This window comes from Mesorhizobium sp. B2-3-11 (assembly GCF_006442215.1).
GTDB classification, from domain to species: Bacteria; Pseudomonadota; Alphaproteobacteria; order Rhizobiales; family Rhizobiaceae; genus Mesorhizobium; species Mesorhizobium salmacidum.
Window position 1 is genome coordinate 56,136 of sequence record NZ_VFVS01000006.1, and the last position, 205,666, is coordinate 261,801.

Sequence of the window (205,666 nt, forward strand, 5' to 3'; positions counted from 1 at the left end):
ACACCAGGAGAAAGCCGGAAAACCCGGCGATCTGGACGCCGATATAGTAGAGGCGCGCACGGTGTTCGGTCACCCAAGCGTCGCGGCCGGCGAAATAGGTCAGCGGCAGGAAATCCATGCGGTAAAGTGCGACGGCCAGCGGCGCGGCGACCGCGAGAAAAACGGCCAGGCCAAGCCATGGCCAGGGTGTCGCCAGCCGGCTGCGCGCGCGCGTGTCCGACAGCAGCCAGAGGCCGCCGAAGGCAAGCAGCAGTCCGGTAGAGAACTTGGCGTAGAGCCCGACGCCGGACACCAGTCCGAGCGCCAGCCACCAGCCTGGCCCGCCGGCGCGGCCGGCGCGCCACAACAGCCAGCAGATCGCGGCCCAGAACGGCATCTGCGCATAGTCGTGATTGAATTGCGGCGTCGGCCAGCCGAAGAAATATATCGATGGCATCAAAAGCACGGCAGCCAGCGCGCGGCGTTGTCCGAGCATGTCGCGGGCCAGCAGATAGACCAGGACAAAGGTGGCCGAGATCGTCAGCTGAGCGAGCAGATATTGCGGCCAGCGGAACGATCCGGTCAGAAGATGGCTGGTCTCGAGCAGCCAGCCGGGCAGTTGCGGATGCTTGTAGGTTAAAAGCACCCATTCGCGGCCCCACATGAAGCCTTCCACGACATCACCGGGCGGTGCGGGATTGATGAGTGTTGGCACCACCGTCCAGCACAGGGTCTGCGCCAGGCACAAAAGCGCCAGCAAACCCCAGGGGTGCCGAAGCAGGGCGGACCAGACCGACGCTGAGTCCAGCCCCGCGGCAGGCAGCCCTGCTGGCATCCAACGATCGATGGAGTCGTCAATTCCCGCCATGCGGCGCTTAGACCACATCGCCTGGTTTGCCGAACAGCCCCAACATCAAAGCTTACAAAAAAGTATACTTGCAGGTCATTGCAAGACCAAGATTGAGCGGGATCTACGGTCTCTTACTGCCGTCGCCGGGCAGAACAGCCCGCACACTGATCCCACTTGAACATCCCGGATACTCGATGCGTCACCAGCATGCCGTCATCCACCACCGCGCGCTCGACTTCTGGCTGGCGCGCGCGGCGGTCCTTGTCATCATCTGTCTGCAGCTTCTGGTCATCAACGATCTTTCGTTCGGCCCCCGCTGGCTGGCGCCGGCGCTGGAGGCCGCCCTGCTCGTACCCCTGTCCGTAGCCACCGCCTGGACGCAGGTCGCCACCCAGAAAGCGGTCGAGGAGGAGCACTGGTATCTGGTTGGCCGGTTTCGCGTCATGATCCGCAGGACGGCCCTGGTGATGACCGGCCTCGTCAGCGTCATGAATTGCGGCTCGCTGGCGCTTCTGGTGCGTGCCTTGCTGGCCGGCCATGCCGGCTCCAGCGGCCAGACGCTGCTGGTCGACGCGCTCAACATCTGGGTCACCAACATTATCGTCTTTGCCTTGTGGTTCTGGAGCACCGACCGGGGCGGGCCGCCGACCTGCGGCCTCGTCACACGCGCCCATGCCGATTTCCTATTTCCGCAAATGACCCTGAGCGACCGCGAGATCCGCGACTGGCTGCCGGGCTTCGTCGACTATTTCTTCCTCGCCTTCACCAATGCGACGGCGTTTTCGCCAACCGACACATTGCCGCTCTCCCAACGCGCCAAGCTGCTGATGATGGCCGAGGCGATGATCTCGCTGCTGACGATCGCGCTTGTCGCGGCCCGCGCAGTCAACATCCTGGCCTAAGGCACGTCCCCCAAGCCCGCCGGGCACCGGGAGAACGGCAGGCATGAAGATGAAGACCTGAGCGCGCGTCGCCTCGATCCATTCAAACGCGCCTTGGGCAGGAGCCACAAACGCAAAAAGCCCGCCTTGGCGCGAGCCAAGGCGGGCTTTGGCTCGACCGAGCCGCGGATTCTCGATGCCAGGTAGGGGCCCGGGTCATTCCTCCCCCGCTGGCCTGAACTTCCGCACGATCACCTCGAACAATATATCCGAGAGCGTGTCCAGTTGGTTGATGGCGACATCGATGTCCTTGGGCAGTACCGAAAGCACGATCTTGAGGTACTGGTCCGGCTTCTCGGTGCGCACCTCGGCGAGGACGCCGGCGCCATGGATGCGGAAATCGGCCCGCACGGCGGTGAGAAAATCGTCGCCCAGTGACTTCTTGGTGCGTTTCGGGCGGGGCGTCTTCGCGGCTGCCGGGCTGGCGGCAGGCTTGCGCTTTGCCGACCTTGCCTTTGCGCGCGACGGCCCGGTTTCGTCAGTCATGGATCTGCGCCACGGCATTGGTATCACCGGCGGCAGCCTCCGGCAGCGCCTGCTTGGCCCGCCTGGCCGGCTTTTTCGAGCGGGCGGATTTCTTCCTGGCCCGCTTGGCACCCTTCTGCCTTGCCTTGCTGGCCGGTTTTGCCGCGCTTGCAGGTTTTGCAGCATTGGCTCGCGCCTTGGGCCTGGCCATGACAAGACCGACAGCGCGGCTGTCTGTGCCTGCTTGCGGAAAACAGAAACCGCCAGCCGCCTCCCGCACCATGCCGATCAGCACGTCGGGCGCAACCGCCTCGACACGGCCGAGGCGCGCCCGAGGCGCCGCGCCCTCGAATTGGCCGATGGCGCTGACGACCTCAAGGCCGTCGTCGCCGGTGATGATGGTGGCGTAACGTGTCATGGGATTTCTCGCATCTCGCGGAGGTAGCGCTCTACGGCACCCCCCTCTGTCCTGCCGGACATCTCCCCGTCTTGGGGGGAGATTGGCAGGTTGGACGCCTCGCCCAGTCTTGGAGCGCAGGCGGTTGGCGAAGGTCGCGATTGTATCTGATCTCCCCCCAAGAGGGGGAGATGGCCGGCAGGCCAGAGGGGGGCGCTGTCCCGCCAGCATTCAAATTTGCAACCGCAGTAGCGTCCCTAGGCATGGCGGCAGAAACACAAAACCCGCCTTGGCGGCGGGTCGTTGGCGCAAATCAGCACCATGGACAAATTTATAGCATGGCTGCCCTCACCCGGTCAACGGCTTCTAGGAAAAAATTCACATTTGACCGAGAGAGCATGACGCCAGCCCAGACATTCATCCGGCTTTTCATCAGCCGGCTCCTGTGAAATCATCAGCGGCAGCTCATGGAATGATTCCCGTCGCACGGCCTTGTGGAGAGGACGATGGACAGACCAGCCATGGCATCCGTCTTCAGGATGCGGCACGCTCCGGCCACGGTTTCCGGTGTGCGCAGCACTGGCCAGGGCCAGGCCGATCCGATCATCCGGGTTCACTCGCTTGGCGAAGCGATCCGCTTCGTCGCCGGCGCTTACCCCAACTACGACATCGGCACCGTCGCCATAGACTGCGGCGACCCTTCGATCCCGCGCCTCGGCAGCCTGGAGGTCAGGGCGCTGTGGCGCGAATATGGCGAGCGCCTGACGGAGGAGTAGACGCATGTCGCCAAAAAGCCGCGGCGCTTCTCCGCGTCGGATCGGAAATGCCGCTCGCGCGTTTGGAACCCAGCCACTGGAGCAATCGCCATGAACGTCGCCAATCTGCAACTCGAGGGCCTGCTGATGGCCGTCGCCTCGATCAACCACGTCCTGGTCAAAAAGGGGGTGCTCACATCGGAGGAGATCGACATCGCGCTACGCAAGGCCGAGGCCTCGGAAACCGGCGAGGAGCGGTCAGGAGGCATGTCGGCGTCGAGCCGCGACGCCGTCAACTTCCCGATCCGGCTGCTGGAACTTGCCAACCAGTGCCAGCCGGAGGCGGACATGCCATCCTTTTCGAAGCTGGCCCGCATGGTCGGCCAGATGAAGGAGCCTTATAACGACCAGATGTGAGGCTCCTCACGCCCCCCGGTCGGGGTCCTACGCCCTGCCCCGGGCGGGCCGCTAGGCCCTGCCCCGGGCGGGCCGCTAGGCCCTGCCCCGGGCGGGCGTCATGCCCTGCCCCGGGCGGGCGTCATCCCCTGCCCCGGGCGGGCCGCTAGGCCCTGCCCGGCCATCCCAGGTTCAGCGCCAGGATTCTTCCCGGTCCATGGACCGCCGCGAAAAGCAGTCCGGCCAGGAACGAAAAATGGTCGACGAAGAAGCCGAATTCGGCCTGGTTGCCGGCCCAGTGGCTGGGTCCGTGGAAGGCCAAGGCCAGGAACAGCACATAGGCGGCGGCGACCAGCGCGGCCTGGGTGAAGAAGGCACCGCTGAGGAAACACAGCACCAGCGCAACCTCCAGGATCGCCGCGCACCATGCGAGGAAGAGCGGGAACGGGAAACCGGCGGCCGCGATGTAGCCCGCCGTGGCCTCCATGCCCATGAACTTGAAGGTCACCGCCATCAGGAAGACGGCCGCGAAGATCAGGCGGGCGACGAGAAGGGCCGCGGTCTGCCACGGCGATTGTGTGATTTGCGACGGCATGGTTGTATTCCTCCAGTTTCATCAGCCCCAAGGACGCACCGCCGCGCGCGCATCCGACATCAGCCAGCGATTTTTCTCTCCGACTTCGGTTTGACGGCTGATGTACGGCACCCCTCGAAGGGGAAGCAAGCAGGCCCAAGGCGCCGATTGCCGGCCGCCGCGACACGCGCCAGGCGTTCACGAACAATTAACGATCCTGAAACTTGTCCGTAACCGGCAACATGATATGTTAGCTGGGGCTAATGCATGGCGTGTTCCGTGCAGTAATCTTGGGTGGGTCGAGTTTTGGGCGCAAACGTCAGGTTGGGGACGAAGTCCTATCTGGTCCGGTCGCCGGTCCTGGAGTGCGATGGCTGCGGCGGCACCGGACAGGTTTTCCAGTGCCCGCGTTGGGCGAGTTCAAACGGCCTTTGCTGTCCCGCCGGCACGCATTCCCGCGGCTGCCCCGGCGCCAGCGCGCCCTGCGCCGAATGCGGGGCGCCCGACAGCCACAGCGCCGACCCGGCCCCTCCATCGGCATGAACGGCCGGCGGCAAGTGCCCGGCGGTCACCGCCATCCGCCATGGAACCAGCATGGCCGATCCGTGTTATGTCTGACCGCGACATCTAGACGTCCGCGCGACCATGCGGCTTACAGAAAGTGAGGCCCGCCATGCCCGACGACAAATCGAAGACCAAACAGGACCGCAAGCTGGTCTCGAGCGAGGACACTTATGAGGTCGCCGCCTTCGCGCGCAAATACGGCATTCCACAGAGCGAGGCGCAGACCATCATCAAGCGCTACGGCCCCTCGCGCAAGAAGCTCGACAACCACATGGCGGCGCGAGGATAGAAGAAGGGGCGAGGCGGCAACCATTTCGCCTGCGTCGCGTTGGAGAATGCTGCGGGCCGCGTCAACCGGGCCCGGCGGTACGGTGAACAGGATGTCTTTTTCCCGGTTTCTCATCCTGGCCAACGAAATGGCAGACGAGCATCTGTCCCGCCCGGCCCGCGGTATGCCAAACTGACGAAGCCAGACTGGCGAAAAGGGAGGGGCCGCAACCATGTCCGAGATAACCCGCAGGACCGGCAGCTGCCTGTGCGGCGGCGTGCAGTTCGTCGTCACCGGCCAGCCGTCGCGGGTCGGCCTTTGCCACTGCAAGGACTGCCGCAAGGCGGGCGGTTCGATCTATTCGGCCTTTGCCATCTGGCCGCGCGATGCTTTCGAGACATCGGGCCAAGTGGCCAGCTACGGCACACGCAGCTTTTGCCCGACCTGCGGCAGCCGCGTCGCCTGGGTCGACGACAACGAGGCCGAGGTGATGCTCGGCAGTCTCGACGTCGCGCCGACGGACCTGGCACCGCAATATGAATTGTGGACCGGCCGGCGCGAAGCCTGGCTGCATGCCTTGCCCGGCGCCGAGCAGTTCGAGCATGACCGGCCGCGGGCGCTGGGCGCGGATCTGCCCGCGCCCAGGCCATTGTCGGACGCCGTCGCGCGCGACTGAAAGCAAGATTGAAAATTGATCGTCGGGCCCGGAACCCTCCCCTGTCGGCCACGTTATCCGCCGCTTCCTCGGTGCATGTCGGCTTCTGCTCACATGCACCATTCATGGAGACGACCGTTGAACGACAAGATGTTTCCCCGACCGATCCGCCTCAAATTCGCCCCTGAGCGGGAGCGCGTGGTACGCAGCGCCTGGGAAGGGCTGGAATGCCTTGGCGATTGGCCGGCCGGCCAAGGCCGGCGCTACCGGGCGGCACTGCGCAGCTGCCGCGATGCCCTGGATGGCTGGGCGCCGCCGGAAAAGGCGATGCGGGCGATGATCGACGCCGCGCGCGAAGCGCGCATCCTCCAATAGCGGGAATAAAAATGGCGTATTTGATGCTGTCGACACCGCTGCGGGTCAAGCCGCATGGGTCGGACACGATCCGTGACGTGGCCACGCTCCAGGACGCCAGTGAAATCCTGATCGACTGGCCACAAGCCAAGCGCGGCCCTTTCTACCAAGCCGCGCGCGAAAAGATCGAGTCGGCGCTGCAAAACAATGAAGGCGTGGCACAGGCGCAGGAGGCCTTTACCGCGCTGTGCGATCACGCCGGCCTTCTGGTCAGGTAAGTCAAGAAAAGTCCAAAAAAGCAGGCGAACTCGCCTCCAGTTGCGATCTGCGAGGTTCCGCTGCCTCGATGACGATGTCGCCTGACCAGTTCTACTGCTTTGACGGCTGGGGCGGCACTTCGCCCGGCTTGATTATCGGCGTCTTGCCTTCGTCGGGTGCCGGCGCGGCCATGCCCTGGTCGCCGGTGGGCGGCGGCTTCAGCACGCCGCCGCAATCGTTGAGCTTTTCGCTGAGGTCGCCGCCGCCGGGCTGCTGCTTGCCGCCCTGGTCCGTTTGCGCCCGGCATTTGTCGGTTTGCTGGTTCGGTATCTGTTGATCCGCCTGTGCCGCTGCCGGCACCGCCAGGGCCAGCATCGCGGCGCATGACGCAATGGCGAGAGGTTTCATCTCGGCCTCCTTCGTTGATGGCCGCCCGCGGCGGCCTTCCCTTCATGGAGACAACGCCCGTCGGCCCAAAAGGTTGGCCCCAAGGGTTGGCCCACAGCGTTGGCCCCAAGGGTTGGAAAAGAGGCTTATTCGCGGAACGGCCCGTTGGAGCCGGAGCGGCTTTCTTGTCGGCCTCTTCGCAAGGCCAGCCTTGGGTTCGAGCCGGTGCGGAAGCACCAGCACGATCAGCTCGATCAACGTGGCGCCCGGCTTTGCCCGGGACCACTTGTCGCGGCGCAAAGAGCCGGTGCTTGCGCGAGAGGCGCTGCAACCAACCCCGTCCTCCAGTCGTTGCCTGTGCCGGAGGCCAGCTATGTTCGAGCACTTCCAAGCCATGGACGTCGACATCGGGGACGCCGGCATTTTCGTGCGCCGCGCCGGCGCCGGACCGGCGGTGCTTTTGCTGCACGGCTTTCCGCAAACCCATCTGATGTGGCGCGATATTGCGCCGGTGCTTGCCGAGCGTTTCACCGTCATATGCGCCGACCTGCGCGGCTATGGCCGCAGCGCCTGCCCGCCGTCGACCGCCGATCATGCGCCCTATGCCAAGCGGGCCATGGCATCGGACATGGTGGCGATGATGGCCAAACTCGGCTTTACCTCCTTCATGGTCGCGGGCCATGACCGCGGCGGGCGTGTCGCCTACCGTCTGGCGCTCGACCATCCCGACCGCATCGACAAACTCGCCGTGCTCGACATCGTGCCCACGGCCGACGCCTGGGACAGGGCCGATGCCCGGCTGGCCCTCGGCTACTGGCCGTGGTCCTTGCTGGCGCAGCCCGAACCCTTGCCGGAAAAGATCCTGGCGGGCACCGCCGACGCCATCGTTGACAATGCGCTGGGCGGCTGGGGTTCGCCGCCCGATGTCTTTCCAGCCGGCATCCGTCAGGCCTATGTCGATGCCTTGCGCGACCCCGCCCACATCCACGCGATCTGCGAGGAATACCGGGCGGCGGCAACGCTCGACCGCGACCACGACCGGGCGGACAAAGCCGCCGGCCGGCGCATCGCCTGCCCGTTGCTGGCATTGTGGAGCGGGCAAGGCGCGCTCGCCGAATGGTATGCCGGCGAAGGCGGACCGTTGGCGCTATGGCGGAACTGGGCTGGCGACGTGCATGGCCGCGCGATGTCAGGCGGACATTTCTTCCCCGAGGAAGCGCCAGGGCAAACGGCTGGCGCGCTGATCGATTTCTTCGGCGCGGCTGGCGCCGGTTAGCCACCCGCCAAGGGCGCCTCGAATCAGCCGGCCGATTCCTCCGACGTATCGTCGTCTTCGGGCCTACCGGGCCGGAGAGGATCGGGCATGCGCGGACACTCCTCGAAACCATGATCGCGGCCGCCGCAGAAGGAACAGCACATCGCCGGACGGCCCTCGTTTCCGGGCCGCCATTGCGGTGTTTCGTAGGGCTTCCTGCCGTCCATGCCCAGCAATGCGCAACGCCTGATTTGGTTGCGCGGGGGCCCGCGCCGCGCCCGAACGCGCGCGCCGCACAGCCTGTCGCGGAACCAACGGACACGAAAGGGGTTGTGTGCGACAATGCAAGCGGCCGTTCCAGTGCGAATCCGGACCGGTCGCCAATTTTGTCAAACCAAAGAGAACCGTCATGTCCGCTCGCGTTCTGACCCTGTTGACGGCCATCGGCGCCGTGCTCGCGACGACCGGTCTGGTCGATGCCCGCCCCGACAGCCGCTCCATGGGCTGCGGCGAGATCCGGGCCATGATCCAGAGCCATCGCGCCGTGGTGCTGACCACCGGCCGCAACACCTATGACCGCTATGTCAGGCAGTTCGGCAATGAGTGCGACTGGCCTGAAGTGCCGATGTCGGCCTATGTGCCGTCCCGCGATGGCCACTGCCCGGTCTATCGTTGCGAAGAGCCGGTCAATAATTTCCCGAATTGACCGCAAGCTGCCTGGGCGCCATAACGTCCAGCCTTTCCCGCTTCGTCTAATGGTAGGACAGCGCCCTTTGAAGGCGTGAATCGTGGTTCGAGCCCATGAGCGGGAACCAACAATTTACTTGGCGCCGGGTCGCCACATTTCTTACTGAAACGCAGGACATAAGGCGCCACTTATTGGTAAGCCATGAGAACAACGGTTATGGCCAATCTAACAATTCTACCCGTTTCCATTGCCTCTGACCTAGGAGCCCTCGCCCTGGAAGTCCGGCGCAAAGTGTTCATTGTCGAGCAGAACGTGCCCGAGACGGTGGAACGGGACGCCTATGACGCGGAGGCCACCCACGTCGTCGCCATCGACGGAGGCGATGTCGTCGGCACGCTGCGGATTGTCTTTCTGACCGAACATGCCAAGTTCGGCCGCGTCGCCGTGCTACGCCAGGCAAGGGGCAATGGCATCGCCATGCGGATGATCCAGGCGGGGATGCAGATCGCGCGGTCACGTGGCGAGAACCGCTTCTACCTCACGTCCCAGGCCGACAAGACCGCGCTTTACGAAAAGCTGGGCTTCGTCGCATGTGGCGACGAGTTCGAGGAAGCCGGCATCCCGCACCGAGCGATGAAGAACTATTAACAGGGGCTGGCAAACCCCGCCGGAGAGCGGTTTCCTGCCGCCCGGCGGTCCTACGCCCTTCGAAGCGCAAGGATGTCTCGTTTCATTCGGATGCTTCGCATCTATTGCAGGAAGCACCCCTCTAAGGAACCAGCCGCGCCAGAACAGCGGTCGATGATGCACCACCGATCGGCTGACCCCTTAGTTCGTTCGGATGCTTTGTGCGAGTTGCCTTAAAGAGCGCATAAACTCTTAGCCGGCGAGACGACGCGGCCCCCCGCTAATCTCGTCGGTTAGGCTCGGCGTCCTCCCAGGCAACTCTCCTTCTTGGATGCCGAGCCGGCATGCGCTTTGCCACGCCGGCGTGCGAGCATCCAAGATTGAGATCAAGGGCTAAAGTTTCTGCAAGCTACGCGCAGCTCGCCGGACACCCTACGCAACAATGTTCCACGCGGCTCCCGAATTTAGGACGCTATGCTCAAGCTCTACCGGAGCCCGCCCGAGTTATCACGGCCAAAGGCCGATCCACCGGGCGAGGCGATCATCACCATGGGTGGGAAAGCTGACAAGTGGCGGCTGACGCCCGATTAACGGATCGTTGACCGCGCTGTCCTATTCTGAGACAGCGCGGTCAGATCCCACCGGACTGCGCAGGCGGCTTCGGCAACTAGCCCCGCCCGCTTTTGTCGGAGCCGCCACCACACGCTGGAATAAATACCAGTAATGGTTGAATCAACCGTTACTGAAGTTGTTAAAAAGCTCATGGCCAAATCGTAATTCAGCCGAGGCACGTCTTCCAGTCGCTCTTTAGCACTTACTAATGATTGTCTAGACTCTCTCCCGCAACGGAAGCATTCTCTGCTTCGGGGAGTGGAGGGCTTGGGAAGAAGCCATCGTGTAGAGGTGCTGATCACCGCGTGCCGGAGCGCGCGAGCGTGCGGCGCCGAAGGTCATGCCGCTCCCGATCCTCTCGCATCAATTTGGACACAATCCGGGACAGGTAAAGGACGGCCGTGATCCTTCCGGGCAGGAGGAAGGTGGCTTCAGCCCAGGACCTCGCTCGCGATTGACGGCCAGTTAACGTTACGTTAACTTTAAATTAGCCAACTTTAAAATAGGAGATCCTCATGAAGATCGCCTTCGTTTGCCTGGTGCTTGTCCTCGCCGGGTCGAGTGTCGCTGCGGCGCATGGGAAAAAGGCAACAGTCACTGCTGCCAAGGCATGTGCTTGTCTGTCGATCAAGGCGGCAGTGGCGGCAAAATTGGACTGCACTGCAACGGGAACCGCCACGGCAACCCAGACTGACGCAGCGAATGCCAAGCCGCACCTTGGGTACGAAAACCCTTGGACGATACCCTCGTTCGGCCTTTAACGTTCCCAGCATTTCCTCTACCCGAAGGCCCGGAGACCGAGGCCCTGGGCCGTTGTAAAACGTGAGTGCGCTATCAGACCTCGTGCTTGACTCTAGCAATCGCGGCGCGCTGGGCCCGCATGAAACCTCGCGGCCTGTTGCGCGTTGTCGGCCAACAGGAGAATTCCATGGATCCGGGAACCGCGGCGGTGATGGTGATGCTTTCATGCAGCGCATCGCTCTGCAGGCCCACGGAGTCGCGCCCGGTCGTCTATTCATCGATGGAGGAATGCCAAGCGGCACTTGAAGCCAGACTGGCACCGTGGCCGAACGGCGAAATGGTCGGCCGATGCAAGCAGGTCGACCAGACGGCGACTGGCTCGGTTCCTCCGGAAGGCTATGCCGCGGTTCAAGTCACGCGGGGAACCGGCAGCGATGCGGTCACCACCAACTATTTCGTGCCGAGAGCCAGCAACTAGAAGCCCGCCAGCAACGACAAGTCCGGATGCCGAAGCCGCCGGGCCGCGACCAACGTCGCCAGTTGGCGAACGGGGTAGACATCGGCGGGCTCTCGGGTTTGACCCGGCCCTCCTGAAACCATTTCAGGGACCCGGCGTTAACGACCGGCATGGCCAGACAAAGGAGACATTTCCATGACCGTCAACTGCCGCATATCCATCGACAACCGGCCTGACGCCACCAACGCCATTTTCCAGGCTGTGCCGCGGATTGGCGAGAGCGTTTCCCTGCCGGTCGACGGAAGCCCACAGGATCTCAGGGTCTCGCGCGTCGTGCATGTTCCCAACGGCGGACTGGAAGGCGCCGCGATTGTCGTCGAGGTGACGACCAACATCCTCTAGGCATCGTTTCGCCGGGAGATGCCGGAGAGTTCACGCTACAGTGATCGGCGGCAACGAAACCTCGCGCGGCCAAACACGTTCCATACCTGCAACAGGGTCCAGGTTCCAATGCAAACCGCGTGGTTCTCCAAGCCCGTCGTGGTTTCGGTCGGCGTTACCGGAGCCACCCGCAACCTGTCCAACACACAACAGGCCATCGAGTTGCTGACGACACATTGGCGCGATGCCGGCAGCCTGAAACACCAGTCCGCGCTGCGCGCCTGCCGCCGCGCAACGAGCGGCGACGTGCCGCCCGACGTCGCCAGGGAGGCTTTTGTCGAGGCCGCGCGCGAGGCGCATATCCTGGTCGAGTAGGTCGAGCACGGATTGTGGGCCACGGATTTTGGGCGGCATTCCGGACCGGCGGATTGCCCTAGATGCCTGCACCCGGCGAATCGCCGTCAGCCTCGCTACCGATCGGCGCCACGACGATGGACGCCAAGGGCGCGCTCAGCCGCCATTTGAAATAGCCGGGCGACCGCTCCAGAATGGCGGAACCGCCCAGCGATTGCGGCGCCACCCGCTGCAGCACAACGGTGCCGAACCCCTTGCGCGTGGTCTGGTCCCGCCGGTCGCCGGGATGCGGCGTCGACGTCTCCTCCCAGGTCAAGTGAAATTCACGCTCGCCCACGGAGCCGGGGTTCTGCGTCCCGGAGTCGATTGTCCAGGTGATCTCCACCCGGCCGCCCTCGCTGCCCAGCGCGCCATATTTGGACGAGTTCGTGCCCAGTTCGTGGAAGGCCATGCCGAGGTTCTGTACCGCGTTCGACTGCAGCGTCAGGACCGGGCCGGAGAGCAGGATCTGCTCCTCGAGACCGAAGGGCTTGAGATGCTCCTGGATCAGGTCGAACAGGCTCGCCCCCGCCCATTCCGAGGTGACGAGCAGATCGTGCGACCGCGACAGCGCCATGATGCGGGCGCGGATCAACTCCTCGAACTCGCCTGGATGGGTCGAGCGCTTGCTGGTCTCCCTGACCATCGACAGGATGACCGCGAACTGGTTCTTGACGCGATGGTTGACCTCCCGCATCAGCAGCCTGATGCGGCGCTCGCTCTCCTTGGCGGCGGAGATATCGCGGGCGATTTGCGAGGCGCCGATGATCCCACCATTGCTGTTCTTGATCGGCGAAATCGTCAGCGAGACGGAAATCGGCACGCCATCCTTGCGCTTGCGCATCGTCTCAAAGCTCGCCACCCTGTCGCCGCTGCGAATCTTGCTGATGATCTCGATTTCCTCGTTCTTGAGGTGATCGGGGATGAGCATGAGAATGGATTGGCCGATCGCCTCCTCGGCGGTATAGCCGAACATGCGTTCCGCCGCCTGGTTCCAGCTTTGGATGATGCTGTTCAGGTCCTTGCTGATGATGGCATCGAAAGAGGAATCGACAATTGCCGCGAGCCGGGCATCGGCAGTCGCCCCCTGTCTGTCGCTGCCGTCGACGTCGTTCATCGCCACCCGCAATTGCATCTTCCCCCAATCAGATAAGGCGCAAACGGATCAAGGCAATCGCCGGCGCGATGGATAGGCCTTAACGCATTTCACTCCGCCTGTTCCGGCGGCGTCTTGCCATCGCCATTGGGCCTGAGCACGCCGAATTCCTGCGACTTGGCGCCCATCTCGGCCGTCAGGAACCCGTCGGAGGCAAGGCCACGGCGCAGCAATTCGCGCACCGCAGCCGAACGGCTGGGCATGCGCTTGTCGAAACGCCAGTTTTCCAGCGCTGCCAGTTCATCCTGTGTCAACATGACCTGCAATCGTTCCGGGCGTTCCAGTTCCATGTGCGTTTCCCCGCGCAAGATTTGCTGAGTTAGTGACTGTCTCATTCCACTTACAGTTAGGAATTCGCTCATCTTGCGTCAAGCGTGGCTAATGCGCGAATGCAGCGTTGTACCAATGATGATCATCGAACGCAGGTTGCGCGTTCGTGTAACTCTACTAACTACCTGATTTTATTTGTCAATTTTTCATTTTTTAACTTGCCAGGCCACGGTATCGGGCGCATCTTGCCGCCTTGAGGAAACCAACTCGCTTTGGGAGGTTTCGATGCGATACGATTATTCCGCACAGCTGCGTGAAGACGTCTATTCGATCGTCTGCGCAGTGTTCAGGACCGTTGGCATCATCGAACTGACGGCAGTTGCGGAAAGGATCAGGCTCAAGAACCTGGCCGAGAATGTCGCCCTCGAGGACATTGAACATCTGGTCATGCAGGCTGCTCAACTGCATGGCGCGCCGATCGAATTCGACACTTTGAGCTACGGATTGGCTCCGTCTGGAAACGGGCATGTCGAGAACGGCGATGAGAGTGCGACAGTCCATCTCGGTCTTCAACGATCAGGCTCGATGCAATAGTCAAAGCCCGAGGCGCGACAGATCCATGTGCCATGGAACGAGTCTAGCCTTCGGAAATTACTGCATCGCCCGATAGAGGAGGATGTAGTGAAGGCCCTGCGCAGTCTGCTTGCCGAACTGTCTTCCAACTGGCTCCAGCGCCGCAAGACGCAAAAACCAGTCGCCGGAAATCCTGTCAAACCCGTTTCCCGCGTTGCCCGCCAGATCGCGAGAACGCGACCGGAACACAAGCCAAAGCCGCCCTCCTCCCGTGACGTCGCTTCAAATATGTGAGCACAGTGCGCTTACCGCCAGACTTGGGCTGAGCGGTCTGCTGGCAACCACACCCAAATCGGAATGAAGCCCGACTATCTTCGAAGCCCTGGACCCAGATGTCCTTTCGCACATTCGCTGCAGCGTGACGCGCGACCAGCCCGTAGCTTGATGGCGAAGCCGGCGCGTACAGCGTCATGCCCGATGCTATCCATCGAGACCGCGCCGAACGCCCTGTGGGAATTGAGCGAGCGCCTTATATAATCCGGGTCATCTCCTTCCTTCCTTCCCTCTCGGAGCTCCACCATGACCCTCAACACACGCAAGCTCGGCAGCCAGGGGCTGCAAGTCTCGGCCATTGGTCTCGGCTGTATGGGCATGAGCCAGTCCTACGGCCCGGCTGACGAGGCCGAATCCGTCGCCACGCTGCACCGCGCCATCGAACTCGGCTGCACGTTCCTCGACACCGCCGAGGTCTATGGCCCGTACACCAACGAGGCCCTGCTCGGCCGGGCGTTGAAGGGCAAGCGCGACAAGGTGACCATCGCCACCAAGTTCGGCTTCCGCATCGAAAACGGTAAACAGGTGGGAGTCGATAGCCGGCCCGGGCATATCCGCGAGGTCGTGGAAGCCTCGCTCGGCCGTCTCGCCACCGATCATATCGACCTGCTCTACCAGCACCGCGTCGACCCTGCGGTGCCGCTGGAGGACGTCGCGGGCGCTGTCGGCGAGCTGGTCGCGCAAGGCAAGGTGCGGTTCTTCGGCCTGTCGGAGGCAGGTGCCGCCAACATCCGCCGGGCGCATGCCGTTCACCCGGTGTCGGCGTTGCAGAGCGAATATTCGCTCTGGGAGCGCAATCTGGAGCCGGAGATCATCCCGCTGCTCGGGCAACTCGGCATTGGCCTGGTGCCGTTCTCGCCACTCGGCCGCGGTTTTCTCACTGGCGAGGTCAAGCGCGCGGAGGACTACGCCGAGGGCGATTACCGCCGCAACGACCCGCGCTACCAGGGCGAAAACTACGACGCCAATGTCGACGCGGCGGCCAAGGTGCGCGACATCGCCACAGCCCGGGGCGTCAAGCCCGGCCAGATCGCGCTGGCCTGGCTGCTGGAGAAGGGCAACGGCTTTGGCGTCGACATCGTGCCCATCCCCGGCACCAAGCGGATCAGATATTTGGAGGAAAACGTCGCCGCCGCATCATTGAAACTCGACGCCGCCGAAATGGCCGCGCTCGACGATGCCCTGGCGCCGGGAAAAATCTCCGGCCCGCGCTACACCGAGCGCGGCATGGCGATGGTCGATCGGTAGGCGCTCGGAGCGCAAACGGGATCATCCTGGCTGTATCTCGATCGGCGAAGACTTTAGACTGTGCGCACCGCATGCCTTGCCAGCGCGTGCTCGATCAGCGCGTCGATGACCTCGCTGTAGCCGATGCCGATCGCCGCCAGCGCCTTGGCGTACATCGAGATGTCGGTGAAGCCGGGCAGCGTGTTGACCTCGTTGACCAGCAGGGAGCCGTCGGCACGCAGGAAGAAGTCGACGCGCGCCAGGGCCTCGCAGCCGAGCGCCTTGAAGGCTTGCCCCGCCATGTTCCTCGCTCTGTCGGCGACTGCGGCGGGAATATCGGCGGGCACTTTGACCACCGCGCCGTCGGCGTCGAGATATTTGGCCTCGTAGGTGTAGAAGCCATGCTTGCCGGCCGGGATGATCTCGCCTGGCAGCGACACCGTGAGCGAGCCGTCTGCCCGTTGCAACACCGAGCACTCGATCTCGCGGCCTTCGACGAACTCCTCTATCAACGCCTTGCCGTCATAGCGGAAAGTGGTTTCGATGGCTGCTTCGAAGCCATCCCTGTCGTTTACCTTGCTCACTCCGAAGGACGAGCCCTGGCGCGCCGGCTTGGCGAAGAAAGGCAGCCCGAGCGCCCCGGCGGTTTCCTGGAACGAACCGACATCGCCTCTAAGCACGGTGACCGAGCGGGCGACGGCAAGGCCGGCCTCGCGCAGCAGCCGCTTGGCGACGTCCTTGTCCATGGCGGCGGCCGAGGCGAGGATGCCGCAGCCGACATAGGCGACATCGGCAACCTCGGCATAGCCCTGCACCGAGCCGTCCTCGCCGAACGGACCGTGCAGCACGGGAAAAACGACATCGACCGACGGCAGGTCAGTTTCCTTGTGCGATGCTAAGATCAGCCGGCCCTTGCCGCCGGGCAGCAGGGCGACTTCCACGCCGTCCTCCGACACCGGAGCCCCTGCCCCTTCGCCGAAGGCCTCGGACGCCGGCTGCAGCAGCCATCTGCCGTCCCTGGAAATGCCGATCGGCACCACCTCGTACCGGGTCCGGTCGATCGCCTTCAGCACGTTGGCCGCCGACAGCCGCGACACCTCGTGCTCGGCCGAGCGACCGCCATAGAGGATGGCAACCCTGATCTTTCCGGTCATCGAAATCCCTCAACTGTCAAAAATCAAATGCTGACGGCAATGCCGCGATTGGCGAAGAAACGATCGAAATCGGTGGGCGCCAACACTGCGTCCGCCTGTGTGGCGCTGGTATGGCCGGATGGGTTGTGGAAGCGAAAACCATCGTCCGACGCCGCCGTGACCAGCACCAGATGACCGCCCTTCGACGGCGGCTCGCGCTCCGGCCAGCGGATCGAACTGCTGACCGAAGCGATGAAGAAGCGCGACCGGGCGAGGATCCCTGGGACGTCCGCTGCCGCGACATCGGTCATCACCTCGGCCTCGAGGCCGAATTCCTGCTTCACGAAAGTGACGAAGGGCGCGTAGATCAGGCCCTTGATCGAGCCTTCATTGACGACATAGCCGCCATATCCGGTGCACCGCCTTGCCAGCTCGATCGTCGGCACGATCTGGCCGCGCGTCGCCAGGATCATCTTCAGGCAAGCCATGCCACAGACATTGGCGGCCCAGACCGCGTATTCGTCGAGCGTGGCGGCACCCGATCCCTGCCACAGCGGATCCTGCCGCAACGCGGCTTCGGCGCCATCGGCGAGCACCGCCAGCGTCATGTCGGGCGTCTCCCACTGACTGAAAAACGGCACGGCTTCAGGCAATGGACTCATGTGGACTCCTCGGGCAGGTGAAAGCCGCTCGGACACCCCGAATTTCCCGGTGCGTCGCGCGGCGTCTACTCAACCTTCGTCCAGCCGAACACCAGCCAGGCGTATTTCGATTTTTCATCGGGTTCGGCGGTGTAGGTCATCTGTATGTCGCCGCCCTTGGCGTAGATATCGAGCCTGGGCGCCGTGTCCAGCTTGAGCCATAGCGAACTCTTGTTGAAGGACCAGGTTCCGCACCAGACGCAGGAACCCGATGTCGGGTCACCGGCCTGATGGAAATTGTAGCGGCCGTCCGCGGTGATCTCCAGATAATCGAACGCGCCGTAAAACGCGGTCACCGTCTGCTGGAACTCATTGGCGGCCGCTTCCTGTTCCGGCGTGGGCGCATCCTTCAAGTCGCGCGGCGGCCGGGTGGTCGCGCCGCTGAGTTGCCATTTGCCGACAAAGTCCTTCTGGGTCGGAAGATATTCCTCCTGAGCCTGCGCGGAAGATATATGAGTAAATGGTAATATGAATGGTGAGGCCATGCACAAAATCGCAAGCAACGGCGCGGCGACACGGATCGCCCTGGTTGATTTCTGCATAAAAATCGGTTCTCCACGGTGGGCAAGAGATGTTCTGTTCAGGATGTTATTGAGAAAGGCGGCGCGCTTTGCTTCGCCGATTCCCGTCCGCCATTTCACGGTTAGCACCGGAGCCACCGAATTGGCAACGCAGGGCAGCGATCGGCAAAGCTGATCGGAACCAGTCTTCGCCATCTCGAGCTGCTTGCGAACGTGCCGGCGCGGGAAAAGCCCGCTTGCGATTCAAGGAAACGATGAATCGCTCTACCTGGCGCCACTCGGCGTCGAGCCGAAGCGGCGGCGGAAACAGCGATTGAAATAGGAGACGTCGGAAAAACCGCTCAACAGCGCGATCTCGCTGACCCGCATGCTGTCGTTGCGCCGGTCGCGCAGCATGCGATGGGCTCTCTGCAGGCGCAGTTCGAGAATATGCTCGGCGAAACTGGAGCCCGTTTCCTGCAAGAGATCATGGACATAGCGCGCGGAAAGCCGCAAATGCTGGGCGATGTGCTGGGCCGAGATGGCGGGATCGGCGAAGTTGTCCCGCATCTTCTGCAGGATGGCCTGCAGCCTTGCCGCGCGCAGGCCGCGCACGCCCGCCAGCTCGGCGATCTCGCCCTTGGCGCCGGTCGCCAGCCCGATCAGGTCGACGATCGTCTCGGTGGCGTGGGCGACAAGGTCGGGCGAGAGCAATGCCGGTCCCGCTTCCAGGAAGCCGCAATAGCGCTTGAGCATATCGAGCGCTTCATTGTCGGCGCCGATGGTCAGCGCCAGGCGATCCTCGAGATGGGGGAAGGCATTTTCCAGGATTTCGCGGGGCACCACGACATTGGTCCAGACATTTCGGTCGCCGCCGGTCATTTCCAGCGCTTCCGAAGCCGAGACCAGCGCGCCTTCGCCCCTGCCGATGCTGTAGTCGCGGCCGGTCTGCACGCCGCTCAGCTTGGTGTCGCCGTCGTTGACCAGCAGCAGGTAGCCGTCGCGGCCGTCATCGGCGATGTTGCGTGTCTTGCGGCTGGCGTGCCTGATCGTCCCTGCCATCCGCCCCAGCACCAGCGGCCCGATGGCGGTGGCTTCGATATCCGCCTGGAACGGCACGTTGCCGGAGATGGCGTATTCGACCGACCATATCTCCGCGACATGGATGTCCTGCCAGAGCGCGAAGCGCGCGCGGTCGTCGAGATGCGGCGGCAGGTCGACCGATGAGAAGGCGTTCTTTTTCAACGACCAACCGGCCTTTCCCGCGCACGCGTCTTCCCTGAAGCCGCACCGTATGGGACCGATTTGCCTCTTGTCCAGAGGCGGCGTTATCAATGCCCTGCGGGACAATTTCAGTGCCGCCCAGATCAAGGATCCGATCCGATTCGCCGGCCCCGCGTTTTTTTCAAATGCGCGGAACATGCAGCGGCATGAGAATCACCATCCGACGCGCGCATCGCGGTCGCCCGGTCGGCCGGGTGTTGCTAGAACGTGATCTTCACGGAAGCGGCACTCCGGTTGGCCGGGCCGTGGTGGACGGCCTCGATGTTGTTGCCGTCCGGGTCGAGCAGGAAGGCGGCATAATAGCCGGGATGATAGGGCCGCTCGCCGGGCGCGCCATTGTCCGTGCCGCCAGCCGCCAGCCCGGCCTTGTGGAAGGCATCGACCATGGCGTGGTCCCTGGCCTGGAAGGCCAGATGATGGCGGCCGGTCAGCTTTCCCTGTGCGGCCCGGCTGTCGACGCTGGAGATGAACAATTCGTCGGCCCAGAAATAGTCCTCGCCGGTGCCGCCGATCGGGATACCGAGCACCTGGAAGAGCGCCTCGTAGAAACGCCGGCTGGCGGGGAGATCCCGGACCACGAGCTGGAGGTGGTCGATGAGCCGGCCGCGATGCAGTTCCATGAAAGCTCCTCCTCGCAAGGCCTCGAATTTAGGCGCGGGCGGCAAGGCGTCAACGCGGGGCGCCTGCATCTGCTGACAACCAGCGACAATTTTTTGGGCCCGACGGAACTTTTCGGCTGACCGGAAGTTTGGTGGCGCGGCGGGGAGGATTGCGATTGGATTGTTTTCAGAGGCTTGAAGCCCTGGTCGACGGCGCAGGCGCCGACGGCATCGAGGAAGCGAACGCATTGCTGCGCCGGTTCAAGGACAGGTCCGAAAAGACGGCGCGGGCCATCGACGAGTTCATGCTGGACTTCAAGACCTTGGTCTTCGTCGTCGAAACCGGCGAAGAGGGTTTCCAAAAGCCGATCCGCAAGCTCGCCCGCGCCAGGCTCGCGAAGCTCAAGCAACTGGTGAACGTGCCGGCGTAAGCTTGGCTAACCCTTGGCCAGCGCCGCCAGCCGTGGAATGCCCTCGCTCACCGCGCGACGGTCGGCCAGCGTGAACGACAGCCGCAGCGTGTTGCGGCCGGTGCCGTCGGCGTAGAAGGCATTGCCGGGCACGAAGGCGACGCGCGCCTCCTTCACCGACCGCGCCAGGAGTTCCGTGGCATCGGTGCCTTCCGGCAGCGTCACCCAGACGAACATGCCGCCTTCCGGGCGGCTCCAGCTCACGCCGTCCGGCATGTTGGCTTCCAGCGCGCCAAGCAGGCCGTCGCGGCGCTCGCGATAGGCGCCGATGAGTTTTTCCACCTGGCTGTCGAACACGGATTCGGCGACGCGGTGCATCACCATCTGGTTGACCGACGGGCTGTGCAGGTCCGAAGCCTGCTTCATCAGCACCAGTTTTTCGACCACGTGGCGCGGCGCGCAGACCCAGCCGACGCGCATGCCCGGCGACAGGATTTTCGAAAACGAGCCGCAATAGAGCGTGCGCGCCTTGTCGATGCCGCCGGGGCGCGCGCAGTCGAGCGCCAGGATCGGCGGCACACCCTCGCCGTCATAGCGCAGCGCCCGATAGGCGGCGTCCTCGATGACGGCGATGTCGAGCTCGCCGGCAAGGTCGAGCACGGCCTCGCGCTGCTTTCGGTCCAGCGTGGAGCCGGTCGGGTTGGCGAAGTCGGGCACCAGATAGGCGAATTTCATCCGCCCGCCATTGGCGGCGGCAGCGGTGTGGTAGGCCGCCGGTGTCATGTTGCCGCCTTCGGGCCGCAGCCGGTCGTAGCGCGGCTCGTAGGCGTTGAAGGCCTGCAGCGCGCCGAGATAGGTCGGCCATGTCACCAGCGCGGTATCGCCCGGCGACAGGAACAGCTTGCCGAGATAATCCAGCGCCTGTTGCGAGCCGGAGGTGATGAAGATGTTGGCCTCGTCGCAGGCAATGCCGAGCTTGCCCATCTGCCCGGCAAGCCAGCGCCGCAGCGGCAGATAGCCTTCCGAAACCTGGTACTGCAGGGCCGCCCCGGCTTCCGCGCCGCCCAGCACATCGCCATAGGCACCGCGGATGGCGTCGGACGGAAACAGCGACGGATCGGGAATGCCGCCGGCGAATGAAATGATGTCGGGCTGGTCGAGCAGCTTCAGCAGCTCGCGGATTTCCGACGCCTTCATACGCGACGAGCGCGAAGCCAACAGGTTCAAAAGGGTCAAGACATGCCTCCCCGACGTTTTTTTATAGGTCAACCTGACTGACCTATATCCGGTTTGCCGGGCGATTTGAATAGTGCCTGAAAGGCTTCCGCTATACGCCAGTCGCCGTTACAGCCGGAACCGGCGACAGCGTGCTGGCGTCCGCTAAAGGCTCTTCTTGTAGCTGGCGGTGAAGCCCAAGCCTTCATAATTGGATGTTGGCCATAGCGGATGAGATACGGCCGTCCCCAGCGGCAAGGTTCAGCTCCCCCTTCCCCCTTGTGTGGGGGAAGGTGGCCTCGCGAAGGGAGGTCGGATGAGGGGTATTCCAGCTTGGCAACATGCTTCTCGCGACACCACATTACACTGAATTATCAACGGATTATTTCTTTCGGCACCCCTCATCCGTCTCGGCGCTACGCGCCGATCCACCTGCTCCCACAAGGGGAGAAGGAAGGGGCGTCACCGCTCGCGAAATTGGATGTGACAATGGGCTAGCAACTATAGCCGCCACCGCTGCCGCACAGCACCACCGATCAATCCCCGTCCCCTGCAGGCCTGGCCTTGCCGCACTGCGCCAGCACCTTGCCGATGGCCGCGCTCGATCCCTTCAGCGGAAAGTTGATAGCGCCATATTTGGCCGCGCTGACCGACACGTCCCCATTCGAGCGCAGCAGGTCGAGCAGCGGATCGGCCTTGGCGAGATCGACCACGAAATCATTGTACATGGCCTCCAGTTGCAGCGTCTTCGTCACCGTCTTGCCATCGGCCTTGAAGTCGAACGAACCGCTGATGCCCGGTTCCAGTTGCTGGCCGCTGGCACCCAGGTCGTAGCTCAGAACCGGATTGTCGAAGCAGGTCAGCATCAGATGCGCGTCGCCTTTCGGCCCGCCGCAGACGGAAGCCGTCAGCACGCTGCCGCCCTCGTCTTCTTCCATCTTCGCGCTCCAGCCGCAGGACGCGGCAAAGGCTGGCTGCGCGCCAAGCAATGCCGCCAAGGCTCCGGCGGCAACGACATATCTTTTCATGACTTCCCCCTTCGGGCATTTGCAGCACCCGCCGGCAGCATATAGGAAAAGGCGTTGAATGGCATTGCATGTGCGGGGCGCCTTGGTGTCGAGAGCTTGTATTCGCCTGTGTCTTGTGACAGCCGCCCTGGTGGCCTCGCCGCTCGCCGCGCAGGCCGAATGGAAGCCGGTCGAGAAGGTCGAGACCTATGCCATTTCAGGCCAGTCCGGGCTGGAGCTCTACCGGTCGATCGGCGAGAACGGGCCGAATGCCGGCATTGCCCGCGCCATCGCCCACACCAATTTCAAGCTGACCTGGACCAGGGATTATCAGGCGCATGCCGGAGCCTGCGTGCTGGTTTCGGCGAAGCCCAAGCTCATCATCACCTATACCTTGCCCAGCCCCTCATCGCCGCTGCCCTCCGCCATCCAGAAGAACTGGGAGGTTTTCCTCGCCGGTGTCAGCGCCCACGAAAAGGTGCACGGCGCGAGCATTGTCGACATGGCGCGCAAGATCGAGGCGGCGACAGTGGGCCTGACCGTTCCCGACGACCCAAAATGCAGCAAGATCCGGGTCGAGATGACCAAGCGCCTGTCCGCACTCTCGCAGGCGCAGCGCCAGGCAAGCCGCGATTTCGACCGCGTCGAACTCGGCCAGGGCGGCAATCTGCAGAAGCTCATTCTTGCGCTTGTGAATGGCGGCTGAGAAGGCCACCGCGCCCTGCGGCGCGGCGGCATATCCGTGGTTCGCTCGGCCTACCGGCTGAGGTCCAGCGCCGCGCTCAGATCCCCCATCGGCGGCTCGCCATTGGCGGCCAGCGCCTTGTCGCGGGCAACGATGCCGGTCAGTACCGGCAGGTCGTAGCGCGCGGTGATGAAGCGCAGGATCGATGTCGTGTCGTATTGCGTGTGGTCGACCGTGCCCATCCTGGCATAGGGCGAGACGATGAAGGCCGGGATGCGGTTGCCCGGGCCCCAGCGGTCGGCCTTGGGCGGCGCGACATGATCCCAGAAGCCGCCATTCTCGTCATAGGTGACGACCACCAGCATGTGGCCCCATTGCGGGCTCTTCTCCAGATGCGAAATGAGGTCGGCCAGATGCTGGTCGCCGCTGGCCACGTCGGCATAGCCGCCATGTTCGTTGAGATTGCCCTGCGGCTTGTAGAAACTCACCGCCGGCAGCTTGCCGTCGTCGATCGCCTTGATGAACTCGGCGCCATTCAGGCCGCCGTCCCTCAGATGCTCGGTGCGCGCGGGGGTGCCGGGCGCGTAGGCGGCAAAATAGTTGAACGGCTGGTGGTGGAACTGGAAGTTCGGCACCGGCGTCGCGTTCTTGCCGTCCAGCGTTGCCTGCCAGGCGCCGGCATACCAGGCCCAGCTCACCCCCTTCAGCGACAGCAGATCGCCGATGGTGATGTCGTGCTGCGGCGGCAGCGTGGTGGGCGCGGCCGGGTCGGCCAGCGCCTTGTCGCTGCCCTCGGCCGGCTTGTTGGCGCTCGGTTGATAGGGCGGCTGCATGGTGTTGACGGCATGGAAGTCGGGCGTGATGGCGCCGTCATTGACGAATTTCGGTACGCCGCCGAGTGCCGAGGCCGGCGAATTGTCAGCGACCTTCAAGGTTGTGCCATCGGCCTCGACCACGGCGATCTGGCCCTTAATCGGGCTGGTGTCGGCGTGGGGGTAGACCGGTGTACAGGCGCAGGCGAGCTGGAAATGGTTGAGGAAGGAGCCGCCGAAGGCGCCCTGGAAGAAATTGTCGGCCAGCACATACTTCTTCGCGACCTGCCACATCGGCAGGATGGAGCCATCATAGTGCCCCATGACCAGGCCGCCGGAATCGGCCCAGGCAACGAATTTGTCGTTCTTGCCGCCGTCGATCTGCATCTGCTCCTGGTAGAAGCGGTGCCACAGATCATGGGTGATGACGTTGGTGCCTTCGTTGAAGCCCTTGGGATCGTCAATGGCGAAGGCAGCGTTGGCGAGGTGCGCGGTCTCAGCCTCCGTCACCACGGGCGTGACGCCCTTTCCGGTCAGCCCGCCCCAGGCCGGCGGCAGTTCGGCCAGCGGCTTGCCGTCGCGGTCGAGCTGGCGCGCCTGGTCGGCCGAGACATTGGCCAGCCCGTTGGCGCCGGGGAAGCCGCCATAGAGATTATCGAAGCTGCGGTTCTCGGCATAGATGACGACGACAGTGTCGATCTTGTCGAAGCCGGGAGGGGCGGCATTGACCGCGAGGGGAAGCAGGGCCGAGCCGGCCAGGCAGAAGGAAGTGAGGAGTTTGAGCCTCGTCATCGGAAGACCTCGTGGCTTGACTGTGGCTGGAGGGGCGCGGGAACCATAGGGGCAGCTAACGTGGATGCCTTGTCACCTTTGTGACATCCGCCGCCGCGGCGAACACGGTTTCGTGAGCACTGGAGCCGGTCATCAATCCGTTGCACTCCATTCCTATTTCCGGGCCAAAGCGGACCATTCCCATGACGACGGGACGATGAAAAAGACGACGAGACGATGGAAAAGCCTGATGATCGCGATTGCCGCGATCTCGACCTTTGGCTTTGCCGCGCCCGCGAATACGGCGGATGGCGTCCATCCCGGTCCGCTATCGCGCGCGCAAGCTTTCGCGCGCGCCGAGGCGCTGACCGCCTTGGGGCGAAAAATGTTCTTCGACCCGGCGCTGTCGGCCTCGGGCAGGCAGGCCTGCTCGTCCTGCCATGATCCGCGCCATGCTTTCGGACCGGCCTCGGCCACGCCGGTCGAGATGGGCGGCCCGAACCTCGACCAGCCCGGTGTGCGCGCGGTGCCCTCTCTGCGCTATCTCCAGGCCGCTCCCGCCTTCACCGAGCATTTTTACGATTCCGACGACGAAGGCGACGAGAGCGTCGACAACGGTCCGACCGGCGGCCTGACCTGGGACGGCCGCGCCGACCACGGCAAGGATCAGGCGAAAATCCCCCTGCTCTCGCCCTTCGAGATGGCCAACAAGGATGCGGGGGCTGTCACCGCCGCCCTGCGTAAATCGGCCTATGCCGACGAGTTCAAGGCAAACTTCGGCAACGATGTCTTCGACCGCCCGGGCGACGCCTTCGACGCCGCCGCCGAGGCGCTCGGCACGTTCGAGCAGAGCGCCGCCGATTTCTACCCCTATTCCAGCCGCTACGACGCCTTCCTCGCCGGCAAGGCGACATTGTCGGCGCAGGAACGGCGCGGCCGCGCCCTGTTCGAGGACGAGGCGAAAGGCAATTGCGCCTCCTGCCACCTCAGCGAACCCGCCAATGACGGCGAGCCGCCGCAGTTCACCGACTTCGGCCTAATCGCCATCGCCGTGCCGCGCAATCCGGCCATCCCGGCCAACGCCGACCCCGCCTATGCCGATCTCGGCCTGTGCGGCCCGCTGCGCACCGATTTTCACGGCCGCACCGGCTATTGCGGCCTGTTCAAGACACCGACGCTGCGCAACGTCGCGCTGCGCAAGAGTTTCTTCCACAACGGCTACTTCCACACGCTGCGCGACGCCGTCGCCTTCTACGCCAGCCGCGACACCGACCCCGGCCACTGGTATCCCAGGAATGCAGACGGCATGGTGAGGCAATACGACGATTTGCCAAAGGCTTACTGGGGAAATCTCAACCAAGACCCACCCTTCAACGGCAAGAAACCCGGCGACAAGCCGGCGCTCAACGACACCGAGATCGACGACATCGTGGCGTTTCTGCAGACGCTGACGGATGCGGATCAGACGGCGAAGCGGTCGCGGTGAACTGGGAAGCCCCGCCATAGTGGGTCGCTGGTTGACTGGCGACTAGCCGAATCCCTCCCTCGCTTCGGCATCCTAGGGCGGAGCAAGGAGCGAAGCGACGCGGCGCAGACCCTAGGATCCATGCCGCGACGCTTGCGACGGATAAAAACGGTGCCGAACCTGGCTCCAAACTCCGACGAAACGCCATCAAACCGCTACCAACCTGTTCCGCGAAACAGCTCGAACCATTCCGGATTGGTCTTCTCGATTAGTTCGATCTTCCATTGTCGCGACCAGCGCTTCAGCGATTTCTCGCGTTGAATGGCGTCACGAATGTCGAAATATTCCTCGTACCAGACCAACCGCTGCACACCGTAGCGCCTGGTGAAGCGCGAACCTTCGCCGGATTTGTGCTCCGGCATGCGGCGACCGAGATCGTTGGTGACACCGATGTAGATGGTGCCGCCCTTCTGGCTCGCGGTCATGTAAACATAGCCGGTCATGCGTTGACGGTAACCGCCAACCCATCCGGGGACTATCCTCGTTCGCCGTATTTTTTCGGCCCACGTCGCGGCATGGATCCTAGGGTCTGCGCCGCGTCGCTTCGCTCCTTGCTACGCCCTAGGATGACGAAGGGAGGGAGGGCTTCGGCTAGACTAATCCGAGAGGTATCGGACTGAAGCCAGCCGCCTCTCACAGCGCCCGGATGACGCCCCCATCCACCCGGATATTCTGCCCGGTGATGTACCCGGCCCCTTCCGAAGCCAAAAAAGCAATGGTCGCGGCGATCTCCTCGCTCGTCCCGTAGCGTTGCATCGGCACGTTGTCGCGGCGCTCTTCGGTGGCGGGCAGGCTGTCGATCCAGCCGGGCAGCACATTGTTCATGCGCACATTGTCGGCCGCATAGGTGTTGGCGAAAATCTTGGCGTAGGCGGCAAGGCCGGCCCGGAACACGGCCGAGGTCGGGAACATCGCGCTCGGCTCGGCCACCCAGGCCGTCGAGATGTTGATGATGGCGCCGCCCTTCTGCTTGACCATCTGCGGCGCCATGATGCGCACCGGCCGGATGACATTCATCAGGTAGACATCCATGCCGGTGTGCCACTGCTCGTCCGTGATCTCCAGGATCGGCGCGCGCGGCCCATGGCCGCCGCTGTTGACCAGCACGTCGATGCGGCCATAGCGCTCCAACGTGAGGTCGGCGAGACGCTGCAGGTCGTCGTTCGACTGGTTGGAGCCGGTGACGCCGAGCCCGCCAAGCTCCTTGGCCAGCGCCTCGCCCTTGCCGGACGAAGACAGGATCGCCACCTTGAACCCATCCGCCGCCAGGCGCTTTGCCGCCGCCGCGCCCATGCCGCTGCCGCCGGCCACGATGACGGCTGTCTTTTCTACACTCATCGGATTTCCTTTTCAGATTGGCGAGAGCCACGGTTTCAGCGGTCCCTATAGCCGGTTTCGCCGCGCGGTTCGAACGAGAAAGCCTGAATCGAGCTGCAGAAAACTTGCGCGGTGAGCCGCGCCCTACCCCTCCACCGTCTCCAGCACGGAGAGCAGCGTGCCTTCCATGTCGGGCTCGTCGCCGGAGCAGACGCACAGCATTTCGGCGTCGCCCTCGCCCACCGAGAGATAGGCATGGTCCATGGTGGAATCGATGTAGACGCTCTCGCCCGCTTTCAGCCGCACCGGCGCGTATTGGTCGGTGTGCAATTCGATCTCGCCCTTGAGCACGATCAGGAACTCCTCGCCGGCATGCCGGGTCAGCGGACCGAACTCTTCCGGCGTGCGGGCGCGTGCATAGGCGTGGATCGGCACCATGCGCTTGCGCACGAGATCGGTGGCGAGATACCGGTAGTCGTAGTTGCGGGTCAGCTGGCGCAGTGTGTTGGACTGCGAGGTCACCGAACGGCGGGTGCGCGCCGCCGGCTGCTTGCGGTCGCCGCTGAGCAGCTCCGTCACATGGATGCCGAGCCCTTCGCAGATCTGTAAAAGCTTGTCGTAGCTCAGCGACATCTGGTCGTTCTCGACCTTGGACAACGTCGACACCGCGACGCCGGTGAGAGAGCTGACCTCCTGCAAGGTCCAGCCATGTCTTTTTCTCAGGGCACGCAGACAATCACCGAGATTCGGTTGCTCCGACATTGTCAGCTCCATGAAGCGGCGGCACGTCACTACCGCGGGGTTCACCCTAGGTAGTCGAACTCGAGCGGGCCATCAACAACATCAATGATTTTCTTATACGCTAAATATTGACTGGATACGAAATTATTTTTACGACTGATGGATGCAGTCGGATTCTCCCACCAAGATCATCGTCATCGGCGGCGGCATCGCCGGTCTCTCCCTTGCCGCCGAGGTGGCGGACTGGGCCGATGTCACCGTCATCGAGCGCGAACCGCATCTCGGCTACCACGCCAGCGGCCGCTCCGCCGCTCTGTTCACCGAGACCTATGGCAACCGGCTGGTGCGCGGGCTGACGCTGGCCAGCCGGCAGGCGATTGTCGAGGGCGGTTTCGTCGCCCATCGGCGTGGCGCGCTGCACGTCGGCTGGGTCGGCGACGATGCCGCCATCGACCGGCTGGCTCATGAATTGCAGGCGCTGGTGCCGAGCGTACGCCGTCTGTCGGCGGCCGAGCTCCACGGGCTGGTTCCGGTCATTGCCAGGCAAACCACCTGCGGCGGCGTCTATGAGCCGGACGCGGTGGATGTCGACACCGGCAAGATGCTGGGGTCCAGCGCCTCGTCGCTCAAGGCCCGCGGCGGCATCATCCGCACCGGCGAGGAGGTCCGCGCCATATCACGCGACGGCCGCGCTTTTCGGGTTGAAACGAGCGCCGGCGTCTACTCGGCCGACATCGTGGTCAACGCCGCCGGCGCCTGGGTCGATGTCGTCGCCGGGATGGCGGGGCTGCCGGGCCTCGGCTTCCAGCCCAAACGGCGCACCGCCTTCCTGTTCGATCCGCCCGCCGGGATGGATATCGCCGGCTGGCCGCTGGTGGTCGACCTGCACGAGCAGTTCTACTTCAAGCCCGATGCCGGCAGGCTGATCGGTTCCCTCGCCGACGAGACGGATTCCGAACCTTGCGACGCCTGGCCGGAAGACCTCGACGTCGCCATCGCCGTCGACCGCATCGAACAGGCGACGTCGATGCGCATAGGCCGTCCGTCGACACCATGGGCGGGCCTGCGCACCTTCGCGCCCGACCGCACGCCGGTCGCCGGCTTCGACCCGCGCCTGCCCGGCTTCTTCTGGCTCGGCGGCCAGGGCGGCTACGGTTTCCAGGTTTCGCTGACCTTGGCCAGGCTGAGCGCGGCGCTGCTGCGCGGGCAGTCCATCCCGGGGGATGTCACGGCGCTCGGCGTCACCGCCGGGGCGCTGGCGCCTGATCGCTTTCTTGTCCCGGCGGCGACCCCATGAATTTCAGCCCTTCCCTCAACCCGTAAAGTGTCATCAGGAGCGTTTGCGATGAAATCCACCGTTCTGCGCACAGTGCTTGCCCCGTCCCTTCTGGCCACGTCTCTTCTGGCCACGTCCCTGCTGGCCTCATCCGTCCTTCTCGGCGGACAGGCCTTTGCCAAGACACTGGTCTATTGCTCGGAAGCCAACCCCGAGACCTTCAACCCGGCGATCGGCATCGCCGATTCCACCATGGACGCCGCCGCCAAGACGATCTTCAACCGGCTGGTTGAGTTCAAGCCGGGCACGACTGAGGTCGGGCCGGCGCTCGCCGAAAGCTGGGATGTCTCGTCGGATGGCAAGACCTACACCTTCCATCTCAGGCACGGCGTGAAGTTTCAGTCGAACGAACATTTTTCGCCCTCGCGCGACTTCGATGCCGACGACGTGCTCTACACTTTCAACCGCCAGCGCGACGCCAACAATCCCTACCACAAGCTCGGCGGCGGCTCTTACGAGTACTTCAACGCGTTGGGCATGGGCACGCTGATCGACAGAATAGACAAGGTCGACGACTACACGGTGCGCTTCACGCTGACGGCAGCCAATGTCACCTTCCTGGCCGGGCTGGCGCTCGACTATCTCTCGATCCTGTCGCTGGAGCAGACGCAAAGGATGGTCGCGGCCGGCACGCCGGAGCTGATCGACAGCATGCCGGTCGGCACCGGGCCTTTCGTGCTTCAGGCCTACGTGCCCGACAGCCAGGTCCGCTACGCCGCCAACAAGGATTACTGGCGCGGTGCGCCGAAGATCGACACGCTGGTCTTCGCCGTCACGCCCGAGCCGACCACTCGCGTCGAGCGCATCAAGGCCAATGAATGCCAGGTCGCCGCACCGCCGCCGCCAAGTGCTGTCGCCGACCTGCGCGGCGATCCCGACATCACGGTTCTCGACCTCAAGGGCCAGAACATCGGCATCCTCGGCTTCAATGTCGAGCACCAGCCGCTGGGCGACGTGCGCGTGCGCACGGCACTGGCCAAGGCCATCGACCGCAAGGCGATCGTCGATGCCGTCTACGCCGGCGCCGGCACGGTGGCCGGCAGCGTCGTGCCGCCGGCGCAGCTCGGCGCCGTCACCGATGCCGGCATCGACTATGATCCCGATGGGGCGAAGAAACTGCTGAAGGAAGCCGGCCACGAAAGCGGCCTCAAGGTCAGCCTGTGGGCGATGCCGGTGTCGCGCCCCTATAACCCCAACGCCAAGCGCATGGCCGAGATGATCCAGGCGGACTGGGCCAAGGTCGGCGTGCGCTCGGAGATCGTCAGCTTCGAATGGGGCGAATATCTCAAGCGCACCGCGGCGGGCGAACAGGACACCTTCCTGCTCGGCGGCAGCAGCGACAATGGCGACCCCGACAACATGCTGAGCTATCTCCTCTCCTGCGATGGCGTGAAAGGCGGCTCCAACCGCTCGCGCTGGTGCGATAGGGATTTCGAGAAACTGCTTGACGATGGCCGCGTCGCCGCCGACCCCAAGGAGCGCGCGGCGATCTATGGGAAGGCGCAAGCGATCCTGAAGGCCGAGGTGCCGGTGGCGCCGATCGCCCATTCGATGGTGGCGATCCCGATCCGCAAAAGCGTGCTCAACTACGTGCTCGACCCCTTCGGCCGGCAGAATTTCGCCGCCGTCGATATGGCGGAGTAGGGCTGGGCTGCCCTTCCCTTCTCTTCTCTTCTCCCCTTGCGGGGTGAGAGCCCGGTTTGCCGGAGGCAAATTGAAAGGTCCAGTGGACCTTTCAAAGGGCTGGAACGCCCGGAGCCATAGCGAAGGGCCGTGAGGATGAAAGAAACTCCCTTTCGCTTGTGGAGAAGAAACGATCTCGGTCGGATGAGGGGTGTTCCAGGGAACGCCAACGCCCCACTCCGCTGGAACACCCCTCAACCGTCTCGGCGCTGCGCGCCGATCCACCGCCCTGGGCGAGTCACGGGCCTCGCCCGCCCTTCGGGCCCCACAAGGGGAGAAGGAAAAAGGAAAGCGAGACCATCATGCCAAAAAACCTGACCTCCCTCCTAAACAGCTACCTTGCCGACGGCGCGGTGGGTGCCTCGCTGGCCTACGCCAAGGGTGACTCAACGCCGACCGCCCTTACCGCCGGCCTCGCCGACCGCGCGCATGGCACATCGGTCACGCCAGACCAGCTGTTCAAGATCGGCAGCTGCACCAAGACCTTCGTCGCCGCCGCCCTGGTCAAGCTCGCCGAGACCGGCAAGCTCGATCTCGGCGCGCCGATCTCATCCTGGTTCCCGGACCTGCCGGGCGCCGGCGATATTTCAGTGCGCCAGTTGATCAACCACCGCAGCGGCCTGCCGGAGTTCGAATACTACATTCCGATGGACCCGGGCCGGCAGTGGACGCCGCGGCAGCTGGTCGACATCGCCTTTGCCTCCGACGAGCAGAAGGCGCCGGGCGGGCCAGCCGTCTACAACAACACCGGCTATGTCCTGGCCGGCATGGTGATCGAGGCCCTCACCGGCCAGCCGCTGGGCGCCTATGTCAGAAGCGCGATCCTCGAGCGGCTCGGCCTGAAGAACACCTGGTCGCCGGCGACCGAAGCGTTTCCGGAAAAGTCGATGGTGCGCGGCTATTACCACCGGCCGCCGCCGGCGCCGAACGCGCCCACCGACATCGCCTCGGGCGGCGAGATGTGGCGCATGGACGGCGTGCTGCCCTATTCCGACGAGCTGCAGGACTCGTCCGACTCCTTCCCGTTCGGCGCCGCCTATGGCTGCGGCGACATGGTATCGACGCCATCCGACATGGTGGGTTTCATGCGCGGCCTGTTTTCTGGGCAGCTGTTGTCACCGCCGTTCTTCGCCGAGATGTTCGAACACCGCGTGCCGGCGAGCTTTCCAGGCACCCGCATGCGCGAGGCCGGCGCGGGCATGTTCCAGAGCGCCTATGCCGACCGCGCCTTCTACGGCCACCAGGGCAGCATTCCGGGTTATGTCGCCGTCATGCTGCACGATCCCGAGACGGACCTCACCATCGCCATGACCAGCAATGTCGGTTCCGGCAACCGCCTCTCCTTCCAGGCCAGTGGCCTGCACCCGGTGGTCGACCAGGCGATCCGCATCATCCTCGACTGACCGCGTTCAGCCGCCCTGCCCGGACGATGGATCGGGCAGGCCCGGCAGCATCTGGCTCAGCACCCGGTCGCGAAGGAAGACGTGATGGAAAATGGCAGCGGCCGCGTGCAGGCCAGCGAGCCACATCATGATATCGCCGAGCGTGCCGTGGATCTCCGCCAGCGGCGCGCCCCAGGTGCCGGAAAACGGACCGATCGCGCCCAACCCATAGACGGTGACCGGGTGGCCGCCGAACAAGGCGCCGACCATGGCTGTCGCCGGAACCGCGAACAGCAGCGCATAGAGCGCCCAATGCGTTGCCTTCGAGGCGACCTCCATCCAGGCAGGCATGGCCGGCGCCTCGGGAATGCGATCGAACCGGCGCCAGACCAGGCGAATGACCAGCAAGCAGAAAACGGTAAAGCCGAGCGACTCGTGCAGCAGCAGCGTGGGCGCCCTGGCCGCTGAATAGACCCGCTCCGGAGGGCCACCCGCCGAGACCAGGAATGCAATGAGCACCAGCAGTGCCGTCAGCCAATGAAATGCCTGGGCGAGGCGTCCATAGCGGGTTGTCGTGCCGGACAGCGACATGCGAGAGCTCCGAAACAGTTGGACATCTCCCCTCGCCCTCGAATGTGGCCTTATTTCAGCTGTTCGTCAGGCGACATGGGTTTGCTGCGCGAATGGCGGGCATCACCGAGTTCGCCGGCGGCGCGGCCTGACAAGGTTCAGCTCATACTCGTGGAGCGGAAGTTCGCGGCGGCCGCGGCCACGATCTCGGCATTGTCCCTCGCCACCGTTCCATCGCTCAGCGTATTGCCGTCCTCCAGCCCGACCCGTGTCGACCAGCGCTTTTGCCGGGCAAGATCCACGAACGGCCAGACTGTGCCGTCGACGCCGTGCAGCAGGATCTGCCGCCGCACGCCCGCGCGTTCGAGCACGGAGGCGATGCCGCGCGCCTCGTCGAGGGCTGTAGGCAGGTCCGGTATGTCGATCTCGATCAGGATGCGCAGCACCCTGCTATGATCGGCAAGCGCCACGAAGCGCTCCGCATCATCCGTCGTGGCAAGCCCCGCCTCGATGCCGATGCCCTGTTTACGCAACAGTTCCATCACCTCGGGTGCGTCGGGCTCCGAGAGATTGACCGAGGCATAGTCGGGCAGCTCGCGCCAGGCCGCGATCGCCGCGCGGGTCCGCGCCACATCGTTCTCGATCCATGCGCCGGTCGACACACCGATCAATGTACCCGGACAGGCCTGGCGCACGGCAAGCACCGTCATATCCACCGCCGCCAGGCTTTCGCGCCCGTCGGCGCCGCGCGGATGAATGTGCAGTTCGGCGGCACCCGCGGCGACGCAGGAAGCCGCATCGCCGGCCATCGCTTGCGCCGTCAGCGGCAGCCTGGGATGGAAATCGCGCGGGCGCGCGCCGTTGATGCAGGCCTGGACGATCATCGATTTCACCTCGGACAAAAGAGCGCAGTCTAATGCATGGGACAATGACTTGCATAAAATCAGAAGTTGTAGGCGCGCCGCCAGACCGCGCAAGGCCGCGGCGCCGCCACTCCTGACACGACGTGCCGCCGCCAGCCGCGAGGCATCCGCCGGCATTTGAATAAAAGGCGCTTGTGGATATTTACCTCAAATTGCGCCAGGCCGGCCAAGATACATTAGGGCGGTATCATGGAGGGACCATTGACCAGTGATTTTTCAGCCGCCCGTCTTCATCTCGAACGCGCCTACCACTATCTGCGCGGCAATGACGAGACGAGCCGTTCGACATGCGAGGCCCTCGATCTGTTGATCGAGACGGTGGCGGAAGCACAGCATAGGAAGCCGGAACCCGGGGTGCTGGAATTTCCCCGAGCGGCGGCGCGCCGACACGGCTGAACAAAACCCGCCGCGCTGAGCGGATTCGGGCTACGCGCATCAAGTCTTCACGAATGTCGTTATCCAGGCCGCTTTCGGCGACATGCGAGTTGTCCGTCAGGACGCCTTGCGACTCGATGCGCCGCCCGCCATTTGCCCCGCGCGCGCCACGATCCGCTCCAGCGGTTCGGGCCGGTGCAGCAGGAAGCCCTGGCCGAACTCGACGCCCATATCGCCCAGCATGGCCACTGTGTCCTGCCGCTCGATCTTCTCGGCCACGACGGCGCAACCGAGGCTGCGGGCAATGCTGGCGATGGCCAGCACGATCTCGCGGTCGAAGCGGCTTTCCGTGACGTGCTCGATGAACGAGCCGTCGATCTTGATGGCATCGACCGGAAAGCGCCTGAGATATTCGAACGAGCTCATGCCGGCGCCGAAATCGTCGAGGCTGACCTTGCAGCGCCGCTCGCGCGCCTTGCGCACGAAGGTTTCGGCGGCATCGAAATTGGTGACGGCGGCGGTTTCGGTGATCTCGAAGCCGATGCCCGAATGCGGCGCCCCGGTTTCCTCGATGATGCTGTCGACGAAGTCCCACAGCCCGGGATCGCTCAGCGTCTGCGCCGACAGGTTGAAGCCGAGCGTGATCGCGCCGGATTTCATCGCCGCGCCGTGCCGCGACAGCGCGGTGCGGATGATCCAGCGGTCGAGCCGGGCGGCAACGCCGAAGCGCTCCGCCGCCGGTATGAATTCGCCGGGCGGGATCAGCCGGCCGGTCTTTCCGTCAAGCCGCGCCAGCACCTCGACATGGCGGCTCTCTTCCCAGGGCCTGCCTAGCTGGTGGATCTCCTGGCCGAACAGTTTCAGCCTGCCGTCGTCCATGGCGTCGACCGTGTCGGCGGCGAGCCGTGCGGCATTGAGGCCGCCCGAACCGGAGACGGCATCGGTCGAAAACAGCGCGAAGCGATCGCGCCCGGCGGCCTTGGCCGCGTAGCAGGCATCGTCGGCGCAGGCCAGGGCGTCGGCAACCGTGGTGACACGGTCGCGGACGATGGCGATGCCGATGCTGGCCGCCAGCTGGCGTGACGTCGCGGCAAGGCCGAGATCGGCGTCGCGCACGGCCGCCAGGATGGCGCCGGCCAGCTGTTCGGCTTGCACGGCATCGCAATCGGGCACCATCAGCGCGAACTCGTCGCCGCCGAGCCGCGCCGCGTGCGCCGACGGCGGCAAGCAACGGCCAATACCCGCCGCGACGCTCTTCAGCGCCAGATCGCCCGCGGCATGGCCGGCGAAATCGTTGAGCGCCTTGAAGTAGTCGAGATCGATGTAGAACACCGCCAGAGACGCGCCGGTGGCGATTTGGCCGGCGAGCAGCCTGTCGAAAGCGGTGCGATTCCACAGTCCGGTCAATGCGTCGTGACGGGCGGCGAAGGCCAGTTCCTGTTCGCGCACCTTGTCCTCGGTGATGTCGCGCACCGTGCCGAGAACCAGGCCGGCCGCGCCCGCCGCGGCGACGAAGCGCAGCAGCGATTCGACATGGCGGATCTGGCCGTCGCGCTTGATAATGCGGTATTGCGCGGCGATGACGCCGTCGGTTTCCAACGGCACCCTGTGCGCGCGTTCGGCGGCGTCCTTGTCGTCGGGATGCAGGTAGCTGTGCCAGAGATCGGCCGTCACCTCATCGGTCACGGCGACGAGGCCGAATATCTCCCTTGTGCGCGCGTCCCAATAGCTCTTGTTGGTGGCGATGTCGTAGTGCCAGATGCCGCTGCCGCTGGCGGCGAGCGCCAGGCGAAAGCGGATATTGACCTGTTCGAGCGCGGCTTCGGCCGCCTTCTGCTTCGAGATGTCGGTCTGCACGCCCATCAGCCTGAGCGGCTTGCCGTCGGCGTCGCGCTCGACGATGCCGCCGCGGTCGAGCACCCATATCCAATGGCCCTGCTTGTGCTTGAGCCTGAGTTCGGTCTCGATAGCGTCGGTCAGCCCGGCAATGTGGCGGTCGCCGCTGGCCTGCGCCCGTTCCCGGTCGTCGGGATGGGTCAGTTGCAGCCACAGGTCGCTGGTATTGGCGAGTTCGCCCTCCTCGTACCCCAGCATCCGCGCCCAGGTCGCCGAATAGAAGCAGTCGCCGGTGCGAAGATTCCAATCCCAGACGCCAAGATCGGCGCTCTCCAGGGCCTTGGCCCAGAACGCTCCGTTGCGACTTTTCTTGCCGTGACCCGCCATCGTCCGTTTCGCCTGCTCCACCCCACCCGCAATCTGCGGCAAAACCAGAGAAGAAACAGTTACCGGGCAGCGGAGGGGTCGGAATGTCAGACAAACGATGCCCTCTTCGACCGCGGCGGAGGCGCGGCAGCGTTTCCGGCGGAACAGGCAATCATCGACACTGCCGCATTTCATCGACGTCTTCGTGAACAATTCCTTGAGGAAAATGGAAGAATTATATCCGTCAGATGCTTGAAAGAGCCTTCCTCCAAGGTGTAACCGGGCGGTAATACTTCGCGTTATAGACAAGATTCGGAAAACCTGGGCAACTGGCGGGATGTCTTCGATGAGTGCGTACACCGGGCACAGGGACGGCGATGGCCGCACCCTTGCCGTTCCTGACCTGGACATCGCGACCACCAGGAGCGGCTGGCTGCTGACGGCCATGTGCCTGGCCTACGCCCTGGCCGCGCTTTGCGTCGCGCCGGACCGGTACCTGCACCTGGCCCAATCCTACGTCCAGCCGTTCGCTTTCTTCCTGCCCGCGCTGTTTGCTGCTGGCCTCGGCCTGGTGGCGCTGACATTCTCCAGGCAAAACCCAACCAGGTTCATGCTCGACACGATCAGGCAGCGCTGGCTGGGCGCCGCACCGGTGATCCTGCTGTCCTTTCTCGGTATTACAGCCTTCACCACCTTCAAGATCTCCATCCCGGACTTCGTGCCATTCTACGCCGACGGCATGCTGGCGGAACTTGATCTTGGGTTGCATGGCGCCGACCCCTGGGCATGGGCGCACAGCGTCGTTCCCGAATCCGTCTCGGCCGTCGTTTTCTTGGGCTACGGATACGGTTGGCACGTGCAATGGTTCGGCACTTTGCTGTTCGTCGCCTTCTGGAACAACCCGGCAGGGCGTCTGCGTTATCTCTGGGCGCTGGCGCTGACCACGATCGTGTGCGGCACGGTCCTGGCCACGTTGTTGTCGTTCACGGGTCCGATATTCCACGACCAGTTCTATGGCGGCGACCGATTTGGCGCATTGCGGGATGCTCTGGCGCACAACAGCTATGCCGCGCCGGTTCATACCTATGCCAACTATCTGCTTGCCGCCTTCGAAAGCAAACGGCCGGAACTTGGCGGCGGCATTTCCGCCATGCCAAGCATGCATGTCGCCTTCGCCACGCTCAACGCGTTCTTTCTGAGCGGTTTCGGTCGCCGGTGGGCGTTTGCCGGCTGGTCCTTCGCGGCGTTTATCCTGTTCGGTTCGGTCTATACCGGCTGGCACTATGCCGTGGACGGCTACCTTTCCGTCCTTGTCGTGTCCGTGCTGTGGTACCTGGCCGGACGTTTCGTTCTGCCGCGGGCGAGCCGGGACAGCGCCGGGATGGAACTGCCGCTGCCCGAAACGGCATCGCGATGATCAGCCTGTCTGGCTTCGTCCAAGGCAGCAAGAGCCGTCTGCTACGCCCGCATCGCTGATTTCATGGGGTCGACAGGAACTTTCGGACAACGGCCAGGCGGCATTGGCGCCGCCTGGCCGTGCCGGTTACTGGCTCGGCGCCATCGCGTGCTCGCATGACACTTTCGGGTTCATGTCGGCGAACGTGCCGGTCGGGTTGCCTTTCCAGGCCCAGACATGCAGCTCGTAGAATTCACCCAGGCCATAGCGGTTGGGCGCGCTGTTGAAGTTGAACAGCTGTCCCTCGAGCGAAGCCGGCCCCTTGGAGGCGATGTATTCAACCGCCACCAGCCTCAGCGTGCCGTCGGCCATCGGCTCGTACATCACCGCTTCGGGACGGGCGATGTCGATCTTGTCGTCCTTCAGATACCCGCCATTGACATAGTGGATGCCCATGGCGCCGCCGGTGATGCCGCTGGCGCAGGGAATAGGCGCATAGCCTTCCGCCGTCGCGGCGTTGACGTCGAGAAACCGGCTGTTGGCGGCTCGCACCTTCTCGGCCAGCGGACTGGCATCCGGCGCGCCCGCCGCCGCTTCCTGATGCGCCTGGGCAAAGGTCGTGCAGACGGCCAGCATGGCCCCCGCCATGAGAAGCCCGTTGCGAAAGTTTGATTTCATATCCATTCCATTCCTGTTGAAAAAGCACGGCTGGCCGGCCGCCGGCAATACGGCGGCGCGACGGGCAAGCGCCGTGTCTGTTGCTGCTTGGAGATCCCGAAAACGACGCGGCGAATGCCGGTCATCCTTTCGGCAGATACGGGATCGTTCCTGCCAGATCGGTGTCGTCGATCAGCTGGAAACGGCTGTCGCTGCCGTCCTGGCGGGCCGAAACGAAGGGCGCGTAGGCCGGATCGTTGGTGAAGGCGCGCGCCGCCGCTTCCGACGGGAACGCCATTAGGGCGATCAGCGTGGTGTCGAGCGGCTTGCCTTCGAGCGTCTTCACATTGCCGCTGCGCGACAGATATTTGCCGCCATGCTTGTGGACGAGGTCGTGCACCGAGGCGGCATAGGCCGGGACCCATTTCGGATCTCTCATCTTGATGTCGGCGATAACGTAAGCAGTCATTGTGGTCTCCTGGTTGCGGCGCACAGGGGTATCCCGTGCACCGGCCAAAGGGCTCGCATGGCAAGGCCCGCGCCAGCCAGTCCGCGATCTGTACTGGGCCGGTACAGTTTCTGTACTCGCCGCCTCAATCGCGAAGGGCTAATGTTCTCCCAAGGTTCGAGGGAGAGGCACAGCCATGACCCAGCACGGATACAAACAGTTCTGCCCGCTATCGATGGCCGCCGAGGTGCTGTGCACCCGCTGGACGATGGTGCTGATGCGCGAGCTCGTGGCGGGGTCGACCCGCTTCAACGACCTGCGCCGCGGCGTGCCGAAAATGTCGCCGACCCTTCTGTCGCAACGGCTGAAGGAGCTTGAGCTGGCGGGGATCGTCGAGCGCAAGGAGGTCCAGGGAGAAAAAGGGATTTTCGATTACCGGCTGACCGAGGCCGGCCGCGATCTGCGTCCGGTCGTCGAGGCGATGGGCTTCTGGGGCCAGAAATGGGTCGAATCCAGGCTGTCCCTGAAGAACCTCGATCCGTCGCTGCTGATGTGGGACATGCGGCGCAACCTGAACCCCTCGCCGCTGCCCGAGGGACGCACGGTGATACAATTTCTGTATCAGGAACTCCCCGCCTCCAAACGCTCCTGGTGGCTGATCGTCGAAAAGCACGGTGAAGTCGACCTGTGCTGGTACGATCCGGGCTTCGACGTAGACCTCTATGTCTCGACCGACCTGCACACGATGACGGCGATCTGGATGGGAGTGCTCACCGTCGAAAAGGCCGGCGCGAAGGTCGTCCTGACCGGCGACCAGGCCATCGGCAGGAAGATGCAGACCTGGCTCGGGCTCAGCCCGTTCGCGGTGGAGCCCAAACGCGCGGCGTAGGAGCCGGTCCTGTCGGCAAGCGCATGGAGAGCTTAGGCGCGCTTGCCGCCCTTTTCATTCGCGAGGTGATAGGGTTGCACGAGGATTTCGGCGGGAATGTTCCATTCCTTGTTCAGTTTGAAGATCATGTCGAGGGTAAGGGCGCGCCTTCTGTTCAGCACCTCGGTCGCCCGAGGCGACGATCCGATCACCTCGGCCAAAGCCTTTCGCGGCAGGTTGAACAATTGCATGTGCGAATGAATGGCTTCCACGGGATCGGGTGCTTGAATTGGATAGTGCTTATCCTCATAAGCCTCGATCAGAGTTGCGAGAACGTCGAAGCGATCACCGTCGGGTGAGCCGATCTCCGGCTCATTCTCGAAGTATTTGGTGATTTCGGCGATCGCCCAATCGTAATCGGCTTCGGTCTTAACAGGTCGGATGTTCTCCATCACACCTTCTCCGGATCAATTTTGTCATACTCTTTATGTGTCCCGACGAATTTGATCAGGACCCGGTGAAATTTGTAGGCGACGTGGACGATCAACCGGTACTTGTTGCCGCCAATGTCAAAAATGACGCGGTTGTCCCCCACGAAATCGACGGTCGTTCCGAATGCATCCTTGATGTCGGCCGGAGTCTTCCAATCGGCACTTCCGACAGCAATATACCAGGCTGTCAAAGGCGCTTCGGCCTGATGGTGCTTGGCCCAAAAGTCCTTCAGCGCTTTCTTGGCGATGATTTGCACGGCTCCCAATATAGCGAATTCCCAAATCGGGAACAAGGGAAATTCCCAATTTGGGAAGAGCTGCGCCTAGATACGACATTTTGACCTCAATCACGCTGCCCCTCCGGCAGTTGTCAGGAAACGGGTGGCGAGGCCGGCTTTTGGCGGCTTCAATGGACTATGTTCATCACCCTGGCCAAACATCTGCAACCCGCGCCGCTGCCGGTGGCCCACGATCCGCGCTGGGCGCGCATCGCGGCACGCGACAAGTCGGCCGACGGCGCATTCTGGTATTCGGTGGCGACGACCGGCGTCTATTGCCGGCCGTCCTGTCCGTCGCGGCGCGCCAACCCCGCCAATATCCAATTGCACGACACTTTACAGGCGGCGAAGGCGACAGGCTTTCGCCCATGCCGGCGCTGCAATCCGGACGGCCCTTCGCTCGAGGCCGCCAACGCCGCGATGGTCGCCGATGCCTGCCGCAGGATCGAGGCGAGCGAGGCGGAACCGTCGCTCGCCGAACTGGCTGATGCCGCCGGCCGCAGCCCCGGCTATTTCCACCGCGTTTTCAAGGCAGTCACCGGGCTGACGCCGAAAGACTATGCAGCGGCCCAGCGTGCCGCCCGGGTCCGCCAGGGCCTGGAAGATGGCGCCAGCGTGACATCGGCGATCTACGATGCCGGCTTCAATTCGTCCGGGCGTTTCTACGAAAAATCGACCGGCATGCTCGGCATGACGCCGACGCGCTACCGTGCCGGCGGCGCCACTGAGGAGATCCGTTTCGCAGTCGGCGAAACGTCACTGGGCACCATCCTGGTCGCCTCGAGCCGCAACGGCGTCGCCTCGATCCTGCTTGGCCAGGATCCCGACGCGCTGGTGCGCGACCTGCAGGACCGTTTCCCCAAGGCACGGCTGGTCGGCGGCGACAGCGACTACGAGGCGCTCGTCGCCCGCGTCGTCGGCTTCGTCGAGGCGCCGGCGCTCGGTCTCGACCTGCCGCTCGACGTGCGCGGCACCGCGTTCCAGCAGCGCGTCTGGCAAGCCTTGCGGGACATCCCGGCCGGCCGCACCGTCTCCTACGCCGAGATCGCGCGGCGTATCGGCGCGCCGAAGGCGACCCGCGCAATCGCCGCCGCTTGTGCGGCCAACACCCTTGCGGTCGCTATTCCCTGCCACCGCGTGATCAGGAAGAACGGCACCCTGTCGGGCTATGCCTGGGGCGCGGAGCGCAAACGCGCGCTGCTCGACCGCGAAGCCGGCCGGCCTTCGCGGGCTTGACGAGGATTCGGCAATGCGCGCGATGGCCAGGTCTGCCACCACCGGTGCGAACAGCCAGATCGCTAACGGCGCTGCCGTCAGTAGAGAGGACGCGAAGACGCTGGTGATGGCCGCCATGGGAGAGCTGGTCGAGGATGGCAAGGCCGAGTGGGGCCGCACGGCGAGCGGTGAGTTCGAGCTGCGGTTGATATCAGGCGAAGTGTTCGTGCTCGGCGAAGTGTCCGTCACGCGTGTCGCTTAGATACACTTAGCGCTCTACTCGGCGGTCGTGGTGAGCGCTCGTGAGCTGAGACTTCAATTTGAAAGCAAGCATCGGAGTGAGCGGCAGCGGCCAGATCGCTAGGGTGCAGGCACAACAAGGAGTGAAGGCAATGAACCACATGCAAACCCATATGCCGGCGACAGCCGCCGGCGTAGCCCTCGACACCATCACCTATGCCATCGGCCAGTGCGCGCTTGGAAACATCCTCGTGGCGCGCAGCCCCGTAGGCGTCCGCGCCATCCTCATCGGCGCCGACGCCGGCACGTTGCGGCAGGATCTCGCCAACCGCTTCCCCGCCAGGGTGCTGCTCGAAGACGCGGCCGGCCTGCGCGACGATCTCGCGGCGACAATTCGCTTTATCGAAACGCCCGGAGCCGGTCTCGATCTGCCGCTCGACATGCGTCACGGCACGCCCTTCCAGCAGCGCGTGTGGGCGGTGCTGCGCACGATCCCGTGCGGCGCCACCACCACCTACACCGCCCTTGCCCGGCGCCTTGGCATGCCGGACGGCGCCCGCGCCGTGGCGACGGCCTGTGCCGCCAACGCCATAGCGCTCGGCATTCCCTGCCACCGCGTGCTGCGCGCCGACGGCTCGCTGTCCGGCTACCGCTGGGGGATCGAACGCAAGCGCGCCTTGCTGGAAAGGGAGGCCGCGATATGAACGCCGACGCCAGGGTTGCACCATCGCTGGTCGAAGCCGCCGAGACACGCATGACCGCCTATGACTGGCCGGCACTCACGGCCGAGCTCGACGGCTTCGGCTGCGCGGTGATGGAAAAGCTGCTGTCCCCGCAAGAGTGCCGGCAGCTCGCCGGCCTCTACCCCCAGGAGCAGCATTTCCGCAGCCACATTCACATGGCCAGGCATGGCTTCGGCAAGGGCGAATACCGTTATTTCCGCTATCCCTTGCCCGATCTCATCGGCGGCCTGCGCGGCGCGCTCTATCCAAGGCTGGCCGAGGTCGCCAACCGGTGGAACGAGCGCATGGGGATCGCCATGCGCTACCCCAGCACGCATGCAGCGTTTCTCGAACAGTGCCATGCCGCCGGTCAGGTCAGGCCGACGCCGCTCTTGCTGCAATATGTGCCCGGCGACTTCAACTGCCTGCACCAGGACCTCTACGGCGACCTCGCCTTCCCGCTGCAGGTGGCGATCCTGCTTTCCGAACCGGGCGAGGATTTCACCGGCGGCGAATTCGCGCTGACCGAACAGCGGCCGCGCATGCAGAGCCGGGTCGAGGTGGTGCCCCTGCGCCAGGGCGATGCCGTGGCTTTCGCGGTCCACAACCGGCCGGTGCAGGGCACGAAAGGCAATTACCGCGTCAACCTGCGCCACGGCGTCAGCCGCCTGCGCTCAGGCATGCGCCATACCGTCGGCATCATTTTTCACGATGCGAAATGAGCGCCGGCTCATGCTCCCAATAGGGCGGATCGCCGAAAGCGTCGCGCAGCCATGCGGTAAGCGCGCGCAGTTTGGCGGATCCGCGCCGATCCTCGGGCCAGGCGATATAGATGGTGGCTCCTTCAGGCTCCGCGCCCACATCGACGACCGTCAATCGCTTGTCGGCGATCTCGGTGCGGGTGAAGTAGGCGGGGAGCAGCGCCAGGCCCAGGCCGGCAAGCGCCGCGTCGCGCATCAAAATCCCATTGTTGACGCGCAGCGCGGTTTCCGGGCGGATCGTCACCAGCCGCCGCGAAATCTTGAACTGCCAGTCGGCGGCACCTCGGATGGAATAGATGATGCCCTTGTGCCGTTTCAGGTCTTCGATCGTCCCGGGCCGTCCGAACCGCTCGAGATAGTCCGGCGAAGCCACCAGAGAGCGGCGGCTGGAAGCCAGTTTCTTGACGATGACAGGCCCGTCATCGACGACCGGCCCGTGACGCAGGATGGCGTCATAGCCATTGGCCACTATGCTGACGAAGCGGTCGTCGAGATCGAGCGTCAGTTCGATCCCCGGATGCTTGGCCAGGAAGCCATACAGCGCCGGGCCGAGATGCAGGACGCCGAAACTGGTCGGCGCCGCTATCCTGAGCGGACCGGCAAGTTCGCCCCGGCGCTCGGCGATTTCAGCGCTGGCATCGGCCACTTCCTGCATGATGCGCTTGGCGCGTTCGTAAAAACCGCGCCCCGCCTCGGTGATGGACAATTTGCGCGTCGTGCGGTCGAGCAGCTTCGTGCCGAGGCTGCGCTCAAGTTCCGACAGCCGCTCGCTGACGACCGATTTCGACAGCGCCATGCGCCGGGCCGCTTCGGTGATCGAACCGGATTCCGCGACGGCGACGAAGGCGGCGGCGGATTCGAGCTTCAGCATTGTTCGGCTTTCCCGAATTCACAATCAGGCGACCGTCGCCTAACGAAATCAAGGACATGGTGTCATAGTTGGCGAAGCCGCGATATGGCGGCCACAAACAAAATCTCGTCGGGAGTACAGTATGTTTCGTCGTTTGGTCATCGTCCTTGGTCTGTTGGCAATGAGTGTTCCAGCATCGGCTCGCGTGGTCCCCTTTCCTGCCGGTTTCAAGGCGCGGACGATAGAGACCAACGGCACCAGCCTGCATGTCCGCGTCGGCGGAAAGGGCCCTGCGGTCGTGCTACTGCACGGTTTTGCGGATACGGGAGACATGTGGGGAGCGGCAGCGATAAAGTTGATGAAAGACCACACGGTGATCGTGCCGGACCTGCGCGGCATGGGCCTTTCGGCGCACCCCGACGATGGCTACACCAAGAAGAACCAGGCCGTCGACATCGCCGGCGTGATGGACGCGCTGAAGATCGACAAGGCCGATCTGGTGACGCACGACATCGGCAATATGGTCGGCTACGCGCTTGTCGCCCAGTATCCGAAGCGCATCACCAAATGGGTGGTGATCGACGCGCCGTTGCCCGGTATTGGCGACTGGGAGAAGATCAAGCAAAGCCCACTTCTGTGGCACTTCAACTTCCGCGGCCCCGACATGGAACGGCTGGTCGCGGGCCGCGAGCGCATCTATCTCGACCGCTTCTACAATGAGCTGTCGGCCGATCCCAAGAAGATCGACGAGGCGACGCGCGCCCACTACGCCAAGCTCTACGCCCGGCCGCATGCCATGCACGACGCCTTCGAGCAGTTCAAGGCATTCGACCAGGATGCGATCGACAATCAGGCGATGCTCACCACGGGCGGCAAGCTGACCATGCCGGTCCTCGCGGTTGGCGGGGAAAAGTCGGCCGGTACGACTCAGGCGATGTTCTCCGGCTTGTGGCGACCAATGTGACGGGCGGGATTGTGCCGGCCTCCGGCCACTGGATCATGGAAGAAAACCCCGACGCCACGGTCAAGCTGATCACGGATTTCCTCGCCAAGTAACAGCACGGCTTCAGCGACCACCGAACTCGGTGAAGTAGGCAGGGAAACGATACCGGCGAGGAGACCAGGATAGATCCATTACCCCTCCGCGTTTGCCATCTCCAGGATCCACGGGCAGGCATAGTAGTCGCTGATGCTGTCGATTACCCCGCCCGTGGCGCCGATCCGCACCAGATATCCCTGCCGCCAGACCTCGCCATATTGCCTGTCGACGACCAGCACGATCTCCCCTTCGAACGCGCCTGGCCGCATGCGCCAGGGCAGTTCGCTGCGCTCATATTCGACGAAATAGGGCGAAGCCGAGAGCAAGCCGCTGTAGCAGTCCGACACCTGGAGGCGTGCGTCGGCGCTGGTCAGCGCGCGCACGCCGTCCCAGTCCCTGGCATTGAAGAGCGCGACATAGCGGTCGAGCAGCCGCTCCAGTTCAGGATCGTGTGGCGGCGCCGCGACCGGTTGCGCTGGCAGGGCGGCGAGCTTGGCGCGGCCGCGATTGAGCGCCGACTTGACGCCGCCCGATGTCGAACCGACGAGGTCGGCGATCTCCTCCAGCGAATGGTCGAAGACATCCTTGAGCAGCACGCAGGCGCGCTCCTTCGGTGGCAGATGCACGACCAGCCGCTCGATGGCGCGGCCGGCCCCCGGACCGGCCGGCTCGACCGGCAGCACGATGTCGTCGCCGGCATAGAAGGCTTCGGCCGCGTGCCGCGTGCGGCGATTGCGGATGAAGTCGATGCAGCGGTTGTGCGCGATGCGGAAAAGCCACGGCCGCAGCGCCTGCGCGTCGTCGAGCAGCTCGATCTTGCGATAGGCCTCGAACAGCGCCTCCTGCATGATGTCCTCGCCATCCAGCGCCGAGCCGGTCATGCGCGCGCAATAGCGATGCAGCCTGGCGCGCAGATGCGAAACCGTGTCCAGGAACGCGGCATATCGCAGGTCGAACACGCGGTCGGGCTCAGGCCAGGCCCGCATGCCTTGCGTCGTGTCGAGGGATTTGCGGATTTGCTGGTTCATCGCGGCACATAGATCAGGGTCACCACACCATTGTCGAAACGATGCGTGCCGACAAGATCGAGGTTGATGGAACCAACATCGTCGAAGGCGCGCTTGCCGTGCCCCACCCATGTCGGCACGATCGACAGATGATACTCGTCCACCAGCCCCGCGGAAAGCAAGGTGCGGTCGAGCTGCGACACGCCATATTTCAGGATGTCGCCGCCCGGCTGGCGTTTCAGCGCCGCGAGCGCCTCGGCGACGTCGCCGTTGATGAGCGTGGCATTCCACGACACCGTCTTCAGCGTCGTCGAGGCGACCAGCTTCTTCAGGCCGTTGATGCGGTCCATGTAGGGACCCTTGATCCCGGGCCAGCGCGCGAAGAACATCTCGTAGGTGGCGCGGCCAAGCAGGAAGAACTCGACGTTCGAAAGCGCCTGCAAGGCGTGGTCCACATTCTCTCCGACGAAGAACGGCGAGGCCCATGTCATGGGCCCCTCGATGACGCCGTCCAGCGAGACGAAACTCGACACGATCAGCCGTCGCATGCTCACGCCGCCTTTTCGCGGGTCTTCTCACCGGCAGCCGGCAGCCCCAGTCTCGGCCGTACCCAGGCGGCGAAGCGGGCAATGGCCTCGTTGGCCTCCGGCGCCCGCCCGGCCATCATCTGGAAGGAGTGCAGCATGCCGTCGAACACGTCGAGCCGAGTCTCGACCCCCGCCTGCCTTGCCCGCTCGGCGAACATGCGGCTTTCGTCGACCAGCGTCTCGTCGGCGCCGGCCTGCAGGAAGACGGGTGGAAAGCCGGAGAGATCGGCGTAGAGCGGGCTGACCTCGGGATCGCGCCGATCGGCATCGCTGATGAAATTGGCCGCCAGCCAGTCGACGGCTTCCTTGGCGAAGGCCGGATCTTTTTCGCGGTTGGTCTGATAGCTGGCGGCGGTCAGCGCCATGTCGAACCAGCCGGAGATGATCAGCGTGGCGACGGGCAGCGGCCGCCCCTGCGCACGCAGCCGCTGCAGGACGCCATAGGTCAGCACCGCGCCGCAGGAGTCGCCGGCGATCACGATCCGCCCGGGGTCGAAGCCCTGGTCGACGAGCCAGTTCCAGGCCGATATCGCGGCCTCGAGCTGGGCCGGATGCTTGGCTTGATGCGCCAGCGGATAGTCGTAGAGCAGCGCCCGGCAGCCGACGGCCTTGGCGAGATGGCCGACCAGCTTGCGGTGGGTGTAGATCGAGCCGCCGATGAAGCCGCCGCCATGCGCATGAAGCAGCACCCGCTGCTCGTCGGCGCCTTTCGGCACGATCCACATCGCCGGCACGCCGCCGGCATCGATCTCGATATAGTCGACGCCGCGCGGCTCGCCGGTCAGCGCCGTCCAGTGGATATCGTTGTGGTCGATGATCGCCTGCGGGCTGGTCAGCTTGCCCGCATTGGCCGCCATAACAGCGTAATGGTTCCTGTTTGCCTCGCTCTCGATGCTCGCCATGATATTCTCCTCGGGTTGCGGATCGCGGAAGACGCGACCTTCGGAAGGCAGAGACGTACGGGCAGACAAAAAGGATACGTGACGGTGGGTGCTTTTTTGCGGACGCACTCAGCCTCCAAACATTGCGGCATACCGCCGGGCGAATTCGACGAACGGCGTCGGCCGCACGCCGAACATCTCATGCGTCGCCAGATGCACACGCGATTTCGGCCGGCGAAGCCGCTCCGCCAATTGCTCGTCCAGTGCGTCGGCGAAGTCGGCGGGGACACCGGCGGCCAGCAGATTGCGCCGGCGCTCCCGCGGGCTGATATCGACGTAGCGGACCGGCTTGCCGATCGCCTGCGATATCCGCGCCGCGATGTCGCTCATCGTCAGCGCCTCGGGTCCGGTCATGTCGAGGCTCTCTCCTTCGTGGCCACCGTCGCACAGCAGCCGGACGGCGACCTTGGCGATATCCTCGACATCGACCGGCGACAGTTCGGTGTCGCCAAGCGCCAGATAGAAGGTGCCTTCGGTGGCGATGGTCGGCGCGTCGCGCAAATAGACCTGCATGAACTGGCTGGGGCGAAGGTGGGTCCACGCCATCCCGGCCGCTTCGAGATAGCGCTCGATTTCCTCATGCATGCGCGTGAAACGGAACTTCGTCGCGTCGTAGCCGATGTTGGATTCGGCGCCGGAAAACTTCACCACATGCGCGACGCCGGCCTGCCCGCAGGCGTCGATGAAACGACACTGCGTCTCGACCATGTCGTCGGCCGCGGTCGAAATCATCAGCACGCGATCGATGCCATTAAGTGCGGCACCAAGCGTGTCCGCCCGGCGCATATCGCCCTCGATCAGGTCGATGCCGGCAAGTCCGCCGAGCCCCGCCGCCGATGCCCGGTCCAGATCGCGAACCAGCGCCCTCACTTGATGCTTCTGCCGCGCGAATTCGCGCACGATTGCCTTGCCGTTCAGGCCGGTGGCGCCTGTCACCAGGATCATGGTCTGTCTCTCCATTCAGATTGATGGGGCCGCCCTTGCGACGACCGCACCTTGAAGACGAAGAGAAGCGGGCAAAGGATTCCGGCCAAACGTCCTTTTTGTCGGCGCGAGGCCTGTGCGCCGATCAGCCTGCCGGCGCGTAGCGGCTGACCACCATGCCGCAGGCATAGGCCTTCGAGCCGAGCAGCCGCAGGTTCCGGAACCCACCTTGGTCGAAGATGCGACGGCCGGCGCCCAGCACGGCAGGATTGACGAACAGCTGGAACTCGTCGACCAGCCCGGCCGCGATCAGCGCCGCCGCAAAGCCGGCGCCGCCGAAGACGGCCATGTCGCCGCCGTCGCCCGCCTTCAGCGCGTTGACCTCTCGCGGCAGGTCGCCGCTCACCACTGTCGTGCGCTCCCAACGCGAGGCTTCGAGCCTGTCGCTCGGCACCACCTTGCGCGCGTCGACGATGCGCTGGGCGAAGGCATGGAACGGATCGGCCGGATATTTCCTCGCCGCACGGCCCCAATGGGTGAGGTAACCTTCCTCGGCCATCTTGCGGCTGAGCAGGATGGTGTCGATGCCGGCAAACACGGCGTTGAAGTCACGCTTCAACTCCTCGTCCCAGCCGATGACGTCGCCCCATCCCCAGAGTTGCCAGGGATGGTCGGCATCGCCGCCGACGAAACCGTCGACCGACATTTGCATCTGAAGAATCAGCTTTTTCATCGGGTTCTCCTCGTTTCCGGATTCCAGGCAGGAAGGATCACGCCGCGCTTTGCGAACGGGCAAAGGCTTGTGCCCAACTCTCGAAAGTGGTCGGCGTGGCGTTGCGGATTGACGGTGCTTCAAGCGCCCATCGTTCGCCCTTGTTGAAACTCGCCGCAGTTTCGCCGAGCGCATCGGCAAAGCTCGGTGACAGGCCGTTGGCGATCATCCCGGCGCGCGCCTCGGTGAATGGAGCCGCCTTGTAAGTGACCTGCCTCCCCATCGCGCTGCCCAGGATCGCGGTGGCCTGCTCGAACGTATAATAGCCGCCGCCATGCAATTCGATGATCCGCTCGCTTGGAAAACGCGTGGCGTCCAGCAGGGCGGCGGCGCGCTGGCCGACATCGCTGGCGGCAATCAAAGGGATCGGCAGATCGCCCCGAAACGGCGTCATGAAGATGCCGGAAGCGGCCTGCTGGACAAAGCCCATGCCCTTGGCGAAGTTCTCCATGAAGAACGAAGCGCGCAAAAACACCAGTTCGTCGAGGCCGAGCGCCGCCAGCCGTTCCTCCATCAAGACGGCGCCGAGCGAAGTTCCCATCCTGAGATGGGCGTTGAGGCCGCTGAGCAGCACGACGCGGCGCACGCCTGACTTCGCGATCGCCGCCGCCAGCCGCGCGCCGACTTCATCTTCGAAGCGATGAAGATCCGGCGCCGTGACGTCGAACGGAATCATTACATAGGCGCTGTCGGCACCGGAAAAGGCGGAGGCGAGCGCGTCGCTATCGTCAAGCGCGACACCCAGGCCGCGCGCCACGCCGCGCACAATATGTCCCCGCCCGGTCAGGACCTGGGCGACCGCCTTGCCAACCTCGTTGGTGGCCCCGATGACCACGACGGTTCTTGGCGTGCTGATTTTCCCGACGGCCTGGCTCATGACGTCCTCCTGCTGGCCAAGTTGCGATCTAACGATTTACTTTTGAAAGCATTTGACTGACGGAAAGAACGATGTCAATAGTAAAGTGATTTAAAAATGGAACCATAGAGATGTCGACGCGTGAAAGATCCGGCTGCCCGATCAACCTGTCTCTGGAACTGCTCGGCGACCGCTGGACGCTGCTCATCATCCGCGACCTGGTCTTCGCCGGCAAAAAGCATTTTCGCGAGTTCCTGCAATCCGATGAAGGCATCTCCTCGCGCACGTTGGCCGAGCGGCTGCAGACGCTGCAGGATGAAGGCATCCTCACCCGCAGCGACGATCCCAGCCACGGGCTGAAGGCGATCTACCGGCTGACCGAGGCCGGCATCGACCTCTTGCCGGTGCTGGCCACGCTTGGCGCGTGGGGCAGCAGGCACCGCAAGGCCGACGACAAGCTCGCCCGTATCGCAGAAGAACTGGCGGCCGGGGGCGAGCCGGCGCTGGAACGGATGAAGGCAGCGCTGCGGGCGGAGCATATTGTCTAGGAAGTGGCGCTGCCTCCCTTCTCCCCTGTGGAAAAAGGAGGAGCTTTACGCGCCTCGGTTACCCTCAAAGGGCACCATGCACCAAAGACCCAATTGACAACGATCTCTGTTTGTTCACTATAGGTTCCTATCTATCAGCAATCGCGGATGAGCGGAACAGGATGGAAACAACGGCCACCATCCTGCATGCCGATCTCGACGCCTTCTATGCCTCGGTCGAGCAGTTGCTCGACCCGACATTGCGTGGCAAGCCGATCGCGGTCGGTGGTGGTGTTGTGCTCGCCGCCTCTTACGAAGCGCGCGCTTTTGGCGTGCGCGGCGGCATGCCGGGGCGCAAGGCGCGCGAGCTTTGCCCGCAATTGATCTTCGTCGGCGGCAATTTCAGCCACTACCAGCGGCTGGGCGACGCGGCGATCAAGGTGCTCGACGATTTCACGCCGGTGGTCGAGCGCATCTCCATCGACGAGGCCTTCGCCGATGTCGCCGGCTGCACACACCTGTTCGGCTCTCCCAGGGAGATCGCGACCGTGATCCGCCGCCGGGTGCGCGCCGAACTCGGCCTGCCGATCTCGATCGGCGTGGCGCGCACCAAGCATTTGGCCAAGATCGCCTCGCAGGTTGCCAAGCCCGACGGGCTGGTGGTGGTCGATCCCGGCACCGAACTTGCCTTCCTGCACGATTTGCCGGTCGCGCTGATGTGGGGCGTCGGGCCGGCAACCAGGGCGCGGCTGGCCGAGATTGGCGTCGAGACCATCGGCGAGCTGGCCCGGACGCACAGCGGCGCACTGACGCGGCTGCTCGGCCCCGCCGCCGGCGAAAAGCTCGCGGCCCTGTCCTGGAACCGCGATCCCCGCAAGCTGGAGACGAAGCGCCGGGCGCACTCGGCCGGCGCGCAGTCGGCGCTCGGGCAAAAACCGGCCGTGGCGCGGGTGATCGTGCCGACACTGCTGCATCTGGCCGACCGCGTCGCCAGCCGGCTGCGCGCCAGGAACCGCCCCGGCCGCACGGTGACGGTGCGCGTGCGCTTCGCCGATCTCAGCGCTGTCACCCGCTCGATCACGCTGGAGCAGCCGATCTCGGCGACCGCCATGCTGTCCGAGATCGCCGGCGACCTGGTGCGCGGCGTGCTCGCCGATCATCCACGGGAGACCATCTCGCTGCTGGCGATCTCGGTGTCACACCTGGAGGAAAGCACCGAACTGCAGCTCGACCTGCCGCTCGGCCTCGCCGACGAGAAGCGCCGCCCGGGCAGCCAAAAAGGCCTGGCGCGCTTCGGCGCCGACCGCGCCATCGACAAGATCCGCGAGCGCTTCGGCAAACAGGCGGTCGGCTACGGCACGGTGGCACTGGAAGCGGCTCGCTTGGTGCCCGACGAATTCAGGGAGTTGGCTGAAAAGGAACTGTGAGCGAAGGAGCCTCAGCCCCTCGCCGCTACCTTCCGGGTCCGGAACCAGCTGGCGCGGCGGCGGTCACGGCCGACAGCAATTCGCGCTTCACCAGCACCGGCTTTGATATGTCTTCTTCACGGCAACTCCCCAAGCCCAAGCAGCGTAACATCCGGCAGGGACGGCCTGTCAAGAAGACGCGAAATTGGGTAGTGGGTCAGCGAGGTGACACAGGATTTGCCGGCCGGACGCCCAGTAAGGCGAGTGCTGCCTAGTCTAGCCTACCCTTTCAAGTCCCGCCGATAACCGGTCAGGGTCAATGATGCCACGCTTGAAAAGGCACATGATCTTGATCGCGACCTGTTCGCGCTCGTCCTCTCTGACAATTCGATGCTTGGCGCAGTAGTCGTTGAAAACGTTCGCAAGAGCTTCCAGATCGGCGGAATCCGCCACTCCGTATGGCAACATGCCTGCCTCCCTCATAGGGCGAAAGCACGATAGCCGCCCCCACCCGTCCGCTTGGCTCTACTCGGGCGGACGACATGGAAAAGATACACCCAGAAAAAAGTCAGAAACGAGTCAATTCCATGGGACTGAAGTCTGAGGCTCCGCGAGCGTCTGAATTTTCAAACTGACCCACTACCCGAAATTGGGTGGCGGCTCAGTTTGCGGATCGCGGACATCCTTGCAATGATCGAAGCAATGCATGTCACCCGGAAGTGTCCTCGGTTCCGGGATAACGACAAGCATAAAATCAGAATCTTGTGGCAGGTCGGGCGAATCCTATTCGCCGCGACATGCTGTAAGGAGCGGAGACGCCTTACGGTTTGGGGTCCTACAAAAAGAGAGTTGCCGTGTGACTATCCTTGATAAGGCAAAGCAATGGGCGAGGGCCGTCAAGCGCGATGTGGTAGCCCTGTGGCTGGCCGCCCGCGATCCTCGCGTTCCCTGGTACGCCAAAGTTGCCGCCGGCGCGGTCGCCGCCTACGCGCTCAGTCCTATCGATCTGATACCCGATTTCATTCCCGTACTCGGATATTTGGACGACCTGATCATCGTACCACTTGGGATCCTGCTTGCGGTGAAGTTGATCCCCGCCGATCTGATGGCGGAGTTTCGCGCGGAGGCCATTCGCCGATCCAGGCCGACCAGCCGCGGCGGTCTCGCATTCATTGTCGGAATTTGGATTCTGATGGCCGCCGCGCTCATCTGGTTATTCTGGCCGGATCGCTCGGCCTAGATTTCATCGCTCGACCGCCCGGACCACAAATGATGTTGGTGGCCTGTCGAAAGACCCACGTCAAAGCCGCGCGGTGCCGAAAATCCGGTCCCAGAATATCGACGTCACGCCGAAATTGGCGTTATCGTCGATATGGTGGTGCACCGCGTGGCGGCGCTTGAGCGTATAGAGATAGCTCGCATGGGCCGGATGCCAGTGATGGATCATGTGGTGGACGCTGATATACCAGAGGTAGCCCAGCATCAACCCGCAGCTCACCGCGCTGGCGGTCGCGAAATCCGAGACCATCCAGACAGGCAGGAACGCCACCAGCGCATGGACGCCAAGGCTGAGCCAGGTGGGCGTGCCCACCGGGCTGCGCTCCTCGACATGGTGGCGGTCGTGCAGGTCCCGGATCCAGGGGACGTGATGCAGCACGAACCGGTGCAGGACGTATTCGATCAGCGTCCAAAGGCCAAGGCAGATCAGCGCCGTGCCGATCCAATCCGGCGCGCTTTCCTCTCCGGCCTCGATCAGCCCGGCCACGCCCAATATGGCGATCACCAGGGGATAGACCACGAAGTCGCTGTAGTAGCCGATCAGACCCAGCTGCATTCAGACGCCTCACCTGACTTTCGACGCCGCCCCAAAAACGATGTTATCAGATTGCCGGACTCGCGCATGAGGTGCAATGCAGATGCGCCTGACATAGCGTCGCAATTTCCCGGTGCAAGGTCGGCAATGATCAACGCAGGATCGTCCGGCTTCGCACCAGTGCCGCAAACGGACGTGCAAACATGGCAAAACGCAGCGCGGGCCTGCTGATCCATCGCCGCGGTGGTGGTGACATCCAGGTGCTGCTGGTCCATCCCGGCGGCCCGTTCTGGGCGAAGAAGGACGATGGCGCCTGGTCGATCCCGAAGGGCCTTGTCGACGAGGGTGAGGACGAACTGGCGGCGGCACGACGCGAGGCCGAGGAAGAGCTCGGTATAAAGGTCGAAGGCCTCTTCGCGCGCCTTGGCGACTACCGGCAACCGGGTGGCAAGATCGTCATGGCCTGGTCCGTCGAGGCCGACATCGATGTGGCCACTATGAAGAGCAACACCTTCACCATGGAATGGCCGCCCCGATCCGGAAGGATGAAGGAATTCCCGGAGGTCGACAGAGCCGGTTGGTTCACGTTGGCCGAAGCCGAGGTGAAGATCCTGAAGGGCCAGCGCCCGATGCTGACGGATCTGGCAGGGCAGTTAGGGGCGGCCTGATGCGGTCGCGATAAGCTGTCAACCACCCCTAGGAGCGGGAGATTGGCTGTCGTCCTCAAACTTCGTCGCCCGTCCCCGTGCGCCATCGGCATGCGCGATACGTACCGGCGGAAGTGGCACCGGGCACCGCATCTGCGATGACCGCGCCAGCTACCCTGCCAGTTGCGACACATCGCAAGGCGCTGGGATTGACGTGCACGCCCGCCCACTGCAATCTGCGTTAACCAGCTGTTTACCATGCCGCGGCTGAGATCGGGGGACAGTTTGGAACCGTTCATGGATACGAACCTCCTGAATTGGGACGATCGGGCCGAACTGCACGCGACCGACAGAACCGGCAGCTATCGTATCGAGAATGTGCTGGCTGGTGGATCCAACCTCTATGAGCTGGAAACGCGCGAGATCGGTGACTTCTTCGGCAAGGACATCGTCCATCTGCAGTGCCACATCGGGCTCGACACGATCAGCCTCAGGAATCTCGGCGCGGGCAGTGTGACCGGCCTGGACTTTTCACCAAGGGCGATAGCCGCGGCGCGAGTTTTCGCCTCCAAGGCGGGCAGCGACGTTCGCTTCGTGGAAGCGCCACTATACGAGGCTGTCGAAGCGCTCGACCGGACCTATGACATCGTCTACGTTACCTGGGGATCGGTGAACTGGCTTGATGATGTCTTCCGTTGGGCCCGGGTGGTTGCCGATCTTCTGCGTCCCGGCGGCCGGCTCTATATGGCCGAAGGCCATCCCTTGATGTTCCAGTGCAATCGCAAGGCTGCTGCGCTCGAATTGACGGACGATTGGCGAACGCCTGTAGCGCGACCGCTCGCCTGGAACGAGAAGCGAACCTACACCGGCGATGAGCGCACCTTGAAGCATCCCAGCTATTATGAATGGATTCATCCGATCAGCGACGTGGTGAACGCCTTGATCGCTGCGGGCCTGACGCTTGATTTCCTCAATGAGCACGACACTGTTTCCTGGCAGCACTTTTCATTCGCGGTAAGGGCCGGCAAGGATATGTACGGCCTTCCCGAAAACGCTCCCAAGATTCCGATGGCCTATTCAATCGGGGCAACCAAGCGCGGCGTCGGGACGTATCGGATCGTCAAGAAGAAGCTCGACAGCCACTAGTTTCGTATTTGGCAGGTTCTGGTGTGCGTTCTCCACGCAGCAGCTTCCGAAGGCGGAAAATTTTTAAAGATTGTGAAGGTCAAAATTAAGTTGTTGCGAACTAATATTCCCTTGATGAGGCTCGACCAGAGGGCCTGAGAAGCACAGGGAACATCGCTTTATTGGCTTTTTTCGCCAGTATGATCGCCCGCGTTAAGGCGGGCGTCTTTTCACCGGCAAGGATTCCGGTGGCGATCGCGGTTGTGGTTATCGCCGTTTGCGCGGCGCTCGCCGACCACCAAAACAAGATCGTTTCGGATCAGGTCGCCCGCGCGGACGTCCTGGCCAAGGTTAATGTCGTTCGCGCCAAGCTCGAAGGGAACATCAACGGCAACCTTCAGCTGGCGCGAGGACTGGTCGCGGCAGTCACGACCGAACCCTACATGGGACAGCAACGTTTCACTGAGCTTGCCAGCAGACTGTTCAACGAAGAGTCCCAGCTTCGCAACATTGCCGGCGCGCCCGACCTGGTCATTTCCTTGATGTACCCGATGGCCGGCAACGAGAAGGCTATCGGCCTCGATTACCGCAATAACGACCAGCAGCGTGCGGCGGCGTTGCGTGCGCGTGACGAGCGCAAGCTCATTCTTGCCGGCCCGGTCGATCTGGCGCAGGGAGGGCAGGCCTTCATCGGCCGATTTCCGGTGTTCGTTAAAAGCGCGGGCAACACCGAACGGTTCTGGGGCATCGTTTCCGCAGTCGTCGACGTGCAGCGCCTCTACCAGGCAAGCGGTCTTCTCGACAAGGAGCTCGGGATCGACATAGCCCTCATCGGCAATGACGCCCTTGGCACTAAAGGGATGCGGTTCTTTGGTGACGAACAGGTTGTCAAAAGCGATCCTGTGACCGCCGACGTTCTTTTTCCATCGGGCTCCTGGCAGATCGCTGCGATTCCCAAGGGCGGTTGGCCCGCCACGCCCGCCAACGCCTGGCGGCTCCGGGCGCTCATGGCGGCAGCAGCGGCGCTGATTTTGATTCCCTTCCTGGCGGCGGGCCGCTTGATCAATGAAAGGCAGCGAAACTACTGGGAACTGAATCGGCTGTCGCGACGGCTGGAACTTGCCCTGGAGGCCTCGGCCATTGGCGTTTGGGAACACGACCTCCAAACCAACCATCTTGCTTGGGACGACCGCGTCAACGAGATATATGGCAGGGAGGCTGATGGCGGACCGCGCGGATATTCCGACTGGGCCGGGGCCATTCATCCCGACGATCTGCCTCAGGCGCTTACAGACTTCGAAAGTGCCGTGACCGGGCGAGGCATATATTCATCGGAATACCGGGTTGTTCGTCCAGACGGCGAAATTCGCCATGTCCGGTCCAGGGCGATGTTTTACGAGACCGCGAACAATTCGCCACGAATGGTGGGGGCCGAATGGGACGTGACATCCGATGTAATGCTGAACACCGATCTGGTTCGCGCAAAACAGCTGGCCGAGTCGAAAAATGGGGAACTCGAAGTTGCCAAGGCGCGCACGGAACATGTCGCCATGCACGATGCGCTGACGGATTTGCCCAATCGGCGCTACCTGGACCAGGTACTGTATGATTACGCGGCAAAGGCCAGGCTGAATGGCGGCCATGCCGCACTGCTTCACGTCGATTTGGACCGCTTCAAGCACATCAACGATACGCTCGGTCACGCAGCGGGCGACGCGATGCTGGTGCATGCGGCATCCGTTCTCAAGTCCAACGTCGGCGATCGAGGTTTCGTCGCTCGGGTTGGAGGAGACGAATTCATCGTGCTCTGCACGATAGACGATGACGATGCCCAGGCGGCCGCGCTCGCGGACCGCATTATCGAAGAGATGCGCAGGCCCGTTTATTACCACGGTCACCAGTGCCGTTTTGGCGTCAGCGTCGGAATTGCAATCGACGATGGTACGAGCGCCGATACCAGACAGCTGCTGGTAAATGCCGATATCGCCCTCTACCGGGCCAAGAGACGTGGCCGCAACCGGCATGAATTCTTCAGCGGCGAATTGCAAAGCGAAATCGTCAACACGAAGAGAATTGCCGACGAAATTCTCGCCGGCCTCGAACGAAATCAATTTATCGTATTCTACCAGCCTCAATTTAGCGCCAGGACGCGGGAGATCGTGGGAGTTGAAGCGCTGGCGCGATGGAATCACCCTGAGAAGGGCATTCTAACACCCGACGTTTTCCTGAAGACCGCTGAAGAACTGAACGTCGTCTCGATAATAGACCAGAAAATCCTCCAGCAATCGCTTTTGGATTTCGAAGCATGGTCCGCGCAGAAGATTGGCGTTCCGCGCATGTCAGTCAACGTTTCGGCACGGCGCCTTCACGATGAGCAACTCATAGCGGGTTTGCGAGATCTCAACATCAGGAAGGGAACGTTCTCCTTTGAGCTCGTCGAATCCATCTTCCTCGACGACAACGATGACCTGGTCACATGGAACGTCGAGCAGATCAAGCAACTCGGCATCGACATCGAAATCGACGATTTCGGCACCGGCTACGCCTCAATCGTCAGTCTGCTCAAACTGCAACCTCGCCGCCTGAAGATAGACCGCCAGTTGGTCGATCCAATTGTGAATTCGCCCCAGCAGAGGCAAGTCGTGTCTTCGATCATCGAAATCGGCAAATCTCTCGGCATCGAGATCATAGCGGAGGGTGTGGAGACGATGGAGCACGCCCGTCTGCTTAAAGCGCTTGGCTGCGACATTCTGCAAGGCTATGCCTTCGGGCAGCCCTTGGATTCCGACGGACTGAGAAGATTCGTTCGATCTCGTCGGTTGTCCGTCGCCGGCTAATTCCGTTCCAAGTCCTAGGCTTGGAGTGACCTCACCCGAACCGTGCCGCCGTCCACGCCCCGCCGGCCGCGTTCGACTCCACCGCGGCGGCGACGAACTTCACGCCGCGCGCGCCATCGATCACGTCGGGCACCTGCGCCGCGCGCGCCGGATCGACCGCGCCTCCCGAGCGGTGGGCGCGGATGATGTCGGCGGCGTCGCGGTAGAAATTGGCGAAGGCCTCGATATAGCCCTCCGGGTGTGCCGCCGGCATGCGCGACACGCGGCGGGATTCAGCCGTCGAGCCATGGCCGCCGCGCACCAGCGTGCGGGTTTCCTCGCCATGGACGGAAAAGCGCAGTTCCTCCGGCCGCGCGCCCGACCATTCGAGCCCGGCTTTGTCGCCATAGATGCGCACGGAGAGGTCGTTGTAATGGCCGGGCGATGTCTGGCTGGCGAGAATCGTGCCGCGCGCGCCGTCGGTCCAGTGCACCAGCACATGGGCATTGTCGTCGAGCCGGCGTCCGGGCACCGCGGTGAACAGGTCGGCCGACACCGTCTCGGCCTCGCGGCCGGAAATGAAGCTTGCCAGGTTGAAGGCGTGCACGCCGATATCGGCGAGCACCGCCGACTGCCCTGCCCTTGCCGGATCGGTGCGCCACTCCGCCTGCTTCTGGCCGTCGGCGTCGATCGGCTTGGTCAGCCAGTCCTGGATATAGGCGCCATGCACCGATACGATCCGGCCAAGCTCGCCCGCCATCACCATTTCGCGCGCCTGGCGCACCATGGCGTAGCCGGTGTTGTTGAGCGTGACGACGAAGCGGCGCTTTTTCGCGCGCGCCAGCGCCACCAGGGCTTCGGCGTCACCGAGCGTCGTCGACAGCGGCTTGTCGCAGATCACGTCGATGCCGGCTTCGAGAAAGGCGGTGGCGATCGGCGCGTGCAGATGGTTGGGCGTGACGATGACGACCGCCTCGATGCCGTCCGGCCGGGCGGCCTCTGCCTTGGCCATGGCGCGGTAATCGGCATAGCTGCGCTCCGGCGCGATGCCGATCTCGGCGGCCGAGGCGGCGGCATTGTCCGGGTCGGACGACAGCGCTCCGGCAACCAGCGCGATCTGGTCGTCGAGGCGCATGGCCAGCCGGTGCACCGCGCCGATAAAGGCATTGCGGCCGCCGCCGACCATGCCGACCCGCAGACGCTGGCGCGTCGATCCATCCGATGTTGCGTAGACCATGTTTTCTCCTCCTGGCTATCCGTCGAGTTCTACGGCGCCCCCCCTCTGTCCCGCCGGACATCTCCCCGAGATTTGCAGCGTTGATCGCGGCGCCCTTCCTGCAACGCTCATGGTTGGCGAAAGCATAGGCGACGTCCGATCTCCCCCCTTGAGGACCCCTTGAGGGGAGATGTCCGGCAGGACAGAGGGGGGCCTCGTAGAGCGCCCACTTTGAACCGTTTACATCCCTCTCCAAGACATCGCTTCGAACAGGATTTCCAATTTCCATATTGTAAAACGATCGTATCGCGCTAGCCTGAATTCATGAGCGGGGCGAGAAAACCATCCGGACGATCGAGTGCCGAGGAAGCCGCGACGCGCAAGCGCGGGCGTTCCCTGGCGGCGCTTGGCTATATACAGCCGCGAAACTATGAGGAGCTGCGCGCCGTGCTGTCTTCCGGCACGGTGCATTTTCCCAAGCGCCTGCGCCAGGTGGCGATCTTCCTGTGGCAGCATCCGAGCGAGGTGGCGTTCGGCACCATCGCCCAGGTGGCGGCGCAGGCCGGCGTGCAGCCCTCGACGCTTGTGCGCTTTGCCCAGATCTTCGGTTATTCCGGCTTTTCCGATTTCCAGGGTCTGTTCAAGGACCACATCAAGGGATCCTGGCCGGAAGGACGCGGCGAGCAGCGCGCCGAGACCGAGCCAAACGCTGCCCTGCATTTCCTGCACGGCATGGTCGGCGCCTCGCAGGCCTCGCTCGGCCGCATCGAAAGCGGCTTCGATGTCGAAAGCTTCGAGAAGATGGTGGGAACGCTGGCACAAGCGGACCTGATCTACGTCATCGGCTCCAAGCGCGCCTTCTCCGTCACCACCTACCTGTCGTTGACGCTTTCGCAGCAAGGCGTACGCAATGTGCTGGTCGACAATGTCGGCTCCACCGCGCTCGACCAGGTCGGCTGCATCGGCAGGCAGGATGCGGTGCTGGCGGTGTCCTTCAGCCCCTACAATTCGATCACGCCGGACCTGGTGGCGGTGGCGCACGAACGCGGCGCCCGCATCGTCACCATCACCGACAGCACCTTCTCGCCGCTGATCCGGCTCTCGGACAGCTGGCTGGAGGTGGTGGAATCCGACTTCGCCGGTTTCCGCTCGCTGGCGGCATCGCTGGCGGTCGGCATGGCGCTGGTCCAAGGCGTCGCCGCGCGCCGCGGCACATGAGGCGCTGCTGGCACAATTGACTACCGGGAATTATCGTTCCATATTTCAAAAAATAGAAACTTTGTTCCGGGAGGAGGAATGGAGACCAGGCTCGACGGCAAGGTGATATTGGTCACCGGGTCGACGCAAGGCATCGGCCGCGCCATTGCCGAGACGCTGGCGCGTTCCGGCGCTGCTGGCCTGCTGATCACGGGGCGCGACAGCAAGCGCGGCAATGCCGTGGCGGCGGAGCTTTCGCGATTGGGTACGCCGACGCTCTTCGTCGCCGCCGACCTGGAGGATCCGGCAACCCCCGCCGCTCTGGCGCAGGCCTGCATCGACCACTTCGGCCGCATCGACGGCCTGGTCAACGCCGCCGGTCTGACCGACCGCGCCTCCTTTCTCGACGCGTCGTTGGACGACTGGGCGGCGCTGTTCGCGGTCAATGCGCGCGCACCCTTCTTCCTGATGCAGGCGGCGATCGCCGACATGAAGAAGCGCGGCCAAAGCGGGGCGATCGTCAACATCCTGTCGATCAACGCCCATTGCGGCTCGCCGGAGCTTGCCGTCTATTCCGCCACCAAGGGCGCGCTGGCGACGCTGACTAAGAATGTCGCCAACGCCCACCGCTTCGACCGCATCCGCGTCAACGGCATCAATGTCGGCTGGACCGACACCCCGGCCGAACGCATCATGCAGGCCGAGACGCTGGGCAACAGCCCGGGCTGGCTCGACGCCGCCAATGCCGCGCAGCCCTTTGGCCGGCTACTCAAGCCGGACGATATCGCCAACCTCGCCGTATTCCTGCTTTCCGACGCGGCCGGGCCGATGACCGGTGCGGTGATCGACCAGGAGCAGTCGGTGATCGGGGCGAACCGGTGAACGCCGCTTCGGCATCGCTGGAAACGCTCGGACCGGCCTTGCTTGGCCGGCTTCCGGCCATTGTCCAGACACCGGCCTATGACCGGGCGTCGCTGTCACCCGGCATGGCGCATCTTGGCGTCGGCGCCTTCCACCGCTGCCATCAAGCCGAATACACCGACGACCTCTTGTCGTTGCAATTCGACCGCTGGGGCATTGTCGGCATCAACATCCGCCCGCCCACCCTCGCCGACACGCTCGGCCGGCAACGCGGCCTCTACACCAGGCTGATACGCGAGAACGACCATGTCGAGGCGCGTATCATCGGCAGCATCGTGAAGGTGATCGACAGCCAGGACAGCGCCGCACCGGCGCTCACCGCGCTCGCCTCGCCCGACATCGAACTGGTGACGATGACGGTGACGGAAAAAGGCTATTGCCACATCCCGTCGAGCGGTGAACTCGACCTCGGCCATCCCGACATCGTCCATGACCTCGCCAACCCGGACACACCGCGCAGCGTGCCCGGCATCCTCACACGGGCGCTGGAGATGCGCCGGGCCACGCATGGCCGGAAGCTGACACTGCTCTCCTGCGACAACATTCCGACCAACGGCGTCATCCTGGAAAATGTGGTGCGGAGCTTTGCCGAGCGGCGCCGCAATGGTCTGACCGACTGGGTCGCCGCCAACGCCACCTTCCCTTCAGCCATGGTCGACCGCATAGCGCCGGCGGTGACGCAGGACGACCTCGATAGCGTCGAACAGTGGTTCGGCTACCGCGATGCCGCCGTCGCCGTCGGCGAACCGTTCCGGCAATGGGTGATCGAGAAAAAGTTCGCCGGCCGCGTGCCCCGCTGGGATCTGGCCGGCGCGACTTTCGTCGACGATGTCACGCCCTTCGAGCATCTCAAGATGCGGGTGCTGAACGGCGCGCAGACGACGCTCGCCACGCTCGGCATACTGGCAGGGCTGGAACACACATTCGATGCCATCGCCGACCCGCTGCTGTCGGTCTTCGTCAGGCGCATGCTGGTCGAGGAAACGCTGCCGACGCTGATGCCAGTGCCTGGCATGGAGCCGCTGGCTTATGTCGACCAGAGCCTCGGCCGCTTGCGCAACACCGCCATCCGCCACCGCAACCACCAGATCGCCACCGATGGCTCGCAGAAGATCATCCAGCGCCTGCTCAACCCGATCCGCGACCGGCTGAACCAGGGGGCCAGCATCGGCCTTTTGTCGGTGCCGGTCGCCGGCTGGATGGCCTATCTGATCCTAGCCTCGGCCCGCTTCGGCAAACGCTGGCCGGTGTCGGATCCCTATGCCGGCAAGGTCGCGGCAATAGCCGACGCGACGGGCAACGATGCGCCGGCTCTGGCTTCCGCCATCCTGGCCATCGACACGATTTTCGATCCCGACCTTGCCGCAAACGAGACGTTCCGGCAGGCCGCGGCTTCGGCGCTTGGCGAACTGCTGTCGGACGATCCGATGGCGGCAGTCCGTCACAGTCTCGAACAAGACGGGGTCGCGAGGTTGAAGCGATCCAAACAATCGGCATTATAGGCATCGATCGCGGGTTCGCGGTCAGGGGAGGCATGATGAAACTTGGACTGCTCACCGCACCGTTCGCGGAGACGCCGCTTGGCGAGGTCGCCGGCTGGGCAAGCTCGGTCGGCTTCGAGGCCTTGGAAATCGCCTGCTGGCCGAAAACCTCCGGCGCGACCCGCCGCTATGCCGGCACCAGCCACATCGACGCTGCCGGCACGTCGGCCTCGCAGGCAAAAGAGATTGCCGCCGCGCTGGCGGAAAAGAACATGTCCATCTCCGGCCTCGGCTATTATCCCAACCCGCTGCATCCCGATACCGCGCACCGCGAGGCGGTCATCGGCCACCTCAAAAAGGTCATCGTGCTGGCCGCAAACATGGGTGTCTCAGTGGTCAACACCTTCTGCGGCGGCGATGCGTCCAAGACCGTCGACGTCAACTGGCAGGACGCGCTGAAAGTCTGGCCTGAAATCGTCGCCCATGCGCGCGACCACGGGGTAAAACTCGCCTTCGAGAACTGCCCGATGATCTTCAGCTATGACGAATGGCCGGGCGGGCACAACATCGCCTACTCGCCGCAGGTCTGGCGCCGCATCCTGGAGAGCTGGGGCGGCGATGTCGGCATGAATTTCGATCCGTCGCACCTGGTCTGGCAGATGATCGACCAGGCCCGCTTCATCAGGGAATTCGGCCCCTACATGCTGCATGTCCACGCCAAGGACCTGATGATTGATCATGATGGTTTGTACGAGCGCGGAATTTTGTCAGCCGGCATAGGCTGGCAGGTGCCGCGCATGCCGGGGCTGGGCGATGTCGACTGGAGCGGCTTCTTCTCCGGCCTCTATCGCGCCGGCTATGACGGATCGGTCATCATCGAACACGAGGACAGGCGATTTGAAGGCAGCGACGATCAGGTGAAGCGGGGCTTTCTGCTCGCCCGCGACGTGCTGCGTCCCTTCGTCAAGTGATGCCATGGCGGGCCACTTGACTCTGTTTGTGAGTGGCGCGGCTTAACGGATTAAAACTGAACTGAAAAACAAATGTGGAGGAAGACTGAAATGAAGAAATATCTGACCATGGTCCCGCTGCTTGCCAGCGCGGCCCTGCTGGCCTCGGTGGGTGTGTCGTCCGCCGCCGGCAAATACACGATCGGCATTTCCAACACCGTGCAGGGCAATGGCTGGCGCGAAGAGATGGTGTGCGCCATGAAGGCGCAGGCGCTCGCCTCCGGCGAAGTGACCAAGCTCAACATCGCCCACCGCAACACCGATGCCGCCGGCCAGCTCGAGGACATCCGCAACCTGATCAGCGCCAAGGTCGACGCCATCGTCGTCAACCCCGCCGATCCGGCCGGCATCAAGGCCGGCCTGGAAGAAGCCACCAAGGCCGGCATCGTCGTCGTCGCCGTCGACCAGGCGGTCACCGAACCGTCGGCCTACATCATTTCCAACAACCAGGAACAATATGCCTATCTCGGCGCCAAATGGCTGTTCGGACAGATGGGCGGCAAGGGCGAGGTGTTTTATATGCGCGGTGCAGCCGGTGCGTCCGCCGATAGCGATCGCGACAAAGGGTTCAAGAAGGCGCTGGCCGAATTCCCCGACGTGAAGGTCGCGCAGGAAGTCTTCACCGGCTGGCAGCAGGACCAGGCCAAGCAGCAGATGCTGTCGTTCCTGGCCACCGGCACGCCGTTCAACGGCGTGTGGACGTCGGGCATCGACAACGTCATCGTCGACGCGCTGGTCGAATCGCAGGCGCCGCTGGTGCCCGTCGTCGGCGCCGACAATGCCGGCTTCGTCGGCCAGCTGAGCTCGGTCAAGGGCCTCGTCGGCGCTGCCGTCACCAACCCCGGCTCGATCGGCGGTGCGGGTGTAACGCTCGCCCTGCAGATCCTCGACGGCAAGAAGCCAGCCCAGCAGACCGTGCTGGTCGACCCGCAGCTGTGGGACAACGCCACCGACGAAGGCAAGGCCAAGCTGAAGGCCGCCGCCGACCCGTCGCTCAGCCCGGAATGGCCGGTCTCGATCTCGATCCCGGACTGGACGACTTACACCAAGGACCAGATCGTGGCCTGCAAGGGCCCGGGGGAGTAAGCGGCGGTTTGAATTACGTGACGAGGACGGCGGGTCGCCTCCTCGTCATGCGAAGGTCGGCGTTCTACGTCGCCCCCCTCTGTCCTGCAGGACAGAGGGGGGCCTCGTAGAGTGCCAACCTGTCAAAAGCAATTGAGCTCCTTCAAACATCTGAACAGCTTCACCGAGAACCACACGATTTGTCCAATCTCCTCCTCGACGCCACGGGCGTCGCCAAGAATTACGGCGCGGTTGCCGCCTTGCGTAACGCGTCGCTCTCCGTCCTGCCGGGCGAGGTGCACGCCTTGATGGGCGCCAATGGCGCCGGCAAGTCGACGCTGGTGAAGATCCTGACCGGCGCCATATCAGCCAATGCGGGCCGCATCCTGATCCGTGGCGAGGCGCGCGACATACGCTCGCCCGCCGCCGCGCGGCGCGCCGGGCTTTTGCCTGTCTACCAGGAGCCGTCGCTGATCCCCGATCTCGACGTGCTGTCCAATCTGCGGCTGACCGGCACGCCGGTCGAGCCGTTCCGCGCCTGGGTGCGCGAGCTCGGCATTCCTGACCTCGACCTGCGCGACACCGCGCGTGACATTCCGCTGGCCGTACTGCGCGTGCTCGACCTTGCCCGTGCGCTGGCCGTCGAGCCCGACGTGCTGCTGCTCGACGAGATGACGGCGGCACTGCCCGCCAACCTTGCCGAAAAAGTGCTGGAGGTGGTGCGCCGCCAGGGCGACGCCGGCCGCGCCGTGATCTTCATTTCGCACCGCTTCGTCGAAATCGCCGCACTATGCGACCGCGCCACGGTGCTGCGCGACGGCGCAACCGTCGGCGTCGTCGACATTGAACCGGGCGTGGAAGAAAAGATTGTCGAGCTGATGCTCGGCAGCCGCATCGTCAAGACCCATGTCGTCGGCCGCAGCGCCAGCGAGAAGGCCAGCCCCCCTGCCCGCCCGCGCATCGCCATACGCAACCTGCGCGTCGGCACCAAGCTCAGCGACGTCTCCTTCGACCTCGGGGATGGCGAGGTCGCCGGCGTGGTGGCGCTGGAAGGCCAGGGCCAGGACGAGCTGTTCGCCGCTCTTGCCGGTTCGATCAAGCCGTCGGGCGGCACGATCGAGGTCGACGGCAGCCCAGTGAAATTCGCCCACCCGATCGACGCCATCCGATCGGGGATCGCCTATGTACCGGGCGACCGGTCCGAGGCGCTCGCCATGCAGCGCTCGGTGCGCGAGAACATTGCGCTCCCCTTCAGCGCCGCCCTGCGCAACTGGGGACCGATTGCCATGCGCAAGGAGCGCGCCACGGTGGCGAGCGCCATCCAGCGCCTGCAGATCGATACTCGCGCTCAGGGCGAGGTGCAACGCCTCTCCGGCGGCAACCAGCAGAAGGTGACCATCGCCCGCTGGATCGCGGCGGATGCCCGCACCATCCTGTGCTTCGACCCGACACGCGGCATCGATGTCGGCACCAAGCAGGAGATCTATAAACTGCTGCGCGAGCTCGCCGGCAATGGCAAGTCGGTGCTGTTCTACACCTCCGAACTCGAAGAGGTGCAGCGCGTCTGCGACCGCGTCATCGTCATCTTCGGCGGCCGCCTCGTCGACATTTTCCCTGTCGAGGAAGCGGATGAACCGGCACTGATGCGCGCCGCCTACGGCCTGCCGCGCGGCGCCAAGGCCGATATCGGCATTTTGGCCGATCCCACCGCCAACACCTCCGATGCGCCGGAAGCGACGCCATGAGCCATTTCCTGCGCCGCCAGGGCTGGGTAACAGGCCTGTTTGCCCTGCTGATCGTTCTGTTCATCGCGACAAAACTGATCCAGCCCGGCTATGGCAGCGGCGATTTCGGCTCGCTGGCGCGGGCCGTGCTACCCTACGCCTTTGCCGTCGCCGCGCAGACCGTTGTCGTCATCGCCGGCGGCATCGACCTCTCGGTCGCCGCCATGATGGCGCTGACCAGCGTCACCGCCGCCTCGATGATGAACGGCGCCTCGGAGGAATACGCCCTGTTCGTGGTGCCCTTCGTGCTCGCCATGGGTTTTGTGCTGGGCGCGCTCAACGGCCTGCTCATCGTCGTCACTCGCGTGCCCGACATTGTCGTTACGCTCGCCATGCTGTTCGTGCTGCAGGGCGCCGCCCTTCTGGTGCTCGGCGCGCCGGGCGGCGCGGCCGCCGAATGGCTGAAGGCGCTGATCTCGGGCACCGTGCCGATACCGGGCCTGCCTGATACCATCGATGCCTGGCTGCCCAAGGCGCTGCTGGTGCTGGTCGTCTGCCTCTGCGTGATCTGGATCCCGCTCCGGCGCTCGCGCCTCGGCCTTTCCATCTATGCCATCGGCTCGAGCGAACTTGCGGCGTTCCGCAGCGGCGTGCCTGTCGCCCGCACCAGGGTCATCGCCTACGCATTGTCGGGCCTGTTCGCGGCCATGGGCGGGCTGGCGCTGACCATGAGCACCGGCATCGGCGCGCCCATCCCCGGCCCCTATCTGCTCGCCAGCGTCGCCGCGGTCGTGCTGGGCGGCGTGGCGCTCGGCGGCGGCAAGGGCGGCCTGCTCGGCCCCATCGTTGCCGTCTTCGTGCTGCGCCTGGTGCGCACCGATCTCACCTTGCTCGCCATCGACCCCAACGTCACCGCCATCATCGAAGGCCTGATCATGGTCGCCGTGGTGATGTTCGGCGCGTTTATAACGATGAGGGGGCGGCAATGATGAGTGGACATGATTTGACGCGCAGCGCTCTACGGCGCCCCCCTCTGTCCTGCCGGACATCTCCCACTCACGGGGGGAGATTGGCAGCTTTGGCGCCTCGCTCATTCTTGCAACGCCGACTATTGGCGAAAGCCGTCATGACATCCAATCTCCCCGCTAGAGGGGGAGATGGCCGGCAGGCCAGATGGGGGCGCCGTAGGGCACTACCCTCGCAGAACACCACCCCATCGCGAGCAGGAGCCGCGCCATGAGCACCACCGCGATCACGCCCGTTCCCTTCGGCCGCCGCCTGAAGCGTTTCATGGCCGACCGGCCCCTCATCCCGCTGATCATCCTGCTGGTCATCCTGGTGGTGATCCTGCAGATCCTGCGCCCCGGCATCGTCAACGAGCGCTGGATCGCCAACACCATCAAATTCGCCATACCGCTGGCGATCCTCGCCGGCTGCCAGACCATGACCATGCTGACCGGCGGCATCGACCTTTCGGTCGGCACGGTGGCGACGATGAGCGCCTTCATCATGGCGACGCAAGTCATCAACCAGGACCCGGCGGTGGCTTTCCTGCTGGCGATGCTGCCGGCGGTGCTGATCGGCCTCGTCAACGGCATCGGCGTCGGCGTGTTCCGCGTCCACCCGCTGATCATGACGCTGGGCACCAGCCTGATCGGCACCGGCTGCCTGCAGGTCTATCAGCGCACGGTGATCGCGTCCGGCGCCAAGATCCCCGACTTTCTCGCCTGGCTGGGTACCGGCGTCACCCCCGTACTCGGCTTTGCCTTCCCCAACGCCCTGCTGCTGTTCGTGCCGCTGGCCGCCCTCATCGTCTTCACGCTCGCCCGCACCGGTTTCGGCCGCCTGCTCTACGCCGTCGGCGACAATGAGCGCGCGACCCGCCTCTCCGGCGTCCAGTACTGGCAGGTCATAACAGCGCTCTACATCTCCTCCAGCATGCTCGCCGGCATCACCGGCCTGCTCTATATCGGCCTGATCAAGGCCCCTTCGCTCTCGCTCGCCGAGCCGCTGGTGCTGCCTTCGGTGGCGGCGGCCGTCATCGGCGGCACCTCGATCTTCGGCGGCCGCGGCGGTTACACCGGCACCATCATCGGCGCGCTGATCCTCACCGTGCTGACCACGCTGCTCACCATCTTGCAAATGCCGGAAGGTGCGAGGCGGATATTGTTCGGGCTGATCGTCCTGTTCGTAACGGCGGCGTATTTGCGGATTATCGAGGAGCGGTAGCGGGCATATCCGGGCCGCTCGACAACAATCGCCGCAGGCGACAAGGGAGATGCCATCATGGACAAGATCATCCTGGACTGCGATCCCGGGCACGACGACGCCATCGCTATCCTGCTCGCGGCCGGCAACCCGAATATCGACCTCCTCGGCATCACGACGGTTTCGGGAAACCACAATGTCGAGAACACCACGCGCAATGCCTTGGCCGTATGCACTGCCTACGGCATCAAGGTGCCGGTGGCGAAGGGCTCACCCGGCCGGCTCATCGGCGACCAGGTGCTGGCCGTCGAAATCCATGGCGATACTGGGCTCGACGGCCCCGTCCTGCCGCCCGCCTCGTTCGAACTCGACAAGCGGCATGCCGCCGACTTCATCATCGACACGGTCATGGCGCACGAGCCGAAAACCATCACGCTGGTGCCGGTCGGTCCCTACACCAACATCGCGCTCGCCATCCGCAAGGAACCGCGCATCGTCGGGCGGGTGAAGGGCGTCGTCGCGATGGGCGGAGCCTACACGCGCGGCAACATCACGCCAGCGGCGGAGTTCAACGTCTATGCCGACGCGGAGGCCCCCGACGTCGTGTTCCGCGCCGATTGGGACGTCACCATGGTCGGGCTCGACCTCACGCACCAGGCGCTGGCCACTCCGGACCTGCAAAACAGGGTGCGCGCGGTCGGCGGCCCGATTGCCAGGTTCATCCTCGATATCTGGGAGTTCATAGCGACCACGCATGGAGGCCTCCTGCAGATCGAGTATCCCGCCATCCATGATGCATGCTGCGTCGCGGCCATGATCGACCCGACCGTCTTCACCACCGAGAAGGCCGATATCCGCGTCGAGATTGCCGGCCGGTGGACCAAGGGCATGACGGTCTGCAATTTCGAGAAGATGGGCGGCATGCACCATTTCGGCGGCACGGCAAGCGAGCAGGTCGACTTCCGCCATACCGTGGCGATGAAGCTCGACCATCCGAAATTCTGCGACCTGATCGTCGATGCGCTCGAGCGCCTGACCAAAAGCAAGGCATGACGCCTCGCGTTGCCCGCAGACCTGGGCGGGTGACACGCAGCCCCCCGCGATATTCATAGGGATGAAGTGGCTCCCCAACAGTAAACCCGCCGTGCCATTTGCGGCGACGGCGGGCCGTCCCCTGCCGATGAGGGGCTAACTACCGGCATCACTCGATGATCTGCACGACTCTGCGTGTATCGGGGTCCACCAGGACCGCATGATCTCCGACGACGGTATATTTGTACCTGACGTCGGGGACGTCGATTGTGTGAAGCTCGACAGTGTCGGGGAGAGCGGAGCCGACGTTGAGTTCGACACCGAGCAGGCTGACCGATGCGAGCTTTTGTTTGTGGATGTATTCGCGAACGACCGTCTGCTGCTCAGGCTTGAGAACTACGACGTCTCCCGCGTAGGAAGCGCCAATTCCACCCACAAATGCGACTGCGGCGACTGCGCCGGCAAGATATCTTTTCATGACAAGTCCTTCTTTGTTGTGAATTGAGAAGCGAATGCCAGAACTATTCTGGCCTCTACTGCCGCCGCATCAGCCGCCATTGGCCGGTGCTGCGGGCTTCGCCGGCGCTGAAGTGGCCGGGGCTTCCACCTTTGGCGCTTCAACCTTCACGTTGATGTCCTTTCCACCGCCATGGATGTTGATAACACCGGTAAATATCAGCAGGACCACGATGGCGATGATTGCAAGAACAATAGCGACCGCAGTGCCGCCGCCACCTCCAGAATTAACAACAGTTGGGCCGTCAGCCATGGCTTTATCCTCTCCTATTCTTGAGTTGTCACCGATGAGCAACGACTTCCGCTGCATTGCGTTCCCCGGCAAGGCTTAGGTCCAGGAAATGATCCGACTGAAGTCTTATGGCGCAACCCAATGTCTTGCCCACACGTTACGATTGCCGGTCGCCCACCCTCACGGATGGAGTTGGACTGCCGGATATTTTGAGAGCGAGGCAAGCAGTGACATCAGCCCAGAGACCGACTACCCGCGACGACAATCACCCCGCAAATGACAATGATGCTCAGGTTCCGGAAATGCCTCCGGTCCCGCACGTCTCTTTGAGTGACGACGCCAATATTGCCGATCTTGTCAGGCGAACCGAGCGCTTGGCCATTGCGGTTGTCGTGGGAATGGCGATCTGCCTGGCCCTTATCCCCGTGATCTATGTTGCCCTGACCTACGGAATATAGACCAGATAATCCGGCGTCTTCCGCCTTTCGAGGCAGGCGCAATCTCTTCACCACCTGCTGTATCCATGCTTTGCTCCCAATATTTGCGCCTGGCTGCCGGACATGTTTTCCGCACGCCGTGGTCAACCCGGAGAGGCCTGGACTGAAAAAAGAACCCGCCCGGCGTTAACCGAAGACGGGCGCTCTCCGTTTATCAGTCCAATGAAGCAATCGACGCCTACCGACCTCCAATGGCCGAGAGCGTTCCACCGACGTGATGCTGTTGCGTCGATCTGCTCGGGCGCTCGTGCCGAGGCAGGGCTTGCGCCAATGAGTTTTGCTCTCCTGGGCTCCTGCGAATTCAGTCTTTCTTCCACGCCCCCAGCAGCGGGCCTTTGCTTCCGTAGACCGGGTCCTTGCGCGGCCGGCCGACCCTGGGGATCATCGCCACTGCCTTGGCGTGCTCGGCGGCGGTCGTGCATTCGTCATAGGTGCCGGATGGCGGATAGGCGCCAACCACGAGAAAGTCGTCTGAGGCGGAGATGCGCTGATGCCCGGTGCCGGCTGGCAGAACCGCGACATCGCCGGCCTTCAGCGCCAGCGTTCGTCCCTTCTTGCCGCCGAACCGGACTTTCGCCGTACCGCGCGCCACGCCCAGCACTTCGTGGATGCGCGAATGGTAGTGGACATAGTCGTAGATGCCGTTGCGCCAGCTTTCCCCCCAGCCATTGGCCGAGAAAAGCTCCTCCATGACGGCCGCGGGATCGAAGTCCTCCGGTAGCGTGACGGCACCGCGATAAACCACCAGCGGCCAGGACGGATGGTTGGGCACCAGGCCATCATCCCCAAACCTGAACTCGTTCGATTTTCGTGGCCTGACAAGATCGGCCGCGTGTTGCCTGTCCGGTCTTGCGGCACCGGTCACCTGTTCGGCTGCTTTCTTGATGCTTTGCAGGATGCTCATGACGTCGCCTCGCCTCGGGGAACCCAACGCTGATCAACCTGCGTGGCCGTCGCTTGGTTCCCGGCGCCCGCGAAGCCGGGAACCGATCGCCGCACATCGGACGGACCTGCCGCCTCACCCCGCATGCATCTCATTGCCCATCGCGGCGGCCGGCGAAACCGCATCCGGCAGCAATATGTCGTTGCGGCGTGCGAAGGTGACCAGCGTCGCCCGCACCGTCTCCGGGTCGATCTCACCGGCGATGCCCGCCTTGCAGGCATTGAGAGCGATGGCATGGGCGCCGTTGCGGCTGACGGCGGGCCAGTCCTGCAACAGCACGTAGGCTTCCATCACGCTTTCGATCTTCCTCGGAAAGCCCATTCCGACCAGAAGGGTGACCGGTTCTTCAAACTGCCCGCGATTCATGGCTTATGCCTCCTTTCGATTGTGCAGGCCCTGCGGCGGACCGAATACCGGAAAGCGCCGCCGCGGACAGGGTGATTGGCCGCCTTTTGGCGTTCAGCCGCTAGCCGATGTCTCGGACTCCTCCGACACCTGTTTCGCCGCCAGGAACATCAGGGTCGCGGCAGCGGTGCGCCGCTTCCAGCCGGCGGCTTCAGCCATGTCGAGCAGTCCCGCCAGCAGCGGCTTCAGCACGCTGCGGCATTCGGTTTCATAGGCCAGGAACTCCTTTGCCTGATGTGTCGGCGCGGGCACGGGCCCAAGGCCAGCCATTGCATCCATGTCTCTCTCCCTCAACTGATGCCCGCTCCCTGTCGAGGGAGCGGGCGGACTGACCGGGACCTTAGAAGTCCATCCCGGCGCCGGCCGGCATCGCCGGAGCGGCGGCTTCCTTCTTCGGCTTCTCGGCCACCATCGCCTCGGTGGTCACCAACAGGCCGGCAACCGACGCGGCATCCTGCAGCGCCGTGCGCACCACCTTGGCCGGATCGATCACACCCTGGCCATAGAGATCGCCGAACTCATTGGTCTGGGCGTTCCAGCCCCAGCCGAATTCGCTCTTCTCGCGCAGCTTGCCGACGATGATCGAGCCTTCCGCGCCAGCATTTTCGGCAATCTGGCGAACGGGCGTCTCGATGGCGCGGCGCACGATCTCGACGCCGGTCTTCTGGTCGGCATTGTCCGTCTGGACAGCATCGAGCGCCTTGCTGGCCCGAAGCAGCGCGACGCCGCCACCGGGCAGCACGCCTTCTTCGACGGCCGCGCGGGTCGCGTGCAGGGCATCGTCGACGCGGTCCTTGCGCTCCTTGACCTCGACCTCGGTCGAGCCGCCGACGCGGATCACCGCGACACCGCCGGCGAGCTTGGCCAGCCGCTCCTGCAGCTTCTCGCGGTCATAGTCCGAGGTGGTCTCCTCGATCTGGGCCTTGATTTGCGCGACGCGGCTCTGGATCTCTTCCTTGCGCCCGACACCGTCGACAATGGTGGTGTTTTCCTTTTCGATCACCACCTTCTTGGCGCGGCCCAGCATCTCCAGCGTCACATTCTCGAGCTTGATGCCGAGATCTTCCGAAATCGCCGTGCCGCCGGTGAGGATGGCGATATCCTCCAGCATGGCCTTGCGGCGATCGCCGAAGCCCGGCGCCTTGACGGCCGCGACCTTGAGGCCGCCGCGCAGCTTGTTGACGACCAGCGTCGCCAGCGCCTCGCCCTCGACATCCTCGGCGATGATCAGCAGCGGCTTGCCCGACTGCACCACCGCTTCCAGCACCGGAAGCAACGCCTGCAGGTTGGAGAGCTTCTTTTCATGGATCAGCACGTAGGGCTCTTCGAGTTCGACGCGCATCTTGTCCTGGTTGGTGACGAAATAGGGCGAGAGATAGCCGCGGTCGAACTGCATGCCCTCGACGACTTCGAGTTCGGTCTCGGCGGTCTTGGCTTCCTCCACGGTGATGACACCTTCATTGCCGACCTTCTCCATCGCCTCGGCGAGGAAGCGGCCGATCTCGGCGTCGCCATTGGCGGAGATGGTGCCGACCTGTGCGATCTCGTCGTTGTGGGTCACCTTGCGGGCGTTGGCCTTCAACTCGGCCACGACAGCCTCCACCGCCTTGTCGATGCCGCGCTTCAGGTCCATCGGGTTCATGCCCGAGGCAACGGCCTTGGCGCCTTCCTTGACGATCGCCTGAGCCAGAACGGTCGCGGTCGTGGTGCCGTCGCCGGCAATGTCACTGGTCTTGGAGGCGACTTCGCGCACCATCTGCGCGCCCATGTTCTCGAATTTGTCCTCGAGCTCGATTTCCTTGGCGACGGTGACGCCGTCCTTGGTAATGCGCGGCGCGCCGAACGATTTGTCGATGACGACATTGCGCCCCTTGGGCCCGAGCGTCACCTTCACCGCATTGGCCAGGATATCGACGCCGCGCAACATCTTCTCGCGCGCTTCGGTATGGAATTTTACCTCTTTGGCAGCCATTGGATCACTCCTCTATTTAGGCAGCATTCGTTGACTGGTGGATTTTCGAAGAACCCGTCAGGCGGCCTTCTTCACTTGCGCGGTCTGTTCGATCACGCCCATCACGTCGCTTTCCTTCATGATGAGCAGGTCCTCGCCATTGAGCTTGATCTCGGTGCCGGACCATTTGCCGAACAGGATACGGTCACCGACCCTGACATCCAGTTCGGTCAGCTTGCCGCTGTCGTCACGCGCGCCGGGACCGACGGCGATGACTTCGCCTTCCTGCGGTTTCTCCTTGGCGGTATCGGGAATGATGATGCCGCCAGAGGTCTTTTCCTCGGCCTCGATGCGGCGGACCAGGATACGGTCATGCAATGGACGGAACGCCATGTCGTTCTCCTCTTGGGACAAACAGGTTTGAGGTTCCTCCGCACCGGACCGGCAATTGGACCGGTGCGGGGTGCGGCGACCCTTTGTCAGGCATCGCGCGCGCATATCGAGCTAGTCTTGCCATTTTTGGGTTTCAAGAGGTCGGCCAAAAAATTTTAGCACTCACCCTGAGAGAGTGCCAACCGGCTGTTATCGCGTGGTTATTCTGCCTCGCGCCGGGAGCTGCCGCTTGAAGTTCCGCCGCGGTCCAACAAAATATCCGCGGCCGGCGCAATCGCGGGCGCCGGAACCGCTCGCCCGCTCAGGGAGTTGGTTGAAGACGGCCGCCGAAAGGAGACATGAATGGTTGAAAATGTCAGCAAGGAGTTCCGCCTCCAGATGGAAGGCTATGGCCTGACCACGGCTCAGATTCATTATCATCTGCCCGACCATCCGAGCCTGCTGCAGCTTTATGTCTGGCAGGACTACGACCTGGCGCCGGAGTTCCCCGAACTCAAGGGGTTCCTCTCCTATTGGGAGCGCGAACTCGAGGGACCGCTTCACTCCGTCCGCGTCGCCCACCACCGGCTGATCACCCCATCGGAATGGCGAGCCATCGAGGGCGTCATCACCATCCAGTAAAGCGTCCTCGCACGGCTGACCCTCACCGGAAACAGATAAGCGACCGGCCGGTCTTGCCAGGATGCCTGCCTGACAGCCGAGGTTGAAAGCTCCATAGCTCTCTCACAGGGCCAGGCTCCCCTGCTCCGCCTCCTCGGCGTTGGGGTCGCCCGGCGCCGTTGCCCAGGCGAGTTCGACCAGCGTCACGGTGCGCCGGCCGGCGCCGTCGAACTGGCAGACGATGAGACCCTGCTCCTCGATATAGGTGAGCAGCCGCCGGGCCCGGCGCATGGAGTGCGAGCCATAGGCGCGGGCGATCGCGCCATCGCTCGGGCACGGCCAGCCCTCCTTCGCCGCGCGCGCGATCATCATGAACACGCCCTGCATGTCCTCCGGCAGCAGAGAGGCGCGCACCGAGACGTCGCGCCACACATCGTCCTCGCTAGTTTCAGACCCCAGCCCGGCACGGGCGCGCGTCAACATCCGGCGGAATGCGGGCAGATCAGGCACGACCGAGGCGAGACCCTCGATGCGGCAGCGTACGACGAACTCCTGGTAGAGCACGCCGATCACGCGGAAGCCTGCGTCAGGTTGTGCAAGAATAGCGCGCAGCACCCGGTCCACGCGCTCGCGCCGCTCCGCCAGATCCTCGGCGCTGATTTGCGGCTCCGCCGGTTCGGGGCGGATGTCGCGCGGCGCCGATTTCGCCGCCATCAGCTGCTCCAGCAGGTCCGGCGACGCCACCCGGCGTGGCGCGCGCATCGTCTCCGGCGGCGGGGCGGCCAGGATGATGGCGCGGGCATCCTCGAGCCCCGCCTCCGGCAGCGGCATCAGCCTGGGCGTGCCGTTGCGCGGGCTGGTGTCGGTCGGGCCGATGCGCAGGCCGAGCGGCCGCCGCGACAGCGCCGGCCCCAGCGCCATGAACTGCCCGCGCTCCAGATCGCGAAAGGCTTCCGCCTGCCGCCGCTCCATGCCCAGGAGATCGGCGGCGCGCGCCATGTCGATATCGAGGAAGGTGCGGCCCATGAGGAAGTTGGAGGCTTCCGCCGCGACGTTCTTGGCGAGCTTGGCCAGCCGCTGCGTGGCGATGATGCCAGCCAGCCCCCGCTTGCGGCCACGGCACATCAGATTGGTCATGGCGCCGAGCGAGAGTTTGCGCGCCTCGTCCGACACCTCGCCGGCCACCGCCGGCGCGAAAAGCTGCGCCTCGTCGACCACCACCAGCATCGGGTACCAGTGGTCGCGCGCGACCTCGAACAGCCCGCCGAGAAAGGCGGCGGCCCGCCGCATCTGGTTCTCGGCATCGAGCCCTTCCAGGTTGAGCACGGTCGAGACGCGATGGATACGCGCCCGCTCGCCGGCCGCCTGCAGCCCGCGCTCGGTATGCTCCTCGGCATCTATGACCAGATGGCCGTAGCGTTCGCCCAGCGAAACGAAGTCGCCTTCGGGGTCGATGATGGTCTGCTGCACCCAAGGCGCGCTCTGCTCCAGGAGCCGCCGCAACAAATGCGACTTGCCGGAGCCCGAATTGCCCTGCACCAGAAGGCGGGTCGCCAGCAATTCCTCGAGATCGAGCTTCGCCGGGTCGCCCGCCGTGGTGTGTCCCATCTCGATCGCAACGGTCATGCCAGACTCATCAGCTCCTTCGCAGACGGGCTTATCAACCCGATCGCGGCCCGTCGAGCGTGGGATGGCCGGCGATTCGCGTTGCGCACAGCCGAGAGAACGACGACGTGGCCGCGATGGACGGCCGAGACCGGCGGCCAGCCTGCCGTTTACAGCCCTGACCTGTGGATAGTAACCACTTGTTCACCATGGGCCGGTGTTCCGATTGCGGACACCAGGCATCCGCCTAACCTGACCCTGCATCGTGCCCCAACGTGATGCACCCAACGCCCCCAATGGCGGCCGGCGTCTTCAAGTTTCTCTCCAAATGTATACGCCGGTCGCCACCCCTTTCGGTTACAGCCTCGGTGCCGCCTCATGCGGCTCGATCTGTCCTGGGACTGGCGGCAATCGCGGCGCTTCCAGACCCTCGAAGGGATCACGCCAAGCGTCGATGGCTTCAAGCCGCCCGTACCAGCGGGTGAGCGCGGGATAATCACCAAGCGGCAGCCCAGCGACGTCGTTGAACGGCAAGAACGTCGCCATGCGGAAGTCGGCATAGGAGACTGAATTGCCGACCAGCCATGGCTGGTCGACAAGCACCGCCTCCAGGATCGCGGCGGCCTTGGGGAATTCTGCAAGTCCCTCCGCGACTTTTTCCCGATCGATCGGCCCGATGTGATAGCGCTGCTTGGTGCCGCGCTCGAAATGCACCATGTCGCAGGCCCGCACGAAATTCTCCTTGCCCCAGCTCAGCCAGCGGATCATGTCGGGCTCATCCTCGCCGGTGCGCCAAAAATCCGAACCCATGTCGCGCGACAACCGGCAGGCTATGGCGTCGGCCTCCCAAAGGCTGCCGCCCGGCCACGCCAGTATGGGGAGGGAAAGGTTGGGATTGAGCGGCCGGAACCGCTCCGCTTGCCCCGGCGCGAACGGCGACGCGAATTCGAAGGTCACTTTCGCCCCGAGATGACGCGCCACCGCGACCCCCAGGCGCGGATTGGGGTTGCGGCTGAAGTACAGTTTTGTTTCCACCCCAGCCGGCGTCGGCTCGACCTTGTCCCTCATGAATGCCTCTCCTTGTTCCGGCGACCATCGCCAGATCAAGGACGGATGCGGCTGGTGCAATCCTACAAATCTTACATTTCCCGCGGACCGGGCGGAACGAGCAGCCCATCGAAACAGGAAGGGTCGTGCAAAGTTTGGGTTGACCGCCTCCGACGGCGAGGCGACACTTCATCCCACAGCAAGGCAGGAGGAAAACGATGGATGAGCCCGACCGCTGGCGCCACATGTCCAGCGCGCCAAAAGACGGCAGCCGGATACTCGTTACGGTCCGCCCGTCCGAACAGGGGCCAGCGGAAGTCGACCTCGCCTACTGGTCACGCGCCGATCAGTTCGGCGAGGAAGGCTGGCGCGCCTCCGATTCCTCGCCCGGCCGCGTCGTCGAATACGCCGAGCCGGAGCTGAAGTGCTGGATGCCGATGCCCTCGGCCAATCTCAGCCGGGGCGCCTCGATGCCGGCGCCATGGGAAGGCGACGACGCGCAACAGCTGGACGGCTCGGGGATTTAACGCTCAGAACAAAAAGGAAGCCGTCGCCGGATTCGGCCCGTTGCGGCCGTCGGCCGCATCCATGCCGCCGATCGTCTCCAGGTCCTGCGCGTCCAGTTCGAAATCGAAGACGTCGAAATTGGCCGCGATACGGTCCTGGCGGACCGATTTCGGGATGACGATCAGCCCTTGCTGGAGATGCCAGCGGATCATCGTCTGCGCGGCGGACTTGCCGTGTTTGCGGGCAATGCCTGATATGGTCGGATCGCTCAGCAGGCGGCCGCTGCCCAACGGACTCCAGCTTTCCGTATGAATGTCGTGCCGGGCGTGAAACTCCCTGAGCGCGCGCTGCTGGAAGCGCGGATGCAACTCGACCTGGTTGACGACTGGTGTCACGCCCGTCTCGCCGATGATGCGTTCCAGATGATCAGGATTGAAATTCGAGACGCCGATCGACTTGATGCGGCCGGCCTGCTTCAGTTCGACAAGCGTCTTCCACGCCTCGACATATTTGTCCTGGCTGGGCACCGGCCAATGGATCAGGAACAGGTCGAGCTGCTCGACGCCGAGCTTCTGCATCGTGTCGTCGAAGGCACGAAGCGCCGCATCGCGCTGGTGGGCGCCGTTGCGCAGCTTCGAGGTGATGAACAACTCACTTGCCGGCACGCCAGCGGCGCGGATCGCCTCGCCGACGCCTTCCTCGTTCTGATAGCCCTCGGCAGTGTCGATCAGCCGGTAACCGGCCGCGATCGCCCAGCCCACTACCTGCGCGGTGATGTCGTGATCGACCTGCCACACGCCAAGGCCAAGCTGGGGAATGGCGGCGCCGTCGTTCAACGTGATCTGTTCGGGCATGATCTGGTCCTTTTGCGGGGGGATGGTCCAGCCTATCTAGGCCCGACATCGCGCAACGGCCAGTCGCCAAGGGAAAATTCGCGGTCCCTATTTCGGCCGGCGCACCGCCCGCACCACGCCGGCGTTTCCGCTGCCGCAGAAGAGGCGGTCGCCGCCATCGGACTCCAGCCCCGAGACGCCCATGCCGGCAGGCATGTCGAGCTTCTCCAGGACCTTGCCCGTCCGTGGGTCGACGCGGCGCAGATCGCTTTCGTCGCCCTCCCAGGTGGCGTGCCACAATTCGCCCTCGACCCAGGTCACCCCGGTGACGAAACGGTTGGATTCGATGGTGCGCAGGATCGCCCCGGTCTCGGGATCAATCTGGTGGATCTTGCGCTCCCGGTGCTGCCCGACCCACAGCGTGCCTTCAGCCCAGGTCAAACCGGAATCGCCGCCGTTGCCGGGTGCCGGAATGGTGGAAAGCACCTCGCCCGTGTCGGGATCGATCTTCTGAATGCGGTCCTTGGCGAGCTGGAAGAAATGCCGGCCGTCATAGGCGGTGCCGGCGTGAGCCGCGACATCGATCGAACGCAATGCCTGCCCGCTCTCCGGATCGAAGGCGTTAAGCCTGTCGCCCGAGGCGAACCAGACGTTCTTGCCGTCAAAGCTCACCCCGGCCACCGTCTTGGCACCGGGAAAGGGTCCATATTCCCTCAAAATTTCGGCCGCTGAATGTTTCATTTCGTGATCCTTTAGTGTGGTCGTCATCCCGCTGACCTTTGCAGGCCGGCATCACCTGAACATCAACACACTTAGCCGTTTGGCAGCGGCGCCGGGAGTAACAAGGTGGTCGTGAAACCCGCCACCGGCGGCGTCATCCAGCGGCGCGCCCGGCCTTGGCCGAAGGACTGGACCTTACCGGCCTCGGCAAGCGGATCGAGCGCCCGTTGCACGCTGCGCTGGCCGGTTCCAAGTGCCAGCGCCAGGGCCGAACTCGACCAGGCCTCGCCGTCGGCCAGCAAGGCCAGCACGGCCGCGTGCCGCTCCTCGATCGGCCGCGCCAGCACCATCACCGCGCGCGCCTGGCGCGGCGCCAGCGTGAAGCCATGCTTGGTGGCGCTGATGCCGGCCAGTGCGCGAAGCTCTGCGCGCAGCCGCCCGATCTCGACGCGCAGGCGCGCGCGATGCGATTCATCGGCATGCCTGCCGCCGAAGGCCCGCGCCACGAGGTCGCCCCGCGACACATCCCCCGGCCAGGCTTCGGCGAGCGTCCGCGCCAAGGCGAACAGCACAGGCCGGCTTGCCAGCGAAACCGTGGTCCGCCCAACCCGCACGGCGTAGCGGAAGGCATCGACGACCAGCGCCGGCGATCCCTGCAGCGCCTCGACCTCTTCGAGCAGCAGCGGCTGCTCCCTGCCCTGTGCGATCAATCGCGCCGCGGGTGTCTCCAGTGCCTGCCATGCGCTGTCGACCTCCGCGATGAGGCCGGGAATGCCGGCCTTGCGGGCGGCATGGCGCGCCCACTCCAGCGCCGCGCGTGCCGGCCGGGTCCGCAGGCGCCGCATGGCGATGCCGGCGACGGCGAGCTCGTGCGCGGCCCTGGCCGCCGGCGGAAGCGGCGCCGGGTCGAGCCCGGCCAGCACATGCTCGGCCTCGTCGAGGCGGCCGATCAGGAGCAGGCGGCGCACCTTGAGGTGGCCGGCATGCGCCGCGTTCAACCGGTCGCCGTGCTTTTCCAGCGCCGTGCGGGCCGCGTCGAGCGCCTTGGCCGGCCAACCGAGATCACGCGAGACCAGCGCGATCTCGGCCTCGGCGACGACGCATCTGGCGCGCGCGACCGCCTCTTTCGGGCTGAAGGCGCGCACGGCCCGCCGCAACAAGAGCTTGGCGCGATCGAAGTCGCCGAGCTGCGCCATGGCGATGCCGCGCAGCGCCAGCGCCGGCGCATCCTCGCGCAGGGCGACGCGGTCGAGCGCCCCAAGCGGATCGCCGGCCGCCAGCGCCAGCGCTGCCGAGGTGATCAGCGAGTCCATTCAAATCCCGTCACACTTGTAACTCCCACCTCGGCACCGAGCCGCCCTAACTTACGTCAGTACCGTCAACCAGCAAGTCGGCCCAGCAAGTCGGCCCAGCAAGTCGGCCCAGCAAGTCGGCAATGACGGCACGCATAGGAGATACAAAAGATGCCTGCTTCCACCGACCTCGACCTCGACACGGCCAATGATACGGCCAAGCACGCAGCACGCCACCCCTGCTGCGCCGGACCGGATCTCTTGGATTCCGCCGCGCCCGCAGCACCCCGACCTGCCCAGGCAACACCACACCGCAACGACGCCACGACTGGCAAAGGAGAAGACCAATGACCATGACGATGAAGACCCCGCCGATCGTTTCACGGCAAGATTGGGAAGCCGCGCACCAAAAGATGCTGGTGAAGGAGAAGGCGACGATGCGCGCCAGGGACGCGCTGTCGGCCGAACGCCGGCGCATGCCATGGACGGAAGTGGACAAGGCTTATGTCTTTGAGGGTCCCGACGGCAAGGTGAGCCTGCTCGACCTTTTCGAAGGCCGCCGCCAGCTGATCGTCTACCGCGCCTTCTTCGAGCCTGGCGTCTATGGCTGGCCGGAGCACGCCTGCCGTGGCTGCTCGCTCGGCGCCGACCAGGTCGGCCACCTCGCCCATCTCAACGCCCGCAACACCACGCTTGCCTATGCCTCGCGCGCCCCGCAGGCCGACATTGCGCGGCTGAAGCAACGGATGGGCTGGGAGATGCCCTGGTACACGATCACCGACAGCTTCGACAAGGATTTCGGCGTCGACGAATGGCACGGCCACAACGTATTCATTCATGATGGCGACCGCATCTTCCGCACCTATTTCATCAACAACCGCGGCGACGAGGCGTTGGGCACCGTCTGGAGCTATCTCGACGTCACACCGCTCGGCCGCCAGGAGGTCTGGGAAGACTCGCCCGAAGGCTACCCGCAGACCCCGCTCTACAGCTGGTGGAACTGGCACGACAACTACGAAGCCGGAGCCGACAAGAAATGGGCCGAAGTGTCCGCCGCCGGCGAAGCCGCGTTCCGCGACAAGGCCAACCAGTAACCGGCGCAGGCCTGTCCAGCCTGGGTTCCTCTCCCGCCTCCGGCAGGGCCGAGGAACCCAGGTCCTGACGGGTCGCAACCATCAAGGACAACGACCATGAGCGATATCCAATCCGGCATCGGCAGCGCCGAAAATGCCGCCCCTCGTGGCATCGCCGACTGGCTGTGCCTGGCAGCAGCGCCCACCTTCGCACTGATGGCGCTGCTTTCCCGCCTTCAAGGCGGCGATACCGCCATGCTATGCATGGGCGCCTCGCCGCTGGCCGGACCAATCCTGACCGGAATGCCCGCCATGTATCTGCTGATGAGCGCTTTCCACCTGGCTCCCTGGCTGCGGGTGATCTCCCGCCGGTAGGCGCCCGCTTCCGCCTCACATGGCGATGTCGTTGACCGGCAGCAAGGGCTTGGGAAGGTCGCTCTCGCCGAGCCCGGCGCGCATCTCGATCTCGATGTCGCGGCAGATTTGCGAGATCGGCACATCGTTGGCGTTGCCCTCGAAAGGGTTGGCGCTGCTCTCGCCGACCTGGTCGAGGGACATGTAGGCCCAGCCCAGCAGCGTGCTGAACGGGATCGTCAGCCAGATGGCGATCGAGCCGAGCATGCCGTCCAGTTTGCCCATGTCGGCGAACACCGGAACCACGCCGAACGGCAGCAGCGTGCAGAAGATCATCACGAACATGGAACTGACGATGGCGTATTGCCGGGGATAGGGATTGTTCTTGATACGGTCGCAGCGCGCCTGCTGATCGTGGAAGTCGCGGATCAGCTTGGTCAGTTCGACATAGACTTGCGCCGGAACCTTGGCGTCCTTGAGCAGCCCGTTGACCTGGACCGACTGCAATTCGAGCAAGGCAATCGCCGGACGAGGCGATTTCAGGACATCAACGGTCTGGTCGCCCAGCAGCGGGCGCAATTCGTCGGCGATCGAGCCCCCGTCCTCCTGGATGTGGTAACGCCGCCGGTATTCGGTATTGGCGGCCTTCCCCATCGATTCCCACGGCATCGGCCGCCGCAGCGCGTATCGCAGCGCCGTCATCCATGCGATGTGGCGGTAGATGAGCTTCCGAGCCGTCGGCGCATCGAGGAAGTCCCGGCAGAAATTGGACCACATCCGGCTGCTGGCCGTGATCTGCGTGAAAGCCTGCAGCGCCTCACCGCTGCGGGTGAGCACCTGCGAATTCTTGAAGCCGGCGACGAGCGATACCGTGGTGCCGAGCACCAGCACCACCGACCATGGCACGGAGAACCCGGCAATGCCCGGAAAGCGGTAGGCCGCCACGGCCAGGCCGCTCACCACCACCATGTAGAGCACGCTGCGCCGCGACCACAGCGCGAAATCGACCACCTTGTAGGAACGGCCTACATACATTGAATGCCCCTCAAATCATTCTGTCGCGCACGGTTGCGCGGCCATTATCCCCGTCACCCAGCCTTCCCCGCCCCGAACCGCAAGCCGTCCATCAACAGCTTGACTAGCCGGCGCGAGCGGTCGCGCCACTCAGGCGTGTCGGGTGCCGAGTAGATGCCGCCGAGCGCATGCAGCACATCGGAGGCATCGACGTCGCCGCGGATCGTGCCGTCGGCCACCGCCGCCTCGACCAGTTGCCGCAAGGCCTGCGAAACCCTGCCCGACGTGTCGGAGAACAGCCTCGAATTGGTGGTGAACAGGATGCGCAGGCTGGTCGCCAGGCCGCGCTTGGTGGCGATATAGTCGACGAAGCGGCGCATCCACTCTTCCAGAGCGACATCGGAGGGATGTTTTGCCGCAAGCTCGCCGGCCGCCGCGCATAGCGCCTCCGCCTCGCGGCGGTAGACCACCTCGACCAGATGTTCGCGCGTCGGGAAATGCCGGTAGAGCGTGCCGATACCGACGCCGGCGCGACGCGCGATCTCCTCCAGCGAGGCATCGATGCCGCGCTCGGCAAACACGGCCGCCGCGACCTCGGCCAGCCGGTCGCGGTTGCGCTGGGCATCCGCGCGCAGCGGTTTGTCGGCGGCGGCGGGTTTTTGGTCGACAGTTGTGACGGGCTCAAAAGCCAATTTTTTTCTCCACCAGGGATATGGGGGCTTGAACCATGCCCGGCCAGTCCCCACGTAAATAAACGGAGGCGCCTCCGTTTTAGTGGAGCACCTTTATCATATAATCAGGGAGCCCGGTATGTCACGTCTTTCGAAGCTCCAAGGTGTCAGCTTCCCTACCCGCGGCGGATTGGCTGCCGCCTGACCTTGTCCTTCCCCTCCCAAGCGCCAGATCATCCCCCTCAGCGTCAAGCAACTGGAGCCAGACGCCCATGACCACCCTTCCCATCTCGCTTACCGTCAATGGATACCGCCACGAACTCGAGGTCGACACCCGCGTCACCTTGCTCGACCTGCTGCGCGAGCGGCTTGAGCTCTCCGGCACCAAGAAGGGCTGCGACCGCGGCCAGTGCGGCGCCTGCACGGTGCTGGTCGACGGCAAGCGCATAAACTCCTGCCTCGCGCTGGCGGTCAGCCATGACGGCGCCGAGGTGCTGACCATCGAAGGCGTCGCCCACGGTGAAGAACTGCATCCGGTGCAGGCCGCCTTCATCGCCCATGACGGCTTCCAGTGCGGCTTCTGCACGCCCGGCCAGATCATGAGCACGCTCGGCCTGATCGCCGAAGGACAGGCTGGGGACGATCCCGAGCGTATCCGCGAGGGGCTGAGCGGCAACATCTGCCGCTGCGCGGCCTATGGCGGCATCGTCGAGGCCGTTCTGGAGGCCCGGCAACAACTTGCCGGAACCGACCGGAGGACCGCGGCATGAGAGACTTCGATTTTGTCAGGCCGGCCACCATCTCCGACGCCATAGCGGCGGCGGCCGTACCGGGCTCGGCCTATCTCGCCGGCGGCACCAATCTGCTGGATCTGATGAAGGGCGGCATTACCAGCCCCGAACGGATCGTCGACATTACCCGGCTGCCGGAACTCAATCGCATCGAAACGCTCGATGATGGCGGCCTGCGCATCGGCGCGCTGGTCCGCAATGCCGATCTCGCACACGATCCGGCCTTCGCCAAGGCCTATCCGGCGGTGGCCGAGGCGCTGCTGTCGGGCGCCTCGGCGCAGCTTCGCAACGCCGCCACTGTTGGCGGCAATCTGTTGCAGCGCACGCGGTGCAGTTACTTCTATGACACCGCCAGCGCCTGCAACAGGCGCGAACCCGGTTCCGGCTGCTCGGCCCTTGGCGGCGAGAACCGCCTACATGCCATCCTGGGCTGGAGCGATGCCTGCATCGCCACCCATCCCTCCGACTTCTGCGTGCCCTTGGTGGCGCTGGACGCCGTGGTCGAGATCGAGGGCAAGGAAGGCCGGCGCCATGTGACGCTGGAGGAATTTCACCGGCTTCCGGGCGACACCCCGCAGCGCGAGACCGTGTTGGAGCCGGGCGAGCTGATCGTTGCGGTGCGCCTGCCGGCGGAAGCAGCTTCCTTCGCCGCTCACGCCCGCTATCTGAAAGTGCGCGAACGCACCTCCTATGCCTTCGCGGTCGTTTCGGCGGCCGCGGCACTTTTCGTCGATCGCGGCAAGATCCGCGGTGCAAGGCTGGCGCTGGGCGGTGTGGCGGCCAAACCGTGGCGGGCGCGTTCGGCGGAAGCGGTGCTGCTTGGCGCCGATGCCGACGAGGCGAGCTTCGTTCGCGCCGCGGATGCCGCGTTGGTCGACGCCAGCCCCTCCGGCGACAACGCCTTCAAGATCGAGCTTGCCCGCCGCATTGTCGTCAGGGCGCTGATGGCCGCAAAGGCCGGAACACCCGAGCGGATGCCGGCTCTTCCTGCCTCCCCCTTTTCCTCCATTCCCGGAGTGCGCCATGACGCTTGAACTCAGCCTCAACCAGCAACCCGCCCATACGCGGCAGGGCTCCAGCGTCGGCCAGCCGCTGACCCGCCGCGACGGATTCTTGAAAGTGACGGGGGCGGCGCGTTACGCCGCCGATAACCACCCGCCCGGCATGCTCTATGCCGTGCTCGCCGTCTCGAGCATCGCGCGCGGCCGGGTCGTGTCGCTGGATATCGAGGCGGCCAAGGCGCATTCGGGCGTGATCGAAGTGATGACGCCACTGAACCGGCCGGCGCTCGCCGTCGATCCGGATGCCAAGGACCATCCCTTCATGTTCCGGCTCGACCTGCTGCAGAACGATGGGGTTCGCTATCCCAACCAGAGCATCGCCGTGGTGATCGCGGAGACGCTGGAAGCGGCGACCGAAGGCGCGGCGCTGCTGTCGCCGCGCTATGAAACGCTGCCGGCGCGGGTCGGTCTCGATAGCGGCAAAAGCTTCGTGCCGCGCGGCGTTGGCGTCGGCAACCCGGCGGTGCAGGAGAAGGGCGATGTCGAGGCCGGCCTCGAATCGGCAAGAACGCGGATCGAGGCGGCTTACGAGACGCCGGCACAGTATCACAACGCCATGGAGCCCCACGCAATCGTCGCTGCCTGGGATGGCGACCAGCTGTCGATCGACACGCCGAGCCAGGGCCTTGCCATGGCGCAAGGGCGCATCGCCGGCCTGTTCGGCATCGCGCCGCGGAACGTCCACATCCGAAGCCCATTCCTGGGTGGCGGTTTCGGCTCCAAGGGCATGATCTCCGGGCCGCAAGTGCTCGGCATCCTGGCGGCGCGTCTCGTCGGCCGCCCGGTCAAGCTGGTGCTGCGGCGCGAGCAGATGTACGGCCCGGTCGGCCATCGCGCCCCGACCCGCCAGACATTGCGCATGGGCATGGATGGCGAAGGGCGGCTGACCGCGCTCTCCCATCACGCCAGGACCACATCGAGCACGTTCGACGATTTCTTCGAACCGGCGGCGGACGCCTCGCACACGCTCTATGCCAGTCCGGCCATCGCCACCTCGCACGATGCTGTGCGGCTCGACACCGGCACGCCGCTGTTCATGCGGGCGCCGGGCGAGGCCACCGGATCGATCGCGCTGGAAAGCGCTATAGACGAGGCAGCCCATGCCTGCGGCATGGACCCGCTGGAATTCCGGCTCAGGAACTATGCCGAAGTCGAGCCTATGACGGGCAAGCCGTTCTCCTCAAAGGCCCTGCGCGAATGTTACCAACAGGCGGCCGAAGCGTTTGGCTGGGCGAGCCGCCCGCTGCAGCCGCGGCGGATGCGCGACGCGGACGGTTTCCTTACCGGCTGGGGGATGGGCACGGCGACGTTCCCGGCGCTCATGTTCCAGGCCGAGGCACGCGCGGTGCTGAGGGCCGACGGCAGCGGCTTGATGGAGACCGGCGCTCAGGACATGGGCCAAGGCGCCTGGACGGCCTTTGCCCAGATTGCGGCAGACGGGCTGGGGCTCGACATCGACCAGGTCGATTTCAGGGCCGGCAGTTCCGACCTGCCCAATGCGGGCATCGCCGGCGGTTCGGGCCACACGGCGACGGCCGGCATGGCCATCCACAATGCGGGTGCGGCCGTCATCGCCAGGCTTGCCGATCTCGCCACGGGCAACGAAGCCTCGCCGCTGTTCGGCGCCGGCAATGAAGGTGTCCTGGCGCGCGGCGGACGCCTCTACCGCCGCGATGACGAAAGCCGCAGCGAAAACTATAGCGAGATCCTCGCCCGCGCGGGTCTTGCCGAGATCGAAGGCCATGGCAAAGGCGCACCGGATCCGGCGTCGCAGGAGATCTACGCCAAGCACGCGCATGGGGCCGTGTTCGCCGAGGTGAAGATCGACCCGGATTTAGGCCAGATCCGCGTCACCCGGCTGGTCGGCGCATTCGCCGCCGGACGGGTCATCAATCCGCGGCTGGTGCGCAGCCAGTATTATGGCGGGATGATCTGGGGCGTTTCCTTCGCACTGCATGAGGAAGCCGTCACCGACCGACGCTCCGGCCGGATCCAGAATGCCAACCTCGCCGAATATCATGTCCCGGTGAATGCCGACGTGCCGTCGGTCGAGGCGCTGCTGGTTCACGAGGACGACCCTCATGTGAACGCACTCGGCATCAAGGGCGTCGGTGAAATCGGCATCACCGGCACGGCCGGCGCCGTGGCCAATGCGGTCTGGCACGCGACCGGCATGCGCCCGCGGCGCTTTCCGATCCGGATCGAGGACCTGCTGGGGTGAGGAGCGGTCCGTCCGAAGCAACGGTTGGACCCCCCTACCCTAACTCCAATTCATTCCCCCAAGCGTCAAGCAACTGGAGCCAGACGCCCATGACGAGCAAGACCACAATTCCTGTCCATCTCGATATCAACGGCCAGCGTCACACGCTGGAACTCGAACCGCGTGTCACGCTGCTCGACGCCTTGCGTGACAGGCTCGGCCTGACCGGCACCAAGAAGGGCTGCGACCATGGCCAGTGCGGCGCCTGCACCGTCCATGTCGACGGCGAGCGCGTGCTGGCCTGCCTGACATTGGCCGCACAGGCCGCAGGTCGCACCATCACCACCATAGAGGGGCTTGCACGGGAGGGCGAACTGCATCCCGTGCAGGCTGCCTTCCTCGAACAGGACGCCTTCCAGTGCGGCTATTGCACGCCAGGCCAGATCATGTCGGCGGTGGCCTGCATCCGTGAGGGCCATGCCGGCTCGGACGACGAAATCCGTGAATACATGGCCGGCAATCTCTGCCGCTGCGGCGCCTATCCGCACATCGTCGCCGCCGTGCGCCAGGCAACGCTGGAGGCCGCGTCATGAGGGATTTTTCCTATCTTCGCGCCACTTCGGTCGACGCCGCCCGCCAGGCGGCCGCGCTCCCCGGCGCCATGCTGCTCGCCGGCGGCACCACGCTGATCGACCTCGCCAAATGCGGCGTCACCGAACCCGACACGCTGGTCGACATCACCCATCTCAAGGGACTGGACCGGATCGAGATCGGCGAGCGCGGCGCCATCATCGGCGCGCTCGCCAGGATGGGCCATGTCGCCGACCACGACGACATCAAGAGCCGCTTCCCCGCCATCTCGGAGGCGCTATGGCAAGCGGCCTCGGCGCAGATCCGCAACATGGCGACCATAGGCGGCAATTTGATGCAGCGCACGCGCTGCCCCTATTTCCGCGATCCCTCGAACTTTTCGGCCTGCAACAAGCGTGTATCAGGCAGCGGCTGTTCGGCGATCGGCGGCGTCACCAGGGGCCATGCCGTGCTTGGCACCAGCGAGGCCTGCATCGCCATGTACCCAGGCGACCTCGCCACTGCGCTCGTCGCCTTCGACGCAACAGTTCATCTCGGCGATCGGCGCATCCGGGTCGATGACTTTTTCCTGTTGCCCGGCACGACGCCGGACAGGGAACACGCGATCGAGCCGGGGGAGATGATCACCGCCATCGAAATCCCCTCTTCCGCCGCTGCCCACCGCTCGACCTACCTGAAGGTCCGCGACCGGCAGTCCTACGAGTTCGCCGCGGCCAGTGCCGCCGTCGGGCTCGAACTGGAATCCGACGGACGCACCATCCGCGACCTGCGCGTGGCGCTCGGTGGCGTCGCCACCAAGCCCTGGCGGGCGCGGGCCGTGGAAGCCGCGCTGAAAGGCAAGGTGCTGGAGCCCGAAGCTGTTCGCGCCGCCAGCCTGCTCGCCGTCGAAGGCGCCGTCGACCAAGGCGCCAACCACTACAAGATCGAGCTCGCGCCGCGCGTCGTCGCACGGGCTATTCTCAAGATGGGAGAAACGGCATGACCGTTCACGACATCAGACATGGCGATGCGTTCGACGGCGGCGCGGACGCGGTCGGCGGCCGGCTATCGCGCGTCGACGGTCCGGCCAAGATCACGGGTGCCGCCAAATACGCCGTCGAGCAGCAGCTCAAAGGCCTGGCCTACGCCGCACTGGTCGAAAGTACCATCGCGTCCGGCAAGGTGCGCGCCATCGACAGCAAGGCGGCCGAGGCAGCACCGGGCGTACTCAAGGTGCTGACCCCGGACACAATCATCAGCCTGAGAACCGCCTCGGACTGGTTCGGCACCCCGCCGCCCGACAAACCCTATTGTCCGCTGGCGCGCGACATCACCTTCTCGGGCCAGCACGTCGCCGCCGTCGTTGCCAAGACTTTCGAGCAGGCGGTCGCCGCGGCGGCGCTGGTCAAGGTCAGCTACGACGAGACGCCGGCAATCGTCGACCTCAGCGACGGCAAGGCCGGTGACGGCATTCCGGTCGATGCCATGACCAAGGAATGGGGCGACGCGTCCGCCGCCTTCGCCTCCGCCCCGGTGCGCATCTGCGCCGCCTATAACACGCCGCGCGAATACCAGGCGCCGATGGAACCGCATGGCCTGATCGCCCGCTGGGAGGGCGACCATCTCACCGTATGGGAGCCGAGCCAATGGCTGGATGGCATGGCGCGCACCTATGCCGAATGGTTCGCCGTGCCGTTCGAGAATGTGCGGCTGGTGTCGCCCTATGTCGGTGGCGGCTTCGGTTCCAAGGCACTGGCGCTCAGCCATGGCGCGATTGCCGCGAGTGCCGCGAAAATGCTCGGCCGGCCGGTGCGGCTGGTGATGACGCGGCCGCAGACCTTCACCAGCTATGGCGGCCGCGCCGCAACCCGCCAGACGGTGACGATCGGCGCCGACCGTGACGGCATGATCCAGTCGATCGTGCATCGCGGCGTGAACGAAACGTCCATCGACGGCATGTGGGTCGAGCCGCTGGGTTCGGTCACCTCGATCATGTACGCGACGCCGAACTTCTCCTCGAAACAGAATGTCGTGCGGGTGAATTCGGTGGTGCCGGGCGCCATGCGCGCGCCGGGTGAAAACCCATCGGCCTTCGGCATCGAAAGCGCCATCGACGAGCTCGCCTACGAGGTCGGCATCGATCCGCTGGAAATCCGGCTGAAGAACTACGCCGAGCAGGACCCGCACGCGAAAAAAGCCTGGTCGACCAGACAGTTGCGCGAAGCTTTTGCAGCAGGCGCCGAACGCTTCGGATGGGCCAGGCGCGCACTTGAGCCGCGCTCGATGCGCGACGGCAACCAGCTGATCGGCTGGGGCGTCGCCGCCGGCACCTATCCGGTGCGGCGCGCCTATGGCGAAGCGATGGTGCGCATTCTGGCCGACGGCTCGGTCGAGGTCGAGAGCTCCTCGATCGACATGGGCCAGGGCACCTACACCATCCTGGCGCAGACCGCCGCCGAAACGGTTGGCGTGAGCGCAGACGACGTCGTGGTGAAGCTCGGCGATTCCCGGTTTCCCCGCGCCGGCGTCACTGGCGGCTCACGGCTGGCCGGCGTGATGACGGGCGCGGTCTACAAGGCGGCGACCTCGGCGCTCGACCAGCTGATCGGCTTGGCCATCAGCGATCCGCGCTCGCCCTTCCACACGCTGCAGGCCAACACTTTGGTCGTCGCCAATGGCCGCATCGGCTCGCCTCGCGGCGACGGTCCCGATGTCTCGATCGCCGAACTGCTCAAAAGCATCGGCCGCGACCGCATCGAGGCGACCGGCGACACCATGCCGGCCAATTCGACGGCAGAGGATCGCTACAAGAACTACACCACCATCGCCATGGCGCTACCGCACACCGAGGGCGACTATTCCCGCCACTCGTGGTGCGCGCATTTCGTCGAGGTGCGCGTCGACGAGGATTTCGGCACGGTGCGCGTATCGCGCGTGGTGTCGGCGTTGGATTCGGGCCGGCTCTACAATCCGAAGCTGGCCGAAAGCCAGTGGAAAGGCGGCATCATCATGGGTATCGGCCAGGCGCTGCTCGAAGAAGGCATCGTCGACCGCCGCCACGGCCGCATCGTCAACAACAACCTCGCCGACTATCTCGTCCCGACCAACGCCGACGTCCCCGACATCGAGGTGATCTCGGTCGGCATCCCCGACCTGCACTCCTCCGTGCTCGGCGGCAAGGGTGTCGGCGAACTGGCGATCGTCGGCATGGCGCCGGCCATCGCCAACGCGGTGTTCCACGCCACGGGCAAGCGCGTGCGGGATCTGCCGATCACGCTGGAGAAGCTGATCTGAGGGTGGAACTGCCAATCTCCCCCCCTTGAGGGGGGAGATCAGCTGCTTCACCACTCCAGCCCGAACACCAGCTTGCCGAAATGCAGGCCGCCGGCGGCCATGTGTGCGTAGGCTTCGCTCGCTTGATCAGGCGAAAACACCTTGTCGACAACCGGTTCGATCCTGGCCGCGCCGATGGCACGGGCGGCGTCGAAAAGATCGGATACGGATCCGGTGTTGTTGCCGACCACCTTCAGCGCCTTGATGATGATCGGCAGCAGATTGATCGTGGCTTCCGCACCGGTGACGAAGCCGATGGTGAACAGCGTGCCGCCGGGCGCGGTGGCGTTGACGGCACGGGCGAAGGTGGCGGTTCCGCCGGTCTCGACGATGAGGTCGGCGCCGAGGCCGCCGGTCAGCTCCAGCACCTTGCCGTCCCAGTCTGATGTCGCGCGGTAATTGATGAGATGATCGGCACCGAGCGCCTTCGCCCGCTCCAGCTTTTCGTCCGACGATGAGGTGATGATGACGGTGGCGCCGGCGGCTTTCGCGAGCTGCAGGGTGAAGATCGAGACGCCGCCAGTGCCAAGCAGCACCACGACCGAGCCCGGCCCGACATTGGCGGCGCGGATGGCGTTCCAGGCGGTGGTGCCGGCGATCGGCAGGGTCGACGCCGCCTCGAAGGAGAGGTGCGCCGGGACCGCCACCAGCGAATTGGCCGGCAGCGCCACATATTCGGCCAGCGACCCCGGCATCGAGACGCCGCGCATCTGCGTCATCTCGTAAGGCCGGGGCGGCCCACCGATCCAGCGCGGCTTGGCATGCGCGACGACGCGATCGCCGATGGCGGATCTCGTAACGCCCTCGCCCAGCGCGACGATCTCGCCGGCGCTGTCGGCGACGGGGATGAGCGGGAAACTCGGTCCGGGATAATTGCCGCTCGCCACCGCCACATCGACGAAATTGAGGCTCGCCGCACGCTGGCGGATCAGCACCTCGCCGCGCTGCGGTTCGGGGGTTGCAACGGTGGCGGCGCGGAAGGCGTCCAGCCTGGGCTGGCTGAGTTCGATGGCCTTCATGGTTTCACTCCGGTGGACGATTTGTTCGATTGAGTGAACCTATTTGCTGCGCTATCTCTGGATAATCCTTGTTTTTTGCAATTGAGAACTGTGAACGATGCAGCAATCTCACGAACCCGCTGCCCTTGCCGAGATGGCCGCCTTCGCCGCTATCGCCGAGGCGCGCTCCTTCACCCGGGCGGCGGCACGTGTCGGGCGCGACGCGACCATCCTGTCGCGGCGCCTGCAATCGCTGGAGGCGCGGCTTGGGGTGAGGTTGCTCTCGCGCACGACACGCAGCGTGTCGCTGACCGAAGCGGGTGCCGAATTCCTGGTGCGTGTGCGCGCTATCCTCGCATCCGTCGACGAGGCTGAGGCCGTCGCGTCCGCGCATGCCGGGGGCGGCCCGCGCGGCGTGCTCAGGCTGGCGCTGCCCGGCACGTTCGGGCGCATGTGGATCGGGCCGCTGTTGCCTCGGTTCCTCGGCGAATTTCCCGATGTCCGCATCGAGGCCGAATTCTCCAACCGCTTCACCGATCTGGTCGCCGAGAATTTCGATGTGGCCGTGCGACTGGGCAGCCTGGAGGATTCGCGCCTGGTGGCACGCAAGGTGGCGACGCGACGCCGGTTGCTCTGCGCCGCTCCATCCTATCTCGCCCGCAAGGGCAGGCCGGAGACACCCCAGGCGCTGCTCGACCACGCCTGCCTGGGCTTCTCGGGCTTCCAGACCTTTCCAGCCTGGGAGATGACCGACCGCGAGGGCCGGCGCGCACGCATCGAGGTTTCGGGGCCGTTGGTCACCGACGATGCCGAGGTGCTGGTCGACGCCGCCGTGCAAGGCGTCGGCTTGATGATGAGCACTGATTGGCTGGTCGGCCGCGAGCTTGCCGACGGGCGGCTGGTGCCCGTGCTGGAGGAGTGGACGCTGGCGGACGAAGGCGCGGTCTACGTCGTCACGCCCTCGGCCAAGGGAAAAGCCGCCAAGACCCGCACCTTCACAGACTGGATCGGCAAGCGCTTCGCGCCGGAGCCGCCCTGGCGGCGGTGAAGTGAAGTGGCGGGACTGGCGAAGACGGAGATACAGCCAATCTCCCCCACGTGGGGGAGATTGGCAGTTCCGCCGATGCCCTTTTCCTCACTTCCCGTGCCTCAGGAATTGGCTGAGCAAGTCTACCGGCAGCGGGAACACCACCGTGGACGAGCGCTCGCCGGCGATGTCGTGCAAGGCCTCGAAATAGCGCAGCTGCATGGCCTGCGGCTCGGCCGCCAGCATGCGGCCCGCCTCGACCAGTTTTGCCGCCGCCTGCTGCTCGCCTTCGGCATTGATCACCTTGGCGCGCCGCAGCCGCTCGGCCTCGGCCTGTTTGGCGATGGCGCGGACCATGTTCTCGTTTAGGTCGACATGCTTGATCTCGACATTGGACACCTTGATGCCCCACGCATCGGTGCGCTGGTCGAGGATTTCCTGGATGTCGCTGTTGAGCTTGTCGCGCTCGGCCAGCATCTCGTCGAGCTCGTGCTTGCCGAGCACCGATCGCAGCGTGGTCTGCGCCAGCTGGTTGGTGGCGGCCATGTAGTCCTCGACCTGGATGACCGCCCGCTCGGCGTCGACGATGCGGAAATAAAGCACGGCATTGACCTTTACCGAGACGTTGTCGCGCGAAATCACATCCTGCGGCGGCACGTCCTGCACCACCACGCGCAGGTCGACCTTCACCATCTGCTGGACGAAGGGGATCAGAATGATGAGGCCGGGTCCCCTGACCCCGGTGAAGCGGCCGAGCGTGAAGACCACGCCGCGCTGATATTCCCTGAGGATGCGAATAGCCGCGGACAGGAACATGACCACAAGAAGCGCAAGCACTAGGTAGGCCACATAACCGATGTTCATTGCCTTGCTCCATTCCTTCCCGCGTCGCGCCGTCGCACGGTCAGCACGAGGTCGGCGATCTCGGTCACCTCGACGCTGTCGCCGGCCGCGACGGGTTCATCGGCCCTGGCCCGCCAGCGCTCACCCAAGGCCAGCACATGGCCCTCGCCGCCCTGCCAGTCGAGGATCTCGGCCGGCTGGCCGCGCATTGCTTCGCCGCCGACGCGCGGCGGCTTCCGGCGCGCCGCCCAGAGATAGGTGCCGCTCAGCAGCGCCAATCCAAGCGTCAGCGCGGCGGCGGGACCGATGACGGCCCATGACAGGGCAAAGCCCGGCCCCTCGACCCGCAGCAGCATGGCGGCACCGAACAGAAAGGCGGCCACGCCGCCGAGCCCGAGCACGACGGTGGGATTGAAGGCCTCGATGATCAGGAAAACGACGCCGAGCAGCATCAGGGCAAGGCCGGTATAGTTGATCGGCAGGAGATCGAGCGCATAGAGGCCGAGCACGAGACAGGTGGTGCCGATGACGCCAGGCGCGACCGCGCCCGGGCTGGTGAACTCGAAGACGATGCCATAGACGCCGACCAGCATCAGGATGACGGCGGTGTTCGGATCGGTGATGACGGAAAGCAGCTGGATGAACCAGCCCGGCTCCAGCGTCTCGACCGGCAGCCCCTTCGTCGCCAGCACCACTTTCTTGCCCGCCACATCGACGGTGCGCCCATCGGCCAGTTGCAGCAGCTCGGTGGTGTCGCGGGCGACAAGATCGATCACATGTTCCTGTAATGCCGCATTGGCCGAAAGGCTCGCCGCTTCGCGCACGGCCTTCTCGCCCCAGTCGCCGTTGCGCCCGCGCAGTTCGGCAAGAGAGCGGATCAGGGCGACCGCGTCATTGGTCACCTTGGCCATCATCGCGTCGCCCGCAGGCCGCCCGCCGGCTTGGTCGCCCCCGCCCTTCTGGTCACCCACGTCCTTCTGGTCGCCCACGTCCTTCTGATCGCCCACGTCCTTCTGATCGCCCTTGTCGCCGCCCGGAAGCGACGGCATGCCGCCAATCTCCATCGGCGTCGCCGCACCAAGATTGGTGCCGGGCGCCATCGCCGCGACATGGGTTGCATAGAGGATATAGGTGCCGGCACTTGCCGCATGGCCGCCGGCCGGCGCGACATAGCCGATGACAGGCACCGGCGACGCCAGGATGTCGGCGATCATCTCGCGCATCGACGTGACCAGCCCGCCCGGCGTGTCGAGCTGCAGGATGAGGACCGCCGCGTCCCGCCTGGCCGCGGCATCGAGCGCTTCCTTGAGCTGCCTGCTGCTTGCCGGCCCGATGGCGCCGTCAATGGCGACGCTCAGCGCAACCCTTTCGCTCCCGGCTGAGGAGAAGAGAGAAAGCACAGCCGCGACGACGAAGGCCGCGGCAAGAAGGGCCACCCGCGCGAAGGTCACGCTCAAAGCTCCATGGACTCAATATGGGTTGTATTCTTGCGAAGTCCATGAAGGCGCCGACGTCGGAGATCGGCGACGACCGAAGAGACGGCCTCTCCTACTCCGGCGACGGCACCGGCGGCTCGGAGGTTAGCGACGTGCCGGCGGCGGCCAAGGGAAAAGCCGCCAAGACCCGCGCCTTCACAGACTGGATCGGCAAGCGCTTCGCGCCGGAGCCGCCCTGGCGGTAAAGCCCCTGACCCGCTGGCGGTAGAGACCGCGCGCTCCGGCTTCAGGGCCCATGGGCCGCCAGCGGCATGCCTATGTCCGACACGAGTTTGACGAGGTCGGCTTGGCGTCTCGTGCCGGTTTTGGCGAAGATTCGATTGAGGTGGGTCTTCAAGGTGTTTTCGCCAATGCCGAGCGCCAACGCGCTCTCCGACGCTGACAATCCGCTGCCGATCCGCAGCAGCACCCGCGCCTCCGAGGGCGTAAGATCGAACAGCGTGGTCAGAACGGCCTCCGGGAGAGGAGAAGCCGATGTCGTCGTCGATATGAACACAGCCGCGCATGCCGGCCGGAAAACCGCGCGCGCCGTTCCTTCAGTCAACGGCAACACATAGGCGACGGCGGGCGGCTGGCCTTGGGCCGAAACCGGCAGCCCTATGCCGCGCGCGCCAAGCGAGGCATCCGCGCTGGCCGCACTGGCGATCGCGTCGAGCAGGGCGCGGGCCACCACCCTATTCTGTGCCTGGAGCAGGCCGTTCCTTGAGAGAATGGGCCCCTGCACCGAAAACATCTGTTCGGCGGCCGCATTCGCATGGAGGATTGCTCCATTGGCGTGGGTGAGCACGACAGGCACAGCCAAATGATCGAGCGCCTGACGATAAAGATCGATGGTGACGCGGCTCTGGTCGAGCAGATCGCCGATCAGCGAAGCACGGCGCAGATGCGGCGAGAGCAATGCCAGGAACTGCTGCTCTTCGGTCGAAATGCCTCCCCGGCTGGCACGCGTGGTGCAGCCCAGAAGCCCGATTCGGTCCGGCGTATGGACGAATTTGGTGATGCAAGCCTCGCGCAGTCCCTGCGGTTTGGCCCAGTTCTGAAAAAACGGCGTCAGCTGGAGTTCGCTTTCGCTCATGAGCGACAGCGTCGCAACGGGCCGGTCGACATCGCCGACGACCGCTTCCTTCAGTCCGGGAATTCCATCAAAGTCATAGTCTTCCTCGAGGGCCCGCATCCGCATCGGATCCCAAGGCGACTGAGCCGCGAAACGGCCGCTATTATGAGCGGTGCCGGCAAGCGCGATGGTGGTATAGGCCGCGTCGACGGCTTTGGTGACGCGGGTCATGACTCCGGCCCAGCCTTCCGGGTTCAATACGCAATCATAGATATCGCCGATTATCGAACTCAGGACTTCGCTGCTCAGCCTTTCCACCACACCTCCTGGCACACCCCGATCTCGCCTCGGAGGAATTTGTGACATCATACTTTTGGATGACGCAAGTCGCGGCGGCTCTCGACTACAGGTTGAACTTGATCGCTTGAACGCCGGTCGCCACTGTTGCCGGTTATTGTCGCAATGGAAAGCATCGCGTTCGATATTTTTTAAGCCGGGACAGTTGTCGAGGTTCTCCATTGTCGCGAAAGACGGTGCTTTCATCGGCTCGGTTGCCACCGCATCTTGACGAACGAGAACGATTTTCCCCGTGGCAAGACATCCATGTCGCGGAAACATGGTCGGCCGAATACGGCAGTCCGGAAAACCCGCACTTCGAAGCCACCGCTGTCGGTTCAGCGGTTCTCGGCCAGATGTCCGGACCGGTCAAGCACGCCACAAGCAAAGCGAGCAACATCGCCAATGACGACAAGGACGGCTATTTGCTGCTGATCAACAAGGCCGACAGCGTGTTGTCAGGGGTACATGTCGGCCGCGAATATGCCGTCGGTCAGGGAGAGGCCGTGCTTGTCACCGCATCGGAAGCTCTGAAAATGAACGGTGCCGACAGCAATGTCTGGATGAATGTGGTGGTCCCACGCGCGATCCTCCTGCGCGCCTTCCCGCGGATCGATGACAGGCTGGGGCTGAAGATCGGCGCCGACAGCGAAGCCCTCGACCTCCTCAAACGCTATTGCCTGCTTCTTGAAAGCGGCAGCCCGCTTGCCTCGGTGGATTTGATCACGCACGCGACGGACACGATCGTGGATCTGATCGGCCTGGCGACCGGCGCAAAAGGTCGGGCTGCCGAACTGGCCGGACTTCGCGGCCCGCGCGCTGCCAGACTGGAGGCCGTCCTGGCAAGGATCGCCGAGGATTTTATCGATCCCGGCATCTCCGCCCAAAGTGTTGCCCAACAACTCGGCCTGTCGGTGCGCTACGTCCACGACCTCCTTCAGGAGACGGGAATGAGCTTCTCCGAACGCGTTCTCGAACTGCGTCTGCGGAGCGCCCACAGAATGCTCTCGCACAAACACAGCGACATGCGGGTCAGTGACATCGCCCTGACAAACGGATTCAGCGACGTATCGTACTTCAACCGCTGCTTTCGTCGCCGCTTCGGCCATACGCCGACAGGCGCCAGATAAGTTTTGCGGCTTTCGCCAGCAGTCCGGTATCCGCCCCGTGCGAGGCCGTTCCGCATCGCCCTGCGTGACCGATGACGCCGAACTGCCACAGTGCGCGAAAAAGGCACGGCACCTCACTCCAGTCCAATTCCAGTGCGGCCTTGCCCAAGACAACAGCCGGGCGCCGATGACATGTCAGCCTCAGGGCGAAACGACTGTCATGTCAGGGGATCGAATGCCGCGGAATGGTTTTGTAGGCCGCAAGGCTGGCGCTTTGAAATATCTGGCGCTGACGTCGACGGCACTGGTAGGCCTTGGCCAGCCGATCCCCGCTTCGGCAGCCGAGATCTGGACCGGCGCCACCTCCACGGATTGGTTTACCGCCGGAAACTGGAACCCCGCCGCTGTTCCGACATCGAGCGACGATGTCATTCTCGATCCGGTGTTCCCGCACCCGACCGTGGTCGATGCGGCGAATGCGGCCGCCCATTATCTGCTTATGGGCACCATTTCGAGTTACTCGGGCTCGCTGGCGATCACCAATGGAGGCACCCTCTCCGACACCGTCGGCTATCTCGGCTACGTTTCGGACGCGAGCGGCACCGTGAGCGTCACTGGAGCAGGCTCCGTCTGGAGCAACAGTTCGGACGTTTTCCTTGCCTTGAGCACCGGCAGCACAGGCACCTTGACGATCTCCGGCGGCGGCGCTGTGAGCGACAAAGTGGGTCATGTCGGCTACGGCCTGGGCACCGGCACCGTAACGGTGGACGGCCCGGGCTCGACATGGACCAACAGTGGGGATCTCTACGTCGCCGAATTTGGCACCGGCACGCTGGACATCACCAATGGCGGCGCGGTCAGCAATGCCGTTGGCACCATCGGTTGGCATGCTGGCTCCACCGGCACGGCGACGGTTGACGGCGCCGGCTCGACCTGGACCAGCAGTTCGTCGCTCTTCATCGGCCATGCCGGCGCCGGCACTCTGACCATCTCCAACGGCGGCGCTGTAAGCAATTCCCTCGGTTCGATTGGTGAGCAGGCCGGTTCCAGTGGCTCGGCGACTGTCACCGGCGTCGGCTCGTCCTGGACCAATTCCGGCAATCTGCTTGTCGGCTGGGGCGGCGCCGGCACGCTCACGATCCAGAGCGGCGGCGTGGTGAGCAGCGCCAGCGGCCAGATCGGCTCCAAATCCGGCTCGACCGGCGCCGTGACAGTCGCCGGCGCCGGCTCGTCCTGGACCAATTCCGGCGAGCTTTATGTCGGCTGGAACGGCGCCGGCACGCTGACGGTCCAGAACGGTGGCACGGTGAGCAACACCAACGGCTATATCGGTGAAAATTTCAGCCCGGCCGCCGCCGCGACGGTGGACGGCGCGGGCTCGCACTGGACCAATTCCGGCTTTCTCTCCATCGGCAATTACGGTGCCGGCGCGCTGACGATCCAGAACGGCGGCGCGGTGAGCGCCATGGCGGGTTACATCGGCATCAATGCCGATTCGAGTGGCACCCTTACGGTCACCGGAAGCGGATCGACATGGAGCGACACGAGCGGCCTCTACGTTGGGTATGGCGGCACTGGCTTACTGAACATCCAGAACGGCGGCCTTGTCAGCAGCAACATCGGCTTTGTCGGTGCCACGGCGGGCTCGACGGGCGCGGCGACGGTCGACGGCATAGGTTCGATCTGGAGCATCGCGTCGAGCCTGTTTGTCGGCGACGCCGGCACTGGCACGTTGACGATTTCGAATGGCGGCACGGTCAGCAATGGCGCGGGGGCCATTGGCGCGAAAGCAGGCTCGGCCGGCATGGTGTTCGTCGATGGCGCGGGTTCGACCTGGACCAATAGCGGCGATATGCAGGTCGGGCTCGATGGTTCCGGCACGTTGAACATTACAAATGGAGGCAGTGTCAGCGATGTCAATGCCGTGCTTGGGTACGGTGCCGGCGTAGGTACCGGTATCGTGGACGGTTCGGGTTCGAATTGGTCCAACAGCGGCTTTCTACAGGTCGGCGCCGGTTCGATCTCCACATTGGCGATCACGAATGGCGGCGTCGTAAGCGCCGGAAGCGGTTCGGTTGATTCTTCGAGCAAGGCAACTGTCGATGGCATCGGCTCGACCTGGATGAACATCGGCGACTTTACCGTGGGCGTTGGCGGAGCAGGCACCGTTTCCGTGTCGGGAGGTGGTGCCCTCAACGACGTAGACGGCACTTTAGGTTACTATCAGGGCTCCAGCGGAACCGCGACGGTGGATGGCGTGGGTTCGAACTGGGCGAATACCGGCAAACTCATCGTCGGCCAATCAGGAACCGGCACGATCGACATCATCAATGGCGGCGCCGTCAGCAACCAGACTGGCTCTGTGGGCTACGACGCCGGGTCCATGGGCACCGTCACGGTCGATGGACCGGGTTCGAGCTGGACCAATTCCGGCGACATGTTCCTCGGTTTCAAGGGCGCCGGCACTCTCCAGGTCGCCGATGGCGGCCATGTCCTCAACCAGGCCGCGCTCCTCGCGGTGTTCGAAACCGCGACCGCCACCGTGACGGTGGACGGGGCGGGATCCTCCTGGAGCACCGATGACAATCTTATCCTGGGAAGCGCCGGTCACGCGACACTTTCCATCGCCAGCGGCGGTTCAGCGGATGCGGATTCCGTCTTTGTCGGCCAGGCGGCGACAGCCACCGGTGCGGTTACCGTCGACGGCGTGGGCTCGAAGTGGACCAACAAGAACGGCATGTATCTTGCCGGTCTCGGAAGCGGCACTCTTGCCGTCACCAATGGCGGCGTCGCCTCCGGCGGCGGCACCTACATGGCGTTCGCCGCCGGTGCCACCGGCCAGGCAACCGTTGATGGCCCGGCCTCGCTCTGGGAGATGCACGGCGACCTGGATATCGGTTTCGGCGGCACGGCTTCGGTGACACTCTCCAACGGCGGCACCGCTCTGGTGGACGGCGTTACCGTGATCGCCAGCCAAGCCGGCTCCGTCGGCGCGCTTAACATCGGCGGCGCGGCGGGCTCCGCGGCGGCGGGCGCCGGCGTCCTCGATTCGGCCACCTTGCAGTTCGGCGCCGGCACCGGCACGCTCAATTTCAACCATACCAGCGCGAACAATGGCTTCGCTTCGGCGATCAGCGGACTGGGGACGATCAACCAGATCGCCGGCTACACCAAATTGACCGGTAATTCCTCCGGCTTCACCGGGACGACGAACGTTCTCGGCGGCGGCCTCTATGTCAACGGCTTGCTCGGCGGCGCGATCAATGTCACCGGCGGCCTGCTTGGCGGGTCGGGCACGGCAGGCAGTGTGACCATTGCTTCGGGCGGGACCTTTGCACCGGGCAATTCGATCGGCACGATCAATGTCAGCAACACAGCCTTCTCGGCGGGTTCGATTTATGCCGTTGAAGTCGAAAGCGGCGGCACATCCGATCGGATCAGCGCCACCGGTACGGTGACGATCGGCGGCGGCACGGTCGACGTCATCCCCTATCCGGATTATGCGACCGGCACGACCTATACGATCGTCACGGCGGCGGGCGGTGTCACCGGCGCCTTCGACAAGGTCAGTCTTGAAACCGGCGGCTCGATCTTCATCGCGCCGACGCTCACCTATGACGCGAACAATGTCTATCTCAACCTGGCCAAGGCAAGCTTTGCCAGTGTAGGCCTGACGCCCAATCAGATCGCCACCGGCGGCGGCGCCGAAAGCCTTGGCAGCGGCAATCCGCTGTTTGATGCCATCTTCGCCCTGCCGAGTGAAGCCGCCGCCCAGGACGCTTTCGACCAGCTTTCGGGCGAAATTCACGCCTCGGCCAAGGGCATGCTGCTCGAGGACAGCCGCTTCGTCCGCGACGCCGCCAGCAATCGCATCAGCGCCGCCTTCGGCGATATTGGTGCGGCAGCGTTGCCGGTCATGGCTTATGGCGAAGGCGGGCCCGAAATGGTCGCCGCCGATACCGACCGCTTCGCCGTCTGGGGCCAGGCTTTCGGTTCGTGGGGCAGTACCGACAGCGACGGCAATGCCGCCGCCTTCGACCGCTCCACCGGCGGCCTGCTGGCCGGCGCCGACACTTTGGTCGGCGGCTGGCGCGTTGGTGCTCTCGGCGGCTACAGCCATTCGTCCTTCGACGCCGACGATCGCAATTCCTCCGGCAAGAGCGACAACTACCATCTCGGTCTCTATGGCGGCACCAATTGGGGCGCCATCGCCTTCCGCGGCGGCGCCGCCTACAGCTGGAGCAGCCTCTCGACCAAGCGCTCCGTCGCCTTCAACGGTTTTGCCAACGCACTGTCGGCCGATTACGAAGCCGGCACCGCGCAGGCGTTCGGCGAGCTTGCCTACAAGGTCGATGCCGACCGCTTCCACTTCGAGCCGTTCGCCAATCTCGCCTATGTCAATGTGAGAACCGACGGCTTTAGCGAACAGGGTGGTGCGGCGGCACTGACCAGCGCCGGTTCGAACACCGACGCTACCTTCACCACGCTCGGCATGCGCGGCTCGACCGATTTTGCGCTTGGCGGCGTCAAGACCACGGCGCGCGGCATGCTCGGCTGGCGCCACGCCTTCGGCGACGTCACACCGACTTCCGCCCTCGCCTTTGCCGGCGGCGATCAATTCACCATCGGCGGCGTGCCGATCGCCAGGGACGCAGCGGTGATCGAGGCCGGCTTCGACCTCAACATGTCGGCCAACGCGACGCTCGGCCTGTCCTATACCGGACAGTTCGGCGGCGGCACGGTCGACCAGGGCGCGAAGGCAAACCTCAGCGTCAAATTCTGACGACAACAGGCCGCCGGCTCGCGCCAAATTGACGTCGCCGGGCGGTCCTGGCGTCCGCCCCTACTCCGGCGAAGGCACCGGCGGCTTCGAGGTCAGCGCGGTGCCGGCGGCGGCAACGATCACGGCGGCGATGCCGGCCAGTTGCGGCATGGTCAGGCTTTCCCGCAGGAATAAAAACCCGGCCAGCGCGCCGAGCCCCGGTTCCAGGCAGGTCAGCGTGCCATAGATACGCGCCGGCATGCGGGTCAGCGCAACCATTTCCAGGAAGAACGGCAGCGCGCTGGAAAAGAGGCCGACGAGCAGCGCGCTGACCAGGATCGATGGCGCGAGCAGCCCGCTTCCCGCCTCGGCAATTCCAAAGGGCAGCACCAGCACGGCGGCGATGGCCATGCCATAGGCGGTGGTGCGGGTACCGAGCTCCGCGCCCGCCTTCTGCGCCAGCACGATATAGAGCGCCCAGAATCCGCCGGCCGCCAGGGCCAGCATCACGCCGGCCGGATCAAGCGGCTGTAGCGAGCGGACGAAGGGCGACAACAGGACGATGCCGGTGACCGCCAGCGCGATCCAGGCAAAGTCGCTGGCCCGCCGCGAGGTCAGCGTCGCCACCAGCAGGGGACCGGAAAACTCCAGCGCCACCGCGACGCCGAGCGGGATCCTGGCAAGCGCTGCGTAGAACAGAAGATTGAGCGCGCATAGCGTCACCCCATAGGCGACGAGCCACGGCAGAGTGGCGCGTGAGGGCCGCATCTGCCAGGGCCTCAGCACCGCGATCAGCATCAGCGCGCCGATGACCAGCCTGAGCGTCGTCGTGCCTTGCGCGCCGATCACCGGGAACAGCGTCTTGGCGAAGGTGGCGCCGATCTGGATCGACACCATGGCGCCCATCAGTGCCGCGACCGGCAAGGGTGCTGCTTCGCGGCTGGCAACCGGCATTGATGTCACTTGTGCTTCATCCTCCATGCCGGCAGGCGCAAACCTGCTGGCAGGAACGCAATAGGCTGAACCGGCCTTGCTGTCGTGAGACAGCGCGGATGCCTCGATGAGGGCACGGTCAAATGGCATGAACCGGCGGGCATCGCCGTCGGACATCACACCCGGTCGTTGCGCGCGTTCGGCAGTCTGGTGATCGCCACAAGGACGAGCAGCGCGGCACTGCCCAGAAGCGCCATCGCTCCGAGCGACCAGGCAATGCCGATATGCACCATGGCGAATGCCAGGGCAAAGGGCGCCACGGCCGAGACGATCAGCCGGGCCGCCATGACCCGCCCCTGCAGCCGGCCGTAGCCCTCGCTGCCGAACAATGTGAGCGGCAACGAGCCTGTGACGATGCTGAAAAGCCCGTTGCCCATGCCGAAGACGACGGCGAACGCCATCGCCCCGGCGATTGAAGGCGCGGTGCTATCCAGCACGACCACACTGGTTGTCATCAGGCTGGCCGAGATAGTGGCGAGCATCAGGGGCGACAGCTTGCCGCCGAAGACCATGTTGACGAAGCGGCTCAACACTTGTGAGGGCCCAAACAACGTTCCGACCATGGCGGCGGTCGCGCCGAGGCCAAGCCCCGAAAGCAGCGGCACCATATGCACAAGCACGGCGGCGGCGATCAGGTTCTGCAGCGAGAAGGCAGTGACCATCAGCGCAAGGCCGAGCGGCCGCGAGGATGCGGGAAGCGATCCCCTGATATGCCGTGGCGGCGCGTTTGCCGCCCGCCTCCCTTTGGCCAGCCCATGCGAGAGCCAGGCGTGCAGTGGCAGGCAGACAAGCAGGTTCAGCCCTGCGAAGACAAGATAGACGCTCTGGCAGGACATGTGCGCGTGCAAGGCTGACGTGATCGGCCAGAACACGGTCGATGCGAAGCCGGCAATGAGGGTGAGATAGGTGATGCTGCGTTGCGCGGCATGTGGCCTTATCTGCACCAGCAGCGCGAAGGCGGCGCCGTACTGCACCAGGTTCGATGCCACTTCGAGGACGATCAGCGCTGCCACGAAGGCCACGGCTGTGGGAGCGCAGGCGCAGGCGGCCAGTGCCGCCGCTGCAAGGACCGAGCCGGCGGTCATGATTTTTCCGGCGCCAAAATGGTCGATCCAGCGTCCAAGCCACGGCGCCGTCAGGCCGCCAACCAGCAAGGCGGCCGAAAGCGCGCCGAAAATCCATTCGGTCGGCCATCCCAAATCCCTCGCCATGTCGGCGGTAAGGATACTGAAGCTGTAATAGAGCGTGCCGTAGCCGATGATCTGGGTGACCCCAAGGGCGGCAATTGCGGCTGTCGGCGCGCGTTCCGAGGCATCGAGCTCGGAAAGGCCCCGATCACCTGATGCCACGGTCACCGGTGACCACCTCGCCGTCTTCCTTGGTGAAATGGGTCGCCGGATGGTCAAGCAGGTCGAGCACGAGCTCGGACGGCCGGCACAGTCGCGTCCCCCTGGGTGTTTCGACGATCGGCCGGTTGATCAGGATCGGATGCTCCAGCATGGCGTCGAGCAGCTGCTCGTCGGTCCATTTGGGATCAGCCAGGTCCAGCTCGGCATAGGGCGTGCCCTTTTCGCGCAGCAAGGCGCGCACCGGAATTCCCATGGCGGCGATAAGCTGGCGCAGGCGGTCCCGGCTGGGCGGATGTTGCAGATATTCGATGACGACCGGCTCCTCGCCGCTTGCTTTGATCATGGCAAGCGTGTTGCGCGAGGTGCCGCAGTCGGGATTGTGGTAGATGGTGACGGTCATGGCGTGGCCTTGACGGCAAGAGGTTGGATTTCGGATTGCGGTTGCAGCAGCCAAGTCATCAGCGCCAAGGCAATGCCGGCGCCGGCGAACTCGGCGGTGATGAAGCAGGGAAGACTTGCCGGGCTGATTCCGGAATAGGTGTCGGTGAACGCCCTTGCCACCGCGACCGCCGGATTGGCGAAGGACGTCGAGGCGGTGAACCAGTAGGCAGCGGTGATATAGAGGCCGACCAGCCACGGCACGGCAGCGCGTTCGAAGCGCAGGCCCGCGAGGATGACGGCGAGCAGGCCGAAAGTCGCGACGCCTTCCGAAAGCCACCGCGCGGCGCCGGTGCGGCCATGCGTCGACAGCGCCAGCGGCGCCAGCCCGAACATCAGATGCGCGATCATTGTTCCGGCAATGCCGCCGGCAAGCTGGGCCAGTATATACAAGGTGCAATCGCTGGCCGACAGGCGGCGCGACAGAGCGAGGGCGAGCGACACGGCCGGATTGAAATGGGCACCGGATATTGGGCCGAGGATTGTGATCAGCACGACCAGGCTCGCACCGGTTGGCAGCGTGTTGCAGAGAAGTGCCAGTGCGCCGTCGGTCGTCAGCGACTGCGCCATGATGCCTGAACCGACGATCGTAGCCACCAGCAGCGCCGTGCCGAGGCTTTCCGCGACCAGGCGGCGCGGCAGGTCGAATTGGCGCTCGACCGTCATTGAGCCGTCTCTTGCGCATCGGCCGCACAGCAGCCCGGCGCCAGCGCCGGCGCGCAAATCTCCTGCCGTCCGGAGCAGCAATCCTCCATCAAAAAGCGGATGAGCCCGCTCAGCGCTTCATATTCGGCGCTGTAGACCATGGACCGGGAATCGCGGCGCACGCTTACCAGCCCAGCCCGTTCGAGTTCCTTCAGGTGGAAGCTCACATTCGACGCCGAGACCTCGACCTTCTCGGCGATGGCGCCTGCGGCAATACCATCAGGACCCGCGATCACCAGATGCCGCAGGATGCGCAGACGCGTCTCCTGCGAAAGCGCCGCGAAGGCGGACAGGGCTTGACGTTCATCCATATTTCAACAATCCTAGAAATGTTGAAACAAGGATTACCGCACATGCTCGCCTCTGACAATCGGGAATTTGAACTCTCCATCGTCAGTGATCCCGAGGACATCACCATCGCTGGCCTGCTGGGGTTTTTGGCCGGCCACAAGGACAGGCAGCTGGTGTTTGTCTACGATGGCCGGCCGGTGCGGCCCGGCTACCACGTCACCGAGGTGAAGGCGGGCACGTTCGCAGCGCTGGACTGCGGCGCCAATCCGGAAGCCTGGGCCGAGATCTTCGTCCAGCTCTGGGACGTCGACGAGGACCGCACGCATATGCCGGCCGCGAAATTCTCCGCGATCATCCGCAAGGTGACGGAGCATGTCGACCTTGACCCTTCCGCGCGGCTCACCTTCGAGGTCAGCGACGGTGTGCACCCGATCGCGCTTTATCGGGCCGCCCTTCCCCGGCTGGTCGACGGCGCGGTGCATGTCGAGCTTTCGCCCCGGCCTGCAAGCTGCAAGCCGCGCGACCGTTGGCTGGAGGAAGAGCGGAAAGCCAAGGCCTGTTGCGAGCCTTCCGCCGGTTCGCAACCTTGCTGCGGATAGATCACAGCAGGCTGGCCGGTCCAGCGCGGGTGAAGCGCCATTTCAGTATCCAGTCTAGGCTGCGGCGGCAGAGCGCTTGAACACGATTGTGACCCGGGTGCCTTCGTCAGCGCTGGAGGTTACATGGAACTCCGCCTTGGCGTTCTCGCTCAGCGACTGTGCGATGAGCGCGCCGAGCTTGCCTCGCTTGGGCCAGCTTTCGCCGTCCGGCAACCCGATCCCATCATCGGCAACGACGACGCGGCAGCCATCCCCGTTTACGACGCTGTGCAGGGTGATCGTGCCACTGTCGCGCCCGCGAAATGCATGCTTGAGCGCATTGGTCAGCAGTTCGTTGACCACCAAGCCAGTGGGCATGGCAACGTTTACCGAGACCGGATAGGTGTCCACTTTCATGTCGAGGCGAATGCCCTCGACAGCATGCGAGGCCATTACGGCGGACGCGATCTGGCTGAGATAAACGCCGAGATCGACCTCTTCCTTGTGCTCCTCGCCCGACAGGGTCTGATAAAGGATGGCCAGGGCGTCGACGCGGCCGGCCAGTCTTTCGAAGCGGTTGCGGTCCGGCTCGGCCGCGTTGCGCGTTTCGAGACGGATCAGGGCGGTGATCATCTGCAGATTGTTCTTCACCCGATGCTGCAATTCCCGCAACAGCGTGTCCTTCTCGCGAACGCGCTCTTCGATCGAGCGCGCATCTTCGGTCTCGCCATGGGCCGAGACGTCGACCAGAGCCACCAGCCGGAAGCAGGCTCTGCCATTGTCATCCTCGATGACGTTGGAATAGACGTCGACGATTGCAGGCTTGTCCTCGGCCCGCTCCAGTCGGAAGGTACCGACGAAATCGGTTTCGTCGACCACCGCACTTGATAGCGCGCGATCCTTCTGCTGGTGCAGGCCGATGCCGGAAAGTGCCGCCCAATTCTTCTGGGCGAGCTTGGCCGCCTTCAGACCGGACAGTTTCTCGAACTCCGGATTGGCATAGACGACACGTTCCTGCCCGCTGACATCCGAAACGGCGATTGCAATTGGCACCTGGTCGAGGAACTTCTTGAATTGTTCGCTTTCCAGCGCGCTGGCAAGGTCCGGCGTTTCGAGCAACTGCTCGACCGTCTCCGCCTTATCCGAATTCGATGTCATCTGCTCATCCAGGAATTTTCTGATGCTATCAATATCAGCGAGGTATTGCGCGAGCTATCGCCAAAGCGGCATTGCCACTGGCACAATGAGCAGGCCGGCACCAGCCTGGTCTCACGCAGCGGTCAATACCGAAGACCGGTAGGTGATGAAATACTGGTCGCGATGCGCCTGGCGACCTCGACGGCCGCCGCTTTCGACCGCCCGACATTGAACAGCGCACGCTAAGCGCAAAGCGCTGGGCAACGAGACCTGCGGAGCCGAGCTACGACGTGGCACGCAGGTTCCTGCGGATGGGCCGCCTGCCCGTTGCACGGGCTTTCTCGGCCACCACGGCGGCGATCTCTACCACCTCGCCCTCGCGCGGTCTGCCGTTGGTGGCCTTGTGGAGCCGTTCGTAGGGCAGCAATTCCTTGATCCGGGCATTGAGCGACGCGATTTCGGCCCGCAGATCCTCGCATTCCTGCCGCTGGACATCCCGTTGTATGTCCTCCGACGCCTGCTGCAGCGTGAGCTGCGAAAGAGTGGCGTTCGCCCTGGAAAGGCTCAGCTTGTCGGCTTCGTTCTCATCCGTGAGCGCGGACAGTCTTTCATCGGCGATCTTCTTTTCGGCCACTGCGTCGTCCAGCTCGGTCTTGAGCCTGGCCATCTCGGCGGCGGCCGCACTGTTCTCGTTGGAGGCCCGCGCCAGCCGCGATTCCAGATCTTGTATCTCGGAACGCAATCCGCGCATTTCCGTCTGGGCGCGAGCCCGTTCGGCTTCCCAGTCGCCTTGCATCATGCTGGCCGACTCGGTCTTTTCCGCCAGCTTGGCCTGTGTCGCCTCGAGCGCCTTCTGCAGCCGGATCTCCTCTTTCTCGCTCTTGCCGAGCGCCGCCATCAGTTCTGCAAGCCGCGCCGCTTCGCTGGCGTGGATTGTCGAAAGCTCGTCCAGCCTGTGGCGCGCCTGGGTCTCCCGCTTCAGCACCTTGTCGAGCTCGGCTGACAGGCTGACATGTTTTTCCCGCAGCATCTTGCTCTCGCGCAGGCGCCTGTTGGCTTCGACCGTCCTGGCCGTCAGCCGGTTGGCGATGTCGCCGAATTCCGCGTCGCGTTTGGCGCTGGCATTGGCCGTCTCCGTGAGCTCGAGCCTTACCGCCGCAAGCGTTGCGCGAAGCGTCTCCCGGTCCTGGACCAGGCTTGTCTCGCGCTGCTGCAGCAATTCGCACGCGCCGTCACGCTCGCGCAGCTTTGCCGCCGTGTCGTGCAGCTTGTCCGACAGCGTCCGTTGCTCCGCGACCAGGCCGGCATTCGCGAGCTCCAGCTCGTTGGCGCGAAGAATGTCGGTGTGGAGGATATTGAGGAATTCGCGCGTCAGATGGTGCGAGGTCGAGATCTCCGACAGTTTGCCGTTGATCTCATCCAGATAATCCCTGGCGTCGTGGAACATCCCTTCGAAGGCATTCAACGCCGCCAGCCGGGTCTGGGCATGGGGGGTCAGTCGTGGCGCGGTTTCGGCAGTTTCGGCATTGCCCGCGTCATCCGGATTGTCCGCGGCATCCGCATAGTCGGCATCGGCTTGTGGTGGCGAGGCATCGGCGCCTGACCCGGCATCGGGGACACCGTCGCCCTTTGGCGGTGACTCGAATTCGCTGTCGAGGCTGGCATCCAGGGCGTCCGCAAGATCGTCCTGCAACTCCTGGAGGGCATTATCTACGTCTTCAGCACGCTTGATCAGGCTCTTGAAGTTCATACGGAACTCCCTCTGTACGCAACCAAAACCGGATATTTAACAAACTGCTAATATGCATCCTTACATCCGCTTATTCCGCAGGGGAAGCCCCCCTTGGAAAATGTAAATTTCCGACATTGGCGATTTGGATGCCGCGAGCAGCCAGTGCCGAGCCTCCGGCGCAGACCGTGGCGTTCGCGACGGTGTGAACGTGGTGTGCTGCCTGATATGCTGCCGGCAAACGGCTTGCAGGTCGAACGGGAGGGCGTGGAGATGTCGATCAAGGTGATCGGAACCGGCTTCGGTCGAACGGGCACGGATTCGATGCGCGAGGCGCTGGCCATTCTCGGCTTCGGCCCCTGTCATCACATGCATGAAGTGAACGGTAACGAGGAGCAGAAACGGATGTGGCGCGCGCTGGCCCAAGGTGCCACGCCGGACTGGAACCAGCTGCTCTCGGGCTATGTCTCCTGTTTGGACTGGCCCTCGGCGTACTACTGGCGCGAACTGATCGAATTCTATCCGAATGCCAAGGTGATCCTGACCTACCGTTCGGCCGAAAGCTGGTGGGAGAGTTTTGAAAAAACGATCGCGGCGGGACTTGAGCAAAGCGTGGATCAGGAATCGCTGGGCCTTGTCCTGATCGCCAGGCAGGTGTTCGGCGGCCGGCCTGGCGATCGAGCGCATGCCATTGCCTGCTACGAGGCCAATGTCCGTGCGGTGTACGCTGGGGTGCCACCGGAGCGGCTGCTGGTCCACGCTCTTGGCGATGGCTGGGAACCGCTGTGCACCCATCTCGGCGTTGCGATACCGGATCAGGACTATCCCAATCGCAACAACGCCGCGGGCTTCAGGTCGAGATTTTCGCTGAACTGATCTGGACGCATACCGGCGGTGCCGGCCCGGCAAAATCCGGGTCCCTCGCCCCTCTGGAGCGGGGCGAGGAAAAGGCGGGGCGTTTTACCCCGCCATGGCCAGCGGCACGGCGCTCTTGTTGGGGATCTGGATGTCGATTTCCAGCGTCGACATGGTCTCGCCGCGATCCATCGAGACCTGGAGATAATCCTGGTCGATCTGCACATGCCTGGCGATCACAGCCATGATCTCCTCGCGCAGGATGGAGACGAGATCGGGCTGGCCACGGCTGCGGCGCTCATAGGCGAGCAGCACCTGCAGCCGCTCGCGCGCCACCGGCGCGCTAGTGCGCCGCTTGAAGAGGTCGAGGATGCTCATGCGGCCCTCCTTCCGAGCAGACGGTCGAGAAAACCCTTGCGTTCGAAGGGCACCACCACCGGCAAATCTTCGCCTTCCAGCCGCCTTGCCGCTTCGAGATAGGCTTTGGCGGCGTTGTTGAGCGGTTCCGACAGCGTCACCGGCGAACCGAGATTGGAGGCGCGCAGCACATCCTGGCTTTCCGGGATGATGCCGAGCAGCGGTACCGACAGGATTTCCAGCACGTCGTCGATCGAGAGCATTTCGCCGCGCGCGGCCCGCGCCGCGTCATAGCGCGTGACCAGCACGTGCTTGGCGATCTGCTCGCCCTGTTCGGCGCGCATGGTGCGGGCGTCGAGCAGGCCGATGATGCGGTCGGAGTCGCGCACCGACGACACTTCCGGATTGGTGACGATGACCGCCTCGTCGGCGAAGCGCATGGCGAGCTGCGCGCCGCGCTCGATACCGGCCGGGCTGTCGCAGAAGACATAGTCGAAGACCGATCGCAGCTTGTCGATCACCTCGCCGACGCCCTGCTCCGTCAGCGCATCCTTGTCGCGCGTCTGCGAGGCCGGCAGCAGGAACAGCGTGTCGACGCGCTTGTCGCGGATCAGCGCCTGCGACAGCTTGGCTTGACCCTGGATGACATTGACGAGGTCGAACACCACGCGCCGCTCGGCACCCATGATCAGGTCGAGATTGCGCAGGCCGACATCGAAATCGACCAGCGCCACCTTCTTGCCGGTCTTGGCGACCGCGGCACCCAGCGCGGCCGTCGAGGTGGTCTTGCCGACGCCCCCCTTGCCCGATGTGACGACCACTACCTTGCCCATGGAAAAAGCCTCCGTTGCCTGTTGTCGTTTGTTATGCCGTGCGCCGCACGGTCAGAGCCTGCCATCATGCCATCCCAAACCGGTCCGAAGCTTGCGCGCGCGGCGCATGTCCCGACCGGAACCGTGAAACCGGGCGTCAGCATCGCGCCGCCCTAGTTCAAGGGCACGACGGCGAGCATGTCGCCTTCGAGGAAGGCCTGCACGGCCTTGCCGCGCGAGACGCCTTCCATCTCTTCGGCCGTGGTGTACCAGCCGTCGACCGAGATCAGTTCCGCCTCGTTCCTGCGGCAGAAGATGCGCGCTGACCGATTGCCCTGCGAGCCGGCGATGGCGCGGCCACGCAGCGTGCCATAGACATGGATCGAGCCCGCCGCGATGATCTCCGAACCGGACGCGACCGAGCCGAGCACGATGACATCGCCATGCGGATGGAAGATCGACTGGCCCGAGCGGATCGGCGACTTGACCATCAGCGTGCCGGCCTGGCCCGCTTCCACCACGCCGGCTTCCGCCGCCTTGGCAGCCTTGCCCTTGCCGGCCTCGGCCTTGATTTCGACAAGCTTGCCCTCTTCGGGCTTGCCGGCGTCCTTGCCGTGATCCGAAAACACCGTCTCCAGCTTGCCGGCTTCTTCCAACGCCTCCGCCTTGCCCTTGCGGCCGGAAAGCAGACCGTCCGAAGTCGCCTCCTTGGCGCCGGTCAAAAGCGGCGGCAGGTCAAGCCCGAGCGAAGCGCCTTCGAGCTCGATCGCATAGACCCGGATACCGCGCGCACCGAGCGAAGCAACCAGCAGCGCGATATCGGCGACCTCGGGCTTCAGCACGTTCAAATCGAGCACCACGGGGCGCCCGGCAAAATACCCCGGCGAATTGCCGATCCAATGATCCAGCCCCTCCAGCCAAGCGGAAATCGGCGCCTCCGGCGTGAGCGAAAAGGCCACGAACGAACGGGCGCGAAAACGGATGGATTTTGTTTCGACGGGGGCGGCAAAGGTCACGGCCAGCGAATCCTTACTGAGAGGTAAACGCTAGGGGGTTAATGGTTAACGAATGGTTAACGGAGAGGGGTGGAGAGAGAGTTGGAACTGAGATTTCTGACAGCGTGGAGGCAACCATACTGACCGTTTGCCTGGAAACCAAATCTGGCACGCGGGAAGTTGGGGTGCCCCTTCTGGTACATCGGCGGTGCGAAGAGCCTATGTTCAGTATATCGAATGCAATTGCCTATGAGAATCTGATGGTCCAAGCGAAGACCTCCAAGATCTCGCCTATCCGGGACTTCTAGGTCCTTCGCAGTGGATCGATGTGGAAGGGCGCGGACAGGAGAAATGGTGCCAGCGGGAGGGCGAGGTATTGCTGGATATGCTCAGGCAACTCCGCCAACAAGAAATCGCACCTGACTTTTACATTGTGACCCCGTTTGTGGTGGTACAGGATCGCATGCGTGAAATGTTGCGCTCCAGCGGTTTGCTTGACGGATGGGTCGAGAATCCCTTCACCTGGGTGTACGAGCGCGTCGGAACAGTCCACACGGTCCAAGGGCGAGAAGCTGAGGCAATTTTCTTCATCCTTGGAGCACCCAATGCCGAGCAGCGTGGCGCGCGAGGGTGGGCAGGCGGACGACCCAATCTGCTGAACGTCGCCGTCACGCGGGCTAAGGAGGTCGTGTATGTCATTGGGGACCGAGCTCTCTGGAAAAGCGCGGGTGTATTTCAGTCGCTTGATAAATTCTTGTTGTAGTGAATCAAGAAGGCATTGCCGAACAGTTGGCCTGAGCTGTGGTGGCAGGGCCTAGGGCAGATTCGCCATCTCACCCCCGCTTGAAATACTGCACCTCCCGCTCATGCTTCTCCGCCGCCTCCCTCGTATCGAACGTCCCCAAATTCCGCCGCTTCCCCGTCTTCTCGTCCTTCTTCCTTGAATAGAGCCGGTATTTTCCGTCCTTCAGCTTCCTGATCATCGGTCTCTCCCTTGGCGAAGGGCCCGGCGATCGCCGAGCCCTTCCCTTGTCAGTCACGGTGTTCGGGCATGGCTTTCAGCTGGTCCTTGGTCCAGCTGGTCACGGCGTGGACGTCGCCGTCCTCGTCGCGCATGAAATCGAGTTCGTTGGCGGCGACGGCGACCGGTTTGGCGCCGATGCCGAGGAAGCCGCCGACATCGATCACGACCTGGCCGCTGCCATGCATGTGGTCGACGGAGCCGATCTTTTCGTCGTTGGGGCCGTAGATCGTCGCGCCTTCAAGCGTGTCGGGGGTCAGTTCGGCGGGGCGGAGCCTTACGTGGTTTGCGTGGTCCATGAGTGCATCTCCTCTGGGGGTTGGGACAGGGTGAACCTCCGAGGCGGCCAAGGGTTCCGACATTGCCGCGGATGACGGAAGTAGCGGGCGCGCGGATTTTGAGGGCCGGCTCGATGAATCATCTTCTCATCAAGTCGCGCCAACGCATTGTCTCGAAATGCCTCGCGTTCAGCGCTTGCGCTTGGCCTTGAGGTTGCGCGCGGCCTGCTCGATCGCGGCGCGGTCGGTGCCCAGGCGGTCGAGCAGCGCCTGCGCCTCGTCGCCCGATATGCCGGCGCGGATGGCCAGTTCCTCTACCGTCAGCACGTCGGAGCTGGCGATCTCGCCGGTCTGCGGTAGCGCGTCGTCCGCCGTCAGCGGCAGGGCGGCTTCCCTATCGATCTCCATCTCGGCCTGGCGCCAGTGACGGTCATGGTCGCCATGCGCGCCGCCTTCGCGCTGCCAGATCTCGTAGGCGCGGTTCCTGATCTTGTCGTCACGGTCGTCGCTCATATCCATTCCTCCACTCATGTGAGGCATGAACGCCGCGCCGATCCGAACGATCCAAAAAATCTGCGTGATCTCTGGGATCACAAGGCGCCTTTCAGCCGCGCCCGGCCTCCCGCATCCGGCTGCTATTCGCATTGGCGCCTGGGTCCGCCGGAATAGGGCTGATAGCTGTTGTCCTCGGGCCGGTAGGAGCGATAGCGGCTGAAGCAGGAATCGACATGGTCGGCGGAAAGCCCCGCCGTGGCGACCGAAGCGGCGTCGCCCGTCTCGGCATAGCTGACTTCGGCTGAAGGCTTTGCCCCCTGGTCGGCGCCGGCGTCGAGATAGGGCGATACGCAGGGGCGCAGCCGCCCGCTATAGGACAAGTAGCTGTTGTCGTCGGGATGGTAGGAGCGGTAGCGGCTGGCGCACCACTGGAGATGGGACGCCGGCAGGACCGCGTCGCTTGCGGCGGGCTCGATCGAGCCGGTCGCGGCCGGATCGGGTGCCGGCTCCTTGGCGGCGATGTCGGGCGGGGCGGGCTGGTCGGCCGGCAAGCGTTCAAGGTTCTGCGCCGCCTTGTTCACCGGCCGCGCGTTCCTGGTCCAGAGCTCCGCCACGCTGACAGTCGGCCTTGCCTCATGCGCAGGCTTGGCGGCAAGCAGCCAGGCGGCAAAGGCGAGCCCGCTGCCGAAAACCGCCAGCGTCAAAACGAAGCCGCTGACCAGTGCCACGATCGCTTTCACGTCACGCTCCTTCAGCCCCTGCTTATAGAATGCGGAGCATCAAGGCTGGTTCCAGCAAAGTGCGTGTCGCGAGCGTGTCCGGATGAGGCGCGCGGGCTCAGCTCCCCTCAAACCGGCAGCCCCAGGGAAAACTGGTTCTCCACCGCCAGCAGCGCCGCCACCATGGCCTTGTCGCGCTGCCGCTGCTGCAGGTAGCCGGCCAACAACCAGTCCAGCGAGAACCTGCCGGCGCCCGCCACGGCCAGCACGAACATGCCGCCCGCGATGGCCAGATCCTTTTCGAAATGCAGCAGTTCGTTCTGGCTGGCGAAGTCGCTGTGGAACAGGGTTGCCGTCGCCAGGCAGAACAGGCCGAGCCCGATTGCGCCAAGCCGCGTCAGCAGGCCGGTTGCGACAGAAAGCCCTGCCCCCAGTTGCAGGGCCACGGTGGCGATGAACAGCGGCAGGCTGACACCGAGCGCCGCCATCGCCTTGGCGGCGCCTTCGAAATGGGTGGCCAGCGTGACGCCCTCATGCAGGAAGATGAGAGAAAGCAGCAGGCGACCGGCGATCAGGGCCGCGTCCCTCAGGTATTGTCTGGTGGCGTGCAGCTTCGCGGCGCGTTCCTTCAGGGTCATGGTCGGGCTCCGATATTTTGGGCACAGGCGACGTCAAGCGGGGATGGCGCCTGCCGAATGTTATGTTCGAAAGGCCGGAGCCGGTTCGAGGGAGAGGCGCCGGCTCCGGCAATGGGCGCCAGCCACGAGCGCCCGAACTTTGGTGTGTTGGGGATGGTTAGCGCCAAGGCCCCCACTCCGTCTCGGCTTCGCCGAGCCACCTCTCCCCCCACGTCCGTGGGGGGAGAGGAAATAGGTGGCGCTACTTCGTCACCTTGGTGTCGATGGCCTTTTGCAGGTCGGAAAGCTCCTCGCAGCCGGCCGGGCAGAGTTTCTGCAGCGAGGCCAGTTGCTGATTGGCTTTGGCCATGTCGCCAGTCTCGACATAGAGCTCGCCCAGATATTCGCGGGCCGCCTTGTGGTCGGGCTTCAGCTCCAGCGCCTTGTTGTAGTAGGTCAGCGCGGTGTCGAAGTCGCCGGTCTTGCGCAGTGTGAAGCCGAGCAAATTATAGACGTCGGCCTGCTGATTGTCCTGCGCGAGGTCGCGCAGATCGGCCAGCGCGCCCTTATAGTCCTTGGCGTCGAGCTTGGCCTTGACGGCGGTGAGGTCGGGCGCGTCGGCGCCCTCGATGTCGTCCACCGCAAAGGCAGGCATGATTGTGGCGACGGGAACGACGGTCAGCACGGCAATGGCGCCGAGCAGGCCGAACAGGGCGTTTCTGCCCAGAAGGGATCGTTTCATTGTCTGTCTCGCTTGGTTGAGTGCTGGCGCTCAAATCTGCACGGGAGTGAAGCCATAGGCGCTGCCGTCCTTGACGAAGACGCCGGTGCCCGGGAACGGAAAGTGCGAGCCGGAAATGCGGATGTTGTCCGCGATCACCCGGTCGATGATCTTGTGGCGCGTGGCGATCGCCGTCGGCCCGTCCTGGTCGTAGGCGCCCTGCCATTCCGGGTGCGGCGCCAGCAGCGCCGGCACATACATGGTGTCGGCCGAGATCATCAGCTGCTCCTTGCCGGAGTTGGCGAGGTACACCGAATGACCCGGCGTGTGGCCGGGTGCGGCGATGATCTGGATGCCGGGCACGACCTCGGCGCCGTCCTCGACCAGCTTCCAGTTCTTCCATTTCGGGAAGTTCTCGGCGATGCGCTTGCCCGCCGGCTTGCGACCCTCCGGCAGCTTGGCCAGACGGCTGGGATCGGTCCACCAGTCGTATTCGGTGGCGTTGACGATCAGCTCGGCATTGGGGAACACCGGCGTGTTGGTGCCCTTCTCCATCAGGCCCCAGACATGGTCGGGATGGAAATGCGAGATCATGATAGTGTCGATCGCCTTGTAGTCGAGGCCGGCGGCGGCCATGTTGGCCGGCAGATGCGTGGCGTTGGCCTGCCATTGGCCGACGCCCGAGCCCGCATCCATCATGATCAGCCTGCCGCCCATCTTGAGCACGGCGACGGTGAGCGGAATGGGCATGAAGTCGGTGGTCAGCCCTGCCTTGGCGAGTGCCGCCTTGGTGTCGTCGACCGAGACATCCCTGATGAAGGCCGGGTCATGCGGCTTCTTCCAGATGCCGTCATAGATGGCAGTGACCTCGATGTCGCCGACCGTGTATTTGTAGAAGCCGACGGTGGGCTCCACCGGCGTCTGTGCGAAGGCGGGCCGGGTGAATTCCACCTTGCCGGCAAGGCCGAAAGCGGCAGCGGCGGCGGCGGATTGAAGCACTGTGCGGCGTGTCATGCTGAACATGGTGATCTCCTCTGTTGAGTTGTGGCTACTTTTTGAAGGAATGACGGAGGACCGCCGGCCCTCCGTCGCTGATCGCGGATCGGAGCGGCACCGTCGGGATCCGGCGCCGACCATGAACTCAGCCTCCCCAGATGCCCTGACCGGGTTCCTCCGCATCAGATTTCATCGTCGCCTGCATGCCGTGATGAACCATGTCCGGCTTGGCGGTAGAGGCGGTGTAGGTGTTGTCGACCGTCACGGCGGCCGGCGTGATGGTGCTCGTGCCGAAATGATCGCTGCCGGCAAAGGCAGAACTCGGGGCGAGCAACATCGCAGCCACGCTGAGGGCGAGCTTGGTCATTTCGGTAAATCCTGTTTCGTTTTCCACGGGTCGCGGACCGTAAGATTGCCCCGCTTGCAGAGAAGACCCGGAAAGGCCGTGCTTTATTCCCGGGGCGGTGAGATTTTTCTGGAGGGGCCGAAACCGGCGGCAGCGGCCATGCGGAAGGGCGCACCCAGACACAATCCAGAAACAAGTTTCAACAGTTCGGAAAAACTGGCGAAAAGATCGGATGGCATAAGCATCCCTCAACGGCCGGAAATCCGGCCGCCACACAGGCATACGGGGTTTGGGTACGGGCGATGCAACGAGGTTCGAACGGATGGATGGGTGCCCTGCCCGGCATGTCGCTCACCGACGGCAGTGCCCAGGCGATGCGCACGCCTCCGCCCCGAGCCGATGCTCCCGAACATGTGAAGACGGAGCGGCTGGTTCTGTGATAACCGCCCGGCCAAAGAGGACCCGGCGGTCAGCGATCGCCGGCCGGGATTCCGGAATCTTCCATTTTGGAAGCTTCGGTCATTCCACCTCCATCAACAACGACCAAATTGCAGCGGCGGCGCAGCCGACAATGCCTGCTCGAGCGGCGGCATGATCGATATGTGCCTGTGAAAGCTTCGCCAGGACGAGAAAGTTTGGAAATGGACCACGGTATCGAAATCGCCGAACTGGACAGGGAAGCGGCAAGATCGGCCGGAGAGCCCGAGACCAGCCCCCACAGCGCCGATGCACTTGCAGGACTTGCCTCCATCGCACACAGCCAGGTCCTGGTGGGTGCCGATTTTTCCCGGGCAGGTCAGCCGGGCGAGCGGCTCGACAAGGTCTTCGAGCAACTCGCCGAAACATTCGCCACGCTGCCGGCGGTAATTTCCGAGGGCCGCGGCTGGACCTATCAGGAACTGGACAAGCGCGCCAACCAGTTCGCCCGCCTGCTGCTCAAGCGCGGCGTGCGACCGGGCGACCGGGTCGGCCTCATTCTCGACCGGTCCGCGGAAACCTATGTGGCCCTGCTCGCCGTGGTCAAGGCGGGTGCCGCCTTCGTGCCGCTGGCGACCGCCTTTCCTGAAGAGCGCATGGCGCTCATCATCGAAGACGCCAGCGTCAGCCTGATCGTCACCATCGCCACCTATGCATCGCGGGCCGACCAGCTGCCGGTTCCGCATCTGTTGATCGACAGCGCCGCCGCCGAGATATCAGCCCAGTCCGACGCGCCGCTGAAGCCGCACAAGGCGCCGGCCGCCACTGCAATCGAAGACATCTGCTATATTCTCTATACGTCGGGCACGACCGGCAGGCCCAAGGGCGTGGCCATCCGCCACCAGAGTTTTGTCAACTTCATCCGCGTCGCCGCCGCGTCCTACGGCTACCGGCCGGGCGATCGCGTCTACCAGGGCATGACCATCGCCTTCGACTTTTCCTCCGAGGAGATCTGGGTGCCGTTCGTCGCCGGCGCGACCGTCGTGCCAGCACCGGGCCAGATGCCTCTGGTGGGCGAAGAGCTCGCCGATTTCCTGCGCCATCACGACATCACCTGCATGGCCTGCAGCCCGACGCTTCTGTCGTCCATGACCTCGGATGTGCCCGGCCTGCGCACGCTGCTGGTGGGCGGCGAGGCCTGCCCCCACAATCTGGTGGTGCGCTGGTCGAAGCCCGGCCGGCAGATCCTCAATACCTATGGCCCGACCGAGGCGACCGTCACGGCAACCATGGGTGCGCTGACGCCGGACCGGCCGGTGACGATCGGCGCGCCGCTGCCCACCTATTCCATCGTCATTCTCGACCCTTCGCTGCCGCAACTTGCCGAGCCTGGTGAACTGGGCGAGATCGGCATTGCCGGCATCGGGCTGGCGGTCGGCTATCTCAACAGGCTAGACCTGACCGAACAGAAGTTCATCGCCGATTTCCTCGGCCTGCCGAACAACCCGTCCAAGCGCATCTACCGCACCGGGGACCTTGGCCGGATCAACGACGCCGGCGAGATCGAGTATGCCGGGCGCATCGACACCCAGGTGAAGATCCGCGGCTATCGCATTGAACTCGGCGAGATCGAGGCCGTGCTGCTGGACCAGCCTGAAATCGCGCAGGCCGCCGTCACCACCTGGGAGATCGAGCCCGGCCGCGTCGAGCTCGTTGCCTATTACGCGCCCAAGGCCGGCCAGCCGGCGCTCTCGCGCGCCGAAATCGCCCAGACGATGAAGCGGCGGCTGCCGGATTACATGGTGCCCTCCTATCTCGAGGAACTGCCGGCGATCCCGATGACGGTCTCCAACAAGGTCGATCTTCGCCAGCTTCCCAAACCGACGACCGTCCGGCTTTCGGCCGACCGCGCCATGGTGCCGCCCGGCAACGACGACGAGCGTTTCCTGGCCGACGCGCTATGCGCCGTGCTGAGATTCGACGACGTGTCCGTCGAGGACAATTTCTTCGACGATCTCGGCGCCAACTCGCTGCTCATGGCGCATTTCTGCGCCCGCGTGCGCACCCGCAAGGAATGGGCGACGACGTCCATGCGCGACATCTATCTCTATCCAACCGTGGCGCGCCTGGCCAAGCACCTCAGCGTGGCGGAAGAGATGACGACGGCCACCAACGAGCCTGTTCTCACCCGCCAGGCGTCCAACCTCGTCTACTGGACCTGCGGCGCGGCGCAGTTGCTGTTTTACGCGCTTTACAGCTACGTGGCGCTGTGGGCCGTCAATGACGGCCTCAACTGGGTCTATGACACGCTCGACGACCCGCTGCAGCTATATGTCAGGTGCGTGTTGCTCTCGGCCGGCGTGTTCTTCGGCATGTCGGGCTTCGCCGTTGCCGCCAAATGGGTGCTGGTCGGCCGCTGGAAGGCGGAAGCGTTCCCGATATGGGGCCTGCGCTACTATCGCTTCTGGGTGGTCAAGACCTTGATCCGCACGGCACCTGTCGTGCTGTTCCGCGGAAGCCCGCTCTACAGCCTGTACCTGCAGCTTCTGGGAACCAGGATCGGCAAGAACGTGGTCATCGAATCCCGTGCCGTGCCCGTGTGCACGGACCTGATTTCGATCGGCGACCGTACGATCCTGCGCAAGGAATCGCTGATCCTCGGCTATCGCGCCCAGGCCGGCTATATCCACACCGGGCCGCTGACCATCGGCCGCGACGCCTTCGTCGGCGTCGGCTGCACGCTCGACATCGACACCGCGATCGGCGACGGCGGGCAGCTCGGCCATTCCTCCTCGCTGCAGCGCGGGCAAAGCATCCCGGACGGCGAACACTGGCATGGATCGCCGGCGGTGCCGACCACGGCGGACTATTGCAAGGTGCGCAACGTCAACCCTCCCCGCATCCGGCGCTTCCTCTACGAGGCCGTGCAGCTGATAGGGCTGTTTGCCATCGTCACCCCGCTGCCGCTTTTGTTCCACAGCTATTGGGAGAATATCGGCGACGACTATCAGGAGACGATCGGCATCGTGGCGATCGGCACCACGGTCACGCTTTTCGGCTACATCGCCTCGGCCTTCCTCGCCGCCACGGTGGTGCCGCGCCTGTTCAGCCTGATCCTGAAACCCGGCCGCACCTACACGCTTTACGGCTTCCGCTACTGGCTGCAGACGGTCGCCGAGTTCTCAAGCAACTCACGCGTGCTCGGGCTGCTGTTCGGCGACAGCTCGGCCATCGTCCACTACATGAGCGCCATCGGCTGGAACCTCAACAAGGTGGTGCAGACCGGCTCTAATTTCGGCTCCAACCAGCAGCATGAAAACCCGCTGCTGTGCGAGATCGGCACCGAGACCATGGTATCGGACGGGCTTTTCATGATCAACATGCACAAGTCCGCCTCCGCGTTCCGGCTCGAGCCGACGCGGATCGGCGAGCGCAACTATCTCGGCAACAATATCTACTATCCGCCAGATGGACGCACGGGCGACAACGTCCTGCTCGGCACCAAGGTGATGGTCCCGATCGACGGGCCGTTGCGCGAGAATGTCGGCCTTCTGGGCTCGCCGCCCTTTGAAATCCCGCGCATGGTGAACCGCGACAAGGAACTCATCGCCGGCATCGACGAGGCGGACCGGCGCCAGCGCATCCCGCTCAAGAACCGTCACAATCTGGTGACGATCCTCCTGTTCATGGCCACGCAATGGGTCATGCTGTTCGCCACGCTGGCGATCTGGGACCGGGCGCTGAACTATTATACCGAATGGGCGGAAATCGCCCTCTTCGCGGCGGTGCTTCTGACCTCGGCGATCACCATTCCGTTCTACATCTTCGTCGAGCGGGCAAGCCTTGGTTTCCGCAAGCTGAAGCCGCGGATAACGACGATCTACGACGTCACCTTCTGGCGCCATGAGCGCCACTGGAAGTTGGCGGATTCGCCTATCGTGCGCCTGTTCGCCGGCACGCCGTTCCGGCCGATGATCCTGCGCATGCTGGGCGTCAAGGTGGGCAAGCGCGTTTATGACGGCGGCGCCAACCTGACCGAGCGTTCGCTGGTGGAGATTGGCGACGATGTCACGCTCAACGAGGGCTGCGTCATCCAGGCCCATTCGCTGGAGGAAGGCGCGTTCAAGTCCGATTTCATCCGCATCGGCGATGGCTGCACGCTCGGGCCGTCCGCCTTTGTCCATTACGGCGTTGTGATGGGCAAGGGATCGATGGTCGATGCCGATTCCTTCGTGATGAAGGGCGAAGAGCTGGAGCCAAACTCCATCTGGCGCGGTAACCCGGCCAAGCTGCACCGGTTCGTCGAGCCGATCAACGAGGACTCCAGGGCATCTGCGTCTTGAAGGGCGGCGCGCCTGGCACAGTGGACATCCGTATCGCTCCCGTCACCAGGGCCAATCGCGCTTTGGTCACCACGTTGCAGCTGGCGCCGGAGCAGATGGATTTCGTCGCCAGCAATGCGGATTCCCTGCGCGAAGCCATATCCGATCGGGACGCGCGGCCGCGCGCGGTGACGGCCGGGGGCCGGCTTGTCGGATTCCTGATGTACGAGGCGCCGCGGGACGACGACGAGGCGCGCATCTACCGCTTCATGATCGACCGCGCCTGGCAGGGCCGGGGCTACGGCAAGGCCGCGCTGCGGGCGGTGCTGGAGGAAATCCGCGGGCTCGGCCACATCAGGCACGTGTCGATATGCTACGAACCGGAGAACGAGGCGGCACGGCGGCTCTATCGCAGCGCCGGTTTCGTCGAGGAGGGGCTCGATAAGGACGGCGAAATGATCGCCGATCTCGTCCTCCCGGCCGGCGACCGATGACGCCATCAGCCGATCCGTCTGAGGAAATCGCCCTGGCGCGCGCCATGGCCGCCATGGCCCCGGCCGGGGTCCGCACCGGCTGCCGGATCATCCGCGACGGCGACGAAGCCCATCTGTTGCCGGCGGAGGCAGGCTCGATCCCCGCCCGCCAGCCGGCCATGCGGCGGGCCAGCGGCGCGGCGCGCTGGATCGCGCACCGGCTGCTGGCGGACGTCGGCTTCGACGGTTTCGCCCTCTTGCGCACGCCATCAGGTGCACCCGCATGGCCGGAGGGGATAACGGGCTCGCTCGCGCATGATGACGACATGGCGGTGGCGGCGGTCGCGCCCGTTGCCGGCACCGGCTCGCTCGGCATCGATGTCGAGCCGGCGCTGCCCCTGCCCAACGACATTTTCTCGCTCGTAGCCATTCCCGCCGACCGGATGGGTGCAGCCGACCGGCAGCTCGCCGGCCGCATCCTCTTCGCCGCCAAGGAAGCGGTCTACAAGGCTGCCTATCCGCTGGATCGCGAAGTGCTGGGCTATGAGGACATCGCCGTGGACCTCGAAGCCGGCCACGCGACAACGAGGATGGGCCGCAAGGTCAGCATCGCATACTGCATCGCCCCGCGCGTGGTCGTGCTGGCGTTTATTGCAGAATAGGCATCGGCCTATTCGCTAACCACCTCCCGATAGGTCCTCACCTCCCCATCCAGCCCGCGTATCCGCCAGCTCTGCCCGTGTTGCCCCTCGACATGGCAAGGTCCGAGCGGCACCTTGCCTCCCCCATCCGGCAGGTCGATGACATAGACCGGATTGCAGATACCCGACAGGCGGGACCGCAGCGCTTCCACCAGCGCCTGGCCTTCGGCGATCGTGGTACGGCGGTGCGCCATGCCGCGCGCCAGGTCGCCATGGTGCAGGTAATAGGGTTTTATCCCCAGCCGGTACATCAGCTCGCGGCAGAGCTCTTCCAGCACCTCGACCGTATCGTTGACGCCCTTGAGCAGAACGCTCTGGTTAAGCAGCACGAAGCCCGCCTGCCGCAAGGTGCGGCAAGCCGCCTCAGTCGCGGATGTGATCTCGCGCGCGTGGTTGAAGTGGGTGACCACCGTCACCATCAGTCGGCCCTGCAGTGCCGCCACGAGCCCTGGCGTGATGCGCGAAGGCAACGCCACCGGCACACGCGTGTGGATGCGCAAGAGCCGCACATGGGGGATGGTCTCGATGCGGGCACGGATTTCGGCAAGCGCCGCATCGGGCAGCGACAGCGGATCGCCGCCGGTCAGGATCACCTCGCGGATTTCGGGGTGGCCGGCGATATAGGCCAGCGCCGGCTCCAGCGCCTCGCGCGTATACCCCCGGCCGATCGAGGTCAGCGATTCCTTGCGGAAGCAGAACCGGCAATAGACCGCGCATTGATAGGTCGGGAATAAAAGCACCCGGTCGGCATGGCGATGCGTCAGCCTGGGCACCGGACTGAATTCATGGTCGGCGATCGGGTCGCCAAGCTCGCCCTCCGTCTCGTCCAATTCCCCAGGCGACGGGATCACCTGCGCCCGGATCGGATCGGCGGGATCGTTCCAGTCGATCAGGTCGAGATAGCTCTTTGGCGCGCGCACCTTGTGGAGCGCGGCGGCGGCTTGCACGGCTTCGCGCTCGGCCGGCGAGAGCGGCAAGGAGGAGAGGTCGCGCACATGGCGTACGCCGGCGCGGACGTCGTCCTGCCAGGCGGTGTCGGCGGCGCGGGTTGCATCTTTGAGGTTGGGCATTGGGCGTCTCGGGCTGTTCGGGCGGACCTATCGGCCGGATGGGCTGTCGGGTCAACCACTGTCGCAACGCCAACCATGTCCGCCGCGCTCTACGGCGCCACCTTTGCCTTCACAACCTCCGCCCACCCTTAGCCCGCCATCGCCGCAAAAGCGCTTTCAATGGTCTCAAACCTCAGCTCCGGGTAGAGCGTCCCGGCTTCAGGCGTGGCCGTCTCCAGCGCGGTCTCGCCTCGGATCCAGAACGCGCGCAGCAATCCAAGGCCGGGAACCGCCGCGATCAGCGCCTCAAGCTCCTCGGCGCTCATCTGCTTGATGTGCGGCGAGCGGCCGCTCACCCGGCGCCACAGCTCGATCATCGCACTCTGTGTGATCTTGTTCTGAGCGATGCGGATTTCGCTGCGAACGGCGTCGGGATCCTCCAGCGCACGCAAGGTGACCGCCGCGATATCCTTCTCGCTGACAAACGTCGCCGGCACATTGCCGTCGCCATAGAGCGTCACCTCGTCGGGCGGCAGCGGCGACGAGCCGAAGCGCGTGAGGTCGCCCAGTGTCGCCACCCAGGTCGAGAAGAAGCCGTTGGTGTAGATCACCGTATAGGGCAGGTCGGCCTCCCTGACCGCGTCGAAGACGGCCCGCTTGATGTCGAGCGGTTCGATCGAGCCGGGTGCGGCGGCGGCAAAGTCGAGGCCGAAACCGGCGGACGGCACATAGCGGGAGACGCCGGCATCCCTGACGGCGCGCACCAGCGTCATCTCGCTGGCCGACCCGACATGCACCGAACTGATGACGCGATCGACCTTGCCGACAGCGCGCACAAGGCTGTCATAGTCATCGAGATCGCCGACATGCACCGTGGCGCCGAGCTCCTTCAGCGGGTACATCCGCGCTTCATTGGCCGATGTGGCGGGCCGGACGAGGACATGGAGGCTGTCGCCATTGCGCGCGCTGCCCTTCGCCATCTCGCTGCCGAGAAGCCCGGTCGCGCCGATGATCAGGGTGCTGGTCATATCGCCCTCCCATTGCCGAGAATGGAACCGTCCCAGTCGCGTTCGAGGCCGATGTCATGCAAACGGCGGTCGGAAAGCCGGGAGATCTGGCGCAGCGTGCGGCGGCGCTCGAACGCTGCCGCGCCTCGCGTGGCAAGGCCGCTCATCGCGGCCCCGATGGGTCGAAGGGTCAAGGTCATAATCCGTCTCCTGTGTTTCACTGGGCGCAAGCCTGCCGATGTCGCCCGGGCGGGGCGAGCATGACGGCTGCTCACACTTGTCTGGTCAATTCAGCGCATCGATGAACCGGAAGTCCGGTATGGATGCTTGGGACGCCTGAATATTGGGTCATTCGCGGCTGGACGACAAACGACTCTTTGTGCAGGATTTGTGAGCAACGCTCACAGGTCGAACCATGCCGCGCAGATTGCCGCCCCTCACCGCTTTGCCCGCCTTCGACGCGGCCGCGAGACATTTGAGTTTCTCCAAGGCCGCCGAAGAGCTCAACCTCACCCATGGCGCGGTCAGCCGCGCCATTCGCAACATCGAGGACAGGCTGGGCATCCAGCTCTTCGATCGCGGCACGCGCTCCGTGCGCCTCACCGCTGTCGGCGCGGCCTATGCGGCGGAGGTCGGCAAGGCGCTCGACCAGATCGCCGCCGCCACCATCGCCGCCACGCCCGACCGCTCGACCCGCATCCTCAACGTCAGCACGTCGGATGGTTTCGCCGGGCGCTGGCTGGTGCCGAGGCTGCATCGCTTTCATCGCGCCAATCCCGACATCGACGTGCGGCTGGCGACCTCGGGCGTGCTGGCCGATTTCGTCAGCGACGGCATCGACATATCCATCCGCTACGGCCGTGGCGGCTATACCGGGGTGACGGCGGAATTCCTCGCCGATGAAGAGGTCTTCCCCGTCTGCAGTCCCGAACTCCTGGAAGGCGACCATCCGCTGCGGCAGCCCGGGGATTTGAGGCATCACAAGCTGATCCACGACGCCTTCCGCATCGACTGGGCGACATGGCTTGAACAGGCAGGCGTCGAAGGCATCGACCCCAAGCGCGGCGTGCGCTTCGATTCCGCCACCTTCGCCGTCGAGGCCGCGGTGCATGGCGAAGGCGTGTTGCTCGGCCGCAGCGCGCTGGTTTCAGCCGACCTCGCGGCAGGCCGGCTGGTACGGCCCTTCGACCTCGCGTTGAAATCAGCGGCCAGCTACTACGTCGTCTATCCCGAAGGAGCGCTGCGCGAGAAGAAGATCAGGGCCTTCCGCGACTGGCTGTTCGCCGAGATCGCGGTCGACTGGGTCGGCGCGAAGAAGAGCGGCTGATCCGAACGCTCACCTTCCCTCTCTTACCGGCGAGATATCGCCGTCCGTTCGGAGCGGCGGCTACGCAACCAGTCAGTCCGACGGCTCGTCAGGCAGCTTGGGCATCACGATCTGGATGGGACGGCTGCCGATCGGCGCTCCGGTCCCGCGATCGATGCTGACCGGGTCGATTTCGGTTCCTGTCTCGGCGTCGAAGAACCGGGTGAAATTGCCACCGCCCCGGTGCCTTGCCCCCCATGCGGCGAGCGAAAACAGCACGGGAAGCAAATCCTGACCCGCCTGGGTCAGCACATATTCATCGCGTGGCGGCCGCTCTGAATATCGCCGTTTCTCCAGCAGCCCTTCCTCCGTCAGGGTTGCCAGCCGGCTGGTCAGCATCGTCGGGGCGATGCCGAGGTTCTTGCGAAATTCGTCGAAACGGCTGAGCCCCGCATGGGCGTCGCGCATGATCAGCATGCTCCACGTGTCGCCCACCGAGCCGAGGCTGCGGGCGATCAAACAGGGCTGGTTGGAAAGATTCTTCACGTCGATACCATTTTGATAGTGATTTACTACTAATTTGATAGTATCTGATCCCGCCAGGCCGTTCCACCGAAAAGTGAAGGTGACGGCCGGACATCGCGCCGCTGGAGTCCCCAAATGAAGTTCTATCTGTGCAAGTACATCCCGCCCCGCACCGACTTTCTCGCGACCATGACCGGCGACGAGCGGGAATGGATGAAGCAGCATGGCGCATTTCTGGACGAACTGCTCGATCGCGGACTGATCGTCGCCCATGGTCCGGTGATGGATCCAGGCGGCGGCTATGGCCTGTCGCTCTACCGGATCGCCGAGGACCAGAACATCCAGGCGATAACCTCGCAAGACCCCATCGTGAGGAATGGCGCCGGCCATTACGAACATCACCCCATGCTTCACCTGAGCGTGCGCGGCTGACAGGTCCGTCAGCACAAGCGCCATGACCATGCATCTCGAAGGATATTGAAATGAATACCAAAAATCGCGGCGTCGCCGTCATCACCGGGGCAGCCGGCGGTATCGGACTTGCAACGGCCAAGGCCCTTCTGTCGGCCGGCTACCGCGTCTTCGGCACGAGCCGGAAAGCCACAACCGGGTCGCCGGCCGGGATCACCATGCTGAGCTGCGACGTGACCGATGCGGACTCCGTCGCACGCATGGTGTCGGAGGTCGTAAGCCAGGCCGGGCGCATAGACCTGCTCGTCAACAATGCCGGCACTGCACTGATCGCGGGCGCGGAAGAATCGTCGGTCGAACAGGCAAAGGCCCTTTTCGACGTCAACGTCTTCGGTCTCATCCGCGTCATAAACGAGGTACTGCCGATCATGCGGCGCCAGGGTAGCGGCCGGATCGTCAACATCAGCTCGGTCGTCGGCTTTGTCCCCAGCCCGTTCAGCGCGCTCTACACATCCACAAAACATGCCGTCGAGGGCTATTCCGAATCGCTGGATCATGAGGTCCGTCCCTTCGGTGTTCGCGTCCTGCTGGTCGAACCGGCCTTCACCCGCACCGCTCTCGATCACAATGCGACGAAGCCGGACAGGATGATGAGTGTCTATGATCAGGCGCGGGCAACGGCGACCGCGGTCTGGAACAGTGCAATCGAAGCCGGCGATGCTCCCGAGATCGTCGGCCAGGCGGTCGTCACCGCGGCCACCGCGACATCGCCGAAGCTGCGCTATCCCGCCAGCAAGCGGGCGCGCCGCCTGTACCTGCTGCGACGGTTCGTTCCCGCGAATGCTTTCGACAAAAGCCTTCGAAAACAGATGAACCTGCCGGCGTGACAAACGCCACCGTTCGGCGGGCAAGTTTCGAGACGCCGCCCTGAACGAAGCGAGACAGGTGGACAGCCAAGAGCTGCCCACCCGGCCCCCGCCACCATACCCCCACGAACAGGGCGGACGTTGGTGTGCGCGGCCACCAGTCGTCATATGACGGGTATCGCGTTCGGAGGCCTATTCCTTGGCGCGAAAAGCTTCCGGCACGATGAAAACCTCGTCGGCGCGGCCATAGCCGCCGTCAGCGACTTCCTCCACCAGCACCATCGTGTAGGGCCGCACGCCCTCGCCGAAAAAATCGACGAACATGGCTGTGGTCCGATGGATGAGGTCTTCCTTCTGCGCCTTGGAGAGCGCCGCCTGCGGCATCTTGATATTGGCGAACGGCATGATCTTTTCCTTGTTTCTGGAGGTTGGTTTCGGGTTTGGGATGGAGCAGGTCGGCAGGCAGCAGCGGCCCGCCGCCTCAGATCACGCCGCCATTGGCGCGGATGATTTGTCCGTTGATCCAGCCGCTGTCCGGCCCGGCCAGGAACGAGACCACGCCGGCAATGTCGTCGGGCTGGCCGAGCCTGCCGAGCGGGATCATTTTGGCCGTGGCCTCGATCTGCGCCGGGCTCTTGCCGTCCGTGAACAGCGCCGTCTCGACCGGCCCGGGCGCCACCGCGTTGACGGTGATGGCGCGCGCGCCAAGCTCCTTAGCCAGGATGTGCGTCATCGCCTCGACGGCCGCCTTGGTGGCGGCATAGACGCCGTAACCCGGCTGGTAGAGGCCGACGACGCTGCTCGAGAAATTGACGATGCGGCCGCCATCGCGAAGGCGTTTTGCGCCTTCGCGCATGCCACGGAACACGCCGCCGAGATTGATCGCGACCTGGGTGTCGAAGAAGGCGTCATCGGCCTGTGCGATCGGCGAAAGCTTCATGATGCCGGCATTGTTGATAAGGATGTCGATGCCGCCGAACGCCTTCTCGCCGGCATCGAAAAGGCTGGCGATGCCGGCCGGATCGGCGATGTCGGCCTGCACGGCGATCGCCTTGCCGCCATCGGCTTCGATGGCGCGCACCAGCGCCTCGGCCTCCGCTTGTCCGCGCGCATAATTGACGACGACGGCGATACCGTCGCGGGCGAGCCGCCGCGCGATCGCCGCGCCGATGCCCTTGGAGGCGCCGGTCACGATCGCCGCCCTGGCTTGGCCCGTGCTTGCTTGGTCAGATGTCATGGAAGTCTCTCCTTCTGTTGGTGAGACAGATATAGGCGAGGCCAACTTCCGGATAATCAGCCATCTCTTGACATCACTATTCGGAAACTGCGAACAAAAGCCCATGGATCGGCTCGACACAATGCGGCTCTTCGTTCGCGTGCTGGAACGGCGCAGCTTCACCGCTGCCGCCGCCGATCTCGGCCTGCCGCGCTCAACCGCGACGGAAGCGGTCCGGCGGCTGGAAGAGCATCTTGGCGCCCGGCTGCTGGAGCGCACGACGCGCCAGGTGAACGCCACGCAGGACGGCGAGGCCTATTACCGGCGCTGCCTGTCGATCCTGGCCGAGATCGAGGACGCCGAGGCCGCCTTCCGCGACGCCGAGCCGTTCGGCCTGCTGCGCATCGACGCCAGCACGCTGCTCACCCGCACCTTCCTGTTGCCGCGCCTGCCGGAATTCCTCGCCCGCTTTCCCCGCATCGACCTGCAGATCGGCCAGAGCGACCGGCTGGTCGACCTCGTGCGCGAGGGTGTCGACTGCGTCATCCGCGTCGGCGAACCGCCCGACAGCGGCATGATCATGCGGCGCCTTGGCATGATCCGCGAGATGACCTGCGCCAGCCCCGCCTATCTCTCTCGCCACGGCACGCCCGCCTCCCCCGATGCGCTGGATGGCCATCAGGCGGTGCGCTTCGTCTCCTCGCGCACCGGCGAAGTGCTGCCCTTCGAATTCACCGTCGGCGGCAAGACGCGCGAGGTCAGGCTGCCCGGCCGCGTCGCCGCCAACAATTCCGACACCGCCGCCGACTTGGCGCGGCTCGGCCTCGGCCTCATCCAGGCGCCGCGCTATCGCTTCGAGAAGGACCTTGCCGACGGCACGCTGGTCGAGGTGCTGGCCGAGTACCCGCCTTCGCCCACGCCATTGTCGGCGCTCTACCCGCAGAACCGGCAGCTCTCGCCGCGCCTGCGCGTTTTCCTCGACTGGGCGGCAGGCATCTTCGCCGAGGCGAGCCTTTAGACGTCCATCGTTGCCCATTGGCGCCATCTGATGTCAATGTCGCCGCGACGGCGCGCCATGGGACATGGAGCACCGTCAGGGAGATTTTCATGACCAGGACAAAGACCGGCTTGCCGCGCTATGACGATACCGTTGCGGGCTTTCGTATAAAGTTCGTATAAAGGATGAGATCGCCAGACTGCAGGGCGACCCTGCGACCGGCATCAACGCCTATGTGGAATGCTGCGGCCGGCACGCCGGCGCGTGTCGGCACTCTGCTGAAGCAGAGGGCGTCGGCCCCGGCGATGTCGTGGCCGGCATGCTGCCGCGCATTCCCGAACTGGTGGCGCTGATCCTCGGCGCCTGGCGCATCGGCGCCGTCTACCAGCCGCTGTTCACCGCCTTCGGCCCGAAGGCGATCGAGCATCGCCTGGGCTACAGCGGCGCAAAGCTGGTGGTCACCAATCCCGCCAATCGCGGCAAGCTCGACGAGGTCGCGAACCCTCCGCAAATCGCCACCATCCTCGCGGTGGCGATGCGTTGGTTGAAGGCGACATCGATTTCCGCGCCACCCATGGGCTGAAATCAATCCGCCAGACCGAACCTCTCCCGCCGTCTCAGTTAAGGTGATCGCCGGAAACCCTAATCCAATAAATCATTGTGTTGAAAGCGTTTCGCTGATTAGCTGTCCTGCATATGGCCGGGACAATTGGCAATGTTGTCCGGAGAGGACCGCGATGCCGGTACTTGAGGTTCGCCACGTCTCCAAGAATTTTGGGGCCATCCAGGCCCTGACGGACGTTAGCTTCCAAGTGGAGCGAGGCGAAGTCGTGGGGCTGATGGGGGACAACGGTGCCGGCAAGTCAACGATAGTCAAAACGGTGGCCGGGAATTTCCCGCCGAACGACGGCGAAATTGTCGTGGACGGCGAGGTTTGTCACTTCCATAAACCCGTCCAAGCGCGGGCCAAAGGTATCGAAGTCGTCTATCAGGATCTTGCGCTCGCCGACAATTTGACGGCCGCGCAGAACGTCTTTCTTGGCCGCGAGATGAAGAAGGGCTTCTGGCCAATCAAGGTGCTCGATAAACAGGCGATGATCGAGCGTTCGGCATCGCTGTTCAAGGAACTGAAATCGGAAACCCGGCCGAGCGACCTCGTCAGGAAGATGTCGGGTGGACAGCGTCAGGCGGTAGCCATCGCGCGGACCCGGCTTTCAAACGCCAAGCTGGTGCTGATGGACGAACCGACCGCCGCTATTTCGGTGCGTCAGGTGGCGGAAGTGCTTGAATTGATCCGACGCCTCAAAGCGCAAGGGGTTGGCGTCATGTTGATCAGCCATCGCATGCCTGACGTTTTCGCTGTCTCAGATCGTATCATTGTGCTCAGGCGGGGTTCGAAGGTTGCCGACAAGGATGCCGGCGACACATCACCCGAGGAAATCACTGGACTAATAACGGGGGCCATCCGTGGCGAATAGTGCTCGGGAGTCAGTTAGTGTCAGGGAGTCTGCCCGGGAAACCAGCCGACCGGGCATGTCTGAGTTCGTCCCGACCAAGGAAAAGACCGCGCTCCAAAGTGTGATGTCAAGTCAGCCCTTCTGGGTGACGATCGCGCTCATTGCACTCGTCACCTGGATGACTGCCATGGAACCGAGCTTCGGGACTTCCGAAAACGCCGCCAACGTCACGCGCAACTTCGCACCTTTCGGCATCATGGCGCTCGGCATGACGGTGGTGATCATTACTGGTGGCATCGATCTGTCGGTCGGCTCGATCATGGGCCTCGTGGTCATTGTCGCCGGCCTGTTTCTGACCTGGCACTATCCCTGGTACGTGGCCTTCGCCATCGGCCTTTTCGCCGGTATGGCTTGCGGCGCGGTCAATGGTTTCTTCGTCGCTTATGTCGGAATGCCATCCTTCGTGGTCACCCTCGGCATGCTGTCGGCGGCGCGCTCGCTCGCGGTCGTATTCTCGGCCAACCAAATGCTCTACCAATTCGGGCCCGATGCTCCAATCGTGAAAGCGATCGGTCAGTGGAGATGGCCGCTGCATGGGCCCGAGCACTGGGCACCGCACTGGATACCAGAACTGTCATCGCAATTCTGGACCATGGTGGTTCTGGCCCTCATCGTCGGCTTCGTGTTCAATTTTACTGCCTGGGCCCGGCATCTCTTCGCCATCGGCGGCAATGAGGACGCGGCACGGCTTACCGGCGTTCCGGTCGACTGGATCAAATTCGAGGCCTACGTCTTCTCGGCTTTCACCGCCTCGCTCGCCTCCCTCCTGCTCCTCGGCTACAACGGCTCAGCCATCAACGCCATGGGCCAGGGGTACGAGCTGCGCGTGATCGCCGCGACAGTCATTGGCGGCGCCAGCCTCATGGGCGGCGCCGGCACGGCCTTCGGCGCGATCATCGGTTCAGCCTTCCTCGAAGTGATCAGGAACGCTCTGCTGATGGCCGGCATCGATTCAAATTGGCAGGGTGCCTTCGTCGGCGCCTTCATCGTTCTTGCGGTTCTCCTGGGCATGCAGACCGGCGGCAAATCCATTCTCGCCAAGTCGCTGGCCGTCTTGATGCCCAAGAAAAGCCGCTAGAAACCCGCCGGCGGGAGGCCTGCGGGACATCCAGCTAGGAGGAGAACGTGACATGAAAAAACATCTGCTGACGGCCGCCGTGGCGCTTGGCGCAATGGTGCTCGCCGTTTCCGGCGCCCAGGCGAAATATACGTTCGCCCTGGTACCGAAGAACATGAACAATCCCTTTTTTGACCAGGCACGCGACGGCTGCAAGAAGGCCGAAGCTGAATCGAAGGGCGCCGTGGAGTGCATGTATATAGGCCCCGGCGAGCATGGCGGCGGCGACGAGCAGGTTCAGATCGTGCAGGATCTCGTAGCCAAGAAGGTGGACGGCATCGCCGTGTCGCCATCGAATGCCGCGGCGATGGCGGTTGCGCTGCAGGCCGCCAAGGAAGCCGGTATCCCGGTGCTCACTTGGGATTCCGACCTCCTGCCCGAGAACAAGGATCTTCGCGCCGCCTATATCGGCACCCACAATTATGAGATCGGTGTGAACCTTGCCAAGCTGGCCATGCAGGTCAAGCCCAAGGGGGGCACGATCTGCATCCAATCGGGCGGCGCGGCGGCGGCCAACCACAATGAACGCATGCAGGGCATTCGCGATACGCTTTCGGGCACCAAATCGGCCGCCTCGCCCGGGGACCGGCTAACCGGCCAGAACGGCTGGACCGAAATCGAAGGCTGTCCGCTCTACACCAACGATGATTTTCCTCTTTCGGTGCAGCAGTTTGAAGACATCATGGCGAAGAACCCGAATCTCGACGCGTTCATCCCAACCGGTGGTTTCCCGCAGTTCATCCCCGACGCCAACCGTGCTGCGGTCGCACCGTACAAAGACAAGATCGCCAAGAAAGAACTGGCGCTGGTCGTTGCCGATACCTTGCCCACGCAAATTGAACAAATGAAGGAAGGATACTCCCTCGGGCAGGTTGGCCAGCGCCCGTTCGAAATGGGCTACAAGACGATGATGGCACTGAAGGATATGAAGGACGGCAAGGCTCCGCCGGCTGACCCGACCTACACGGGCCTCGACGTTTGTACTCCACAGACAGCGGATACCTGCGTCGCCAAATAGTGCTTGCCTAAGGGCGGGAGGAAACTCCCGCCCCTTGCTACAGGAACCTCTATGTCGCAATTGTTCTCGCTCAAGGGCCGTGTCGCATTGGTGACGGGCGCTTCGCGTGGTCTCGGCTTCGCCATGGCCAAGGCACTTGCCGAGAACGGCGCGACGGTGATCGTCAATGCCCGCGACATCCACGCCCTGTCAGCAGCGGCCGAAAGGATCGGTGCCGAAGCCCTGCCGTTCGATGTCACTGATGCGGCGATCTCGAAGGCATCGCTCGAAGGAATGGTCGAACGCCATGGCCGTCTGGATATTCTGATCAACAACGCTGGCATCCAGCATCGCAGGCCGTTGGTGGAATGGGAGGACGAGGATTTCGACAGAGTGATTGCCGTCAATCTTTCGTCCTGCTTTCGAATGATACGCGACGCCGTGCGCTTGATGCTGCCCAACAAGTTTGGGCGTATCATAAACACCGGATCGGTTGCAGGGATCCTTGGCCGTCCCACCATTCATGCCTATGTTGCCGCGAAGGCGGGCCTGCATGGATTGACACGCTCCACTGCAGCTGAGATGGGCCGTCACGGCATCACGATCAACGCGATCGCGCCCGGGTATTTCGCAACGGAACTCAACACCGCGCTAATGAACGACGAAGCCTTCACCAAATGGGTCGAAGCGCGGACCCCTGCAGGCCGCTGGGCCCGGGCTGAGGAACTCGGTGGAGCCGCGGTGTTTCTCGCCTCAGATGCTGCCGCCTACGTCAATGGACATGTATTGGCCGTCGACGGCGGTCTATCGGTTTCGCTCTGAACCGCTAGCTGCTTTCACCATCTGTCAGGGCGTGTGCCAGGGCGATAAAGATCGCCTGCCACCAAAAATTGCCGAAGCCCTCGAACATTCGAACACGATCTCGAACACCATTCCCTCGACCTGGCCGAGATCGAGGCCCCAACGGCGATAGAAGCAGTTGTCGTCGAAGGACGGGAACGGGTCCCCTTTCGCCAGGATCAGTTCGGGCGACTTCACCCAATGCAGGCTCTCGCGGAAGAGCAGGATGTCGGTGGGCCGGACCTCATGCTGGAACACCTGGATGATGGCTGCATCGAGCGCCCCCCAACAGGAAACTTCCGAGACCGCAGAGAGCGCCGCATCATCATGATTGCGATCGGAAGGAACAATGCGGAAAGGGCCTCGTTGGTGGGGTGCCACGTTTGCTTGTAGGTTGCTGCCGATGAAACTCGAGGACGAAGCCCGCCACAAATCCGAAGATGTGGACAATGCAGTCCTCACAGACGTCGTGCTTGCCTTGCAGCGGCGGGTCGAGGTGAACCACGATTTCGATATCCCTTATCTTGCCGGTTACAGCGAGGATGGGCGAACCGTCTATATCGACCGGCACTTACCGCGCACCATGGCGTCGCAAGGCCGGGCGGTAAGGCTTGCGCCCTTTTTGGTCACGCATGAAGTGGTCGAGAAATCGCTCTTGGACAAATTGCGACTTCACTATCTGCATGCCCACCAAATAGCGCTGCGGGCGGAGCGAGATGCCGTCCGCGCAGCCCGTGTTTCATGGCAGGCCTACCAGGCCCTGATGAAGAGCAACGAGAAGCCCATCGACGAGGAGAAGGTGAAGGCCGTCCCTCACGACCTCGACCTGACGCCCTATCGAGATTTGAAAGATTTCCCAGTGCTGGACCGGTTGGTCAAAGCAGCCCAGGGATCGAAAGACGGGGGCAGATCGCAGCCACCCGCGAGGAACCGCGCCAGATGATGAGCGGGTGAATGGGGAGGGCTTGACCTCCTTCCCTGTCAAGGCGTCTGACAGGGGTCGTCGAGCTGACCAACGGCTCGACCCTAGCTACCGATAGTAATGCCTGTGATGTCGCCTGTGGTGGTGATGCCGGTGCGGGTAATAGTACCGGTGATAATACCTGTGGTGGTATCGGAAGTACGGCCGATATGGCTGGTAATACGAGCCATAGTATGGGCCGTAGTATGGGCCGTAATACGGGTTGTAATAGGGCCGGTAGGGGAATGGCGGGCCTCCGAAACCCCCAAAAAAACCACCGAACGGTGAGAACAGAAATTGCGCCTTGGTTGGTGAAGTCACAGCGGCTGTGGCAGCAAGCGCGAGCACAGATGCCAATATCAGCTTTCTCACGGTTACCTCCATTAGTTCGAGTTTAAATAACGCGAACGCCGGCTGACTCGTTCCTTGCGTTCCGCAACCCATCCCAGCCGCTGCCGTGTGAGATTCAAAAGGCCGCCACCGCAGGAAGCGGACTGTTGCGTCGGATTGACCGAGGCGGCGCGGGCAAGGCGTTGAGGCGCCACGCTCCCGTTTCGCCGACAGCTCGGATCAGCGATTGACATCGCGCATGTCATGGATGCGGCGCAAAGCAGACGTCCAGCACCGATCGGCTCATGGAGGGACAAGAACGCCCACGCCTCTCCGCCATCCCCCTCACACCGCGATCTGCAGCGTCCCGTGGCGCCTCACCTCGGCCTCGATCTCCTTCACCAGCGTCTCCAGCGCGGGGTTGCGGGCGTTGCGGGCGCGGCGGATGACGTAGGCGAGGTCCGGAGGCTTGGGGAACTGCTTGTCGGCGATCTCCATGCCGGGCTGCAGGTGCCGCTGGCTGAGCAGCGCGACGCCGAGCCCGGAGGTCACGCCGGCGATGATGCCGGCCGCGCTCGAACATTCGAACACGATCTCGAACACCGTTCCCTCGTCCTGGCCGAGATCGAGGCCCCAACGGCGATAGAAGCAGTTGTCGTCGAAGGACAGGAACGGGACCGGCTCCCCCTTCGCCAGGATCAGTTCGGGCGACTTCACCCAATGCAGGCTCTCGCGGAAGAGCAGGATGTCGGTGGGGCGGACCTCGTGCTGGAACACCTGGATAATGGCCGCGTCGAGCGCCCCCTCGCCCAGCAGCTTCTGCAAGGCCAGGCTCATGCGCACTTGCGTGCGCACGCTCACCTCAGGGTAGAGCCGGCGAAACCGGCCAAGAATGCGCGACAGGTCCGTGCAGGTCGTATCCTCGGTCATCCCCAACGCGATCTTTCCTTGCAGCGTGCTTTTCGACAGGCTCAGGATCGCCTCGTCATGGATGCCCAGGATGCGCCTGGCATAGCCCAGCAGATCCTGCCCTGAACTGGTGAACATCGGCGCATTGGCCTTGCGGCTGAGGATTTCGCAGTCGAGGCTCGCTTCCAGCCGCCTGATCTTGTGGCTGACGGCCGACTGCGACAGGCCCAGCACCTCGGCCGCGCGGGTGACGCCGCCATGTTTCTCGATCGCCACCATCGCCCGCAAGGCATCGACATCCAGGCGGCGGCTCATCACTCCAGCCATGACAATCCTCGTTTGAAACGAAAGCGGCGCTCCCAAATCCTGCGCAGAACCTGTTCGCAGGCAAATTGAAATGCCAGATTTAGTGGCAATTTCATGGATGCATCGAAATTTGTCATGTGCAAACGCGTGCGCACCGCCATAAGTCCGCCCCGGCACGCATTCAACCCCGCACCCATTCAACGCCCGCACCCATTCAACGAATGACCGCATGACGCTCCCGAAACATCAGCCCCATCGCCTGGCCTGGCCGCTTATGGCGGCCGCGCTGGTCGTCAGCTGGAGTTCCGGCTTCGTCGGCATCCGCTACGCCAGCGAGAGTGCCGACGTCATGCTGGTGCTGTTCTGGCGGACCTTGATGTCGGGACTGATCCTTCTGCCCTTCGCGCTCATGGTCGGGCCGCGCATCGGCGCACGCGCCCTGATGCGGCAGATGGCGTTCGGCGTGGCGATGATGTTCCTCTATCTCGGCGGCTTCGCGCTTGCCATCGGCCAGCGCGTACCGACCGGCCTGGTCGCGCTGATCTCCGACCTCGTCCCCCTCGCCATCGCGGCACTGTCGCAGCCCATCCTGGGCCACCGGCTGACATCGAGGCAATGGACCGGAACGGCGCTAGGGGCGCTGGGTTTGCTGATCGTCTCGCTCAACAGCCTCAGCCTCGGGACAGCGCCGGCCTGGGCATATATTGTGACCATCGCGTCCATGATGGTCTTCGCCCTGGTGACCGTGCTGCAGAAACGGATGGGGACGATCGACATGCCCATCCACCAGAGCCTGTGCATCCAATGCATGACGGCGGCGATGCTTTTTGCCGCCTGCGCCGGCTGCATTGGCGGGCTGATGCCGCCGCTTGATGGCCGGTTCGAGTTCGGCATCGCCTGGCTGGTGCTGTTTTCGACCTTCTTCTGCTACGGCGTCTACTATGTGAGCCTGCGCCTCCACAGCGCCGCGCAGGTCAGCAGCGTGATCTATCTCAGCCCGCCGGTGACGATGCTCTGGGCCTGGCTGCTGTTCGGCGAGCCGCTTTCTGCGGCGATGTTCCTCGGCCTGGCGGTGACGCTGTTCGGCGTCTGGCTGACGTCGCCGCGCGGCACGGTATCCAAGGGCGAGACAAGTCTAGGCCCGATCGGGCAACCGGCCGATTGATCGTGATCCCGCACCAAACCGACCATGGACCCTAAGGGAGTGAACCTCATGAAGCTGACTGATTTCAAGGCGCTGACCTTCGACTGCTACGGCACCCTCATAGATTGGGAATCCGGCATGATCGAAGCCCTGAAGCCGCTGACCGGACGGGTTGGCCGCGGCCTTGGCCGCGACGAGATCCTGCAGGCGCACGCAAGGCACGAATCCAGCCAGCAGAACTGGACGCCGCAGAAACGCTACCGAGACCTTCTGGCTGTCGTCTACAAAAGGCTCGCCGAGGAATGGGGCGTCGTGGCCACGCCGGAGGAATGCATCGCCTATGGCCTAAGCGTGAAGGACTGGCCGGCCTTTGCCGACACAGCCGCCGCCCTGCAATACCTCAAGAAGCACTACAGGCTGATCATCCTCTCCAACGTCGACAATACGAGCTTCTCCTTCAGCAACAGGAAGCTCGGCGTCGATTTCGATGCGATCTACACGGCGGAGGACATCGGCTCCTACAAGCCGTCGCCCCGGAATTTCGACTATATGCTTGGAAAGCTTGCGACGCTCGGGATTGGCGACAAGGAGGTCCTGCACACGGCCGAAAGCCTGTTCCACGACCACACCGTCGCCAACCAGCTGGGCCTCGCATCGTGCTGGATCCACCGCCGGCACGCCGATCAGGGTTTTGGCGCCACGATGCATCCCGGCGACATGCCGAAGGTGGACTTCCGCTTCGACAGCATGGCCGACCTCGTGGAGGCGCATAGGGAGGAATTGCGCGCCTGATGGAAGGGCTGCCGGGGCCATCCCAGCGGAAGCCCAACTCGCCTGACGGCCATCAAGTCTTTTTACGGGCGGCGCCGCGCTTGTCGGCCCGCCCACCGGAACCCCACAAGGCGCGGCCGAGCAAGCCCCTGCGCCGGCGCGGGACAAGATCGATATCGCTGACGAGCTTGGCGCCGCCTTTGCGCCGCTCGAGCGTGATCTTGCGGCTGTGGAACGCCTCCAGCTCGGCCCGGTGCGCCACGCTCAAGATGGTCACATTTGGCAATTCCTGGATGATGGTCTCCATCATCCTGTCCTGGCTCTTCTCGTCGAGTGCCGCCGTTGCCTCATCCAGCACGATGATGTCGGGCGCGTGCAGGAGGAGCCGCGCGAAAGCCAGCCGCTGCTTCTCGCCGCCCGACAGGGTCTGGTCCCATGGCGCCTCTTCGTCGATCCGGTCGCCGAGATAAGCGAGCCCCACCTTGTCGAGGGCGGCCCTGATCTGTGGAACCGTCCAGTCATCGGCGGCACCTGGATAGGCGGCCGCCCGGCGCAGCGTGCCCGAGGGAATGTAGGGGCGCTGCGGCAGCATGAACAAGCGCTTGCCGGGGTGGAAATCGACGCTGCCGCCACCCCACGGCCACAGCCCCGCTATCGCCCGCACCAGCGTGCTCTTGCCCGTACCGGATTCGCCGGCCACCAGCAGCCGCTCGCCCGGTTGGATCACGACCTCGGTTTCCTTGACCACGGCGGTGCCGTCATCGAGCGACACGGAGAGATTGTTGAGGCTGAGCATAGTATCGTCCTTGGTCCGGCCGCGAGTGATGCGCCCGAGCGCGTCGCTCTCTTCCGCGCGCTCGAGCCCGTCGAGCGACATCATCAGCGAGGCAATGCGCCGTGCCGAGGCGTTCCAGTCGGCGAGACGCGGGTAGTTGTCGACCAGCCATCCGAACGCGCCCTGCACGATTGCAAAGGCCGATGCCGCCTGCATGACCTGCCCGAGCGACATCGAGCCCTCGAGGAATTTTGGCGCGCACAAAAGCACCGGCACCACGGGCGCGAACAGGCTCGATCCCTGCGAGACCAGCGCCGTGCGCATGTGCTGGCCCGCAAGCATCGCCCACCGCTTCAGCACGCCGGCGAAGGTCCTGTCGATGCCGCTGCGTTCCTCCTGCTCGCCGCCGAGCAGGGCGATGCTCTCACCATTTTCGCGCACACGCATCAGCGTGTAGCGAAATTCCGCTTCCGCCTGGTTCTTCTGCTCGGAGAGTTCAACGAAATGCCGGCCGATGACCACCATCGAGGTAGAAGTGATGGCCGCATAGATGACCGCGGTGACGACGAGGAAGCCTGGAATGGTGATGTTGGCGCCGCCGATCGGCAGCGTCAGCGCGCCGCCGATCGTCCACAGCACGACGATGAAGGTCGAGGCCGCCAGGAAGGCGTTGAGCACGCCGGAGACGAAATCGACGGGCGATTCGGTGGCGATCCGCAGATCGTCGGCGATGCGGGCCTCCGGGTTCTGGTGATCGCCGCTGACGAGATTGAGCTGGTAGTAGCGGCCATTGGTGAGCCAGCGGCCGATGACCGATGTGGTGAGCCAGGAGCGCCAGCGGCGCTGGATGGTCATGCGCAGATAAACCTGCGCGACGACGAGGCTGACGCTTCCAAGCACCAGCGGCACGAACACGGCGCTCAGGAAATAGACGGTCGGTGCATTGCGCTGTTCGATGGCGTCGAAGATCGAGCGGTTCCAGACATTGATCCCGTACTGGAAGCCGACATTGACGCAGATCATAATCAGGAGTCCGATCGTGAATGGCCAGGCGAGCTTGTCGCCGCGCCGGCTCCAATAACCGCGCGCGCTGATCCAGAAACGCTTCAGCAGATATTTCTTGCGCGCCTGCTCGGCCTGTTCGGGACTCAGTTGCGGATCGGGTTCCCCCGCCGCTGGCGGCGGTGCGGCCTCGCCCACGACCTCGGAGGCGGCCTCGACATCGGGGGCCTTCTCCCGGCGGGGCTTGCTGGCACCGTTTGGCTTGGCGCCGCCGGCCGGCTTCGGTTTGGGTTTGATGTCTGCCACAACGGCCATAACGGCGTGGAAATCGGAAGGTTTCATTGCCCTTCTCGATATGACGGCCTCCCACCGTGCGAAGGCTGTCCTGGTGCCCCGATATCTGCAACGCCTCGCCAGACTTCACCGCCGCACAATCGCCACCAAGCCACGCGAAGAGCTTGTAAAAACGGAGGTTCCACGATGCGTCTGGTCTGGACTTTGGTGTTCGCGCTGGCGAGCGGTGCGGCCTGTGCCGCTTCGCCGGAGGACGACTACATCGCCGCGCGCGACAAGGCGATATCAGCCATCGCCGCGATGGAAAGCGCGAACGCTCCCGTCGAGACACTCGATGCTGCCAGTGAAAAGGCCCGCGCCGATCTCGAGCAGCGCCTTTCGGCGCTTCTCGGACCTTTCACGGTCAAGGGTTTTCCGGCGGCCGGCACGATCAACATCGAAAGCCTCAGTTCCTCCGATGTCGGCTTTGGCATGCTGGACGGGCTGCGCCACGGCACTGAGGACGGCCCCAGCATCGTGGTATCGACGCGCGGGCTGGTCGAGCGCTGGCTCCAATCGCGCGCCGCCGAGACGGACGCCGATCTCAAACTGCCCACCAGCTTCGACGCGGCGCTGAAGCTCGATGCCTTCTACACCCAGGCCATCGGCAGCGACGCCGCGTTCACAGGCACGCTCGACTTCACCCTGAAGACGCCCGATGGCGCCGACATGGCGATTGCCCGCCTCGGCGGCTGGGCACAGGATGTCGGGCCGAACTACGACCAGGAGGTCGTCGTCACGCTCGTTAGGGGCAACAGCGTCATGATCGCCGAGGCGCCCGCGACGCCCCCCGTCCCGAAGATCGCGGCCTGCGACGCGGTCTGGACCGCCGCCGACGCCGCCGCCCAGAAACTGGTCAAGCAAGCCACCGGCGACGGCGACGACAATACATCCGATGCCGCCGACGCCGCCTGGGCAAAAGGCGACAGCGACTTCCGCGCTTGCATGGCCAAGAACCTGCCCGACAACCCCGTCTTCCCCGCGCTGCTTGCCCAGGCGCAGACGCTTGCCGACCACATGGCGGGCAAGTAGGGCGCGGAAGCTGCCAATCTCCCCCACGGGGGGAGATTGGTTATTTCGCTGTCAGCGCCGTTTCCGCCCCCTTGCGGCCCCCGCACCCCATGACGATATTGTCGGCGCGCTGGCCTTGCTGAACGCGGTTGCCAGCACGGTTGAAAATGGTTGAAAGGAAGTCCTGAACGCGCCATGGCGCGGCGGGCGGATGAACAGCGTGGGAAACTCGGCAATGACGACAGACACAAAAGCGACGGAAACCAAGGCATTCGAGGCGGATGTTTCCCGGCTGCTGCACATGATGGTGCACTCGGTCTATTCCGATAAGGACGTCTTCCTGCGTGAACTGATTTCCAACGCCGCTGACGCCTGCGAGAAGCTGCGCTTCGAGGCCGTCAGTCATCCGGAATTGCTGGCCGACGATCCGAAACCCCGCATCTCGATATCGGCCGACGCCGACAGCAAGCTGATCACCGTCGAGGACAACGGCATCGGCATGAGCCGCGACGACATGACGGAGGCGCTGGGCACGATCGCGCGCTCGGGCACGCGCGCCTTCATCGAGCGCGTCGGTGCGGGCAATGCCAGCGAAGACACGCAGCTCATCGGCCAGTTCGGCGTCGGCTTCTACTCCGCCTTCATGGTGGCGACCCGCGTCGATGTCATCAGCCGCCTGGCGGGGAGCGCCGAGGCCTGGCGATGGTCGTCCGATGGCAAGGGTTCCTACGAGATCGCGCCCGCCCCGCTCGAAGCGGCACCCAAACGCGGCACCCGCGTCGTGCTGCATCTGATGGACGATGCTGTGTCCTACACCGGATCCTACCGGCTCGAGCAACTGGCGAAATCGCAGTCGGGCCACGTGCCGGTGCCGATCACGCTCATCGAGAAACCCGGCGCCGAGGCGCGCGACATTGCCGATGGCACGGCCCTTTGGGTCAGGCCGAAAAGCGAGATCAAGCCCGAGGAATACACCGATTTCTACCGCGGCCTCTCCGGCCAGTATGACGAGCCGGCCGCCACCATCCATTTCCGCGCCGAAGGCCGGCAGGAATACAGCGTACTGGCCTTCGTGCCCGGCTCGCGTCCCTTCGATCTCTTCGACCAGGACCGCAAGGGCCGTATGAAACTCTATGTGCGCCGCGTCTTCATCACCGACGAGGCCGATTTGTTGCCGCGCTACCTGCGCTTCATGCGTGGGCTGGTCGATTCCGCCGACCTGCCGCTCAACGTCTCGCGCGAGATGATCCAGGAAAGCCCGCTGCTGGCCGCGATCCGCAAGGGCCTGATCAACCGCGTGCTCGGCGATCTCGCCAAGCTGGCGGAGAACGAGGCCGAGGCTTTTGCGAAAATCTGGGAGAATTTCGGCGTCGTCCTCAAGGAAGGGCTCTACGAGGACCATGAGCGGCGCGAGCAGCTCTTGAAGCTCGCCCGCTTCCGTTCGACCACCTCGGGCGAAAATTGGCGCGGCCTTGCCGATTATGTCTCGGCGATGAAGGAAGGCCAGAAGGCGATTTTCTTCATGGCCGGCGACGACCGTGCGCGGCTCGAAGGCTCGCCGCAGCTCGAAGGTTTTAGGGCACGCGGCATAGAGGTGCTGCTGCTCACCGACCCCGTCGACAGTTTCTGGACGTCGATGGCGCCGGAGTTCGACGGCAAGCCGTTCAAGTCGGTGACGCAGGGCGGGGCGGAGCTTTCCGACATCTCCTTGCTCGATGATGCGAAGAAGCCGGACAGGGCGGCGACGCCCGAAGTCGATGGCTTCCTGGCCTTCGTCAAGGCGGCGCTTGGCGATGCCGTGTCGGATGTGAAGCCTTCCGACCGCCTGACCGAAAGCGCGGTGTGCCTGGTGGCGCCCGAACATGGTCCGGACCGGCAGTTCGAGCGGCTGCTCAACGCCGCCGGCCGCCTCGACAAGACGGCCAAACCGATCCTCGAGATCAACCCTCGCCACGAGCGCGTCCTGGCGCTCGCCGGCCTCGGCGACGACGAACAGGCCTTCAAGGACGATGCCGCCCACCTTCTCTATGACGAGGCGCGCGTGCTCGACGGCGACAAGCCTGCCGACGCCAGGGCATTCTCGGAGCGTCTGGCTCGGCTGATCGCGCGCGGCCTGCCGAAGGGCTGAGGCCAGTCGGCGCCTCGGCCGGAACAGGCAAAGACCTGGGCGCCGCCGGACGCCCAGGCCTTTTTGGGAGGCCAGGCCTTTTGTTGGAGGGAGGCCGGTTCAGTTCCCGCCGACGCTGGCGGCTGCGTCCTTGATCAGCTTGGCGACGGATGCGGGATCGGAAACGTAGACCGCGTGGCTGCCGGGCACTTCCACCGTCGTCGCGCCGGCCCGATTTGCCATCTGGCGCTGTGCCGGCGGCGGGATCATATGGTCGTCGGTAGCGACGAGATACCAGCTCGGCTTCACCCTCCAGGCCGGCTTGGTGACCTTGCCTTCGAGTGCGGCCACGGCCCACGGCACCTGCGAGTCCGCCATGAAGGAGGCGAGCGAAGGACGGACGTCGGCGGCGAACGAGGCGGCGAACTTGGCCTCGTCGAGCATCAGGAAGCCGTCGACGGGCGGCAGGATCGGCGGCACGGCGGCGCCGGGAGGCGGGTTGGCGATGAGGGTCGAGACCGACTCGCCGGCATCGGCGGCGAAGGCCGCGATGTAGACGACGGCTGAAACCTTGGGATCGGTGCCGGCTTCCGACACCACGACGCCGCCATAGGAGTGGCCGACCAGGATGACGTTGCCGGGAGCGGCGGCGATGGCGCGCTTGGTGAAAGCGACGTCGTCGGCGAGCGAGGTGGTCGGGTTCTGGACGATGGTGACGTCGTAGCCGTCCTCCTTGAGCTGGTTATGGACCCCTTCCCAGCCGGAGCCGTCGACAAAGCCGCCATGGACGAGGACGACCGAATTTGCCGCGGTGTTGGACATTTGAGTTCTCCTTTTCAAATCGTTGTTTGCGTTGGTTGCAGGAGGACTATGCGCCGGGTCCGCCGCGCTCGCTTTGAGGTGACCTTCAGGACCTCTTGATTTTGTCTTGAGAGGGCTTTGATTTTGCGCCCACGACACGTCTACAGTGTCCAGGTCAGCGTTTCCGCCCCATCTGGAGCCAGCAATTTGCCGTATCTTTTCGAGGACTTCGCTCTGGACGGCGACCGGCGCGAACTACGCAGGGGCAACGAGCTGGTCCCCGTCGAGCCGCAGGTGTTCGATCTCCTGCAATATCTGATCCGCAATCGCGAGCGGGTGGTCAGCAAGGACGATTTGGTCGATGCGGTCTGGCGGGGACGAATCGTCTCCGACGCCACGCTTGCCAGCCGTGTCAATGCCGCCCGCGGCGCCCTTCAGGACAATGGCGAGCAGCAGCGCCTCGTCCGTACCATCCTGCGCCGGGGCTTTCGTTTCGTCGGCACCGTACGCGAGGAAGCCGGCGCCGAGGCGGCAGCGCCGGTGGGGACACCCAAGCCTGGCCTCGGCATTCCCGCCCGCCCCTCCATCGCCGTTCTGCCTTTCGTGAACATGAGCGGCGACGCGGATCAGGACTATTTTGCCGACGGCATGGCCGAGGACATCGTCACCGGCCTGTCGCGCATCCGCTGGCTGTTCGTCATCGCGCGGAATTCGAGCTTCACCTACAAGGGCCGCGCCGTCGACGTGAAGCAGGTCGGGCGCGAACTCGGCGTGCGCTATGTGCTGGAAGGCTCGGTCCGCAAGGTCGGCAGCCGCGTGCGCATCACAGGGCAGCTGATCGACGCTGAGGACGGCAGCCATCTGTGGGCCGAACGCTACGATCGCGAGTTGACCGACGTGTTCGCGCTGCAGGACGAGATCACCATCAGCGTGGTCGCGGCCATCGAGCCCAATTTGCGCCGGGCCGAGATCGAACGTGTCAAGCGCCAGCGGCCCGACAGTCTCGACGCCTACGACCTTTTTCTGCGCGCTCTGCCCGATGTCTACACCTTCATGCCCCAAGGCGCGGCCAAGGGACTGCCTCTGCTCGACCAGGCATTGGCCATCGAGCCGAGTTATGCGCTCGCCCATGGCTTTGCCGCCTGGGCGCATCAAACCCTTTTCATCCGCGGCGGCATGCTGGCGGAGCATCGCCAGAAGGCGTCGCACCATGCCCATGCGGCGATCGAGCACGGCTCGGGCGACGCGATGGCGCTGGCCTTGGCCGGCTTCACAATCGGTCTGGTCGAGCATGACCGCGGGCTGGCCAACGAGATGTTCGCGCAGGCCCTGTCGCTCAGCGCCTCCTGTGCCTTCGTCTACACTTTTGGCTGCGTGCCGGTGGCCTATGGCGGCGGTGCGGCGCGCGCCATCGACTGGTGCGAGCAGGCGATGCGGCTCTCCCCGCTCGACGCCATGAGCTGCGTGCCGCAAGGCATCATCGGCTTCGGCAATTTTCTGTCCGGCCGGCACGAACAGGCCATCGCGGCCGGTCGGCGGGCGGTGGAGCTGAACCCTGGTTTCAGCATCCTGCATGGCTGGCTGGCCGCGCCGCTGGCGAGGCTCGGACGGATCGAGGAGGCAAGAGCGTCGGCCGCACGGCTCATGGCGCTCGATCCGCATTTCACCATCGGCCGCTGGGCCACCGCCGTCGGAATCGCGCCTGGCATAATCGACGATGTCACCGACGCCCTGCGCGTCGCCGGCCTGCCGGCGTAGAAGACGGCTGCCGCCGGCAAACGCATCGGATAGATGCCCAGCCGCGGTATTGCGTTCGCCGATAATTATTCTGGTCCATCGGGCCGACACGCTGAAGTCCACTGGCTCAATCGCCGACTGTGGACATCGCGCCTCCAATCCCTCAATCTTGGTCCGGGAACAAAACAGGCGCTTCAAAGAAAGCGCTCCGGGTGCTCATGAAACGACGATGGACATTGTATGATCCACGGCTGGCCTGGATGCTCATCGCACCGGTGCTCCTGCTGCTGATCCTTTTCCTGGTGCTGCCGATCGCCGTGATGGGCGCCTACACCTTCTTCACCTTCGTCACCGCCGGCGTGGAAACGAGCGCGTTGACGACCGCGAACTGGCATGAATTCCTCACCGACAGCTACTATCACGGCTTCCTTCTGAAGACCTTGAGAGTCGGGGCCATGACGGCGCTGCTTTGCGGCGTGCTCGGCTATTTTCCCGCCTATTTCATCTGGGCCACGACCTTCAAGCACAAATGGCTGCTGTTGCTTTTGCTGATCGTGCCGTTCTGGATCAGCTTCACCATCCGCACCTTCTCCTGGATCAACATCCTGGGCGAACAGGGCGTCATCAATGTCGCGCTGCTCAAAATGGGCATCGTCAACGAGCCGTTGCCGATGCTCTACAACGAGGGCGCGGTCATCCTGGGCATGCTGCATTTTCTGCTGCCCTACATGATCCTCAACGTCTATGTCAGCCTGGAGAGCATTGATCGCACGTTGATTTCTGCGGCCCGCTCGATGGGCTGCACAAGCGCGCAGGCGTTCCGAGAGGTCACGCTGCCGCTGTCGCTGCCAGGCCTTGCGGCGGGCCTGCTGCTCTGCTTCGTGCTGGCCGCCGGCAGCTATGTGACGCCGCAGCTTCTCGGCTCGGGCCGCGACGCGCTGTTCGGCAACCTGATCTACGACACCATCATGGGCGAGCTGAACTGGCCGATGGGCGCCACGCTTTCGATCGTGCTGTTCGTCGTGCTCGGCTTCTTCGCCGCCGTCTACACGCGCTACATGGGCATGTCGCAGATCGTCAAAGGGCTTGGCGGATGATGGGGCTTGGCGGATGAGAGGAACACGGCGCAAGCAGGAAGGCAGATGGGCCTGGCGGCTGACCGGCTTCGTCACGGTCTGCGTCTACATCTTCATGTTCGCGCCGATCGTGGCGACGGTGATCCTGTCTTTCAACGCCTCGATGTTCGGCGGCTTCCCGATGACCGGCTTCAGCCTGCAATGGTACGGCAAGCTGATGGCCAACGAGGCGGTGCTGGCCGCCTTTCGCACGTCCTTGTGGATCGCCTTGGTCACCGCGATCGTCACCACCGCCGTCGGCGTCACCACGGCATTTGCCTTGGTGCGCTTCGATTTTCGCGGCAAGCAGGCGCTGAGCACGCTGGTGATCCTGCCGGCGCTGGTGCCCGAAACCATCCTCGGCGTCGGCCTGCTGGTGCTGATCAAGGCGGTCGACCAGCCGAGGACCATGCTGCTCCTGGTGCTCGGTCATATCCTGCTTGCCGTGCCCTATGTGGTGCTGATCGCGCAGGCGCGCATGATCGGCATCCGGCGCGTCTATGAGGAGGCGGCGCTGTCGCTCGGCGCCTCGCGCTTTTCGTCGTTCCGCGAGGTCACGCTGCCGCTGCTCATTCCGGCCGTGGTGGGCGGCGCGCTGCTCGCCTTCACCATCTCGTTCGACAACACCTCGGCCAGCCTGTTTTGGCGGCCGGCCGGCGTCGAGACTATGCCCACCCAGATCCTTTCCATGCTCAAGATCTCGATCAGTCCGGAAATCAACGCACTCGGCACCGTGATGATCCTTGTGACCGTCGGCATCCCGCTGTTTGGCGGCCTGATCCTGCAAAGCCTGACAAAACTGAGAAGACGTGGCGAACCAAAGGAGGAAACACAATGAAACTCACCACCACGAAGCGGCTGGAACGGCTGCACGACCGATACGCCAATGGCGACCTGAGCCGCCGCACTTTCCTGACACTGACCGCCGCCGCGGCGGCATCGGCGGGCCTTTCCATACCGTGGATGGGCCGGGCGCTCGCCGCGGTCCAGGAGGTTCGCTTCGACGGCTGGGGCGGCACGGTGCAGGACGCGATCGACAAGTTCGCCTTCCAGCCCTACACGACCAAGACCAAGATCAAGGTGGTCCAGGGCACGTTCGGCGACGAGGACGAGATCATCACCAAGATCAAGACCGCCAAGCCCGGCGACTACCAGGTCATCCATTCCTCGGGCGTCAACTACTACATCAAATATGTGAACGCCGGCCTGACCTCGGAGATCAACGAGGCCAACATTCCCAACATGGCGAATGTGCTGCAGCCGATGATCGAGCCGTTCCGCAAGCTGACGCCAAAGCTTTCGGCCATACCCTACGACTATGGCACGACGGGTATCGCCTACAACACCAAGGTGATCTCGCCGGAGGAAGCCAAGGAAAAAGGCGCGGCCCTGCTTCTCGACAAGAAATATGCCGGCAAGGTCGGCGGCTATTCCGACATGACGACGCGCGTCTGGTATGCGGCGCTTGCCACCGGACAGGATCCCAATAACCTCAAGGACATGGATGCCATCTGGGCCAAGGTGCGCGAGACGCGCGACCTCGCCAAGAAGTTCTGGAGCTCCGGCGCGGAGCTGATGGACCTGCTTTCCAAGGGCGAGATCGTGGTGACCGATGCGTGGTCGGGACGGGTCGCCGCGCTGCAGGACCAGGGCCATCCGATCGGCTATCTCGATCCGGCCGGCTCCTACGCCTGGATGGAGGACATGCTGATCCTGAAGGGCTCGCCCATGGCCGAGTGCGAGGAGCTGATCAACTTCATGCTCGACCCGGCGACCTCGATCGCGGTGGCCGAGGGCCAGAGCTATCCGCCGTCGCTCGACCCGAACAAGGTCAAGCTGACCGAGAAGATCGAGAAACTGCCGGCGTTCGACAAGACCGGCACGATGAAGTCGCTGACCTTCGCCGATCCGACCTACTGGGCGACCAACGAGGACGCCTGGACCAAGCAGTGGAACAGGATCTCCAAAGGTGCCTGAAAGCCAGGGCACGACACTCCATCCCCGGCCTGTCCTGGCCGGGGCAGCCGGCGCGAGCGCGGCCGCCGAGGCGAACAGCCCGGCGGTCGAGTTCCGCGATATCGACATCGCCTACGGCAAGTTCGTCGCGGTGCGCGATTTCTCGCTCTCGATCCGCAAGGGCAGCTTCGTCACCTTGCTCGGGCCCTCGGGCTGCGGCAAGACCACGATCCTGCGCTCCATAGCCGGCCTGGTCGATATTTCGGGCGGCCAGATCATGATCGACGGGCGGCGGGTCGACGACGTCCCGATCTACAAGCGCAACATCGGGCTGGTCTTCCAGAGCTACGCGCTGTTCCCGCACAAGAACGTGTTCGACAACGTCGCCTTCGGCCTGAAGTACCGCAACGTGCCAAAGCCAGAGATCGCCCGCAGGGTCGGCAAGGCGCTCGAAATGGTGCGGCTGCCGGGCAGCGAGAAGAAGCTGCCGTCGCAGCTGTCGGGCGGGCAGCAGCAGCGCATCGCGCTTGCCCGCGCCATCGTCTTCGAGCCGCAGGTGCTGCTGCTGGACGAACCGCTATCGGCGCTGGACGCCAACATGCGCGAGGAGATGCGCGTCGAGATCAAGAAGATCCAGAAGGAAACGGGCATCACCGCCATCTTCGTCACGCACGACCAGGAAGAAGCGCTCTCCATGTCGGATCGCATCGTGGTGATGAACGCCGGCGCGGTGGAACAGATCGGCACTCCGGAGGAGGTCTATGAGACGCCGGCCACGGCCTTCGTCGCCGACTTCCTCGGCAAGGCCAACATGCTTGCCGGGACCGTGAGCAGGTCCGGCCAAGCGGTGGTGCTTGCCACCGGCCAGACCATCAACGTGGCTTGTCCAAGGCCGCTTGGCGACGGCAGCAAGATCACCGTGGTAGTGCGGCCGCAGAAATTTTCGGTCGGTGCTGGAACGAGCGTCAACCGGCTCACTGGTCGTGTCGTCTCGGCCTCGTATCTGGGCGGCAGCGCAATCTACGAGATCGACATCGGCGGCAAGACCAGCCTCCGCGCCAACGCGCCGATCAATGGCCGCGTCCTTCGCGAAGGCGAGACGGCCGACCTCGGATTCGATCCCGAGGGCTGCGTTCTGCTCGACGAGGACGGCCAGCGGATTTCATAGGCGCCGCACGTAGCGGACTTCATTGTATCGTCGCGCCGCCGGGCCTGCGGTTGGGATGCCTGAGATAGGTTGGCGTGGTGCCGGTCTGCTGGCGGAACACGCGGCTGAAATGGCCGGCATTGGTAAAGCCGCAGCGGTAGGCGATTTCGCCGATCTGCAGGTCGCTGCCTGCGAGCAGCGACTTCGCATGGTGCACTCGTAACGCGAGATATGCCGCCATCGGGCCGATGCCCAGTTCCAGCCCGAAAAGCCGTTCGAGCTGGCGCCGCGAGCAGTTCAGGCGGGTCGCGATCTCGGCGACAGACAGCGTCTCCTGGAGGTTGCTCTCCATCAACAGCAAAGCGCGCTTCACCGCCCGGCTCGACGCCTCCGGAAACAGGTCGCCGACGGGCTGCACATCCCTGCTGCTTCTGATCCGGTCGAGCACCAGGATCTTGGCGGCCTTTTCCGCCGCCTTCCGGCCGATGAACTCGGACACGAAATGGCCTGCAAGGTCGGCGGCACCCGTGCCGCCCGCGCATGTCGAGCGGCCACGGTCGACGGTAAACAGGCTGTCGGCATGGGCGTTGACCTCCGGGAACCGGCTGCGGAAATCCTTGATGTGGAACCAGCTGACGGCGGCGCTATAGCCATCGAGCAGGCCGTAGCGCGCCAGCACGAAGCTGCCCGTGCAGAGCGCCGTCAGCGGCACGCCCTTCCCTGCGGCCCGCAACAGGAAGGCCTCCTTTTCGGAACTCAGGCTGCGGTTGGTGTCGAGCAGGCCGCCGACCACGACGACATTATCGAAATCCTCGGGATTGCCGATCCCCCCGGTCGGCAGCAGTTCGACGCCGCAACTTGCCCGGATCGGCAGACCGCGTTCGCCGACGATCTCCCAGTCGAACTCTATCCTGCGGCTGCGATCGCCCTCATCGCCCGCCAGCCGCAGCGTGTCGATGAACAGCGACAGCGGCGACAGCGTGAAGTCGCGCACCAGGAGAAACGCAAACCGCCTAGCCATTGTTGTTCGGAACCGCCTTGTCTCAAGCTTATTCGCCAGCACAATATGCTGGAACACCGGACGATGTGTTTGCCAAAAGCGGCACCGGACTTCTTGCTTATCGACGGCGGCCCAGTCCAGGGCGCCGTCGCCCAACACATGCCATCACGGCCTCGAGGGTAATAGGATCGCCCGCCGACTCGGACCAAGTGCAATTCCAACGATCGATCAGGCGTCGATGGGACGAAGAGAGCTGTGGTCAGCGCCTCGGGAATTTCAATTTCGCAACGATCTGACCTGTCGTTGTGGGCAAGCGCTCCTTGCGAAGTCCCTGACGCAATATTGGAACCACCCTGCGGTTCGTTGGACCACCTGTCCAGGGCCGCTTGCATGGAGGTTGCCCAGATGAAGTCAATAGTCCTCCGCCTGCGCATGCCTAGGGAACTGTTCGACCCTGATTTCGGTTGTCCGCTGTGCGAACTGTGCTTCCACGAAAGCACTCGATGAGCGAAAACGAAACATGGCGGACAAGAAGCGCGGCTCCATTCGGAAGATCCTGAGCGGCATCGCGGCGAAAATTGCCACCGCCCCTGATCGCATGGCCGAGCAAGGCACGGGCACCGCGTCAATGGTCGCCGAATGGCTGCTGCCGCCAGCGGCGACGCTTGGGTCTTCCTTGCGCCTGAAGGGGATCGAACGCGAAGTTCGGGCCCGCCTGCCGTGGACGGTGCGGAAATTTGCCAAGGCCGAGACGGGCCGCGTCGTCTTGCGCATGATGCGAACCGACGCGGATGCATTCAAGACTGCCTCGGCAACCATCTCCAGGACGCTGGAGGGAATCGAGGCACTGCCCGTGCTTCCGCGAGAGGCAGAGGACATCCTCACCATCTCCTCCCGAGAGCGGCACAAATGGCTCAGGGATGGTCGCCTGAAAAGCATTGGCACGCGTACCGTGAAGATGCGCGGGCGATCCAAGGCTGTGACCTTCCACGTCTTCGATCCACGCCACATCGAGGACGTTCTCGATCGTGACCTGGCGACCGCCTGGCGGGAGGAGGATGCGCTGGAAGTGTCCGAGAACAGACGGCGTGGGGCCGGCAAGGCCGCACTGACACGAGCAGGCAAGCGGACGGGCAACGCCCGCAAGACCAGAAATGCGGGAAAGGACGATGCGCCAAAGCTGGAAGGCTGGGACACATTCGAGGCGGACGGATTGCTACGTTAGAGCAACTCCCAGGAAAAGCGTGTAACGGTTTTTCGTCGAGGTCGCATCCGCAACCGTTCCCAGCTATGGATATTTCGCCGGGGTTGGACTGGCAGGGCTCAAATCACCTTGCAATTCCTTCGGAAGGGGTAGGCTCGAACACTGCAGATGCACGTCGCGGGCGAGCAGCTTTCGTTGCTTCTGCTCGTGCTCCTTGGTCGCCGCTATGATCCCCAACCCGTAGGGGCCAAGTGCGACGAATTCCCAACCCGGGTGCTGTTTTTCGCGGACCGCGTAGTCCGAAGCCGCCGCCCGGGCTTGCTGGCATTGCGGCTTCGCCCATTTCTGGTCCTGCTGCGAAAGCGAGGCTCCATAGTCGACCGGAGACGTCGCGCATCCAGCCATTGTCGCGGCCAATGCGGACATTACAAGCCCCGTCGCAATTCTCATACCGAACCCCTTTGCCAACCGCCGTGGAGCGGACACCGACGTCTCCATCCCACAAGAAGACCGCCGCGACCAGAGAGCCTGGCCTCTTTTCGTGGCGGGCTTCCCGCCGCCAGATTCAGACCGCCGCTTGGAACCAATTATGAGCGAGACTGTTCAGTTGTAACTTTGATGCCACGCCGACCATTCTTGCCGACGGCCACCTTCAGGAGTTCCCATCATGACTATTTCGTCCGGATTTCGTTCAATCGCCGTAGCCGCGATCGCCACGGTAGGCGTCAGCCTTGCCAGCGCCGCGCATGCCGACAGCGGCACGATCCGCTTCTCCGTCTACAAGGCGGCTTTCTTCGTCGGCGGCTCCGGTGGCGAGGGCACGCTGACCTTCCATGGCCGGAAATATCCGATCTCGATCGGCGGCGTCTCGGGCGGCCTCGCCTTCGGCGTTTCCAAGACCTATTTCCAGGGCACCGTGCGCCACATCAGGCGCGCCCGGGACGTGGCTGGCGTATATGGCGCGGCCGGCGGCGGCGGCACGCTCGGCAGAGGCGCTCAGGTGATCGTGATGACCAACGACAAGGGCGCCCAACTCCAACTCACGGGCAGACAGGTGGGCCTGCAGGTGAACGCGGATCTCAGCGGCATGAGCATCTCGCTGAGGTAGGCGCCTCACCCCTCGGAGCGGTTCCCGGAGAAGTGTGAAGCGGTTTCCCGTCCCGTTCGGGGGAGAGGAAGACGATGATCGCCAAAGCCGAGGTCGCGAAATTCTTCGAGGCCTATGCGAAATTCTACAATGACGCGCTCTTGTCGGATGCCGGTTTGAAGGATGTCGCCGACATCTATTCGTCCGCTTTCATCTCAGTCACCCCTGGCGCGGTAATGGCCGGCGAAAACGGCAAGCAACTGATCGAAATCATGAAGAAGGGCTTCGAGGGCTACAGGGCGATGGGCGCCGGGAAGATGACGTGCAGGGATGTATCCGGGACGCCGATCGATCAGGACCACTGCGTGGCAAAGGTGCAATGGGCCGGGGAGTACCACAACAAGAAGGCGGCTCTCATTACTATTGATTTCGAGGTCAGCTATCTCCTCGAGAGGCGAGACGGGAAGCTGAAGGTGTTCGGCTGGATCAGCGGGGACGAGCAGGCCGAATTCAGGAAACACGGCCTGCTTTAGGTCTCGCTTCGGCGAACGGCGCCCCTACCCGCTCAGCTCCTCAGCCCCGGCGCTTCCTGTCCAGTGCGCTCGACATATTCCGTATAGCCGCCGCCATAGGTGTGGATGCCTTCGGGCGTCAATTCGAGAACGCGGTTCGACAGCGCGGCCAGGAAATGCCGGTCGTGCGAGACGAACAGCATCGTGCCTTCATATTGCGACAGCGCCTCGATCAGCATCTGCTTGGTGGTGATGTCCAGATGGTTGGTCGGCTCGTCCAGCACTAGCAGGTTGGGCGGGTCGAACAGCATGAGCGCCATCACCAGCCGCGCCTTCTCGCCACCCGACAGCACCCGGCATTTCTTCTCGATCTCGTCGCCGGAAAACCCGAAACAGCCGGCAAGTGCCCGAAGCGGCGCCTGGCCGGCCTGCGGGAAATTGTCTTCCAGCGTCTGGAACACGGTGCGCTCGCCTTCCAGCAACTCCATGGCGTGCTGGGCGAAATAGCCCATTTTCACGCTCGGGCCCCGCGCCACCGTGCCTGTATCGGGATCGGAGGCGCCGGCCACCAGCTTCAACAGCGTCGACTTGCCGGCACCGTTGACGCCCATGATGCACCAACGCTCGCGGCGGCGGACCTGGAAGTCGAGCCCTTCATAGATGGTGCGGCTGCCATAGGCCTTGTGCACGTTCTTCAAGGTGACGACATCCTCGCCGCAACGCGGCGCCGGCTGGAACTCGAAATTCACCACCTGACGGCGCTTGGGCGGTTCGACACGGTCGATCTTGTCGAGCTTCTTCACCCGGCTCTGCACCTGGGCTGCGTGCGAGGCGCGCGCCTTGAAGCGCTCGATGAAGGCGATTTCCTTGGCCAGCATCGCCTGCTGGCGCTCGAACTGCGCCTGCTGCTGCTTGTCGGCGATCGCCCGCTGCTGCTGGTAGAATTCATAATTGCCGGAATAGGCGGTGAGCGATCCCGCATCGATCTCGACGATCTTGTTGACGATGCGGTTCATGAACTCGCGGTCGTGCGAGGTCATCAGCAGCGCGCCGTCATAGCCTTTCAGGAACTGCTCAAGCCAGATCAGGCTTTCCAGGTCGAGATGGTTCGACGGTTCGTCGAGCAGCATGGCGTCGGGCCGCATCAGCAGGATGCGTGCCAGCGCCACGCGCATCTTCCAGCCGCCCGAGAGCTTGCCGACATCGCCGTCCATCATCTCCTGGCTGAAGCCGAGACCGTCCAGCACTTCGCGCGCGCGGCCGTCCAGCGCATAGCCGTCGAGTTCCTCGAAGCGGTGCTGCGCCTCGCCATATCGTTCGATGATCTCGTCCATCCGGTCGGCCTGGTCGGGATCGGCCATGGCCGCCTCGAGTTCCGCCATCTCGGCCGCCACGTCGCTGACCGGTCCGGCGCCGTTCATCACCTCGGCCACCGCGCTGTGGCCCGCCATGTCGCCGACATCCTGGCTGAAATAGCCGATGGTGACGCCGCGATCGACCTGCACCTGGCCTTCATCGGGCTGTTCCTGCCCGGTGATCATGCGAAACAGCGTCGTCTTGCCGGCACCGTTGGGTCCGACGAGGCCGATCTTCTCGCCTCTCTGCAGGGAGGCCGACGCCTCGATGAAGACAAGCTGACGGCCGTTCTGCTTGCCGATGTTTTCAAGTCTGATCATGATGTTCCGGGGGGTATCGATGCGGAATTGGAATTTTCCCGCGCCCTTACGCGAATGATGGTGCCGGGGGAAGAGGCAGAAGCGCCGCAGATGCCTGCGGGAGCGCGAGGCGCCGATCTCCTCAAGTCGGGAAATCGGCTGTCCCATAGCCCCGCCCCCGGCCCGCGCACATAAAAATCGACCGGCGGTCGAAATCCGCCAATGTCGAACGACTTCGGTTTGGCGGCCTGCACGGCTTGACCATCGACATCAACAGGACAGGAATACGGGCAATGGCCAAGATGCTTGTGATCTACAAAGCCCCGGCCGATCCGGCCGCGTTCGACCGGCACTATTTCGATGTTCATATACCGCTCGCCAAGAAGCTTCCCGGCCTGCGGCGCTACGATGTCAGCAGGCGGCCCATCGTCAAACTCTCGGCGGGCGAGATGCCTTACCTTGTGGGGACACTGTATTTCGACAGCCTCGACGACATCCGCGCCGCGTTCGCCAGCGAAGTCGGCGTTGCCTGCGCCGCCGACCGGCGGATATTGGCCCCGGGCGACGACGATCTGACGATGCTGCTGTTCGACGCCGACGAAGTGTGAACCCGGCCTCCAGACACACTCTAGAAACAAGATTCAACATCCGGGAAAAACTGGCGAAAAGATCGTCTGCGATAACCATCCCCGTGGCAGCCGGGCAGCGGCCGCCAGACACGCCAAGGGATAGTGCCTGCAATACAACGACGTTCGACCGGATGGATGAGTGCCCTGACAGGCATTTCGCTCGCCATGCTTGCGGTCGTACAGTCCGACGCGGAGGCGGCGGTCACCCGGACCGAATATTGCAGCCGGCTCGGCCTTCAACTCGACGGGGCCATCCCGGCCAAGGCCAAACCGGGTGCCAGTGCGAGCCAGATCGCCGAGGTAACGGCACTGCAGGACAAGGCGAACCGGTTCTGCGCCGGGAGCAAGCAGGCGCAAGGCATCCGGATCTACGCCAACGCCCTGAAGCTCCTCGGGGTGACCCCGGTGGACCTCGATCAGTGACGACAGCCATCACCCGAAGACCCGTCCTGAAAGAGGGCGGCTTTTTCTTGCGCGCAATGCCGCGAGCTGTCCGTCCCCCGCTCTCATGCCGATAGCCTATTTCTCGCCCAGATACTGAAAGACCGCCTGTTTCCACCAGTCGCTTTCCATGGTTTGCAGCAGGGCGACATCAAGCAGCTTGCGAAGCCTACTGCCGAGCGGCAGGGCGATGGCATATTGCTGCTGGTCGAAGGTCGCGTCGAGGACCCGCAGGCTCGCGCCGTAGTTCTGTCCGACCAGCCAGCCAAGCAGCGGCTTGTCGTGGACCAGCGCATCGATCTTGCCGGCGCGCAGCGTGTCCAGGCCCTGCTGGACGGTGGCAAAGTCCTGATGGCGGATATGGGTGGAATCCAGGTAGGACGCGGTCGAGGAATTCTGCACGGCGCCGACCCGGACCGTGGCGAGGTCGCTTTCGCCCTGCACCATGCCTTCCATCTGCGTCACGGTCAGCACCGATGTGACGCCGGCGGTGAACACCGCGATGGCGATGATCGATCCCATCATCCACAGCGCGGCCAGCACACGTCCCGGCACGGTTCGCGGACCGAAATCGCCGGTGCTGGCCTGGGTCGCGGCAATCGTCGACCACCACATACTTGAAAACAGGCCCTTGGCGACGCCGCCGCCGAAATCCTCATTGTGGCGGCGTTCGAACATCCAGATCAGGACGCCGACCACGACCGAGATGACGATCAGCGCCAGCACGGCCTGCAGGAAGCCGAACGAGGTCAGCGCGTGCAAAATCGGCCGCCATGACGGCTGGCTGTTGAGCGGTGTAGCGATGCCGAGCCCGGTCGTGAAAAAGGGCTGCGTGAAGTCGACGGCCTTTTCGCGGTCTGCCGTGACCGTGATCGCGGCCATCGCCACGTCGAATTTGCCGCTGACGACGCCGTCGATCTGGTCCTGCACGCCAGGCACTTCGACATAGTGGAAGCGAAGGTTGAGCCGCCCGGCCATCTTCTGCCAGAGGTCGATGCTCAATCCCGACCAGGTGCCGTCCCGCAGCTTGAAGGCGAAGGGCGGCGCGGCCTTTACCCCGACCGATATGTCCTTCGACGACACGTCCGGCGGCAAAGGCAGCTCGGCAGGCGTTTGTGTCTGGCCGACGGCGGCGCCAGCCCCGACGCACGCGGCGACGGCAACGAGGATCAGCGCCATCGTCCACGAAGCAATTCTTCTCAACGGCAACAGCTCCCGGCGACCGATTGCGCCGCGCGATCTGGTCGCGGGCTCGAAAAAATAGCCGCCATGCCGGCCTTCGTCCACCCGCCATGGAGGAGGTGATGCACGGATGTCCGGCGAGATTGATGCGAAAACAATCGTTTGGCACAATTTCCCGATTTAGATGCTGAACGCCGTTACGCAATGCCGGGCGCCGCCCGAACTTGCCCGCGTCTCGCCGTCACCACGGCAGCCTCTTGCCATCGCGAAAAAAGCCGCCAGTCGGGCCGTCGTCGGGCAAGGTCGCGGCCCACACGATGCCCGCCGCCCCTTGCGCCACCGGGCGCCCGCCCGGCCCGCCCATGTCGGTGGCGACCCAGCCCGGGCAGATCGCGTTGACCAGCACGCCCGAGCCGCGCAGTTCGGCCGCCAGCACGCGGGTCAGTGCGTTGAGCGTCGCCTTCGACGTCGAATAGGCTGGCGCGCCCGCGCCCATCGAGGTCAGCGAACCGCCTTCGGAGGAGACGTTGACCAGCCTGCCATGGCCGCCCGCCCCGAGCAGCGGCGCGAAGGCGGCGGCCACCCGCCAGGCGCCGAAGACATTGGTCTCGAACGCCTCGCGGATGAGAGTCCAGTCGGGCCGCAAGGCGCGCGAGCCGGTGTCGTAGTGGATGGCGGCGTTGTTGATCAGCACGTCGAGCCGGCCGAACCGGCGCTGCACGTCGTCGGCTGCTCTCGCCGCAGCGTCGGGCGCGGCGACATCGAGCGCAATGGCCTCGACAGCGCCATCGAGCCCTTTCGCCGCCGCCTCCCCCTTGGCGAGATCGCGCACGCCGAGCAGAACGGTGAAGCCGAGCGCCGCGAGTTGCCGCCCGGTTTCAAGCCCGATGCCGCGATTTGCGCCGGTGACGAGGGCGACTTTGTGGGTGTTCATGGGAAGCCTCTTTGTCGGTCATCTCGGGGCAAAATGGCACGGGTGGACCTGTTTTATTAGAGGGAGGAGATAGCAGTCATCATGCGATGACGCGCATGAGTTGGTTGCGCAGGAATCGGGTGTCGGCGGGCGCAGCTACATGCGATCGTTCACCCATCAAGAGGACCGGTCATGCTCACGCTTCACGATTATCTGCCGTCGCAGAACGGCTGGAAGGTCCGGGTCCTGCTAGGGCTGCTGAAGATCCCTCACGTTACGCGCCTTGTCTCGATTTTCGAGGGCGAGAGCCATACCGAGGCCTTCCTGGCGCTCAACCCGGCAGGCGCGGTCCCGGTCCTTCAACTCGAGGACGGCAGCGACATCGCCGAATCCAATGCGATCCTCACCTACCTTGCCGAGGGCACGCCCTTCCTGCCGTCGGACCGCTACCGGCGTGCCAAGGTCATGCAGTGGCTGTTCTTCGAACAATATAACGTCGAGCCCGTCATCGGCTCGCTGCGCTTCTGGACCCTGACCGGACGGCTCGACCGTAACCAGGCCATGGTTGCCGGCAAGCGCGAAGCCGGAGCCCGTACGCTCGCCGCCCTGAACCGCAGCCTTGGCGAGGCATCGTTTCTCGCCGGCAGCGACCTCACCATCGCCGACATCGCCGTCTATGCCTACAGCCACCGCGCCGGGGATTGCGGCTTTTCGCTCGCGGACTATCCGGGGTTCGCAGCATGGACCAACCGCGTACGCGATGCCATCGGACCCGGCTACCCCGTCCATCCCTACGGCAGCGACCCGCATTCGGGCGCCTGAAGGGCCTACTTCTTCCCCTGTGGATGGATCGTCGCGCCGCGCTTCAGCATCGCGACGAAGGCTTCGATCTTCTTCTTGCGGCCAGCCTCGGTCTTCATGTTGTGGGTGCGGAAGGCGAGCGCGAAGCGGTTCTGCGCGCTGAGCTTTTCCAGCATCGCCTTCGCCGCCGGCTCGGCGTCGATCGCCGCCTGCAGATCATCGGGGATCTTCATCTCCTTGCCGCTGCCATAGGCGCGCGCCCAGCGCCCGTCGGCCTTGGCCGCCTCGACCTCTCTCAGCCCATGCCCGGTCATGCGGCCCTCCTCGACGAGGCGCGCCACATTGTCGACGTTGATCTTGCTCCAGATGCTTTTTTTGCCGCGCGGCGTGTAGCGCTGCAGGAAACTGTTCTCGTCCAGCCCCTTGCGCACGGCATCGATCCAGCCGAAGCACAGCACGACATCGATGGCCTCCTTCGGTGTGATCGACTTCAGTCCCGACCCGACCTTATGCGCCTTGATCCACACTTCGGTTTCCGTGGCGTGGTGTTCGCTGAGCCAGGCGTAAAAGCTCGCCGCGTCGGGAAATTCCCGCACCTTGTCGGGGTCGACCTTGACGGGTGCCATCAGTGCACCTGCCCGATCAGTGTCGTTGTCGCTGGCGTCGCCCTCATCCTGCCTCCGGCATCGTGCGATTCCCCGCATCATGATGGCATGTTTCACTGCCAATTTTCGTCAGCAGTGGGGCACGCTGCCGCCGGGCAACGGAACACACCATCCATGGCCGCGTTCCGACAAGAGTGCAACCGCCATGGAGGATCGCGATGGCCGTGCAGACCGTTTTCGCCCATGTCAGCTGCTCCGACCTCGAGCCCAGCATCGACTGGTATGGAAAACTGTTCGGCAAGCCGCCGCTGCGCCGGCCGATGCCTGGCCTTGCCGAATGGCAGTTCACGGAAAGCGCCGAGGTGCAGCTCTTCGAGGACAAGGAAAAAGCCGGCACCTCGACGCTGACGCTCGGTGTGCTGCCCCTGGCGCCAGAACGGCAGAGACTGGTGGATGCGGGCCTCGAACCCGGCCCGATCGAGAAGGCCGGCCGTTCCTGGATCATGCGCATGCGCGATCCCGATGGCAATCTGGTGGTGTTTGCAAGTGCGGAGCGGGAATAGAGCCGCCGCAGCCCAGCGCTCGTGTTCTACACCGGTGTCGGTGCCGCCGGCGTCAGCCCGTGGCGACGCATGATCTCCACCATGCTGGCCTTGTCCGGCGGGCCACCGGCGGCGGCATGGAACATTGCGAAAATCTCGCGGAAATAGTCCGGACCGATCGCCGCCGGGGTCACGATACATAGTACCGTCGCGTCGTTGACGCCCTTGTTGTCGAACCGGTGGACGGCGCCGCGTGGAATGCATAGCGCCTCTCCCGCTCCGACATCGATCGCCTTGCCGTCTACGGTCCAGGTCAGCACCCCGTCAACGCCGTAGATCGTCTCTTCATAATGATCGTGGCTGTGCGCCGGCGCCAGCAGCCGCGATCCGCCAGCCACTTTCAACTCGAAGGCGGCGACGCTGCCGTTCGAACTGTCGCCCGTCACCAGGAAGCGAATCGATAGCATCTTGTCGCCGATGGCCTCTTCGGCTGGATTGACCTGAAGATTCATGGATGACATTGCGCAACCCCTCCGGTAAATTACATTTACTAGCAATCAGTAAACTCAATTTACCGGATCGTCAATGGCCACGTCCACCGAAGTTCTGCAGACCAAGACCGAGGACCTTTTGATCGGCGCCCTGTTGCGCGTGCCCGCGCAGGCGATCCAGCGCCGGCTGATCAAGGAGCTCAACGACGCGGGTTTCGACGAATTGCGCCTGCCGCACATGGCCGTGCTGCAGTTTCCAGGCCCGGACGGGGCGCGGCCCGGCACGATCGCCGAGCGGGCCGGCATGAGCAAACAAGCCATCAACCAGTTGCTCAGCAGTCTGGAAGGCTACGGCTATCTCGTCCGCTCCGACGGTGAAGGCAGCGCGCGCGTGGTTCGGTCCACCGAGCGCGGCCACGCCGCTTTCTGGAAAATGGTCGACATATTGCGCGACATCGAGGAGGAGTGGCGCACCGAACTCGGACCGCAGCGCTTCGCCCAGTTAAAGGCGCTGTTGTTCGTCGTTTGGGATAGCCCGCTGGTACGCTGACGGGACGAGGCTCATATGGGCTGGCATAATCGGCCCGTCCGATGACACTATCGGTTTCTTCCGTTTTCGCTTTCCGCATCGAGCTGCCAATTCCCTGCCCTTGTCCAACCAAACGAAGGCAGAGCGGATATGAGCATTTCGAACCAAAAGATCCTGATCGTCGGCGGAGGATCTGGCATGGGCCTGGCGCTTGCAAGGCGCTGCCTCGAAGCCGGGGCCGAAGTCATCATCGCCGGGCGCGGCGAAGACAGGCTGCGGCAGGCTCGTGAGGCGCTGGGCAATAGCGCCGCCCTCGAAACAACCACTGTCGACATCACGCGGGAAGATCAGGTCGCGGCGTTGTTCGCCGGGATTGGCGGCCTCGACCATATCGTCAGCACCGCCGCCGACATCGAAGGCGCCTACCGGCTGCTGCCGGAGCTCGATCTCGCGGCGGCGCAACGCGTGGTAGACAGCAAGATCTTCGGGCCGCTGCTGCTGGCCAAGCACGGCGCGCCACGGCTGGCAGTGCCCGGCTCGATGACCTTCGTTTCCGGCATCGCCGCCTACCGGCCGGCCGCGCGCGGTTCGGTCGTCGCCGCCGTCAATGCCGCGCTCGAAGGGATGGTGCGGGCGCTGGCGGTGGAACTCGCGCCGATCCGCGTCAACGCCGTGTCGCCCGGCTGGGTCGATACCGAGATTTGGGCGCAGGTGGCCGGCGACAGGAAAGCAGAGACACTTGCGGCGATGGCCGAGCGGCTGCCGGTCGGCAGGATCGGCCAGCCCGACGACATCGCCGACGCGATTTTCTTCCTCATGGGCAATGATTTTACGACTGGCACGACGCTGCATGTCGAGGGCGGGCATCGCTTGGTCTAGCTGACGACGGCTTTCCCGGAATTGTTTAGAAACAAGACCTTGGAGCGGTTCGCCGATTCAGATCCTGAGCCGGTTCCGGTGTGCGGCGGCGCCAGTGTGTCGCGCGCGGCGGCAAGCAGGTGCCGGAGTGCCGGCGGCTGGACGCGCCGGCGCCGCCAGATCATCGTCAGCGGCGCCACTTGCGCTCGGCCAGGCCATGGCAGTTCGATCAGCTCACCACGCTGAAGCGCGTCGCTGACGGCCAGACGTGGAACGAGGCCCAGCCCCGCGCCGGCCGCGACCAGCCGGGCAATGGCGCCGATGCTGCCGACTTCGGCGGCAAATCCCGAGGCTCCGATGCCCGCCTCGGCGAAGGCGGTGTCGAACATGTGCCGGTAGATGCATCCAGGCTCCGTTGCCACGAAACGTTTTGCGGCAAGGGCGGCCAGATCGCACGGAACCAGATTCAGCCCCGGCGCGGCGATCAGTACCAACGGCTCGGCCGCTATCGTATGCCTGGCGAAGCGTTGATCGACGCCGCCATTTGGAACATCGCGGCGATTGAAGCAGAAGGCGACATCGATGTCGCCGTCCTCCAGCTGGCGCAGCAGCGTGCCGCTGTCGGTCACCTTCATCCGGACGGCGATGTCGGGGTGGCTGGCCTGGAACCCCGGCAGCCAGGGCGCCAGGCGGGCCGAGGCGATCGACTCCAGCGCACCGATGGTCAGAACGCCGCTGGTCTGGCCAGACGCCGCCTGAACGGCGGCACGCGCCTCGCCGTCCAGCCGCAGCAGCTCTTCGGCGATGGGCCTCAGCGCCAGCCCCGCCGGCGTCAGCTCCAGCCCTGATTTCGAGCGTGTGAACAAGGCAGCGCCCAGCTCGGCCTCCAACGACTGGACCTGGTCGCTGACGCTCGACTGGGCGAGATGAACCATCTCGGCGGCGCGCGTGATGTTGCGGCTGCGCGCCACTGCGAGGAAGGTCTTGAGCAGTCTTGGATGCATGGGCTGGCCGAAATCGCCGGGCCTACTGCAGCTGCGGCTTTTTCAGGAAACTGCCGCGGTCGGCGGATTTGACGCGCAGCCAGGTCTCGCGGCCGTCGCGCACCACCCGCATCGGGATCTCGGCACCGGCCGAGCCGCTTTCCCAAAGCTTGCGATAGAAATCGGCGAGCCCGTCGACCTCACCGTCGCGGACCTCGGAAATGACGTCGCCTTCGCGCAGGCCGGCCTTGGCCGCCGGGCCGCCCTCGGTCACGCTCATCACCACCACCTTGCCGTCGCTTTCGGCCGACAGCGCGCCGAGCCACGGGCGCGGCGGCTTGGCCACGTGGCCACGCGTCAGCAGGTCGTCGAGGATGGGCGGCAACAGGTCGATCGGAACCACCATGTTGATATCGGCAACCTCGCCGGCGCGGCTCATCTGCAAGCGCAGCGAACCGATGCCGAGCAGCGCGCCCTCGGCGTTGAACAATGGCGCGCCGCCCCAGGACGGATGCGCCGGCGCGATGAAGATCGCTTCGTCGAGCAGATACTCCCAATAGCCGGCGAATTCCTGCTTGGTGACGATCTTGGCCTCGATCGCCCGGCCGATGCCGTCGGCAAGCACCACCGCGTCGCCGACCCTGGCCTTACCGGCATCACCCAGCGCCACGGCCGGCAGACCGGTCGGCGCCAGCGCCTGAACGAGGCCGAAGCCCGATTCCTGGTCGTAGGCGAGCGCGTGAGCGGGGATTACGCGGCCGTCATGCGAGGTCAGCCAGACCTCCTCCGCCTCTGTGATGAGATAGCCGATGGTCAGCACCAGCCCGTCACTGCGGATGACGACGCCGCTGCCTTCCCTGAGCGTGCCCAGTGCCCCGGCCGTGAAGGCATCCTCCGGAACGGTCGCCCGCACGGCAACGACGGAACGCGGATTGGGATTGATGGTCATGATTTTGTCCTGCGATGCGAATGCCTGGCGGCTTCTTCTATAGGTATGCCACGGGGGAGATGCTGCAAGGGGGTGAGAAACGGTGGCCATAGGGCAGGAAAAGCCAACTGCTCGGCTTTTCGAATTTCGAACGCCCGGCAGGCGATGCGTCGCGCCTCGCATTCACAATAGTTCAACACAAGTTGAACTTCCCTCTCCGCAGCCCTAGCTATGGGTGACCTGCCATCCTCCCACGATACGAGAGCCGACATGACCGAATATACCCCGCCGAAAGTATGGACCTGGAACAAGGGCAATGGTGGCGCCTTTGCCAGTATCAACCGGCCGATCGCCGGACCGACGCACGACAAGGAGCTGCCGGTCGGCAAGCACCCGCTGCAGCTTTATTCGCTGGCGACGCCAAACGGCGTCAAGGTGACGGTGATGCTCGAAGAGCTCCTGGCGCTTGGCCACAAGGGCGCCGAATACGACGCATGGCTGATCCGCATCAACGATGGCGACCAGTTTGGCAGCGGCTTTGTCGAGGTCAATCCCAATTCCAAGATCCCGGCGCTGATGGACCATAGCGGCAAGTCCCCGGTGCGCGTCTTCGAATCCGGCTCGATCCTGGTCTATCTCGCCGAGAAATTCGGCGAATTCCTGCCGGCCGAGCAGCCGGCGCGGGCGGAAGTGCTATCCTGGCTGTTCTGGCAGATGGGCTCGGCCCCTTATCTCGGCGGCGGCTTTGGCCATTTCTACGCCTATGCACCGGAAAAGATCGAATATGCCATCGACCGCTTCTCGATGGAGGTGAAGCGCCAGATGGACGTTCTCGACCGCCGTCTGGCCGAAACGGAATATCTTGGCGGCAAGGATTACACCATCGCCGACATGGCGGTCTGGCCCTGGTATGGCGGGCTGGCGCTCGGCCGGCAGTATAATGATTCCGCCACCTTCCTGTCGGTGCACGAGTATAAAAACGTGCAGCGCTGGGCGAAGGTGATCGACGAACGACCCGCGGTAAAGCGTGGCCGCATGGTCAACCGCGCCTTCGGCGAACCGGCCATGCAACTGCACGAACGCCATGACGCCAGCGATTTCGACACCAGGACGCAGGATAGGCTCGCCGCCGAGTAGATTCAGGAAAGCTCCGTCAAAAGCCCATCACCGGCGTTAAACCGGTGATGGGCTTTTTGCTTGATGCATCAGACGGATCAGTGAAGAACTTCCACGATCTGACGGGTGTCGGGATCCACCAGCACGGTCTGATCATTAATCACCGCGACGCGATACCTGACGTTGGGAACTTCACGCAGTTCGACCTTGTCCGGCACAGAGGAGCCGAGCTTGAGTTCGACGCCCAGAAGGTTCACCGACGCCAGCGGTTCCCTCTTGATATATTCGCGAACGACCGTCTCCTGTTCCGGCTGGACCACGATGGTGTCCGCCAGAGCCGCGCCGACGCCGCCCAGCAGGACGATCGCAGCCGCAGCACTCGTAAGATAATGTTTCATGACAACCTCCATGATTGGCTATTCGCTCCGCCTGAAGGGAAACTCTCACGCAAGTCGGAGGTTCCATATCTGCTTGTGAAATAAATGAGGCGATTAACCAACAATATGCCACATTTTGTTATAAATATAAATGAAGATATCAACACTAGCATGCTTTGCAGGTCTAATAAAACTTCTTCTGGATTGCGGGACAATCAAGGCATATCGGCTTGCAAAGGCAAGAAATGACGCAAGAGCTATCTAACGTGTAGCGAGGGGTGTCGCTCCCATGCTTTACCTCGCCTCCAAAAAAGGCCCGCCCTGCCGGGAGCAGGAGCGGGCCTCCAACGGACCGGTGGAGGTGGCGCCTCACCGATCGAGGTAGGAAAACGCACGCACCGCGGCTTCGTTCCACCGTGGCCGCCGCGATTTACCGGAAGTGCGCCGCGGGCGAATTCTGCGCGATGCTGAATACGCCGGCCAGCAAGGCCCTGAGAGATTCTCCCGGGGGCGGAGGGATAGCGAGCCACGGGTGGCGCCGTTAATGCCGGACGCCGTCCCGGTGTAACGGCGGCACCGGGTTGACTGCATCCTGGCCCATCGCGGTGTCTTGTGCGCGCCTGTAGATTAGCCCCAGGACGAGCACGAAGTAGCCGACCTGCAGGACGACCAGGACCACCGCTGTCCAGGCAAGCGCCTCCCAGAAGGAACCGGTAGCAATATAGGTCCAGACCGCGACAAGGATCGTGGTCGCCGACATTCCGACGAGAAATGGCCCAAAATACATCGACCTTCAAGATCCCCCAACCCGTCCCGGTCCGGGCGACTCCCTGCCCAAATCTCCGCATCCGCGTACAGGTTTTCATTATTTTAGCAACTACGCAAGTATGCGGCGTCCCGCTCGACATCCCCTTAGAAATTTGTTGCACGGTGGCGCTGGCAGGAGCAGTTTGATGCTCACGGACCGCGATAATCGGGAAAAGAAGTCCAGGGGGATTGGGGAATGACGCTTAAATTGATCGGGGCCGGTTTCGGCCGCACCGGCACATGGTCGACCTTTGCCGCATTGAACAAGCTCGGCCTGCCCTGCTATCACATGCAGGAAGTGATCATGAACAAGGCCAACACAGGCCATCTCGATTTCTGGCGCAAGGTGGCCAACAGCCCGCCCGGTTCGCAGCAGGACTGGGGCAAGGTGTTCGCCAATTACACCGCCACGGTCGACAATCCAGGCTGCTGCGTGTGGCGCGAACTGATGGTGGCCTACCCCGACGCCAAGGTGCTGCTGACATTGCACCCACGCGGCGCCGAGGCGTGGTACGAAAGCACGATTGACACCATCTACTTCACCGAGAACCTGTGGCAGTTCAAGATCCTGGAATGGCTCACCCCGTTCGGCCGGAAGTTCGGCGACATGTCGCGCAAGCTCATCTGGGGCCGCACATTGGCCGGTGTCATGGGCGACCGGGATAGGGCAGTTGCCCGCTACAATGCCTATGTCGACGAAGTGAAGGCAGCCGTGCCGCCGGAAAAACTGCTGGTGTTCAAGGCCAGTGAAGGCTGGGGCCCGCTCTGCCATTTCCTCGACGTGGCGCAGCCGAACGAACCCTTTCCAAACCTGAACGACCGCGAAACGATCAAGAAGATCATCCGCGACATCATCAAGGGCTCCTACATCATGCTGGGACTGACGGTGGCCGCCATCGCGGCGGTGATCGCGGCATTGTGGTGGTGGCTGGGCTGACCGCAAGCCCAGGCGCACCTGCCTGCGTGGAGCGGGCCGAGTTTTTCACTCCCAAAACAAACGACCGACTGCCAACTTTCGGTCGGGCAGGCTGACTAGCAGCTGCTCTCGCTGGAATTTTGCGCTTGCCTTCCCTGCCGGACGGGTCACCAGTTCATGGCCGTTCGACCAGGCTTTTGCCCCTTCTCAACCCCGCTGCAAAGCAGCATGACTATATCTCGATTGGATGAAATAGCGGAACATCCAATGGACATTGCCGGAACCGAACAGGGCCCCCCGGACTTTTGCGCGCACCACCCAAGACCTTGGTCCTACAAGGAAACCGGATGGTTCGATCCGCGACGCGCAGGCAACGCGCGCCGGTCGGTCTAGAGGCGCCGGCACTTTGCCATCTCGCGCCATCGCCATGCCCGCAATGCCGCCTGATGATTGGCCTATTGTGCCCGGCTAGAATGCAGGGCCTTGCAGCCCCTGCCTATTCCGCTTTCGCGGAAGTTTCGGACGTCTAGGCGATGTGCGATAAGGTTGTTGCGGCGGTACGAGCCGCCCTGGTTGGCGCGGGCGCCGAGCACACCCCAACAATGCGCCCCCCCGTCCGCGTCGACCATGGCAAGCGCCTGGGTGTCACGGCTTTGCTGCCAGCCCGGCAAAAGCCAGCAATGGGCTGATGTCGTGTCGATCGGCTGCCTTCAATGCCGAAATATACGCCGCCCGTCTCTCGTTCATTTTCAACAGGTCAGCCCCATCCGCCCAATCGATCGGATCGACGCCGTACACTTTTTCGAGCATGGCGTCCGCTAGGATGCGGGCATGGCGGCCATTGCCGTTCGCGAACGGATGGATGAACACAGCCGCTCGGCTGCCTCCACGGGCACATAGGTGCCACGATCCCCCCAGTACAGCGCGTCGTCCAGCGCCTCCCGCAACCGCACCCCGATTTGCACGGGGTCACTCATGGCGGAGGGGCCTCTGATGGCCGCTCGCCGTTGTCATGAGGAGTAACGAAAAGGATGATCAGCGGCCGGAAAGCCCCTCACCCCAGTTCCACCCAGACCGGCGCATGGTCGCTGGCGCCGTCCTGCCCGCGCACGTCGCGGTCTATGCCCGCTCCCTTCAGCCGGCGCACGAGCGTCTTCGACAGCAGGATATGATCGAGCCGCAGGCCGGCGTCACGCTCCCAGCGGTTCCGGCGATAATCCCAGAAGGTGTAGAGCGTCTCCTTCGGATGTCTCTTCCGTAACGCATCGGTCCAGCCTTGTTCCAGCAGCGCGGCGAAGGCAGCGCGGCTTTGCGGCTGCACCAGCGCGTTGTCGTCATAGGAGCGGGTGGCGTAGATGTCGCGCGGCTCGGGCACGATGTTGTAGTCACCGGCCAGAACCACCGGCAGACCGGTTTCGAGAAGCTGTTCGGCATGCGCCTCCAGCCGCGCGTGCCAGGCGAGCTTGTAGGTGAATTTCGGCCCCGGCTGCGGATTGCCGTTCGGCGCATAGAGACAGGCGATAACGATGCCGTTCACCGCCGCCTCGATATAGCGGCTCTGCCGGTCGGCATCGTCGCCGGGCAACGCATCGCGGGTCAGCACCGGCTCGGCACCGCGCGCGAGTATGGCGACGCCGTTCCAGGTCGGCTCGCCCTTCCACACCGCGCCATAGCCGGCATCGGCAAGCGCGGTACGCGGAAACTGCGTGTCGCGCGCCTTCAATTCCTGCAGGCAGACGACATCGGGTTTTGCGGTGGCGAGCCACGCCAGCAGCTTGTCCAGCCGGCTGTTGATGTTGTTGATGTTGAAGCTGGCGATCTTCATGGGGGATCAGGGGGCGATCCTGCCCACCCACGCCTTCACCGTCTGCGCCAGCGTCGTCAGATGATCCGCCGTGGAGAAGCCCGAAATGCTCTTGCGCGGCTTGAGATCATGGTCGCCGTCCTCCAGCCAGATCACTTCGATGGCATCGGAAAGGCCGTAGGCCGCGACCTCGTCCTTCGTGCCGAACTCGTCGCGCGTCCCTTGAAAAATCAGCGTCGGCGTCTTCAGCCCGGCGAGATGTTTTGTCCGCAATTGCTCGGGCTTGCCAGGCGGATGGAAGGGATAGCCCAGGCAGACCAGCCCCGCTATCTCGCCCTTGGAAAACATCTCGTCGGCGACCATCGAGGCGACGCGCCCGCCCATCGACTTGCCGCCGATGATGAGCTTGCCCGACACGCCCTTGCCCCTGAGGTCGGCGATCGCCTTGATGTATTCCGGGTTCACCGTCTCGGCGCGCGGCGGCGGCTTGCGCTGGCCATAACGGCGGGCCGCCATGTAGTGGAATTCAAAGCGCGCGACCTGGAAGCCCACGGCGGCGAATGCCTTGGCGGTGGCGGTCATCGAGGGCGAATCCATGGAGGCGCCCGCACCATGCGCAAGCAGGATGGTGACGGGAGCGGTGTCGTCGCCATCGAAGAGGAAGGTGGTCATGATGTGACGCCCCGAGCGACGGTGAAGCTGCCAATCACCCCCCTTGTGGGGGGAGATCGGCTGTCATCGCGGCTTTCGCCAACCATCGTCACCCCGCCGACTTCGCCAGCTGCATATCCACGAACTGCACGCCTCTGGCCGCCACTCCAGCCCATTCCGATGCCGCGTCGAGCTCCAGATACCGCATCCACAGCCGCCGCGCCTCGAGCAGATTGCCGGCGTCGAACTCCAGCCGCGCCAGATTGAACACCGGGTCGGCATAAGTCTTGTCGAGCGCGATCGCCTTCTGCAAATGCCTTCGCGCCGAAGCGTCGCGGCCCTGCTCGCTCATCAGCCCGGCCAGATTGAACCAGGCTTCGACGAACGCCGGATCGAGCTTTATCGCCCTGGCATAATCGTGCGCGGCTTCCGCCACGCGCCCGGACCCGCGCAAACAGTTTGCGCGGTTGAAGGCGGCGATGGCGTCGGTGGGGTCGATGGCGAGGCAGCGCTGGTAGAGTGCAGCGGCACCGTCATGGTCGCCGCCCTCCTCCGCGGCTTCCGCCTCGGCGAACAAATCTTCCAGCGTGTCGTCGCCTTGTGCCGCAGCTCCCAGATCGAACAGCAATTGCCCGTCGAGTTCGCTCTGGCCGCCTTCGAGATAAATGGCGTCGGGACGGCCATGCTGCGAGCCGACATTGAGCGACTTGGCGGTGAGCGAAGCGACGGGGCCGGAGCGGTGGACTGAGCGCGCGATCGCGCCCCATGTGGCGCCGCCGGCGATCAGCCCGGCATATTTGCGTGCCAGGATCAGGTCGCGGAAGGAATAGGGCTCGCCATCATGCTCGAAGGCATCGAACAGGCTGAGCCGGTCGAGATCGGCGCCGGACAGCCTGGACTGGTCGATCAGCGATTGGCGCGACAGTGAGGGCGCCTCGGGCGCCTTCATCAGCCCGAGCAGCCGCAGGAAACCGTTCTCGCTCAAGAGAATGCGCCCGGCCGCACGCTCGGCGCCGAGGCGGCGTTCGATCTCGCTATCGCTATTTTTGGCGGGTCCGGCCTTGGTCAGCCCCGCCTTGACCAACAATGCGCGTCCGAACACGACATGCGTGGTGCGCCGGGTGACGCCGCGCCTGAGCTGGCCGTGCTGGCGCTCCACCTCGCGCGCGGCGAGCCTGAGCGGAAACGCTGCCAGCGCGCCGATCGTACCAAAGACAGCCCCCGGAACGGCCGGTGCCGTCATTTCTTGCTCTTGCCGACCGCCTTGAGCAGGTTGGCCTTGAGCGGATTTTCAGGCGCACCGCCCGCTGCCGCCTTCTTGGCGGCGGGCTTGGCGGCCTCGTCGGCCTTGCTCTTCGACTTGGCCGGCGGCTTCGACTGCGACAGGCTGGCCTTCAGCGCATCCATCAGGTTGATGACATTGCCGCGTTCCGGTGCCGCCGCGATGATCGGCTTGTGACCCTTCAGCTTCTCGCGGATCATCGACATCAGCGCGACTTCGTAGCGGTCCTCGTAATTCTTCGGATCGAAGGTGGTTTCCTTCTGCTTGATCAGCGCTTCGGCAAGCTGCAGCATTTCCGGGTCAGGCTTCATGGCCGGAATGTTGCCGAAATATTCAGCCGTGCCACGCACTTCGTTCGGGTTCCTCAACGTACACACGAACATGCCGTTCTCGCGCGCGCCGATCGTCACCACGCGCTCGCGGCTGGACAGCACCAGCCGGGCGATGGCGAGCTTGCCGGATTTGCGCATCGCCTCGCGCAGCACGGCGAAGGTCTCTTCCGCCATCGCCCCGTCCGGCGCCATGTAATAGGGCGCGTCCTGGTAGATGACGTCGACCTCGTCCTCGTCGACGAAGGCCTCGATGTTCATCGTGTGATTGGATTCGATGCGCACCGCGTCAAGGTCGGCATCGTCGATGATGATGTACTGCTTGTCCTCGTACTCATAGCCCTTGACCAGATCCGCGCGTTCGACGAGCCCCAGTTCAGGGTCGACCGGCTTCATGTTGATGCGGTTGTGGGTCTTCTTGTGCAGCTGGTTGAACGAGATGCGTTCGCTGGCGCTGGTGGCGGGGTATAGCCGCACCGGACAGCTGACCAGACTGAGTTTGAGGTAACCTTTCCAACTTGCCCTGGGCGCCATGATGAACTCCTACGCGGCCGCGCGCTGACAGTTACTTCGCAGCGCTTCGTCCGAAGGACGAACAAGGCTGCGCAAATCCTACACCGACCCGGCACAATAGCGGCAAATCCCTGACGAAATCTTCCCGCCGGTTTTCGGGGGTCACGGGCGGAGAATAATTCAAATTGTCGGAAGCGTCGATGGCGTGCGGGACGCCGGTGATTGGCCGACCCACTCATCCCTTCGTCATCCTAGGGCGAAGCAAGGAGCGAAGCGACGCGCGCAGACCCTAGGATCCATGCCGTGACTTACAAGCGTTGCTGCAGTGAAGGAAAGCTCACCACCCTGTTCCGCGAAAGAGTTCGAACCAGTCTGGATTGGCCTTCTCGATCAGTTCAACCTTCCATAGGCGCGGCCAGCGCTTCAGTGACTTCTCGCGCTGGATCGCATCGGTAATGTCGAAATATTCCTCATACCAGACCAGCCGTTGCACGCCGTATCGGCCGGTGAAACGCGAGCCTTGGCCCGACTTGTGTTCTGGCATACGGCGACCGAGGTCATTGGTGACACCGATATAGATTGTGCCGCGCTTCTGGCTCGCGGTCATGTAGACGTATCCGGTCATCTGAACAGGTGCATTCTACAACAATGGTCGCGGCATGGATCCTAGGGTTTTCGCGACGGAGCTTCGCTCCTGCTTCGCCCTAGGATGACGAAGTTCAGGAGCCCTGTTCGTCGAAGGGCGCCTCAAAGCCCGTTTACCTTTCCCGGGACCACCGGCAAATCCCGCGCGAACTCGTCAATGTCAGCCCACGGATCACCCGATGTCTCCAGCAACCCCGGCAGCGACGCGTAATTCAAATCCTGCGGCGCATCGATCGCCTCCAGATCGCTCCAGCTCACCGGTGTCGAGGCCGGCAGGTTGGTGCGGGCGCGCAGCGAATAGGGGGCGGCGGAGGTGTGGCCGCGCGCGTTGCGGTGATAGTCGATGAAGATGCGCCGCTTGCGGTTTTCCTTGCCCATGGTGGTGGTGAAGGTGTCTGGCGCGGTGGCCGTAAGATGCGTCGATATCGCGCTGGTCGCCTGGTGCAGCTTCTTCCAGTTCTGCTTGCCGGTCACCGGAACCGTGATGTGGATGCCGCTGCCGCCCGAAGTCTTTGCGAATGGCACCAGCCCCAGCCCCTCCAGCTCGCCCTTGATGTGGACGGCGGCCTCGACCACCTCGCGCCAGGAAATCCCTTCGCCCGGGTCGAGGTCGAAGACGATCTGGTCGGGCTTGTCGAGGCTGGTGCGATGGGTGCCCCAGGTGTGGAACTCGACGACGCCGAACTGCGCCAGCGCCAGATAGCCCTTGGCGCCCTCGACGGAGAGATAGGACTTGGTCTCGCCCTCGGAATTGATCGCCTGGAACGTCACCACCGAAGGCGGCATGCCGGTGAAGGCGTGGCGCTGGAAGAAGCAATCCTTGGGCAGGCCGGTCGGGCAGCGCACCAGCGACACCGGGCGGCCAAGGATGTGCGGCAGCATGAAGTCGCCGACCAGCGCGTAATAGACGGCGATGTCGAGCTTGGTCGGGCCGTTCCTGCCGAACAGCCGCCGCGTCGGGTTTGTCACCCAGATCGTGGCAAGGTCGGCTTCAGCGATCAGCCGCTTGCGTTTTGCCGACACCGGCGTCGACAGGCCGACGTCACGCAGACCGCGAAACACACCATGGCGCAGCGCATTGTCCGCGGTTCGGTTGGCAAAATGAATGCGCGCCGAAAACAGCGGCTTGACCCAGTGCATCTCGCGCATGATTTCGCGCGGCACGCCTTCCGGCGGCGTTGCGCCTGACGTGAGCGGCTCCAGCCGGGCCAGCAGGTCGGCCGCGGTCGCGGCATCGAAGCCGGAGCCAACCTTGCCGCGATAGTGCAGTTCGCCGTCCACCCACTCGGCCATGCCGAGCGCGGCCAGCCCCTCGGCCGCGTCCGAAGTGGTGTAGCCGGCGATGACGAAATCGCCCTTTTCGAGCGCCTTGGTCTTGGTCCAGCTCTTGGTGCGGCCGCTCTGATAGATGGCGGTGGCGCGCTTGGAAACCACGCCCTCCAGGCCGAGTTCCGTCACCTGGTCGTAGAGCCCCTGCCCCGAACCTTCGACATGGTCGGAGAACTGGATGGCGGAGTTGGCGCCAAGCCCGCCAAGCAGTTCGGCCAGCAGCGCCTTGCGCCGGATGAGCGGCACCTTCATCAGGTCCCAGCCATCGAGTTGCAGGAGATCGAAGGCGTAGAAGTGCAGCTTGCTGCCGGCGCCCTCCGCCAGCGCGTCCTGCAGCAGCGCAAAGCGGGAAATGCCCTTGGCGTCGAGCACGACGATCTCGCCGTCGATGATCGCCTCGCGGCACGGCAGCTTGGCGAACGCATGGGGAAGGTCGCCATAGCGCTTCGTCCAGTCGATGCCGCCACGGGTGATCAGCCGGACCTCCCCGTTGGAGACATGCGCCATGGTGCGGTAGCCGTCGAACTTGATCTCATGCAGCCAGAGCTCGTTGCTATTGTCGGCAAGGCTTTCGCCACCCGGCGGCTTCGGCACCTGCGTGGCCAGTTGCGGCTCAATACGGCTCAGTGCCGGCGCCTTGGCCGCGCCGGGCAGGTCGCCCGGCCTCAACGATCCAGGCTTTGGCGCGGACTTCGCGGCCGGCTTCGGCGGCGCCACCAGCTCCTCGATGCGCAGGCCGGATTTCACGCTTTCCGGCCGCGCTTCGAGGATGTTCAGCGCCGTGTCGGCGGCGAGGTCGCGCTCCTTGAACAGCAGCCAGTTCTTCTTGTTCTCGTCCTCGCCGGGCTTGGGCTTCAGGCGCGTCAGCATCCAGCCGCCATTGAGCTTTTCGCCGGCCAGCCGGAACTTGAAGGCGCCGGTCCTGAGGCTCTGCTCGACATCCCCCATCGGCGCCCAGGTGCCGGCGTCCCAGACGATCATCGGCCCGCCGCCATATTCGCCCTCGGGGATGACGCCCTCGAAATCGATATATTCGAGCGGATGATCCTCGGTCTCCACGGCCAGCCTTTTGTCGCCAGGGTTGAGCGAGGGCCCGCGCGGCACCGCCCAGCTTTTCAAGACATCGCCGACTTGCAGGCGCAGATCGTAATGGTCCGCCGTCGCATGGTGCTTATGGATGACGAAGCGGTTGCCGTCGCCGGCCATCGACCCGCCGGCCGGCTCCGGCGTCTTCGAGAATTCGCGCTTGGCGCGATAGGTCTGGAGCTTGGCGGGCGGCATGTCAAAAGCCGAGCCTGGCGGAAATCAACAACCGCCTCGTTCCTTCGCGCCCCCCTCTGCCCTGCCGGGCATCTCCCCCTCTAGGGAGATCGAACTTCACGGCGGCCTTCGCGAATATCGGACGTTGAAAGAATAGCGCGGCAGGCGAAATTGCCGATCTCCCCACTAGAGGGGGAGATGTCCGGCAGGACAGAGGGGGGCGCCGTAGGGCGCTACGTTTGCACCATTCGCGATTTTTCACTTGGTCTCAATCGTCAATCGCCGGCGTCAGTTCCAGCTCGGCCGGCGACAGCCCCTGCTGCAACTGGCTCAAGCGGAATTCGTCGACCCAGTAGGCCTCGCCGTCGACCAGCACGCGCGCACTGTAGGTGCCATCGGAGAAACGCTGCGCGGTAATGTAGACCTTGTGGCGGTCGAGCGCCTTGCGCACCGCCGCGCGCTTGGAGTTCTGGCTGTTCACGGCAGTGGACATGCGCTTCGCCCTCGGTCGCCTGACACGGAACTCGGCCGCTCTTGGCGGCTCGGCGACTGCCCCCAAGGATGGCGGAGACGCGCGGCCCTGTCAATTTCGCGGGCGTCCTTCAGGTCTTCAACCGCCGCAAACGGCGCATCACGCCCTGTACGGCCTTGTAAAGTCCCGGCTTGGTGCGCACGAAAGCCTCGGCCCGCCTGCGGAACTCGATGACGGCATTGGCCACGCTGCCCCGCATCGTGAACCCATGGCAGAGTTCGACCAATTCCGAGCCCTTTGCGCCCATATGTTCCTTGTAGCCCTGGTTGCCGACGGACAGGTCGAAATACCCAAAGCCCTGTTCGCGCCCCCAGCCGATTAACCTGCCCATGATTGTAAGCCCTGGTGAGACATTGGGCGCGACGCTCTGGTCCATCGCTATCAGGAGAGCGTGAACGGTCCCTTGATGAACCAGCAAATATTGAACCGCGATCAGCGCCTCGCCGACGCGCAGCCCGAAAAGCCGCACGGAACCATCCGACAGGCCCTGAATGGCCGCGCTCCGGTAGAAATCGACGATCTTCTCCTGCGTCAGCAAGTCGAAGCGACCAAGCTCGCGAAAGCGATCGAGCCGCATCCGCACCAATTCACCGAAGATACGCTCAACCTCGGCCGGCGCGTCGGCCTCGACCAGTTCCACGCTGCCAAGCCGTTCGAGGCGACGCCAGTCCTTGCCGAATTCCTTGACGAAGGATGGCCTGCAATGACGCTTGAGGACTGTTTCCGGGTCGCCGTCGATGGCGAGGCCGAAGGCGGTCTGGATGGAATCGCGCGTGTCCGGGAGCAAGGCCAGCGGATTGGCGACGCCGTGGATCTGTCGCGGAATTCCCACAATGTGGACGCGGTCCGACGGCGGCAGCGCCGAGCGGACCGCCGCCCACGCAGCCTGCGCGGATTGCCTGGTCCACGGGGTGGCATCGGCCAGCAGCGGCGCCGCGTAGTCGCAGACGCCACCGCTCAACCATTCGACCACCCAATGGTGGAACGCCCTACGCCGCATCAGCGGCACCAGCATTCTGGGTTCGCCGGTCGCGGCATCGCCCACCTCCACGATGAGGAGTTCCGCGCTTTCCGGCAACAGCCGCGCCACGATCCCTTCTGCCCAGGCGAAATTCTGGTGGCCGGTGCACATGCCATCCGCCTGGAGGCGCAGCCAGAGCGGCCTGACCGCTTCCAGGCTGATATGCAGTTTCGCCGTATAGGTGCCGTTCGCCGCGATCGCGGCGGGATGCCGAACCTGCCCGCCGGGAAAGTCCGTCACCGCAGCAATTTGCACTGCCTGGCCTGACACATCTCGCTCCTATCGTCTTGCCGCGGCGAACGAAACCGCCCGCCGCCACGAGCCCAGCCGGCTGTCGTGCTGCTGGTCCGGGTGTTCGATGTTCCACATTCGGTGATGCACGAAGTACCATGATGCCACGAGCACGAAGATCTCGGAGACCGCGGACCCCGCCAGCGACCAGGGCGGAGACGCGACCGCCAGCAGGATCGCGATCAACGCCAGTCCGACAATGGCGCCGCCCAAGGTGATGAACGCCACGATGCGGAAGTCACCCAGTATCTCGAGCACGATGCGGGGCATGATGTAGAGCATGATCGGGACGAAATTCGCGATCACGAAAAGCCCGATGAATCCCACCGAGGCATCCTGGAGAGCCTGGGATTTTATCATCGGTAGGACAAACATGATGGCGCATCCATAGGCCACCGCGCCGAGCCCCATGACGACAGCCCACAGCTTTGCCTGCGCCCAGACACGGCGCGTTTCGTTGCTGCGCATCAGCTTGGCCAGTTCCGGCTGCGTCATGTTCACGAAGGCGAGGCTGATGATACGCAGCGGCGCGAACAGCACGAGCACCGCCGCCAGCGGCGCATAGGCGGCCGGTCCGGCAATGCCCGCGACCAGCAGCGCCAGGCATTGGCCCTGGATGTTGGCGGTGGTGGCGCTGAAAGCCGACCAGCAGAGCTGCGACCAGAGCTTTGCATAGCGCCGCCGCGTCGGCATGCGGAAGCTGATGCGCATCGTGCGGCGCGCCAGCCGAACCAGAACGAAGATGCCAAACAGGTTGGCCGCAGCAAGTGCATAGAACACGCTCTGCAGCGCATTCCTGGCCAGCCAGATCGCAAGGCCGGCCATGATGGTGCCGGCGATCGTGAAGGCAGCATCGCTGATGGAGACGATCACCTGCTGGCGGCGTGCGAAGAAGGCCGTGCGCATGTGGCTGCGCAGCGACCATGCGCCGACGAAGCAGCCGGCGGCAATTCCGCTGGGATCGCCCAAAAGACGCATCACGATCGCCGTGCCGATGGCCATCAGCAACGCAACGACCAGCGCCGCCGTCCCGAAGGCCACGTCATAGGCATTGACGCCGGCGCTGTTGGTGCTCTTGCTCATCCATATCGAGGCGGGAACGGCGGTGAGCGACCTGATGTAGGACAGGCCGACGCCGCCCATCACCATGCCGATGGCGAAGAGACCGTAGCCTTGCGCCGACAGCATGTGCAGCAGCGCGATGTTGAGGGCAAAGTGGAAGCCGCTCTGCATCGCCTCGCCGCCGATCATCAGCACGAGGCGCCGCACCAGATGGCCAGGCAGTTTCACGGCCGTGTCTCCGCCTGCCGGGCGGTTGCTGTCCGGCCCGGCTTGGCGATGGCCGCCTTCAGCTTGTCCGCGGCTATTGCCGCAATCGCCGCCGCCGCGACCGGCTCGCTGAAGACCGCCTCGTAGCGCGCCCGCCCGGCGGCGACAAAGGAGCGCCATGCCTCCGGCCGCAGGATGATTTCCTCGAGTTTGCCGGCAAGGGCGGCGGCATCGCCGGGCGGAACATGCCAGCCGGTTTCGCCGTCGGCGACCACCTCGACCAGCCCGCCGATCGCCGACACCAGCGGCGGCCGGCCATAGGCCATCGCCTCGATGGCGACACGGCCGAGCGATTCGGGACGCCGCGACGGCACGGTGACGATATCGGCCCAGCGATAATGCTCGGACGGGTCGGAAATGAACGGCAGCACGCTGACGCGTCCGGCGAGCCCCATGCTCCCGACGAGTTCGGCGAGCGCGCGTTCGCGTTCGACGCTTTCGAAGGCCCCGCCGACCAGCCGCACCTCGATCCTCGGCTTGAGTTCCGCCGGCAGCGAGGCGATCGCCTCCAAAAGCACTTCCTGGCCCTTGATCCTGTTGATGCGGCCAAGCAGCAGCACCTTGAGCGGGCGCTTGCCGTCATAGGTCGTCGCTTCGGCCGCGGCCGGGCCGGCGACGCCGTTATAGATCACATGGGAGCGCGCGGATCTGGGCTCGCCGAACGCGGCGCGGGTGGCGCGCGAGTTGAAGATGAGATCGGCATGGCTCCAGTGCATCAGGCCGACAAGGATCCTGCGCATGGCGCCTTCGGGAATTTCGTGGACGTGCAGCACGGCCTTGTGCGGCAGAAGGCGCGCGGCCAGCGCGTAGTCGGCCACGATCGAGGTGTTGACATAGGTGAGATCGCAATCCCTGAGCCGCCGCCAGGCCCTCAGCACCGCGACCGGCAGCCGCGCCATCTCGATCGTGGCAAGGCGCGCAATGGCCTGGCGCCTCAGCACCCAGAGCGGCTCGAAGACGATCCGGGTCGCATGCGGTTCGAGAATCCGTACGATCGGTCCGCCGCGCGGCAGCACCACTTCGATGTCGGCTGACGGAAACGCGGCGCGCAGCGCGGCCACGCTCTCCGCGAAGCTGCGGTCGGAACCATAGAGTTCATAGCCCTGATGGACGCATGCAATCCGCATATTTCCATGCATCTTTCTGCCAGGGGTAGTTTGATGATCCCGCCACCGGACGGATCAGGCGACTGGAAATTTCAAGCCCAACACCCCTTTGGACTTCACTTATAGCCGGCATGGTGACGAGCGGATGTGGAACCCGTATCACCATGCCAATGCTGCACGTCCTCCGCCGATGTGGCGCACAGAAGTCCACGAGCAAGGATCATGCCGGCCCTGACTTGACCGTCTGCTGGTCGCCAGGTCGCGGCATTGCCTTGTTTCGATACACATACGCCGGGATAGTTGACCGATAGTGAAACAACTCCGGCCGCTGGAAGAAATATTTTACATCCCGGGGCCATAATGGGCGGAACTGAGTCTGGCATGGATATCGCTGGACTGTGGTTTCCAGACGAGACGGCCCGCGCATTGCGGAGCGAGCGGATTTGAAAGCGCCACCAGCCATGAAACCGGAAACGCCCACCATCCTGATCCTCGGGACGCGCGGCATTCCCGCTGCCCATGGCGGCTTTGAAACATTCGCCGAGAAGGTGGCGCTGTTTCTTGCCGGGCGCGGCTGGAAGGTCGGCGTCTACTGCCAGGATGAAGTCGAGCGGGTCGACCAGAGGGTGCGCGTCGACACCTGGAAAGGCATCGAGCTCATCCATGTCCAGGTCGCCTCGAAGGGCCCGCGCGCGACGCTGGAATTCGACTGGCAATGCGTGCTCGACGCTGCCCATCGGCCCGGTGTCTGCCTGGTGCTCGGCTATAATGGCGCGGTCTTCCTGACCTGGCTGAGGCTGATGCGGCGCAAGATCATCACCAACATGGACGGCATCGAGTGGCGCCGGCCCAAATGGGGTGTGGCGGCGCGCACATGGTTCTGGCTCAACGAGTGGATCGGCGCCTGGGCCTCGCACCGTCTGGTCGCCGACCACCCCGTGATCGCGGAACACCTAGCGACGCGCCGGCCGCGCAGCGCCATAGCCACCATCACCTATGGCGCCGACCCCGTGACATCGGCACCGGCGGCGCCGGTGCGCGCGCTCGGCCTCGAGCCCGGCAAATATCTGATCTCGATCGCGCGCATCGAGCCCGACAACAACATCCTGCCCATCGTCGAGGCCTTCTGCAGCCAGAAGCGCGACATGAAGCTGGTGGTTCTGGGCACGCTTTCGGACCAGATCCCTTATCATGTCGCCGTTCGCAAGGCGGCGAACGCCTCGGTGGTGTTGCCCGGCGCCATTTACGATCAGGCGGCGGTGAAGGCGCTGCGTTTTCACGCGCGCGCCTATTTGCATGGCCACACGGTCGGCGGCACCAACCCGTCGCTGGTCGAGGCGCTGGCCGCCGGCAACATGGTGATCGCCCACGACAACCCCTACAACCGATGGACCGCGGGTGCGGCCGCCATCTATTTCACCGACGCGCGGAGCTGCGCTGAGCGGGTGCGGCAGGCGATGGAAGATGACGCCCTGGTCAGGACCTGTGGCGAGGCCGCGAGGTCCCGCGCCAACGAAGCCTTTCGCTGGGACGACGTCCTGCTTGCCTATGAAAGCGAAGCCTATCGGCTTCTGGGCGTGCCCGCCGCCGCGGCCATGCAGGTCGACCGCCCCTCGCCCGGCGCCGTATGACGGGTTGGTCGCGACGGCGGCTGCTGAGGACCGCGCTGTCGACGGCGCTGGTGCCCGGCACCGCGGCGCTTTCGACCGCAGCGCCCGCGCCGGCCGCCACTGGCGAATGGCGCTTTCGCCGCGGCGTCAATGCCTGGCCCTGGTTCGCGCTGACACGCGAATTTCCGGCGCCGCGCACCGATTATGACTGGCCGCCCTTCCAGTCGCAGCGGCCGGTGCCGACACCGGACGACCTTCGCCGGCTGCGTCAGACCGGGCTCGATTTCATCCGCCTGCCCGTCGATCCCGGCCCGTTCCTGGCCGCCGACGCCGCCACGCGTGCAAAATTGCTGACGATGCTGGACGATGCCGTGGCGGCCGTCATCGATGCCGGTCTGGGCATCATCGTCAACGTGCAGGCCAACGGCGCCACCCATTACTGGACTCCCGACCGCATGGTCTCCAGCACCGCCGCGCCGGAATTCGAAGCCTATCGCGCGCTGGTCGGCACGCTTGCCGGCAGGCTGCAGCGGTTCGCACAGGACATGGTGGCGCTGGAACCCGTCAACGAGCCGCCGCAATCCTGCTCCTCCAATGTCTGGTCGAAGGTTCAGGCGGCCCTTTTGACGGCGGCCAGGGCGTCATCCCCGACCTTGCCGCTTGTCGTCACCGGCGGCTGCGGCTCGATGGTGAGCGGGCTCGCCGCGCTCGATCCGGAACCGCTGGCGGCCTTCGAGCCGATCCTCTTCACCTTCCATTTCTACGAACCCTATCTGTTCAGCCATCAGGGCGCGCCCTGGATGCGCGAGCCCGTCTACCGCGCGCTCAACAACGTGCCATGGCCGGCCTCCGCCGGCTCGTTGGAACAGACGCTGGCCTCTGTCAGGGCGCGCATGGCTCAGGACACCAAGACCTCCGAAGCGGACAAGCAGGCCGCCTATGCCGAGACCGAACGCGTGCTGAAGGTCTATTTCGACGCCAGGCCCGACCGCTGGTTCATCGACAGATATCTGAGCCAGGCGCGCGATTGGGCCGATAGCCACGGCATCGCGCCGCAGCGCGTCATCATGGGCGAATTCGGCGCGCTGCGCACCGACGCCCGCTACGTCGCCGCCCCGAACCCCGACCGCGCCCGCTACATATCAGATGTCAGGCAGAGCGCCGAGGCATCAGGCTTTCCCTGGGCCTTCTGGGACCTCTTCGACGGCATGGGCATGATGGACGACACGACGCGGGCGCTCGACCCTGCGATGGTGGATGCGCTGGGGCTGAGGATGCCGGAGTAGAGAGAGCGCTACGCTCGCGGCGCTTGCGCTGGGCGTCGTACCCCCACCCTCACCGGCCGGTACAGCGCCAGCGCGATCACCACGAACTTGGTCATCAGCGTCGTCTTGGACGCCAGGCTTTCGGAGGTGTTGAGCAGGATCAGCCAGCCCAGCATCGTCAACCAGATGCCGGGATGGCAGCGGCGCGCCACTTCGTGCATGAACAGTGCGAAGCCCAGAAACAACAGCAGGGTGAAGAAGGCGCCCTGATAGAGGAGCAGGCGGATGATCGGGTTCTCGATGCCCTGTTCGAGGCCGTTGATGCGGCGCAGGTTTTCGATGAGATCGATATCGGGCCCGATGATCAGGTCGCGCAGTTCGAAATGCTTGAAGAGCTCGAACATTTCGACGCGGGCATTGGCGCTGCCGCTGTCCGACACGAAGCGTTCCAGCAGCGCGTCGAAGAAGCCGTAGGAGAACAGCATGGCGAGCACGAGTGGCAGCAGCGAGGCGAGCATGACCGCAAGGGCGGCACCCGGCAGGCTGATGCGTCCTCGCCGCAGATAAGCGACGCCGCTGAAAAGCAGATAGATGCCGCCGAGCGCGATCGTCGTCACCATCGCCGAGCGCCCGCCGAACACGACCAGCGCCGCGCATTGCAGGCCGATCAGCCCTAGCCGCGGCGGCATGGACAGCGATCGCGAACCCGAAAGCAGCGCTAGCACGTATACCGCGGTGATCGTGGCGTTGGACAGCGGATGCCCCTGAAGCGCCGTCGAGCGCAGGTCGCTCATGAACACCACGCCGTCGAGCCGGTAGGGAAAGACCAGCGTCTTGGTGGCGAACTCGAACAGCGCCAGCAGCGCGTTCACCGTCATCACCGCGTGCACCACCGTTTGCATGCGGGCGAATATCTTTTCATCCGCCTCGGCCAGCATCACCACCAGCAGCGCCGGCGCCACGAACGTGTCGATCATGCCGGCCATGCCGGGGCGCTGCCTGATGATGACGATGACCAGCAGCATGATCGACATGACGGCCAGCAGCGCGCTCGCCGGCCGCCTGTCGGCGATGGCCAGCGTGTAGCCGACCGGGTTGCCGAACGTGCAGGCGCGCCAGGCAAACATCAGCACGAGCAGATAGGTGGAAGGGTGGATCTTGGTTGCCGGATTGCCGGTCAGCCCGTCGTAATTGTAGCCCACCAGCCACAGCATGCCGCCCGAGATGCTGAACAGCAACGCCACCACCGCAACCAGGCCATAGCCGGTCACCCAGTCGAGTGAATTGCCGGTGCGGCGCGCGGTCGCTGCATGACCCTGGCTGGCCCAGCCGGCTGCCGGAGTGGCGGACCGGGCGGCACCCCGAATGGCAGACATGTCAGGCCGCCTCGTCGACCAGCAAGGCGCCGGTCGGCAACCGCCCCATGACGGAAATGGCTTGCGAGGCCGCCGTGACATCGCGCATCGGCGTCGCGTTCAGCGTGGCGACAAGCACGATCTCGTCGACCATGGCGACCAGCGGCGAGGCGTTGAGATTGTCGGCCAGCGCGCCGCCGTCGACGATGACGAGTTCGAAATTGCGGCTGGCCTGGGCCAGCATGTGCTGCGTGTAATAGACGCCCTGCGCCTCGGAGAAGGCAGCCTTTGGCCGCCCCTTGCCGAGAACCGCGACGTTGCTGCCGGGCACGTATTGGCTCAGCGCCTCGAAGGCATATTCGCCGCGCAGCACGTCGAGCAGGCCGGGCTGCGGTTCCTTGTGGCCCTTGCCGGCATTGGTGTCGATGAACAGGACACGGCTGCCCCTGGCAGCCGCAGCGTTGGCCAGCAGGCGCGCCACCCGGCCCCGTTGCGCTGCGTCGTCCGGTGCCGACGTCAGCAGGATGGACGGCACCAGCGGCCAGTCCGGCGGACGCCGGCTGGAGGAGAACAGGCGCCTCAACGCCAGGCCGGCGAAGGCGTCCATCTTCTGTCCGGCCTGCGCGGGGGCGCCGCCGAAAGGCCACCAGCGGCGGCGCGCCGATTTTGCCGGCAGCACGCCCACCACGGGCGCGTCGATCGCCGATTGCATCTGCGCGCTGGAAAGCACCGTCGGCGATGAATATTCCGCGATCAGCGCCATGCCGGTGCCGAGCCCCAGCCCGCCGAAGAACGCGCCGAATACCAGCAGCAACAGCGGCGGCCAGCTCTTCTTCAGGGCCGGCATGGCGTCGGAGATGATGCGCGCATTGGTGCTGTCAACATTCACCTGTTCGCGCGTTTCCTGCGCCCGCTGCAGGTAGGTGGCGTAGACCGAGCGCACCGCCTCGAGATCGCGCTGCAGTTCGCGCAGCTTGACCGAGGCCTGGTCGGTGTCGAGCGACTTGCTCTTCATGCCCGCGACCTTGGCCTCCAGCGCCTGCTGGTTGGCCAGTGCCCGCTCATAGTCGGTTTCGGCGGCGGCGCCGATGCGGCCGAGTTCGCGCGCGATGAGCGCGCGCGTGTCGCGCAATTGCTGCTGGGCCGCCATCATCGAGGGATGGCGCGGCCCGAGTTCCGTGCCGAGCTGCGAGACCTGGTCGACAAGCGTCGCCTCCTGTGCCCGCAGGCTCGAAATCACCGCCGATCGCATCGCTTCCGAGGTCGCGTCCGGTGCGCCGCCGGACCGGCGCAACTGGTCGACCTGCGCCTTCAGCGTCGCGGTGCGGCTCTGGGCGGCCGCTAGCTGCGTGTTGATCTCGGTCAGTTCCTGGTCGCTGACCAGATTGCCCGCGGCCATCACCATGTTGTTGGCGGACTTGTAGGCCTCGACCGCATTCTCGGCCCGCTGGACGCGCTTGCGCTGCTCTTCCAGCCGCGCGGTGATCGAGTCGGAAGCGTCCGTGGCCATCTTCGCGCGCGCCGCGGCCTGGTCGGCCAGGTAGGCCTGCGCGATGGCATTGGCGAGCTTCGCCGCCTTGTCGGCGCTCTTGGCGGTGACGATCACGTCGAGGACCAGCACCTTGTCGGCCCGCTTGACCGCCAGCCGCCGGCGCAGTGCATCGAGCGTCGTCCCCGTCTTGTCGGTTTCGCCCGTCTTGTCCGTCTCGGTCGACTCCGAGCCTAGCACGCCGCCGAGCAAACGGCTCAACAACCCACCTTGTCCGTTGAATTCCGGATCCTCGGTCAGGTTGGTCGCCGCGATAGCCCTGAGCAGCACGCCGCTCGACTGGACGACGGCAACCTGGCTTTCCACCATGGTGATGCCGCCATCGGGCGGAACCCGGCTCGGATTGACGTCGTTGGTGACCACCTGCAGGTCTTGCGGATCGACGATGATCTCCGCCACCGAGCTGTAGAGCGCCGGCGTGAACAGTCCATAGAGCAGCGCTGCAAGGGTCAGCAGTGCGGCTGTGGCGAGGATCAGGAAACGGCGGCGCACCAATATACGCTTCAGGTCACCCAGCTCGACGGACGAGGACGGATACGACGCGGCCGGAGGTGGCTCCGGCGCATATTGCATCGCCTGCGGAGCTTGTTGTTGCGGCAACGAGAGCAGGGATGATTGCAAAGGTCGCTCCGACAACACTCCATATGCCTCAAAAGACTAAATTGCGGCTTCAGCCTAGCTATTACTCCAACTGTTAAAACACTATTAATTATGTTGGGAGCTCTTCTGATTTTTGGCACGGAGTTTGCGTAGCAAAGGCGCGGGCCGTGTTGACAGGGCGCAAGCGAGCGGGAAACGAATGGAAATGGAGCAACATCTCCCTCCAGTCCGACCGTCGCCCACCTATCGTGCCCAAAAATCGAACACCGGCCGTTACCGAACATCAGAATTCTAGGGGTGCGACATGCAGGTCAGCCTGCGCCTGGACAGCGACTGCCTCCGTGCTTTTCACCTGCTGCTGCTGCAGCGCCTGGCCGCGCTCGCCGATGTCGAGGTCAGCGTCGACGCACGCCCGGCCGGGAGCGGCATTCCAGGCAGCATCGCCGCGCTGTTCCAGCTTGAAACGGTCATCCACGGCTTGCCCGCGGATGGGTTGGCCAAGCGCCTGCCGCTGTCGGCGCTGGCACCCTTCCAAACGCGGACGCCCGTCTCGCCGGACCTCGTGCTCGACCTCTGCGGCGACGTGCAAGTGGAGGGAACACGCGTCTGGCGTGTGACCTATGACGGCGCCGGCGGCGAAGCCGCCCTGCTGGCGTCGATCCTCGATGGCCGGACCCCGCTGGCCCGCGTCGAGGAGAATGGTGCCGTAGTCGCGGAAGGACGGGTGGGGACCGAATATGGCGGCATCGCGCTTGCCGCCTTCCAGGACATGCTGGCGCGCACGGCAAGCCTGATACTGGCGGCGGTGACGGGTGCCGCACGCGGCGCCCTGCCCGTCCTGCCCGAGCCGATGGACGGTAGGGGTGCGCCGTCGCTGCCCTCGGCCGGCAAGCTCGGCGTCAGGGCGGGCAAGGCGCTGGCGCGGCGCGTCGTTCAGAAGATCTACCATCTCTGCTACAATGCTCCGCACTGGAAGGTCGGCTGGCGCGAGACCGGAGGGCGGGATCTGTTCGACCTGCGCGCGCATCCGGCATCGGGTTGGCAAGAGCTGCCCGACGACGGCAGCCGCTTCTACGCCGATCCGTTCCCGATCCTTTACCAGGGACAGGTAACCCTGTTCGTCGAGGACTATATCCACCGTCTGGGCCGAGCCATCATCTCCGCCGTGCCGTTCGGCCCGTCGGGGCCGATCGGCCGTCCGGAGCCGGTGCTCGACCTGCCCTACCACCTGTCCTACCCGTTCGTCTTCGAGCGTGACGGCGAGGTCTGGATGGTGCCGGAAAGCTGCGCCAACCGCACGGTGGATCTCTACCGCGCCACCGCCTTCCCCGGCGGATGGGTCAAGGAAGCGACGCTGCTGTCCGATATCGTCGCCAGCGACGCCACCTTGGTCGAGCATGGCGGCTCGTGGTGGATGTTTGCCACCGTCCGGGACGGTGAAGGCACCGCCCGGGACGGAGGCGGCGCTTTCTCCGACGCGCTGCATCTGTGGTCGGCGCCGGACTTTCGCGGCCCCTGGACGCCGCATCCCAAGAATCCGGTGCTGATCGATATCGCCTCGGCGCGGCCGGCCGGACGCATGGTGGAGCGCGGCGGCCAGTTGCTGCGCCCGGTGCAGGACTGCCGCAGGAGCTACGGCGGCGCCCTTGGCATCGCACGCGTCACTCACCTTGATTTGAACGGCATGGACCAGCGTGTCGAGACGATCTTAACCTCTGGCGCGCTATGGAGCGGGCGCAAGCTGCACACGCTCAACGAGGCAGGCGGCCTGGAGTTCATCGATGGCTCGGCGATCGCGCCGCGCTGGAAACAGAAGCGGCGACCGTAGTTAACCTAAACATTTGCTACTACCAGCCACCCGCGCTGGTTGCTTGAGGTTGATACGGCCCGGAAGATATTTTCCACCACACTTTGTGGAGACAGAAGATGACTGGCATGAAGGGCAGCGAGATGACCACCGTCGAGGCTGTCCCGGCCGAAGTCGACGTGGCGATCGTTGGCGCCGGAATGGCCGGCACTACGCTGGCCACCGCCTTGGGAAAAGCCGGCCGCAAGGTGGCGCTGATCGACCCGCACCGGATCCATCACGACGAGTTCCGGGCCGAGAAAATCGGTACCGACCAGATACGGCTGTTCGAGAAGCTCGGCCTAGACAAAACGATCATGCATCTCGTCACACCGTTTGACGACATTCACGTCTTCCGCCTCGGCCAGCTGTTCGCGCGTGAGCGCAGGCCGGAATACGCATTTTCCTATGGCGCGCTGATCAACGGGCTTCGTGACGCCCTCCCCCCGCAAGTGCCGCTAACGATCGGCAAGGTCGTCGAGGTCTCGACCGGACCGGACCGGCAACGCCTGGTGCTGAGCGACGGCAGCGTCATCATTGCCCGCCTGCTGGTGGTCGCCACCGGCTACGGCGAAGCGGTGCGGCGCGCCATCGGCGTCGAACGCATCGAGCAATCGAAAGCCCATTCGCTGTCGATGGGTTTCGACCTCGCCGTCTCCCAGCTCGACTGCGGCTTTCGGGCCGTCACCTGCTACGGCAGGCGGGCCAGCGACCGCGTAGCCTACGTCACCATCTTCCCTCTCGGCGACAAGATGCGGGCCAACATGTTCGTCTATCGCACCGTGGCCGATCAATGGACGAGGGATTTCCGGGCCGATCCGCAAAAGATGCTTTGCGAGCTGATGCCCGAAATATCGGCGCAATGCGGCAACTTCGCTGTCGCAAGTCCCGTCGAGGTCCGGCAGGTCAATCTGACCACGACGCAAGGCCACCGTCGCGACGGGGTCGTCTTCATTGGCGACGCGTTCTGTACGACATGCCCGACGCCGGGCGTCGGCATAGGGCGGGTCATGATCGACGTCGATCAGCTCCATTCCGTCCACATTCCACGCTGGCTGGAAACACCAGGCATGGCGGCTGACAAGATCGGCACCTTCTATGACGATCCGGTCAAGGTAGCTTCCGATGAGGCAGGCATGCGTGTGAGCGTATATGCCAAGCGGATCACCACCGAAACCGGGCTGGAATGGCGCGCGCGGCGCCTGCGCAACAACATGGCACGCCGGCTGCTGATCATCGGCCGCAAAGTGCGCCATTTGAGACTGCGGCGGGAGCCGGGCATGGCGTGAGGGGCCTCCCGCCCTCTATCGTCAGAAGGCGCTTCCCTGGTGCTGTCCCAAGGACAGCACCTCTACCTTGTCCCTCCCTTGCGGCGGAAGCGCCGGAGCGCTTCCCCAGGGCAATCACATAGCGCTGAAAAAAGGCAAATCCAGTGCCGTTCAGCCGGAACCAGCGGCGCGCAGACAGGTTATGCCCGCAGGAGATCCTGTCATGGTCAAGAACATCGACCGAGCGTTGCAGGATGCCATTCTGGCGATGCGCATCCTTCGCAAATCCATCATTGATCATGGGCACATGGAAGCCATGGCCGAATTTGACGGCTTGATGAGCGTGACCATATCCGAGGCCGAGCGCCAACTCACCAGCTGGCAGACCGGTCATCGCGCCGAGCGATCAGGCCAGGCAAAATCCTGACGCGATCGCTCGCAGCCGGCATCCGGCGGAACCTTGCCGCACACGATTGGTTTTATGGAATGCGACATGCCGCCGGAGAACGAAGTGGCCCGATTGGTCGACAAGAAAAAGCTTGAGAGAGCGGATCGCGAGTCGCGGATCATCCTCGACGCCGAACGGCAGGCCCGCGACGCAAAGACAGCCCGCCTTCGCAAGCAGCGGCTGTCAGCCGAGCCAAGCGGCGAGGAACAGAAGCCCGCACCGCCGAAGCCGCGGGGGTGATGGCGTGCCAAAGCAAACGGCGCGACGGGTCGCGCCTTTGTGACGGCAAGCGAATGCCTTCAGGTCAGCGTTACCGAAACTACAACGGCGGCAGTGACGGCCGAAAGCCGTTCGCGCTTCCGCCAGCTTGGCTTCTCGTATTTCTTCATCAGCTATTCCCCCTTGTTGGACACCGCAGAGAAGACCTGCTTTGCCGCAATGTCAATCGTGCCGGGACGGCTCTCTGATTTTGAGCGAAACGCTCCTGCGCCGAGTAAATCGGTCTACCGTGCTTTTAAATCCGCTAGTCCGGGATAGATTTAGGACCGAGAAAGCGCCACAAGCCGTTTCGGGAGGAGCTTGCCATGTCAGAGACCGCCTTGCCGCTGGTCATCAGCGCGCCCGAGCCGCGCACGCTCGAGCTGATCTTCACGCCGCCGCAGCTGGCGCGGCTCAAGGCGCGTTACCGCATCGTCGAGACGACGCCGGACGGCGTGGCGCGACTGCCGGCCGAGGTGCTGGCCGAGGCCCGCTACATCGTCGGCCAACCGCCGATCTCGCCGGAGACGCTTGAAGCGATGAAGGCGCTGCGCTGCGTCTTCAATGTCGAGAGCAATCTCCTCGACAACATGCCGTATGAAACGCTGTTTTCGCGCGGCATCCATGTCGTCACGACGGGCCTGGTCTTCGCCGAGCCGGTGGCCGAACTCGGCCTGGCCATGGCGCTCAACCTTGCCCGCGGCATCGTCGATGCCGACCTCGCTTTCCGCCAGGGGCAGGAACTATGGGGGGGCGACGGCAACCAGACGGCGCGGCTGCTTTCGGGCGCCGATGTCGGCATCATCGGCTTCGGCGATCTCGGCCGCGCGCTCAACCGCCTGCTGTCGGGCTTCCGCACCCGCACGAAGGTGTTCGACCCCTGGCTGCCGCCGTCGATACTGAGGGAAAATGGCGTCGAGCCGGCCTCGCTGGACGAGGTGCTGTCGCAAAGCGACTTCGTTTTCGTCGTCGCCTCGGTGACCTCGGAGAACCAGGGCTTTCTGGGCGCCGATGCTTTCGCCAGCATGCGCAATGGCGCTGCCTTCATCCTGCTCAGCCGTGCCGGCGTGGTCGACTTCCCCGCCTTGATGACGGCGGTGAAGAGCGGCCACATCCTCGCTGCCAGCGACGTCTTCCCCGAAGAGCCGCTGGCGAGCGACCATCCCGTGCGCACGCTGCCCGGCTTCCTGCGCTCCGCCCACCGCGCCGGCGCCCTCGACATCGCCTTCAAGCGCATGGGTGACATGGTGCTGGAAGACATGGACCTGATCGATCGCGGCCTGCCGCCGCTGCGCTCCAAACGCGCCGAGCGCGAGACAGTGTCGAGGATGCGCTCGAAGCCGTCGGACAGGAACTGATGCATGTCGCCCAGGGGCTGACATGGTCGTCGCGACATTACACCCGACCAAAGCGGGCGTCGCCGTTGCGCACGCCTGCGCTGTTCGGGCCGGTCCGTTCAATACTCCGCCGAGCTTTCCCCTCGTACCAAATCGTACGTTGAATCCCCTTTGAGATACCCCTTCGGAGGAGTAAGTTAGTCCTGAGGGAGGTAGCGATGGTTGAAAGCCATATAGACATGGCGCAGGCAGCTATCGAAGCCAGCTTCCTGTTGCGGCATCGTTCCATTGCTGGAAAAGCCGCCTTTCGCCGCGATTTGGACCATTCCAGGCGCGCGATCGCGCAATCACGCGAGCTTCTGGAACGGCTTCGCCGACGCCATCGCGATGACACCGCCCAAGCCTGGGAAGACGCGGCTCCCGTTGCCGTCTCCGCGTTCGATGCCGACATTCTCCGCGCTGTATTTCGAGATTTGGTCAGGGAAGCGAACCTGCCCGAGTGTCAATGGCGCGATCTGGCCAAAAACCTGGTGTCCGAGTTTACCGGCTGCGAGCGGGTCGAGACCGGCTTGATAGAATGGCTCATTCACAAATAAGCCGACGTTTTCGAAGCGTGAGAAATTGTCGGCGGTCACGGGTACCTGCACCTTGTCTGAATCGAAAGCATGTCCAAGAGCTGAAGCTTGATGGACGAGATGCTGCGACCTGGTGCAGGGAAGTTTAGACGATCCGCAAGGCCCGTTCCCCGGGGGTAAGCTTCCTGTTGTGATGGAACGATCGCGCCGCCGGCAGGTTTTGCAAATGGCCGGGCGGTGGGAAGCCCGGCGTACTCCAGAAGGCCCGTCACGAGTCGCGTCGGTGGCGGGCCTTTCCCTGTCGGCCCGCAAACAGCGAACAAACTGATGGGGCATCCTGTTTTCGCCGGAAATGCTCTAGAGTGGCTTGCGGCCAATGAGAAATTGGCCGGGGTCAATCCTCATTGGCCGGACCAACAAGAGGGTCGCGATGCTCAACACGGTCGACTATGGCGGCAAGGAAGCCGATATCGTCCACGCGCTGGAGGAAGACATCATCTTCGGCCGGCTGGCGCCCGGCACGCGCCTGGTCGAGGACGTGCTTCTGGCCCGTTTCCCGGTCTCGCGCCACACCATCCGCCAGGCCCTCTACCAGTTGGAAAGGCTCGGCGTCGCCACGCGCGAGCGCAACAAGGGCGCCATGGTGCGCCGGCTCGCGCCCGAGGAGGTCCGCCAGATCTACGAGGTGCGCGAGATGCTGCAGCGCCAGGCCGCGCTGATGATCCGCCTGCCGGCGAGCGACGCGCTGATCGCGGAATTGACCGAGATCCACCACGTCTACAGCGCCCATGTCGACGCCGGCTATCTCAGAGGCATTCACGAGGCCAATGACCGTTTCCACCTCACCATGTTCTCGGCCTGCGGCAATGCCTATCTGGTGTCCTCGATCGAGCACTATATGCGCCTCAGCCTGCCGGTGCGGGCCAATTCGCTGGCCGACCGGGACAAGCTCGACATCTCGCGCCAGCACCACCTGATGATGATCGAGGCGCTGAAACGCAGCGACAATTGGGTGCTGGCGCAGCTCTGCGTCGACCATCTGCAGCCGAGCAAGGTTTTTTATCTCCAGGAGGTCGAAGCGGCGCCTGCGAGCTAGCGACGCCGGCTGGCGAACCGGGCGTCATCGCAAGACTGGATCCTGCCGGCCCTCCCTATCTGACCTTCACGACCACCTTGCCCTTGGCACGCCCCGTTTCGACATAGGCCAAGGCCTCGTTGGTCTGTTCGAACGGAAAAGTCCGGTCCATGACGGGACGTATGACGCCGGTTTCGATGAGCGACGTGATCCGGCTCAGCTGGTCGCCCTGCGCCCACATGAACAGGAAGGAATAGTTCACACCGGCGCGTTTGGCCCTGCGGCGTATGCCGAGACTAAGCAGCCGCACCACCAGCTTCAGCACGACGTTGAGGCCTTGCTTCCTGGCGAACCCGGGATCCGGCGGACCTGAAATTGATATCAGCTTGCCGCCCGGCTTCAGCACGCGCAGTGATTTTTCGAGCGTCTTGGCATCTTGGCTGTTCACGACGACGTCGTAGCCCTGCAGGACCTTCTCGAAATCGTCCTTCCGATAGTCGACGACGACATCGGCGCCGAGACTTTTCACCAGGCCCATGTTCGCCGCGCTCGCCGTTGTCGCAACCGTCGCGCCGAGATGCTTCGCCAGTTGGATGGCAAACGTGCCCACCCCGCCGGAGCCGGCCTGGATAAAGACCTTCTGGCCTTTCCTCAGCCCTGCCCTTTCGACCAGCACCTGCCAGGCGGTCAGACCAACCAGGGGAATGGAAGCGGCCTCCTCCATGCTGAGGTTTTTCGGCTTCAGGGCAACGTCGGCCTCATCCATGGCGATGAATTCGGCGAATGTCCCGATCCGGCCGTCGCGCGGCCGTGCACAGATTTCGTCGCCGGCTTTGAACTTGCGGACCTTCGATCCGGCCCGCACGACAATGCCGGCCACGTCGTGGCCAAGGACGAAGGGCGGCCGATAAGGCACAATGAGTTTGAACTCCCCGTCCCGGAGTTTGGAATCCAGAAGGTTCACGCCGGCGGCGTGGACCTCGACCAGGACATCATTGTCCTTAATTTCGGGCATCGGCATCTCTGCGAGCCGCAAGGCGCTCTTCTTCGCATATTTGTCGGCGACAAAGGCTTTCATCATATTCGCTCTTTCACGATCGCGGTCTTTCCGGAATGCGCTTTCATTTTGATGCTCCAGAGCCCGTCAGGGCTAGCCTTCTTCCACGCGTTGAATTATGTTCGTAATATCAGATTATGATCATAATACAATAGAGGCTTGGGAAGGACAGGACATGCGGTACGAAAAGGGCCGGAAGGACGCATCGCGCAGCCGGATCATGGAGGTCGCCACACAGCGGTTCCGGGACGACGGCATCGCCGCCTCGGGACTGGCAAGCATCATGAGCGACGCCGGGCTGACCAACGGCGCCTTCTATCCGCACTTTCCCTCCAAGGCGGCACTGGTCCGGGAATGCGTGGCGGCGGCGCTGGAGGGTCAGTCGGGTCAGATCGCGCAGGCGCTGGCCTCCGGCGGCCTGGCAACGGCCATAGACGCCTATCTGTCGGCGCAACACCGCGACAATCCGGGCACGGGCTGCGCTTCCGCCGCCCTGTTGCCGGAAATCGCGCGGGAGCAGCAGGAAACGCGACAACGCTACACCGAACGCTTGATGACTTTGGTGCGCCAGGTGTCGGCCGCTCTCCCGCCGCATACAAACGATCCGGAAGCGGTGGCATTCGGTATCTTCGCGACGCTCATCGGCGCGCTTCAACTGGCCCGCGCGGTGGAGGGTGGGGACCTGTCGGATCGCATCCTGGCGGCCGGAGCGGGTGCGGCACGGTCGATGGCGCAGCCGCGCGGGGACGCCGGGCAGGAGCCGGCAGAGACCGCGTAACCATCGCCGCGAAAACAGAGAGGGAGCGCTGCTCGAACCATCGATTCAGCGATTTATGGGAACAGGGCTGCGACCTCAGCGTTTATTAGACACACCTTGAAAGAGGAGGTTGTCATGAAGAAACTCTTGCTCGCTTCCGTGATCGCGGTTGCTTCGGCGGTGGCGGTGATGGCCCCGGCAAATGCCGCTAGCATCACGCTCGGCATCGGGAACGGCTATGATGACGATTATTACGTTCCCAGACATCGCGACTATTATGGGGACTATTACCGCGACTACTCCGACTATGGCCCCTATTACGGCCGTCCCCACTACCGTTACAACATATACGATGACGGCTATCGGCCGCGCTATTACGGCATGCACACGCGGTATTTCGGCATGCACAGTCGTCGCTGCCACACCGAGGTGGTGAAGCACTGGCGTCATCACCACCGGATCATCGAAAGGGTGCGTGTCTGCCGCTATTGACCGCTCAAAATTGATCTGGCCGGCATGCCGTCGGCCGGATCAATCATAGTCGTCGCAGAAGCATTCGGCGGTGTTGGACCACGCTACCGCCCCATTATCATCCCATAATGCACGGCCAGCAGGTCGAGCCCTACCTTCAGCAGCTTCGCCACCACGTCGCGTCCTTCGCCATTCTGCTCGGCCACGGTCTTCACCGGCTGTTCCAAGCACACGACTTTCTGCACGATCGCCGCCACGTCCCAATGCCCGAGCGCCCGTGTCGCGGCGGCATGCGCGCGGCCGGCGTTGAGCACGCTGTCGGCGATGCCGCCGCCGATGCGACCGCCGTCGACGCGCTCCGTCCAGCGCATCGGCTTGATATCAGCCCGCTGGCTGGACTGGAAATGCTCGCGGTAGCGCAGGCCGGCCTCGCGCTGCTGGCGCGACAGCGAGGTGATGCCCAGGAGCGGGTCGACATTGCGCACCCGTACGATGCCGCCGGTGGAAGTGTGGCCGTCATTCGACACCTCGTAGACGCGCCGCGCCTCGGCCGTGCCTGATGTCAGCCGCTTGCGGCCGAAGGCATCGTCCTTCAGCGCGAAATCATGGCCGACCTCGCGGCGGATACGCACCTGCTCGGCCTCGCCCTTCGGCAGTTTCGGCGCCTGCGGCCTGGCGGCTTTGGTTTTCTTGGGCATGGATGTGGCTCCTGTTGGGGTCGGGTGTGTTTCCTTGGAAGGTCGCGATCCTTCGCGCCGACCTGTCGATCGAAACTCCTCATCGCTTCGCCAGCTTTGCAGCCGCCTCCACGCCGCGCCGCGCCAGCAGCTCCCGCATCAAGCGCCGCTCGCGCACTTCGATGCAGAGCTGCGCGCTCGAAGGGCAGAACTGCGCGTTGCCGCTCTTCACCTCGCCGCGCACGAAGCGCTGGATGGCGGCCTTGAGGTCGCCCAGCTCGGCATCGCTGACGGCCCCGAGATAGCCGCGCAGCTGCATCTCGACATCAGTCAGGGTGGATTGCGGGAAGCAGGAGAACATTGCCGCCAGCGCCTTCGTCGCCTGCTGCAGTTCGGCCGTGGTCATATCCGCGGATCTCCTCGATGATGGCGTTGGCGGCGTCGCTGTGGGTTTTCGGTCTGATCCAGCCCGGCGGTTTTTTGGGCCGGCCCGGGCCGCGCGATCCCGAAGCCGTCTCACGGTCCCCGATCGAAATCCCCGGTCTTTCGCGCGCCTCGCGCGCTGAAAAAGCGGGAGCTTTTTCCATCTGGTTTCTGGATTCTGGAGAATGCCGCATCAAAACATCGGCATTTGCCCCGGCATGCGCCTTTGTTTTCAAGGCGGTGGCGGCTCCGCCGCGCGCGCCGGCGGCCGCCCTCGCCTCGCTCTTGAGCCGCGCCTTGGTCAGCTCCTTCGTCAGCCTTTTGTGGCCGATCTCGCCGCTCTCGCGCTCGAAGAAGGCCAGCAGCTCGGCGCTGATCGCCCGCCATCGTTTCAACGGCAGCCGCGCCACGCGCGCCAGCCTGGCGTCATCGTCGGGCAAGCCGCCGCCGGCATTCCACATTGCCATCAGCAGCAGCATGTAGGCGCCGATCTGCTCGGTGGAGAGCTGCAGCGTGTCGCCGACGAAATCAGAGACGTAGAGCTGCATGAACGGCCGTTCGCTCATGCCGCGCTCCACGCCGTGCTTCCAGCCGCGCTGATGGAACCAGCCGCCGGTCCGCACGTTATGACGCGTTCCTGCGAACGGGAGGACCGCCCATGACGGCTTTCATGCCGGTGACCCTGCGTTTTTGCGACAACAAGACCATGCTGGTCGGCTCGGTGGCCGATGCGGCAACGGCGCTTCGTCACCAATGGCCCGACAAGACCGCGCCGGCCTATCTCGAGGCAGCTCGGCTCATCCGGCTCGCGGTCGAGGGTGCTTGCTGCCCGCGCCCCGCCTTCGAGGCCTTTCGAGAGGCGGCAAGGCAACAAGGCATATTGGTAGCCAAGCCAAGAAGCCGCGCGCATGAGTGGCTCGACGCCGCGGCGAGCCCCTGAGAGGGCGGCGATGCAACCGCTTGCCGGCCTTGTGCGTTTATGAGCGTCGGCTTGAATGCCTCGCCTGGACCGGAGGTGAACGCCGTGGGTACAATGAAAACCGGAGTACCGCTCAAAGTGTCCCTGGACGGACATGTCGAGGAGATCGAAAACGTCAGCGATGCCGCCGATTTCCTGCAGCGTTGGCCGATCGAGCGGCGGGGCCACGTCTATCGCAGCGCGCTCAACGCCTGCAGCGCGGCCATCGCGGCGCAGATCTCGCAGTCCGATGCGATAAAAGTGTTCACCGGCTTTGCTCGCGTTGCCGGCATCCTGGTTGCCGGCGGCGGCCCGGCGACGGTGCTGGAGCAACGAACGGTGCAGAGCCGCCTGCCCAAGCAGGGCCGCCAGATACCGAAATAGCGGTGCGCCGCGATAGCTGTTCAAAGCAATTCTCCCAATATTTCGCGGCGATCGGGACTGGCGACGGCACGCAGGAGCGACTTTCTCCCCGTAAACTGGAAGTAGGGACCAAGCTTCAACCGGCTTCGCAAACACGGCGCTGGAAGCGCGCCTGATGATAGGTGCAGTAGCTTTTCATCGCCCTGGTGCGCATGCCGCAGCACAGCATGTCCTGGCCCGGCCGCCCGCCGGGCGCACCATTTTGAGGGTCTTCCTCCAGCGACAGGTCGAGCGGCGCTCGGCAGCGGCTGAACAGGCAGTCGATGAAGCGCATGGCCACGCCATGCGGCTGTCGGCCGATGGGACTACGTGGCGGTGCGGGTACCTTGAAACGGTAGGTTTCCCCATCGGCGATCAGCACGCCCGCCTCGCGTTGGAAAAGCCGTGGCCGGACAGGCGAAGGAGCCCGCTTCGGCCGCATGGCGGGTTTGGGCGGCTGCAGCGCGGCGCCGGCACGTTCGATTGCGGTTTCCGCCTTGGCGGCGCGGCGCGCTGTCTTGGCCGTCGCCGTACGGGACGCCGGCAGGCCCTTGCCATTGGCAAAGCCGATCGCGCCCAGCATGACGTTGCGGTGGACGATGCCGATAATGGCGTTGCGCGATACGCGCGCGCCACGCTGTGCGCTGAACGCGGCCGCGATCCTCGATGCCGAAAGCCCGTCCTTCAGCCAGGCGGCAATCGCCTGCAATTCGCTGTCGCTGTAGCCTGCCATGTCCGTCTCCATTGCGCGGCCAGCGACCGCCGCGCACGGCACCGTCAGGCAAGCGTCGGGTTCGCCCGCAGACGCGATGGGCGCTGCCGGGCTTGGTCTGGCCTGTCGGCCGCTGGGATTGCCGTGGAAGGGCTGCGTCAGCCCCGCCGGTCGGCCGGCGCGGCGAGGTGCGCAAACCGCGCCCGCGCCATGTCCCTGTCAGGGGCTGAAACCGCCCTGCCCGTCGTCGGCTCGTCAGGGATGACGGTGCCGTCCTGGGTGCGGATCAGGGAACAACCCGCGGCCGGGTCGAATGGGTCGAATGGCGGGCCGGAGCCGCGGGGAGCGGCGGCTCCGGCCGTTCCGGCCGCCAGTGACGGGCGAACCGGACGCGAGGCCGATGCACCAAGGCAATCGGCTTCGCGCTTCGCCCCGGCCGGGGAGGAGGCGGTCGGGGCGGAAGAGAAAGGGCAGCCCGGCAAGGCCGGGCTGGAGGCGCTGTCGACTCTAAGGGGATTGAGCTTTTGCATGAGGTGATATAAGCATAACTCAAAAACTGATGCAAGCCATTCTTTCATGGACGAAAGCAGGGCTTGTTGGTCACATGAGGCCATGGTGAAAACGCAACTGTCGATCAGGGTCGGGGCCGCGATCCGCCAGGCACGCAAGCAGCGCGGCCTGGTCATGCGCCACATCGCCGAGCACAACGACACCGATGTCGCCGCCGTCGGCAACTGGGAAACCGGGCGCAACCTGCCCAAGACCGAGAACCTGTTGAAGACCGCCGCCTTCCTGCGTGTCGACCCCGTTGCGCTCGGCAAGGGCGAGGTCGTCTTCCTCGACGATGCCGGCCCGGTGGCGGACGCCGAGATCGTCACCGATGCCGCCCCCCTGCCGGCCGGAGCCATGGATATTCCGGTGCTCGGCGCCGCCGTCGGCGGCGACGATGGCGATTTCACCTTCAACGGCGAGCCTGCGGGATACGTCCAGCGTCCGCCAGGGGTCCGCAACCTGCCGAAAGTGTTCGCGCTGCATGTGCTCTCGGATTCCATGGTGCCGCGCTACGAGCCCGGCGACATGATCTATTGCGGCGGCCGCGACGCGGTGCCGGGCGACCATGTGGTGATCGAGACCTTTCCGGAAGAGAACGAGAAGAACGGCAAGGCCTTCATCAAGAAACTGGTCCGGCGCACGGCGGGCGAGCTGGTGGTCGAACAATACAATCCGCCCAAGACGCTGACCTTCAACCGCTACGCCATCAAGCAAGTCTGGCGCGTCATCCCGCTGAAGGAACTGCTGGGGTATTGAGGCTCACTTCCTTTGCCCCCCCTGTGCGGCGGGCGAGGCTCGTGACTCGGGGCGGCGGCCTCGCGAAGCTAGGTCGCATGAGGGTTTTTCCCAGGAAAGCCGACGTCTCGCTCCGCTGGAACACCCCTCAACCGTCTCGGCGCTACGCGCCGATCCACCTTCTCCCACAGGGGAGAAGGAAGAATCAGCGCCTCTCAAGCCCGCCTCGAGCCTGCCAGCGGCGCTTCGCGATCGCTCAGCATCCGCGCTTCCGAGCGCACGCGCTGGCGCTCGTCGATGAACGCGGCCTGGATCGAGACCGCGGCGCCCGGCAGCCCGTCGGCGCGGCAGGCCGAGCAGACGATGCGACCCGACAGCGCGGCCAGCGGCGTGTTCCCGTTCACCCCGAAGCGCTTCAACTGATCGGGTCGCCACCACCTGTTGCGGCCGCAATCGGCGCATTCGACCGACAGCGAGGCGACCTGCGCGATCACTGCTTCCCTGCCCGGCAACGCCATCGTTCCTCCGTCCTTTTGTTCGTGATTTGTTCACATCTTCCCGTGTTTTGAAGCAGGAGTCGAGTCGCAGTTTCCAAACTCCTCCAAAAGTCTCTCTTCTATGTTTATTTGAGTTATGCTTATATATAACTTGCAAATATGAGTCGGCGCGGATTGCACGCGCCAGATCCGGGAGCAAGAATGGATGCCGCCGATTTCGCCCGCGCCTGCGGTTACACCGGCGACAGTCCCGCTTTGCTCGAAGCCTTCGGGGCGATCCGCCGCAACGGCATCGCGCAGGCCCGCCTGGATCATTTCAGGCGCAAGGCCGTCATCGAGGAATTGAAACAAACGGAGCTTCTGTTCCTGGCCGCGATCGGCCCGGCGCTATCGGCGCACGAAGCCGTCGAGGATGCGATCCGGTTCATCGCTGGCTGGCGAAACATGCCGCGCTGGCGCCAGGAACGGCGCCTGCCCGACCTCGCCAGGGCAAGGCAGCAGCTTCTCATAGCCCGTTTCTTCCGCCGCTACGGCCATGGTTTGTGGGCAAGGCAGGCGGCGTGAGGCTCGACAGCGCCGTTTGCGGGTTTCAGGCGAGGACGTTTTGCAAGCAACGCGGCAGCCGGTGATCCCTTCTCCCACAACAAGGGGCCTGTTGCGCAATTCTGGCATTGTGATTCACTTCGATTATTGCTCGGAGGGATTTGCGATGGCGGTGAAGCGGACGGGACAGATGAGCTTTGTCGAGGCGTTCCTTGGGAACAAGGCGGTTG

General features: G+C 64.2%; 219 protein-coding genes, 1 tRNA gene and 3 pseudogenes (1 of these 223 running past the window's edge). 112 read left to right on the forward strand and 111 right to left on the reverse strand.

Features of this window, described 5'->3' with window-relative positions:
- Positions 1 to 814: the 5' portion of a glycosyltransferase family 39 protein gene (locus FJ960_RS10415; protein WP_140713685.1), read on the reverse strand. It extends 722 nt beyond the left edge of the window; 814 of the gene's 1,536 nt are visible here — the first part of the coding sequence; its start codon is at positions 812 to 814; its stop codon lies off the left edge, out of view.
- A gap of 209 nt (positions 815 to 1,023) precedes the next feature.
- Here FJ960_RS10415 and FJ960_RS10420 point away from each other — a divergent pair, with 209 nt between their 5' ends.
- Entirely contained in the window at positions 1,024 to 1,731 is a 708-nt protein-coding gene (locus FJ960_RS10420) for a hypothetical protein (RefSeq protein WP_140713687.1), read from the forward strand.
- A gap of 195 nt (positions 1,732 to 1,926) precedes the next feature.
- Here FJ960_RS10420 and FJ960_RS10425 read toward each other — a convergent pair whose 3' ends face one another.
- Complete coding sequence (locus tag FJ960_RS10425; RefSeq protein ID WP_140713689.1) at positions 1,927 to 2,256, reverse strand: hypothetical protein; 330 nt, start codon at positions 2,254 to 2,256, stop codon at positions 1,927 to 1,929.
- Entirely contained in the window at positions 2,249 to 2,653 is a 405-nt protein-coding gene (locus FJ960_RS10430) for a hypothetical protein (protein ID WP_140713691.1), read from the reverse strand. Before FJ960_RS10430 ends, FJ960_RS10425 begins: the two co-directional genes overlap by 8 nt.
- Before the next feature lie 485 nt (positions 2,654 to 3,138).
- On the opposite strand from FJ960_RS10430, the gene FJ960_RS10440 reads away from it, so the two are divergent.
- Entirely contained in the window at positions 3,139 to 3,408 is a 270-nt protein-coding gene (locus tag FJ960_RS10440) for a hypothetical protein (protein ID WP_140510672.1), read from the forward strand.
- Between the two features lie 90 nt (positions 3,409 to 3,498).
- A complete protein-coding gene (locus FJ960_RS10445; protein ID WP_127870393.1) occupies positions 3,499 to 3,804 on the forward strand; it encodes a hypothetical protein in 306 nt (101 codons plus the stop codon).
- A 145-nt stretch (positions 3,805 to 3,949) separates the two neighbouring features.
- Here the strand turns inward: FJ960_RS10445 and FJ960_RS10450 are convergent, their stop codons facing one another.
- Positions 3,950 to 4,378: a DoxX family protein gene (locus FJ960_RS10450; protein WP_140713693.1), complete on the reverse strand. Its 429-nt coding sequence runs from the start codon at positions 4,376 to 4,378 to the stop codon at positions 3,950 to 3,952.
- 652 nt (positions 4,379 to 5,030) lie between these two features.
- Here FJ960_RS10450 and FJ960_RS10455 point away from each other — a divergent pair.
- From FJ960_RS10455 to FJ960_RS10470, 4 genes are all read left to right on the forward strand, one after another.
- A complete protein-coding gene (locus tag FJ960_RS10455) occupies positions 5,031 to 5,210 on the forward strand; it encodes a DUF3606 domain-containing protein (protein ID WP_013894490.1) in 180 nt (59 codons plus the stop codon).
- A 211-nt stretch (positions 5,211 to 5,421) separates the two neighbouring features.
- Positions 5,422 to 5,865, forward strand: a complete 444-nt coding sequence (locus FJ960_RS10460) for a GFA family protein (RefSeq protein ID WP_140713695.1) — start codon at positions 5,422 to 5,424, stop codon at positions 5,863 to 5,865.
- A 117-nt stretch (positions 5,866 to 5,982) separates the two neighbouring features.
- Positions 5,983 to 6,219, forward strand: coding sequence for a DUF982 domain-containing protein (locus tag FJ960_RS10465; RefSeq protein ID WP_140510667.1), 237 nt, complete (start codon positions 5,983 to 5,985; stop codon positions 6,217 to 6,219).
- Between the two features lie 11 nt (positions 6,220 to 6,230).
- The gene (locus tag FJ960_RS10470; protein ID WP_140510665.1) at positions 6,231 to 6,476 is read left to right on the forward strand and encodes a DUF982 domain-containing protein; all 246 of its coding nucleotides are present in this window, start codon (positions 6,231 to 6,233) and stop codon (positions 6,474 to 6,476) included.
- Positions 6,477 to 6,567: 91 nt separating this feature from the next.
- Here the strand turns inward: FJ960_RS10470 and FJ960_RS10475 are convergent, their stop codons facing one another.
- A complete protein-coding gene (locus FJ960_RS10475) occupies positions 6,568 to 6,864 on the reverse strand; it encodes a hypothetical protein (RefSeq protein ID WP_140713697.1) in 297 nt (98 codons plus the stop codon).
- A gap of 352 nt (positions 6,865 to 7,216) precedes the next feature.
- Between FJ960_RS10475 and FJ960_RS10480 the strand changes: the two genes are divergently transcribed.
- The 8 genes from FJ960_RS10480 to FJ960_RS10515 all read left to right on the forward strand — a co-directional run bounded on the left by FJ960_RS10480 (position 7,217) and on the right by FJ960_RS10515 (position 11,979).
- Positions 7,217 to 8,119, forward strand: coding sequence for an alpha/beta hydrolase (locus tag FJ960_RS10480; RefSeq protein WP_140713699.1), 903 nt, complete (start codon positions 7,217 to 7,219; stop codon positions 8,117 to 8,119).
- 388 nt (positions 8,120 to 8,507) lie between these two features.
- Positions 8,508 to 8,804: a hypothetical protein gene (locus FJ960_RS10485; protein WP_140713702.1), complete on the forward strand. Its 297-nt coding sequence runs from the start codon at positions 8,508 to 8,510 to the stop codon at positions 8,802 to 8,804.
- A gap of 35 nt (positions 8,805 to 8,839) precedes the next feature.
- A tRNA-Gln gene (locus FJ960_RS10490) sits at positions 8,840 to 8,913 on the forward strand.
- Between the two features lie 164 nt (positions 8,914 to 9,077).
- Positions 9,078 to 9,434: a GNAT family N-acetyltransferase gene (locus FJ960_RS10495; protein WP_246672699.1), complete on the forward strand. Its 357-nt coding sequence runs from the start codon at positions 9,078 to 9,080 to the stop codon at positions 9,432 to 9,434.
- Between the two features lie 1,106 nt (positions 9,435 to 10,540).
- The gene (locus FJ960_RS10500) at positions 10,541 to 10,786 is read left to right on the forward strand and encodes a hypothetical protein (RefSeq protein ID WP_140713706.1); all 246 of its coding nucleotides are present in this window, start codon (positions 10,541 to 10,543) and stop codon (positions 10,784 to 10,786) included.
- Positions 10,787 to 10,953: 167 nt separating this feature from the next.
- Positions 10,954 to 11,244 (forward strand): hypothetical protein, encoded by a 291-nt coding sequence (locus FJ960_RS10505; protein ID WP_140713708.1) that lies wholly within the window; start codon positions 10,954 to 10,956, stop codon positions 11,242 to 11,244.
- 174 nt (positions 11,245 to 11,418) lie between these two features.
- Positions 11,419 to 11,625: a hypothetical protein gene (locus FJ960_RS10510; protein ID WP_140713710.1), complete on the forward strand. Its 207-nt coding sequence runs from the start codon at positions 11,419 to 11,421 to the stop codon at positions 11,623 to 11,625.
- A 108-nt stretch (positions 11,626 to 11,733) separates the two neighbouring features.
- Positions 11,734 to 11,979, forward strand: a complete 246-nt coding sequence (locus FJ960_RS10515; protein ID WP_140510650.1) for a DUF982 domain-containing protein — start codon at positions 11,734 to 11,736, stop codon at positions 11,977 to 11,979.
- Positions 11,980 to 12,037: 58 nt separating this feature from the next.
- Here FJ960_RS10515 and FJ960_RS10520 read toward each other — a convergent pair whose 3' ends face one another.
- Complete coding sequence (locus FJ960_RS10520; RefSeq protein ID WP_246672700.1) at positions 12,038 to 13,114, reverse strand: PAS domain S-box protein; 1,077 nt, start codon at positions 13,112 to 13,114, stop codon at positions 12,038 to 12,040.
- Positions 13,115 to 13,203: 89 nt separating this feature from the next.
- Entirely contained in the window at positions 13,204 to 13,443 is a 240-nt protein-coding gene (locus tag FJ960_RS10525) for a hypothetical protein (RefSeq protein WP_140510646.1), read from the reverse strand.
- Between the two features lie 265 nt (positions 13,444 to 13,708).
- On the opposite strand from FJ960_RS10525, the gene FJ960_RS10530 reads away from it, so the two are divergent.
- Positions 13,709 to 14,017 (forward strand): hypothetical protein, encoded by a 309-nt coding sequence (locus FJ960_RS10530; RefSeq protein WP_140713714.1) that lies wholly within the window; start codon positions 13,709 to 13,711, stop codon positions 14,015 to 14,017.
- Positions 14,018 to 14,575: 558 nt separating this feature from the next.
- Positions 14,576 to 15,577 (forward strand): aldo/keto reductase, encoded by a 1,002-nt coding sequence (locus tag FJ960_RS10540; protein WP_140510642.1) that lies wholly within the window; start codon positions 14,576 to 14,578, stop codon positions 15,575 to 15,577.
- Positions 15,578 to 15,630: 53 nt separating this feature from the next.
- Here the strand turns inward: FJ960_RS10540 and FJ960_RS10545 are convergent, their stop codons facing one another.
- From FJ960_RS10545 to FJ960_RS10565, 5 genes are all read right to left on the reverse strand, one after another.
- A complete protein-coding gene (locus FJ960_RS10545) occupies positions 15,631 to 16,710 on the reverse strand; it encodes a D-alanine--D-alanine ligase family protein (RefSeq protein WP_140713716.1) in 1,080 nt (359 codons plus the stop codon).
- Positions 16,711 to 16,733: 23 nt separating this feature from the next.
- A complete protein-coding gene (locus tag FJ960_RS10550) occupies positions 16,734 to 17,351 on the reverse strand; it encodes a C39 family peptidase (protein WP_140713718.1) in 618 nt (205 codons plus the stop codon).
- Positions 17,352 to 17,416: 65 nt separating this feature from the next.
- Positions 17,417 to 17,932, reverse strand: a complete 516-nt coding sequence (locus FJ960_RS10555; protein ID WP_140713976.1) for a hypothetical protein — start codon at positions 17,930 to 17,932, stop codon at positions 17,417 to 17,419.
- 243 nt (positions 17,933 to 18,175) lie between these two features.
- Entirely contained in the window at positions 18,176 to 19,135 is a 960-nt protein-coding gene (locus tag FJ960_RS10560) for an AraC family transcriptional regulator (protein WP_140713720.1), read from the reverse strand.
- A 239-nt stretch (positions 19,136 to 19,374) separates the two neighbouring features.
- Complete coding sequence (locus FJ960_RS10565; RefSeq protein WP_140713722.1) at positions 19,375 to 19,794, reverse strand: VOC family protein; 420 nt, start codon at positions 19,792 to 19,794, stop codon at positions 19,375 to 19,377.
- Between the two features lie 155 nt (positions 19,795 to 19,949).
- Here FJ960_RS10565 and FJ960_RS10570 point away from each other — a divergent pair, with 155 nt between their 5' ends.
- Entirely contained in the window at positions 19,950 to 20,204 is a 255-nt protein-coding gene (locus FJ960_RS10570) for a hypothetical protein (RefSeq protein WP_246672702.1), read from the forward strand.
- A 6-nt stretch (positions 20,205 to 20,210) separates the two neighbouring features.
- Here FJ960_RS10570 and FJ960_RS10575 read toward each other — a convergent pair whose 3' ends face one another.
- Both FJ960_RS10575 and FJ960_RS10580 read right to left on the reverse strand, forming a co-directional pair.
- Positions 20,211 to 21,380, reverse strand: a complete 1,170-nt coding sequence (locus tag FJ960_RS10575) for a PLP-dependent aminotransferase family protein (RefSeq protein ID WP_181174207.1) — start codon at positions 21,378 to 21,380, stop codon at positions 20,211 to 20,213.
- A gap of 554 nt (positions 21,381 to 21,934) precedes the next feature.
- On the reverse strand, positions 21,935 to 22,426 hold the full coding sequence (locus tag FJ960_RS10580) for a hypothetical protein (RefSeq protein ID WP_246672703.1): 492 nt from the start codon (positions 22,424 to 22,426) through the stop codon (positions 21,935 to 21,937).
- Positions 22,427 to 22,484: 58 nt separating this feature from the next.
- Here FJ960_RS10580 and FJ960_RS10585 point away from each other — a divergent pair, with 58 nt between their 5' ends.
- The gene (locus FJ960_RS10585) at positions 22,485 to 23,111 is read left to right on the forward strand and encodes a DUF922 domain-containing Zn-dependent protease (RefSeq protein WP_140713728.1); all 627 of its coding nucleotides are present in this window, start codon (positions 22,485 to 22,487) and stop codon (positions 23,109 to 23,111) included.
- Between the two features lie 50 nt (positions 23,112 to 23,161).
- Here the strand turns inward: FJ960_RS10585 and FJ960_RS10590 are convergent, their stop codons facing one another.
- Positions 23,162 to 24,694 (reverse strand): acid phosphatase, encoded by a 1,533-nt coding sequence (locus tag FJ960_RS10590; RefSeq protein ID WP_140713730.1) that lies wholly within the window; start codon positions 24,692 to 24,694, stop codon positions 23,162 to 23,164.
- A 229-nt stretch (positions 24,695 to 24,923) separates the two neighbouring features.
- Here FJ960_RS10590 and FJ960_RS10595 point away from each other — a divergent pair, with 229 nt between their 5' ends.
- Entirely contained in the window at positions 24,924 to 26,159 is a 1,236-nt protein-coding gene (locus tag FJ960_RS10595; RefSeq protein WP_140713732.1) for a cytochrome-c peroxidase, read from the forward strand.
- A gap of 194 nt (positions 26,160 to 26,353) precedes the next feature.
- Here FJ960_RS10595 and FJ960_RS10600 read toward each other — a convergent pair whose 3' ends face one another.
- The 3 genes from FJ960_RS10600 to FJ960_RS10610 all read right to left on the reverse strand — a co-directional run bounded on the left by FJ960_RS10600 (position 26,354) and on the right by FJ960_RS10610 (position 28,277).
- Positions 26,354 to 26,641, reverse strand: a complete 288-nt coding sequence (locus FJ960_RS10600) for a GIY-YIG nuclease family protein (protein WP_140713734.1) — start codon at positions 26,639 to 26,641, stop codon at positions 26,354 to 26,356.
- A 190-nt stretch (positions 26,642 to 26,831) separates the two neighbouring features.
- Positions 26,832 to 27,536 carry an SDR family oxidoreductase gene (locus FJ960_RS10605; RefSeq protein WP_140713736.1) on the reverse strand — a complete coding sequence of 235 codons (705 nt, stop codon included), beginning with the start codon at positions 27,534 to 27,536 and terminating at the stop codon, positions 26,832 to 26,834.
- 123 nt (positions 27,537 to 27,659) lie between these two features.
- Positions 27,660 to 28,277: an XRE family transcriptional regulator gene (locus tag FJ960_RS10610; RefSeq protein WP_140713738.1), complete on the reverse strand. Its 618-nt coding sequence runs from the start codon at positions 28,275 to 28,277 to the stop codon at positions 27,660 to 27,662.
- Positions 28,278 to 28,419: 142 nt separating this feature from the next.
- Here FJ960_RS10610 and FJ960_RS10615 point away from each other — a divergent pair, with 142 nt between their 5' ends.
- The 3 genes from FJ960_RS10615 to FJ960_RS10625 all read left to right on the forward strand — a co-directional run bounded on the left by FJ960_RS10615 (position 28,420) and on the right by FJ960_RS10625 (position 32,678).
- Entirely contained in the window at positions 28,420 to 29,553 is a 1,134-nt protein-coding gene (locus tag FJ960_RS10615) for an FAD-binding oxidoreductase (RefSeq protein ID WP_140713740.1), read from the forward strand.
- Positions 29,554 to 29,601: 48 nt separating this feature from the next.
- Complete coding sequence (locus tag FJ960_RS10620) at positions 29,602 to 31,236, forward strand: ABC transporter substrate-binding protein (protein ID WP_140713742.1); 1,635 nt, start codon at positions 29,602 to 29,604, stop codon at positions 31,234 to 31,236.
- A gap of 341 nt (positions 31,237 to 31,577) precedes the next feature.
- Complete coding sequence (locus FJ960_RS10625; RefSeq protein ID WP_140713744.1) at positions 31,578 to 32,678, forward strand: serine hydrolase domain-containing protein; 1,101 nt, start codon at positions 31,578 to 31,580, stop codon at positions 32,676 to 32,678.
- 6 nt (positions 32,679 to 32,684) lie between these two features.
- On the opposite strand, the gene FJ960_RS10630 is transcribed toward FJ960_RS10625, so the two are convergent.
- Both FJ960_RS10630 and FJ960_RS10635 read right to left on the reverse strand, forming a co-directional pair.
- Complete coding sequence (locus FJ960_RS10630; RefSeq protein ID WP_140713746.1) at positions 32,685 to 33,248, reverse strand: cytochrome b; 564 nt, start codon at positions 33,246 to 33,248, stop codon at positions 32,685 to 32,687.
- Positions 33,249 to 33,385: 137 nt separating this feature from the next.
- A complete protein-coding gene (locus tag FJ960_RS10635; RefSeq protein ID WP_140713747.1) occupies positions 33,386 to 34,111 on the reverse strand; it encodes a 3-keto-5-aminohexanoate cleavage protein in 726 nt (241 codons plus the stop codon).
- Between the two features lie 240 nt (positions 34,112 to 34,351).
- Between FJ960_RS10635 and FJ960_RS10640 the strand changes: the two genes are divergently transcribed.
- On the forward strand, positions 34,352 to 34,546 hold the full coding sequence (locus FJ960_RS10640) for a hypothetical protein (RefSeq protein ID WP_181166682.1): 195 nt from the start codon (positions 34,352 to 34,354) through the stop codon (positions 34,544 to 34,546).
- Between the two features lie 96 nt (positions 34,547 to 34,642).
- On the opposite strand, the gene FJ960_RS10645 is transcribed toward FJ960_RS10640, so the two are convergent.
- Complete coding sequence (locus tag FJ960_RS10645; protein WP_140713749.1) at positions 34,643 to 36,748, reverse strand: EAL domain-containing protein; 2,106 nt, start codon at positions 36,746 to 36,748, stop codon at positions 34,643 to 34,645.
- Positions 36,749 to 37,073: 325 nt separating this feature from the next.
- On the opposite strand from FJ960_RS10645, the gene FJ960_RS10650 reads away from it, so the two are divergent.
- Positions 37,074 to 38,144: a phosphatase PAP2 family protein gene (locus tag FJ960_RS10650; RefSeq protein WP_140713751.1), complete on the forward strand. Its 1,071-nt coding sequence runs from the start codon at positions 37,074 to 37,076 to the stop codon at positions 38,142 to 38,144.
- A 126-nt stretch (positions 38,145 to 38,270) separates the two neighbouring features.
- Here the strand turns inward: FJ960_RS10650 and FJ960_RS10655 are convergent, their stop codons facing one another.
- A complete protein-coding gene (locus FJ960_RS10655) occupies positions 38,271 to 38,807 on the reverse strand; it encodes a hypothetical protein (RefSeq protein ID WP_181166681.1) in 537 nt (178 codons plus the stop codon).
- 115 nt (positions 38,808 to 38,922) lie between these two features.
- Positions 38,923 to 39,249, reverse strand: coding sequence for a DUF1330 domain-containing protein (locus FJ960_RS10660; RefSeq protein WP_140713753.1), 327 nt, complete (start codon positions 39,247 to 39,249; stop codon positions 38,923 to 38,925).
- Positions 39,250 to 39,424: 175 nt separating this feature from the next.
- Between FJ960_RS10660 and FJ960_RS10665 the strand changes: the two genes are divergently transcribed.
- Positions 39,425 to 40,117 (forward strand): helix-turn-helix domain-containing protein, encoded by a 693-nt coding sequence (locus tag FJ960_RS10665; RefSeq protein ID WP_140713755.1) that lies wholly within the window; start codon positions 39,425 to 39,427, stop codon positions 40,115 to 40,117.
- Between the two features lie 32 nt (positions 40,118 to 40,149).
- On the opposite strand, the gene FJ960_RS10670 is transcribed toward FJ960_RS10665, so the two are convergent.
- Both FJ960_RS10670 and FJ960_RS10675 read right to left on the reverse strand, forming a co-directional pair.
- The gene (locus tag FJ960_RS10670) at positions 40,150 to 40,548 is read right to left on the reverse strand and encodes a type II toxin-antitoxin system HigA family antitoxin (RefSeq protein ID WP_140713757.1); all 399 of its coding nucleotides are present in this window, start codon (positions 40,546 to 40,548) and stop codon (positions 40,150 to 40,152) included.
- Positions 40,548 to 40,844 carry a type II toxin-antitoxin system HigB family toxin gene (locus FJ960_RS10675; RefSeq protein ID WP_140713759.1) on the reverse strand — a complete coding sequence of 99 codons (297 nt, stop codon included), beginning with the start codon at positions 40,842 to 40,844 and terminating at the stop codon, positions 40,548 to 40,550. The genes FJ960_RS10670 and FJ960_RS10675 overlap by 1 nt, the downstream gene beginning before the upstream one ends.
- 159 nt (positions 40,845 to 41,003) lie before the next feature.
- Here FJ960_RS10675 and ada point away from each other — a divergent pair, with 159 nt between their 5' ends.
- The 4 genes from ada (at position 41,004) to FJ960_RS10695 (ending at position 43,764) form a co-directional block, all read left to right on the forward strand.
- On the forward strand, positions 41,004 to 42,101 hold the full coding sequence (gene ada / locus FJ960_RS10680) for a bifunctional DNA-binding transcriptional regulator/O6-methylguanine-DNA methyltransferase Ada (protein ID WP_140713761.1): 1,098 nt from the start codon (positions 41,004 to 41,006) through the stop codon (positions 42,099 to 42,101).
- A 22-nt stretch (positions 42,102 to 42,123) separates the two neighbouring features.
- Entirely contained in the window at positions 42,124 to 42,342 is a 219-nt protein-coding gene (locus FJ960_RS10685; RefSeq protein ID WP_246672705.1) for a hypothetical protein, read from the forward strand.
- Between the two features lie 130 nt (positions 42,343 to 42,472).
- Positions 42,473 to 43,024 (forward strand): methylated-DNA--[protein]-cysteine S-methyltransferase, encoded by a 552-nt coding sequence (locus FJ960_RS10690; protein WP_140713765.1) that lies wholly within the window; start codon positions 42,473 to 42,475, stop codon positions 43,022 to 43,024.
- Positions 43,021 to 43,764, forward strand: coding sequence for a 2OG-Fe(II) oxygenase (locus FJ960_RS10695; protein WP_140713767.1), 744 nt, complete (start codon positions 43,021 to 43,023; stop codon positions 43,762 to 43,764). Before FJ960_RS10690 ends, FJ960_RS10695 begins: the two co-directional genes overlap by 4 nt.
- Here the strand turns inward: FJ960_RS10695 and FJ960_RS10700 are convergent.
- Entirely contained in the window at positions 43,742 to 44,674 is a 933-nt protein-coding gene (locus FJ960_RS10700; RefSeq protein ID WP_140713769.1) for a LysR family transcriptional regulator, read from the reverse strand. The genes FJ960_RS10695 and FJ960_RS10700 overlap by 23 nt on opposite strands.
- Positions 44,675 to 44,795: 121 nt before the next feature.
- On the opposite strand from FJ960_RS10700, the pseudogene FJ960_RS10705 reads away from it, so the two are divergent.
- A pseudogene (locus tag FJ960_RS10705) lies at positions 44,796 to 45,709 on the forward strand (alpha/beta hydrolase).
- Positions 45,710 to 45,787: 78 nt separating this feature from the next.
- On the opposite strand, the gene FJ960_RS10710 reads toward FJ960_RS10705, so the two are convergent.
- From FJ960_RS10710 to FJ960_RS10735, 6 genes are all read right to left on the reverse strand, one after another.
- Entirely contained in the window at positions 45,788 to 46,720 is a 933-nt protein-coding gene (locus FJ960_RS10710; RefSeq protein WP_140713771.1) for a sigma-70 family RNA polymerase sigma factor, read from the reverse strand.
- The gene (locus FJ960_RS10715) at positions 46,717 to 47,247 is read right to left on the reverse strand and encodes a dihydrofolate reductase family protein (protein ID WP_140713773.1); all 531 of its coding nucleotides are present in this window, start codon (positions 47,245 to 47,247) and stop codon (positions 46,717 to 46,719) included. Before FJ960_RS10715 ends, FJ960_RS10710 begins: the two co-directional genes overlap by 4 nt.
- Before the next feature lie 2 nt (positions 47,248 to 47,249).
- Positions 47,250 to 48,188, reverse strand: a complete 939-nt coding sequence (locus tag FJ960_RS10720; protein WP_140713775.1) for an alpha/beta hydrolase — start codon at positions 48,186 to 48,188, stop codon at positions 47,250 to 47,252.
- A gap of 108 nt (positions 48,189 to 48,296) precedes the next feature.
- A complete protein-coding gene (locus tag FJ960_RS10725) occupies positions 48,297 to 49,172 on the reverse strand; it encodes an SDR family oxidoreductase (RefSeq protein WP_140713777.1) in 876 nt (291 codons plus the stop codon).
- A 124-nt stretch (positions 49,173 to 49,296) separates the two neighbouring features.
- Complete coding sequence (locus FJ960_RS10730; RefSeq protein ID WP_140713779.1) at positions 49,297 to 49,884, reverse strand: dihydrofolate reductase family protein; 588 nt, start codon at positions 49,882 to 49,884, stop codon at positions 49,297 to 49,299.
- A gap of 37 nt (positions 49,885 to 49,921) precedes the next feature.
- Entirely contained in the window at positions 49,922 to 50,800 is an 879-nt protein-coding gene (locus tag FJ960_RS10735; protein WP_140509515.1) for an NmrA family NAD(P)-binding protein, read from the reverse strand.
- A gap of 110 nt (positions 50,801 to 50,910) precedes the next feature.
- Between FJ960_RS10735 and FJ960_RS10740 the strand changes: the two genes are divergently transcribed.
- On the forward strand, positions 50,911 to 51,327 hold the full coding sequence (locus tag FJ960_RS10740; RefSeq protein WP_140509513.1) for a helix-turn-helix domain-containing protein: 417 nt from the start codon (positions 50,911 to 50,913) through the stop codon (positions 51,325 to 51,327).
- Positions 51,328 to 51,488: 161 nt separating this feature from the next.
- Complete coding sequence (gene dinB / locus FJ960_RS10745) at positions 51,489 to 52,733, forward strand: DNA polymerase IV (protein ID WP_140713781.1); 1,245 nt, start codon at positions 51,489 to 51,491, stop codon at positions 52,731 to 52,733.
- Between the two features lie 255 nt (positions 52,734 to 52,988).
- Here the strand turns inward: dinB and FJ960_RS10750 are convergent, their stop codons facing one another.
- Positions 52,989 to 53,180 carry a hypothetical protein gene (locus tag FJ960_RS10750; RefSeq protein ID WP_140509509.1) on the reverse strand — a complete coding sequence of 64 codons (192 nt, stop codon included), beginning with the start codon at positions 53,178 to 53,180 and terminating at the stop codon, positions 52,989 to 52,991.
- A gap of 388 nt (positions 53,181 to 53,568) precedes the next feature.
- On the opposite strand from FJ960_RS10750, the gene FJ960_RS10755 reads away from it, so the two are divergent.
- Positions 53,569 to 53,952: a YkvA family protein gene (locus FJ960_RS10755; protein ID WP_140713783.1), complete on the forward strand. Its 384-nt coding sequence runs from the start codon at positions 53,569 to 53,571 to the stop codon at positions 53,950 to 53,952.
- 60 nt (positions 53,953 to 54,012) lie between these two features.
- On the opposite strand, the gene FJ960_RS10760 is transcribed toward FJ960_RS10755, so the two are convergent.
- A complete protein-coding gene (locus tag FJ960_RS10760; protein ID WP_027141435.1) occupies positions 54,013 to 54,546 on the reverse strand; it encodes a sterol desaturase family protein in 534 nt (177 codons plus the stop codon).
- Between the two features lie 182 nt (positions 54,547 to 54,728).
- Here FJ960_RS10760 and FJ960_RS10765 point away from each other — a divergent pair, with 182 nt between their 5' ends.
- The 3 genes from FJ960_RS10765 to FJ960_RS10775 all read left to right on the forward strand — a co-directional run bounded on the left by FJ960_RS10765 (position 54,729) and on the right by FJ960_RS10775 (position 59,134).
- Positions 54,729 to 55,193 (forward strand): NUDIX domain-containing protein, encoded by a 465-nt coding sequence (locus FJ960_RS10765; protein ID WP_140713785.1) that lies wholly within the window; start codon positions 54,729 to 54,731, stop codon positions 55,191 to 55,193.
- 276 nt (positions 55,194 to 55,469) lie between these two features.
- On the forward strand, positions 55,470 to 56,318 hold the full coding sequence (locus tag FJ960_RS10770) for a class I SAM-dependent methyltransferase (protein ID WP_246672707.1): 849 nt from the start codon (positions 55,470 to 55,472) through the stop codon (positions 56,316 to 56,318).
- A 179-nt stretch (positions 56,319 to 56,497) separates the two neighbouring features.
- Positions 56,498 to 59,134: an EAL domain-containing protein gene (locus FJ960_RS10775; RefSeq protein WP_181174208.1), complete on the forward strand. Its 2,637-nt coding sequence runs from the start codon at positions 56,498 to 56,500 to the stop codon at positions 59,132 to 59,134.
- 31 nt (positions 59,135 to 59,165) lie between these two features.
- Here the strand turns inward: FJ960_RS10775 and FJ960_RS10780 are convergent, their stop codons facing one another.
- Positions 59,166 to 60,350 carry a Gfo/Idh/MocA family oxidoreductase gene (locus FJ960_RS10780; RefSeq protein WP_140713788.1) on the reverse strand — a complete coding sequence of 395 codons (1,185 nt, stop codon included), beginning with the start codon at positions 60,348 to 60,350 and terminating at the stop codon, positions 59,166 to 59,168.
- A 303-nt stretch (positions 60,351 to 60,653) separates the two neighbouring features.
- On the opposite strand from FJ960_RS10780, the gene FJ960_RS10785 reads away from it, so the two are divergent.
- The 9 genes from FJ960_RS10785 to FJ960_RS10830 all read left to right on the forward strand — a co-directional run bounded on the left by FJ960_RS10785 (position 60,654) and on the right by FJ960_RS10830 (position 70,988).
- Entirely contained in the window at positions 60,654 to 61,547 is an 894-nt protein-coding gene (locus FJ960_RS10785; RefSeq protein ID WP_140713789.1) for a MurR/RpiR family transcriptional regulator, read from the forward strand.
- 78 nt (positions 61,548 to 61,625) lie between these two features.
- On the forward strand, positions 61,626 to 62,408 hold the full coding sequence (locus FJ960_RS10790) for an SDR family oxidoreductase (RefSeq protein WP_140713790.1): 783 nt from the start codon (positions 61,626 to 61,628) through the stop codon (positions 62,406 to 62,408).
- A complete protein-coding gene (locus FJ960_RS10795; RefSeq protein WP_140713791.1) occupies positions 62,405 to 63,949 on the forward strand; it encodes a mannitol dehydrogenase family protein in 1,545 nt (514 codons plus the stop codon). Before FJ960_RS10790 ends, FJ960_RS10795 begins: the two co-directional genes overlap by 4 nt.
- A gap of 35 nt (positions 63,950 to 63,984) precedes the next feature.
- Positions 63,985 to 64,899: a sugar phosphate isomerase/epimerase gene (locus FJ960_RS10800; RefSeq protein WP_140713792.1), complete on the forward strand. Its 915-nt coding sequence runs from the start codon at positions 63,985 to 63,987 to the stop codon at positions 64,897 to 64,899.
- Between the two features lie 90 nt (positions 64,900 to 64,989).
- A complete protein-coding gene (locus tag FJ960_RS10805; protein ID WP_027141426.1) occupies positions 64,990 to 66,024 on the forward strand; it encodes an ABC transporter substrate-binding protein in 1,035 nt (344 codons plus the stop codon).
- A 179-nt stretch (positions 66,025 to 66,203) separates the two neighbouring features.
- Entirely contained in the window at positions 66,204 to 67,748 is a 1,545-nt protein-coding gene (locus FJ960_RS10810; protein ID WP_140713793.1) for a sugar ABC transporter ATP-binding protein, read from the forward strand.
- Positions 67,745 to 68,716, forward strand: coding sequence for an ABC transporter permease (locus FJ960_RS10815; RefSeq protein WP_140713794.1), 972 nt, complete (start codon positions 67,745 to 67,747; stop codon positions 68,714 to 68,716). Before FJ960_RS10810 ends, FJ960_RS10815 begins: the two co-directional genes overlap by 4 nt.
- A 247-nt stretch (positions 68,717 to 68,963) precedes the next feature.
- On the forward strand, positions 68,964 to 69,956 hold the full coding sequence (locus FJ960_RS10825) for an ABC transporter permease (RefSeq protein WP_140713795.1): 993 nt from the start codon (positions 68,964 to 68,966) through the stop codon (positions 69,954 to 69,956).
- Between the two features lie 57 nt (positions 69,957 to 70,013).
- The gene (locus tag FJ960_RS10830) at positions 70,014 to 70,988 is read left to right on the forward strand and encodes a nucleoside hydrolase (protein WP_140713797.1); all 975 of its coding nucleotides are present in this window, start codon (positions 70,014 to 70,016) and stop codon (positions 70,986 to 70,988) included.
- A gap of 148 nt (positions 70,989 to 71,136) precedes the next feature.
- Here FJ960_RS10830 and FJ960_RS10835 read toward each other — a convergent pair whose 3' ends face one another.
- From FJ960_RS10835 to FJ960_RS10865, 7 genes are all read right to left on the reverse strand, one after another.
- Positions 71,137 to 71,445 carry a DUF1236 domain-containing protein gene (locus tag FJ960_RS10835; protein WP_140509481.1) on the reverse strand — a complete coding sequence of 103 codons (309 nt, stop codon included), beginning with the start codon at positions 71,443 to 71,445 and terminating at the stop codon, positions 71,137 to 71,139.
- 69 nt (positions 71,446 to 71,514) lie between these two features.
- The gene (locus tag FJ960_RS10840) at positions 71,515 to 71,736 is read right to left on the reverse strand and encodes a hypothetical protein (protein ID WP_140509479.1); all 222 of its coding nucleotides are present in this window, start codon (positions 71,734 to 71,736) and stop codon (positions 71,515 to 71,517) included.
- A 777-nt stretch (positions 71,737 to 72,513) separates the two neighbouring features.
- Positions 72,514 to 73,116 carry a cupin domain-containing protein gene (locus FJ960_RS10845; protein ID WP_140713799.1) on the reverse strand — a complete coding sequence of 201 codons (603 nt, stop codon included), beginning with the start codon at positions 73,114 to 73,116 and terminating at the stop codon, positions 72,514 to 72,516.
- A gap of 114 nt (positions 73,117 to 73,230) precedes the next feature.
- Positions 73,231 to 73,521 carry a DUF982 domain-containing protein gene (locus tag FJ960_RS10850; RefSeq protein WP_140509472.1) on the reverse strand — a complete coding sequence of 97 codons (291 nt, stop codon included), beginning with the start codon at positions 73,519 to 73,521 and terminating at the stop codon, positions 73,231 to 73,233.
- Between the two features lie 93 nt (positions 73,522 to 73,614).
- On the reverse strand, positions 73,615 to 73,839 hold the full coding sequence (locus FJ960_RS10855; RefSeq protein WP_027146351.1) for a hypothetical protein: 225 nt from the start codon (positions 73,837 to 73,839) through the stop codon (positions 73,615 to 73,617).
- A gap of 61 nt (positions 73,840 to 73,900) precedes the next feature.
- On the reverse strand, positions 73,901 to 75,532 hold the full coding sequence (gene groL / locus FJ960_RS10860; protein WP_140509470.1) for a chaperonin GroEL: 1,632 nt from the start codon (positions 75,530 to 75,532) through the stop codon (positions 73,901 to 73,903).
- A 57-nt stretch (positions 75,533 to 75,589) separates the two neighbouring features.
- Complete coding sequence (locus tag FJ960_RS10865; RefSeq protein ID WP_015316962.1) at positions 75,590 to 75,904, reverse strand: co-chaperone GroES; 315 nt, start codon at positions 75,902 to 75,904, stop codon at positions 75,590 to 75,592.
- 342 nt (positions 75,905 to 76,246) lie between these two features.
- Between FJ960_RS10865 and FJ960_RS10870 the strand changes: the two genes are divergently transcribed.
- Positions 76,247 to 76,525 (forward strand): usg protein, encoded by a 279-nt coding sequence (locus FJ960_RS10870; protein ID WP_027146349.1) that lies wholly within the window; start codon positions 76,247 to 76,249, stop codon positions 76,523 to 76,525.
- 102 nt (positions 76,526 to 76,627) lie between these two features.
- On the opposite strand, the gene FJ960_RS10875 is transcribed toward FJ960_RS10870, so the two are convergent.
- Complete coding sequence (locus FJ960_RS10875; protein ID WP_140509468.1) at positions 76,628 to 78,130, reverse strand: ATP-binding protein; 1,503 nt, start codon at positions 78,128 to 78,130, stop codon at positions 76,628 to 76,630.
- A gap of 336 nt (positions 78,131 to 78,466) precedes the next feature.
- A complete protein-coding gene (locus FJ960_RS10880; protein ID WP_140713801.1) occupies positions 78,467 to 79,177 on the reverse strand; it encodes a glutathione S-transferase family protein in 711 nt (236 codons plus the stop codon).
- A 197-nt stretch (positions 79,178 to 79,374) separates the two neighbouring features.
- Between FJ960_RS10880 and FJ960_RS10885 the strand changes: the two genes are divergently transcribed.
- Complete coding sequence (locus tag FJ960_RS10885) at positions 79,375 to 79,683, forward strand: hypothetical protein (protein WP_027146346.1); 309 nt, start codon at positions 79,375 to 79,377, stop codon at positions 79,681 to 79,683.
- A 3-nt stretch (positions 79,684 to 79,686) separates the two neighbouring features.
- Here FJ960_RS10885 and FJ960_RS10890 read toward each other — a convergent pair whose 3' ends face one another.
- From FJ960_RS10890 to FJ960_RS10900, 3 genes are all read right to left on the reverse strand, one after another.
- Positions 79,687 to 80,517 (reverse strand): aldo/keto reductase, encoded by an 831-nt coding sequence (locus FJ960_RS10890; protein ID WP_140509464.1) that lies wholly within the window; start codon positions 80,515 to 80,517, stop codon positions 79,687 to 79,689.
- 87 nt (positions 80,518 to 80,604) lie between these two features.
- Positions 80,605 to 81,237 (reverse strand): PQQ-binding-like beta-propeller repeat protein, encoded by a 633-nt coding sequence (locus FJ960_RS10895; protein ID WP_140509462.1) that lies wholly within the window; start codon positions 81,235 to 81,237, stop codon positions 80,605 to 80,607.
- Positions 81,238 to 81,308: 71 nt separating this feature from the next.
- The gene (locus FJ960_RS10900) at positions 81,309 to 82,529 is read right to left on the reverse strand and encodes a helix-turn-helix domain-containing protein (RefSeq protein WP_140713803.1); all 1,221 of its coding nucleotides are present in this window, start codon (positions 82,527 to 82,529) and stop codon (positions 81,309 to 81,311) included.
- A gap of 326 nt (positions 82,530 to 82,855) precedes the next feature.
- Here FJ960_RS10900 and FJ960_RS10905 point away from each other — a divergent pair, with 326 nt between their 5' ends.
- Together FJ960_RS10905 and FJ960_RS10910 are read left to right on the forward strand one after the other, a co-directional pair.
- Complete coding sequence (locus tag FJ960_RS10905) at positions 82,856 to 83,602, forward strand: thioredoxin family protein (protein WP_140509458.1); 747 nt, start codon at positions 82,856 to 82,858, stop codon at positions 83,600 to 83,602.
- Positions 83,603 to 83,698: 96 nt separating this feature from the next.
- A complete protein-coding gene (locus FJ960_RS10910; RefSeq protein ID WP_140713805.1) occupies positions 83,699 to 83,956 on the forward strand; it encodes a hypothetical protein in 258 nt (85 codons plus the stop codon).
- Positions 83,957 to 83,971: 15 nt separating this feature from the next.
- On the opposite strand, the gene FJ960_RS10915 is transcribed toward FJ960_RS10910, so the two are convergent.
- Both FJ960_RS10915 and FJ960_RS10920 read right to left on the reverse strand, forming a co-directional pair.
- Complete coding sequence (locus FJ960_RS10915; RefSeq protein ID WP_140713807.1) at positions 83,972 to 84,970, reverse strand: bestrophin family ion channel; 999 nt, start codon at positions 84,968 to 84,970, stop codon at positions 83,972 to 83,974.
- 53 nt (positions 84,971 to 85,023) lie between these two features.
- Positions 85,024 to 85,641: a TetR/AcrR family transcriptional regulator gene (locus FJ960_RS10920; protein WP_140509452.1), complete on the reverse strand. Its 618-nt coding sequence runs from the start codon at positions 85,639 to 85,641 to the stop codon at positions 85,024 to 85,026.
- A gap of 251 nt (positions 85,642 to 85,892) precedes the next feature.
- Between FJ960_RS10920 and FJ960_RS10925 the strand changes: the two genes are divergently transcribed.
- From FJ960_RS10925 to FJ960_RS10950, 6 genes are all read left to right on the forward strand, one after another.
- Positions 85,893 to 86,390 carry a (2Fe-2S)-binding protein gene (locus FJ960_RS10925; RefSeq protein ID WP_140509450.1) on the forward strand — a complete coding sequence of 166 codons (498 nt, stop codon included), beginning with the start codon at positions 85,893 to 85,895 and terminating at the stop codon, positions 86,388 to 86,390.
- A complete protein-coding gene (locus FJ960_RS10930; RefSeq protein WP_140713809.1) occupies positions 86,387 to 87,445 on the forward strand; it encodes a xanthine dehydrogenase family protein subunit M in 1,059 nt (352 codons plus the stop codon). The genes FJ960_RS10925 and FJ960_RS10930 overlap by 4 nt, the downstream gene beginning before the upstream one ends.
- On the forward strand, positions 87,435 to 89,693 hold the full coding sequence (locus tag FJ960_RS10935; RefSeq protein WP_140713811.1) for a xanthine dehydrogenase family protein molybdopterin-binding subunit: 2,259 nt from the start codon (positions 87,435 to 87,437) through the stop codon (positions 89,691 to 89,693). The genes FJ960_RS10930 and FJ960_RS10935 overlap by 11 nt, the downstream gene beginning before the upstream one ends.
- Positions 89,694 to 89,782: 89 nt before the next feature.
- On the forward strand, positions 89,783 to 90,265 hold the full coding sequence (locus FJ960_RS10940; protein WP_140713813.1) for a (2Fe-2S)-binding protein: 483 nt from the start codon (positions 89,783 to 89,785) through the stop codon (positions 90,263 to 90,265).
- Positions 90,262 to 91,245 (forward strand): xanthine dehydrogenase family protein subunit M, encoded by a 984-nt coding sequence (locus FJ960_RS10945; protein WP_140713815.1) that lies wholly within the window; start codon positions 90,262 to 90,264, stop codon positions 91,243 to 91,245. The genes FJ960_RS10940 and FJ960_RS10945 overlap by 4 nt, the downstream gene beginning before the upstream one ends.
- Positions 91,242 to 93,536, forward strand: a complete 2,295-nt coding sequence (locus FJ960_RS10950; protein ID WP_140713817.1) for a xanthine dehydrogenase family protein molybdopterin-binding subunit — start codon at positions 91,242 to 91,244, stop codon at positions 93,534 to 93,536. The genes FJ960_RS10945 and FJ960_RS10950 overlap by 4 nt, the downstream gene beginning before the upstream one ends.
- A 47-nt stretch (positions 93,537 to 93,583) precedes the next feature.
- Here the strand turns inward: FJ960_RS10950 and FJ960_RS10955 are convergent, their stop codons facing one another.
- Positions 93,584 to 94,594, reverse strand: coding sequence for an NAD(P)-dependent alcohol dehydrogenase (locus FJ960_RS10955; protein WP_140713819.1), 1,011 nt, complete (start codon positions 94,592 to 94,594; stop codon positions 93,584 to 93,586).
- Between the two features lie 97 nt (positions 94,595 to 94,691).
- Here FJ960_RS10955 and FJ960_RS10960 point away from each other — a divergent pair, with 97 nt between their 5' ends.
- Positions 94,692 to 95,621 carry a LysR family transcriptional regulator gene (locus FJ960_RS10960; protein WP_140713821.1) on the forward strand — a complete coding sequence of 310 codons (930 nt, stop codon included), beginning with the start codon at positions 94,692 to 94,694 and terminating at the stop codon, positions 95,619 to 95,621.
- An 87-nt stretch (positions 95,622 to 95,708) separates the two neighbouring features.
- Here the strand turns inward: FJ960_RS10960 and FJ960_RS10965 are convergent, their stop codons facing one another.
- Positions 95,709 to 96,464 (reverse strand): slipin family protein, encoded by a 756-nt coding sequence (locus FJ960_RS10965; protein WP_140509433.1) that lies wholly within the window; start codon positions 96,462 to 96,464, stop codon positions 95,709 to 95,711.
- Positions 96,461 to 97,894 carry a nodulation protein NfeD gene (locus tag FJ960_RS10970; protein WP_140713822.1) on the reverse strand — a complete coding sequence of 478 codons (1,434 nt, stop codon included), beginning with the start codon at positions 97,892 to 97,894 and terminating at the stop codon, positions 96,461 to 96,463. The genes FJ960_RS10965 and FJ960_RS10970 overlap by 4 nt, the downstream gene beginning before the upstream one ends.
- Before the next feature lie 47 nt (positions 97,895 to 97,941).
- Between FJ960_RS10970 and FJ960_RS10975 the strand changes: the two genes are divergently transcribed.
- Positions 97,942 to 98,124: a hypothetical protein gene (locus tag FJ960_RS10975; RefSeq protein ID WP_140509429.1), complete on the forward strand. Its 183-nt coding sequence runs from the start codon at positions 97,942 to 97,944 to the stop codon at positions 98,122 to 98,124.
- A gap of 41 nt (positions 98,125 to 98,165) precedes the next feature.
- On the opposite strand, the gene FJ960_RS10980 is transcribed toward FJ960_RS10975, so the two are convergent.
- Positions 98,166 to 99,536 carry a helix-turn-helix transcriptional regulator gene (locus tag FJ960_RS10980; protein WP_246672709.1) on the reverse strand — a complete coding sequence of 457 codons (1,371 nt, stop codon included), beginning with the start codon at positions 99,534 to 99,536 and terminating at the stop codon, positions 98,166 to 98,168.
- A gap of 149 nt (positions 99,537 to 99,685) precedes the next feature.
- On the opposite strand from FJ960_RS10980, the gene FJ960_RS10985 reads away from it, so the two are divergent.
- Together FJ960_RS10985 and FJ960_RS10990 are read left to right on the forward strand one after the other, a co-directional pair.
- On the forward strand, positions 99,686 to 100,459 hold the full coding sequence (locus tag FJ960_RS10985; RefSeq protein WP_246672710.1) for an AraC family transcriptional regulator: 774 nt from the start codon (positions 99,686 to 99,688) through the stop codon (positions 100,457 to 100,459).
- A 214-nt stretch (positions 100,460 to 100,673) separates the two neighbouring features.
- A complete protein-coding gene (locus FJ960_RS10990) occupies positions 100,674 to 105,221 on the forward strand; it encodes an autotransporter domain-containing protein (RefSeq protein WP_140713828.1) in 4,548 nt (1,515 codons plus the stop codon).
- A 60-nt stretch (positions 105,222 to 105,281) separates the two neighbouring features.
- On the opposite strand, the gene FJ960_RS10995 is transcribed toward FJ960_RS10990, so the two are convergent.
- The 5 genes from FJ960_RS10995 to FJ960_RS11015 all read right to left on the reverse strand — a co-directional run bounded on the left by FJ960_RS10995 (position 105,282) and on the right by FJ960_RS11015 (position 108,996).
- On the reverse strand, positions 105,282 to 106,163 hold the full coding sequence (locus tag FJ960_RS10995) for a DMT family transporter (protein ID WP_140713830.1): 882 nt from the start codon (positions 106,161 to 106,163) through the stop codon (positions 105,282 to 105,284).
- Between the two features lie 146 nt (positions 106,164 to 106,309).
- Positions 106,310 to 107,548: an arsenite efflux MFS transporter ArsK gene (gene arsK, locus FJ960_RS11000; RefSeq protein WP_246672712.1), complete on the reverse strand. Its 1,239-nt coding sequence runs from the start codon at positions 107,546 to 107,548 to the stop codon at positions 106,310 to 106,312.
- Positions 107,529 to 107,942 (reverse strand): arsenate reductase (glutaredoxin), encoded by a 414-nt coding sequence (gene arsC, locus FJ960_RS11005; protein ID WP_140713832.1) that lies wholly within the window; start codon positions 107,940 to 107,942, stop codon positions 107,529 to 107,531. Before arsC ends, arsK begins: the two co-directional genes overlap by 20 nt.
- The gene (locus tag FJ960_RS11010) at positions 107,939 to 108,646 is read right to left on the reverse strand and encodes an MIP/aquaporin family protein (RefSeq protein WP_140713834.1); all 708 of its coding nucleotides are present in this window, start codon (positions 108,644 to 108,646) and stop codon (positions 107,939 to 107,941) included. Before FJ960_RS11010 ends, arsC begins: the two co-directional genes overlap by 4 nt.
- The gene (locus FJ960_RS11015; protein ID WP_140509414.1) at positions 108,643 to 108,996 is read right to left on the reverse strand and encodes a metalloregulator ArsR/SmtB family transcription factor; all 354 of its coding nucleotides are present in this window, start codon (positions 108,994 to 108,996) and stop codon (positions 108,643 to 108,645) included. The genes FJ960_RS11010 and FJ960_RS11015 overlap by 4 nt, the downstream gene beginning before the upstream one ends.
- A gap of 42 nt (positions 108,997 to 109,038) precedes the next feature.
- Here FJ960_RS11015 and FJ960_RS11020 point away from each other — a divergent pair, with 42 nt between their 5' ends.
- On the forward strand, positions 109,039 to 109,575 hold the full coding sequence (locus tag FJ960_RS11020; protein WP_140713836.1) for a DUF6428 family protein: 537 nt from the start codon (positions 109,039 to 109,041) through the stop codon (positions 109,573 to 109,575).
- A 54-nt stretch (positions 109,576 to 109,629) separates the two neighbouring features.
- Here the strand turns inward: FJ960_RS11020 and FJ960_RS11025 are convergent, their stop codons facing one another.
- On the reverse strand, positions 109,630 to 110,712 hold the full coding sequence (locus tag FJ960_RS11025) for a histidine kinase dimerization/phosphoacceptor domain -containing protein (protein WP_140713838.1): 1,083 nt from the start codon (positions 110,710 to 110,712) through the stop codon (positions 109,630 to 109,632).
- A gap of 262 nt (positions 110,713 to 110,974) precedes the next feature.
- Positions 110,975 to 112,441: a hypothetical protein gene (locus tag FJ960_RS11030; RefSeq protein ID WP_140713840.1), complete on the reverse strand. Its 1,467-nt coding sequence runs from the start codon at positions 112,439 to 112,441 to the stop codon at positions 110,975 to 110,977.
- A 252-nt stretch (positions 112,442 to 112,693) separates the two neighbouring features.
- Here FJ960_RS11030 and FJ960_RS11035 point away from each other — a divergent pair, with 252 nt between their 5' ends.
- Complete coding sequence (locus FJ960_RS11035) at positions 112,694 to 113,296, forward strand: sulfotransferase family protein (protein WP_140713842.1); 603 nt, start codon at positions 112,694 to 112,696, stop codon at positions 113,294 to 113,296.
- Between the two features lie 84 nt (positions 113,297 to 113,380).
- Here the strand turns inward: FJ960_RS11035 and minE are convergent, their stop codons facing one another.
- The 3 genes from minE to minC form a co-directional block, all read right to left on the reverse strand.
- On the reverse strand, positions 113,381 to 113,653 hold the full coding sequence (minE, locus tag FJ960_RS11040; protein WP_027144293.1) for a cell division topological specificity factor MinE: 273 nt from the start codon (positions 113,651 to 113,653) through the stop codon (positions 113,381 to 113,383).
- Positions 113,650 to 114,465 carry a septum site-determining protein MinD gene (gene minD / locus FJ960_RS11045; protein ID WP_027144292.1) on the reverse strand — a complete coding sequence of 272 codons (816 nt, stop codon included), beginning with the start codon at positions 114,463 to 114,465 and terminating at the stop codon, positions 113,650 to 113,652. The genes minE and minD overlap by 4 nt, the downstream gene beginning before the upstream one ends.
- A gap of 152 nt (positions 114,466 to 114,617) precedes the next feature.
- Complete coding sequence (gene minC / locus FJ960_RS11050; RefSeq protein WP_140713844.1) at positions 114,618 to 115,460, reverse strand: septum site-determining protein MinC; 843 nt, start codon at positions 115,458 to 115,460, stop codon at positions 114,618 to 114,620.
- A gap of 364 nt (positions 115,461 to 115,824) precedes the next feature.
- Between minC and FJ960_RS29665 the strand changes: the two genes are divergently transcribed.
- Positions 115,825 to 116,202 carry an AAA domain-containing protein gene (locus FJ960_RS29665; protein ID WP_246672729.1) on the forward strand — a complete coding sequence of 126 codons (378 nt, stop codon included), beginning with the start codon at positions 115,825 to 115,827 and terminating at the stop codon, positions 116,200 to 116,202.
- Between the two features lie 70 nt (positions 116,203 to 116,272).
- Here FJ960_RS29665 and FJ960_RS11060 read toward each other — a convergent pair whose 3' ends face one another.
- The 8 genes from FJ960_RS11060 to FJ960_RS11095 form a co-directional block, all read right to left on the reverse strand.
- Positions 116,273 to 116,422, reverse strand: coding sequence for a hypothetical protein (locus FJ960_RS11060; RefSeq protein WP_140509404.1), 150 nt, complete (start codon positions 116,420 to 116,422; stop codon positions 116,273 to 116,275).
- A 49-nt stretch (positions 116,423 to 116,471) separates the two neighbouring features.
- Positions 116,472 to 116,759 carry a hypothetical protein gene (locus tag FJ960_RS11065; RefSeq protein WP_027144288.1) on the reverse strand — a complete coding sequence of 96 codons (288 nt, stop codon included), beginning with the start codon at positions 116,757 to 116,759 and terminating at the stop codon, positions 116,472 to 116,474.
- A gap of 168 nt (positions 116,760 to 116,927) precedes the next feature.
- Entirely contained in the window at positions 116,928 to 117,251 is a 324-nt protein-coding gene (locus tag FJ960_RS11070; RefSeq protein ID WP_140713846.1) for a DUF2934 domain-containing protein, read from the reverse strand.
- Between the two features lie 122 nt (positions 117,252 to 117,373).
- The gene (locus FJ960_RS11075) at positions 117,374 to 117,973 is read right to left on the reverse strand and encodes a BA14K family protein (RefSeq protein WP_140508668.1); all 600 of its coding nucleotides are present in this window, start codon (positions 117,971 to 117,973) and stop codon (positions 117,374 to 117,376) included.
- Positions 117,974 to 118,080: 107 nt separating this feature from the next.
- On the reverse strand, positions 118,081 to 118,590 hold the full coding sequence (locus FJ960_RS11080) for a DoxX family protein (protein WP_140713848.1): 510 nt from the start codon (positions 118,588 to 118,590) through the stop codon (positions 118,081 to 118,083).
- A 241-nt stretch (positions 118,591 to 118,831) separates the two neighbouring features.
- On the reverse strand, positions 118,832 to 119,311 hold the full coding sequence (locus FJ960_RS11085) for a tetratricopeptide repeat protein (protein WP_140713850.1): 480 nt from the start codon (positions 119,309 to 119,311) through the stop codon (positions 118,832 to 118,834).
- Positions 119,312 to 119,341: 30 nt separating this feature from the next.
- On the reverse strand, positions 119,342 to 120,313 hold the full coding sequence (locus FJ960_RS11090) for an MBL fold metallo-hydrolase (protein WP_140713852.1): 972 nt from the start codon (positions 120,311 to 120,313) through the stop codon (positions 119,342 to 119,344).
- Between the two features lie 118 nt (positions 120,314 to 120,431).
- Complete coding sequence (locus FJ960_RS11095) at positions 120,432 to 120,653, reverse strand: DUF680 domain-containing protein (protein ID WP_140713854.1); 222 nt, start codon at positions 120,651 to 120,653, stop codon at positions 120,432 to 120,434.
- 281 nt (positions 120,654 to 120,934) lie between these two features.
- Here FJ960_RS11095 and FJ960_RS29455 point away from each other — a divergent pair, with 281 nt between their 5' ends.
- The 4 genes from FJ960_RS29455 to FJ960_RS11110 all read left to right on the forward strand — a co-directional run bounded on the left by FJ960_RS29455 (position 120,935) and on the right by FJ960_RS11110 (position 126,506).
- Entirely contained in the window at positions 120,935 to 121,072 is a 138-nt protein-coding gene (locus FJ960_RS29455) for a hypothetical protein (protein ID WP_181166066.1), read from the forward strand.
- Positions 121,073 to 121,273: 201 nt separating this feature from the next.
- Entirely contained in the window at positions 121,274 to 125,392 is a 4,119-nt protein-coding gene (locus FJ960_RS11100) for a Pls/PosA family non-ribosomal peptide synthetase (protein ID WP_181174202.1), read from the forward strand.
- Positions 125,389 to 125,865 carry a GNAT family N-acetyltransferase gene (locus FJ960_RS11105; RefSeq protein WP_140713858.1) on the forward strand — a complete coding sequence of 159 codons (477 nt, stop codon included), beginning with the start codon at positions 125,389 to 125,391 and terminating at the stop codon, positions 125,863 to 125,865. The genes FJ960_RS11100 and FJ960_RS11105 overlap by 4 nt, the downstream gene beginning before the upstream one ends.
- Positions 125,862 to 126,506: a 4'-phosphopantetheinyl transferase superfamily protein gene (locus tag FJ960_RS11110; protein WP_140713860.1), complete on the forward strand. Its 645-nt coding sequence runs from the start codon at positions 125,862 to 125,864 to the stop codon at positions 126,504 to 126,506. The genes FJ960_RS11105 and FJ960_RS11110 overlap by 4 nt, the downstream gene beginning before the upstream one ends.
- Before the next feature lie 8 nt (positions 126,507 to 126,514).
- On the opposite strand, the gene FJ960_RS11115 is transcribed toward FJ960_RS11110, so the two are convergent.
- From FJ960_RS11115 to FJ960_RS11125, 3 genes are all read right to left on the reverse strand, one after another.
- Positions 126,515 to 127,615 (reverse strand): KamA family radical SAM protein, encoded by a 1,101-nt coding sequence (locus tag FJ960_RS11115; protein WP_140713862.1) that lies wholly within the window; start codon positions 127,613 to 127,615, stop codon positions 126,515 to 126,517.
- A gap of 128 nt (positions 127,616 to 127,743) precedes the next feature.
- Positions 127,744 to 128,622: an NmrA family NAD(P)-binding protein gene (locus tag FJ960_RS11120; RefSeq protein ID WP_140713864.1), complete on the reverse strand. Its 879-nt coding sequence runs from the start codon at positions 128,620 to 128,622 to the stop codon at positions 127,744 to 127,746.
- A complete protein-coding gene (locus FJ960_RS11125) occupies positions 128,619 to 128,801 on the reverse strand; it encodes a DUF1127 domain-containing protein (RefSeq protein ID WP_140508649.1) in 183 nt (60 codons plus the stop codon). The genes FJ960_RS11120 and FJ960_RS11125 overlap by 4 nt, the downstream gene beginning before the upstream one ends.
- 215 nt (positions 128,802 to 129,016) lie before the next feature.
- Between FJ960_RS11125 and FJ960_RS11130 the strand changes: the two genes are divergently transcribed.
- Entirely contained in the window at positions 129,017 to 129,928 is a 912-nt protein-coding gene (locus FJ960_RS11130; RefSeq protein WP_140713866.1) for a transcriptional regulator GcvA, read from the forward strand.
- Positions 129,929 to 130,000: 72 nt separating this feature from the next.
- On the opposite strand, the gene FJ960_RS11135 is transcribed toward FJ960_RS11130, so the two are convergent.
- Complete coding sequence (locus FJ960_RS11135; RefSeq protein WP_140508645.1) at positions 130,001 to 130,453, reverse strand: helix-turn-helix domain-containing protein; 453 nt, start codon at positions 130,451 to 130,453, stop codon at positions 130,001 to 130,003.
- Between the two features lie 114 nt (positions 130,454 to 130,567).
- Here FJ960_RS11135 and FJ960_RS11140 point away from each other — a divergent pair, with 114 nt between their 5' ends.
- Together FJ960_RS11140 and FJ960_RS11145 are read left to right on the forward strand one after the other, a co-directional pair.
- Entirely contained in the window at positions 130,568 to 130,864 is a 297-nt protein-coding gene (locus FJ960_RS11140; RefSeq protein WP_140713868.1) for a YciI family protein, read from the forward strand.
- A 50-nt stretch (positions 130,865 to 130,914) separates the two neighbouring features.
- Entirely contained in the window at positions 130,915 to 131,730 is an 816-nt protein-coding gene (locus FJ960_RS11145; protein ID WP_140713870.1) for an oxidoreductase, read from the forward strand.
- A gap of 171 nt (positions 131,731 to 131,901) precedes the next feature.
- On the opposite strand, the gene FJ960_RS11150 is transcribed toward FJ960_RS11145, so the two are convergent.
- Both FJ960_RS11150 and FJ960_RS11155 read right to left on the reverse strand, forming a co-directional pair.
- Positions 131,902 to 132,114 (reverse strand): 4-oxalocrotonate tautomerase family protein, encoded by a 213-nt coding sequence (locus FJ960_RS11150; protein ID WP_027144271.1) that lies wholly within the window; start codon positions 132,112 to 132,114, stop codon positions 131,902 to 131,904.
- 76 nt (positions 132,115 to 132,190) lie between these two features.
- Positions 132,191 to 132,946, reverse strand: a complete 756-nt coding sequence (locus FJ960_RS11155; RefSeq protein WP_140713872.1) for an SDR family oxidoreductase — start codon at positions 132,944 to 132,946, stop codon at positions 132,191 to 132,193.
- A gap of 103 nt (positions 132,947 to 133,049) precedes the next feature.
- Here FJ960_RS11155 and FJ960_RS11160 point away from each other — a divergent pair, with 103 nt between their 5' ends.
- From FJ960_RS11160 to FJ960_RS11185, 6 genes and pseudogenes are all read left to right on the forward strand, one after another.
- The gene (locus tag FJ960_RS11160; protein ID WP_140713874.1) at positions 133,050 to 133,943 is read left to right on the forward strand and encodes a LysR family transcriptional regulator; all 894 of its coding nucleotides are present in this window, start codon (positions 133,050 to 133,052) and stop codon (positions 133,941 to 133,943) included.
- Between the two features lie 89 nt (positions 133,944 to 134,032).
- Positions 134,033 to 134,492: pseudogene (locus FJ960_RS11165) on the forward strand (AMP-binding protein); the annotation flags it as partial.
- A gap of 167 nt (positions 134,493 to 134,659) precedes the next feature.
- Positions 134,660 to 135,400, forward strand: coding sequence for an ATP-binding cassette domain-containing protein (locus tag FJ960_RS11170; protein WP_027144267.1), 741 nt, complete (start codon positions 134,660 to 134,662; stop codon positions 135,398 to 135,400).
- Positions 135,401 to 135,455: 55 nt separating this feature from the next.
- Positions 135,456 to 136,517, forward strand: a complete 1,062-nt coding sequence (locus FJ960_RS11175) for an ABC transporter permease (protein WP_140508635.1) — start codon at positions 135,456 to 135,458, stop codon at positions 136,515 to 136,517.
- 94 nt (positions 136,518 to 136,611) lie between these two features.
- Positions 136,612 to 137,574 carry a sugar-binding protein gene (locus FJ960_RS11180; protein WP_246672714.1) on the forward strand — a complete coding sequence of 321 codons (963 nt, stop codon included), beginning with the start codon at positions 136,612 to 136,614 and terminating at the stop codon, positions 137,572 to 137,574.
- Positions 137,575 to 137,625: 51 nt separating this feature from the next.
- A complete protein-coding gene (locus FJ960_RS11185) occupies positions 137,626 to 138,375 on the forward strand; it encodes a glucose 1-dehydrogenase (RefSeq protein ID WP_140508690.1) in 750 nt (249 codons plus the stop codon).
- A gap of 66 nt (positions 138,376 to 138,441) precedes the next feature.
- On the opposite strand, the pseudogene FJ960_RS11190 reads toward FJ960_RS11185, so the two are convergent.
- A pseudogene (locus FJ960_RS11190) lies at positions 138,442 to 138,678 on the reverse strand (LysR family transcriptional regulator); the annotation flags it as partial.
- A 118-nt stretch (positions 138,679 to 138,796) separates the two neighbouring features.
- Between FJ960_RS11190 and FJ960_RS11195 the strand changes: the two are divergent.
- On the forward strand, positions 138,797 to 139,336 hold the full coding sequence (locus FJ960_RS11195) for a hypothetical protein (RefSeq protein WP_181166678.1): 540 nt from the start codon (positions 138,797 to 138,799) through the stop codon (positions 139,334 to 139,336).
- 693 nt (positions 139,337 to 140,029) lie between these two features.
- Here FJ960_RS11195 and FJ960_RS11200 read toward each other — a convergent pair.
- Entirely contained in the window at positions 140,030 to 140,920 is an 891-nt protein-coding gene (locus tag FJ960_RS11200; RefSeq protein WP_140713879.1) for a LysR family transcriptional regulator, read from the reverse strand.
- 208 nt (positions 140,921 to 141,128) lie between these two features.
- On the opposite strand from FJ960_RS11200, the gene FJ960_RS11205 reads away from it, so the two are divergent.
- On the forward strand, positions 141,129 to 142,064 hold the full coding sequence (locus FJ960_RS11205; protein WP_140713881.1) for a DMT family transporter: 936 nt from the start codon (positions 141,129 to 141,131) through the stop codon (positions 142,062 to 142,064).
- Positions 142,065 to 142,112: 48 nt separating this feature from the next.
- Positions 142,113 to 142,835: a haloacid dehalogenase type II gene (locus tag FJ960_RS11210; protein ID WP_140713883.1), complete on the forward strand. Its 723-nt coding sequence runs from the start codon at positions 142,113 to 142,115 to the stop codon at positions 142,833 to 142,835.
- Between the two features lie 52 nt (positions 142,836 to 142,887).
- Here the strand turns inward: FJ960_RS11210 and FJ960_RS11215 are convergent, their stop codons facing one another.
- Entirely contained in the window at positions 142,888 to 144,897 is a 2,010-nt protein-coding gene (locus tag FJ960_RS11215) for an ABC transporter ATP-binding protein/permease (RefSeq protein WP_140713988.1), read from the reverse strand.
- Positions 144,898 to 145,071: 174 nt separating this feature from the next.
- On the opposite strand from FJ960_RS11215, the gene FJ960_RS11220 reads away from it, so the two are divergent.
- Positions 145,072 to 145,956 carry a hypothetical protein gene (locus FJ960_RS11220; RefSeq protein ID WP_140713885.1) on the forward strand — a complete coding sequence of 295 codons (885 nt, stop codon included), beginning with the start codon at positions 145,072 to 145,074 and terminating at the stop codon, positions 145,954 to 145,956.
- A 214-nt stretch (positions 145,957 to 146,170) separates the two neighbouring features.
- Positions 146,171 to 148,063 (forward strand): molecular chaperone HtpG, encoded by a 1,893-nt coding sequence (gene htpG / locus FJ960_RS11225; protein WP_140713887.1) that lies wholly within the window; start codon positions 146,171 to 146,173, stop codon positions 148,061 to 148,063.
- Positions 148,064 to 148,162: 99 nt separating this feature from the next.
- Here htpG and FJ960_RS11230 read toward each other — a convergent pair whose 3' ends face one another.
- On the reverse strand, positions 148,163 to 148,864 hold the full coding sequence (locus tag FJ960_RS11230) for an alpha/beta hydrolase (protein ID WP_140713889.1): 702 nt from the start codon (positions 148,862 to 148,864) through the stop codon (positions 148,163 to 148,165).
- A gap of 186 nt (positions 148,865 to 149,050) precedes the next feature.
- Here FJ960_RS11230 and FJ960_RS11235 point away from each other — a divergent pair, with 186 nt between their 5' ends.
- The 5 genes from FJ960_RS11235 to FJ960_RS11255 all read left to right on the forward strand — a co-directional run bounded on the left by FJ960_RS11235 (position 149,051) and on the right by FJ960_RS11255 (position 154,819).
- Positions 149,051 to 150,601: a winged helix-turn-helix domain-containing protein gene (locus FJ960_RS11235; protein ID WP_140713891.1), complete on the forward strand. Its 1,551-nt coding sequence runs from the start codon at positions 149,051 to 149,053 to the stop codon at positions 150,599 to 150,601.
- 239 nt (positions 150,602 to 150,840) lie between these two features.
- Positions 150,841 to 151,677, forward strand: coding sequence for an ABC transporter permease (locus tag FJ960_RS11240; protein ID WP_246672717.1), 837 nt, complete (start codon positions 150,841 to 150,843; stop codon positions 151,675 to 151,677).
- 13 nt (positions 151,678 to 151,690) lie between these two features.
- On the forward strand, positions 151,691 to 152,533 hold the full coding sequence (locus FJ960_RS11245) for an ABC transporter permease (protein WP_140713895.1): 843 nt from the start codon (positions 151,691 to 151,693) through the stop codon (positions 152,531 to 152,533).
- A complete protein-coding gene (locus tag FJ960_RS11250; protein ID WP_140508611.1) occupies positions 152,530 to 153,672 on the forward strand; it encodes an ABC transporter substrate-binding protein in 1,143 nt (380 codons plus the stop codon). The genes FJ960_RS11245 and FJ960_RS11250 overlap by 4 nt, the downstream gene beginning before the upstream one ends.
- Positions 153,665 to 154,819, forward strand: coding sequence for an ABC transporter ATP-binding protein (locus tag FJ960_RS11255; RefSeq protein WP_140713897.1), 1,155 nt, complete (start codon positions 153,665 to 153,667; stop codon positions 154,817 to 154,819). The genes FJ960_RS11250 and FJ960_RS11255 overlap by 8 nt, the downstream gene beginning before the upstream one ends.
- A 19-nt stretch (positions 154,820 to 154,838) precedes the next feature.
- On the opposite strand, the gene FJ960_RS11260 is transcribed toward FJ960_RS11255, so the two are convergent.
- Positions 154,839 to 155,819, reverse strand: coding sequence for a GlxA family transcriptional regulator (locus tag FJ960_RS11260; protein WP_140713899.1), 981 nt, complete (start codon positions 155,817 to 155,819; stop codon positions 154,839 to 154,841).
- A 499-nt stretch (positions 155,820 to 156,318) separates the two neighbouring features.
- On the opposite strand from FJ960_RS11260, the gene FJ960_RS11265 reads away from it, so the two are divergent.
- The gene (locus tag FJ960_RS11265; RefSeq protein ID WP_140713901.1) at positions 156,319 to 157,023 is read left to right on the forward strand and encodes a hypothetical protein; all 705 of its coding nucleotides are present in this window, start codon (positions 156,319 to 156,321) and stop codon (positions 157,021 to 157,023) included.
- A 63-nt stretch (positions 157,024 to 157,086) separates the two neighbouring features.
- On the opposite strand, the gene FJ960_RS11270 is transcribed toward FJ960_RS11265, so the two are convergent.
- On the reverse strand, positions 157,087 to 157,452 hold the full coding sequence (locus FJ960_RS11270) for a hypothetical protein (protein WP_140508687.1): 366 nt from the start codon (positions 157,450 to 157,452) through the stop codon (positions 157,087 to 157,089).
- A gap of 217 nt (positions 157,453 to 157,669) precedes the next feature.
- On the opposite strand from FJ960_RS11270, the gene FJ960_RS11275 reads away from it, so the two are divergent.
- Together FJ960_RS11275 and FJ960_RS11280 are read left to right on the forward strand one after the other, a co-directional pair.
- Complete coding sequence (locus FJ960_RS11275) at positions 157,670 to 158,110, forward strand: hypothetical protein (protein WP_140713903.1); 441 nt, start codon at positions 157,670 to 157,672, stop codon at positions 158,108 to 158,110.
- 74 nt (positions 158,111 to 158,184) lie between these two features.
- On the forward strand, positions 158,185 to 158,622 hold the full coding sequence (locus FJ960_RS11280) for a nuclear transport factor 2 family protein (protein WP_140713905.1): 438 nt from the start codon (positions 158,185 to 158,187) through the stop codon (positions 158,620 to 158,622).
- A gap of 32 nt (positions 158,623 to 158,654) precedes the next feature.
- On the opposite strand, the gene FJ960_RS11285 is transcribed toward FJ960_RS11280, so the two are convergent.
- Positions 158,655 to 160,277, reverse strand: a complete 1,623-nt coding sequence (locus tag FJ960_RS11285; RefSeq protein ID WP_140713906.1) for an ABC-F family ATP-binding cassette domain-containing protein — start codon at positions 160,275 to 160,277, stop codon at positions 158,655 to 158,657.
- Between the two features lie 236 nt (positions 160,278 to 160,513).
- Here FJ960_RS11285 and FJ960_RS11290 point away from each other — a divergent pair, with 236 nt between their 5' ends.
- Both FJ960_RS11290 and FJ960_RS11295 read left to right on the forward strand, forming a co-directional pair.
- Positions 160,514 to 160,864 carry an EthD family reductase gene (locus tag FJ960_RS11290; RefSeq protein WP_246672719.1) on the forward strand — a complete coding sequence of 117 codons (351 nt, stop codon included), beginning with the start codon at positions 160,514 to 160,516 and terminating at the stop codon, positions 160,862 to 160,864.
- Positions 160,865 to 161,020: 156 nt separating this feature from the next.
- Positions 161,021 to 161,308: a hypothetical protein gene (locus FJ960_RS11295; RefSeq protein ID WP_140713908.1), complete on the forward strand. Its 288-nt coding sequence runs from the start codon at positions 161,021 to 161,023 to the stop codon at positions 161,306 to 161,308.
- Positions 161,309 to 161,404: 96 nt separating this feature from the next.
- Here FJ960_RS11295 and FJ960_RS11300 read toward each other — a convergent pair whose 3' ends face one another.
- Both FJ960_RS11300 and FJ960_RS11305 read right to left on the reverse strand, forming a co-directional pair.
- Positions 161,405 to 162,529: a transporter substrate-binding domain-containing protein gene (locus tag FJ960_RS11300; protein ID WP_246672721.1), complete on the reverse strand. Its 1,125-nt coding sequence runs from the start codon at positions 162,527 to 162,529 to the stop codon at positions 161,405 to 161,407.
- 220 nt (positions 162,530 to 162,749) lie between these two features.
- The gene (locus FJ960_RS11305; protein ID WP_140713910.1) at positions 162,750 to 163,442 is read right to left on the reverse strand and encodes an SDR family NAD(P)-dependent oxidoreductase; all 693 of its coding nucleotides are present in this window, start codon (positions 163,440 to 163,442) and stop codon (positions 162,750 to 162,752) included.
- A 171-nt stretch (positions 163,443 to 163,613) separates the two neighbouring features.
- Between FJ960_RS11305 and FJ960_RS11310 the strand changes: the two genes are divergently transcribed.
- Positions 163,614 to 164,243, forward strand: coding sequence for a glutathione S-transferase family protein (locus FJ960_RS11310; protein WP_140713912.1), 630 nt, complete (start codon positions 163,614 to 163,616; stop codon positions 164,241 to 164,243).
- 5 nt (positions 164,244 to 164,248) lie between these two features.
- Here FJ960_RS11310 and FJ960_RS11315 read toward each other — a convergent pair whose 3' ends face one another.
- The gene (locus FJ960_RS11315) at positions 164,249 to 164,848 is read right to left on the reverse strand and encodes a YdeI/OmpD-associated family protein (RefSeq protein ID WP_140713914.1); all 600 of its coding nucleotides are present in this window, start codon (positions 164,846 to 164,848) and stop codon (positions 164,249 to 164,251) included.
- Positions 164,849 to 165,045: 197 nt separating this feature from the next.
- Here FJ960_RS11315 and FJ960_RS11320 point away from each other — a divergent pair, with 197 nt between their 5' ends.
- Complete coding sequence (locus FJ960_RS11320; RefSeq protein WP_140713916.1) at positions 165,046 to 165,390, forward strand: VOC family protein; 345 nt, start codon at positions 165,046 to 165,048, stop codon at positions 165,388 to 165,390.
- A 26-nt stretch (positions 165,391 to 165,416) separates the two neighbouring features.
- Here FJ960_RS11320 and FJ960_RS11325 read toward each other — a convergent pair whose 3' ends face one another.
- Positions 165,417 to 165,890 carry a cupin domain-containing protein gene (locus FJ960_RS11325; RefSeq protein WP_140713918.1) on the reverse strand — a complete coding sequence of 158 codons (474 nt, stop codon included), beginning with the start codon at positions 165,888 to 165,890 and terminating at the stop codon, positions 165,417 to 165,419.
- Between the two features lie 64 nt (positions 165,891 to 165,954).
- Here FJ960_RS11325 and FJ960_RS11330 point away from each other — a divergent pair, with 64 nt between their 5' ends.
- Together FJ960_RS11330 and FJ960_RS11335 are read left to right on the forward strand one after the other, a co-directional pair.
- Positions 165,955 to 166,410 carry a MarR family winged helix-turn-helix transcriptional regulator gene (locus tag FJ960_RS11330; RefSeq protein WP_027144235.1) on the forward strand — a complete coding sequence of 152 codons (456 nt, stop codon included), beginning with the start codon at positions 165,955 to 165,957 and terminating at the stop codon, positions 166,408 to 166,410.
- A 129-nt stretch (positions 166,411 to 166,539) separates the two neighbouring features.
- Positions 166,540 to 167,268: an SDR family oxidoreductase gene (locus FJ960_RS11335; RefSeq protein ID WP_140713920.1), complete on the forward strand. Its 729-nt coding sequence runs from the start codon at positions 166,540 to 166,542 to the stop codon at positions 167,266 to 167,268.
- Here FJ960_RS11335 and FJ960_RS11340 read toward each other — a convergent pair.
- Together FJ960_RS11340 and FJ960_RS11345 are read right to left on the reverse strand one after the other, a co-directional pair.
- Positions 167,265 to 168,251 (reverse strand): LysR family transcriptional regulator, encoded by a 987-nt coding sequence (locus FJ960_RS11340; protein WP_140713922.1) that lies wholly within the window; start codon positions 168,249 to 168,251, stop codon positions 167,265 to 167,267. The genes FJ960_RS11335 and FJ960_RS11340 overlap by 4 nt on opposite strands.
- A 22-nt stretch (positions 168,252 to 168,273) precedes the next feature.
- A complete protein-coding gene (locus FJ960_RS11345; protein WP_140713924.1) occupies positions 168,274 to 169,179 on the reverse strand; it encodes a S1C family serine protease in 906 nt (301 codons plus the stop codon).
- A 249-nt stretch (positions 169,180 to 169,428) separates the two neighbouring features.
- On the opposite strand from FJ960_RS11345, the gene yghU reads away from it, so the two are divergent.
- Complete coding sequence (gene yghU, locus FJ960_RS11350; RefSeq protein WP_140713926.1) at positions 169,429 to 170,295, forward strand: glutathione-dependent disulfide-bond oxidoreductase; 867 nt, start codon at positions 169,429 to 169,431, stop codon at positions 170,293 to 170,295.
- A gap of 77 nt (positions 170,296 to 170,372) precedes the next feature.
- On the opposite strand, the gene FJ960_RS11355 is transcribed toward yghU, so the two are convergent.
- Both FJ960_RS11355 and FJ960_RS11360 read right to left on the reverse strand, forming a co-directional pair.
- The gene (locus FJ960_RS11355) at positions 170,373 to 170,672 is read right to left on the reverse strand and encodes a DUF1236 domain-containing protein (protein WP_140508581.1); all 300 of its coding nucleotides are present in this window, start codon (positions 170,670 to 170,672) and stop codon (positions 170,373 to 170,375) included.
- Positions 170,673 to 171,192: 520 nt separating this feature from the next.
- Positions 171,193 to 171,438: an exopolysaccharide production repressor protein gene (locus FJ960_RS11360; protein WP_140713928.1), complete on the reverse strand. Its 246-nt coding sequence runs from the start codon at positions 171,436 to 171,438 to the stop codon at positions 171,193 to 171,195.
- 216 nt (positions 171,439 to 171,654) lie between these two features.
- Here FJ960_RS11360 and FJ960_RS11365 point away from each other — a divergent pair, with 216 nt between their 5' ends.
- Complete coding sequence (locus tag FJ960_RS11365) at positions 171,655 to 172,395, forward strand: sulfotransferase family protein (protein WP_140713930.1); 741 nt, start codon at positions 171,655 to 171,657, stop codon at positions 172,393 to 172,395.
- Between the two features lie 624 nt (positions 172,396 to 173,019).
- Here the strand turns inward: FJ960_RS11365 and FJ960_RS11370 are convergent.
- From FJ960_RS11370 to FJ960_RS11420, 11 genes are all read right to left on the reverse strand, one after another.
- Positions 173,020 to 173,244, reverse strand: a complete 225-nt coding sequence (locus FJ960_RS11370) for a Fic family protein (protein ID WP_246672723.1) — start codon at positions 173,242 to 173,244, stop codon at positions 173,020 to 173,022.
- Positions 173,245 to 173,428: 184 nt separating this feature from the next.
- Positions 173,429 to 174,199, reverse strand: a complete 771-nt coding sequence (locus FJ960_RS11375; RefSeq protein ID WP_140713932.1) for an exodeoxyribonuclease III — start codon at positions 174,197 to 174,199, stop codon at positions 173,429 to 173,431.
- Between the two features lie 6 nt (positions 174,200 to 174,205).
- On the reverse strand, positions 174,206 to 174,850 hold the full coding sequence (locus FJ960_RS11380; RefSeq protein ID WP_140713933.1) for an alpha/beta family hydrolase: 645 nt from the start codon (positions 174,848 to 174,850) through the stop codon (positions 174,206 to 174,208).
- 88 nt (positions 174,851 to 174,938) lie between these two features.
- Positions 174,939 to 176,072: a tetratricopeptide repeat protein gene (locus FJ960_RS11385; RefSeq protein WP_140713934.1), complete on the reverse strand. Its 1,134-nt coding sequence runs from the start codon at positions 176,070 to 176,072 to the stop codon at positions 174,939 to 174,941.
- Positions 176,069 to 176,974 (reverse strand): Ku protein, encoded by a 906-nt coding sequence (locus FJ960_RS11390; protein WP_027144225.1) that lies wholly within the window; start codon positions 176,972 to 176,974, stop codon positions 176,069 to 176,071. Before FJ960_RS11390 ends, FJ960_RS11385 begins: the two co-directional genes overlap by 4 nt.
- A 316-nt stretch (positions 176,975 to 177,290) precedes the next feature.
- On the reverse strand, positions 177,291 to 177,578 hold the full coding sequence (locus FJ960_RS11395) for a GIY-YIG nuclease family protein (protein ID WP_140713936.1): 288 nt from the start codon (positions 177,576 to 177,578) through the stop codon (positions 177,291 to 177,293).
- A gap of 122 nt (positions 177,579 to 177,700) precedes the next feature.
- Complete coding sequence (gene ligD / locus FJ960_RS11400; protein ID WP_140713938.1) at positions 177,701 to 180,208, reverse strand: DNA ligase D; 2,508 nt, start codon at positions 180,206 to 180,208, stop codon at positions 177,701 to 177,703.
- Positions 180,209 to 180,455: 247 nt separating this feature from the next.
- Positions 180,456 to 180,680, reverse strand: coding sequence for a hypothetical protein (locus FJ960_RS11405; protein WP_027144223.1), 225 nt, complete (start codon positions 180,678 to 180,680; stop codon positions 180,456 to 180,458).
- Positions 180,681 to 180,789: 109 nt separating this feature from the next.
- Positions 180,790 to 182,010 (reverse strand): GNAT family N-acetyltransferase, encoded by a 1,221-nt coding sequence (locus tag FJ960_RS11410; protein ID WP_140713940.1) that lies wholly within the window; start codon positions 182,008 to 182,010, stop codon positions 180,790 to 180,792.
- 9 nt (positions 182,011 to 182,019) lie between these two features.
- Positions 182,020 to 183,321, reverse strand: a complete 1,302-nt coding sequence (locus tag FJ960_RS11415; RefSeq protein ID WP_181174203.1) for a hypothetical protein — start codon at positions 183,319 to 183,321, stop codon at positions 182,020 to 182,022.
- Entirely contained in the window at positions 183,318 to 184,487 is a 1,170-nt protein-coding gene (locus FJ960_RS11420) for a glycosyltransferase family 4 protein (RefSeq protein ID WP_140713942.1), read from the reverse strand. Before FJ960_RS11420 ends, FJ960_RS11415 begins: the two co-directional genes overlap by 4 nt.
- Positions 184,488 to 184,927: 440 nt before the next feature.
- Between FJ960_RS11420 and FJ960_RS11425 the strand changes: the two genes are divergently transcribed.
- Both FJ960_RS11425 and FJ960_RS11430 read left to right on the forward strand, forming a co-directional pair.
- Positions 184,928 to 186,097 (forward strand): DUF1972 domain-containing protein, encoded by a 1,170-nt coding sequence (locus FJ960_RS11425; protein ID WP_140713944.1) that lies wholly within the window; start codon positions 184,928 to 184,930, stop codon positions 186,095 to 186,097.
- Complete coding sequence (locus tag FJ960_RS11430) at positions 186,094 to 187,362, forward strand: cellulase family glycosylhydrolase (protein WP_140713946.1); 1,269 nt, start codon at positions 186,094 to 186,096, stop codon at positions 187,360 to 187,362. The genes FJ960_RS11425 and FJ960_RS11430 overlap by 4 nt, the downstream gene beginning before the upstream one ends.
- An 8-nt stretch (positions 187,363 to 187,370) precedes the next feature.
- On the opposite strand, the gene FJ960_RS11435 is transcribed toward FJ960_RS11430, so the two are convergent.
- A complete protein-coding gene (locus FJ960_RS11435) occupies positions 187,371 to 188,717 on the reverse strand; it encodes a VpsF family polysaccharide biosynthesis protein (RefSeq protein WP_140713948.1) in 1,347 nt (448 codons plus the stop codon).
- 1 nt (position 188,718) lies between these two features.
- Positions 188,719 to 190,866, reverse strand: a complete 2,148-nt coding sequence (locus FJ960_RS11440; protein ID WP_246672725.1) for a Wzz/FepE/Etk N-terminal domain-containing protein — start codon at positions 190,864 to 190,866, stop codon at positions 188,719 to 188,721.
- A gap of 283 nt (positions 190,867 to 191,149) precedes the next feature.
- On the opposite strand from FJ960_RS11440, the gene FJ960_RS11445 reads away from it, so the two are divergent.
- The 7 genes from FJ960_RS11445 (at position 191,150) to FJ960_RS11475 (ending at position 197,673) form a co-directional block, all read left to right on the forward strand.
- Positions 191,150 to 192,673, forward strand: a complete 1,524-nt coding sequence (locus FJ960_RS11445; RefSeq protein ID WP_140713950.1) for a formyl transferase — start codon at positions 191,150 to 191,152, stop codon at positions 192,671 to 192,673.
- Positions 192,674 to 192,771: 98 nt separating this feature from the next.
- On the forward strand, positions 192,772 to 193,980 hold the full coding sequence (locus FJ960_RS11450; RefSeq protein WP_181174204.1) for an NAD(P)/FAD-dependent oxidoreductase: 1,209 nt from the start codon (positions 192,772 to 192,774) through the stop codon (positions 193,978 to 193,980).
- 202 nt (positions 193,981 to 194,182) lie between these two features.
- Complete coding sequence (locus FJ960_RS11455; RefSeq protein ID WP_140508552.1) at positions 194,183 to 194,386, forward strand: hypothetical protein; 204 nt, start codon at positions 194,183 to 194,185, stop codon at positions 194,384 to 194,386.
- A gap of 33 nt (positions 194,387 to 194,419) precedes the next feature.
- Positions 194,420 to 194,647: a hypothetical protein gene (locus tag FJ960_RS11460; RefSeq protein ID WP_246672727.1), complete on the forward strand. Its 228-nt coding sequence runs from the start codon at positions 194,420 to 194,422 to the stop codon at positions 194,645 to 194,647.
- A 344-nt stretch (positions 194,648 to 194,991) separates the two neighbouring features.
- Complete coding sequence (locus FJ960_RS11465) at positions 194,992 to 196,023, forward strand: hydroxyacid dehydrogenase (RefSeq protein ID WP_140508551.1); 1,032 nt, start codon at positions 194,992 to 194,994, stop codon at positions 196,021 to 196,023.
- 197 nt (positions 196,024 to 196,220) lie between these two features.
- Entirely contained in the window at positions 196,221 to 196,598 is a 378-nt protein-coding gene (locus tag FJ960_RS11470; protein ID WP_140713952.1) for a hypothetical protein, read from the forward strand.
- 409 nt (positions 196,599 to 197,007) lie between these two features.
- On the forward strand, positions 197,008 to 197,673 hold the full coding sequence (locus tag FJ960_RS11475) for a GntR family transcriptional regulator (protein WP_140508538.1): 666 nt from the start codon (positions 197,008 to 197,010) through the stop codon (positions 197,671 to 197,673).
- Between the two features lie 55 nt (positions 197,674 to 197,728).
- Here the strand turns inward: FJ960_RS11475 and FJ960_RS11480 are convergent, their stop codons facing one another.
- Complete coding sequence (locus FJ960_RS11480) at positions 197,729 to 198,730, reverse strand: NADP-dependent oxidoreductase (RefSeq protein WP_140508537.1); 1,002 nt, start codon at positions 198,728 to 198,730, stop codon at positions 197,729 to 197,731.
- A gap of 154 nt (positions 198,731 to 198,884) precedes the next feature.
- Between FJ960_RS11480 and FJ960_RS11485 the strand changes: the two genes are divergently transcribed.
- On the forward strand, positions 198,885 to 199,487 hold the full coding sequence (locus FJ960_RS11485) for a TetR/AcrR family transcriptional regulator (RefSeq protein ID WP_140508536.1): 603 nt from the start codon (positions 198,885 to 198,887) through the stop codon (positions 199,485 to 199,487).
- A 114-nt stretch (positions 199,488 to 199,601) separates the two neighbouring features.
- Complete coding sequence (locus FJ960_RS11490) at positions 199,602 to 199,958, forward strand: hypothetical protein (RefSeq protein WP_140508535.1); 357 nt, start codon at positions 199,602 to 199,604, stop codon at positions 199,956 to 199,958.
- An 83-nt stretch (positions 199,959 to 200,041) separates the two neighbouring features.
- Here the strand turns inward: FJ960_RS11490 and FJ960_RS11495 are convergent, their stop codons facing one another.
- The 3 genes from FJ960_RS11495 to FJ960_RS11505 all read right to left on the reverse strand — a co-directional run bounded on the left by FJ960_RS11495 (position 200,042) and on the right by FJ960_RS11505 (position 201,603).
- Positions 200,042 to 200,635 carry a DUF6456 domain-containing protein gene (locus tag FJ960_RS11495; protein WP_140713954.1) on the reverse strand — a complete coding sequence of 198 codons (594 nt, stop codon included), beginning with the start codon at positions 200,633 to 200,635 and terminating at the stop codon, positions 200,042 to 200,044.
- Between the two features lie 79 nt (positions 200,636 to 200,714).
- The gene (locus tag FJ960_RS11500) at positions 200,715 to 201,020 is read right to left on the reverse strand and encodes a hypothetical protein (protein WP_140713956.1); all 306 of its coding nucleotides are present in this window, start codon (positions 201,018 to 201,020) and stop codon (positions 200,715 to 200,717) included.
- Entirely contained in the window at positions 200,941 to 201,603 is a 663-nt protein-coding gene (locus FJ960_RS11505) for a DUF1376 domain-containing protein (RefSeq protein WP_140713958.1), read from the reverse strand. The genes FJ960_RS11500 and FJ960_RS11505 overlap by 80 nt, the downstream gene beginning before the upstream one ends.
- A gap of 92 nt (positions 201,604 to 201,695) precedes the next feature.
- Here FJ960_RS11505 and FJ960_RS11510 point away from each other — a divergent pair, with 92 nt between their 5' ends.
- Positions 201,696 to 201,977 carry a DUF982 domain-containing protein gene (locus FJ960_RS11510; RefSeq protein ID WP_140713960.1) on the forward strand — a complete coding sequence of 94 codons (282 nt, stop codon included), beginning with the start codon at positions 201,696 to 201,698 and terminating at the stop codon, positions 201,975 to 201,977.
- A 39-nt stretch (positions 201,978 to 202,016) separates the two neighbouring features.
- Entirely contained in the window at positions 202,017 to 202,379 is a 363-nt protein-coding gene (locus tag FJ960_RS11515; RefSeq protein ID WP_140508530.1) for a DUF982 domain-containing protein, read from the forward strand.
- A gap of 115 nt (positions 202,380 to 202,494) precedes the next feature.
- Here the strand turns inward: FJ960_RS11515 and FJ960_RS11520 are convergent, their stop codons facing one another.
- On the reverse strand, positions 202,495 to 203,130 hold the full coding sequence (locus tag FJ960_RS11520) for a GcrA family cell cycle regulator (protein WP_140713962.1): 636 nt from the start codon (positions 203,128 to 203,130) through the stop codon (positions 202,495 to 202,497).
- Between the two features lie 591 nt (positions 203,131 to 203,721).
- Between FJ960_RS11520 and FJ960_RS11530 the strand changes: the two genes are divergently transcribed.
- Positions 203,722 to 204,417: a helix-turn-helix transcriptional regulator gene (locus tag FJ960_RS11530; protein ID WP_181166727.1), complete on the forward strand. Its 696-nt coding sequence runs from the start codon at positions 203,722 to 203,724 to the stop codon at positions 204,415 to 204,417.
- Positions 204,418 to 204,611: 194 nt separating this feature from the next.
- Here FJ960_RS11530 and FJ960_RS11535 read toward each other — a convergent pair whose 3' ends face one another.
- Complete coding sequence (locus FJ960_RS11535) at positions 204,612 to 204,914, reverse strand: hypothetical protein (RefSeq protein ID WP_140508526.1); 303 nt, start codon at positions 204,912 to 204,914, stop codon at positions 204,612 to 204,614.
- Between the two features lie 180 nt (positions 204,915 to 205,094).
- Here FJ960_RS11535 and FJ960_RS11540 point away from each other — a divergent pair, with 180 nt between their 5' ends.
- The gene (locus FJ960_RS11540; protein WP_140713968.1) at positions 205,095 to 205,457 is read left to right on the forward strand and encodes a hypothetical protein; all 363 of its coding nucleotides are present in this window, start codon (positions 205,095 to 205,097) and stop codon (positions 205,455 to 205,457) included.
- Positions 205,458 to 205,666 lie beyond the last annotated feature (209 nt).

Excerpts from the sequence above, each read along its gene's own strand:
- FJ960_RS10685 (WP_246672705.1), top strand. The coding sequence starts at position 42,124 with ATGGCCAGGTCTGCCACCACCGGTGCGAACAGCCAGATCGCTAACGGC.
- FJ960_RS10915 (WP_140713807.1), bottom strand. The coding sequence starts at position 84,970 with ATGTATGTAGGCCGTTCCTACAAGGTGGTCGATTTCGCGCTGTGGTCG.
- FJ960_RS10875 (WP_140509468.1), bottom strand. The coding sequence starts at position 78,130 with ATGACCGTTGCGATCGAGATGGGACACACCACGGCGGGCGACCCGGCG.
- FJ960_RS10930 (WP_140713809.1), top strand. The coding sequence starts at position 86,387 with ATGAGAGACTTCGATTTTGTCAGGCCGGCCACCATCTCCGACGCCATA.
- FJ960_RS11010 (WP_140713834.1), bottom strand. The coding sequence starts at position 108,646 with ATGACGGTCGAGCGCCAATTCGACCTGCCGCGCCGCCTGGTCGCGGAA.
- FJ960_RS10885 (WP_027146346.1), top strand. The coding sequence starts at position 79,375 with ATGGATGAGCCCGACCGCTGGCGCCACATGTCCAGCGCGCCAAAAGAC.
- FJ960_RS11230 (WP_140713889.1), bottom strand. The coding sequence starts at position 148,864 with ATGTCCAACACCGCGGCAAATTCGGTCGTCCTCGTCCATGGCGGCTTT.
- FJ960_RS10825 (WP_140713795.1), top strand. The coding sequence starts at position 68,964 with ATGAGCACCACCGCGATCACGCCCGTTCCCTTCGGCCGCCGCCTGAAG.
- FJ960_RS29455 (WP_181166066.1), top strand. The coding sequence starts at position 120,935 with ATGCAACGAGGTTCGAACGGATGGATGGGTGCCCTGCCCGGCATGTCG.
- FJ960_RS11175 (WP_140508635.1), top strand. The coding sequence starts at position 135,456 with ATGTCTGAGTTCGTCCCGACCAAGGAAAAGACCGCGCTCCAAAGTGTG.
- FJ960_RS11515 (WP_140508530.1), top strand. The coding sequence starts at position 202,017 with ATGAGCGTCGGCTTGAATGCCTCGCCTGGACCGGAGGTGAACGCCGTG.
- FJ960_RS11390 (WP_027144225.1), bottom strand. The coding sequence starts at position 176,974 with ATGGCGCCCAGGGCAAGTTGGAAAGGTTACCTCAAACTCAGTCTGGTC.
- FJ960_RS10565 (WP_140713722.1), bottom strand. The coding sequence starts at position 19,794 with ATGGAACTGCATCGCGGCCGGCTCATCGACCACCTCCAGCTCGTGGTC.
- FJ960_RS10630 (WP_140713746.1), bottom strand. The coding sequence starts at position 33,248 with ATGTCGCTGTCCGGCACGACAACCCGCTATGGACGCCTCGCCCAGGCA.
- FJ960_RS10740 (WP_140509513.1), top strand. The coding sequence starts at position 50,911 with ATGTCGACGCGTGAAAGATCCGGCTGCCCGATCAACCTGTCTCTGGAA.
- FJ960_RS11320 (WP_140713916.1), top strand. The coding sequence starts at position 165,046 with ATGGCCGTGCAGACCGTTTTCGCCCATGTCAGCTGCTCCGACCTCGAG.
- FJ960_RS10935 (WP_140713811.1), top strand. The coding sequence starts at position 87,435 with ATGACGCTTGAACTCAGCCTCAACCAGCAACCCGCCCATACGCGGCAG.
- FJ960_RS10510 (WP_140713710.1), top strand. The coding sequence starts at position 11,419 with ATGACCGTCAACTGCCGCATATCCATCGACAACCGGCCTGACGCCACC.
- FJ960_RS10855 (WP_027146351.1), bottom strand. The coding sequence starts at position 73,839 with ATGGATGCAATGGCTGGCCTTGGGCCCGTGCCCGCGCCGACACATCAG.
- arsC (WP_140713832.1), bottom strand. The coding sequence starts at position 107,942 with ATGACCGTCACCATCTACCACAATCCCGACTGCGGCACCTCGCGCAAC.
- FJ960_RS11295 (WP_140713908.1), top strand. The coding sequence starts at position 161,021 with ATGAGTGCCCTGACAGGCATTTCGCTCGCCATGCTTGCGGTCGTACAG.
- FJ960_RS10550 (WP_140713718.1), bottom strand. The coding sequence starts at position 17,351 with ATGAGTCCATTGCCTGAAGCCGTGCCGTTTTTCAGTCAGTGGGAGACG.
- FJ960_RS11020 (WP_140713836.1), top strand. The coding sequence starts at position 109,039 with ATGCTCGCCTCTGACAATCGGGAATTTGAACTCTCCATCGTCAGTGAT.
- FJ960_RS10690 (WP_140713765.1), top strand. The coding sequence starts at position 42,473 with ATGAACCACATGCAAACCCATATGCCGGCGACAGCCGCCGGCGTAGCC.
- FJ960_RS10620 (WP_140713742.1), top strand. The coding sequence starts at position 29,602 with ATGAAATCCACCGTTCTGCGCACAGTGCTTGCCCCGTCCCTTCTGGCC.
- FJ960_RS10530 (WP_140713714.1), top strand. The coding sequence starts at position 13,709 with ATGCGATACGATTATTCCGCACAGCTGCGTGAAGACGTCTATTCGATC.
- FJ960_RS11070 (WP_140713846.1), bottom strand. The coding sequence starts at position 117,251 with ATGAGCGACGACCGTGACGACAAGATCAGGAACCGCGCCTACGAGATC.
- FJ960_RS11060 (WP_140509404.1), bottom strand. The coding sequence starts at position 116,422 with ATGATCAGGAAGCTGAAGGACGGAAAATACCGGCTCTATTCAAGGAAG.
- FJ960_RS10670 (WP_140713757.1), bottom strand. The coding sequence starts at position 40,548 with ATGGAGAACATCCGACCTGTTAAGACCGAAGCCGATTACGATTGGGCG.
- FJ960_RS10575 (WP_181174207.1), bottom strand. The coding sequence starts at position 21,380 with ATGAAGGCGTCGGAAATCCGCGAGCTGCTGAAGCTGCTCGACCAGCCC.
- FJ960_RS11420 (WP_140713942.1), bottom strand. The coding sequence starts at position 184,487 with ATGCGGATTGCATGCGTCCATCAGGGCTATGAACTCTATGGTTCCGAC.
- FJ960_RS10910 (WP_140713805.1), top strand. The coding sequence starts at position 83,699 with ATGAGCGATATCCAATCCGGCATCGGCAGCGCCGAAAATGCCGCCCCT.
- FJ960_RS11065 (WP_027144288.1), bottom strand. The coding sequence starts at position 116,759 with ATGGACCACGCAAACCACGTAAGGCTCCGCCCCGCCGAACTGACCCCC.
- FJ960_RS11490 (WP_140508535.1), top strand. The coding sequence starts at position 199,602 with ATGAAGAAACTCTTGCTCGCTTCCGTGATCGCGGTTGCTTCGGCGGTG.
- FJ960_RS10750 (WP_140509509.1), bottom strand. The coding sequence starts at position 53,180 with ATGTTGCCATACGGAGTGGCGGATTCCGCCGATCTGGAAGCTCTTGCG.
- FJ960_RS11185 (WP_140508690.1), top strand. The coding sequence starts at position 137,626 with ATGTCGCAATTGTTCTCGCTCAAGGGCCGTGTCGCATTGGTGACGGGC.
- FJ960_RS10610 (WP_140713738.1), bottom strand. The coding sequence starts at position 28,277 with ATGTCGGAGCAACCGAATCTCGGTGATTGTCTGCGTGCCCTGAGAAAA.
- FJ960_RS11085 (WP_140713850.1), bottom strand. The coding sequence starts at position 119,311 with ATGAAACGATCCCTTCTGGGCAGAAACGCCCTGTTCGGCCTGCTCGGC.
- FJ960_RS10585 (WP_140713728.1), top strand. The coding sequence starts at position 22,485 with ATGGCATTGCATGTGCGGGGCGCCTTGGTGTCGAGAGCTTGTATTCGC.
- FJ960_RS11250 (WP_140508611.1), top strand. The coding sequence starts at position 152,530 with ATGAAACTCACCACCACGAAGCGGCTGGAACGGCTGCACGACCGATAC.
- FJ960_RS11475 (WP_140508538.1), top strand. The coding sequence starts at position 197,008 with ATGCTCAACACGGTCGACTATGGCGGCAAGGAAGCCGATATCGTCCAC.
- FJ960_RS11325 (WP_140713918.1), bottom strand. The coding sequence starts at position 165,890 with ATGTCATCCATGAATCTTCAGGTCAATCCAGCCGAAGAGGCCATCGGC.
- FJ960_RS10770 (WP_246672707.1), top strand. The coding sequence starts at position 55,470 with ATGGATACGAACCTCCTGAATTGGGACGATCGGGCCGAACTGCACGCG.
- FJ960_RS11270 (WP_140508687.1), bottom strand. The coding sequence starts at position 157,452 with ATGAGAATTGCGACGGGGCTTGTAATGTCCGCATTGGCCGCGACAATG.
- FJ960_RS10975 (WP_140509429.1), top strand. The coding sequence starts at position 97,942 with ATGAAGGCGCCGACGTCGGAGATCGGCGACGACCGAAGAGACGGCCTC.
- FJ960_RS10600 (WP_140713734.1), bottom strand. The coding sequence starts at position 26,641 with ATGACCGGCTATGTTTACATGACCGCGAGCCAGAAGGGCGGCACCATC.
- FJ960_RS10615 (WP_140713740.1), top strand. The coding sequence starts at position 28,420 with ATGCAGTCGGATTCTCCCACCAAGATCATCGTCATCGGCGGCGGCATC.
- FJ960_RS11305 (WP_140713910.1), bottom strand. The coding sequence starts at position 163,442 with ATGAACACCCACAAAGTCGCCCTCGTCACCGGCGCAAATCGCGGCATC.
- ada (WP_140713761.1), top strand. The coding sequence starts at position 41,004 with ATGTTCATCACCCTGGCCAAACATCTGCAACCCGCGCCGCTGCCGGTG.
- FJ960_RS10450 (WP_140713693.1), bottom strand. The coding sequence starts at position 4,378 with ATGCCGTCGCAAATCACACAATCGCCGTGGCAGACCGCGGCCCTTCTC.
- FJ960_RS10660 (WP_140713753.1), bottom strand. The coding sequence starts at position 39,249 with ATGACTGCTTACGTTATCGCCGACATCAAGATGAGAGATCCGAAATGG.
- FJ960_RS10485 (WP_140713702.1), top strand. The coding sequence starts at position 8,508 with ATGTCCGCTCGCGTTCTGACCCTGTTGACGGCCATCGGCGCCGTGCTC.
- FJ960_RS11285 (WP_140713906.1), bottom strand. The coding sequence starts at position 160,277 with ATGATCAGACTTGAAAACATCGGCAAGCAGAACGGCCGTCAGCTTGTC.
- FJ960_RS11205 (WP_140713881.1), top strand. The coding sequence starts at position 141,129 with ATGACGCTCCCGAAACATCAGCCCCATCGCCTGGCCTGGCCGCTTATG.
- FJ960_RS11130 (WP_140713866.1), top strand. The coding sequence starts at position 129,017 with ATGCCGCGCAGATTGCCGCCCCTCACCGCTTTGCCCGCCTTCGACGCG.
- FJ960_RS10985 (WP_246672710.1), top strand. The coding sequence starts at position 99,686 with ATGTCCGGACCGGTCAAGCACGCCACAAGCAAAGCGAGCAACATCGCC.
- FJ960_RS10835 (WP_140509481.1), bottom strand. The coding sequence starts at position 71,445 with ATGAAAAGATATCTTGCCGGCGCAGTCGCCGCAGTCGCATTTGTGGGT.
- ligD (WP_140713938.1), bottom strand. The coding sequence starts at position 180,208 with ATGCCGCCCGCCAAGCTCCAGACCTATCGCGCCAAGCGCGAATTCTCG.
- FJ960_RS11365 (WP_140713930.1), top strand. The coding sequence starts at position 171,655 with ATGACGCTTAAATTGATCGGGGCCGGTTTCGGCCGCACCGGCACATGG.
- FJ960_RS10900 (WP_140713803.1), bottom strand. The coding sequence starts at position 82,529 with ATGGACTCGCTGATCACCTCGGCAGCGCTGGCGCTGGCGGCCGGCGAT.
- FJ960_RS10505 (WP_140713708.1), top strand. The coding sequence starts at position 10,954 with ATGGATCCGGGAACCGCGGCGGTGATGGTGATGCTTTCATGCAGCGCA.
- FJ960_RS11450 (WP_181174204.1), top strand. The coding sequence starts at position 192,772 with ATGACTGGCATGAAGGGCAGCGAGATGACCACCGTCGAGGCTGTCCCG.
- FJ960_RS10500 (WP_140713706.1), top strand. The coding sequence starts at position 10,541 with ATGAAGATCGCCTTCGTTTGCCTGGTGCTTGTCCTCGCCGGGTCGAGT.
- FJ960_RS11260 (WP_140713899.1), bottom strand. The coding sequence starts at position 155,819 with ATGGCTAGGCGGTTTGCGTTTCTCCTGGTGCGCGACTTCACGCTGTCG.
- FJ960_RS29665 (WP_246672729.1), top strand. The coding sequence starts at position 115,825 with ATGCTCAGGCAACTCCGCCAACAAGAAATCGCACCTGACTTTTACATT.
- FJ960_RS10865 (WP_015316962.1), bottom strand. The coding sequence starts at position 75,904 with ATGGCGTTCCGTCCATTGCATGACCGTATCCTGGTCCGCCGCATCGAG.
- FJ960_RS11405 (WP_027144223.1), bottom strand. The coding sequence starts at position 180,680 with ATGTCCACTGCCGTGAACAGCCAGAACTCCAAGCGCGCGGCGGTGCGC.
- FJ960_RS11425 (WP_140713944.1), top strand. The coding sequence starts at position 184,928 with ATGAAACCGGAAACGCCCACCATCCTGATCCTCGGGACGCGCGGCATT.
- FJ960_RS10880 (WP_140713801.1), bottom strand. The coding sequence starts at position 79,177 with ATGAGGGACAAGGTCGAGCCGACGCCGGCTGGGGTGGAAACAAAACTG.
- FJ960_RS10545 (WP_140713716.1), bottom strand. The coding sequence starts at position 16,710 with ATGACCGGAAAGATCAGGGTTGCCATCCTCTATGGCGGTCGCTCGGCC.
- FJ960_RS11455 (WP_140508552.1), top strand. The coding sequence starts at position 194,183 with ATGGTCAAGAACATCGACCGAGCGTTGCAGGATGCCATTCTGGCGATG.
- FJ960_RS10990 (WP_140713828.1), top strand. The coding sequence starts at position 100,674 with ATGCCGCGGAATGGTTTTGTAGGCCGCAAGGCTGGCGCTTTGAAATAT.
- groL (WP_140509470.1), bottom strand. The coding sequence starts at position 75,532 with ATGGCTGCCAAAGAGGTAAAATTCCATACCGAAGCGCGCGAGAAGATG.
- FJ960_RS10830 (WP_140713797.1), top strand. The coding sequence starts at position 70,014 with ATGGACAAGATCATCCTGGACTGCGATCCCGGGCACGACGACGCCATC.
- FJ960_RS10760 (WP_027141435.1), bottom strand. The coding sequence starts at position 54,546 with ATGCAGCTGGGTCTGATCGGCTACTACAGCGACTTCGTGGTCTATCCC.
- FJ960_RS10725 (WP_140713777.1), bottom strand. The coding sequence starts at position 49,172 with ATGATCCTGGTGACAGGCGCCACCGGCCTGAACGGCAAGGCAATCGTG.
- FJ960_RS11110 (WP_140713860.1), top strand. The coding sequence starts at position 125,862 with ATGACGCCATCAGCCGATCCGTCTGAGGAAATCGCCCTGGCGCGCGCC.
- FJ960_RS11360 (WP_140713928.1), bottom strand. The coding sequence starts at position 171,438 with ATGTATTTTGGGCCATTTCTCGTCGGAATGTCGGCGACCACGATCCTT.
- FJ960_RS10735 (WP_140509515.1), bottom strand. The coding sequence starts at position 50,800 with ATGAGCCAGGCCGTCGGGAAAATCAGCACGCCAAGAACCGTCGTGGTC.
- FJ960_RS10950 (WP_140713817.1), top strand. The coding sequence starts at position 91,242 with ATGACCGTTCACGACATCAGACATGGCGATGCGTTCGACGGCGGCGCG.
- FJ960_RS11510 (WP_140713960.1), top strand. The coding sequence starts at position 201,696 with ATGACGGCTTTCATGCCGGTGACCCTGCGTTTTTGCGACAACAAGACC.
- FJ960_RS11180 (WP_246672714.1), top strand. The coding sequence starts at position 136,612 with ATGGTGCTCGCCGTTTCCGGCGCCCAGGCGAAATATACGTTCGCCCTG.
- FJ960_RS11125 (WP_140508649.1), bottom strand. The coding sequence starts at position 128,801 with ATGACCTTGACCCTTCGACCCATCGGGGCCGCGATGAGCGGCCTTGCC.
- FJ960_RS11315 (WP_140713914.1), bottom strand. The coding sequence starts at position 164,848 with ATGGCACCCGTCAAGGTCGACCCCGACAAGGTGCGGGAATTTCCCGAC.
- dinB (WP_140713781.1), top strand. The coding sequence starts at position 51,489 with ATGGAAACAACGGCCACCATCCTGCATGCCGATCTCGACGCCTTCTAT.
- FJ960_RS11380 (WP_140713933.1), bottom strand. The coding sequence starts at position 174,850 with ATGACCACCTTCCTCTTCGATGGCGACGACACCGCTCCCGTCACCATC.
- FJ960_RS11095 (WP_140713854.1), bottom strand. The coding sequence starts at position 120,653 with ATGACCAAGCTCGCCCTCAGCGTGGCTGCGATGTTGCTCGCCCCGAGT.
- FJ960_RS11220 (WP_140713885.1), top strand. The coding sequence starts at position 145,072 with ATGCGTCTGGTCTGGACTTTGGTGTTCGCGCTGGCGAGCGGTGCGGCC.
- FJ960_RS11210 (WP_140713883.1), top strand. The coding sequence starts at position 142,113 with ATGAAGCTGACTGATTTCAAGGCGCTGACCTTCGACTGCTACGGCACC.
- FJ960_RS11385 (WP_140713934.1), bottom strand. The coding sequence starts at position 176,072 with ATGACGGCACCGGCCGTTCCGGGGGCTGTCTTTGGTACGATCGGCGCG.
- FJ960_RS11335 (WP_140713920.1), top strand. The coding sequence starts at position 166,540 with ATGAGCATTTCGAACCAAAAGATCCTGATCGTCGGCGGAGGATCTGGC.
- FJ960_RS10905 (WP_140509458.1), top strand. The coding sequence starts at position 82,856 with ATGACCATGACGATGAAGACCCCGCCGATCGTTTCACGGCAAGATTGG.
- FJ960_RS11375 (WP_140713932.1), bottom strand. The coding sequence starts at position 174,199 with ATGAAGATCGCCAGCTTCAACATCAACAACATCAACAGCCGGCTGGAC.
- FJ960_RS10845 (WP_140713799.1), bottom strand. The coding sequence starts at position 73,116 with ATGAGCATCCTGCAAAGCATCAAGAAAGCAGCCGAACAGGTGACCGGT.
- FJ960_RS10635 (WP_140713747.1), bottom strand. The coding sequence starts at position 34,111 with ATGATCGTCCAGGCCTGCATCAACGGCGCGCGCCCGCGCGATTTCCAT.
- FJ960_RS10590 (WP_140713730.1), bottom strand. The coding sequence starts at position 24,694 with ATGACGAGGCTCAAACTCCTCACTTCCTTCTGCCTGGCCGGCTCGGCC.
- FJ960_RS11140 (WP_140713868.1), top strand. The coding sequence starts at position 130,568 with ATGAAGTTCTATCTGTGCAAGTACATCCCGCCCCGCACCGACTTTCTC.
- FJ960_RS11505 (WP_140713958.1), bottom strand. The coding sequence starts at position 201,603 with ATGAGCGAACGGCCGTTCATGCAGCTCTACGTCTCTGATTTCGTCGGC.
- FJ960_RS11445 (WP_140713950.1), top strand. The coding sequence starts at position 191,150 with ATGCAGGTCAGCCTGCGCCTGGACAGCGACTGCCTCCGTGCTTTTCAC.
- FJ960_RS10595 (WP_140713732.1), top strand. The coding sequence starts at position 24,924 with ATGATCGCGATTGCCGCGATCTCGACCTTTGGCTTTGCCGCGCCCGCG.
- FJ960_RS11100 (WP_181174202.1), top strand. The coding sequence starts at position 121,274 with ATGGACCACGGTATCGAAATCGCCGAACTGGACAGGGAAGCGGCAAGA.
- FJ960_RS11150 (WP_027144271.1), bottom strand. The coding sequence starts at position 132,114 with ATGCCGTTCGCCAATATCAAGATGCCGCAGGCGGCGCTCTCCAAGGCG.
- FJ960_RS10440 (WP_140510672.1), top strand. The coding sequence starts at position 3,139 with ATGGACAGACCAGCCATGGCATCCGTCTTCAGGATGCGGCACGCTCCG.
- FJ960_RS10850 (WP_140509472.1), bottom strand. The coding sequence starts at position 73,521 with ATGAATCGCGGGCAGTTTGAAGAACCGGTCACCCTTCTGGTCGGAATG.
- minE (WP_027144293.1), bottom strand. The coding sequence starts at position 113,653 with ATGAGCATCCTCGACCTCTTCAAGCGGCGCACTAGCGCGCCGGTGGCG.
- FJ960_RS10700 (WP_140713769.1), bottom strand. The coding sequence starts at position 44,674 with ATGCTGAAGCTCGAATCCGCCGCCGCCTTCGTCGCCGTCGCGGAATCC.
- FJ960_RS11535 (WP_140508526.1), bottom strand. The coding sequence starts at position 204,914 with ATGGCGTTGCCGGGCAGGGAAGCAGTGATCGCGCAGGTCGCCTCGCTG.
- FJ960_RS10890 (WP_140509464.1), bottom strand. The coding sequence starts at position 80,517 with ATGCCCGAACAGATCACGTTGAACGACGGCGCCGCCATTCCCCAGCTT.
- FJ960_RS11145 (WP_140713870.1), top strand. The coding sequence starts at position 130,915 with ATGAATACCAAAAATCGCGGCGTCGCCGTCATCACCGGGGCAGCCGGC.
- FJ960_RS10555 (WP_140713976.1), bottom strand. The coding sequence starts at position 17,932 with ATGCAGAAATCAACCAGGGCGATCCGTGTCGCCGCGCCGTTGCTTGCG.
- FJ960_RS11485 (WP_140508536.1), top strand. The coding sequence starts at position 198,885 with ATGCGGTACGAAAAGGGCCGGAAGGACGCATCGCGCAGCCGGATCATG.
- FJ960_RS11275 (WP_140713903.1), top strand. The coding sequence starts at position 157,670 with ATGACTATTTCGTCCGGATTTCGTTCAATCGCCGTAGCCGCGATCGCC.
- FJ960_RS11035 (WP_140713842.1), top strand. The coding sequence starts at position 112,694 with ATGTCGATCAAGGTGATCGGAACCGGCTTCGGTCGAACGGGCACGGAT.
- FJ960_RS11080 (WP_140713848.1), bottom strand. The coding sequence starts at position 118,590 with ATGACCCTGAAGGAACGCGCCGCGAAGCTGCACGCCACCAGACAATAC.
- FJ960_RS10425 (WP_140713689.1), bottom strand. The coding sequence starts at position 2,256 with ATGACTGACGAAACCGGGCCGTCGCGCGCAAAGGCAAGGTCGGCAAAG.
- FJ960_RS10665 (WP_140713755.1), top strand. The coding sequence starts at position 39,425 with ATGACCCAGCACGGATACAAACAGTTCTGCCCGCTATCGATGGCCGCC.
- FJ960_RS10710 (WP_140713771.1), bottom strand. The coding sequence starts at position 46,720 with ATGAACCAGCAAATCCGCAAATCCCTCGACACGACGCAAGGCATGCGG.
- yghU (WP_140713926.1), top strand. The coding sequence starts at position 169,429 with ATGACCGAATATACCCCGCCGAAAGTATGGACCTGGAACAAGGGCAAT.
- FJ960_RS10475 (WP_140713697.1), bottom strand. The coding sequence starts at position 6,864 with ATGAAACCTCTCGCCATTGCGTCATGCGCCGCGATGCTGGCCCTGGCG.
- FJ960_RS10645 (WP_140713749.1), bottom strand. The coding sequence starts at position 36,748 with ATGGCGGGTCACGGCAAGAAAAGTCGCAACGGAGCGTTCTGGGCCAAG.
- FJ960_RS10445 (WP_127870393.1), top strand. The coding sequence starts at position 3,499 with ATGAACGTCGCCAATCTGCAACTCGAGGGCCTGCTGATGGCCGTCGCC.
- FJ960_RS11345 (WP_140713924.1), bottom strand. The coding sequence starts at position 169,179 with ATGACCATCAATCCCAATCCGCGTTCCGTCGTTGCCGTGCGGGCGACC.
- FJ960_RS11470 (WP_140713952.1), top strand. The coding sequence starts at position 196,221 with ATGGTTGAAAGCCATATAGACATGGCGCAGGCAGCTATCGAAGCCAGC.
- FJ960_RS10870 (WP_027146349.1), top strand. The coding sequence starts at position 76,247 with ATGGTTGAAAATGTCAGCAAGGAGTTCCGCCTCCAGATGGAAGGCTAT.
- FJ960_RS10650 (WP_140713751.1), top strand. The coding sequence starts at position 37,074 with ATGAGTGCGTACACCGGGCACAGGGACGGCGATGGCCGCACCCTTGCC.
- FJ960_RS10625 (WP_140713744.1), top strand. The coding sequence starts at position 31,578 with ATGCCAAAAAACCTGACCTCCCTCCTAAACAGCTACCTTGCCGACGGC.
- FJ960_RS10785 (WP_140713789.1), top strand. The coding sequence starts at position 60,654 with ATGAGCGGGGCGAGAAAACCATCCGGACGATCGAGTGCCGAGGAAGCC.
- FJ960_RS10540 (WP_140510642.1), top strand. The coding sequence starts at position 14,576 with ATGACCCTCAACACACGCAAGCTCGGCAGCCAGGGGCTGCAAGTCTCG.
- FJ960_RS10515 (WP_140510650.1), top strand. The coding sequence starts at position 11,734 with ATGCAAACCGCGTGGTTCTCCAAGCCCGTCGTGGTTTCGGTCGGCGTT.
- FJ960_RS11540 (WP_140713968.1), top strand. The coding sequence starts at position 205,095 with ATGGATGCCGCCGATTTCGCCCGCGCCTGCGGTTACACCGGCGACAGT.
- FJ960_RS10805 (WP_027141426.1), top strand. The coding sequence starts at position 64,990 with ATGAAGAAATATCTGACCATGGTCCCGCTGCTTGCCAGCGCGGCCCTG.
- FJ960_RS11280 (WP_140713905.1), top strand. The coding sequence starts at position 158,185 with ATGATCGCCAAAGCCGAGGTCGCGAAATTCTTCGAGGCCTATGCGAAA.
- FJ960_RS11530 (WP_181166727.1), top strand. The coding sequence starts at position 203,722 with ATGGTGAAAACGCAACTGTCGATCAGGGTCGGGGCCGCGATCCGCCAG.
- FJ960_RS10605 (WP_140713736.1), bottom strand. The coding sequence starts at position 27,536 with ATGAGTGTAGAAAAGACAGCCGTCATCGTGGCCGGCGGCAGCGGCATG.
- FJ960_RS10480 (WP_140713699.1), top strand. The coding sequence starts at position 7,217 with ATGTTCGAGCACTTCCAAGCCATGGACGTCGACATCGGGGACGCCGGC.
- FJ960_RS11435 (WP_140713948.1), bottom strand. The coding sequence starts at position 188,717 with ATGTCTGCCATTCGGGGTGCCGCCCGGTCCGCCACTCCGGCAGCCGGC.
- FJ960_RS11395 (WP_140713936.1), bottom strand. The coding sequence starts at position 177,578 with ATGACCGGATACGTCTACATGACCGCGAGCCAGAAGCGCGGCACAATC.
- minD (WP_027144292.1), bottom strand. The coding sequence starts at position 114,465 with ATGGGCAAGGTAGTGGTCGTCACATCGGGCAAGGGGGGCGTCGGCAAG.
- FJ960_RS11310 (WP_140713912.1), top strand. The coding sequence starts at position 163,614 with ATGCTCACGCTTCACGATTATCTGCCGTCGCAGAACGGCTGGAAGGTC.
- FJ960_RS10715 (WP_140713773.1), bottom strand. The coding sequence starts at position 47,247 with ATGCGACGGCTGATCGTGTCGAGTTTCGTCTCGCTGGACGGCGTCATC.
- FJ960_RS11265 (WP_140713901.1), top strand. The coding sequence starts at position 156,319 with ATGGCGGACAAGAAGCGCGGCTCCATTCGGAAGATCCTGAGCGGCATC.
- FJ960_RS10780 (WP_140713788.1), bottom strand. The coding sequence starts at position 60,350 with ATGGTCTACGCAACATCGGATGGATCGACGCGCCAGCGTCTGCGGGTC.
- FJ960_RS11115 (WP_140713862.1), bottom strand. The coding sequence starts at position 127,615 with ATGCCCAACCTCAAAGATGCAACCCGCGCCGCCGACACCGCCTGGCAG.
- FJ960_RS11240 (WP_246672717.1), top strand. The coding sequence starts at position 150,841 with ATGCTCATCGCACCGGTGCTCCTGCTGCTGATCCTTTTCCTGGTGCTG.
- FJ960_RS10895 (WP_140509462.1), bottom strand. The coding sequence starts at position 81,237 with ATGAAACATTCAGCGGCCGAAATTTTGAGGGAATATGGACCCTTTCCC.
- FJ960_RS11155 (WP_140713872.1), bottom strand. The coding sequence starts at position 132,946 with ATGACATCTGACCAAGCAAGCACGGGCCAAGCCAGGGCGGCGATCGTG.
- FJ960_RS10790 (WP_140713790.1), top strand. The coding sequence starts at position 61,626 with ATGGAGACCAGGCTCGACGGCAAGGTGATATTGGTCACCGGGTCGACG.
- FJ960_RS11340 (WP_140713922.1), bottom strand. The coding sequence starts at position 168,251 with ATGCATCCAAGACTGCTCAAGACCTTCCTCGCAGTGGCGCGCAGCCGC.
- FJ960_RS11170 (WP_027144267.1), top strand. The coding sequence starts at position 134,660 with ATGCCGGTACTTGAGGTTCGCCACGTCTCCAAGAATTTTGGGGCCATC.
- FJ960_RS11120 (WP_140713864.1), bottom strand. The coding sequence starts at position 128,622 with ATGACCAGCACCCTGATCATCGGCGCGACCGGGCTTCTCGGCAGCGAG.
- FJ960_RS10940 (WP_140713813.1), top strand. The coding sequence starts at position 89,783 with ATGACGAGCAAGACCACAATTCCTGTCCATCTCGATATCAACGGCCAG.
- FJ960_RS10840 (WP_140509479.1), bottom strand. The coding sequence starts at position 71,736 with ATGGCTGACGGCCCAACTGTTGTTAATTCTGGAGGTGGCGGCGGCACT.
- FJ960_RS11160 (WP_140713874.1), top strand. The coding sequence starts at position 133,050 with ATGGATCGGCTCGACACAATGCGGCTCTTCGTTCGCGTGCTGGAACGG.
- FJ960_RS10695 (WP_140713767.1), top strand. The coding sequence starts at position 43,021 with ATGAACGCCGACGCCAGGGTTGCACCATCGCTGGTCGAAGCCGCCGAG.
- FJ960_RS10730 (WP_140713779.1), bottom strand. The coding sequence starts at position 49,884 with ATGAAAAAGCTGATTCTTCAGATGCAAATGTCGGTCGACGGTTTCGTC.
- FJ960_RS10460 (WP_140713695.1), top strand. The coding sequence starts at position 5,422 with ATGTCCGAGATAACCCGCAGGACCGGCAGCTGCCTGTGCGGCGGCGTG.
- FJ960_RS11330 (WP_027144235.1), top strand. The coding sequence starts at position 165,955 with ATGGCCACGTCCACCGAAGTTCTGCAGACCAAGACCGAGGACCTTTTG.
- FJ960_RS10765 (WP_140713785.1), top strand. The coding sequence starts at position 54,729 with ATGGCAAAACGCAGCGCGGGCCTGCTGATCCATCGCCGCGGTGGTGGT.
- FJ960_RS10720 (WP_140713775.1), bottom strand. The coding sequence starts at position 48,188 with ATGGCGAGCATCGAGAGCGAGGCAAACAGGAACCATTACGCTGTTATG.
- FJ960_RS11015 (WP_140509414.1), bottom strand. The coding sequence starts at position 108,996 with ATGGATGAACGTCAAGCCCTGTCCGCCTTCGCGGCGCTTTCGCAGGAG.
- FJ960_RS11465 (WP_140508551.1), top strand. The coding sequence starts at position 194,992 with ATGTCAGAGACCGCCTTGCCGCTGGTCATCAGCGCGCCCGAGCCGCGC.
- FJ960_RS11200 (WP_140713879.1), bottom strand. The coding sequence starts at position 140,920 with ATGGCTGGAGTGATGAGCCGCCGCCTGGATGTCGATGCCTTGCGGGCG.
- FJ960_RS11195 (WP_181166678.1), top strand. The coding sequence starts at position 138,797 with ATGAAACTCGAGGACGAAGCCCGCCACAAATCCGAAGATGTGGACAAT.
- FJ960_RS10455 (WP_013894490.1), top strand. The coding sequence starts at position 5,031 with ATGCCCGACGACAAATCGAAGACCAAACAGGACCGCAAGCTGGTCTCG.
- FJ960_RS10420 (WP_140713687.1), top strand. The coding sequence starts at position 1,024 with ATGCGTCACCAGCATGCCGTCATCCACCACCGCGCGCTCGACTTCTGG.
- FJ960_RS10800 (WP_140713792.1), top strand. The coding sequence starts at position 63,985 with ATGAAACTTGGACTGCTCACCGCACCGTTCGCGGAGACGCCGCTTGGC.
- FJ960_RS10945 (WP_140713815.1), top strand. The coding sequence starts at position 90,262 with ATGAGGGATTTTTCCTATCTTCGCGCCACTTCGGTCGACGCCGCCCGC.
- FJ960_RS10470 (WP_140510665.1), top strand. The coding sequence starts at position 6,231 with ATGGCGTATTTGATGCTGTCGACACCGCTGCGGGTCAAGCCGCATGGG.
- FJ960_RS11480 (WP_140508537.1), bottom strand. The coding sequence starts at position 198,730 with ATGAAAGCCTTTGTCGCCGACAAATATGCGAAGAAGAGCGCCTTGCGG.
- FJ960_RS10815 (WP_140713794.1), top strand. The coding sequence starts at position 67,745 with ATGAGCCATTTCCTGCGCCGCCAGGGCTGGGTAACAGGCCTGTTTGCC.
- FJ960_RS10960 (WP_140713821.1), top strand. The coding sequence starts at position 94,692 with ATGCAGCAATCTCACGAACCCGCTGCCCTTGCCGAGATGGCCGCCTTC.
- htpG (WP_140713887.1), top strand. The coding sequence starts at position 146,171 with ATGACGACAGACACAAAAGCGACGGAAACCAAGGCATTCGAGGCGGAT.
- FJ960_RS10655 (WP_181166681.1), bottom strand. The coding sequence starts at position 38,807 with ATGGATATGAAATCAAACTTTCGCAACGGGCTTCTCATGGCGGGGGCC.
- FJ960_RS11030 (WP_140713840.1), bottom strand. The coding sequence starts at position 112,441 with ATGAACTTCAAGAGCCTGATCAAGCGTGCTGAAGACGTAGATAATGCC.
- FJ960_RS11500 (WP_140713956.1), bottom strand. The coding sequence starts at position 201,020 with ATGACCACGGCCGAACTGCAGCAGGCGACGAAGGCGCTGGCGGCAATG.
- FJ960_RS10520 (WP_246672700.1), bottom strand. The coding sequence starts at position 13,114 with ATGAACGACGTCGACGGCAGCGACAGACAGGGGGCGACTGCCGATGCC.
- FJ960_RS10965 (WP_140509433.1), bottom strand. The coding sequence starts at position 96,464 with ATGAACATCGGTTATGTGGCCTACCTAGTGCTTGCGCTTCTTGTGGTC.
- FJ960_RS11430 (WP_140713946.1), top strand. The coding sequence starts at position 186,094 with ATGACGGGTTGGTCGCGACGGCGGCTGCTGAGGACCGCGCTGTCGACG.
- FJ960_RS11090 (WP_140713852.1), bottom strand. The coding sequence starts at position 120,313 with ATGTTCAGCATGACACGCCGCACAGTGCTTCAATCCGCCGCCGCCGCT.
- FJ960_RS11025 (WP_140713838.1), bottom strand. The coding sequence starts at position 110,712 with ATGACATCGAATTCGGATAAGGCGGAGACGGTCGAGCAGTTGCTCGAA.
- FJ960_RS10775 (WP_181174208.1), top strand. The coding sequence starts at position 56,498 with ATGATCGCCCGCGTTAAGGCGGGCGTCTTTTCACCGGCAAGGATTCCG.
- FJ960_RS10580 (WP_246672703.1), bottom strand. The coding sequence starts at position 22,426 with ATGAAAAGATATGTCGTTGCCGCCGGAGCCTTGGCGGCATTGCTTGGC.
- FJ960_RS11495 (WP_140713954.1), bottom strand. The coding sequence starts at position 200,635 with ATGCCCAAGAAAACCAAAGCCGCCAGGCCGCAGGCGCCGAAACTGCCG.
- FJ960_RS10430 (WP_140713691.1), bottom strand. The coding sequence starts at position 2,653 with ATGACACGTTACGCCACCATCATCACCGGCGACGACGGCCTTGAGGTC.
- FJ960_RS10980 (WP_246672709.1), bottom strand. The coding sequence starts at position 99,536 with ATGAAAGCACCGTCTTTCGCGACAATGGAGAACCTCGACAACTGTCCC.
- FJ960_RS11245 (WP_140713895.1), top strand. The coding sequence starts at position 151,691 with ATGAGAGGAACACGGCGCAAGCAGGAAGGCAGATGGGCCTGGCGGCTG.
- FJ960_RS10955 (WP_140713819.1), bottom strand. The coding sequence starts at position 94,594 with ATGAAGGCCATCGAACTCAGCCAGCCCAGGCTGGACGCCTTCCGCGCC.
- FJ960_RS10925 (WP_140509450.1), top strand. The coding sequence starts at position 85,893 with ATGACCACCCTTCCCATCTCGCTTACCGTCAATGGATACCGCCACGAA.
- FJ960_RS11520 (WP_140713962.1), bottom strand. The coding sequence starts at position 203,130 with ATGGCAGGCTACAGCGACAGCGAATTGCAGGCGATTGCCGCCTGGCTG.
- FJ960_RS10525 (WP_140510646.1), bottom strand. The coding sequence starts at position 13,443 with ATGGAACTGGAACGCCCGGAACGATTGCAGGTCATGTTGACACAGGAT.
- FJ960_RS11355 (WP_140508581.1), bottom strand. The coding sequence starts at position 170,672 with ATGAAACATTATCTTACGAGTGCTGCGGCTGCGATCGTCCTGCTGGGC.